Genomic DNA, 226848 nt, shown 5'->3' with positions numbered 1-226848 from the left:
CGCACACCTCTCGGGAGACCGCGTTCAGGGCGTCCGCGCGTTCGCCGAGGTATCGTCCGAGCGTCGCCGGGATGGATGGGAACAGTCCGAACGGCGGGATTCCCGCGACCACCACCTGGTGCGTGATGTGGCTGAGGTCGGCGAGGATGCCGGTCAGGTCCTCGCGCCAGAGGCTCGGCCCGCGCCCGGCCAGCACGTCGTTCGCGCCGGCGAGCAGGACGACCGTGTCGAGGTCGTCGTCGAGGCGTGGCACGAGCCGGAAACGGACGCGTCGGGCCGTGGCGCCGAACTGGCCGACCACCTGCCAGTCGACCGGCCGCCGGGTGCGGGTGGCGACCTCTTGTGCGAAACCGGCCGCGAACGCCTCGTCGTCGCCGGTGACGCCACAGCCCGCGGCCGTCGAGTCGCCGAGCACGGCCAAACGCAGTGGCGGGCCCGTGGGGCCGGGCGCGGTGCCGCTGGTGCCGCCGCCCGGCGCCGATGCGAGCCGGAGCGTCGAACGCAGCCAGAGCCCTTGGACGGCAACGACCGGCAGCCGCAGCGGGTTCACGCGGTCGTGTTTGTGCAGATCTGTCATTGCGACCTCCCGTGTACGCTTCCGTATATGGACGGTAGTGGTCCATATACGATGGCGTATACGGTGGGTGGGGTACATCACGTGAAGTTCGAAACGCAGACGCCGCGAGAGCGATGGATCGAAGCCGGCCTCGAAGCACTGGCGGCCGGCGGCCCGGATGCGGTCCGTGTCGAGGCGCTGGCCAAGCGGCTCGGCGTGACCAAGGGCGGCTTCTACGGCTTCTTCCCCGACCGCGACGCGCTGCTGACGGCCATGCTGGATGCGTGGGAGCGGGAGAGCACCGACGAGGTGCTCGAACGCGTTGAGCGCGAAGGCGGCAACCCGAAGACCCGGATCGCCCGCGCCGGTGTCCTGACCTTCTCCAGTGACCGGCTCCTACCTATCGACCTGGCGATCCGTGACTGGGCCCGCCGCGATCAGGCGATCGCCGATCGCCTCCGTCGGGTCGACAACCGACGCATGGGCCTGCTGCGGGAAATGATCGGCACCTTCTGCGACGACCCGGAGGAGGTGGAGGCCCGCAGTCTGCTCGCGTTCTGCCTGCTGATCGGCGAGCACTTCCTGGCCGCGGACCACGGCGATCACACCCGGACCCAGGTGCTGCGCCGCGCGGGCGACCTCATCCTCGACCGGCACCCGGACGAGACGTCGGCTTGACGATCGGCCGGGGCCGCTGAGATGCCAGCGGACCCGACGACTCGAGCGGCTGCGTATGCTGTGGTTGCGTGAGCGACCTTGAGAACCCGTTGGTGTACTGGGACGGTGTCGGCGCCACGAAGACGTTCACGCATCCGGTGAACTTCACGTGGTTGGCCGAGGTCGGCCCGAACGCTCGGATTCTCGACTACGGCTGCGGATATGGCCGCGTCATGGCCGAACTGCACGAGCAGGGTTTCCGTGACCTGCTGGGGGTGGACCTGTCGCCCGCGCTGATCGCGCGGGGCCGCCAGTTGCGGCCGGACCTGCGACTCGAGGTGCTGGACTCCCCGCCGACGGTGGCGCACGCACCGGCGAGCTTCGACGTAGTCGTGCTCTTCGCGGTGCTGACGTGCATCCCTGACGACGATGCCCAGCGGGCACTGATCGCCGAGGTGGTCCGCGTCCTGGCGCCGGGCGGCCTGCTCTACCTCAGCGACGTGCTGCTGCAGGACGACGAACGGAACCAGGCCCGCTACACCGCGTACGCCGAGCAGTTCGGCACCCCGTACGGCGTGTTCGCCACCGGCGACGGGGCGGTGTGCCGGCATCACCACATCAACGAACTGCGGACCCGCCTGAAAGACCTCGACATCCTTGAGCAACGGCGCATCGACGTGATCACAATGAACCGGAACCGGGCCAAGGCCGTGCAAGTGCTGGCCCGCAAACCATAGGTCCACGCTGTCGCGACCGTTTGCGGAGTTCTTCGCCACGCGGGTGCCCCAGCGTAGTCGACTGTGGCCATGCGGTGATTGACCGGCGCGCTGGAGGCCCGTACGTTGCCATCAGTGGAACTGCGTTTCTATCAGTGAAACGGTGGGCCGGTGATGGTGTCCGTCATCTTCGCGGTGCTGGCGGTCGGGGTGCTCGGGGTCGGGTTGGCCGCGGCGCGCCTGAAGGCATGGACGGTCACGGTCGTCGCGGGTGCGCTGGTGTACGACAACGGCGTGATCGCGCTCGGGCGGCCGATCGGCGAGGGTGACCTCCTGGAGGGGCTCAACGCCGGCCGGTTCGTCGGGCACGTGCTCTTCACGCCGCTGCTCATCGTCGTCGGCGCGGTTCTCGCCCGCGCCGGGCGCCGCCTGCTGACCGCCGCCGCCGGGCTCGCCGCCGTGCTGGTCGCGCTCGGCGTCTACACGGACATCGTGCGGCTGCGGCTGGTGCCCGAGCGGCACGGCGACACCCTGCGCTACGTCAACGACGCCGCGGCCGGTCCGCCGGTGCCCGCGGTCGTCGCGATCCTCGTGCTCATCGGCGTCGGCGTCGTGCTGTGGCGGCGCGAGGGGTGGCCGTGGCTGTTCACCGGGGCGGTCGCCATGTTCGCCGCGGCCGCCGCCGGGTTCGCGGTGCCGTGGCTGGGCAACCTCGGGGAGCTCGTGCTGCTGACCACGGTCGTGCTCACCGTCCGCCACGGCCGAAGCGGCAGCCTGACCGACCGTCCGTCCCCCGCACCACCGCAACCGCCACGACCGACGCGGCCGGCTGACTGCGGCGGCCGGCGGACCGCCCAATCCCGCCGCGACCGCCGCGACCGCCGCGACCGCAGCAACCGCAGCAACCGCAGCGACTGAACGCGGCCGGCCGACCGCCGAACCCCGCTGCAACCGCCACGGCGAGCGCGGTCGGCTGGCCGACAGTCCGGTCCGCCGTGCGGCTGCAACCGGACCGCCCGGCATAGCGTGTGACGTGACATGCCCGGATCTGGAGAGCACGACCGCCGCGCCACCCACGGGCCGCCCGCCGCGGCCGACTTCGACGCGCTCTACGACGCGCGGTACGGCGACGTCGTCGCTATGGTCTACGCGCTCGTCGGCGACCTCGCCGAGGCACAGGACCTCGCCCAGGAGGCGTTCTGCCGGGCCTGGCAACGCTGGGGCGACGTGTCCCGGTACGACGATCCGCTCGCCTGGATCCGCCGGGTCGCGGCGAACCTGGCCACGTCGCGGTGGCGGCGCGGCCGGGTGGCGCGGGCCCACTGGGGCCGGGAACGCACCGCCGACGTCCCGCCGCTGGACCCGGACCACGTCGCGCTCGTCGCGGCGCTGCGGCGGCTGCCGGCCGACCAGCGCCGGGCCGTCGTCCTGCACCACCTGATCGACCTGCCGGTCGCCGACGTCGCCCGGGAGATGGACGCCGCCGTCGGCACCGTCAAGTCGTGGCTGCACCGGGGCCGCGCGGCACTCGCGACCGAGCTCGCCAAGTCCACCGAGGAGGTGACCTACCGTGACTGAATTCGATGACGAACTCTCCGCACAGCTGTCCCGGCTGCGGACGGACGTGCGCCGGACCGTCGCGCCTCCGGCCGCGGCGCGCCTGCGGGACCGCGGCGACCGTCGCCTGCGTACCAGACGGACCGCCACCGCCCTCGTCGCCGCCGCGGTGGTCGCGGCCACCCTCGTCGGTGGCGGCATCCTCTGGAGCGGTGCCGCACCGAAGACCCCGCCGGTGCCCGGAGGATCATCGACGCCGTCGCCGGGTAGCACACCGACGCCGTCCAGCGCCCCCTCCGCCGACCCCAGGCCGAGCAAGCCGGTCCAGGCCAGGCAGACGCCGCCGGTACCGGCGAACTGGGCCGGTGTGCAATGGAGGACCGCAACGATCACGTTCGCCGCCCACCAGGGCTGCCCGTCCGGTCCGGTCACGTTCCGCACGGCGCCGTTCAAGGGCGACGACGCCGCCACGGTCGGCCCGAGCACGTATCCACGGATGACGCTGGAGGCGGACCGGGTCTCCTACGGTGACGTCACCGGTGACGGCCAGGCCGAGGCGTTCGTCCTCGCGACGTGCTGGCAGACCGAGGAGGACTCCGGCGACGGCCAGGGCGAGCTGCTCGCCGTGCGCCGCGACGGCACGACCCTGCGCGCGCTCGGCTGGGCCGGCCCGCGCGGCGCGCTGTTCTCCGACCACTGGGTCGCCGGCGGGCTGCTCGTCACCGACGTGAAACCGGTGTACGTGAACTGGGGGTACCGCCTCGGCGCGGCCCGCGCGTACCGGTGGAACGGCCAGGCGTTCACCGAGGTCGCGGAGTCCGGCTATCCCGGCATGGTGCCCGGCGACGGTGCCACCGGGCCCGCGGTCGACCTCACCAGGGTCGCCGGGCTGACCGGCTGCCCGGCCGCCACCGTCCGGTTCGACCCCGGCGGCCGCGCCGGCGGCTGGGACGTCATGCAGCCCGCCGGCCCGGACCACCTGCGGCACCTGGTGGACCTCGACGGCGACGGCCGGCGCCGCCTCCTGATCGCGGTCACCTGCGGCCGGGACGACACGCACCCGGGCCGCAGCTTCGCCGCGGTCCTCGACCCGCAGACCGACGGCTCGTTCATCGCCGTCGACGCCGTCCTGCCACCGGCGGGCATGAGCGTGTCCGGCTGGACCGCCGAGGCGGGCACGCTGACCCTGCAGGTCGCCCCGGCGGCCGGCGGGACCGTCCAGGAGCTGCGGTACACCTGGAACGGCGAATATTTCCAACCGTGACACCCCCGGGGTCGCGCCTCGGCGCGACCCCGGATCGGCGGCCCCAAGCGGATCAGGCCCGGCGCAGGTACACGACGGCGGGGCCGGGCGGGAACGGCGACGCGAACTCGACGGTGCGCGCCGACTCGACGCGCAGCCCGTCACCCGGTGTCGTTTCCCGGGTGGTGACGTCGAACCACTCGACCTGGTACGAGCCGGCGTGCAGGTCGACGGTGAACGCCCAGCCGTCGCCGTCCGGCTCCAGCACGAGGTACTCCGAGCCGGGGTTCGCCAGGGCATACCCGGTCGAAGCGATGTCGCGCCGCGGAGCCGCGTCGATCAGTTCCATGCGCTGCGCGTAGCGGAGGGTGTCGCCCATGGCCCACCGGGCGGGCTCGTAGTGGGCGAACGGCGGCACGCCGGTGTCGGCGGCGGGCTCGTCGCCGGGCTCGAGCCCGGCGATGAGGCCGTAGTCCATGAGGACGGGGTGGTGGCCGCGCAGGAACGACTTCCACGCCCAGAGGGCGTCGCCGTGCCCAGGTGCGTAGTGGTCGGTGTCGCTGAGGACCACCTTGGCGCCGTCGGCGACCGGTGGATCGGTGTACCAGCGCGACGGCGGGGCGCCGCCCGCCATCGGGTGGCCGCCGCCCGCGAAGATCTCGTCGTCGTAACCCGGCGAGATCCACTCAGCCTGGCTGCCCAGCAGCGGGTCGTTCACCTTGGTCTGCTCCGGCACCGGGAACTGCATGGTCATGCCGATCGGGTGTGCGTCGTATCCACGCGCCGCCTCGTGTTGCTTGACCGTGTCGATGACCCAGTACTGCCAGCCGGTCGAGTCGCCCCACGACGGTGCCGTGTCCATGCCCAGGAACGCCGCGACCTCATCGGTCACCGTGCCCCCGCCGCACGACTCGTTGGACACCTCCCACAGCACGTTGGGCAGGTCGTGGAGCGTGTCGACGACCTTGTGGACGTATGCCTCCTGCAGCGACCGGACACGCGGGTCGAGCGGCAGGACCTGCAGGTCGTTGATCGAGCTCGCGGCGACGCCGTTGATGTTGTTGCCGGCGTGGAACGGGTGGCCCTCGATGTGGTCCGGCGGCGGGCTGAGGTGCAGCGCCCAGCCGTCGAACAGCATGACGCCCACGTAGATGCCCACCTCCGCGGCCGCGGTGACCCGCTCGCGGAGCCGCTGGAAGTAGCCGTCGTCGAGCCGCTCCAGGTCGAACCGGAGCTTACCGTCCTTCGCGGTGCCCGGCCCGGTCCGCGCCCACGGCTGCGGCGACATGTTCAGGTGGTAGTTCCCGCCCGCGGCCTGGGACCGGACGTGTTCCCAGCGCCAGAGCCGGATGAAGTTGTGCCCTCGTTCGGTCAGGAACCGCAGGTAGGCGGGGAAGTCCAGGCGCTCCGGTTCGTCCGGGCCGTCGGGGCCGGGGCCCATGCCGTCGTGCAGGTTGTTCCAGATGTGCGACCCGGTCAGGTAGACCGCACGCCCGGCGTCGGGTCCTGAGGTCGGGGTGAAATAGCGCGGGTTACGGGTGGAGACGGCAAGCGGTCCGTTCCTCATGGTCATCCTCCGGTGAAAGTGGCGTCTGCGCTGCAGCCTTCCCGGCGCGCGGCCGCGGAACATCTGCCAGGTGGCCGATGCCGCCCCGGGTGGTGGCCGGGTCCCTGGCATTGTGGAGCCCATGCGCGGCAGCACAGGCGAGCACACGGTCGCATCCCCCGCCCGGGTGCCGGGCAATCTCGTGGCGCCGTTGACGTCGTTCGTCGGGCGCCACACGGAGATCGAGGCCGCGGCCGGGCTGCTGGAGCGCCACCGGCTGGTGACCCTGACCGGGCCGGGTGGTGCGGGCAAGACGAGGCTGGCCGCGCAGGTCGCCGCCGACCGGTCCGACCGGTACCCCGACGGCGTCTGGTGGGTCGACCTCGCCACGGTGAGTGACGGCACGGCGGTGGCGGAGACCGTCGCCGAGGCCGTCGGCGCACCGATCGTCGGTGGGCGCGTGCACGCCCTCCGCAACCACCTGGCCGGGTGGCGGTCGCTGCTGTGCCTCGACAACGCCGAGCACCTGCTCGACGGGGTCGCGAGCACCGTGGAGGCCGTGCTGCACGGCTGCGCACAGGTCAGCGTCCTGGTCACCAGCCGGGAGCCGCTGGGCGTGCCGGGTGAGGCGGTGCTGGGGGTGCCGCCGCTGTCCGATGACGACGCGCTGTCGCTGTTCGTCGATCGCGCGCGCCTCGTGCAGCCCTCGTTCGCGCTCGACGAGTCCAACACGGCGGCCATCCGCTCGATCGCGGCGCACCTGGACGGGATCCCGCTGGCGCTGGAGCTGGCCGCGGCCTGGCTGCGAACCCTGACCCCCCGGCAGGTGGAGGCGGGTCTGGACGACCGGTTCGCGCTGCTCGTCCGCGGTCCCCGTGGCGCACAGCGGCGCCAGCGCACCCTCGCCGGATCCATCGACTGGAGCTACGCGCTGCTGGACGAGACCGACCGCGTCGTGTTCCGCCGGCTCGCCGTGTTCGCCGGGACGTTCGGTCTTGCCGCGGCGCGGACGCTCTGCGCCGGGGGAACGGTGAGCGCCGCCGAGGTCCTGCCGGCGCTTGGCCGGCTGGTGGACAAGTCGCTGGTGGTGGCCGACGTACGAGCCGACGAGTCACGCTACCGGCTGCTGGAGACGATCCGCGCCTTCGCCGCGGCCCGCCTGGTCGAGGCGGAGGAGGACACCGCGCTGCGCGAGCGGCACCTCGCCTGGTTCCTGCTGTTCGTCGAGGCCGCGGAGGCGGACCGGGAGCCAGATGTCGACGGGTGGCGGCGGGCGCTGGCACTCGAGTACGACAACCTCCGCGCGGCCCTCGACTGGGGCCTCGCGGCCGAGGACCCCCGGGCGGGCCGGCAACTGGCGGCGGCACTGGCCTGGCTGTGGCACCTGGACCGGCGCGGCCGGGAGGGCATCGGCTTCCTGCACCGGGCGATCGACCGCGTGCCGGACGAACGCTCCCGCCTGCAGGCCCGTCTCATGACCGGCCTCGCCCTCGTCGCCGATACGGCCGGCCCGCTCGACGTCGAGCACGACGCCGCCGCACGAGCGGTCGAGCTGGCCACCGGCGTCGGCGACGAAGGACTGCGCGCGCTGTGCCTGAACCTGTTGGCCGTCGGCGCCTTCTACACCGACTTCGACGAGGCCTGGCGCCTGTGCGAGCAGGCCCACACCGCCGCTCAGGTGGGTGGGAACACGTTCGTGCTCGGCGGCGCACGGGCGCTGCAGGCGATGATCCTGCACCTGCGGGACCGGCACGCGGAGGCCGAAGCGGTCATTGACGACGACGTCCGGCAGTGCCTGCGACACCACCGGGGGGTGCTGTCCTCGGTGCTGACGTATCAGGCCGACGGGGCCCTGGCCGGCGCAGACCCGGTCCGTGCGCTGGCGCTCGCCACGGAGGCGCTGCTGGTCGCCGAACCCCTCGGCGACTACCTGCGGGTCGGGATGGCCCGCTCGGTGCTCGCTCAGGTCAAGGCGCTGACCGGCGACCCGGCCGGCGCGGCAGCGGTGATCGACCCGGTGCTGCGCCTGGTCGACGGAGCCGACGACGAACTGTTCATCCCGGGGCTCGACCAGGCCATGGCGGTGCTGGCGATGCGCCGGGGCGACCCGGCGGCCGCCGTCGACTCCCTGCGCCGCGCCGCCCGCTCCACCGACCGCGGCGCCGCGACCTGGATCGCCGGCCGGGCGCTGCCCCGGCTCGGCGCCGCCCTCGCCGCCGCCGGCCGTCCCGACGAGGCGGTGGCGGTGCTCGACCGGGCGGTGGAGGTCACCCGGCGGCTGGGCATGCCCGGCCCACTGGCGGAGGCGTACGCCGCGCAGGCCGAACTCGCCGCCGGCGGCGCGGATGGTCCCGCCCGGGCCGTCGAACTCCACCACGCGGCGTTGACCATCCGCGTCGAGCATCGGCTGCGCGCCGCCCAACTCGACAGCCTCGAAGCGCTCGCCCGCGTCGGTGCGGCCATCCACCCGACGCCCGACGATGTGCGCATCCTGTCCGCGGCCGGGTCGGCCCGCACGGACCTCGGCCTGCCGCGCGGCGCCGACCTGCGGCAGGCGCACGACAGCGCCGCCGCCGAGCTCCGTCAGGCGCTCGGGGCTCCCGCGTTCGGCCGGGCGGCGGCCGAGGGCGCGCGGCTCACGCTCGACCAGGCCGTCGGGTACGCCCGCCGGGCCCGTGGCCGCCGCGGCCGCCCGGCCACCGGCTGGTCCAGCCTCACGCCGACCGAACTCGAAGTGGTCCGTCTCGTCGCCGAGGGCTGCACCAACCCGCAGATCGGTGCCCGCCTGCTCATGAGCCGCGGCACCGTGAAGACGCACCTCTCGCACATCTTCACCAAACTCGACACCACCAACCGCACCCAACTCGCCGCCGCCGCGATCGACCGGAAGGACCAGGATCGCCCCGATTGACCGGGAACGCGCCGTCAGCCGAGGCGGACCAGCATCTTGCCGGTGTTGGCGCCGCGCAGCACGCCGAGGAACGCACCCGGTGCCTCCTCCAGGCCGTCGACCACGGTCTCCGCGGTGCGCAACGAGCCGTCGCGCAGCCAGCCGCCGGCGCGTTCGATCCACTCGGGGAAGCGGTGGAAGTACGACGTGACCAGCATCCCGCGCAGCGTCACCTCCTTCCAGTACGCCTCGAACAGGTTCGCGGGTCCGGGCACGGGCGCGTCGTAGGTGCTCATCGCGCCGACGAGTGCGATCCGCGCGCCGGGCCGGGCGGCCCCGATCGCCGCCGCCAGATGGTCGCCGCCGACGTTGTCGAGGTACACGTCGATTCCTCCGGGGAGTTGCCCGGCGATCGGGCCGGCCTGGTAGTCGATGGCCACGTCGAAGCCGAAGTCGGTGATGAGCTTTCCGGTCTTGACCGGACCGCCGGCCGAGCCGATCACCGTGCCCGCTCCCAGGAGGCGGGCGACCTGACCGGCGACGCTGCCGACCGCCCCTGCCGCGGCGGAGACGAACACCGTGTCACCGGGCCGCACCGGCGCCACCTCGGTCAGCGCCACGTACGCGGTGAGCCCCGTGGTGCCGAGCGGGCCGAGGTACGCCTGCGGCGGCGCCGCCACGGCGTCCACCACCGTGGCGCCGGCGGCGTCCACGACGGCGTAGTCCCGCCAGCCGAGGAAGTGTGACACCGTGGCGCCGACCGGGACCGCGGCCGACCGGGACTCGAGCACCTCGCCGATCGCACCGCCCTGCAGCGCCGCGCCGAGCTCGAACGGCGGGAGGTACGACGGTGTGTCGTACATCCGGCTGCGCATGTACGGGTCGACCGACATCCACGTGTTGCGGACCAGGACCTGCCCGTCGGCGAGGGCCGGAACGGCTGCGCTGATGAGCTCGAAGTGCTGCGGGCCGGGCGCGCCGGTGGGTCGGCCGGCCAGCCGGATCTCCCGGCCGGTGAGGTTCGTTGTCATGCCGACCAGCCTGCGATCCGGCGCACGGCGCAGCCAGCACCCCGCGTTGGGTACCCAAACCGTGGCTAGTCTTGGCCCGGTGGACCTTCGTGTGGAGTTGACCGGCTTCCTGACGTCACGCCGGGGCAGGCTGCAGCCGGAGCACGTCGGGGTGACCAGGTTCGGGGAGCGCCGCCGGGTGCCGGGGCTGCGCCGCGAGGAGTTGGCGCAGGTCGCCGGGGTGAGCGTCACCCACTACACCCGGCTGGAGCAGGGGCACGCCGGCAGCGTGTCGGCCGAGGTGCTCGACGCCGTCGCGGGCGCGTTGCGGCTGACCGGGGACGAGCGGGAGCACCTGGGCAACCTGGTCCACCCGCCGCGTCCCGGCCCGGACAAGCCTGCGGCGCGCACCGACCTGCGCTGCCTGATCGAGGGCATGGACCACACGCCTGCGTTCGTGCACGGCCGGCACGGCAACATCCTGGCCTGGAACGACTCCGCCGCCCGGCTCCTCGGCGACCTGCCAGCCGACCGCCGCAGCTGGCCGCACCTGGTGTTCCTCGACGGGCCCTTCCGGTCGATGGTGCACGACGCGGACTGGGTGCGGCTGGCCCGCCAGCACACCGCGTATCTGCGGCTGTGCCTCGGCCGCTATCCCGGCAGTCCCGAGGTGGCCGCCGTCGTCGCGTCGCTGCGCGCGGCGAGTGCCGACTTCGAGCGGTTCTGGGCCGAGCACCTCGTCGCGGACTGGCCGAGCGTCTCCTGCCGGCTGCGGCATCCGGGCCTCGGCGAGATCGAGGTCGCGGTCGACGTCGTGCGCTCCAGCGGCGCGCCGGACCAGTGGCTGGTGACGTTCACGACCGAGCCGGGCTCACCGTCGCACCAGGCGCTGCGCCGCTAACGAGCCGCGAGCCAGGCCGCCCGGCGGCGCGGTGAGGCGCGGGACAGCCAGGCGTCCTGGATCACCTCGGCCAGCTCGGTCCGGGTGAGCTCACCGAGCCGGCTGGCCCGCACCAGCACCGACGGGTGGCCGTTGAAGTGGGCGGTGGTGAAGAAGGGCGTCGTGTCGTCCTGGACCAGGGCCTGCTTGTCGGCGTCTGACTCGACCCAGAAGACGATGACGTCCTGATACCGCTCGCCGGTGCCGGGGTCCACCGCGTCGGGGCGCGGGTTGCGGAAGAACACGAACGACCTGCCGCCCACCTGGTAGACGGGGTTGTCGGCGGTGCCGTCATGCACCGTGACGTGCGGCATCGCGAGGGCGAACTCGTGCACGTCCTCGACCCGGGCGGGCCGGTCGCCGGCGTCGGACACCCCGCCAGCGTAGACCAGTCGTCAGTTGTCCACCTGCGACAGCGCGTACTCCAGCGCCGCCGCCGTCATCATCCGCGCACCCGTGTCCCGCAGCCGCGTGACGGCGTCGGCGGGCAGGTTCGCGTCGAGCGCGGCCCGGGTCTCCTCGTGCTGGGCGCGCTCGTCGGCCGGCCAGGCGCCGCCGGCCCGGTCGATCTGCGCGGCGGCGTACCCGTGCAGCGTCGCGGCCCGCTCGAACCTCCCGCGGGCCGCGGTGACCGCGGCGAGCCCGTTGAGCATCCAGGCGGTCGCCATCTCGTCGGCCCGCCGCGCGCACAGCGCCAGCGCCTCCCGGGCGAGCTCCTCGGCCCGGTCGAGGTTTCCGAGCTGCCGTTCGACCATGCTCAGGTTCGCCGACTCGACCCACACCACGAACTCGTCCCCGCGCGCCCGCCCGGCCGCCAGCCGCGCCGACATCACATCCCGGGCACCGGTGAGGTCGCCGGCCATCTGCAGGGCCACGCCCAGCACGTGCAGCGCGCTCGACCGGCCATGGTCGGCCTCGTCGATCCCCTCCGTCACTGCTTCCGCCCGCCGCAGGAGGTGTACGGCCCGCGGCACGTCGCTGTTGATGGCGACCCTGGCGAGCCCGGCGAGTGCCAGGGCCTGCACCGACGGGTCGCCGTCCAGTTCGGCGCGGGTCAGGGACTCCTGGAACCGTTGCTCGGCGAGCTCGTACCGGCCGGCCCAGAAGACGAGGTAGCCGTGGTCGTGATACGCCCGGGCGGTGCCGTGCGCGTCCCGCAGCGCCCGGCCGAACCAGGCGTCGCCCTCGTCGATCCGTTTCGTGGCGATCCAGAACGGCACCAGGGCCCCGGCGAGACGGAAAGCGTCGCCCGTCACGCCGTACCAGTCCAGCGCCGCCCGCATCTCGGCGTAGCCCTCCTCGACCATCGTCTCGGCCCGCGGGTCCTGCCGCCGCCGGCGGCGCTGCGCGTCCTCGGCGAGCTCCAGCAGCCCGGCGGCGGCGGTGGCGTCCATGCCCCGCAGGCTACAAACCCCCGGCAACGCGAGGGGTCTGCAGCCTGCGGAAACCAAGCGGAACCTCAGAGGGCGGTGTCGCCGCAGAGGTGGACCTGCACGCCGAGCTCGGCGAACAGGGCCGCCTTCACCAGCAGCGCCCGGTCGGCGGTGGCGGCGTCCGGGGCGTAGGCCACGTTGAGGTGGTTGGCCTTGTGCCGGGCCATGAACTGGTCGCGGCTCACGCCGTGCAGGACCGCGTGCATGATCGGCCAGGCCGGCGTGGTGGCCTCGGAGCGCCGCTGCGTCTCCGCGTCCGGCAGCGCGACCGCCGAGGCCCGCCCGAGGTCCACGTGCAGCGCGCCGCCCTGGACGAACACCCGGCTCCAGACGACCTCGCCGGGGCGGCAGACGCCCTTGATCGTGGAGCCGCCCAGCGGGAAGTACACCGGGTCCTGCCGCCAGCCGACGGCACCCGCGTAGCCGCCGGTGAGGTGCGACGGGGGGACGGAGCCGGAGATCTCCCAGACCCAGACGAACTCGCCGTCGTAGTCCTCGCCCCAGCGCACGTCGTGCAGGGTGGTCGCCGGGTCGAGGCCCATCGCGGTCCAGATGCGGTTGGTGACGAGGGCGTCGACGGCGACGCCCTCGTCGGCCTCGTTGAAGTGCGGCAGCGCCCGGCCGTCCCACAGGACCCGGGCGCCGTCGCGGGACGTGACCGGCGGGCGGGCGACGTTGTTGAGCAGGCCCTCGGCGAGGTCCGAGGCGGGCGAGAGGTCCTTGAGGCCCTGCTGGTACTGGATGCCGACAGCGTCGAGACCGAAGTCGTCGCTGATGCGCAGCGCCGCGATGTACATCTTGTGCTGCCAGCGCAGCTGCGCCGCGGTGAGCTCGGTGGCCTCGTCGGTGCCGAGGCGGAACGTCATCCCGGCGTCCAGCAGCCACTGCCCGACCGCGTCGGCCTCGGCGTCGCCGACGGTGAGCATCTCGGCCCACAGGGCGCTCTGCGAGAGCCGCTCCTTGTAGACGCCGATCGGGTTGAGCAGCTCGTCGTCGATGATGGCGTTGTACATGCCCATGCAGCCCTCGTCGAAGACGCCGATGATGGCCTTGTCGGCGAGCAGCTGGCCGGCCAGGGCCTGGCCGAGGTCGACCTCCGGGGACGACCCGAGCGGCGGCAGCGGCCGCACGTGGGACTGGTCGTGCGGGATCTGCCACGTCGACGTCCAGCTGCGCAGACCCTCCTTGAACCAGTCGTCGGTGAAGTCGACGCTCCAGATCGTCGAGTAGGCGACGCCCATCTTCGCCATGCCGGCGTTGAGGCCGAGCAGCCCGACCAGGCCGGGCCAGGTGCCGGCGAAGTTCGCGACGGTGAGGATCGGGCCGCGGTGGGTGCGCAGCCCCGCCAGGACGTGGTGGCTGTACTGCCAGACCGCCTCCGCCACGATCAGCGGCGCGTCGGCGGGGATGCTCTTGAACACCTCCAGGCCCATCCGCTGGCTGGAGATGAAGCCGTGCCCCGTTTCCGGGTCGACCGGGTTGGCCCGGCGCACCGTCCAGCCGAGCTCGGCGAACGCGGCCGTCACGTCGGCCTCCATCCGCACCTGGGTGGGCCAGCCGGCGAGGTTCGCCTTCGGGCGCAGGTCGCCGCTCGCGATGAGGTAGGCCGTGTTCGGCTCCGCGGCGGGGCGGGAGGGCGGGGCGGGCAGAACGTAGGGGGTCATGGTGCGTCCTCCGTTGCGAAGCGCTGCCGTGCGGCGAGCGTGTGGGCGATGGTGCGGGTGGCGGGGTACAGCTCGCGGTACAGCGCGTACAGCTCGTCGTAGCCGGCGCGGGTCGCCGGGTCGGGCACGACGGTGGCCGCCGGTGGGTTCCAGTCGGCGATGCGGGCCGCGACACTCGTGCGCGCGGCCAGATACGCGGCGCCGTAGCTCGCCCCGATCGTGATCGCGGGCACGACCTGCGGCAGGCCGGTGACGTCGCTGACGATGCGGGTCCACAGCCCGCCGCGGGTGCCGCCGCCGACGGCCACGACCCGCTCGACGGACGCGCCGGCGTCGCGCAGCGCCTCCACGTTGTGCCGCACGCCGAACGCGGTCGCCTCCAGCGCGGCCCGGTACAGGTCGCCCCGCGTGTGTTCGAGGGTCAGCCCGGCGATGACGCCGCGGGCGTCGGGGTCCATCAGCGGGGTGCGTTCACCGGCGAAGTACGGCAGCATCAGCAGCCCCCGCGCGCCGGGGCCGGACGCCTCCGCCGCCGCCAGCAGGCCGGTGAAGTCGGGCGCGCCGACGAGGTCGCGCAGCCAGCCGGTGAGCGCGCCCGACGTGGCCATCCCGCCGGCCAGGTTGCGGGAGCCCGGCAACGCGCCGACGGTGCCCCACATCGCCGGTGACGTCAGCGGCTCGCGGACGGTCGCGATGAGGAACATCGTCGTGCCGTACATGAGCATCAGGTCCCCGGGATTCTGCGCGTCGACGCTGACCGCCTCGGTCCAGGCGTCGATGCTCCCGGTGATGACCGGGGTGCCGGCGGGGATGCCCGACACCGCTGCCCGGGTCACCCCAGCGACCTCGTCGGACCACGCCAGGCGCGGCAGCTCCAGGTCCGGTGCGACGCGGGCCACCCACGGCGCGTACCAGTCGAGGGCGTGCGTGTCGAACAGCGGCGTGCACTGGCTCGCCGAGTGGAAGTCGAGGGTGTAGGCGCCGGTGAGCCGGTACGCCAGCCACGACGCCGGCATGAACAGCCGCCGGGCCTGCCGCCAGAGGTCGGGCTCGTGCTCGGCGACCCAGCGCAGCTTCGGCCCGACCGCCTGCGAGGACAGCGCTGACCCGCAGCGGGCCAGGATCGCCTCGGGGCCGCCGAGCTCCGCCGACAGGGCCTCGATCTGCGCGGTCGCGCGGGTGTCGACGCCGTACAGGACCGCCGGGCGCAGCGGGACGCCGGCGGCGTCGGTGAGCAGGACGCACGGCCCCATCCCGCTCACCCCGACGGCGGCGACCTCGGCGTCCGGAGCGCCGGCGGTCAGCTCGGCCGCGATCGAGGTGAACTCGGCCCACCACACCTCGCCGTCCATCTCGACGTGGCCGGGGAACGGGCGGTGCACCTCGTGCTCGCGGACCGCCGTGGCGAGGAGCCGCCCGGCCGCGTCGACGAGGACACCCTTGCTGCTCGACGTGCCGATGTCCACGCCCAGAAAGGCCTTCACCGCTGCTCCTGCAATCTGTGGTCGGTGCGCAGGACCACGGTCCGCGCGGGGCCGTCGTCGCCGGCGATGCGGTCCAGCAGCAGGCCCGCGGCGGCCTCGCCGAGCTCCCGGGCGGGCAGCGGCACGACCCGGATGCCACGCCGGTCGAACGACGCGAACGGCAGGTCGCCGAAGACCGCCAGCCCGAAGCGTGGTGGGGCGAGCCCGGCGTCGTGCAACGCCTCGAGGGCACCGGCGGCCATCAGGTTGTTGGCGACGAACACCGCGTCCGGCGGCTCCGGCAGCCCGAGCAGGTCCGCCATCGCGGCGCGCCCGCCGTCGACGCGGTAGTCGGCGTAGCGCAGCAGCGTGTCGTCGCCCACCGCGTCACGGCCGCGCCGGGTGGCCCGCTGCCAGCCCTCCATGCGCAGCTGCGCGGTCTCCACCGAGCTCGGCCCGGTGATGCAGGCGACCCGGGAGAACCCGGCCGCGAACAGCGACTCGGCCGCCGACAGCCCACCGGCGCGGTTGTCGACGGTGACGGCGTCGATGTCGGGCCGGTGCAGGCTGCGGTCGACGGCGACGACGGGCCGGTTGCTCGCGATGAGCCGGCTGACGTCGCTGGCGTCGTCGGCGGGCGCGAGGATCACCCCCGCCATGTGTTCGGCGAGCGCGATGTCGATGTACGTCGCCTCCCGCGCCGGGTCGTCGTCGGTGTTGCACAGCACCACGGAGTAGCCCGCGGCCCGGGCCCGGTTCTCCACGCCACGGGCCAGCGCGGTGAAGAACGGGTTCTCGATGTCCGGGATGATCAGCGCGATCACCTCGGAGGTCTGGCCGCGCAGCCGGCGCGCGGTCCGGTTCGGGGTGAACGCCAGCTCGGCGGCGGCCGCGCGGACGAGGCGTTCGGACTCCGCGGACACCTTCGTGCCGTTCATGACCCGGCTCACGGTCGCCGGTGAGACCCCGGCCCGGGCGGCCACCTGGTAGATCGTCACCATCGGAGGCTGTGTCATGCGGCACCGTTGAGGTCGTGGGCGAGGGCGAGCAGCCGGCGTTCGCGGGTGACCCGGCTGATCGCGGCGTCGGGGGCGATGAGTTCGAAGGCGTGCACGGCGCCGGGCACCAGCTCGAAGCGCACCGGGACCCCCGCGTCGGCGAGCCGGGCCGCGTAGCCGGCGTCCTCGTCGCGGAACAGGTCGAGGTCGCCGACATCGAGATACGTCGGCGGCAGCCCACGCAGGTCGGTCGCGCGGGCCGGGGCGGCGAGGGCGTCGGCGGGCCGGCCGCCGAGGTAGGCAGCCCAGGCGAGGTCGGCCAGGCGCCGGTTCCACACCGGCGGGTCCGTGAGCGCGCTTCCTCCTGGCAGGTCCCGCCGGTCGTCGAGCATCGGGTAGTACAGGTGCGCGGCGGCGATCGGCGGGCCGCCCTCGTCGCGGGTCAGCAGGCACAGCGCGGCGGCGAGCCCACCGCCGGCGCTGCCGCCGGCGACGACGACCCGCTCGAAGCGATCCGCGCACCAGTGCAGGGCGGCCCGGCAGTCGTGCAGCGGCGTGGGGTGCGGGTGTTCCGGCGCGAGCCGGTAGTCCACCGCGACGACTGGCACGCCGAGCCGGGCGGCGAGGTCGGCGCAGTACGCGTCCTCGGTGCGGGCGCTGCCCAGGAACATCCCACCGCCGTGGATCCACAGCAGGCAGGCGTCGCCGTGCAGCGATCCGTGCACGCGGAGCTCAAGGCCGCCCTCGAGCGTGACCACCCGCGGGGGCACCGCGGGTGCCGCCTCGACCCGCAACTGGTCGTCGATCGCTCGCACCGTGGCGACGTCGAGAAAACCGTCGGGCAGGTGTGCGGTGAGGGTGTTCGCAAGCCCCGGCACGAGTTCCGGGTCGATCCAGTCGGTCATGCCCGGCCCTGCAGGGCGTCGATCTCGTCCAGCAGGGCGGCCGTCATCGCGGACGCGACCGCCAGCAGCAGCGGCAGCACCACGACGGCGAGGATCCCGGCCGACGCGACCGCGAGGAGGCCACCCGCGCCGACGAGCACGACCAGCGCGAACGCCCAGGCGGGCCGGAACGCGACCAGGATCGCGCCGCCGCGCAGCGCCGCCAGGCCGCGCCGGTCCCGCAGGGCGCCGTAGGCGAGCGCATACGGGGCGACGAGCAGCAGCACCGCCCCGCCGGCGCCACCGGCGAGCGCGGCCGGACCGCCCGCGGTCAGCCCGAGGGTGGCGAGGCCCGCGCCGGCCGCGAGGAGCAGCGCCAGCACCGCATCCACGCGGCGCAGTAGCGCCAGCCGGGGGCCGTCACCGCGGGCGACGGTGGCCGCGAAGGCCGCCAGGCCGGTCAGGACCAGCGCGGGCGGCACGGCCGCGAGCGCGAGGATCCAGCCCGGGGCGCCGGCGAGGGCGGCCAGCAGCAGCGGCACCGTCGCGGCGAGCCAGGCACCGCCGGCGGCGAGGCTGCGCGGCAGCTCGTGCCAGCACAGCACGGCCGCGCGGGTGGCGAGACCGGGAACGGTGGAGGGGGCCAGTGCGGTGGTCATAGCTTCAATCCGCTCGATGCGATGGACTGCACGATGTAGCGCTGCGCCAGGATGAACACGATCAGCACCGGGACGATCGCCATCGCGATGCCGGCCGCGATCGTGCCCAGCGACCCGGTGGAGAACCGCCCGGCGAGCAGCACCAGGCCGACCGGCAGGGTCTGCCGTTCCGTGTCGCTGATCATGACGAGCGGCAGGAGCAGGTCGTTCCACCAGTACGTGAAGCACAGGATGGCCAGGGTCGCGATCGACGGCCCGGACAGCGGCAGGATGATCCGGGCGAACGTGCGCAGGTGCCCGGCGCCGTCGAGCTTCGCCGCCTCCTCGATCTCCATCGGCAGCGCCAGGAAGTGCTGGCGCAGCAGGAAGATCCCGAAGGCGCTGAAGATCCCCGGCAGGATCAGCGCCCACAGCGTGTTGGTCAGCCCGAGCTTCGACATGACCAGGAACAGCGGCACGATCGTCACCTGGATCGGGATCATCAGCGAGCCGATGACGACCGCGAACAGCACGCCCTTGCCCTTGAAGTGCAGCCGGGCGAACGCGTAGGCGGCCGTCGAGCAGGTGATGACCTGGGCGACGGTGATCGTCGTGGACACGATGATCGAGTTGAGGAAGAACCGGAAGTACGGGACCTGGTCGGTGACCTTGCCGAAGTTGTCGGTGGTGACGTTGGCCGGGTCGAACGTCGGGGGCAGGCGGTAGAGCTCCGCGTCGGAGCCGGAGAACGCCCCGCGGAAGATCCACAGGAACGGCGCGGTGATCGCGAGCGCCGCGATGCCCAGGATCACGAACGTGGCGATGCGGGAGCCGGTACGGCTGAGGCGACTCACTCGTAGTACGTCCATCTGCGTGAGAGCCGGAACTGGATCGCGGTCAGCACGATCAGCACCAGCGTGAAGGTGATGCCGATGGCGGAGGCGTAGCCGAGGTCGAAGTCGCCGAACGCGCGGTCGTAGAGGTATTCCACGATCGTGCGGCTGGCGTCGCCCGGCCCGCCCTGGGTCAGCACCCTGGGCTCGGCGAAGATCTGGAACGAGTTGATCGTGTTGATCACGACCAGGAAGAAGATCGTCGGTGACAGCAGCGGGAAGGTGATCCGCCAGAAGCGGGTCCAGGCGTTGGCGCCGTCGACGATCGCGGCCTCCTTCAGCTGCGCCGGGATCGACTGGAGGCCGGCGATGTACACCAGGATCGAGAAGCCGATCGTCTTCCAGGAGCTGACGATGATGACCGAGACGGGCGCGAACGCCGACGAGCCGAGCCAGTCGATCCGGTCGACGTGCAGCAGCCCGAGCAGGTAGTTGACCAGGCCGAGGTCCTTGTTGAGCAGGAACCGCCAGATCAGGGCGACCGCCGAGGCGGACACCACGAACGGGAACAGGAACGACAGCCGGAAGAAGCCGCGCAGCCAGGCCGGCATCCGGCTCTCCAGCAGGACGGCGAGCAGGAGCCCGGCGGCGACGTTGACGGCGAGGATGACCAGCGCCATGTAGGTGGTGGAGCCGTAGACGCCGAGCAGGCGGTCGTCGTGGACGAGCCGGTCGAAGTTGTCCAGGCCGACGAACGTGCCGTCGCTGAGCAGGTTCCAGTCGTAGAAGCTCAGCACGAGCACGCCCACGGTCGGGGCGAGGACGAAGACGAGGAAGGTGACGATCGACGGGGTGAGGAAGGCGAGGGCCGGGATGCCGTCGCCGCCGCGGCGGCGGTGGACCCGGGGGCCGGGGTCGGCGACGGGCTGGCCGCCGACCCCGGACCGGGGCGTCTTGCTGGTGCTCATGATCCGCCTTGCGGGTTCGCGCCGGTCAGCAGGTGACGATGCTGCTGAGTTCACCCTGCATGTTCTTGAGGCCGTCGGAGACCGAAGCCTCACCGGCGAAGATCAGTTGCAGGTGGCGGAGGACGGTGGACTCGAAGGTGCTGTACTTCGCGGGGGCGGGGTACGGCACGAGGGTCGGGTACTTGTCGATGCTGTTGTAGAACAGGTCCGAGTTCGCCGGCGGGACGCCGACCTTGGAGATCGTCTGGGCGACCGAGCGGCGGGACGGGATGGAGTCGCCGGGCTTGTCAGGGGTGCCGACGTACTGCTGCTCGATGGCGTCGCTCAGGGTGAACTTCTGGTACTCCCAGGCGAGGTCCGGGTTCTTCGACGACTTGAGGATGGGGTAGCCGGCGCCGCCGAAGACGGTCTTGTAGGTGTCGCCCTTGGGGTAGAGCTGGATGTCGAACGCCTTGAACCCGGCGGGGACGAACGTGCCGATGGGCCACCGGCCGGCGCCGAACATGGCGATCTGGCCGTTCTGGAAGCGGGTGAACACGTCGCTCATCGGCATCGGTGCGGGTGCGATGCCGTCGGTGATGAGCCCGCGCAGGAATGACACGGCCTTGTTGACCTGGGGGGTGTCGGCGGTCGCCGAGCAGACGTCGTCGCTGGTGAGGTTGCCGCCGGCGTTGGCGACCCACGGCATGATGCCGGGGAAGATCTCGTTGCTGGCCCAGGTGAAGCCGTACTGGTCGGGTTTGCCGTCGCCGTTGGTGTCGGCGGTGAGCTTCTTGGCGGTGGCCTTGAAGTCGTCCCAGGTCCAGTCGGCCTTGGGCGGGTCGACCCCGGCCTTCTTCAACACGTCGGTGTTGTAGTAGACGACCATGTCGTTCCAGCCGTAGGTCAGGGTGACGATGTCGCCCTTGACCTTGAAGCCGTCGATGAGGCCGGGTGCGATGTCGGCGAGGAGGGTCTTGGCCTCGGGGTCCTTGTCGATGTACTTGTTGATCGGGACCACGAGCTTGTTGGCATGCACGAACTGGGCGCCCTCGCCGGAGATGACCATGAGGTCGGGGTGTTTCCCGGAGGCGATGAGCGTCGCGACGTTGGCGTAGTAGGTGCCCCAGTTCTCGCCGGTGACCGGGGTCAGGGTGACGTTCACTCCGGCGTGCGCCGCCATGAAGGCGTCGGCCGTGGCCTTGTTGCCGCTTTCGGCGGCGGGGCCGTAATTCCAGTAAGCGATCTCGAGCGACTGGTCACCGGACTTGGCGTCCTTGTCGCTGGAACAACCCACAAGGGCGGTCGCCGTCATCGCGGCTGTCGCGATGACCAGCGCGACCTTGCGGAACGGAATGTTCATAAGCGTGCTGTCCCTCTCCGTTGAGAAGCGGTCGGGCACAGTGAAGTCCAAGAAATCGATTTCGTCAAGACTCCAAACTTCGTGCCGTCGACAAGCCTCTGATCAGGGACGCAGTGCGCTGATATCGATTACAGCGCCTGCTCCTCCGGCGGGTTGACCTCGGCCCGCAGGACCACCGTGCGGGGCGGCTGCGCGTCGCCGCCGATGCGCTCCAGCAGCATCGCCGCGGCGGTCCGGCCGAGGTGCCGGGCGGGCAGCCGGACCTGCACGAACGGGGTCGGCGTCAGGGCCATGAAGGGCAGCTCGCCGAGCACCGCGAGGCCGAACGCGTCCGGTGCGATCCCGGCCGCCGCGAGCGCCTGCAACGCGCCCACCGCCATCAGGTTGTTGGTCGTCACCACGGCGTCCGGCGGGGTGTCCAGCGCGAGCAGCGCCCGCATCGCGGCCCGTCCGCCGTCGACGCGGAAGTTGGCGTGCTGCAGGTAACCGTCGTGCAGGACGGTCTTGCGGGCGGCGACGACCTGGCGCCAGCCGAGGAAGCGGTCCTCGGTGGTCTCGATCCCGGCCGGTCCGGCGATGCAGGCGATGCGGCGGTACCCGGCCTCGAACAGCGCCGTCGTCGCGCCGATGCCGGCCGCCCGGTTGTCGATCTTGACGGCGTCGACCGGGTAGGGCGTGGTGCGGTCCACGGCGACCACGGGACGGCCCAGCGACACGATCGCGCCCAGGTCGACCTCGTCCGAGGCGGGCGCCAGGATCACGCCGGCCATCTGCTCCGACGCCACGATCTCCAGGTAGTGCAGCTCTTTGGCCGGGTCGTCGTCGGTGTTGCACAGGACCAGGGAGTATCCGGCCTCCCGGGCGCAGTCCTCGACCCCGCGGGCCAGCGCCGTGAAGAACGGGTTCTCGATGTCGGGGATGAGCAGCGCGATGATCTCGGAGCTCTGTCCCCGCAGCCGGCGGGCCGTCCGGTTCGGCGTGAAGGCCAGCTTCGTGGCCGCCTCGTGCACCAGGCGCTTCTTCTCCGCCGAGACCGTCTGCCCGTTGAAGACCCGCGAGACGGTCGCGGGCGAGACGCCGGCGAGCGCCGCAACCTCGTAGATGGTGGCCATGAGGGATCACTGTAGGTGACATGCTTGCCTCTTCGGCATCGGTGACGCTGCGTTACGGATTTCCGGCCGGCGACCCGCTCTTGACAGGTTCCGAGGCTCGCGTCTACCTTGTGTGAAATCGATTTCACGCACGGGTTCCCTTGTGGGACCGGGCATTGCGTGGACTCCTGCCCTCCGTGGGCCGACGAAGGATGGAAACGGCGTGACCATGGCGGAGCGTGTCCGATGAAGCGCTATTCCGGCGACGCCCGGCGGGCCGTCGCGTTCCCGCTCGGCGGCTTCGGCACCGGCCACGTGGCTCTCGGCGGCGACGGCGCCCTGCGCCAGTGGCAGCTGTCCGGCGTGGCCAACCACCTGGGGTTCGTGCCCGACAGCTTCTTCGCGCTGCGGGTCTCCTCGCTGGAGCCGCCCGCCGACGTCGTGCGGCTCCTGCGCGCCGCGCCGCTGCCGCCGCACCCGCACCCGGCGCCGAACGTCAACGACGCCGACGTGCCCGACGCCGACCGGCTGCCGCCCTGGCCCACCGTGCAGAGCACGTCGATGGAGGTCGCGTACCCCTTCGCCGACGTCACCTACACCGACGAGGCGCTGCCGGTCGCGGTGGCGCTGTCGGCGTTCACGCCGTTCGTGCCCCTCGAATCGCACGCCAGCGCCCTGCCGCTGGTGCGGTACCGGTTCACGGTCACCAACACCAGCACCGAGTTCCGGCACGGCTGGCTGCTCGGCACGCTGCAGAACGCGGTCGGCTGGGACGGCGTCACCCCGATCGACGGCACCCGTGGCGCCGGCTACGGCGGCAACGTCAACCGGCTCCTGCGCCGGCCCGGCCAGACCGGGGTGCTCATGGACCACCCCGGCCTGGACGAGGACGACGCCGCCTACGGCGAGATGCTGCTGTGGACCGACGGGCCCGCCGCCGCGCTGCCCCGCGCGCACAGCGCCGAGGCGATGCTGCGCTTCGTGGAGACCGCGAAACTGGTGACCCCGATCCAGCTCGGCGACTACAGCGACACCGCCCTGCGGGCCGCCGTCGCCGCCGGCGTGTCACCGCTGCGCGCGCCCACCGGCCCGAGCCCCGCCGGGCACACCTGGGACGCCGGGGTCGCCGTCGCCTTCGCGCTGCAACCCGGCGAGACCACCACCATCGACGTCGTGCACGCCTGGTGGTTCCCCAACCGATATGCCGACTTCGACCGGTTCGGCCCGCAGCATCCGTACACCCGCAGCCGATTCTGGGTCGGCAACCATTACGCGACCCGCTTCGGCGGCGCCCTCGACGTGCTGGACAGCTACCTTGCGGACCGCGAGCGGCTGGACACCGCCTCCCGGGCCTGGGCCGACGCGGTGCGGCACAGCGACCTGCCACCGGCGCTGCGCGAGACCGTGTCCGCGCAGGGCACCCTGGTCCGCTCGCCGACGCTGTTCCGCACCGCCGACGGGCACGCCTACGGGTTCGAGGGGGCGCTCGGCGCCTCCACCCGCAACTGGAACGGCGACGTCGGCGGCTCCTGCCCGCTGAACTGCAACCACGTCTTCAACTACGAGCAGGCGCTGTCCCGGCTCTTCCCCGACGTCGGCCGCGACCTGCGCGACACCGAACTCGCGGCGCAGGCACCCGACGGCTCCGTGCCGCACCGGGTCGTGCTGCCCCGCTACCTGCCGCACCTGCACGACGTGGCCATCGGCGGCCCGGAACGCCCCGCGCTGGACGGCATGCTCGGCGCCGTGCTCAAGGCCTACCGGTCCGTGCTCGACGGCGCCGGCGACGACTGGCTGCGCGGGCACTGGCCGGCGCTGCGCCACCTCATGGAGCACATCACCACGACCTGGGATCCCGACGGCGACGGGGTCCTGCAGGGCGACCAGCCCGTCACGTATGACATCAGCCTGCACGGGCCCAACATGTTCGTCGGCGGGCTCTGGCTCGCGGCGCTGCTCGCCATGCACCGCATGGCCGCCATCGTCGAGCCGGCCGCCGCCGCGGCGTTCCTGGACCGGTTCACGATCGGCCGCGACACCTACGACAAGCTGCTGTGGAACGGCGAGTTCTACGCGCAGCCAGCCACCGGCGAGGCCTACGACTTCGGCCGCGGCTGCCTGTCCGACCAGCTGCTCGGCCAGTGGTGGGCACACCAGCTGGACCTGGGCCACATCCTGCCCGCCGACCGGGTCCGCACGGCGCTGGCCTCGATCGTGCGCTACAACCTGCGCACCGGCTTCGCCGAGCACGGCTACCGGGTCTTCGCCGACGGCGACGAGACCGGCCTGGTCGTGTGCAGCTGGCCGCACGGCGGTCGCCCGGCCGTGCCGCTGCGCTACTGCGACGAGGTCTGGACCGGCGTGGAGTACCAGGTCGCGGCGCACTGCCTGTATGAGGGCATGCCGGAGGAGGCCACGGCGATCCTCGCCGGCCTGCAACACCGCTACGACGGGACCCGCCGCAACCCGTTCAACGAGGTCGAGTGCGGCGACCACTACGTGCGCGCCATGGCGGGCTGGTCACTGCTGGACGCCTACACCGGCTTCCACTACGACGCCATCACCCGCACGCTGCGCGTCGGCGACCGGCCCGGCCGGTTCCCGTTCGTCGCCGGCACGGCCTGGGGCACCGTCACGGTCGCCGCCGACGGCAGGGTCGACCTCGACGTCCTCGGCGGCTCCCTGCCCGTCGACGTCATGGAATCAGCAGCGTCCCGCCGCCCTTGACCCGGCGCACGACCGGCGCGGTCTCCACGGACGTGACACCGGGCAGCGAGCCGATGTCGTCGGCGATGTACTCGTACAGCTCGTTGAGGTCGCGGCAGATCACCGACGCGGACACGTTGGCGGGGCCGGTCGTCGCCGCCGCGTAGGCGATCTGCGGATGGGTGGCCAGGGCCCGGGTCGTCGCGGTGAGGGTGGCCGGCGCGACCGTCAGCCACATCATCGCCTCGGCGGTGTAGCCGAACAGGTGGGGCTCGATCTCGACGTCGAAGTAGAGCACGTTGCCACGGCTCAGCTCGTCCAGCCGGCGGCGGACCGTGGTCTCCGACCAGCCGGTGGCGGCGGCGAGCGCGGTGAGGCCGGCGCGGCCGTCCTTGGCAAGCGCGGTGAGCAGGTCGTTGTCGGCCGCGGTGGGCGGCGGCGCCGCGCCCGCACCGGACGGCGGCCGGAAGTCGGGGTCGGCGGGTGGTCGGCGCAGCGCGGCGATCTGGTCGGCGCCGAGGGCGGCGGTCCGGCCGGGCCAGCCGTGCAGGCCGGCCACGCCGCGCAGGATGCAGTGCGCGCTGACCACCGTGATCCGCGGCGTGCGGGGCAGCTTCTGCAGCAGCAGCTCGCCGTCCGCCGACTGCGACCGGGTCCTGGTGATGCAGGTGATCTCCGTGCCGCCCGACACCAGCTGGACCCACGACGTGTCGGCGCGCCGGGCCAGGGCCGCCGCCACCGGCATCGCGGTGTCCGGCGAGCACCGCATCCGCACCAGCCAGTCGACGTGCCCGAGCGCCGCCGCGTCGGGCAGCCCGACGACCCGCAGCGCCCCGGCCGCACGTAACCGCCGGTAGCGCCGGGCGATCGTGCGGTCCGAGGCGCCGAGCACCGCGGCGATCCGGCTGAACGGGGCGCGACCGTCGACCTGCAACGCGTGCACGAGCTGCCGGTCCAGCTCGTCGAGCGTGAGTGGATCCACTCCTGGAAGCTATCAGCGTGTCAGAATCCGCCGAAATCAGCGCTACCAGCGCCGATTCGCCGGGACGCGGTGCATCGTGCGCTCATGCGCAAATGGTTGCCCCTGCTCGCGGTCTCGCTGAGCACCTTCATGCTGCTGGTCGACCTGACCATCGTCAGCATCGCCGCCCCCGACCTGGCGCGGGAGCTGCACTCGTCGTTCGCCGCGCTGCAGTGGACCGTCGACCTGTACGTCCTCGTCCTCGCGGCGCTGCTGATGGCGGCCGGCTCGCTGTCGGACCGGCTCGGCCACCGGCGGGTGTTCATCGCCGGCCTGGTCGTCTTCGCCGCCGCCTCCCTCGCCTGCGGCCTGGCGCCCGGCATCGGCACGCTCATCGCCGCCCGCGGCGTGCAGGGCGCCGGCGCCGCCGCGATGTACGCCACCAACGCCGCCCTGCTCGGCACCGTCTACACGGGCAGGGACCGCTCGATCGCGTTCGGCGTGTGGGGCGCGGCCAACGGCGCCGCCGCGGCGGCCGGGCCGATCCTCGGCGGGTTCCTCACCGAGCACGTCGGCTGGCGCTCGATCTTCCTGGTCAACCTGCCGGTGGCGGTGATCGCGGCGGTGCTGGCCCGCCTCGCGATGCCCGGTGGCCGAGCAACCCGGCAGGGGCGCACGGACCTGCCGGGCGTGGCAGCCTTCACCGCGGCCGCCGGCCTCGTCGTCTACGGGCTCATCCGCGCCGGCGACACCGGCTGGACCGACGCCGGGACCCTCGGCGTGCTGACCGCCGGCGCCGCCGCGACCGTGGGGTTCCTGCTGCTGGAACGCGGCCGGGCCAACCCGATGCTGGACCTGGCACTGTTCCGGCGGCCGTCGTTCGCCGTGCTGATGCTCGGCGCGGCGGCACTGACCGCGGCCGCCTTCGCCAACCTCGTGTTCGTGTCGCTGTGGGCGCAGTCCGTGCTCGGCCTCGGCGCGATGGCCGCCGGCCTGGTCCTGGCGCCGATGGCGGTGGTCGCGTTCGTGGTCGCCGCGGCGGGCGGCCGGCTGCTGCACGGGGTCCCCGCGCGGCACAGCATCGGCTGGGGCCTGCTGCTCGTCGCCGCCGGCACCGCCCTGTGCATGCTCGTCAGCCCGTCGTCGGGCTGGGCCGCGCTGGTGCCCGGCCTGTGCGTGACCGGCCTGGGGGTCGGCCTGAGCACGCCGGTCCTGGCCTCGGCGGCACTCGCGGCCGCGCCGCCGGACCGGTCCGGCATGGCCAACGGCGCGTCGAACACGTTCCGCCAGCTCGGTTACGCCCTGGCGCTGCCCGCCTTCGCCACCGTCGTCACCGGCCGGGCCGGGCAGGTCCTGGCCGCCGGCGGCGTCACCGATCCGGCCGCGGCCCGGCAGCTCACCGGCGGCGGCTACCAGGACCTGCTCCGGCGGGCACCCGAGGGGGTGCTGCGCGCCGCGTACGCCGCCGGGCTGGACCGCGTCTTCCTCATCAGCGCCGTCATCGCCGGCGTGGCCGGGGTGGCGGTCCTGACCCTGCTGCGTACCCCGGCGCCGGCCCCCACCACGCCGGCACCCCGGGTCGCCGAGCCCGCCCGCGACTGACCCCCGGACCACGACGCTGCGCGGAGCGTGTCAGGAAGTGCCGTCTTCCATGAATGAACGAGGGTCGTCTCGCTTCGGACGACGGCACTCCCTTATCGTTGAAGCTAGGAAAGTGGAGTTGCAGACGATGCGGCGGTTTCCCGCTGATTCGTGCTGGACAGCTCCGCCCGGTCGGCCTGCTGGGGCAAATCAGCAGGCCGATCGGCTTTCCGGAGCCACCCTGACGCTTTCCGGCGCCACCCTGACCAGGGCCTGTCCCAGGAACGGTGCAGCAGGATCAGCGCGCCGCGCCATGGGACGGTCTGCGGCATCGTGTTCACCTCCTTCCGCGGGGTCGGTCGACCGTGCGCGGTCGATGCGGGGTGACCACCAACGGGTGACGTTTCGCGGTTCGTGGCGCGGCGGCGTCGCCGTGGGGATCGGGGGAGCCGTCCGTCAGGGTTGGTGACGGCGCCGGCTGGTGAAGCCAGCGTCTGCTGGGTGGTGGCAAAAAACCAGTGAAAAAGGTCTATTTCCAATCTTTTCCTGGGTTGCCGTCGTGGCAGTGAACAACGGCGTGCGGAAAGTGGTGACGAAAAGCCGACTGTCGGCTGGAAAGCGGCGCAGGTCGGGGCGCTCTATCGTCGGTCTTTCTGCTGATGCTCGTGCCGGGTCGCGGTCGGTGGGTGGAGGTGATCGTTGTGGGCGAGGCACCTGGTGCCCAGGCGTTCAAGGCGTTCTTCGACGCGATGGCTGACCTGTACCTGCACGCCGGCAGGCCGAGCTACCGCAGCATCGCCCAAGGGCACCGCGGCATCAGTCACCCGACCGTGCCGAAAGTCATCAACGGGCCACGGCTGCCCCGCTGGGATCATGTAAAGATCGTTGTCCATGCGCTGCACGGTGATCAGGCACATTTCAAGGCGCTGTGGAATGCCGCGGCGCGGGCCTCGGTCGAGAAGCCGCCGCTGCGGCAGGACGAACCAGGCGAGCCGGGCGGGATCCCCACGCCGCAGGCATCGGCGCCGCCGCCTGACCCGCCGCCTGATCCACCGCCCTATCAGTCCCGCCCGGCCGGCGCCCGAGCGCAACTGCCCTCGGGCGCCGACGCCTCCGGCGGCAATGGGGCGTTGGTCCCGCGAGCTTCGGCGGCCTGGGACTTCGGCCCGGACCCGACCTCGATGCCGGACATCCTGCGGCTGATGCGCGCCGCTGACGAGGTCGGCGCCGACGTCGGCAAGATCGTCTACGCGGTCGCCTCGGAGAACCCGAAGCTCGCCGCCCCGGCGATCACGTTCATCGCCCAGCACCGGGGCGTCGAGGCGGCCGCGTCGATCGTGGCCGAGGCGTCGCAGACGATCGGCAACGTCGCGGCGCTGCTGTCCGATCTGCCACCCAAGCCGCTGAACCTGCACGGGTTCACCGGGACCCGGGCGCAGGCCGAGCAGCTGAAGAACCGGCAGCTCATCGCCTCACAGGTGTGTGCGGCGGTGCTCACCCGGCTGCTGGACGTCCACCGCCTCGATCCGACCAGCCTCGTCGAGGCAGTGGTGCCGCTCTGTCGCCCGCCACAGCGTGCCTACCGGTCCTTGGCCCGGCGGATCCTCACCGCGTCGATCGACCAGGACCATGCCGAAGAGGTCGCGATCATGCTGCGCACCATCGACGACATACCGGCCACCACGGTCGCGCTGGAGACGATGTTCCAGAACCACGACAGCCGCGCCCAGGCCGGGCAGGCGCTCGGTTGGCTTGCAGTCAAGGCCGACACCATGGCCGTCGCGGTCTTCCTCAACCTGATCTACAGCAACGAACGCCTGGCACTACGCCGGCAGACCGACGGCGTCAGCATCCTGGCCCTCATCGCCAGGTCCTACCGCCAGTGGCCGGCGTTGCTGGGCGCGGCCGTCGCCGCCAACTCCGAGCAGCAACGTCCGATCACCAGAACCGAACTGCTCTCAAGGGTGTTGCAGGAGCTCGGCCAGCACACCGACGAGATCCACCACGCCGTCCAGATCGTCAAGGTCCTCACCCGGGCGCCGAACTACACCATGTCGGTGCTGGCCCACCTCGCCAACGACGATCTCGAGCTCGCCGCGGTGCTGCTGCTGGAGGCCGCCGCCGCCGATGTCGACCGGGCCGCGCAGGTGCTCAGCGCGTGGATCATCGCCCGTTTTCCACAGATCAGCGTCCTATCCGGCCGCATCGTGTGGTGCATGGTCGAGGTCGACCCGGCCGGCACGCTCACCCTGCTCGAGCGCACCCTCGCCGCGTCCGGCTCGATCAGCGATCCCCGTCTCACGGGTCTGGACCGCGACGAGATCCACTACCTCAACGCCGTCCTCGACAGCCATGCCACCGCCCGGGCCCACCGGGAGGCGATCCGGGCGATGCTCCCCAAAGGCTGGTGGTAAACCGCCTCGGAAACACCTCCTGACCAGCGGAGATTTCCGTTCGTTGGCAGTCCGGTTGACCGCGGCCCTGGCTCAAGATGATCTCAAGGCCGGCAGTTTTCCACGCGTTTCCGCAGGTTGACGCTCAACACAGGATCAGCACATCGCCGGCACGTTGTCGACAGGTGGCGCTGGGACGATGGGCTGGTGCGTGAACGGAAGTGGTTGGGAATCCTGGCGGTCGGTGTGGTCGTGCTGGTCCTGGGTGGGGGTGGGTACGCCTTGGTGCGGCACGAGTACCGGGCCGACAAGGACCGGCGCGACCTCGCCGACCTGACCAGGGGCAGCCCGTGGCCGCGGGCCGAGCTGCGCGTGCCGGCGGAGCTGCCCCGCGGGGGCAGGTCGGGGCACGTCGACGGGGGAGGGTTCGAGGTGAGCTACCCGGTCGACCGCGGCGGCCCGGCGTCCATCTCCTACGCGATCCGGCGCGTCGACGAGCGGGGCGGACCGGAGTGGGAGGTCAGCTGCGGTGCGGTGAACATCGTGACGTGCACCGACGCCGGCGACGGCAGCACCGTCCTCGCCGAGCGGGACACGGGCAACAGCCGGGCACGCACGGGCGTCTACCGGATCGCCGACGGCCGGGCATACGTCGCGTGGGTCGAAGGCACCCGCCCTGAGCTCGTCGACCGGCTGCGCCGAGCGGTCACCCAGCTCCGCCCGCTCACCGACACCGAACTGCTGGACCTGATCCGCCCCGACGGCTACCGGACCGACTGGAGCTGACCGGTTCAGGCCTCGGCCACGAACTTGAGGTCCTGCCACTGCTGGCGGGACCTCGCGACGTAGGCCGGGTAGGAGCCGTGGACGGTCTCGGCGCGCGGGTCGGCGCCCTCGGCGAGCAGGCGGCGCATCAGCTCCGGCGGGCCGCCGTCCATCACGGCGAGGTAGAGCGGGGTGCGGCCGATGTGGTCGCGGGCGTCGACCGGTACCCCCGCGGCGAGCAGGACCGGCAGGACCCTGGTGAAGTCGACCCACATCGCCAGGTGCAGCAGCGACCAGCCGTTCGCGTCGCGCACGTGCGGGTCGATCACGCCGCGGTCGAGACCGTCGAGGAGCCAGTCGGTGTCGCCGTGCTGCATGCGGTGCTTGAGCTCGCGGACCTGCGCGGCGAGGGCGTGCGGCAGCCGGCCCTTGCCCGTGGTCCAGGTCGCCTGGGTCGCGTAGCAGCCGGAGCTGGTGCCGCCGAGCGTCCGCAGCATCCGCTCCCGTAGTTGCTCCTCCTCGTCGTGGTCGGGCAGTCGCAACGCGCCGCCGGTGACCTCGACCCGGTGCCAGGCACCCTGGCAGCGCACCCGGGCCGATGCTCCGAGCGCCGGCGGGACCGGGGCGCCCTGCGTGGCCACGGACGACGGGAACAGCGCGTCCTTCACCAGCGGGTGCAGGTCGCCGGGGCGCTGGTGGCCCGCCGCGATGAGGGCCAGGTCCGGTGGCACCGAGCCGGTCAGGATCCGCGTCTGGATCTCGAGGTATTCGCTGACGTCGTGCGCCTCGGCGGTCAGGTCGTGGACCGTCAAGGCGAGGGACGCGCCGTACAGGGTGCTGACCTGGTCGACGCCGAACGCGGCCGCGGCGGCGCGGGCCTCGTCGGCGACCCCGACCGGCAGCGTCGGCGGCCCCGACGGGCGTTGCAGCGCCTCGGGGTCGACCGCGGACACGTCGATGCCGCATCGGCGCCACGCCCCGACCAGGTCGCCGTCCGTGAGGCTCCGCCAGGTCCGTTCGGTTTCGGCTGCTGCGTCGGTACCCCCACCGAACGCCTCCGGCGGCAGCGGCTGCCCGTCGGGGGTGAGGAACGGCATCCGGTCGGCGGAACCTCCCCAGGCGGCCCGCACGGCGGCGGCCTCCCGCACGTCCCAGGTGTAGCGGGGCGCGAAGTACCAGCGCTCGTGCTCGATCTCGGCCAGGGTCGTCACGGTGAGCTGCAACCGCTGCGGCCCGGTCGGCGACTTCGGCAGCCGCACCCGGATCAGCGGGGCCAGGTCCGCGCCGGCCCGGGGCGCGAGGATCGCGCTCACCATCGCCTGCAGCGTGCTCATCCCGCCGCGGTGCCGGGGCAGGTGCCACCACAGCAGGTCCACGCTGAGGTGGCGCAGGTCGTCATACAGTGCCTCGAGCGCTGCGGCGTCGAACCGGCCCGGGTCGAAACGCACGTCGACGTCGCACCGGGCCAGGGCGGCGGCGCCGGCCCAGTCACCGGCCGCGCGGGCCGCGGCGGCCGCATCCACCACGGGGCGGGGCAGCGACTCGGCCCGGATCCGGCGCCACTGCGGCAGGTCGGGACGCAAGACGGTGAGCACCTCCGCACGGCTGGGGGCGGCAGGCCGACCGGATTCGAACCGGCGTCCTCCATCTTCGCAAGGTGGTGTGACGACCTCTGCACTACGGCCTGCCGCAGGCGAGCGTAGGGCATCGCGGGGCGGCGGCGCCGCCGGGGGCCGGTCAGTTGGGCCCGCGCTGCCACTCCTGCGGGCTCATCCCGTACACCTCCCGAAAACGGCGAGCGAAGTGCCGCGGGTTGGCGAACCCCCACGAACGGGCGATCGACGACACGGTCGCGGTGGGGGAGTCGGCGAGCTCGCGATGCGCGCCGCGGAGCCGGCCGCGGATCACCCACTCGGCCAGCTGCTCGCCCTCCTGCGCGAACGCGGCGTACACGGTCCGGGCCGAGACGCCGTGCGCGGTGGCCAGCCGGGCCGCGCTGAGGTCCTCGTCGCGCTGGTGCTGGCGGATGTACTCGGTGACCCGGGTGAACAGGGTGCCGGCGGTGGCGGTGCGCAGCCAGGCGCCGTCCTGGTCGGCGACGGAGGTGATGAGCGCGCGGACGAGCTCGACGGTGGAGGAGCCCAGGATCGCCAGCGCCGGGTCGGGCCGCAGCTTGTCCAGCACGCCGGGCAGCTCGAGGAGGTGCCGGCGCAGCAGCTCGTACATGGGGCTGGCGGCCACGTGCGGCACGGCCCGGCGCACCACGTCGACGGGCAGGCCGAGCCGGCCGTAGTCGATCAGCACTGCCTCGACGACGGACACCTCCTCGACCAGGAAGTCGTAGGGCGACGTGAGATCGACCAGCTGGAGCTCGCCGATGCGGTCCCCGCCGGGCAGGTCACGGTGCCGCATGCGGACCGCGCCGCTGATCGGCAGGCCGAGCGAGATGCGCTCCGGGCCGGCGTCGCGCAGGTGCCGCGACGTGCAGGTCAGCCGGTGGCTGCCGGCGACGCTGTGCAGCAGCTGCACCCCGGGTCCGAGCTGCCAGTGGTTGATCCTGGCCTGGCCGGACGGGCCGACCGCGACCGCGACCGGATGCAGGTATGAGCCCAGCGTGGCGCGGACCGCCTCGGCGCGCTGCCCGGGCGGCAGCAGCGACGTGTCGAGCACCATCGACATCAGGTCTCCTTCCGGTCCGGGCCAGCGTAGGTGGTGGCGGTGCCCGTGCCCAGTGGCGATCCGGGCGTACGCCCAGTCCGACGTGCTCGGCGCCGACGTGCTGCGGCAGCTGCCCACGCTGGTGCCGGACCGTACCGACGTGGACGGCATGCGGTTCCTCGGCGGCGCGGCACTCATCCTCGGTGACTTCGTCACCGCCTCGTCGTTCATGGCCACGGCCGCCGCCGGGTACCGGGCGCAGGGCCGGGCCGCGCTGCTGGCCCGCTCCCTGTCCTCCGCCGGGTACATCCGGCTGTGGCTGGGACGGTGGCCGGCGGTCCGGGCCGACGCCGCGGAGGCCGAGGCGCTCGCCGAGGAGACCGGCGACCAGTTCTGGGTCGTCGCGGCCCGGGCCGACCAGGCGCTGCTCGAGGCGATGTGCGGCAACAGCGACGCGGCCTTCCGGCTGGCCGACGCCGTGTCGGCCAGCCCGCTGGTCGCCGGCGTCCGGTTCGTCGCCGTCGCCGCCCAGCACGCCCGAGGCGTCGCCGCGAACGCCGCCGGCCGCCACGACGAGGCCCTCGACCTGCTCGTGCGGATGTTCGACCCGGACGACGTCACCCACCACCTGGACATGGCCGGCTGGGCGCTGCCAGACCTGGCCGACGCCGCGGTCCGCGCCGGGCGGCAGGACGAGATCCGCGGCATCATCGCCGGGGCGCAGGAGCGGGCGGCCCGGTTCCCGTCACCGATGCTGCACCGCTGCCTCGCCTACGCCCTCGCGGTGCTCGCCCCGGAGCCCGCAGCGGCCGCGGCGTTCGAGCGCGCGCTGGCCATGGACCTCGGCGCGTGGCCCGTCCACCGGGCCCGGCTGCACCTCGCGCACGGGGTGTGGCTGCGGCGGCGCAAACGCATCGTCGAGTCCCGGGGGCCGCTGCGCGCGGCCCGGGACGGCTTCGACGCGCTCGGCGCCGCGGCATGGGGGCGGCTCGCCCGGGACGAGCTGCGGGCCGCCGGCGAGGAGAGCGCGGGCAGCGCGGCGCCGTCGGGTGACCAGCTGACCGCGCAGGAGCTGCAGACGGCGCTGCTGGCGGCGGCCGGGCTCAGCAACCGCGAGATCGGGCAGCGGCTGTTCGTGTCGCACCGCACGGTCGGCTCGCACCTGTACCGGAGCTTCCCGAAACTCGGCATCACCGGCCGGTCGCAGCTGCGGGAGGCGCTGGAGGCGTATCAACGCGGCACCGGCTGACGCAGTCAACCTACGGATGCGCCCGGACCGGGAGACGTGCACTGTCGGCGGTGACGCTGCGCCCAACGAGACGAGGACGACGCCGGTGAAAGACGTACGAGTAACGCACATCGGAGGCCCGACGGTGCTCATCGAGGCGGCCGGGTGGCGGATCCTCACCGACCCGACGTTCGACCCGCCCGGCCGGCGGTACTCGTTCGGGTGGGGCACCAGTTCCCGCAAGTCGAGCGGACCGACGCTCCAGCCGGACGAGGTCGGGCCGGTCGACGTGGTGCTGCTCAGCCACGAGCACCACGCGGACAACCTCGACGACCGCGGCCGGGCCCTGCTCGCCGAGGTGCCGGTCGTGCTCACCACGCGCGCCGGCGCCCGCCGGCTCGGCCCGGCTGGTGACACCCGCGGCCTGCGGCCGTGGGAGGAGACCGGCCTGGAAGGCCCCGGCCGGCGGCGGATCCGGGTCACCGCCACCCCGTGCCGGCACGGCCCGCCGCTGAGCCGGCCGATCGCCGGGCCGGTGGTCGGGTTCGCGCTGCAATGGGACGGCCAGGAGCACGGCGTGCTGTGGATCACCGGCGACACGGTCCTCTTCGACGGGGTGCGGCAGGTGCCCCGCCGGATGACGGTCGACACGGTGGTGCTGCACCTCGGCGCGGTCCGGTTCCCGATCACCGGCCGGCTGCACTACAGCCTCACCGCCGACGAGGCCGTGCAGCTGTGCACGCTGGTCCAGCCGCGGACCATCGTCCCGGTGCACTACGAGGGCTGGACGCACTTCGCGCAGGGCCGCGCGGCAGTGGAGGCGGCGTTCGCCGCCGCACCCGACGGCCTGGGCGAGCGCCTGCACTGGCTTCCGCTGCGACCCGCCGATACGATCTGATGATCAACTGACCTTGGGGGCCGGATGGCGGTCTTGCTCGACACCCGGGGCATGTCGCCGGCCGAGTCGGCTGACGCCATCCACGCCACCCTGACCTCGCCGTCCGCGCCGGCGTCGGTCCTCGTCACGCCCGGCACCCACTCCGTCGTCGAAGGCTGGCGCATCGGCGCCGGGATCAACCTGCTGACCACCGACACCAGCGGCGGGCTGCACATGCGCCGCACCGCGCGGCACCTGCGCACCGACGCGCCGGAGCGGATCTCGCTGACCCTGAACACCCGCGGCACCTGCGACGCGCGGCAGTTCGACACCATCGTGCGGCGCGAGCACGAGCTGCATCTACTGGACCTGACGTCCGGGTATGACTCCCGCTGGCGCGGATCCCAGGCCGCGACCGCGTTCCTGGCCGACACCGCGACACCGCGACCCTGGGCTACCCGGTGGACCTGATCCGCGGCGCCGTCCCGTGGCTGCGGATGAGCCCCTTGCACGACCTGACCATGCGGCACCTGCTGGCCCTGCCCGCCGTCGCCCGGCGCACCCCACCGGGGGCCACCCACCGCACGCTCATCTCCGCCACGGCGCGCCGCTGGGGGTTCACCGACCCGCGGCACTTCGCCCGGCGGTTCCGGGCGGCCTACGGCATCACGCCCAGCGAATGGGTCCGGCGGCACCTGACGGGGTAGGAACCGTCAACTTACGGATGCGAGTGGCGCACCGATTCCCGCAGCGTGGTGGCACACCGACCGACGCTGAAGGGAACCACCATATGCAGACCACCCGCCGCACGCTGATCGCCGGATCGGCGGCGTTGGCCACCGGGGCGCTGCTCGCGTCACCGGCCTCCGCACACCCTCGGCGACCGACCATTGTCCTGGTGCACGGCGCCTTCGCCGACGCGTCCGGCTGGAACGACGTCGCCGGCATCCTGCTGCGCGACGGCTACCCGGTCATCGCGCCGGCCAACCCGCTGCGCAGCGTGTCCTCGGACTCGGCCTACCTGGCCAGCGTCCTGGCCACGCTGCCCGGGCCGCTGGTCCTCGTCGCGCACTCCTACGGTGGCATGGTCATCACCAACGCGGCCGTGAACAACGCGAGCGTCAAGGCGCTCGTGTACGTCGCGGCGTTCGCCCCGGACCAGGGCGAGACGCTGCAGGAACTGCAGCTGAAGTACCCGGGCAGCAAGCTCGACGGGACGGCGCTGGACTTCCGGCCGACCCCGACCCCGGACGGCGTGGGCAGTGTCGACGGCTACGTGAAGGCCTCGGTGTTCCGCGACGTGTTCGCCGGGGACCTGCCCCGCTCGACCACCGACCTGATGGCCGCGACACAGCGGCCCGGCGACATCCACACCCTGGGCGAGCCGTCCGGCGCGCCCGCGTGGAAGAGCGTGCCGTCCTGGTACCTGGTCGCGCGCAACGACAACCTCATCCCGGCCGCGGCGCAGCGGTTCATGGCGCAGCGGGCCGGCGCGCGCACCACCGAGGTCAACGCGTCGCACGTGGCGATGATCTCGCAGCCCCGAGCCACCGCCGACCTCATCAGGCAGGCGGCCCGCTGATGTACGTCACCACCACCGACGGCGCGTCCATCTTCTACAAGGACTGGGGCAGCGGCCGCCCGGTCGTGCTGTCGCACGGCTGGCCGCTGAACTCCGACAGCTGGGAGGCGCAGGCGCTGTTCCTGGCCGAAAACGGTTACCGGGTCGTCGCGCACGACCGGCGCGGGCACGGCCGGTCGACGCAGACCTGGCACGGCAACGACATGGACACCTACGCCGACGACCTGGCCACGCTGCTGAACACCCTGGACCTGCGTTCCGTGACGCTGGTCGGGTTCTCCACCGGCGGCGGGGAGGTGGCCCGGTACATCGGCCGGCACGGCACCGGCCGGGTCGCGCAGGCCGTGCTCGTCTCCGCCGTGCCGCCGTTCATGCTGCAGACGCCCGACAACCCCGGCGGGGTGCCGCTTTCCGTCTTCGACGGGATCCGGGCGGGTTCGCTGCACGACCGGTCGCAGACCTACAAGGACCTGGCCGCCGGGCCGTTCTTCGGCGGGGCCGCGTCGCAGGGCGTCCAGGACGCGTTCTGGCTGCAGTCGATGGCGTCCGGGCACCGCAACGCCTACGAGTGCATCGCCGCGTTCTCGGCCACCGACTTCCGCGACGACCTCGCGAAGTTCGACGTGCCGACGCTGGTCATCCACGGCGACGCCGACCAGGTCGTGCCGTTCTCCGTCGGCGGCCAGGCGTCGGCGGCGCTGATCAAGGGCGCTTCCTTGAAGGTGTATCCGGGCGCACCGCACGGCATCACCGACACCCACAAGGACCAGCTGGGTGCGGACCTCCTCGAATTCCTGAAGGGCTGAGACATGGCACCGGACACGATCGTCCTCGTCCACGGCTTCTGGGTCACCCCCCGCAGCTGGGAGGACTGGATCACGCACTACGAGCAGAAGGGCTTCAAGGTCGTCGCGCCCGCGTACCCCGGCTTCGAGGTCGAGGTCGAGGCGCTCAATGCCGACCCGCACATCATCGAGAAGCTCACCGCCCACGACATCATCGACCACCTCATCGACGTGGTCAGCGCCCTGCCGACGCCGCCGATCATCATGGGCCACTCCGCGGGCGGCGCCTTCACCCAGGTGCTCATCGACCGGGGCTACGGCACGTCGGCGGTCGCGTTGAACTCCGCGCCGACCGAAGGTGTCCTCGTCACCCCACTGACGCAGATCAAGTCGACGTTCCCGGTGCTGAAGAGCCCCGCGAACCGGCACAAGGCGGTGCCGTTGACGCTGGAGCAGTGGACGTACGCGTTCACCAACACGTTCACGCCGGAGGAGTCCCGGCGCCTGTACGAGCGGTACGCGGTGCCGGCGTCCGGTGGCATCCTGTGGGACAGCGTGCTGGCGAACTTCATCCCGGGGCCGCAGGAGATCGCGGTGGACTACCACAACGCGGCGCGGGCGCCGCTGCTGTTCATCTCCGGCTCGGAGGACCACATCATGCCGCCGAGCGTGCAGCGGTCCAACGCGAAGCACTACAAGGCGGACACGGTGACGGAGATCCGGGAGTACCCGGGGTACTCGCACCTGCTGCCGGCGCAGGACGGGTGGCGGGAGATCGCCGACTACGCGCTGGACTGGGCGTTGCGGCACGCCCGCTGACGGTCCTTTTCCGGTGTCAGCCGGCTTGCTACCGGCTGGCACCGGAAAATGTCGTACCCGGGGACTACCTTCTGCGGCATGACGAACGCCGTCCAGTCGCTGAGCTATCTCGCCCCGTCGGCACTGCGTGACGGGGGACTGCAACTGCAGACCGCCGGTGGGGTGGCGCAGCGCGCCGCCACCGCCAACCCGCGGTTCTTCACCGGGTTTCTGACCACGCCCGCCGCCGCGTCGGCCGGGCTGCTCGCGGTGGCGGAGGTGGCCCGCACCCGGTATTTCCAGCCGTTGAGCCCGGCGAGCCTGGACCCGGTCGTCACCGGCAGCCGGGACCGGCTGCGGTTCGAGTCGTTCTCCGGCTGCTGCGGTGTCTATGCCCGCCTCGACGTGCTGCCCGCCGGGCTCGACGGTGAGATCGTCGACCACGGCACCACCAACGTCGACGTCAACACGCCGCTGCGGCAGGCGCTGCAGCGGCTCGTCGGGGCCGACCCGCTGCACGTCAGCGTCGGCCCCGACGACCTGACCGTGTCCACGATGGACGGCGCGGTGGTGGAGAAGAAGGTGCCGCTGCCCGCGCGCTGGCTGCGCGGGTTCGCGGAGGTGCAGGTCATCGCGTCCGGCTTCGACCCGCGCGCCGAGCTGTCCGCGGCCGAGGCGACCGCGTTCCTGCGCCGGTTGCCGGCCGCCAACGACCGCTCGGTGCTGTGGGCGGTCCCGGCCGGCCGGTCACTACGGCTCACGTCCCGGCCGGCGCCCGGCGCGGTCTGCCTGCCGGGACCGGGCCGGCTCGCCGCGCTGAAGCCGGTGCTGCGCTTCGCCAAGCGGCTGCGGGTCTACGGCCCGGCACTCACCACCGGCAGCGGACCCGTGTCGAGCACGTGGGAGCTGGACACCGGAGAGCTGCGCCTGTCGCTGACCCTGTCGCCGCAGCCCAGCCGCGGGTTCTCCGGCGAGGGCGCGGTCCTTGCCGCCCTCGCCGGCGACGACGTGGTCGACGACGCGGAGCTCATCAGCACGCTGCTCGCCTGGGACCCGACCGTCGACGTCGACGCCCTCGCCGAGCAGGCCGTCATGCCCGCCGCCCGGGTCAGGGCGGCGCTCACCCAGCTCGGCACCGCGGGGCAGGTCGGCTTCGACGTGTCCGAGGCGGCCTATTTCCACCGGGTGCTGCCCTATGACGCCGAGCGGGCCGAACGGCACAACCCGCGCCTGGTCGGCGCCCGCACGCTCGTCGAGACCGGTGCGGTGAGCCTCGACCCGACCGGAGCGACGGTGCGCAGCGGCGAGGAGGTCTACCGGGTCCGGGCCGTCGACGGCGGCCTGCACTGCACCTGTGCCTGGTGGGCGAAGTATCGCGGCGGCCGGGGACCGTGCAAGCACGCCCTCGCCACCGAGCTGGCCCGCGTCGGCGCCGTCGAGGTGGCGCGGTGAACCTCTTCGGCCGCCGCCCCGCCGGACCCGTCGACTGGCCGGCGCTGCAGGCCCTGCTGGAGAAGGGCAAGTTCGCCGCCACCGTCGAGGCCCTGCACGACCTCGACGAGGAGCAGCGGGCCGGGCTCGGCAAGGAGCTCGTCGCGCTGCGCCACCCGTCCGGCACCTGGTTCGCCGCGAACGAGGCCAGCGCGTATGCGGTCGCCGCCGTCGGGTGCGCGTCGACGGCGGCCAAGGCCGTCGCCGTGATCGCCCGGCACGGCTGGCCCTGGTCGGCGATCCAGCCGCAGCCGGTGCTGCGCGCCGTGGCCGACCGCGGCGTGCCCTGGCTCGGCGAACTCGCCGACCGCCTGGCCGAGCGGCTGCCGCGCGACGGTGCGTTCCAGCCGTGGCGCCTCACCGCCGACCTGGTCCTCGCCGCGGGCACGCCGGTGCCGACCAGCGAGCGGTTCGTCGACGGCTGGCTGCTGTCGCTGCAGGTGGGCCAGCGCGAGCGGTCGGTGCTGGACGCGCTGCGGGCCAGCCCGTTCACCGACACCCTGCTGCCGCTGGCCTTCGAGCGGGACGGGATCGCCGCGTCGATCGGCGTCTGGGACGCGGCGACCAAGCACTACGACTCCGGGCCCGGCATCCTCCTCGCGATCGCGGTCCTGGTCGGCGAGGGCCGCTTCCCGCGCGACGGTGCGCTCGACCGCTGCCTGGACGCGCTGCTCGGCGGCCGCCCCAACGCGGTGTCCCACGGCCTCGTCCGGTTCCACGACGCCTTCGCCCCGACCGGGCCGGAGATCGCCGCCCGCACGACGATCTACCTGAAGCTGCTCACCGACGCCATCGGCGCGGTGGCGACCATGGCGCAGAAGGTGCTCAAGGCCGCCGACGCCGACGGCACCCTGGAGCTGGAGTCGCTGCTGGACGCGTCCCGCACCGTCCTCGGCCGCAGCGAGAAGGGCCTGGTCAAGGCGCAGCTGATCTGGCTGGAGAAGCTGGCGAAGCGGCTGCCCGACCGCGCCGCGGAGATCGCCGAGGTGGTCGCCGTCGCCACCGACCACCCCGACGTGCAGGCCCGGGACCGCGCTGCGGCGTTCCTGGCCCGGCACGGGTCCGCTCCGGACGCGCCGGGTGCCGCACAGGTGGTGGAGCCGGATCTGCTGCCCGGCCCGGTCGACGCGGCCGACCTGCCCGAGCCGATCGTCTCGCCCGACGAGCTCGCCGAAGAGGTCGCCGCCCTCGGCCAGGCCGCCTGGAGCATGGTGCCGGTCGAGCGGGTCCTCGCCGCGCTGGTGCGCCTGCACGCCACCGACCCGCACTCGCTGCGGGCCGCGCTCGCACCGGTGATGCAGCGGGTCGACGGGCAGCTCGGCAACGACTGGTGGTCCTCCGACGCGCACCGGTCGGCCGCCGCGTTGTTCACCGCCGCACTGAACAAGGCCGCCGGGCTGCCGTTCGTGCTGGATGAGGCGACCCGGGTGCTGCGCGGCACGCCGGCGGACATCCGGGTCGGCAATGCATACATGAAGCTGCACGGGGTGCTGATGACCCGGATCGCCGAGGTCGTCGTGCGGCTGTCGACCGAGCCGGTGCCCGCGCTCGTGGCGACCCCGACGCAGGTCAACGGGCTGATCGACCCGGCGGCCCTGGTCGAGCGGCTGGCCCGCGCCGAGCGGGAGGCCTGGGAGCCGTGGCGGCGTGACCTGCGCCAGGCGCTCTACCGGCTGCCCCTCGACGTCGACGGCGACGTGCTGCGGCAGGCCCGCACGCTGCGTTCCGAGTCCGGCCGGATGCTGGTGGAGTGGCTGGAGGCCGGCGGCCCGGGCCGCCCCGAGGTCCACGTGGTCCGCGTGCACCGCCAGAGCGCCGAACGCGGCAGATATGTCGAGTGGCTGCCCGAGTCCCGCTTCTACGCCACGTCGGCGCCCGCCACCGGGTCCGGCCTCGACCCCTATCACCTGACCGACCTGACCCCGCCGCCGGTCCTCAACGCCGACATGGGCTCGCACAACTGGGCCGCCCTGTGGCCGTCGGTGCTGCCGGCCCAGCGGGAGGTCGTCGCGGCCTGCCTGCTGCCACTCATCGCCTCGGCCGCCGACCTCGACAACGCCCGCGGCGACGCGCGCCTGCTGCCGCTGCTCGCCGAGCTGACCGGCCCGGCCGGCCCGGCGACGTGCACCGCCGTCGCATACGGCCTGGCCGCCGCTCAGGCCGACGAGCGCATCGCCGCCCTGGACGCGCTCATCGCGATCGGTGGGCTGGACGGCTTCGACGGCGGCGAGCTCGGCGCGCAGCTGGCCCGCCTGGCCGGCACCAAACTCATCGTCCTGAGCCGCACCGTGACCCAGCTCGAGGAGGCGGCCCGCATCGCGCCCGCGATGACCTGGCGGGTCGCGGCCGGCGCCCTGACCGGACTGCTGCCCGCCGAGCACGCGGGCCGGGTGCCGGGACCAGCCACCGCGCGGTCGGCGGCCGGCGGCGGCCGGGCCGGCACCGAGCGACCGGCCCGGACCACCCCGCGCGGGCTGCCGGACCTGCTGACGCTCGCGTCGGCCGCTGCGGCGGCCTCGGGGTCGCGGGGTGAGGTGCCGGGCCTGGCCGAGCTCGCGGCCCGGACCGGCTCGACGAGACTGGTCGTCGAGGCCAGACGCCTCCACCGGACCCTGACCGCCTGATCGTGGGCCGGCCAAGGCCTGTGTCGAGTAAAAGTCGGTGCGAGGTGAGGTCCAGCGCCTGGGCCGGTCCGGTGCAGCGTGCCGGGCCAGCCTGGGCGAGTCGTCGGGGCCGCTGCAGCCCGGCGCCTACTTCGACACAGGCCCTGGGTCAGGCGTTGGCGCGGCGGAGGCGCTCGGCGGCCTGGGTCCGCAGCGCGTCGCCGCACACCGGGGGCTGGCCGTGCAGTGCTTCCCAGCGGGCGTTGTGGGCCGCCGGCCACAGGCTGGCCGCCCACACGACCTGCAGCTCCCCGGCCGTGAACGCCCGCCCCCGGACGTCCTGATAGGCCGCCACGAACGCCTCGGAGCTCTCGATCGGCGCCAGCGTCGGCAGCCCGGCGCCTCTGGGGAACACCCCGCTCGCCGCTCCCACCAGGGCCGCCTCCGGTTGCCACGCCAGGCTGTCCCAGTCGTGCACCGCCCACACCTGCGGGCCATGCCAGCGCAGGTTCTGTGCCTCGAAGTCGGCGTGGCCCAGCACGCACGGCAGGCCAGCGGTCAGCAGCCGCCCGCGGGCCCGTCCGGCCGTGTCGACGACGTGCGCGGGCACGACCCGCTGGTCCCGGTCGTCGAGGAACCCGATCGCCGGCCACACCCCGGCACCGGCGTGGTCCCAGCGCACCCAGCGCGGGTTCGGCAGCGGTGGCGCGACGGGCACGCCGGCCAGGTCAGCCGTCAGCCGGGCGAACACCTCCGCGTAGCGCACGGCCACGTCAGGCGTCTCCCCGGACACTATGTCACCGCCGGGCCGCAACTCCTCGGCGTGCACGGCCAGGGCGCCGGCCCGGACCACCGGCGTCAGCGGCCGGGCGCACGGAAATCCACGCTCGGCCAGCCATGCCTGCGCCGCGACACAGGACGCGGCCCGGCCGTCGTCGGCGCGCGCCTTGACCACGACCTCCAGGCCTGAGGCCAACCGGAGACCGAACACCGCGGAGATCTGTTCGAGCCCGAACAGCATTTCGGCAGGCTCGGCACCGAGCTGGCGCAGACACCAACCCGGCAACCAGTCCGGCACACCGTCCAAACGGCGCGGCTCCTCGTTCGCACAACCGTGCAGAACCCCTGATCGCCGGCACCGGTGCCCTCGTGTCGCCGGTGCCGGCGTGCTGGTTCCATCGTCGCGGAGGACGGGCCGGGGTGCCAGGACGTTGACCGGAATCTCATCGGAACTTGTCGTACCGGCGGCGTACGGTTGTCCGGCAGGGGGCAGCTCCGGCGCGAGGATGGCGATGAGCGAGGTCGAAGGTTCGAGGGCGTTCGGGGCGCTCGTCCGTGCCCACCGGCGCAGGCTGGGGCTGACCCAGGACGAGCTGGCCACGAAGGCGGGGCTGAGCGTCCGCAGCATCGTGAAGCTCGAAGGCGGCCGGATCGCGGTGCCGCGCCCGCCGACGGTGCGGCTGCTCGCGGAGGTGTTCGGGCTGACCGGCACCGACGCCGAGGACTTCCGGCGGACCGCGGCCGGCGTGGACACCGGGTCGACCGCGGCGCTTCCCGCGCCGGCCGCCGGGCGGGTGCCGGCGCAGCTGCCGCCCGACGTGTCGACCTTCACCGGGCGGGCAGCGCAACTGGCCGCCCTCGACGCGATGGCCGCCGAGGCCGCCGACCAGCCGACGGCGGTGTTCGTCGCGGTCGTCACCGGGCCGGCCGGGGCCGGCAAGACCGCGCTTGCGGTCCGGTGGGCACACCACGTCCGGGACCGGTTCCCCGGCGGCCAGCTGTATGTCAACCTCCGCGGACACGACCCAGCCCAGCCGATGACCACCACCGAGGCGCTCGGCCGGTTCCTGGCCGCGCTCGGGGTCGCCGTGCAGGACGTGCCCGTCGACGCGGACGAGCGGGCCGCCCGGTTCCGCACCGAGATCGCCGACCAGCGGGTCCTGCTGCTGCTGGACAATGCGTCGTCGGCCGAGCAGGTCCGGCCGTTGCTGCCCGGCACCGGGTCCTGCACGGCGCTGGTCACGAGCCGGGACACGCTGCCCGGGCTCGTCGCCGTCGACGGTGCGCGCCGGGTCGAAGTCGACCTGCTGCCGCCCGGCGACGCGGAGGCGCTGCTGCGGCGGCTGATCGGGCCCCGGGCCCGCACCGAGCCCGGTGCCGTGGCCACCCTCGCCGAGCAGTGCGCGCGGCTGCCGCTGGCGTTGCGGGTCGCCGCCGAGCTGGTGGTCGCCCGGGCCGGCGCCACCCTCGCCGACCTCGTCGCGGAGCTGGAAGACCAGCGGCAGCGGCTGGCCCTGCTCGCCGCCGGCGACGACCCGCGGGCGTCGGTGTCGGCGGTGCTGTCGTGGTCGGTCCGGCACCTGCCGCCCGGCGCGGCCCGCATGTTCGGCCTGCTCGGCCTGCACCCCGGCGCCGACTTCGACGCACACTCGGTCGCCAGCCTGACCGGCGACACCCCGGCGCAGGCCCGCGCGGTGCTGGACCAGCTCGCCCGGGCGCACCTCGTGCACCGGACCGCCCCGGGCCGTTACGGCATGCACGACCTGCTGCGGGCGTACGCCGCCGAACACACCCAACACCCGGCCGACGCCCCCCGCGGGCGGCTGTACGACTACTACCTGACCACGGCGGCGGCCGCCATCGACCTGCTGTTCCCCACCGTCACCACCGGCCGGCCACAGCCCGCCGCCCCGCCGCTATCACCGGCCCCCGGCGCCCTGTCCCCAGCAGCAGCACCCCCGAGCGACGGCGCCGGGCTGTCGGAGGCGGACGGCGGCGCCGCGCTTCGGGGTGTCGGCGCTGGGTCAGGGGCGGGTGCTGTGCTGCCGGAGGGCGGCGGAGGCGCCGGGTCCCTGGATGGTGGCGCTGGGTTGGGGCCGGGTGCCGGGTCGTCAGGTGGGCATAGTGGCGCCGTGGTCGGGCCGGGTGCCGGGTCGTCGGGTGGGGACGGTGGCGCCGGGTCCGGGGTGGCTGCTGGAGTGCCGGACGGCGGGGGCGGCGCTGCGCTTCGGGGTGTCGGCGCTGGGTTTGGGGCGGGTGTTGCGTTGCCGGAGGGTGGTGGACGCGCCGCCGGGGCTCCGGATGGTGGCGCTGGGTTGGGCGCAGGTGCCGGGTTGTCGGACGGGGACAGCGGCGCTGGGTATGGGGCGGATGCGGCGTTGTCGGACGGTGGGGCCGGGTTGGGGGTGGGTGCCGGGTTGCCGGACGGGGACCCAGGCTCCGCGCTTCGGGGTCGGCCCTTCGCACTTGCGGCGAGTGGGTCGTTGCCGGTGCTGGTCGACGGGGCGGCGGCGCGCAGCTGGCTGGACAGCGAGCGGGTGGCGCTGCTGACGATCGTGGCCGAGACCGCGACCGGTGGCTGGCCCGGCCACGCCGTGCGGTTGTCGGCGATTCTGCTGCGGTATCTCGCCGCTGGGCAGCCCGCCGACGCCGTCGCCGTGCACGGGCATGCTCTCGATGCGGCCCTGGCCCTCGAGGACCGGGGCGGGGAGGCCGACAGCCGGACCGCGCTCGGTGCCGCGTTGCTGCGGCTGGGCCGGGCCGAGTTCGCCGCGGGGCATCTCGAACGGGCCGTGGTGCTGCATGGCGACCTCGGCAACCTGACCGGCGAGGCCCGCGCGACCATCAACCTGGGTCTGGTCGCGGCACATCTGCACCAGCTACCGGCGGCGGCCGGCTCCTTCGAGGCGGCGGTGCGGCTGTGCCAGCGGGCCGGTGACCGGGTCGGTGAGGCCAGGGCCCTCAACAACCTCGGCCTCGTCGAGGAGCGGATGGGCCGCTACGGTCCCGCCGGCGAGCACCACCGGCGGGCGCTCGTCCTGTACCAGGAGGTCGGCAACCTGCTCGGCGAGGCGAGCGCCCTGACGGACCTGGGCATCGTCGAGCATCGCCTCGGGCGGCCCGAGGCGGCGGCCGAGCAGCACCGGCAGGCCCTCGCGCTGTTCCTCGACGGGCATGACCGGATCGGCGAGGCGTGGGCGCGCAACGGTCTCGGCGAGGCCGCCCGGGTGCTCGGCGACCCGGCCGGCGCGCTCACCCACCACGCGGCCGCCCTCGCCGCGGCAACGGTCGCCGACGCCCGCGACCAGCAGGCGCGCGCGCACCTTGGGCTCAGCGAGGCCCACGCGGCCCTGCACGACCTGACCGTCGCCGGCGTGCACCGCGAGCAGGCGATCGCCCTGTACGCCGAGCTCGGTATGCCGGAAGCCGACGAACTGCGGGCCGCGGACCCGACGTAGAAGCGCGCCAGGTCTCCGGCGCGTGGTGGACCGTCGGTGGGGTTCGCGTGTGTGGCTGTCGGTCCGACTGTGGCCGGCCCGGCTTGGGCCGTTTCCGCCGCGAGTTTGTCTGCGGCCAGGATGAGCACGCCGATGTTGACGGGCGCCAGGTTTCCGGCGGTGTGGTGGACTGTCGGCGGGTTCGCGTGTGGCGGGCCACCTGGGGGTTTGCGTGCCTAACTGTCGATCCGACTGCAGCTGGACCGGCCGGGACCCGTTCCCGCCGCAGGGCGTCCGCGGCCAGGACGATCACGACGATGTTGACGGCGACCTGGGAACGGGTGCCGCCGTCGGCACGTATTTCCAGCCAGGTCAGGCGTGGACCGCTGGGTCGCAGGACGTCCAGGCCCCGGTGGGCCTCAGTCAAATCCTAGCATCCTAGGACGGCAGAGGCGACGTGTCTGACGACACGCCTCAGTGTCGTCAACGATGCCGGGGGAGACCGGACGGCGAAAGCGGGCGGCAAGGTGGTCCATGCGTGACCCGGATGCGGAATCAGTGCCGGGTGAGGTGGTGGCCCAGGGTGTCCAGGGCGGCCAGGACCTCCGTCAGGTCGGCCGGGCGGTGCTCGCCGAGCGCGGCGGCGAGCGCGGGGCCGATGTCGACGGCGGCGACCTCGCGCTGGCGGGCGGTGGGTTCGGGGTTGCGGTGCAGCAGTTGGCGGCGCCGGTCGGCCGGGTCCGGGCCGGCGAGGACCGAGCCGGCCTCCCGCAGCCGGGCCACGGCGTTGGAGACCGCGCTCTGCGGCAGTCCCGTCCGTGCGGCGACCTCGCCGACCGTGGTGCCGGGGTGGTCGTAGACGTCGCTCATGACGATCACGACGGTCCGCTCGCCTCCGCCGGCCGAGGGCAGCGCCTGTTCGCCGATCTTCATGAGCGTCCGGCCGAGCAGCATCAGTTCCACGGGACCCATGTGAGGCAGGGTACATCATTCTTGATGCATCAGAAATGATGGGTTAGCGTGGGTGGCATGCAGACACAGGCGGACGGCGCGCACATCTACTACGACGTCACGGGGACCGGGCCGGTCCTGCTCATCTCGCAGAGCGGCGAGGGGGACGCCGATCGCACCGTGGACCTCGCCGGTCGGCTGGCCGAGCGGTTCACCGTGGTCACGTACGACCGGCGCGGCCTGTCCCGCAGCCGCCCCGACGACCCGTCCGCCCCGGTGTCGATCCGCCGGCACGCCGACGATGCGGCCGTGGTCCTGCGTCAGGTCACCGACGCGCCCGCACTGATGCTCGGCCTGAGCCTCGGTGCCGTCATCGGACTGCACCTGCTGGTCGCGCATCCCGGCAGCGTCGGTACCTTGATCGCGCACGAACCGATCGCACTGCGGTTCCTGGCTCCGGCCGACGAGGCCGCCGCCCGCGACAAGCTGGCGTCGGTGCGCCTGGCGCATCAGCGGCACGGCTGGCGCGCCGCTGCCGCGCAGGTCGCCGCCGTGCTCGGCATCAACCCGCACGACCAGGACACCGAGCCCGGCATCACCGCGTTCCCGTTCACGGAGGAGCGCGCCGCCAACTTCGAGTACTTCCTCACCAACGACCTCGACGCCGTCCTCGACGACACCCTCACCCTCGCCGATGTCCCCGCCGGCGCGCACATCCTGCCCGCGGTCGGCCGGACCAGCCCGACCGACGGCTTCGACTACCTCGCCGCGCTGGCCCTCGCCGCGCACCGCGGGGGAGAAGCACACCGGTTCCCGGGCGGCCACAACGGCAATCTCACCCACCCGCACGCGTTCGCCCGCTGCGTGCGTGAGCTGGTCAGCTGAGGTCGGACCCGGGTGGCCACACGTAGTGCGGCCCGTCTGAGTTCCGGACGAACAGCCGCCAGCACTCGACCGGCCCCGACGTCGCCGGGAACACCTCGATGCGCAGGTCTTGGCCGGTCGACAGGTGCAGTGCGCCGTCGTCGCGGAGGTGCGCCGCATGGACCAGCAGGCCGTTGTCGGCAGCGAGCGGGCCGTTCAAGATCGTTGCGATGCGGTCGAACTGGGTCTGATGCCGGTCGAAGGCAGTCGCCCGGTCCACCTGACCGGGCAGGGGATGGCGGTAGTCGGTCGAACCCAGCACGATCCTCGCACCGCGCACGATCCGGAACGGGCACTGCACGTGCAGGGCGAACTCCTCCTCGCCGCGGCTGAGGCCGACCTCGACCATGTCCATGGTGCGACAAGCGTAGGCACGAGCGCCCCCGTGGGATCGACGGTCAGGAAACGACCGGGCTCTATCAACCGTCGTGGAACCCGAAGACCTTCGCCGACCAGCCGGTGTCGGGGGTACCGGCGTCGAGCGCCGCACTGATCGCTCGTTCCTCGTAGGCGAAGTGCGATTCGAGGATCGCCGTGAGCCCGTCGAGTTCGCCGCTGACGGCGTCGTCGGAAGTGGCGGCGGCGATGCGGGACAGGATCCAGGCGATCAGTCCGTGGTCCTCGACGAGCTTGTCGACGGTGCCGGCGAGGTCGGGGCGGAGCCGCAGCAGCTCGGCGAACATGCCGGCGTCCTCGCCCTCGTGGTGCGCGGTCACGGCGGCGCAGAACGCGACGCAGTGGACGGTGAGATCTCGGCCGGCCTTGAGCGAAGCGAGCTGGGAGCGGAGTTTCTGGTGTGCCTGCGCGAGTTGCAGGCTGAGCGCGACAGCGCGGTCGCGGTCCTTGGGTGCCACAGTCGGCGGCCCTTCGGTCCCACACCTCCATGCCTGGCGCAGACCGCCACCGGCACGCGATGCTGTGATCATCCGATCACGGACCGGCCGTCTCCGGCAAGTTGACCGACTGGCCGAGGTGGCCGGCGAGGTGGTCGATCACGTCGCGGGCGTCGTCCTCGATGCCGTGGATGAACGTGGACTTGCGGCGGCGCAGGACGGGCAGGCCCAGCGCATACAGGCCGGGGCTGGCGAGCACCCCGCCGTCGTGCACGAGGCGGCCCTTCGCGTCCAGGACGGGCACGTCGAGCCAGTCGTACTCCGGCCGGAACCCGGTCGCCCACACGATGCTGCGGATCTCGCCGGAGCGCAGGTCGAGCTGCAACCGGCTCGAGGCGGGCACGGCGGTGGACGCAAACCGCTCCGGCGCGGAAAGGTCCGCGACGCCCGCGGGTAGGTCCGCGACGCCCAGCGCGTCGAACGTGTCGAGCAGGCGCTGCTGCTTGAGGTCGGCGAGGGCGAACACGTTGCGCAGGCCGCCGGAGAACAGGGCCTTACCGTCGCGGATCGCGGCCCAGCGGCCGACCAGCTGCACGCCGAGCGCGGTCAGCGTGTTGAGGTCGAGGGTGCTGCGGTCCGCGGTGCCGGCGAGCTGCGGCGAGGGCAGCCGCCGGGCGCGGGTCAGGTCGTCGATCTCGTCCCAGCGCTGGTCCCACACACCGGAAACGGACATCCACCACAGGATGTCGCGGCCGCGATACGTGCGCGGCAGCCGGGTGTGCTCACCGACCGACAGGGTCACCGGCCGGCCGGAGCGGTGCAGCTCGGCGGCGAGCTGCACGCCGGTCGCCGAGGCCCCGACGACGAGCACGCCGCCGTCGGGGAGCTTCTCGGGGCCGCGGTAGTCGAACGGCGTGAACTGCTCGATACCCTCGGGGACCGCCGCGCTGAAGGCCGGGACCACCGGCCGGTTGCAGGCGCCGCTGGCGATGACGACGGTCCGGGCCCGGAACGCACCGTTTGAGGAAAGAACCTGATACCGGTCGCCGGAATACGAGACCGACGTGACGGTCGTCGAGGTCCGCACGGGCGCGGCGGTGACGGTGGCGAAGCGCTCGACGAAGTCGACGACCTCGCCCATCGTCATGTACCCGTCGGGATCTGCCCCCTCGTAGCGGTGCCCGGGCAGGCGGGACTGCCAGTTGGGGGTGAGCAGGCGCAGGGAGTCCCACCGCTCACGGCGCCACGAGTTCCCGACCTCGCCGCGCTCCAGCACGACGTGGTCGATCGACCGTTCGCGCAGGAAGTGGCTGGCGGCGAGCCCGGCGTGGCCGGCGCCGATGACGACGGTGGTGACGTCCACGGTCAGGCGACCTCGACGGTGACGTCGGTCGGGTTGGTGAGCGCGTCGAAGACGGCGGAGCGCTTCTGGGACTGGGCGACGAGGGCCTCGATCTCCTCCTTGGAGGCGTCGGCGTCGATGCTGAACGTCACCTTGATGTCGTTGAAGCCATTGCGGACGTCGGGGTCGGCGCCGAGGATGCCGCGGATGTCGTGCTTGCCCTCCACGACCGCGTCGACGGAGCGCAACTGGATGCCGCGGTTCTGGGCGACGGACGCGACGCCCGCGGTGAGGCAGCCGGCCAGGCCGACGAGCAGGTATTCGATCGGGGTGATGCCGTTGTCCTCGGCGGCGAAGACCGCGGGGTGGTCGGCGTCGAACACCGACTCGCTCTTGTGGCTCTGCTCGGCGCCGAGGCCGAAGAACTGCTGGACGCGGGTGGTGCTGTGCACGCCGTGGTCCCACTTGGACGTGGCCCGCCAGGTGAACTGCGCGGCCTCGGGCGCGCCCTGCAGCGCGGTGCGGGCCTCGAGCAGTGCCTGCACATTGACGCCGTTCTCAACCGTTGTCATCAGGTGGAGTTCCCTTCGATCCACTACATTCCCGATCGGGATGGTTGACAGTACATCGGCTCTGGGCTTCCGGCTATCATCGCGCTCATGACTTCAGCCTCGACCCGTGCGGCCGGCTCGGTCGGTGTGGTCGAGACCAAGTATGCCGACCTGCCCGGTCCCGTCCGGCTCGACTCGGGTCGGGAACTGGCCACCGTTCGTGTCGCATATGAGACGTATGGCACGCTGTCTACCGATCGCGACAACGTCATCCTGGTCTGTCACGCGCTCAGCGGCGACGCGCACGCCGCGGGCCGGTCCGCGACGCCGGGGGAGAGCACCCGCGACGGGTTCGGGGCCGAGGACCGCGACGGCACCGCCGCGAAGGGCCTCGGCTGGTGGGACGGGATGATCGGCCCAGGTAAGGCGTTCGACACCGATCGCTGGTTCGTGGTGTCCACGAACCTGCTCGGCGGCTGCGCCGGCACCACCGGCCCGTCCTCGATCGACCCGGCCACCCAGCGGCCGTACGGGTCGGACTTCCCGGTCATCACGGTCGCCGACATGGTGCGCGTCGAGCGGGCGCTGCTGGAGCTGCTGGGCATCGAGCGGCTGGCCGCGGTCGCCGGTGGTTCGCTCGGCGGGATGCAGGCGCTGCAGTGGGCGGTGCTGTTCCCAGACCTGGTCGACGCCATCGTGGTGATCGCCAGCACGCACGCGCTGCACCCGCAGGGCCTGTCGTGGAACGCGATCGCCCGCGACGCCATCATGCGCGACCCCGACTGGCAGGGCGGGCACTACTACGGCACCGGCCGCAGCCCCGACGCGGGCATGGGCCTGGCGCGGATGGTGGGGCACGTGACGTACCTGTCCGCGGCGTCGATGGGCGACAAGTTCGCCCGGCGGCTGCAGGACGGCGACGACATCCACTACACGATCACCGACGCCGAGTTCCAGGTGGAGAGCTACCTGCGGTACCAGGCCTCGACGTTCGTGCGGCGCTTCGACGCCAACACCTACCTGTACATCTCCCGGGCGCTGACGTACTTCGACCTGGCCCGCCAGCACGGCGAAGGGTCGCTGAGCACAGCGGTGCAACACGTGCGGGCGCGGACGCTGCTGATCGCGTTCAGCTCGGACTGGCTGTACCCGCCGGCCGCGTCTCAGGAGATCCACGACGCGCTGCGGGAGCAGGGCAAGCCCGCCGAGCTGCACGTGATCGACGCACCGTACGGGCACGACTGCTTCCTGCTGGAGGAAGCCCGGCAGACGCCGGTGATCCGGGCATTTCTCAACACAGAGGACAAGGCACCGTGACCGACAGACCGCTGCGGGCCGAAGAGGCGCGCGACTTCGGGTTCGAGACGCGGCAGTTGCACGCCGGCCAGCGACCCGACCCGAACACCGGCGCACGGGCCGTGCCGATCTTCCAGACGACCAGCTACGTCTTCGAGGACCCCGAGTCCGCGGCGGCCTACTTCAACCTGCAGGAGTACGGCAACACGTACTCGCGCATCATGAACCCGACCACCGCGGTGTTCGAGGAGCGGGTCGCGAACCTCGAGGGCGGCAGCGGCGCGGTCGCGTTCGCCAGCGGGATCGCCGCGCAGGCCGCCGCGCTGTTCACGCTGCTGCAGCCCGGCGACCACGTGGTGTCGTCCTCAGCGCTGTACGGCGGCACCGTGAACCAGTTCAAGCACCTGCTGCGCAAGATGAGCGTCGAGGTGACCTGGGTCGACCCCGACGACCCGGACGCATGGCGGCGGGCCGTGCGCGACAACACCAAGGCGTTCTTCGGCGAGACGATCGGCAATCCGTCCGGCAACGTCCTGGACATCGAGACCCTCGCCGGCATCGCGCACGAGCACGACCTGCCGCTGATCGTCGACAACACGTTCGCCACGCCATACCTGTGCCGCCCGATCGAGTGGGGCGCCGACATCGTCATCCACTCGGCGACGAAGTTCATCGGCGGCCACGGCACCAGCATCGGCGGCGTCGTGGTGGAGGCAGGCACCTTCAACTGGTCCAACGGCCGGTTCCCGGTGGTCGCCGACCCGTCGCCGGCGTATCACGGCCTGCAGTTCCACGAGACGTTCGGCACGTACGGCTACCTGATGAAGCTGCGCGCCGAGACGCTGCGCGATCTGGGTGCGGCGCTGTCGCCGTTCAACGCGTTCCTGTTCCTGCAGGGCCTGGAGACGCTGTCGCTGCGGATGGACCGGCACGTCGCCAACGCGCGGAAGGTCGCGGAGTTCCTCGAGGGGCATGAACTGGCCTCGAACGTCACCTATCCCGGTCTCTCCGGCAGCCGGTACCGGCCGCTGGTGGACAAGTATCTGCCGCTCGGTGCGGGGGCGGTGTTCTCCTTCGAGTGCGCCGGGGGTCGCGACGGCGGGCAGGACCTGATCCGGGGCGTGTCGCTCTGGTCGCACCTGGCCAACGTGGGCGACGCCAAGAGCCTCATCATCCACCCGGCCAGCACGACCCACCGGCAGCTCAGCGACGACGAGCTGACCGCCGCCGGGGTCGCGCCCGGCACGGTGCGGCTGTCCGTCGGCACGGAGTCCGTCGACGACCTGATCTGGGATCTCGAGCAGGGTTTCGCCAACGTCAAGGCAGGTGCCTGATGACCGACCACCAGGACCCGCTCACCATCCAGCGGGTGTTGCACGGTGCGAAGACGATCGCGGTCGTCGGGCTGTCCGGCAACGAGCTGCGGGCGAGCCACTTCGTCGGCTACTACCTCAAGCGGCACGGGTACCAGGTGATCCCGGTGAATCCACGCGAGCCGCGGATTCTCGGCGAGACCAGCTACCCGAGCCTGCGCGACGTGCCGGTGCCGGTCGACATCGTCAACGTGTTCCGCGCCCCGGACGCCCTGCCGGGCATCGCCCGGGACGCGGTCGCGATCGGGGCCGGGACCTTGTGGACCCAGTTCGGTGTGATCAACGCCGAGGGCGCGCAGATCGCCGAGGACGGCGGGCTCACCGTGATCGTGGACCGCTGCCTGAAGGTCGAGCACGCCCGCTACGTCGGACGGATGCACTGGCTCGGGTTCAACACCCAGCGCATCACGTCCGTCCGTGGTGGCCTGCAGTAGCGGACACCCGCTCAGGTCTCGGGGCAGGTGGCGTGGGCGGCGGCGAGGATCTGATCGGTGACGGGCTCCGGGTGCGAGATCAGGGTCAGGTGTGATCCGCCGGGGACCCGCAGGATCTTGGCGTTCGCGCGCTGCGCCATGGTCTGCTGCGACTCCGGTGTGATGATCTTGTCGGCGGTGCCGATGACGTACCACGACGGGATCGTCTTCCACGCCGCCGCCTTCGACGGGGTGGTGAACGCGCTCATCGCGGCCGGTCGTTGCCCGGCCCAGAGCGTCGTCGCGTCCGCCTTCGGCAGGTCGGGTCCGAACGACTGCAGGAACACCGGCTGCTTCAGGTACAGCAGGACGTCGCCGGAGGGTGCGCCCGGGGACGACACCTGGTCGTAGAGCGTGTCCGGCGGCCCGCTCAGCGCGGAGGTCTTGCCGCTGAGCTGCCCGGTGCTCTCACCGACCGCGGGTGCGGCCGCGTCGACGTACACCAGCTGCTCGACGTTCGGGTTGCCCGCGGCGGCGTTGGTGATGACGGATCCGCCGTAGGAGTGCCCGACGAGCACGATCGGCCCGTCGATCGTCTTGAGGAACGCGGCCAGGCCGGCGGCGTCGCTGATGAGTCCGCGCAGCGGATTGGCGAAGGCGCGCACCTTGTACCCCTCCTGCTGCAGTCGCTCGGTCTCGCCGTTCCAGCTCGAGGTCCCCGCCCAGGCGCCGTGGACGAGCACGACGGTCGGTTTCGTGGCACAGGCGACGGCCGTGGGTTCGGCCGGGACGCTGGACGGAGCCGCCACGGCCAGGCTCACCACCGTCAGAGCCGCGGCCAGGATCTGCTTGCTGCGCAACGTCTTCATCTCATTCCTCCCGCTCGAGGCGATGCAGGGTGGCTGGGATGCCGATGTCGTCGATCGCGAGGTCGGTCAGCTGCGGATGCTCCCTGGCGGCGAGCGCGGCCAGGGCGTGCCCGGGCGGCACCTGCACGGTCGTCGTGATGCCGAGTTCGGGCATGAGACGCACGATGTCGTGCCAGCGGACCGGCTGCTGGACGGACCGGGCGAGGTCTTCGAGGACCGCGCCGGGGGCGTCGAAGAGCCGCCGGCCGGTGGTGTTGGCGAAGTACGCGCGCCGCTGCTCACCGTGCGCCTCGCCGGCCAGGGCCCGGGCGACCGCCCGCGCGGTGCCGGCCTGCAGCGGGCCGTGCGAGGCGACGGCGACGCCGAGGTCGGTGACGGCCCGGGCGCCCGCCGCCGGGGCGCGCCCGCGCAGCGCGTCGAGCGCGGCCCGGGTGCCGGCGACCACGATCTGGTCGGCGGCGTTGACGTTGGCGATCCACAGTGGACCGTCCGTGGCGTCGACGAGCCGTTGCACCGCCGCCCGCCCGAGCCCTTCGACGGCGGCCATCGCCCAGGCGTCGCCGGCGCAGGCGCGTTGCATCGCGGCGCCCCGGACGCGCACGGCCCGCAGCGCGGCGGGGAGGTCCAGGACGCCGGCGACGACCGCGGCGCCGAACACGCCGGCGGAGTGCCCGGCGACCGCGTCCACCCGCAGGCCGTGCTCGTCGATGAGCGCCCGTGCGGCCGTGACCCCGGCGACGAGCAGGGCCACCTGCGTGTCCGTGGTGGACACCGGGGCGGCGCGGCCGGGTGTGCCCTGGCCGGGGAACAGCAGCGCGGTGCTCATGTGCCACGGATCCGGGCCGGCACGATCAGGCAGGCACCGCCGGTGGTGCGCAGCACCACCCGGTCGGCGCCGGAGGCCAGTTCGGCGGCGGCGACCGCGCCGGCCGGCGTCTCGATCAGGCAGTCGACCCGCACCGGCATGGCGCGGAAGATCTCGATGAGCGCGGCGGCCCATTCCGTCCCGGGGAGCGGGTCGCACCGCACGATGACGTCGAGGTCGCTGGCCGCCGTCGTCACCGCGTGCCCGGTGGCGAGTTCGAACCCGGCGCCGCCCACCGGTCCCCAGCCGGGGCCGAGCTCGTCGAGGGCCGGCTGGAGCGCCCGCAACGCCGCGAGCGCCGGGGTCCGGTCCGCTGTGGCGGCATCACACCTGAGCTCCTCCGGCCTGGCGACGCCCAGCACGCTGTGCACCGGGACCTCGGTGGCGTGCCGCTGGTGCCGCGCCGGGCCCCGCACGCCGACCGGGAGGTGCCCGCGCGCGGCGGTGCCGCGGCGCACGACGGCCCACGGCGCCCTGGCCAGGGACTCGGCCACCCACGCGGGTTCGGCGCCGGTGCCGACGTCGGCGAGGCGGACCAGGTCGTGGGTGCGCAGCCCGGTCACCGCGGGCTCGCCCGGCGCGTTCACCGCGGGATCCAAAGGCGTGTTCATCGCACGCTCCACGGGCGTGTTCATCGTGCGCTCCACTGGGCGGTGAGGGCGTCGCGGACGGCCCGGGACGCCTTGCGTGCCGTCCTCGCCTGGTCCGAGTCGAGGCGCCGGGACAGGTCGGTGGGGCCGGTGCGGGCGTCGTCGGCGGCGGCGCGGACCGCCTCCGCGACCCCTCGGACGTCGGCGTCGGTGGGGTGGTCGGCGTCGGTGACCGGCAGCAGGCCGTCGCAGAAGCCGAGCGTGGCCCACTGCCGCACGTCGTAGGACAGCGGCGGGATGGTCCCGGCGAGCTGGTCGAGCTGCTCCACGGTGCGCCGGGTGATCTTCGCGGCGGCCTGCTTGTGCATGGCGTGGATCTCCACGCCCGGTGCGTCGAGGGCGAGGATCCGCGACGCCTGCAGGCCGTGCGCGAGGAACCCGCCGGACAGCGCCTGCCCGACGACGAGGGTGACGAGCGGGTGCCCGGCCACCCGGGCCGCGTCGGCGGCGTCGACGGCGGCTGCGATCGCCTGATACAGCCCGGTCATCTCCTCGATCCGGCCGTACGCCTGGCTCGGCAGGTCGACGACGGCGACGATCGCGCGCCGCTGCGGGCGCCCGGCGTCCTGCGCGACGACGGCCCGGATGGTGCGGGCGAGGGCCGCGCACTCGGTCACCCCGACCTGTCCCTGCCTGGCCCGGTACCAGGGGTTGCCCGGGTCGGGGACGACCGCGAGATACGTGCCGTCGGCGGTGTCGGCGCGCAGCACCGAGTCGATGACGGGCTCCGGCGCGGCGCCGGCGAGGGCGGTGATCCAGGTCCGTCCGCGTTCGCTGGGCAGCATCGAGGAGCGGGTGCCGCCGGTGTGCGGTTCCGGCCGGTCTGGTTCCGGCCGGCTCTGCGCCGTCGGTGGTTCGTAGGTCCCGCCCCACAGCGACGGCAGCCGCTCGGGCGCGGGCGGTGCGGCCGGGTCGACGGTGGCCAGGCGGGCGTCGAGGACGTCGAGTCGCTCGCTGCGGTGCCGGCCCGCCGGGGTGACTCCGGCGGCCACGGCGTCGCGGACCGCGTCGCGCAGCGCGTCGGCGTCGTCGATGACGAGCGCGTCGGCGAGGCCGGTCCGGTGGCGCTGCACCCCGCCGTCGACGGCCCAGATCAGGTCGTGGTCGGCGGCGTCGAACTCCTCGACGCCCGCCTCCTGCTCGATGACGGCGGGACCGTTGAGCCCGATCCGCGCCTCCGGCGTGACGATCACCCGGGTGCACAGGCCGGTGGCGATGCTCAGCCCGCCGAATGACCCGACCGACCCCGCGACGACCCCGATCACCGGGGCCAGGGGCCGTAGTTCGAGCAGGGCGGCGCAGATCTCGGCGACCGCGTTGAGACCGAGGTTCGCCTCCTGCAGGCGGACCCCGCCGGTCTCCAGCAGCAGCACCGCGGGCATGGGCGTGCGGGCGGCCAGTCGCAGCGCCTCGGAGATCTTCGCGCCGGACACCTCGCCGACCCCGCCGCCCTGGAACGCCTGCTCGATGGACAGCACGACGGCGGGCGCGCCGGCCACGGTGCCGCGGGCGACGACCACCCCGTCGTCGGACTGCGGTGTCACGTCCTGCGGCACCAGCCACGGCGACTCGAGCCGGTCGAACGGTCCGCACAGCACGCGGGTCGTCCCGGCGTCCAGCAGGGCCTCGGCGCGGGCGAGCGCGTCGAGCTCCAGGAAGCTGCGGCGGCGCAGCACCCGCTCCCAGTCGACGGCGCCGCCGCCGGCCAGCGCGCCGAGCGCCTGCATCGTGGTGGTCATGACGCCTCCTCGATCGGGCCGGCCTCGTGGGCGGCCTGCTGGAGCCGGAGCGTGACCAGTGCCGGGGTCGCGGCCGCGTCGTTGAGCTCCCACGAGCCCCGCACCGGCGTGCGGGCGAAGAACCGTTGCAGCGTGCTGCGCCAGACCTCGTCGAACCCCTCCACACTCGTTCGGACCCGAACAGTAGCGAGATCGTCGCTTGTCGGTTCGAACAGGACCTCGAGGTCGCCGGAGCCGACGACGCCGACGTGGGCGCGGCGCGTGGCCCGCACCGTCGCCGGAAACGTGAAGTGCAGCGTCCGCATGTCAGGTGAGTCCTTCCACGGCGTCGAGGAAGATCGCGGCGGCGAGCGCGTCACCGCTGCCGCCGGGTGACAGGCGGTGCCGGCGGCACAGCCGGTCGAGCCGGTCGAAGGCGGCGGCCCCGGCGGCCGTGCCGGACCCGCCGGCCCGCAGCACCGCGGCCGCGCCGGCGCGCACGGCCCGCAGCCCCGCCGGTCCGGCCCGGTGCAGCAGGCAGGTGTCCTCGAGCCGGCTCATCGAGGCCAGGAGCGCGTCGGTGCGGCCGGACCGCCGCAGCACGGGCAGCGCGACCCGCACCGCGTGGGGGAAGCCGCGGCGGGCCTCACCCATCGCGCCGGGCGCGCCGTAGCGCAGCCGGACCCCGGTGCCGTGCGATCCGGACGGGCCGGCCGCGGGATCGTCGAGGGCGGCCAGTGCGGCGGCGAACCTGGCCGCCCCGGCGACGGTGCCCGTGGCGGCCAGGCCCGCGGCCAGCAGGCCGAGCGCCCACAGGGCGCCGCGGTGGGTGTTGACGCCGCCGGTCGCCGCCAGCATCCGCTGCTCGCCGTCCCGCCCGATCCCGCCGATCACGGCCCGCAGGTCGCGGCCCGGCGGCATCGACAGCGCCGCCGCGGCGCACGCGGCGATCGGCGCTGCGAGGGCGTCGGCGGAGGCGAGGAGCATCGGCAGCGTCATGTCGCGGTGCGCGCCGCCGCCGCGCCGGTCGACCAGCCCCGGCTTCGGCGTGTGCCGGGCCTCCTCGCGCAGCGCCCGCGCGGCGAGCCGGCCGAGCCGGGCCGGCGTCGGCGGCGCCGCCGTGACCGTGTCGATGAGCATGGGGATCCCCTGTTCACCAGTTGCGGAACTGGGCCGGCGGCTCGTACAGGCCGCGGGACCAGGCGACCAGGTCGCCGATGCTGCGCGCGGCGAGCAGCGACCGGTCGGCGAGGGACGGGTCGACCTTGAGGTCCTGGGGGAGCGCGACGAGACCGTCCCGGCGCAGCCGCTCCACGCTGCCCGGATCCGCGCCGCGCCCGAGCGGTGTCACCCCCGCGATCGCGGCGAGGGCCGCCCTGCGGTCGACCAGGGACGGCGCCTTGTACAGGTACGCGACGCCCTCCTCGGTGACGACGTGGCTGACGTCGTCGCCGTAGATCATCACCGGCGGGATCGGCATCCCCGCGTCCTTGCCCACCTCGACCGCGTCGAGGGACTCCACGAACGTCGGCGTCCCGCTCGACTGGAACGTCTCCGCGATCTGCACGACGAGCTTGCGGCCGCGCAGGTCGGCGGCGTCGCCGTGCTGCAGGTCCAGCCAGGCGGGCGTGGCGTGCCGGCGGCCGTGCGGGTCGTGCCCCATGTTCGGCGCCCCGCCGAACCCGGACAGCCGGCCCTCGGTCACCGTCGAGGAGTTCGCCCGCGCGTCCATCTGCAACGTCGAGCCGATGAACATGTCGATCGCGTACTGCCCGGCGAGCTGGCACAGCACCCGGTTCGAGCGCAGCGACCCGTCGGCGCCGGTGAAGAAGACGTCGGGTCGTTCGGCCACGTACCGGTTCATGCCGGACTCGCCGCCGAAGCAGTGCACCGACTCGACCCAGCCGGACTCGATCGCCGGGATGAGCGTGGGATGCGGGTTCAGGGTCCAGTTGCGGCAGATCTGCCCCTTCAGCCCGAGCTGCTCGCCGTACGTGGGGAGGATGAGCTCGATCGCGGCGGTGCTGAACCCGACGCCGTGGTTGAGCGACACCACCTGATGCCGTTCGTAGACGCCGCGCAGCGCGAGCATCGCCTGCAGGATCTGCACCGGGCCGATCGCCTTCGGGTCGCGGGTGAACAGCGGCTCCAGGAAGAACGGGCGGTCGGCCCGCACGACCAGGTCGATCCAGTCACCCGGGATGTCCACCCTCGGCAGCGTCCCGGCCGGCACGATCTCGTCGGCCTGCACCACGACGATCCCGTCGTGGAACGCGGCCGCCTCGGCGATCGTCGGGGTGTCCTCGGTGTTCGGCCCGGTGTACAGGTTGCCGTGCTGGTCCGCCGCCGACGCGCACAGCAACGCGACGTCCGGCCGGAGGTCCACGAGCATCCGCGCGTACAGCTCGACGTAGGTGTGGATCGCGCCGACCGACACCGTGCCGTCCGCGACCAGCTGCGCCATCCGCACGCTCTGCGGCCCCGCGTAGGCCAGGTCCAGCCGCGTCGCGAGGCCCTGCTCGAACAGGTCGAGGTGCTCGGCGCGGGACACCGACCCGATCAGCATGTGCAGGTCGTGCAGCCGGCCCGGGTCGCAACCGGCCAGGGTCCGGCTCAGGAAGTCGGCCTGCTTCTGGTTGTCACCCTCCAGCGCCACCCGATCGCCCGGGTGGATGACGGCCTCCAGCACCTGCCGCAGCGCGTCGGGCCGGATCAGCTTGCCGTCGACATGCTCTGTGGCGGCTGCGAGCCGCTGCCGCTTCGCGGTGCGTCGCTTGTCCCAGACTGTCTGGCTCATCGGCTTCCCACCCATCAGGGAGTCCGTGCGTCGGTCTCCCACCGTACTGCGCGAAATCCGTTGTGCCACAACGTTTGCGCTGTGACTGCAGGGGCAGGGTGCGGCCCGTGGAGCAGAGCGGAAGCGTCCGCGACGTGTTCTACGACGTGTTGCGCACCCATGGCATCACCACCATCTTCGGCAACCCCGGCTCCAACGAACTGCCGCTGCTCAAACGGGTGCCCGACGACTTCCGCTACGTCCTGGCCATGCACGAAGGCGTCGCGGTCGGGCTGGCCGACGGCTTCGCGCAGGCGTCCGGCGTCCCGTCGGTGGTGAACCTGCACGCGGCCGCCGGCACCGGCAACGCGATGGGCAACCTCACCAACACCCAGTCCGGCCACGTGCCGGTCGTCGTCACGTCCGGCCAGCAGTCGCGGCGGTACGCGGCCCTGAACGCGTTGCTCACCAACGTCGACGCCCCGCAGCTGGCCCGGCCGCTGGTGAAGTGGAGCACCGAACCGCTGCGCGCGCAGGACGTCCCCCTCGCGGTGTCCAAGGGGATCCTGCTCGCCGCCGCCGCTCCGGCCGGACCCGTGTACGTGTCGATCCCGCTCGACGACTGGGACCACGCCGCCGACCCGGCTGCCCTGCGGCTGCTGACCGGCCGTGAGGTGCACGGGACCCCGGTCGCCGCGGAAGGGCCGCTGCGTGCGTTGGCGGAGCGGCTGGGTACCGCTACCAACCCCGTCCTCGTGCTCGGCTCCGACGTCGACAACGCGGCGGGATGGGCCGGCGCGGTGCGGCTCGCGGACCGGCTGCGGCTGCCGGTGTGGGTGGCGCCGAGCCCGTCGCGCTGCCCGTTCCCCACCCGGCACCCGTCGTTTCAGGGGCTGCTGCCCGCCGGCGTCGGCACGGTCGCCGACCGGCTCGCCGGCCACGACCTGGTTCGTGGTGCCGCGCAACGAGGAGTACGCCGCCCTCAAACAGTTCACCGAGCTCATGGACGCCCCGGACACCCCGGGCCTCGACCTGCCCGGCATGGACGTCGTCGGCCTCGCCACGTCCTACGGCGTCCCGGCCGTGCGGGTCGACTCGCTGTCGTCGTTCGGCACCGAACTGCGCCGCGCGCTCGCCGCCGACGACGGCCCGCGGCTGATCGAGGTGCCGGAGCGCCGGATTAGGCTGTCGCGTCATGACGGTGGTAGCGGTACGCGGTGAGGCGACGCGCGAGGTCGACCCGGAACTGGCCGAGTTCACGGTGGTGGTCTCCGCCCGGGACAAGGACCGGCAGACGACCCTGACCCGGCTGCGGGAGCGGGCTGACGCGCTGCGGGAGCTGCTCGACCGGCACGGCGAGGCGGTCGAACGGCGCGAGACCAGCGGGTTGCACGTCCACGCGGAGATGGGCAAGAAGGGCGAGCGGGTCACGGCGTACTCCGGCAGCGTGGTCACCACGGTGACGGTGCACGACTTCGCCGCGCTGGGGGAGCTGCTGCTGACGGTCGCCAACCAGGACCAGACGCACGTGGACGGCCCGAGGTGGTCGCTGCGCCCGGACAGCCCGGTGCACAAGGAGGTGCGCCGCGCCGCGGTTGCCGACGCGATCGCCCGCGGCAAGGAATACGCCGAGGCGCTCGGCGCGCAGGTCGTCGACCTCCTTGAACTGTCCGACCCGGGGCTGGGCGCCGAAGCGGTGCCGCTCGGGTTTTTCCAGAGCTACGACTCGCGGGCGAAGTCGGGGGCCGCCTACGGCGGCGCGCCGCTGCAACTGGACCCGCAGCGGCAGCGGGTGCGGGCGGTGGTCGAGGCCCGGTTCACGATCACCACGCCGGTGCTGGGGGCTTGATATGCAAGCAACTACTTGCCTATCATCGTCAGGGTGAGCGACGTCTTCAAAGCGCTCGCCGACCCGACCCGCCGTGCGATCGTTGACGAGCTCACCGACCGCGACGGGCAGACGTTGTTCGAGCTCTGCGGCCGTCTCACCATGAAGCACCAGATCAACTCGTCCCGCCAGGCGATCTCCCAGCACCTGGAACTGCTGGAGAGCGCCGGGCTGGTCGTGGTGCGGCGCGAAGGTCGCTACAAGTTCCATCACCTCGACACCGGGCCGCTGCGCGACATCGTCGAGCGGTGGCTGAGCCCACGGACGAAGGAAACCTGATGATCATCAACCTGGCGAGCGTGCTCGTCGACGACCAGGCCAAGGCGCTGAAGTTCTACACCGAGGTGCTCGGCTTCGTGAAGAAGCACGACATCCCGATGGGGGAGTTCAGCTGGCTGACCGTGGTGTCGCCGGAGCGCCCCGACGGCGTCGAACTGGTGCTCGAGCCGTCCAGCCACCCGGCCGTCGGGCCGTTCAAGGCGGCGCTGGTCGAGGACGGCATCCCCTTCACGTCCTTCGCGGTCGACGACGTGCAGAAGGAATACGAGCGGATGCGCGCCCTCGGCGTCGTCTTCACCCAGGAGCCGACCGAGATGGGCCCGGTCACCGTCGCCACCTTCGACGACACCTGCGGCAACCTCATCCAGATCGCCCAGCAGAACTGAGCGTCAGGAACGTACAAGACACGCGTCCGGGGAAGCGCGCACGATGGGTGCCATGCGACCGGTGAACCTGACCGAGGCCCTGGCCTCCTTCGACGACGTGTACAGCCCGCGGATCGTGGCCCGGGTCAACGACTACGACGTGCGCATCGCGCACACCCTGGGCGAGCACGTCTGGCACGTGCACGAACACACCGACGAGTTCTTCCTCGTCCTGGACGGCCGGTTCGACGTCGCGATCCGCGACGAGCACGGCGAGCACACCGTGACCCTCACCAAGGGCGACACGTTCGTCGTGCCGCGCGGCGTCGAACACCGCCCGTCCTCGCCCGGCGGCGCGATCCTCATGTTCGAGCCGTCCGGCACCGTCACCACCGGCGACCGCCACGAGGGAGCGGTGCCCGGCCACGTCGACAGCACTGCCGGCCACGCCCTGTGAAGGACCTCGCCGGGCACGCCCGCGACGCCTACGGCTGGGACGGCGACGTCGTCCTGACCGCCGGCCCGCGCGGCGCGCTCGGCCAGATCTGGCGGGTCAACGGCACCCTGGCCCTGAAGGAGCTGTTCCGCAACCCGCCCTCCGAGGCGGCGATCCGTGCAGAGCTGCGCTTCTGTGCGTTGGCTTCAGCAGCAGGGGTACGCCTACCGCAAAGCCACCCAGACCGGGCCGGACGGTATCTGCACGAGACTGCCGACGGCACGTGGCTGCGGCTCTACGACTGGATCGACCTGAGCCCCGTGGACCCGGCCGCCGCGGCGACCCCGCACGACCTCGGCGCGCTGCTGGCCCGCCTGCACCGGTGCGCCCCGCGGGCGCGGGCCGACGGCGACACCTGGTACGAGGCCCCTCCCGCGGCCGGCCGGTGGCGCACGCACTCCGAGCGCCTCGGACCCGTCGAAGCCAGGCTGCCGGAGCTGTGCGCCGCCGTCACCCCGGCCGACCCCGCCGGCCTGCTCGTCTGCCACCGGGACCTGCACCCGGAGAACGTCCTCGCCGGCCCCGGCGGCGAGCTCGTCGTGGTGGACTGGGACCTGCTCGGCCCGGCCGCGCCGGAGCGGGAACTGGCCCGGGTCCTGTTCGACTGGTTCTGCGACGGCCCGGCCGTGGACCTCGACGCCATGCACACCCTGTACACCACCTATGTCCGCGAAGGCGGACCCGGCCGGCTCACCGGTCCCGCGGACTTCACCCTGTTGCTCGCGTCCCGGCTCAACTTCCTGCTGAAACAGCTCGGGATCGCCCGCGACCCGGACGCCGACCCGCGGCACCGGGAATGGGCCGAGCGCGAGATCGACGAGAGCCTGCGCCTGCTGCCGACCGTCCGGCAGTTCACGGACGTGCTGCGGCGCCTTGCGTGATCAGGTCCAGGACGGCCGCGAGCGGTGGCCAGGCGCGGCGGCCGAGCCGGGTCACCGCGTAGGTCCGCATCAGCACGTCGGGGCGGCGCAGGGGCACCAACGCCACACCGTCGATCGTGGGCTGGTCGGCGGGCAGCAGGCCGACGCCGAGGCCGGCGACGATCAGGTCCTGGATCAGGTCGAGGCTGTCGGCCCGGTGGGTGATCCGCGGCGAATAGCCGGCCATCGACGCGACGGTGCGCACCACGTCCTCGTCCGCCGTGTTGCGCGAGTTGACCAGCCAGTGCGCGTCCCGGAACGCGTGGAACACTTGTCTTGCCTCACCGTCCACAGTGGCTCCGGTTGGCACTCCGAGGCTCCATGACGTGGTCCACAGTGGAGTCGCCTCGACCGTGTCGGGGAAGCCGACCGGCGCGAGGTTGTAGTCGTACGTCAGCCCGAGATCGACCTCGTCGGCGGAGAGCAGCTGCAGCGTCTCCGCGGGCTCGTGCTCGTGGATGAGCACCCGCAGCGCGGCGTGGCGGGCCGGCAGCGCCGCGACGATCGGCAGCAGCGACCGGCGGATCGCGGTGGCGAACCCGGCGACCCGCACCGTGCCGGCCGGCTCGGCGGACGGGTCCAGGTCCAGCCGGGCCGCCTCGACCGCGGCCAGGATCGTCACCGCGTGCCGGGCCAGCCGCCGCCCGGCCGGCGTCAGCCGGACCCGCCGCCCGTCCGGCTCCAGCAGCGCCGTGCCGGCCTCCTTGGCGAGGACCGCGAGCTGCTGCGACACCGTCGACGTCGTGGTGCCGAGCTCGTCGGCGACCTCCCGCATCGACCCGAGCCGGGCCAGCTCCGCCAGGAACAGCAGCCGGTCATTGTTCAGCATTTGTGAACGGTACATCAGTAAATCTCACGTGGACGCGAACGGTTGGCGTGCCGTGTACTACGGGCATGTTCGCCGCGATCGCCTCGATGATCTGCATCCAGCTCGGGCTGGCCGCCTCCGTCGGCCTGTTCGACAGCGTCGGCCCGTCCGGCGCGGTCTGCCTGCGCCTCGCCTGCGCCGCCCTGCTCCTGCTGGCGCTGGTCCGGCCGCGACCGCGCGACTTCACCCGCGCCAGCCTCCTGGCCACCGTCGCCCTCGGCGTCGTCACCGCCTGCCTCACGCTGACGTTCATGGCCGCCGTCGCGCGGCTCCCGCTCGGCACCGCCAGCGCCCTGGAGTTCCTCGGCCCCCTCGCGGTGGCCGCCGTGCGGGGCCGCCGCGCCACGATGGTCTGGCCGGTCCTCGCCGGCGCCGGCGTCGTGCTGCTCACCGAACCCTGGCACGGCGGCACCGACCCGGCCGGCGTCGGGTTCGCCCTCGCCGCCGCCGCATGCTGGGCCGGCTACATCCTGCTGACCCAGCACGTCGGCGACCAGGTCAGCGGCTACGCGGGCCTCGCCGTGTCCACCGCCGTCGCCGGACTGGTCGCGTCGGCCGTCGCCGGCCCGTCGGTTGCCGCCGGCCTCACCTGGCCCGTGCTCGCCGCGGGGTTCGGCCTGGCCGTCCTGCTGGCCGTGGTGCCGTTCAGCCTGGAGATGTACGCCCTGCGCAAACTCACCGCCGCGGCCTTCGGCACGTTGATGAGCCTGGAACCAGCGATCGCGCTGCTGGTCGGCGGGGTCCTGCTGCACCAGGCGCCGGGCCCCCTGGCGGTGCTCGGCGTGGCACTGGTCGTCGCCGCGGGCGTGGGCGCCGCCCGCACCGGCTCACGGGCCGTAGGCGCGCAGGGTCCCGCCGTCGGTGGTGTAGAGCCGCCCGCCGGAGACGACGACGTGCCCGGTCGCCCCGTCGAACCGGTCGGCCACGGGCGCGCCGGTGACCGGTGACAGGATCGCGGTGGGGTGTCCGTCGGCGGTGACGTAGAGCAGCCCGCCCGCGCGGACCGGCCTGCCCGCCGTGCCGTTCAGGTGCCTCGTCCAGAGTGTCGTGCCCTTGTTCGCGTGGAACGCGGTCACCTCCTCGCCGGTGACCGCGTATACCCGCCGCCCGTCGGTCGTGACCGCGTCCGCGCCGTCCTCGTGCCGCCACTGGATCGCGCCGTTGCCCGCCCGGATCGCGGCCAGGCCGCTCTGGTCGCCCTGCCCGACGGGGTCCGGCACGGCGAGGAACGTGCTCCCGGTGGCAGCGAGCGGCGTCCACCGCGTCCTGCTGCGCCACACGGTCTTCCCGGCGTCGACGGTCACCGCGGTCGTGCCCTTCGCGTCGTGCAGCAACGCTCTCCCTCCGGCGGACACCGGCCCGGCAAGCGTGGCGCCGGTGCGGCTCCACCGTTTCGCGCCGTCGAAGCCGTTGTACGCGATGACCGTGTCCTCGTTCGTCATCGTCGCCCACCCGGACGTCACGACAGTCCCCTCATGCACGACCAGGTCGTTGACCGGTGGCTCCTGCACCACGTGCCACAGCCGCTCGCCGGACACCGCGTCGAGGGCGTACAGGTGCCCGTCGGGGTCACTGTTGGCGTAGCACGACGACCCGGCGACGACGAGCATCCCGTCGCTGAACACGATCCGCCGGAAGTCCATGCTGTCGAGGATCTTCGCGTCCCGCCACACCTGCTTGCCGGTGCCCACGTCGAGCGCGGTGACGCCGTCGCCGTCCAGGACGTACGCCAGCCCACCGGCGACCAGCGGTGCCGGCGGCGCGGGCGCACAGCCTTCGGCCCCGGCCTTCGGCGTGACGGACCAGCGCTGCTTCAGCTTTCCCAGGCTGCGGGCGTTGACGATCCGCTCGGCCGGGTTGTATCCGCTGTTGCCGGCGTCGAACCCGTCGTGCGTCCAGTCGCCGGGCCCCGCCCCGAACGGCGGCGACTCGGCCCTTGCCGCGCCCGGTGCGACGGCACCCCCGAGCACGGCGGCGATCGCGACCACGGCAATGCGCCGCAGGAACCTGCCCATGACAAACTCCCCTCCGGTCTGCACCGGGGGAGCGCTCGACTGACGACGGTGACTCTACCCGACTTTCCGCCGATGCCGGACAAATCCGACGCGCGTGCCGATCCTGTCCTTGGCCTGCGTTCCGGACCGTGCCCCCGCTTGCTCGAAGCATCACGGTGCGGGCGGGACGGTTCGCCTACGAAAGGGTCACCGGGAGTTCGCCGCCGCCGCCGAGCTGGGCGGCGAGCGCCTGGGCCTGCGACTCGGTGAACATCCCGCTGACCTGGACATCGCCCGTGATGACGCCGGCCATCTGCGGCGCCGAGATGAGCACGTTGTCCAGGACGATCGCCAGACGGCCCTGCGTGTCGGCGAGCGACTTCGACAGGTTGGTGAACTTCGCCTGGCCGTCCGGCTTGAACGACGCGGTGACGACCCACGTGCCCTGATCGGAACGGGAGGCCTTCGCGGCGCTGATGTCCGCGCCGGTGACCGTCGCCGGGTCCAGGAGCAGCTTCACCGGGCCTTCGCAGGCGACCACTGGTTCACCGGCCACGTCGGCCGGGCGGGTGGCGAGCTGCGCGCAGCGGATCTCCGGGATCAGCAGCCGCATCTGCGCCGGCAGGGTGGCGACGTCCTGCGGCGGTAGCGCCGCGAACGCCGCGCGCACCGACGCGGGCAGTGCCTGGGCCTGCTGCTCGGTGGTGACCGCGGCCGCCGCCTGGTATGCCTCGCCGAGCGTTGCCGCGATCGCCGGCGTCGACGTCGGTGCGGGCAGCGTGGTGGTGGCGGTGCCGGAGCCGTCGGCGGCCGCCGCGACCCGGCGCAGGTGCAGGCGGCCGGGCCTGGTGAGCGCGCGCAGCTGCTCGGGTGTGGTGCCGCGGGCGCTGAGCACGAGCTGCCGGTCGCTGAGGGTCACCGATGGGTCTTCGAGCCGGGCGGCCTTCATCCGGGCGAGCACCATGGCCCGCGTCACCTCAAGGTCGCCGGAGTCCGAGCCCGTGCCCGGGTCCGAGGCGGTCACGGTCAGCGTGACCACGGGACCGCCGCCGCCGACCCGGGACAGCACCAGCGCGATCCCTGCGACAGCGATCGCCAGCACCGCCACCATCGCCGCGACCAGCACGATCGCCTGCCGCCCCCGCAACGCCATGCGGCCACTGTACCGGCATCGATCAATCCGCCCGCGGCCCACAGGTATCGGTAAATATTGATAAAGACTGTTGACAGTTTGCGTCCGGAATTGTTTGCTGATGTCGAATCCGTCCGGCCCTTCCACCGCCATGGGGAGCCCGCGTGACATCGATGCCACATGCGTCCCGCAGGGGCGTTCTCCGTCTCGCCACGCTGCTGCTGTTGCTCGCGTTCGCGGTGCTGCCGGCGCCGGCCGCGCACGCCGCGACCGCCATCTGCGCCCTGTACTGCGACACCCGCGACCCGTCCCTCGCCCGCCAGGAGACGTTCCCGGTCCCCACCGTCACCGTCAACGGCCGGCGGCTGGTGCTGCACGTGTCCGATGTGGACGGTATGGCGTGGGGCAGCATCGACGCCGGCGTCCTCGGCGACTCGGTCTGGCTGGACCGGTCCTTCGACGGCGGCGCGAGCTGGGAGGGGCTGCTGGGCAAGGCGTCGATCCCCGGCACCTGGACCGGCACCCGCACGCTCATGTACAACACCGGCGACCCGTCCCACCACCGCCGTGGCGTCATCCGGGCCTGCGGCGACGCGCGTGGCATCGCCTGCACCGCCTGGTCCCACCTGCCGTTGTGCGCGCCGACGTGCGACGGGGCTGCTGGGGGTACCGACGCCGAAAGCGTCAGATCAGTCGGACTGAACGGGCGCACGTTCGGCCTGCATCTCGACGCCGCCGGCATGGCGTGGGGGACCGTCAGTGGCGGCCGCGCGGGCGACGAGATCTGGCTGGACCGGTCGTGGGACGCCGGCGCGACGTGGCCCGGCGGGTCGTCGCTCGGCCGCACCACAGCGACGCGCACGGCCAGGTACAACACCGCGGACCCCACGTCGCTGCTGTACGGCGGTGCCGTGCGCGCCTGCGGACGGGCCGTGGAGGGCCAGAACGGCGCCTGCACCGCCTGGGCGCGCCCGTCGTCGAACCGCGCCGCGGCGATGGCCGACGCGCTCATGTACTCCTACGACCCGTACACCGCGTGGTGGCCGTCGAGCTGGTGGAACTCCGCGGTCGCCCTGAGGACGGTCATCGATTACGTGCGAAGCACCGGCGACACCAGGTACCTGTGGGCGGTGCGGCGCACGTTCGACGTGAACCGGGTCGCCTTTCCCGCCGGCGCGCGCTCCTCCGACCCGATCGACGGGCACTTCATCAGCCGCTCGATCGACGACAGCGCCTGGTGGGGCCTGACGTGGGTGGCCGCCTACGACCTCACCGGCGACCGCGCGTACCTCGACGAGGCGGTCACCATCGCCGCCTACGTCAACGGTTTCTGGGACACGTCGACGTGCGGCGGCGGCGTGTGGTGGGACCGGGAACGCACGTACAAGAACGCGGTCACCAACGGCCTGTACGTGCGGCTCACCGCGGCCCTGCACAACCGCCTGCCCGGCGACACCACCTGGCTGCAGCGGGCCGTGACGGGCTGGAACTGGTTCACCGCCAGCGGCATGATCAACGCATCGGGGCTGGTCAATGACGGCCTCACCGCCGGCTGCGCCAACAACGGCCAGACGGTGTGGAGCTACAACCAGGGCCTCGCGATCGGCGCGGCGACGGAGCTGTACCGCGCCACCGGCACCGTCACCTACCTCGACCGCGCGCGGTCACTGGGCACGTCCGCCCTCGCCTCGCCGCTCGTCCGATCCGGGGTGCTGACCGAGTCGTGCGAGGTTGTCTCGTCCTCGTGTGACGACAACGCCAAGCAGTTCAAGGGGATCTTCATGGGGTACCTCGCTGAGGCGGGCGCGCAGTTCCAGTCGTTCCGTGTGGTGCAGGCCAATTCGGTGTGGGGAGTCCGCGACAGCCTCAACCGGGTGGGCTCCCGATGGGCCGGCGCGTCCGTTCCTGACTGGCGGACCCAGGCGAGCGGGCTGGCCGCTGTGCTCACGGGTTGATTCTTATGGCATTCGGCAGGTCGGAGGTGTCGGCCCAGCGGAAGGCGGTGGTGAGCCCACGCGGGTCCAGGTGCAGGGCGTTGAGGATGAGGCGGTGCTGAAACTCGGCGTAGACGGGCCCGCTGCCCTCGAACTCACCACGCAACGCCTTGCCGAGCCGTCCCGTGTCGACCTCCCCGGTGCCGAACGGGGCGAGTCGTGCCGCGTCGTCCGGTGCGGGCCGGTCCGAGCGGTACCGGTGCACGAACCGGCCCTCCAGATAGGCCTCCAGCTGCAACCAGTCGGAGTCCTCGACCACGTTGGCCAGGGTCGCCCAGCCGGTCCCCGCGCCGATCCGCTCGGCCAGGTCACCCGGGTCGGCGAAGTCCAGCGCGCCCTCCCGCGGGATGACCGCGGTCCGGTTCGCCGCGGCGGGCAACGCGATCGCGTCGACGCCGGCCACGTTCAGCGCGTCGCACACCGGCTCGATCGCGGCGGCCACGAGCAGCGTCTGGTAGCTCGTCCCCATGCCGTGACGGTACCGTGACAGCGATGGACGACTGGCGCAAAGACCGTATCCGGTCGGCACTGCAGGGCCGCAACCCCACCGTGCTGGCGCGACTGTCGTCGGGTTTCGCCGTGATCGGCGACACGCAGTTCCTGCCGGGCTACTGTCTTCTGCTGTCCGACGACCCCTCCGCGGGCCGCCTGGCAGACCTGCCGCGGGCCCGCCGCCTGGCGTTCCTGGCCGACCTGGACCTCATCGGCGAGGCGGTCCAGATCGTCTGCAAGCGCCACGACCCGCAGTTCCGCCGGGTCAACTACAGCGTCCTGGGCAACCTCGACCCGATCCTGCACGCCCACATCCACCCGCGGTATGACTGGGAGCCCGCGGAGCTGCTCCGCGGCCCGGTCAGCCACTACCCGGCGGCCGCGCGGATGATCCCGCTGGGCCCCGGCCACGACCAGCTCCGCGCCGACCTCGCCACGGAGATCGTGCGGCTGAGCGCCGAATACGACGAGCTCGCCCGCATTCCAGAGGACTTCCCGGGCCTCTAGGCGTTCTGGCTTCAGGCATTGACGACCGGAGTGTTCTGGCAGGCGGTGAGAAGCCAGCGGCCGTCCTCCTTCGCCATGACGTAAACGGGACTGCCCTCGGCGGTCCCGTCGGGGCCGGTCGTCGTCTGGCGCACCCGGACCGCGGCCACGTCCGGGCGGATGAACAGCACGTCCAGCGGCTCGTACGTGACCGTCGTGCCCCGCATCGCACCGGGCAGCACCTTGGCGGTGAACGCCGCGATCTCGTCCCGTCCGGTCAGCCGCTTCCCGTGCCCCGTCGTCCAGATCGCGTCGCGCCGGAACAGCGCGACGAAGTCCTCCACCGACTCCCGCTGCTGCGCGTCCTGCACCCGGGCAACCATGTCACGAATGTCTGTGTCCATGGTGGACAGCGTCGAACTTCAACACCGCTTCAAGTCAAGGTGTGTACCGGTCGTGCGGTGCTCGTCACATGAGCCCTTACGGACTGGACGCCGGCGTGTGCGACCTCGAGCCTTGAGGTGCAGCGCCTACCGGGGGGAGGCGGCACGTGCCACGACCATACTTTTCGCTGGAAGCACCGGATGCCGGGTCGATCGCGGCGGACGGGTCGGTCGACCAGCGTGCGCGGCTCGCGGCGCGGGCTGCTGAGTGGCAGCGCCGGCGCGAGGAGAAGCTGCGGGTCAGGGCGGAGTTCGCGGAGGCCCGCGCGCACGGGCTGGCGGCTCGGCACGCGGTGAAGCTGGCCCGGATCCACGCTTCGAGGGCGGGTGCGCCGGTCGGCGTGGTCGTTGAGGGGTCAGCGCCGCGCGGGCCAGCGGTGAGTGCCACGGCGCCCGCGCCCGCCCGACCGGCAGCGCGGGTGTCTGGCTGCTTGTCGGGCGTGGCGACGTTCGTGCGCGGGCGCTCAGCGGGTGGGGTCGAGGATTGCTGCGAACCGTTCCTCGGCGAGGTCGAGCTGGCGGAAGATGTGCTGCTTCACGAGACGGGACAGCGGCGTGTCCGGCCGGGCGACCAGCTCGCGCAGGACCGGCACCAGCGGGCGGTATTTCGCCGCCGACTTGGCGACCTTCGGGCCGGTCGTGTGGATGACGCCGACGCCGTTGTCGGTGAAGTCGGAGACCTTGAGCACCCGCGCCCACGGCTCGCGTTCGAGGCTCTCCCGGACGTGCTGCCGATACTGCTCATGCTTGTCCAGGTCCGGGTCGTAGACCGGGTTGGTGACGGACTTGACGAGCTGGGCCGTGCGGGCGCCGAAACGGGCGGCGAGCACCGCGAGGGCGTCCTCCGCCGTGGCGCCCGGCGTGCCGGCCAGCTCGTCGGGGTGATCCTCGACCGTGTCGTGCAGCACCGCCGCGGCGATGACGTCGACGTCGCTGACCTCGTAGTGGTGCATGACGCGGATCGCGACCCGCAGCAGATGGTTCACGTAGGGTTCCCGGACCCGCCGGTCGTCCCGGTGCAGCCGCGCGGCCAGCTCGAGGGCGTCGGCCAGGCGCTCCCGCTCGTCGGTGGCGAAACGCTGGATCTCCAGGCGGTACCGCTCGCGCAGCCCGTCCTCTCCGTACACCTCGGTGATCGCGTGCATCGGCATCGTCGCGAGATACGGCGGATAGTCCATCGTCCACATATATCGGATCAAGGTAACTTCCCGGCATGGGGATGCTTACCGACTACTTCGTGGCCACCGCCGACCGCGCCGCAGCCCTTGCCGAGGACGGTCCGTGCTCAGCGCCCGACCTGCCGATCCTGGAGATGAAAGGCGTCGAGCCCTGGGTGCTCGGCAGCAAACTGTGGGCGATCATCGAAGGCCTTCCAGCCGACAACGGCGACCATGACAGCGGTAACGGCGGTGACGGCGTGCCGTTCGACCTGGACCGTTGTGACGCCGGCGCCGACTGGGTGGCGACGGCCGGCGACTCGCGGGTGGTCGTCCGGCTCGCTGACGGGTTCGTCGCAGCCCTCACCGCGCTGCCGGACGAGCGGGTCCCGGGCGTCTCGTCGCACTGGGCCCGCAGCGAGGAATGGGGCGGCGACATCGAGCCCGGCGAACTGGACGAGACGGTCCTCGCCCTACGTGACCTGGCCCGGCAGGCGGTCGCGCCGGACCTCCACCTGTACGTCTGGGTGTGCTCTTGACCTCAACCGCGGTTGAGGTTGGAGACTTGTCCGGTGATGCGAGCTGTGTGGTGGCGTGCGGTCGGACCCCCGTCGGTGCTGGAGCTGGGTGAGGCCCCCGAGCCGGTCCCCGGCCCGGATGAGGTGTTGATCCGGGTGGAGGCCGCCGGGATCACGTTCATCGAGACGCAGACCAGGGCCGGTCGGGCCCCGAAGGCAGTTGCGGTCCCGCCGGCCGTGCTCGGCAACGGGGTCGGCGGGACCGTGATCGCCGGCGATCCGTCGTTGAGGAACCGGCGGGTGGTGGCGAGCCTGAACGGCACCGGTGGTTACGCCGAGCTGGCCGTCGCCTCGGTCCGCAACGTGGTGCCGGTGCCCGACGGCGTGTCGACGCTCGACGCGACCGCGCTGCTCGCCGACGGCCGGACCGCGCTCGGGCTGCACGAGCTCGCCGCCCCGCAGCCGGGGGAGACGGTGCTGGTCGAGGCCGCCGCGGGCGGGGTCGGCAGCATCCTCGTCCAGCTGGCCCTGGCCGCCGGCGCCCGCGTCATCGGCGCCGCGTCCGGCGAGCGGAAGCTCCAGCTGATCCGCGACCTCGGCGCCGAGGCGGTCGACTACACCGTGCCTGGCTGGACCGACCCGGTGAAGGGCTTCGACGTCGTGTACGACGGTGTCGGCGGCACCATCGGTCGCGAGGCGCTCGCCGCGACGGCAGCCGGCGGCCGGTTCGTCGTCCACGGCGCCTCGGGCGGGCCGATGACGCAGACCGGCGAGGGCGTGACGGGCTTCGGGTTCCCGGACCTCATGCGGATCGGCCAGCGGGCGCCGGAGCTCGCCGCGAAAGCCCTGCAGGCGGCGGCGGAGGGCCGGCTGCGTCCGGTCATCGGTCAGACCTTCCCCCTGGACCGCGCCGCCGACGCGCACGCCGCGATCGAGGCCCGCGAGACCCTGGGCAAGACGCTGCTGATCATTTAGGAGACGGGCGTGCCGGTGCGGGCCGCCCGGTCCGCACCCCAGTCGTACAACGCCTGCAGGACCGGGGCGAGGCTCAACCCCTCCTCGGTGAGCGAATACGAGACGTGCGGCGGGACCGTGCCGTGGTCGTGGCGGGAGACCAGGCCGTCCGCCTCGAGCTCCCGCAGCCGCTGGATCAGCATCTTCTCGCTGACGTGCGGCATGCGGCGGCGCAGTTCGCCGTACCGGTGCGCGCCCTCCTTGAGGTGCGCGAGAATCACGGGGCGCCAGCGTCCACCGATCACGTCGACGGCCAGCTCGACCGGGCAGTGGTAGCGCTTCTCCATCGTGCGGACCCCCTACTTACCGGACGGTGCGTACTTGATCACCAACCGCACGGTGTGGTCGGGTGTTCCCATGAACAAGCAGCAACCGCCGACGTTGTACGAGTGGGCCGGCGGCACCGAGGCGCTGATCAAGCTCACCGAGGCGTTCTACCGCGAGGTCCCGAAGGACGAACTGCTCGGCCCGGTGTTCGCGCACATGCACCCGCAGCACGCCCGGCATGTCGCGGTGTGGCTGGCCGAGGTGTTCGGCGGCCCGGCGGCGTACACGCAGGAGCACGGCGGATACCCGTACATGCTGAGCCAGCACCTGAACAAGGGCATCACCGAGCCACAGCGGCGGCGCTGGGTGAACCTGATGCTCGACGCCGCCGACGAGGTCGGGCTGCCCGGCGATCCCGAGTTCCGGGCGGCGTTCGTGAGTTACCTGGAGTGGGGCACGAGGCTCGCGCGGGAGAACTCGCAGCCAGGGGCCGACCCGCCCAAGGAAGCACCGGTCCCGCGGTGGGGCTGGGGGGTGGCACCGCCGTACCAACCGTGAGACAACGGGTGTGTCGGACATTTAACCTGAAAGCGTGGGAGGCTATCAGCTGAGCGTCGACTTCGGCACCTCGAGCACCGTCGCGGTGCTCGCGGGGCCGGACGGCGAGCACCATCCGCTGCTGTTCGACGGCGAGGAGTTCCTGCCGTCCGCGACCTGCCTGGACAACGCGCCGCACCTGCTCGTCGGCCGCGACGCCCTCGTCCTGGGCCAGGCCCACCCGGACCGGCTCGCCGCGTATCCGAAACGCGCCGTGGACAGCGGCGCCGTCGTCCTCGGCGGCGTCGAGTGTCCCGTCGGCGACCTGTACGCCGCCGTCCTCGCCCGCGTCGCCGCCGAGGCCCGCCGCGTGGCCGGCGAGCCGATGAGCACCGTCACCCTCACCCACCCGGCCTGCTGGGACCGCCGCCGGCAGGCCACCCTCACCCGCGCCGCCGCGAAGGTCGGCCTCGGCCCCACCAGGCTCGTCGCGGAACCGGTCGCGGCCGCGCGGCACGTGCTGGACTCGGGAACCCTGGAGGTTGACGACGGCGCCGCCCTCATCGTGTACGACCTCGGCGCCGGCTCCTTCGACGCCGCCGTCCTGCGCCGCTCGGGCCCGACCTTCGACCTGCTCGCCCAGCGGGGCCTGTCCGACGCTGGCGGCCTCGACCTCGACATGGCTATCGCCGCCCACCTCGGCAGGCTGCTCGCCGACGACACCATCCGCTGGGAGCGCCTCGCCCGCCCGCAGTCCGTCGAGGACTGCCGCGCCGCCCGCCGCCTCCTCGACGAGGTCCGCGCCGGCAAGGAACTGCTGTCCGTGGCCGGGTCCACCACGATCCGGGTGCCGCTGTTCGACGAGGTGGTCCCGCTGTCCCGCGCCGACCTGGAGCGGATCGCCCGCCCGCTGCTCGACCGGACGATCAGCGCGACCGTCGCCGCGGTCGCGGAGGCCGGCGTCACCCGCGCCGAGGTCGCGGGCCTGTTGCTCATCGGAGGTTCGTCGCGGATTCCGCTGGTGGCCCGGGTGCTGCGTGAGGCGCTGGGCGTGGAACCAACCGCGATCCAGCGCCCGAAACTTGCGGTCGCCGACGGCTGCCTCCCGGTCCGCCCCCGCAATCCAGCCCGCCGCCCCGAACCCACGCCGGTCGCGGCGCCGACGCCTTCGCCCGCGTCCGAGCCCCATCCATCCGCTTCCGGTGTACGGGAGCCCGCCGCGTCCGAGCCTCGTCCACCCGTCGCCGGTGTACGCGGGCCCGCCGCGTCCGAGCCTCGTCCACCCGTCGCCGGTGTACGGGAGGCCGCCGCGTCCGAGCCTCATCGACCCGCGTCCGGGGTGCCACCATTCAGGCCGGCGGCGTTCGGGACGGCGCCCCCGCCACGGCTCTGGCCCGAGTCCCCGGTCGTCGAGCCGGTCGACGTCCCGGTGGAGCACCCGCCGTCGCTGCTGGACCGTGTCCGCAGGCGCCGTTCCCGCCCCCGCCCTCCCGCCGCGGCGGTCCCGCAGCCGGCCGCGAAGCTCACCCGGTCCAGGGCCGCCCGCGTGGTGAAGGTCGCCGCCGGCACCGTGGCCGGCTCCGTGTTGGCCCTCGCCGCGGGTGTCTGGGGCGGCTTCGTCGTGGCCCCGTCGGAGTCGTTCTCCACGATCCAGGTCGGCCAGTGCGTCCGCCAGGACGGCGCCGAGGCCCGCCGCGTCGACTGCGCAGAGGCGGACGCGTACACCGTCACCGCCAGGGTGTACCCGGCCGGCTCCTGCCCGGACCCGGCCCAGCCCTACGCGATGCAGGAGCTGACCCAGCTGTGTCTCGCCCCGACCGCCCGGAGGCCCGTAGGCCCGATGCCGGTGGACTCGAGCTCGGCCGGCCCGAAGTCGGCGGACCCGAAATCCACCGGCCCGAAACCCACCGCCTCGACCCGCCGCATCGGCCCCTGATTCCGCCGCCGCGCTCCGACGCCTGGTGGTCGTCCACCCAGACCTTGTGACAGCTGCCGGTTGCGGTTGGTGTATTCGGGTGTTGCCCGCGGCTCCCGCACTGTCGGAACCGCCACTACCTGGTTGATACGTGTCTCGTGGCGAGCAGTAATCAACCAGGAAACCGCGAGATCGCTGGTTGCTTGGTGGTGTTGCCCGAACCGGCCACCGACGGTTTCGTTCCACAGCTGCCGGCGCTGTCGCGAGCCGTTGTCGCCGTGATCGACGTCGTGTGGTGGCTGTGCGAGTGGCCGGTTCGCGACTTCGATCACCGGAATGTCCGCAGCGGCCGGATTTGCGCGGCCGGTCTTCACGACCGTGACGGCGCGTCGGTGGCCCGTGCCCGCGACGCCGGCTGCCGTTGCGGGCCGCGGGTGCCAGGCTGTGGGTGCCGGGCTGCGGGTGCCGGGCCGCGAGTGCCCCAGCCTCAGGGCCGCCGGGTTGTGGGAATCCGGCGACGTCGCCGCATGCCCGGCGCTGTCGATGTCCGGATCACCCTTGTTGTCTGCTTGTGCTGCGCCGGGAGTGGATTTCCTGGTGATCGAAGTCGCTGGTCGGCAGTCCGTGCAGCTGTCCGTGCAGCCGGTGCACGACTTCGATCACTGGGAAGCTGCGGTGGTGGTCGGTTTGCGGCGCGGCCGGTTTCGATGACCGTGTCGGCGGCCTGTGCCCGCGACGCCAGCGGGAGGCTGCCGTTGCGGGCCTCCGGGCCGCTGGTGCCCGGGGCTGCGGCCCGCGAGCCTCCGAACTCTCGGCCCTCCCGGCCTTTCGGGCTCCCGGCTTTTCGGGCCCCAGGCCCAGCGCGGAGAGGGTGGGGTCAGGTGGTGGACAGCTCGGTGATGCGGCGCAGGAGCAGGCCTTCACGCAGGGCCCACGGGCAGACGTCGACGTGGGTGAGGTCGAGGGCCTCCATCATGGCGGCGGCGATGACCGCGCCGGCGAGGAGTTGGCGGGAGCGGCTGGCGGCGACGCCCGGGAGGGTGGCGCGTTCCTCGGGGCGCATCGCGGCGAGGCGCGGGATCCACTCCCGGAGGCCGGCCAGCGGGAGCCGGCCGTCGGCACCCGCCACGCGGGCCAGTTGCTTGAACGTCTTGGACGTGGCGATGGGGCGGGCGGCGCCGTCGACGAGGGCGGCGTGTGGCCGCACGGAGCGCAGGACGTGCCGGTGGACGGCGGCGACGTCGCGGGTGCGGGCCGGGTGGCAGGGCAGCATCGTGCGGGTGATGCGGGCCGCGCCGAGCGGCAGGGACACCGCGACGTCGGGCAGCTCGCCGGTGCCGGCAGCGATCTCCGCCGTCGCGCCGCCGATGTCGAGCAGGAGCACCGGCCCGGCGGAGGGCAGGAGCCCCGGCCCGGCGGACGGGCCGAGCCAGCGGCGGACGGCGAGGAACGTGACGCGGGCCTCGTCCTCGCCGCTCAGGGAGTGCAGCTCGATGCCGGCGGCCTCGCGGACGCGGTGGCGGATCTCCTCGACGTTGGTCGCGTCCCGGATCGTGGCGGTGGCGAGGGGGATGAGGTCGGTGACGGCGTGCCGGCGGGACGCGTCGACGGTTTCGGTGACGGCGGAGACGAGCCGGTCGACCGCGTCGTCGGACAGTGCCCCGTCGTCGTCGACGGAGTCGGCGAGCAGGGTCGGCGCCTTGAGGCGGAACACCGACTGCGGCGGGCCTCCGGGACGTGCGTCCACGACGTGCAGGTGCGCGGCGTTGGACCCCACATCGAGCACGGCCAGTCGCATCAGCACCCCCTCCACCCGTGACGTCGGCTACCTGAGCATTGTCCCACCGAAACGTTGCAGTTACGTTCCCGGAAACGGTCGGATCAGTGCCACGAGACCGAAGACACAGGGTACGCGGCGCCGAACCATCTATTGTGGACGGTCCGGACGCCAGTCGTGGTCAGCCCTTCGGGGCCTCGAAGACGAGCATCGCGTCCGCCGGAGGTTCGCCGTAGATGGAGCGGACCGTGGTCTCGTCGAAGCGGGACTCGTCGGCGACGTTGACGAAGTCGCGGATCGCGGTGCCCGAGCAGTACGTGTCGGCCAGCGGCGCGCCGCGTCCGGCCACGACGTCGGGGACGTGCACGGTGCGGAAGTCGACGCTGTAGCGGGCCAGGCCCGAGGTGTTCGGCGTGGACCGGTGCAGCTGGGCGCCGGAGAACAGCAGGACCTGGCCGGGTGCGGGGAGCACCACCAGCTCGTTGGGCGGGTTGTGGTCGGTCGCGCCGGGGCGGACCTGCGCCTCCTGCTTGACCGACGCGGCGGTGGTGAGCCGGCCGACGTTGTTGCGGTAGTAGTCGAAGTCGCCGGAGTTGTTGTCGACGGGCCGGTTGAAGCGGTCCAGGTCGAAGGACATCGCGTTGTCGTCGCGGGCCGGGAAGATCGGCAGCCACCAGTTGAGCTGCTGGTTCGGCGCGGAGTACCACACGTCGCGGTGCCACGGGAACGCGAAGGCCACCCCGGTCGTGAGGTGCCCGACGGGGAACGAGGTGCGGGGCTTCGGCACGTCGAAGTGGGTCTCCTCGGCGGTGAACCCGGCCTCTTCGATGATGTTGCGGACGAGCTTCTTGGACCGCTCGTCGTGGATGAACCGCGGCTTCCACGGGCCGAGCAGCGCGGCCATCGCGGCCGGCTCGTAGTGCTCGTGGGCGTGCTCGGGGTCGTGCGGTGCGAACAGCTCGGTCAGCTGCTGCCGGGCGTGGTCGACGAACTTCGCGACCGAGGGCAGTTTCGTCATCACCAGGAGGTGACCGTCGTAGAGGCGTTGGCGGAGCACCTCGGGCGGTGCCTGCAGGTCGACGTGAACGGCCATCTGTCTTTCCTCCCCGGAGAAATATTCGCTGGTGAGCCTAGGCATCCCGGGAGTTCGGCGACACCCGGGTCCCCAGATGGCGCCAGGGTTCGTCAGCTTTCCGACTGAACCGGCGGACGCCCCTCGGGCGATCGGCCGACCCGATTCCGTCAAATCGGGTCGGCAAGATCGAACATGGCAAATGGATGGCAAACGATTGCCGTCTGGAGAGCCCGGTCACTACCGTCCGAGGCACATGTCCCGACCCCGCCAATGAGGGAGATGCTCCAATGCCCCATGCCCCCCAGCCGCCCAGCGTGCCGAAGGCCGTCACCAGGGCCCTGCTCAGCGCCGTCCTGCTGCTCGGCGGCACCGTCGCCGTCCTCGGTGCCACCGCCGGCGCCGCGCAGGCCGCCTGCGGCACCACCAACCTCGCGCTCAACAAGCCGGCCACGTCCTCCTCCAACGAGAACGGCAGCCTCACCCCCAACAAGGCGGTCGACGGCAACGTCAACACCCGCTGGTCCAGCGCCTTCAGCGACCCCCAGTGGCTGCAGGTCGACCTCGGCGCCGCCACCGACGTCTGCCAGGTCGTCATCACCTGGCAGAACTCCTACGCCAAGGCGTTCAGCGTCGAGGTCTCGCCGACCGGCGCGGCCGGCAGCTGGACGTCGATCTACTCCACCACCACGAGCACCGGCGGCACCCAGACGCTCAACGTCAGCGGCACCGGCCGCTACCTGCGCGTCTACGGCACCCAGCGGGCCACCGGCTATGGGTACTCCATCAAGGAGCTCGCGGTCTACAGCGGCACGACGACCGAGCCGCCGGTCTGCACCAACCCGCCGGCGTCCGGCGCGCTGCCGCCCACGTTCATCGTGTTCGACCCGTCCATGTCGGCGGCCAGCATCCAGAGCCAGGTGAACACGGTCTTCGCGCAGCAGGAGGCGAACCAGTTCGGGACGCAGCGCTACGTGCTGGCGTTCAAGCCCGGCACGTACAGCGGCATCAACGTCAACACGGGGTTCTACACCTCCGTCATCGGCCTCGGCCGCAACCCCGACGACGTCGTCATCAACGGTGACGTCACCGTGGACGCGGGTTGGTTCGGCGGCAACGCGACGCAGAACTTCTGGCGGTCGATCGAGAACCTGTCGATCGTGCCGAGCGTCGCCAACAACGGCGACCGCTGGGCCGTCGCGCAGGCCGCGCCGATGCGGCGGGTGCACATCCGGGGCAAGCTCAACCTCGCCCCGAACGGCTACGGCTGGGCCAGCGGCGGCTACATCGCCGACAGCAAGATCGACGGCAGCGTCGGCCCGTACTCGCAGCAGCAGTGGTACACCCGGGACAGCTCGATCGGCAGCTGGGTCAACGGCGTGTGGAACATGGTGTTCTCCGGCGTGCAGGGCGCACCGGCCAACAGCTTCCCCAGCCCGCCGTACACCGTGGTCGGATCCACCCCGGTCATCCGGGACAAGCCGTACCTGTACCTGGACGGCAGCACATACCGGGTGTTCGTCCCGAATCTGCGCACGAACGCGGTCGGCACCACCTGGTCCGGCGGTTCCACCCCGGGCTCGTCGATCCCGCTGTCGGACTTCTTCGTCGTGACGCCGGGCACCGGCGCCGCCACGATCAACCAGGCCCTCGCCTGCGGCAAGCACCTGTTCTTCGCCCCCGGCGTCTACCACCTCAACCAGACGCTGAATGTCACCAACCCGAACACCGTGATCCTGGGTGAGGGGTACCCGACGCTGATCCCGGACAACGGGGTCAACGCGATGACCGTCGCCGACGTCGACGGTGTGAAGGTCGCGGGCCTGCTCTTCGATGCGGGCACGGTCAACTCGGACACGCTGCTCACGATCGGTGCGGCCGGCTCGACGGCGGGTCACGCGGCGAACCCGACCACGGTGCAGGACGTGTTCTTCCGCATCGGTGGCGCCGGGCCCGGCAAGGCGACCAACAGCCTGGTCGTCAACTCCAACAACACGATCATCGACCACATCTGGGCGTGGCGCGCCGACCACGGCGCCGGCGTCGGCTGGACCGTCAACACCGCCGACACCGGACTGATCGTCAACGGCAACAACGTCTCGGCGTACGGGTTGTTCGTCGAGCACTACCAGAAGGACGAGGTGATCTGGAACGGTCAGGGCGGCCGGACCATCTTCTTCCAGAACGAGATGCCCTACGACCCGCCGAGCCAGTCCGCCTGGCGCACCGGAGCGCGCGGGTACGCGGCGTACAAGGTGGCCGACACCGTCACGACGCACGAGGCGTGGGGGATGGGCAGCTACTGCAACTTCACCGCCGACCCGTCGATCGTCGCCGAGCACGGCTTCGAGACGCCGGTGACGGCCGGCGTGAAGTTCCACGACCTGCTCACCGTCTCGCTCGGCGGCAAGGGCACGATCGCGCACGTCATCAACACGACGGGCGGCCCGGCGCAGGGCACCAGCACGGTGCCGGTGTATCTGGTCAGCTTCCCGTAGGTGCTCGGCAGGCACGCCGCCGACCGGAAACGGCCGGCGGCGTGTGCCGTTTTCGTTGACAACGTTTGACAGTTGCGAGATATCGACGTACAACTCTGTGAGAGCGCTCTCAGCCGGCTTGCCCGGGCCGGCCGCCACCGGCCCGGGCAGGCTCCGTATGCGCTCGGACCGGTCACCGACCGGCCCACGACGGGGCCCGCCCGGCTCGGGAGCGCCGGGCGGGCCCATCCACGTTTCCCGTGATCCGGAAGACTCTGAGCACCCTGGGGTGCACGAGGTCTACCGGATCACGGAAACCAGAGGGGGAGCGGCGGGCGCGGAAGCCGGCGGGACGCGGCCGGGCCACCAGGCGGCGCGGCCGAGCAGGGTCATCGTCGCCGGGACGAGGAGCATGCGGACCACGGTCGCGTCGAGAACGATCGCCACCACCAGGCCCAGCCCGATCTCCCGGATCGGCGCGAACCCGCCCAGCAGGAACCCGGCGAACACCACCACGAGCAGCAGCGCCGCCGACGTGACGATCCGGCCGGTCTGCTGCAGCCCGACGGCCACCGAACTGCGCGAGTCGGCGCCGGTGAGGCGGTGTTCGCGGATGCGGGCGAGCAGGAACACCTCGTAGTCCACCGACAGCCCGAACGCGATCGCCGCGACGAGGACCGGCACGGTCAGGTCGATCATGCCGAGGTCGCCACGGTCCTGGAAGACGAGGGTGACCACGCCCAGCGCGGCGCCGATGCTCAGGACGCTGGTGAGGACCGCCTTCAGCGGCAGCAGCAGCGAGCGGGTGAACGCGGCGAGCAGGACGATCGTCGCGGCGACGACGATGAGCGCGGCGATCGGGCCGTACCGGGCGAGCATGGACCGGTAGTCGACCAGCCGTGCGGCGTCACCAGTGACCAGGACCTCGAAGGGCGCCGCCACGTCGCGCACCGCGATGACCGTCGCGCGGCCCTGCGCGGTTTCGGGGCGATGCGCGGGCGTTGCCCGCACCACGGACACCGCCGCCGACACGGGCTCGACCCGCACGGCGGTCACCCCGGCGACGCCGCGCACGCGCTCGGCGAACTGCTGGGTGGCGGCGGCGTCGGCGGGGGAGCGCACGACGGCGAGGATGTCGTCGGGCCCGACGAACGCCGGGTAGTGCGCGACCAGCTGGTCGTATTGCTGGCGGGTCTGCGTCGAGGACGGCAGGGCCCGGGCGTCGCTGTTGCCGAGGCGCAGGTGCAGGGCCGGGACGGCGAGGGCGAGCAGTCCGGCGGCGGTGAGCACGGTGGTGAGCACCGGGCGGCGCTGCACCGCGACGGCGAGCCGGCCGAAGACCCCGTCGCCGGTCCGCACGGGCGCGGGCCGGATCCGGCGCCCGGTCAGTTTGAGGACGGCGGGCAGCAACGTGAGCACCGCGAACATGTTGACCAGCACGACACCGGTACCCGCGAGGCCCATGGAACGCAGGAACGCGTCGGGGAACACGGCCAGGCCCAGCAGGCTCGCGGCGACCGTGAGGCCGGTGACCGCGATCGTGCGGCCCGCCTTGTCGACGGCCGTGGCGAGCGCGGCGGCAACGTCCCCGGCACTGTCCACGAGTGCGGTCCGGAACCGGCTGATGAGCAGCAGCCCGTAGTCGACGGCGAGGCCGACGCTGAGCATGGTGGCGACCTGGATCGCGTACACGGAGATGTCGGTGCCGAAGCTGAGCGCGTAGAGCAAGCCGAACGTGCCGCCGATCCCGGCGACCGCGACGAGCAGCGGCATCGCGCCGGCGAGCAGGCCGCCGAACACGATCACGAGCAGGATCAGCACAGCGGGGAGGGTGAACAGCTCGGCCCGCTGCACGTCGGACTGCGCCTGCACGGCGAACTCGCTGTCGGTGAGCGGACCACCGGTGACGGTCACCCGGGCCGGGTCCACGGCCCGCAAGCGCGCGGCGACGTCGTCCGCGGCACTGTCCGGCGAGACCGTCACCTGCAACAGCACCGCCTTGCCGTCGTCGGACGGCAGCGGCTCGCCGACCTCGACGACGCCGGGCATGCCCCGCACGTCGGCGAGCGCGACGCCGCCGGTGGCGACCACGGTCAGCTGCGACGGCCGCGGCCCGGCGGCGGCGTCGCGCAGGTCCAGGGCCCGCTCGGTCTCCGAGCCGGGCACGGTGGCGACCTGCGCGGTGAGCTTCATGAACACCCCGCCGCCGACGCCGAACCCCACGGCGACGACCGCGACCCAGAACACGATGACCATCACGGGCCGGCGCAACGCCAGCGCTGTCAGTATCCGGAACATGGCGTCGATGCTCGTCGCTGCGGCACCGCTGCCGCTTCGCCGCCGGGAGCGGTCTTGGTCCTCCCTCTCAGGAGTGAGGCGCGCTCACAGCTCGTCCCACGGGACCGAGGACAGGGCGCCGGTGACGGTGGCCATGAGCGCGGGATCGACGTCGAACGGGTGCTCGTCGACGGCGGTGACCGCGACGACGCCGATCGAGTTGGTGACGAACGCGGCCCGGAACGTGGGCAGGTCGGCGAGCGTGACCGGGATCCGGCGGGACGGCAGCAGCGGCTCGAGCAGCTGCATCGTGATGCCCGGCAGGGCCGGCGCGTCGGGCCACACCACGTGGGTGCCGTCGAAGAAGGCGATGTTGTGCACCGCGCCCTCGATGATCTCGCCGTCCGGGCCGGTGAGCAGGGCGTCGTCGAAGCCGTGCTGGACGGCGGCGCGGCCCCAGTAGATCTGCCCGAAGCCACCGAGGTGCTTCACGTGCGCGACGGGGCGCTGGTACGGCACCGACATCAGCCGCAGCGGCGTCGGTGACGGGTACACCGGCGGGCGGACCGCGACGAGCACCGACAGCGGACCGTCCGGCGCGGGCTGGTAGACGTTGACCCGGACGGCCGCGTCGGGCACGTCGCGGACGGCGTGGCGCAGCAGCGAACGGGTGTGCGCGGGGTCCAGTGGCACGTCGAACAGGGCGAGCGACGCCGACGCCAGGCGGCTCAGGTGCAGGTTCAGGCCCTGCACGCGGCCCGAGCGGACCTGCATGGCGGTCAGGTGGCCGTAGTTCATCAGCGCCGGGAAGTAGAGCTCCTCAGGCGTGGGCGAGTGCCCGTCGATCTCCAGCCGGATCAGTCCGCTCATGATCGGTCACCATAGTCCGCACGACCTGTTCCAGGTCGACACGGGGGAGCATCCGGTCACCGATCTTCACCAGGGGACTGCCCGCGAGGGTGACCGGCGCGCCGGGGTCGGCGTCGGCGCGGCGCTCCTCCCACACCGACTCCTCGATCGCGCGCAGGTGCGGCACGATGAAGCCGACCCGGGTGCTGCGGGCCTCGATGAGCAGCACCCGGGCGGTCGTCTCGTCGACGTCGGCGGGCCGGCCGAGCAGCGCGGCGAGGCTGATCAGCGGCACGGTGGCGCGCTGGTGGGTGAAGACGCCGCGCAGCGGGCCGCCACCGACGAACGGGATGACCTCGGCCGGGAACGGCACGATCTCGGTGATCTGGGTCAGCGGCGTCGCGACGTCGACGCCCGCGTCGTAGGTGAGGAACTTGCGGACACTGTCCTGGATGACCCGGCCGTCGAACCGCGGGTCGGCGGTGTCGGTGCGGCCGGCGACCTGGGTCACCGCCGGGGTCCCGCCGACGGGTGTGCCCAGCGCGGCGAGGGTGCCCAGCGCCGCGTCGGCGCGCATCGCCGTGCCGTCCAGCACCAGGTAGGAGCCGCCGGCCTGGCCGGGCAGGATCCCCACGGCGTGGGCGGCGGGCAGCCCGAACTCCGGCATCGGCAGCACGTCCGCGTCCGGGACGGCGACGATGCTGATCACTTCGGTGACGGCGAGGACGAGCAGGCCCCGCTCGTAGGCCAGCGACACGCCGCGCTTCACGTCGACCGGGGTGAGCGCGCCGAGGCCCAGCACCGCGAGGGTGTCCACGGTCGGCACGTAGCGGTCGCCGAGCTCGACGACCCCGTGGATCGTCGGGCCGTCCAGCGGCGAGGACTTGAGGATCAGCTCCGGCACCACCGAGTGGATGTGGGACACGTCGACGGCCAGGCCGATCTCGCCGCAGCGCAGCAGCATCATCATGCTCCGGCCACCGGCGGAGATCCCGGACGCGGCCTGCTGCGCCTGCGCGACGGCGCCGCTCGGCCCGCCGGTGTCCGCGGCCAGGACCATGCCCGGGGTGTTCCTGACCGCGGCGCAGTCCAGCACGCTGACGACCGCGTTGTCGTCCGGTCGCTCGAAGGTACGGGTGAACAGCGGCAGCTCCGTGTTGACGCTGACGTCCAGGTGCGCCTCGTCCTCGATGTGCACCACGCCGCGGACCGCGTGCGCGAGCAGCCCGAACACCGACCCGTCGTAGGTCACGACGACGACCACCTCGGCGGCGGCCGCCTCGCGGCGGTTCAGCAGCAGCCGCAGGTCCAGCACCGGGATCACCTGGTTGCGCAGGTTGACCGCGCCGACCAGCCCGGGCGCGACCGCGAGCAGCGGGTCGAACGCCGCGGGGCACGGGATCACCTCGCGCAGCTCCGACAGCGGCAGCGCCACCTGGACGTCCGCGACGGTGAACACCCCGTACAAGGTCCCGGTCATGCTTGTTCAGCCGGGGCGGCGCCGATGAGGTCGCCGATCAGCGTGTTCACGGTCCGCGACGCCTCCTGCTGCTGGCGGGTCGAGGCGACGATGTGATGGATCGACTCAGCGGTCTTGCCGACGCTGCGCAGGATCTCCTCGAACGCGTCCTGCGCCCGCTGCGCCACCTGCGAACCCTGGTTGATGCGGGTCGCCGACTCCACGATGAGCCGGCTGATCTCGCGGGCGGAGTCCGAGGAGCGCTCGGCGAGCTTGCGGACCTCACCGGCTACGACGGAGAACCCGACCCCGTGCTCGCCGGCGCGGGCCGCCTCGATCGAGGCGTTGAACGCCAGCAGGTTCGTCTGCGACGCGATCTCGCCGATGACCTGCACGATCGCCGCGATCTGGTCGGAGGAGCGCTCCATCAGGTCGATCGCCTCGATCGACTTGCGGAGCTCCTCGAAGCCCCGCTGCGCGTTGGACTGCGTCTCCCCGGCCAGCTCGCTGGCCTGGCCGGCGTTGCCGACGATCTGCGCGATGGACGTCGACAGGTCATCGATGGCGCCGCTCATCTCGCTGGTCTTCGTGTTCAGCCGGTGCTCCAGGGCGACCTGGTCGGTGATGTCCTGGGCGTACTTGACGACCTTCACCGGATCGCCCGAGAGGTCGAAGATCGGGTTGTAGTTGGCCTGCAGGTACACGTCGCGGCCGTACTTGCCGATCCGGTGGAACCGGCCGTTGAGGAACTCGCCGCGGCTGAGCCGCAGCCAGAAGTCCCGGTACTCCGGCGAGGTGATGTAGTCCTGGGTGCAGAACATGCTGTGGTGCTGCGTCTTGATCTCCCGCAGCGAGTAGCCCATGGTCCGCAGGAAGTTGTCGTTGGCCGTCAGCACGTTGCCCTCGAGGTCGAACTCGATGACCGCCTGCGCCCGGTCGACCGCCGAATACTTGCCGCGCAGCTCGGCCAGCAGCCGCCGGTCGTTGGTGATGTCGTATGCGGTGAGCAGGATCGCGTCGGGCTCCTTGCCCGCGCCGCGCACCGGCCCGCAGTTGAGCCGCAGCCACCGCTGCCGCCCGCCGCTGTCCACGATCGAGGTCACCTGCTCCAGGAACTGCCCGACCCGCGCACTGTCCATGAGCTGGTCCACGATCCGCGACTGCAGGTGCCAGACCTCCTCCAGGCGCTTGCCGACGAGCTCCGGCAACGGCAGATCGGTCGTCTCCAGCACCCTGTCGTTCACCGAGACGACCGTGCCGTTCTTGGCGTTCAGCACCACGATCATGCGCTCCTGCACCAGGAGGCTCAGCGACGCCTCGGCCAGGGCCGGAGTGTGGCTGTCGTTGACGAGGCCGATCGGTTCCGGCACGGTTGCTCCTCGGGTACCGCAGCGGTGCGAAATCACGCATCGTGAAGTTCGGCGGGGTCCCGCCGACCTTGAGCAGAAACCGCTCCTGCGACTGAGGCGCGGCGGCACCGCGGCGGCCAGAATGACTGCCATGCGCATCCGGGCCGTGGACATCCTGATCACCGTCGCGGTCACCGCTGCCAGCGTCTACCCGACGGTGCAGTGGGGCGCCCCGCTCGACGTGCTGCTGGCGCTGCTCGCCTCCGTGCCGCTGCTGTGGCGCCGGCAGGCCCCGATCCTCGTCGCGCTGCTGTGCGGCGTCGGCACCACCTGGCTGTCGGTGACCGACCACCTGTTCGACCAGCCCTACGGCCAGCTCGTCGCCACCTACACCTGGGCCGAGCTCGCCACGCCGGGATGGCGGCTGTTCGCGGCCGCCGGCACCGTCGCCGGCGTCGGGCTGTCGCTCATCGTGCCGCAGGAGAGCCCGCCGTCCTTCGGCTACGTCGGGATGATGTTCGTCGCCGCGTATGCGCTCGGCACCGGCATGCGGGCCCGCCGCGACCGCATCGCCTACCTGGAGGAGCGCACCCGCCGCCTCACCGAGGAGCAGGCCGCCGCCGCGGGTGCCGAACGGGCCAGGATCGCCCGCGACATGCACGACGTCCTGGCGCACTCCGTCGGGCTGATGGTCGTGCAGGCCGAGGGCGGCGCCTCAGTCGTGCGGACCGACGCCAACCGGGCCGAGGCGGCGTTCGACGCGATCGCCGACACCGGCCGGGAGGCCCTCGTCCAGCTCCGCCACGCCCTGGGCGTCCTGCGCGACCAGCAGCCGGAGCCGCCGGGCCTGGACGCGGTCGCGTCGCTGGTCGAACGGGCCCGCCGGACCGGCCTGGACGTCACGCTCACCCGCGACGGCGTCCCGCCCGTGCCCGCGGACGTCGGCGCGACCGCGTTCCGGGTCGTGCAGGAGGCGCTCACCAACGCCGTCAAGCACGCCGGTGCGCGGCATGTGGCGGTAGTACTGGCAGCAGAAGGCCCGGCACTGCGGGTACGGATCCGCGACGACGGCCGTGGCGGCGGCGCCGGACCCGGGCACGGCCTGTCCGGCATGGCGGAACGGGTCGCGGCCGTCGGGGGCACCCTGCGGACCGGGCCACCCTCGCAGGGGCAGGGCTTCGAGGTCGATGCCCTGCTGCCGGCCGGGTAGGTTGGCCGCCGTGCTCAACGTGGTGGTCGCCGACGATCAGGCCCTGGTCCGTGACGGCCTGTGCATGATCCTTTCCTCTCAGCCGGACATCACCGTCGTCGCCGAGGCGGCCGACGGGGTCGAGGCAGTCGCCGCCGCGCGCACCCACCGCCCCGACGTCGTCCTCATGGACGTGCGGATGCCCAACCTCGACGGCATCGGCGCGACCCGCGAGATCTGCGCCGCCACCGCCGCCCGCGTCCTGGTCCTCACCACGTTCGACCTCGACGAGTACGTGTACGACGCGCTGCGCGCGGGTGCCTCCGGCTTCCTGCTCAAGGACATGCACCGCACCGAACTCGTGGCCGCGGTGCGGACCGTCGCCGCGGGCGAGTCGCTGCTGGCCCCGGCCGTCACCCGTCGGCTCATCGCCGACGTGCTGCGCCACCGGTCGGCGGCTCCACCCTCGCCGGGGTTGTCCACCCTGACCCCACGGGAGATCGACACGCTGCGGCAGGTCGCCCGCGGGCTGTCCAACGCGGAGATCGCCGCGGAGCTGTTCGTCACCGAGCACACCGTCAAGACGCACGTGTCCAGCGTCCTGACCAAGCTCGGCCTCCGCGACCGCGTGCAGGCCGTCGTCGTCGCGTACGAGTCCGGCCTGGTCCGCCCCGCAGGCCCGATCTGACCCATGTGTACCGTTGGGCGGTGGACCTCCGCTCCGGCTCCCTCGAAGAACGCGAGGAGCTGCTCTACGAACTCCTCGACCGCGCACCCGACGACGTCGCCGCCGCGGACGAGGTCCGCGCCGTCGTGCGCGACTACCGGGACCACCACCGCTCGCTCTACACCCGCGCGCTGAACCAGGCCGACGTCTTCGTCGACGAGTCACTGCGCGGACCGCTGCTCACCGCGCTGACCGACGCCCGGTACAACTGCCAGGCCTGGGCCGCGATGGGCTGCGCCGCCGGCGGCTTCACCGAGGCCGTCCCGGCCCTGCTGGACCTCATCGAGGACCCCGACTGGAACGTCCGCGAGCAGGCGATCCGCGCCCTCGGCCGGCTCGGCGACGCCAAGGTCGTGCCGGCCATCGCCCCGCTGCTCGGCGACCCGCAGGAGTACACCCGCCAGCACGCCGCCGACGCCCTCGCCGAGATCGGCGGCCCCGAGGCCCTCGAGGCGCTGTGGCACGAGTTCGAGCACCGCCGCTTCGCCCGCATCGGCTACGTGGCCAGCAACCTCGCCCGCTTCGCCCCTTCGGTCCTGCCGCGCCTCGAACGCGCGGCCACCAGCCCCGATGCCAACCAGCGGTACTGGGCGGCGATCGCGCTCGGCTCCACCGGCGACGAGCGGGCCGCCCCGACCCTGGAACGGCTCATGGCCACCGACCGCGGCGCCACCGTCTTCGACGGCCGGGTCGACGTCGCCGCCAAGAAGGCCCTGCGCACGCTGCGCCGCATCCAGTCCGCCATCGCGGCCCGCTCCGCTGCCGGCTGAATCCGCCCACGGCGGATCGCTCTTCCCATCCCGGGCATCACCACGGTCCAGTGGACGGATGAGCATCGGCGTGCGTACCTCGCCCTACTGGCCCGTCGTCAGCCACCCGAAGCTGGGACGGGTCCTGCCGGGCCTGGTGGTGTCCGCCCTCGGCGACGGCATGTCCCTCGTCGCCGTCACCTGGCTCGCCCTGCAACTGGCACCCGGCCCGCACCGCGGCACCTGGGTTGCCGTCGCCGTCGCGGCGTACTCGCTGCCCAGCGCCGCCGGCGGGGTCCTCTTCGGACGGTACCTGCGCGGCCGCCCCGGCGCGCAGCTCGCCGGCTGGAACGCGACCCTGCGCGCCGTGGCCCTCGGCGCGATCGCCGTCGCCTACGCACTGTCCGGGCTGACCCTGGGCCTGTACGTCACGCTGCTGGCGGTCTCATCGCTGCTCGCCGCGTGGGGCTCGGCGGGGCGGTACACGCTCATCGCCGAGCTGCTGCCGCCCGTACACCACCTTCCGGCCAACGCCGTGCTGGCCACCATCGCCAACTTCGCCACCATCGTCGGCCCGCCGCTCGCCGGCGTCCTCATCGGCCTGACCAACCCCGCGACCGTCATCGCGATCGACGCGGCCACCTTCGCCGTCCTCGCCGTGACCTACCGGCTCGCCGTCCCCACCGGCCCGCCGGCTGAGGCGTCCGGCCCGCCCGCCCGGGCCGGGTTCGGCGCCATCCGCGCCGACCGGACCCTGCTCGGGCTGCTCGTGCTCTCCTTCGCGTTCTTCTTCCTCTTCGGGCCGTTCTACGTCGCCATGCCCATCCACGTCGAGTCCGACCTGCACGCATCGGCCACGGTCCTGGGCGCCTTCTACACGGCGTTCGGCGCCGGCGCCCTGCTCGGCGGGCTCATCACCGGCTACCTGAGCCGCTGGAAGCTGTGGCCGACGACGATCGGCATCGTCCTCGCCTTCGGCACCGCGCTACTCCCGCTCGGCCTCGGCGCGCCGACGGTCCTCGCGGTCGCCAGCTTCGCCGTGGCCGGGGCGATCTGGGCGCCGTACATGTCGACCTCCATGGCGCTCTTCCAGCGCACCACGCCACCCGCCGAACTGCCCCAGGTCCTGGCCGCCAACGGCTCGGTCCTCGTCCTCGCCGTGCCGCTCGGCACCGTGCTCGGCGGCTTCGTCGTCGGCCCGCTCGGCGCCCGCTCCACGCTGCTGGCCTGCGCCGCGGCGACCATCGCCCTCGGCGTCGTGGCCGCCCTGCTCGTCGCCCGCCGCCGACCCGCCGTCGCAGCCACGCGCTAGCGCGGCTCGGACCCGTGCAGCGGGGCGTCGGCCAGGAAGCCCATCATCGCGAATTCCGGCACCGTGCTAGCTTGCCCCGGCAACTTTTACCTCGGATACGAGGTAAGTGTCAGGAGGTATGTGATGCGCGGCGCCCAGGTGCGACCAGATGGCACGACGATCCGCTGGGTGGAGTTTCCCGGCGCCGAACCCACCCGGGTCTATCTGCACGGGCTCGGCGCCTCCTCGCCGGCGTATTACGCGGCGGTGGCCACCAGTCCCGCGCTCGCCGGCCGGCGCAGCCTGCTGATGGACCTGCTCGGACACGGCATCAGCGACCGGCCGGCCGACGCCTCGTACACGCTGGAGGAGCACGCCGATCTCCTCGCCACCGCGCTGAGCGCAGCCGGAGTCAGCGCGGCAGAGGTGATCGCGCACAGCATGGGCGGCTCCGTCGCCATCGTGCTGGCCGATCGCCATCCACACCTTGTCTCCGCACTGGTCCTTGTCGACGCCACCCTCGACCCGCAGCCTCCGGGCGTCGGCCTCAGCGCCCGCTACACCGAGGAGCAGTTCGTGCACGGCCACGGCCGAGCCGAGACGCTGACCCGGGTCGGACCGGCCTGGGCGGCGACAATGCGCCTCAGCGGTCCGGAGGCGCTGTACCGCACTGCAGCACACCTCGGCCGCGGCACCACCCCCACGATGCGTGAGCTGCTGCTCGAACTGCCCATGCCGCGCACCTACCTCCACCCGGCTGGCGCCGAGCCGATCGGTGCGCGCGTCCTGACCGACGCCGGCGTACGGGTGGTCGCCGTACCCGACGCAGGCCACAACATCATGCTGGACAACCCCGAGGCCTTCGCCACGGCCACAGCCGCGGCGCTCAAGGCGTAGCCGCGACGCTCAAGGCGTAGCCGCGAGCGGGCCATCCATCGGGACGGTGTCGCGATGGCAGACTGGGGCTTCGGCTTCGGCATCGCAGGGAGGTGCCGCGCGTGGAATCGGATCAGTTTCGCCGGGCCGACGACATGTACGCCGCCCAGACCGAACGTATCCGGCGGGACATCGAGGGCAGCGGCATCGGGGTTGTCGCGGTGTCCGGGGCGACCCGGCCCGCCGAGCCGCGGTTCGGCGGGCTGCTCTCCGGCGATGGCACGGTGCTCGGCGTCGAGGTCGTCCACGACGCCGGAAACGTCCGGGTCGTCGTGGACACGGCACGACCGTCCGGCGGCCGGCCGCTCGGGTGGATGGTGGAGCACCGGCTGCGGCTGGCAAGGGCGAGGTTTCCCACCCTGGAGTGGACCGAGGACGACGTCACCGTGGTCGTCGACGGCGCGCCCGTGGCGGGCCGGATCATCCGGGCCGGCGAGCGGTGGTGGGCTGCCGGCTGCCGGCTGGGCGACCTGGAGATCAGCGTCGGTGCGCAGGACTGGCACCCGGACGTCATCGCCGTGGACACCATGGACGATGTGGTCGCGATGCTGGCCCGGCTCCAGCAGCCGGCCGCACCGGGGCGGGGCGGTGCGTCGGCGGACGGGGAGGTTCCCGATCACCTGCGGCGGGAGCCGCACCGGGCGCTGGTCGACATGATGCTCGCCGCCGCGCCGGAGCATCCCGAGTGGCTGGTGGGCGGTGGGGCGCCACCTGACCTGCCGCGCTACTGGGGGACGGTGTGGCGCGCGGCCGTGCGGCGTCACACGGAGCTGACCGACGAGCCGGACGCGGCCGCCGAGGAGTCGGTGCGCGGCATGGTGGACCAGTTGGGCAACCTGCACCGCGAAGCGGCCTGGTTCCGGGAGGAGCGGGCGCTGAGGGAGAGGGCCATCGACGAAACGCTGCTGCACGGCACCGGGCTGAGCGACACCGTCCCCAGCCGTCCGGCGCAGCTCGCGTGGCGGCGGCTCCAGCACGGCGGCGGCCAGGGCCCGCAGGCTTCCCACGCCGCTCACCAGGACTGGCTCGCGGCGTGGGACCGCTGGGCGGGGAGTCAGCGCTGATCGCGTGGCGAGTCTGCTGGTGCGCCGCTGGATGCTGGTGCATCCGACGATCCGGATGTTCGTGCTGCACGACCCTTCGTGCGACGACAGCTCCAACTTCAACGTCGCGATCGTCGCGGCGATGGCGGACTCTGTCGGCTGGGCGTACGGCATGGTCGCCGTCACCAGCGTCGCCGAGGTCGGCAGGATCCCGGTGAGCGTCGAGATCTGGGACGCCGCCGCCGAGGACGAGGGTGCGGCCTGGTCCGCCGACCCTTGACCTTCCCAGCGGACGGCGCCGTCGCCGGACGACGAGGAGGAAACCGGCGGTTTTGTCATACCCGTGTGGTGGTATCGGCGCATGGATGTTGAGGTGGCGCGGCGGGGTCCGGGCGAGTTCCAGTTCGTGCACGTCGCGGCGGAGCTGGTGCCGGCGGTGATGAAGGCCGGATTCAACGAGCACGACGGGCACTGGTGCAAACGGTTCCCGGCCGACACCCCGCACCTGGACCGGGCCTGGTCCAACTTCTCACGGCTGGCCGAGCCGATGCTGCGGCAGTCCGCCGGGCTCGATCCGGTCCCGTGGGAGGCCGCCCTGGCCGAGGTGTGTCAGCGGCTGAACGCCGCCGGGGTCGACTGGTGGCTGGGCGGCAGCACCGCCCTTGCGATCAGGGGCATCCCCGTCATTCCGGGGGACCTCGACCTGATCGTCTCCGACGGTGACTCGAGGCGGGTGGGTGAGCTGCTGCTGGACGGGCTGATCGAGCCCGTCGCCCCGGCGAACTGGTTCTGCACCTGGTTCGGCCGCGCGATGCTCGGCGCCAGGGTGGAGTGGGTCGGCGGCGTCGGACCGACCGCCGACGAGCCGGAGACGACCGACTTCGGGCTGACGGCGGCGGGTCGCCTGGAGACTGTGGCGTGGCGAGGGTGGTCGGTCCGCGTGCCCCCACTGGACCTGCAGCGGGCGGTCAGCCTCCGTCGCGGGCTGGACGAGCGGGTCCGGCGCATCGACGAGTTCGCGGCCGGCTTACCCGCGTGAGCTGCGTTTTGGCCTGCTTGCTGCTTGGGCCGCGGTTGTCGGCAGCTTGCCCGCTTGGGTCGTGGTTGCCGGCGGCTTGCCCGCTTGGGTCGCGGGTCGCGTTCGTGGCCGGCTTACTTGCGTGAGTTGTTTGGGACCTGCTCAGAGGTCAGTTCAGAATGAGCTGACGTGTCGCATTGTGACGGTCTTACCGCCGCCCGGGCCGCCGACGCGCTGTGGGTGCTGACCAGCTTCGAGAGCCTCGACCTTCTCATCGCCGGCCGGGGCCTGACCGTCGACGCGGCGATCGAAACCCTGGTGACGATGGCCGAGTGCGCCGTCTGCCTTCCGGCGACGGCTGTGTGGATTCTCATGTGAGATGTCATCGACCGGATTGTTTACCTGCGGTTCCGCGGCGGCGTCTGCTGGGGATGTCTGGGCGCGTCGGCGTTGCTGAGGCGTTCCGGGAAGCCCTCTTCAGGACGGACTGCATTGTTCGAGCAGGCTCTGCGGGCCCGCCCGTCACAGGCAATCGTCGGTTATCGCTGGTTGGGTGTGCGGGTCGGTGAAACGGAGGCGGTAGATTGCTGGCATCGGCATGCGTTGCCAGAATGTCCAGTCCGTCGGCATGCCGAATCCGGACAACGCTCGCGAGATGAAGGTGCCGTGGGTGGCGGCCAGCACGAGTCGGCCGTGGTTTTCGTGAGCGAGCGCCCGCACCACGTCGACGGCCCGGACGGTGAGCTGGTCCAGGCTTTCACCCTCGGGCCTCGCGTGCGACGGATCCGCCCAACTGCGGGCGTAGTGCGGCTCCCAATCGTCGGTGTAGGGAAGTCCGTCGTCCCACTCCCGCAGCTGTAGGCGGGTGCGGACGGGAAGGCCAAGCGCCTGAGCTGTGGGCTTGACAGTCTGGATCGCGCGGCGGTATGGGCTGGACCATACAGCTACTGGTCGTAGCTTGGTCAGCGTTTCCACCAGTTCGAGCGCCTGTTGAAGGCCGTTGTCGGCGAGGGGGCGGGTCAACTCGTCAGGGCCCTCTGCGGTCGGAGGGATGGAGGAGGCGTGACGAACTAGAACCACCTCGGTGTGCACCTGTGGACCTCCCATGGAGTGCTGGCGTGGCGCGGTTCAGTCGACTCGGCTCCACAGGTCGTAGGGATTCGCGCCGGGGCGGAAACCGTGCGCCTCGGCCATGCGCGCCGCGTCCGCGAGGCCGTGGCCGACGTCCGGGGGTGAGTGGGCGTCGCTGCCGAAGGTGACTGCGTCGCCGCCTTCCTCATGCCACCAGGACAGGATGGCCGCGTGCAGGGGCAGCCGCGTGTTGATCTCCAGCGCTCGGCCGGACTGCGCGGTCGCCCGCAGCGCATGGCGGAACTCCTCCTCGAATACCTTCGGGTCGAACACCCCGGCCCGCTCTTGCGGCCACGAGCGAACCGGATAGTCGATGTGGGCCAGCACGGAGAACATCCCACTGATCGACATCATGATGGCTACGCCGGCCAGATATTCACGCATCACCTCGTGCGGGTCGCGGTGCGGGTAAATACCCCACGGCTCGGCGAACGCGCCCGTATCGGGAAGGGTGTGCAGGGAGCCGAGCACTCGGTCGAACCGGCCTGCGGCGAGGATCCGGGAGCATTGTTCGACATGCCGGTGTGGTTCGCCCATCTCCAGACCGCTGAGAATCCGCAATTGGGGGAACCGGTCGCGGCAGTGCTCGATCGCGGCCAGATAGCCGACTGGGTCGAAGGTGGGCGGTGTCAGGAGCCCGTCCGGGGCGGCGATCACGGTGAGGTGGTCCATGACGTATGGACCCTCTAACGCGATCCTCCACACGGTGTGGTCCAGGTGCTCCGTGAAAGTGATCGCCGGTAGCCCGAGTTCCAGGGCACGAGCGCAGGAGCCTTCCATGTCGCCCACTGCTGTGTCCCAGGACCACTCGCTGTGCACGTGGCTGTCGCATGGCAACGACACTTCGCACCCCCGTCGATCGGGCATCGTCGCCATGACGCTATCGGTTCACGGTGCTGAGGCGCCGAACTGCCCGGTCCGGGCGGAGCACGGTCGGTGATCGCGGTTGACGGGACGGCGCTGGTCAGGCGCTGATTCGCGGGAGTCTGGCGCGGGTCTCGCGCAGCGCCTGAATGTCCGGCTGAACGACGAGGTTCAGCAGAGTGGTGCCGAGTGCGATGGGGCGTTGTCGCCGGCCAGCGGAGCTCGCGCGGTGGTAGAGCTGCTGGCCGAGATCGGTTTCAAGCCGGTGCAGTTGCTCGATGAGCGTGGCCCGGTTGATGCCGATGGTGCGCGCGGCGGCGTCGATGGTGGGGTGGGTCATCGTGACGGCGAATCGCTCGAGTCGTTCGGGGCCTCCTCGGTCGGCGAGCGCGCGGTGCAGGTCGTCGCCGGTCCGGCCGGCGTTGACATGAAGTCCGGTTGAGGTTTTAGCGTCTGTGCCGTGCAGGAGCGGTTCAAGGACGCCTTCCGGCGGTATCCGACGGGTGTCGCGGTCGTCACCGCGGCGGGGCCGGTCGGGCTGACCGTGTCGAGCGTCGCGTCGGTGTCGGTGAACCCGCCGGCGCTGTCGTTCTCGGTCATGGCGACGCGCTCCGCGCGGGCGCTGCTGGCGGCGCCGAGCTTCGTCGTGCACCTGCTCGGACGCCGGCACGCCGGGCTCGCGCAGGACTTCGCGCGGTCCGGCGGGCCCCGCTTCACCGCAGAGCAGGGCTGGGAGACGCTGCCGACCGGGGAGCCTGTCCTGCCGATCGCCCTGGCCGGGCTGCGGGCGGTCCCGCTGCACCGGCTCCAGGTCGGCGACTCGACCCTGGTCGTCGCCGAGGTTGTCGACGTGCTCACCGGCCCCGACGACGACCGCCTGATCTACCACGCCAAGCAGTTCGTCATGTCGGATGGAACCTGATGCAATCCGGCGAAACACACGCGGGGCGCGCCGGGGGTGGCTGATCCTGGTCGAGGAGCGGCAGCCCGAGCGGGGACCCGGCTGGACGTGACGGCGGACGGTTGCCGGACACCTGGGCGCAACATTCCGCTGGGAGGCTGTCGCGGTGTTCGAGGTGCGATTCGTGACCGAGGTCCATCCACCGGACGAGTCGGTGGTGCTGCGCACCGCTGACGACGGATGGGCCGTCGATCATCCCGGGGTGTTCGTCGACGGCGCGTGGACGTTCGTGCTGGAGGACCGGGGCGGGCCGTTCGTGTGCAAGTTCGTGCTCGACGGGATCTGGATGACCGGCGACGACCTGGTCGTGCAGCCGATGCCGGGCGGGCGGTTCGACTTCGCCGACGACGTCGTGGTGTTCGCGCCCGTGCCGGCGGTGCTGACCGAGAACGGCCGGGTCCAGCAACTGCTTTTCCCGCCCGCGTACGACGAGGACCATGTCTACGACGTGATCGTCGTCGGCTCCGGCATGGGTGGCGGGCTACTCGCCGACCAGTTGTCGGACGCCGGGGCGGACGTGCTGGTCGTCGAGGCTGGCTCGCTGCTGTTCCCCACCCACGTGGCGAACCTGCCGCGGCGGCTGCGGATCGGGCAGTTCGACAAGAACGTGTGGGGGCTGTTCGGCGACTTCAGCTTCGCCAACTACGTCAACGCACCCGGGTCGTTCTTCGGCGGGGCGCAGGCGTTCAACCTCGGCGGCCGTTCGGTGTTCTGGGGCGGGCTGATCCCGCGGATGGGTGCCTGGGAGCTGATCGGCTGGCCGGCGCCGGTCGCGGAATACCTCAGCACCACCGGCTACCGGCTCGCCGAGGACGCGCTCAACCGCAACGGGCCGCTCGGATCGCCGTTCCAGGAACAGACCAAGCGACGCCTGAGCGAGCTGTTGCCGGAGTTCGACCACCTGGACGCCCCGGTCGCCGTGCAGTATCAGGGATACACGCCGCTGTCGGTGCCCGGTGGCATGTTCTCCACCGCGGACCTGCTCAGCGAGGACCGGCTCGCGGTCGACGCCGGTGCCCGCCGGCCCACGGTCAACCTCAACCACGCCGTGCAGCGGGTCCTGTTCGACGGTGCCCGCGCCACCGGCGTCGAATGCTATGACCTGCTCGGCCGCCGGCAGCGCTCGTACCGCGCCAACACCGTCGTGCTGTCCGCCGGCACCATCGAGTCGGCGAAGATCGCGCTGCAGTCAGGGCTCGTGGACCCGGCGGGGCTGATCGGCCGCGGCATCACCGACCACCCGATCATGTTCACGCACTTCTCGCTCCCGGCCGGGTCGGCGTCCGCGGCCACTCAGTCCTCGGCGAAGGTCTGGTCCCGGCACCGCGCGACCAGCACGGTCGACCACCCGTACAACGTCGTCGTCGAACTCGGCGCCGACTTCAACCAGGGCCGTTACATCGACCCGGACAACCTGCGCCGGCACCGTGAGGCGAAGGGCGACGCCACCCTCGGCGAGATCGTGTTCCTGTTCAACGCCCCGCTCGTGGAGACCAACCTGGTCCAGCTCGACGGCCCGCCCGACCGTCCGGTCCGCGTGGACGTCCAGCCCTGGCCACTGCCCGCGGCGCTGCTCGACGAGGTTCGCGACGTCGCCGGCACGGTCCTCGCCGGGCTGGGCGCCGAACCCCTCGCGGGCGAGACCCTGGACCTCGCCACCGCCAAGCTCGGCGGGGTCGCGCACGAGGTCGGCACGCTGCGCATGGGCGAACCCGGCACGTCGGTGGTCGACGCGAACCTGCGCTTCCACGCGTACGAAAACCTGTTCGCGTGCGACAACTCCGTCTTCCCGACCTCCCCGGCCGCCAACCCCACCCTCACCCTCGCCGCCCTGAGCCTGCGCCTGGCCCGCTACCTGACCAACGGCTGAGCGACCGCGATCGCGCCGAGGTTGCCCGTGCGGCCCTCGCCGGGCGGGACGACCCTGACTTGTGGGCGACTCATCGTCGGCGTCCCCGGCCCGCACGGCCGTCTCGAGGCCCCACGCCCGCAGCAGGTCCATCTGCCGCAGGCTGATCCCCACCGCCCGCGGCAGCGCCGAACCGGCTCGTCGCTTGTCGAGCACCAGGACGCGGACGCCTTGGCGGGCCAGCGCGAGCGCGGTGACGAGTCCCGCGGGTCCCGCGCCGACGGCGTCGAGTTCATGGGAGGGCCGGTGACCCGGCCGCTGGTGCAGGTGCCGGCCATCCCCCGTAGCGTGGCCGGCACCGGACCGGCCGAGTTCACTACACGGCCGCGATGACCGGCAAACGGTTCGAGAATCGTCGAACGGCGCGGGCGGCTGATGGCCCGGCACGGCCTCGGGCACACGCTGAACACGCTGCACCCGGCGATCCACTGGACCGGCATGCGAATCGAGCTGACGGGTTCAGACGCGCGGGCATACGACCTGTCCGCGGGCCCCGTGGTCGTGCCGTCGATGCTCGGGTGCCCCCGGCTGGCCACGCAACTGGACGACGTGGAGAACGCGGCGGTGCAGTATCCGCTGTGGGGGCGGGTCGCCCCGTCGGGGCGCGCCGGGCCGCGATCCTGCGCGACCTGGACGAGCCGCGGTCGACGACCGAGCTCGGCCGGCGACACGGGCTGAGCAAGTCGACGGTGTCGCACCACCTGGCCGTGCTGTTCAGCGCCGGCCTGCTGGTCCGGGTCCGCCAGGGCAAGACCGTGCGGTACAGCCGCAATCAGGACAGCGAACGCGTGATCTCCCCGAGGCGGTAGCACCGGAAAACCGGTTGACGGGTGGTGCCGGGATGCGGCAGTGTGGCACTGCCCACGCGCACGGCGTCGGCATGCTGCATGAGGGACTGAAGCCTGTGACCCGGGATGGCCAAGCGGCCGCCTGAGCGTCGGTCGCGCGACCGGGGATCTCCCGTCGCGCCGACCATCACAGCGCTGGGCGGCCCACGCGTCGATCGCCCACCGTCAACTTCACCATGTCTCGAGGTATCACCGTGTCCTTGGATGCCCGCATCCAGCAGTCCGTTGTCGTAAACCTGTCCAACCGGCCCGCACCCGTGCACGTGGGGCCGTTCGTGATCGGGGTGGACCCGACCACCGCGAATCCCAACATCAACTACGCCACGCCGCGTCCCGGTGCGGCCATCACCGGTGCCGACGTCGCCGACCTCGTGGCGGCGTTCCGGGACGCCGACCGCGTCCCGCGCCTGGAATACGTCATCGGGTGCGCCCCGGAGCTGGAGCCGCTGCTGGTCGGGGCCGGTTTCGAGGTGGAGGCGCGGCACACGTACCTGTGCTGCCGGCCGGAGACCCTGCAGGCGACGGCCACGCCCGAGGGGTACACCTTGCGCGCGCCCGACAACGACGGCGAGCGTGCGGCGCTGATCGGCGCGCAGCACGACGCGTTCGGCGGGGAGTCCGTGGCCTCTGCGGAGGACGTGGCCCGGATGCGCCGGGCGCAGGACGCCGGTGGGGTGGCGCTCATGGCCGTCACCGGCGACGACGTCTGCGTGGGTGGCGCTCAAGGTGTCCCGCCGTCCGACGGGCTGAGCGAGGTCGCCGGGGTCGCCGTGCGTGCCCCGTTCCGCCGGCGCGGCCTGGCCGGTGCGCTCACCGCCGACCTGACCGGCCGGCTGTTCGGCGCGGGGGTGGAGGTCGCCTGGTTGGAGGCCGGCGGCGAGGACTCCTGGCGGGTCTACACGCGGGTCGGCTATCAGCCCGCCGGTCAGCGCCTGTACATGGCCCTGCGCTGATACCCGCCCCCGCCGGCCGGCTCATGCCGATGCCGGCCGGCGGGGCGCCCGGGTCTTCGTCAGTAGGGCTGGCCGCACACCCGCCACTGGTCGTCTTCCTTGACGAGTGGGAAGACGTGCCGCTCGGTGAAGCCGGTGTCGGCGGTCAGCACCAGGGCGACGGTCGCGGAGACCTTGCCGTTGTAGTTCATGACGTTGACGCCGCCGAATGTGTGGCTCTGGATCTTCGGCTGCTTGGACACGCCGTCCTTGAAGGCATCGAGGGTGAACTTGGCCTGCGTCGGCTTGCACAGCAGCCCGTAGGCGGCGTCGACGTCGCCGTTCTCCAGGTTCGTGACGAAGGTCTCGGCCGCGGTGCGGGCCGGTTCGGTGGCGTTCTCCACGCTCTTGAACAGGCGGTAGCCGCCGAAGATCGCCCCACCGCAGCACAGGACGAGCACGATCCCGAGCGTGATCAGGATCGTCTTCCATGGGCGCTGCCGCCGCGGCGGCTGAGGCACTTCGAACCCACTGGTCACGGTGATCACGATAGGGGACGGCGTCCAGAATCGTTGTCCGCGAAAAACGCAGATCCGGCCGGCTCAGGCCGCAGCGCCGTAGAGGCTCACCAGCGAGGCGACGGCGTCGCGGTCGCCGGTCACCTTCACGGCGGGGATGAGGCCCAGGCCGCCGAAGACGACCCCGCTCCAGGTGCTCGAGTCCACCGTCACGGTCGCCACCGGATCCGCGACGGAGCCCGCCGCCACGAGCACGGTGCCGTCGTGGGCGACGGTGTGGAACTGCTGCACCGGCGGGTCCGCCCGGCGGGCGTCGTGGAGGCGCAGCACGATCCGCGGCACCCCGGCCGGCGAGGGCGGCGCCATGGTCCGCATGGCCACGACGACCGCGTCGGGGGTCATGCCGCCGGCGGTGTCGGGTGACGGGCCCGCGGAGTACCAGCGGCCCAGCGCGGCGAGGACCGGCTCCAGGCCGAGTCCCCAGTCCGTGACGACGTACGCGCGGGTGCGGGCGAGGTCCGGCAGCACCACGCGGTCGACGATCCCGGCCTGCTGCAGGGCGCGCAGGCGGTCGGTGAGCACGGCCGGGGTGATGCCGCGGACCGACTCCTGCAGGTCGGCGAAGCGCTTCGGCCCGAGGAGCAGCTCACGCACGACGATGAGCGTCCACCGGTCGCCCACGAGGTCGAGGGCGTTCGCGGCGCGGCACGCGTCGCCGAGGGCACCGTAGCTCTGCCTGATCGGCACCGGCCGCACCCCAACTCTGTTCAACCGAGCGTCAACTATGTTTAAGATACCACTCATGACGCTCACCCCCGCCCCGGCGGTCGTGGACCGCGAGACCTGGTTGCGCGAGCGCGAGGCGTTGCTGCCCCGGGAGAAGGCGCACACCCGCGAGGGCGACGCGATCGCGGCGGCGCGCCGGCGCCTGCCGATGACCGAGATCGAGCCGATCGCACTGGTCGGGGCCGGCGGTCCGACGCCGCTCGCCGAGATCTTCCAGGGGCGCGACCAGCTCGTCGTCTACAAGCACATGTGGCACGAGGGCCTGCCGTTCGAGGCTCAGTGCGAAGGCTGCACCGCATCCATCTGGGACTTCCACGACGCCGCCTATCTCGAGGCGCGCGGAGTGTCCTTCGCCGTCTTCGGCGAGGGTCCGTTCGCGGAGATGGCGCCGTTCAAGGAGTTCATGGGCTACACGCACGACTGGTACTCGACGTACGGCGTCGACGACCCGGCCTACGCCGGCGGCGGCATCCTGGCCTGCTACCTGCGCCAGGGCGACCGGTTCTTCCTGACGTACGAGAGCACCGGCCGCGGCGTCGAGGCCATCATGGCGTCGCACAAGCTGCTCGACCTGACCGTCTACGGGCGGCAGGAGGTGTGGGAGGACTCGCCCGAGGGCTGGCCGCAGGAGCCCACGTATACCCGATGGCGCCGGGACGGCCGTCCCGTGCCCCAGTGGACCCGGCCGGCGGTCACCCCGGTGCACGCGCACAACCCCCAGCACTGTCACTGAGCCGCCGAACGGGGGGCGGGCCGGGCTGCGTGCAGCCCCGGCCCGCCGGCGCGGATCAGCTGACCGTGACGGCCAGGTCGTCCAGCACGAAGGAGGTCTGCAGCGACGAGTCCTCGGTGCCGTTGAACTTGAGGGTGACCGTCTGGCCCGCGAACGCGTTCAGGCTGTAGGTCTTGGCCTGATACCCGGAGGCCTTGTTCAGGTTGGACAGGGTGCCGAGCGTCGTGGACCCGGCGGTCACCGTCAGTTTGTCGTACGCCACCGAGGTGGTGGTCTCGGCGGTGTCGATGTGCACGTAGAAGGTCAGCGTCGCCGAGCAGCCGGCCGGGATGGTGACGGACTGCGAGACCGACTCGGTGTGGGTGGAGCCGTAGCCGAGCAGCCACGCCGAGTACGTGCCGGTGCGGGCCGGCTGGCCCTGGCTGGACCACTGGCCGATGGCGCCCGTCGTGCCGGTCCAGGACGTGGCCCCCGACTCGAAGCCGGGGTTCAGCAGCTTCTGGCCGCTGCACGTGCCGCCGCCACCGCCGCTGACCGTCCAGCCGAAGGACGCCGTGCCGCTCGCACCCGTGGTGTCGGTGGCCGTGACCGTCGAGGTGGTCGTCTGCGCCGTGGTCGGCGTGCCCGAGATCAGGCCGGTGCTCGCGTTGATGCTCAGGCCCGCGGGCAGGCCCGTCGCCGAGTAGGTCAGTGTCTGGCCGGAGCCGGACGAGGACGCCGAGATCTGCAGCGACTTCGCGGTGCCCACCGTCGCGGTCTGCGCGCCGGGGTTGGTCACGGTGACCGTGTTGCCCGTGCCGGCGGGCTTGGTGAGCAGGCAGCCGGCGATGGTCAGATCGATGACCCGCGAGGAGTTGAGGCAGGTGGTGAACCAGTAGGTCTGCTCACCGTAGCTCTGGCCCTGGTGGACGGTGACGTTGCCGTTGGCGTCGACCTCACACGGGTTGTTGAGGGTGCAGCTGGCGCCGTCGTCGTTGCCGGTGTTGTTGATGCCGATGACCGCGTTGTCCGACGAGCGGACGATCGGCGAGCCGGACGTGCCGTGGGTGGTCTGGCAGCCGGTGTTGTAGCGGATCGAGTCGTGCCAGGTCCACTGGTCCTCGCGCAGGGTGGGCACGAAGCCGTTGATGGTGCAGGTCCAGACCTGCTTCCAGTAGCTGGACGGGATCGTCATCGCCGTGCCATCGGCCGGGTGGGTGCCGGCGATCGTCAGGGCGGTGGTGTTGTAGCTCGTCTTGATCTGCGCGAACGTCTGTGTCAGCTGGTACAGCGCCACGTCGGTGTTCGTCATCGTGCCGTAGATCAGCTTGTCGGCGCGCACGGTGCCCAGCGACGTGCCGGTGTTGCTCAGCAGCGTGCCGGTGCGGGTGCTGGTCCGGTTCTGCAGGACCACGCCCGCGTTGATGAAGCCACCCTCGTAGCAGTGGCCGTTGGTGAGCAGCATCGCCCGGTCACTGTCGACCGAACTGGGGTACCGGACCAGGGCGCCCGAGCAGTTGTTCAGGGCGATGGTCGCGGTCAGCCCGGTGACCTGCACGGCCTGGGCTGGTGCGGGGCCGGCGACGACGCTCGCGGCGACGGCGAGGATGGCCGCGCCGATCGCGATGACCCGTCTCATGCGCATGGGTGGGTGGTCCCTTCCGGTTGGGGGAAACGCAGCGGGTGCCGCGGGATACCGCGAACACTTCGCCGACCGTCGATGTGGTGATGGCACCATCACATCGACGGGCATGCCGGTCAACGGGGTGGACCCTTTGCGTACCCCCATGGTTGCCGGGCATGCTGCGCGGATGAGTGCGCTGTTGTTCATCGGTGGCCGGGTCTTCGCCGCCGGCGGGGCCGAGGCCGTGGCCGTGAAGAACGGGCGGATCACCGCCGTCGGTGACCGGGCCCGCGTCCTGTCGGAATTGTCCGGCCAGGCGTTCGACGTCGTCGACCTCGACGGCCGGGCCCTCGTCCCCGGCCTCCAGGACGCGCACATCCACCCGGTGTCCGGCGCCCTGGAACGGCTGCGCTGCGACCTCACCCCGTGGCACGCCAAGGCCGACTACCTCGCCGCCGTCGCCGCGTACCCCGGTGACGGCTGGATCACCGGCGGCGGCTGGTCGATGGCGGCGTTCCCCGGCGGCCTGCCGCACCGTGACGACCTCGACACCGTCGCCCCCGACCGGCCCGCCTTCCTGCCCAATCGCGATCATCACTCGGCGTGGGTGAACAGTCGCGCACTGCTGATCGCGGGGATCGACCGGGACACCCCGGACCCGGCCGACGGCAGGATCGAGCGGGACGCCGCGGGGGAGCCGACCGGGGTCCTGCACGAGGGCGCCATGGACCTCATCACCGGCCTGCTGCCCGCCGACACCGCCGAGGACTACGACCGCGCGCTCATGGAGGCCCAGCGCTACCTGTTCAGCCTGGGCGTCACCGGCTGGCAGGACGCGATCGTCGGCGCCTATGCCGGCGCACGTGATCAGTTCGACACCTATGTGCAGGCGGATGCGGCAGGTGTACTGCGGGCAAGGGTCACCGGCGCGCTCTGGTGGGACCGTGGCGGCGACGAAACCCAGATCGCCGCCTTCGAGTCCCGCCGCGCGCTCGCCCGGCACGGCCGGTTCCGCGCGACCGCGGTGAAGATCATGCAGGACGGTGTGGCGGAGAACTTCACCGCCGCGATGCTCGACCCGTACGTCGGTCAGGGCGGGCACTGCGGCCAGTCCAACGTCGACCCGGCCCGCCTCCGCGACTACGTGAGCCTGCTCGACGCCGCCGGCTTCGGCGTCCACTTCCACGCCATCGGCGACCGCGCGGTCCGCGAATGCCTCGACGCCGTCGAGGCCGCCCGCGACCGAGGTGCTGCTTCCGGCGCCCGGCACCACCTTGCCCACCTGCAGGTCGTGCACCCCGACGACGTGCCCCGGTTCGCCGCGCTCGACGTCACCGCCAACATCCAGGCCCTCTGGGCCACCCACCACGAGCAGAACGACACCCTCTGCGTGCCGTTCTTCGGCCCGGAGCGGGCCGGCTGGCAGTACCCGTTCGGCTCGATCGCCCGCACCGGCGGCCGGCTCGCCGCCGGCAGCGACTGGCCCGTCACCACCCCGGACCCGTGGTGGGCGATCCACGTCGCCGTCCACCGCACCGAACCACCGGTCTCCGGCGAGGCGGACTGGCCCACCTCCCAGGTGCCGATGCTGCCGCAGGAGGCGCTCAGCCTGGAGCAGGCGCTGACCGCGTACACCCTCGGCTCGGCCTACGTGAACGGCACCGACGACGAGACCGGCTCGATCACCGTGGGCAAGGCCGCCGACCTGGTCGTCCTGGACCGCGACCCGTTCGAGCCCGGCGCCACCCTGTACGAGACCAGGGCCGACCTGGTCTTCGTCGACGGCGACCTGGTCCACGAGCGCTAGAGCTCGAGCGTTACCTTTCGCTGCCGGCCGTCCTGGATGATTGTTCCGGCCCGGGACGACCGTGCCCGGGCGCCGATGAGCGTCGCCGTGTTGGCGGCGTCCAGACCGCGGATGGACCACCCTTCGTCGGGCGCGATGAGGTGGAACCCGAGCTCGTAGCCCTCCGGCAGGAACTCGATCAGAGGCGCCAGCCCGTCGAGCCCGGCGGTGGCGACGAACCACAGCTCCGGTCCGGTCCACAGGTCCCGCAGCAGCCGGCCGCGGGTCGGCAGGTCCGGACGGGGCCGCCTGGCCCGGAGCAGTTCGGCGACGGTGGCGGCGTCGGCCGCACCGAACACCCGCCCGTCCGCCCAGTTCGCGATGGTCTCGCCGACCCGCCGGACCAGGTCGTCGCTGCCGCGGATCAGCAGGTGCGGTCGCCCGGCGAAGTTGAGCACGCAGTCGGTGCCGTCGTCCTGGTGGACGCCGATGCGCAGGCGCAGTTCCGGTCGGACCCGCGGCGCCAGCGGGCCGGTCCACGCGTCGGTGAGCTCGGCAACGTACTGGTGATGGTCGCCGCCGACGTGCCGGACCGGCGCCGCGATCTGCACGCGGACGCCTTCGCCGGCGTGGCCGCATCCGGGTCGGTCCGGCGAGACCTGCCAGGCGACGTCGAGGGCGAACCGGGACGCGGTCGGGTCGTCGAGTCGTAGCTCGATCAGCGTGGCGAAGGTGTCGAGGACCTCCGCCTCGAACGCGCTCCACGCGGTGGCGGTCGCCACGACATGCACCCGGCGGATGGCGAGCAGGTCCGCGACGCTCGGATGATCACGCAGCACTCTCGGCAGGTCGTCGACGACGAGCACCGCCACCCGCAGCGTGAGATCCAGCGGGCTGTGACGGAGGAAGGTAACCAGGCGGTTGATGGCGGCCGCGTCGTCGCGGCGGAAAACCCCCCCGACGAACGGCAGGCCAGCCACGGTGTTGAGCCCTCCGCCGAGGCAGTAGACCTGATATGGCTCGTGCTGGCGCGCGATCGCGGTCACCACCGTCTGCAACGCGGTCGTCTTGCCGGCGCCGTGTCCACCGACAATCACGGTGTGCCCGGCCTCTGCCGACGGGTCGATGGTGAATGGTGCCTGGCGGTGCTCGCGGGGGATGTCGGCAAGTCCGATCGTGACTGCGCCGGTCGGCAGGTCGCCGAGCGCGACGAACTGCGGCAACGGCGGCAACCAGATCTCGTGCACGGGCCCGCCACGCCCGGCCATCGGGGCGACGAGGGCCTCCTGCACCTGCGTGACCATCGCTCCCCGGAACCGGCGCACGCTGTCGTCCGCCTTGTTCCGTAGGTAGCCGTGTCCGGGTTCATGCGGCAGCGCGAACGCCTCCGGCCCGCCGAGCACGAGCCGGGACTCGGCCGCCGTGACAGTTCGCATGGCGATCCGGAACGTCAGGTACGTGTCCAGCCCGCGGAGCCGGTTCTCGGCCAGCTGCCTGGCGGCCAGCAGGACATGGATGCCGAGGGTACGGCCGACCCGGAGCACCTGGAGGAGCGCGTTGACGGCCGACGGCTGCGCGGAGAGGAGGGAGCCGAACTCGTCGATGACCACCAGCAGCCGCGGGCGACGTCCCGGATCTGCCTGCTGCCGCCGGTCGACCTCGCCGAGGAGCACGTGCACCAGGCGCGGCACGTCGTCCACGACGATCCCGGCGAGGTGTGGCAGCGCCTCGAGCCCGGCGAACGTGGCCCCGCCGAAGTCCACGGCGAGGATGTTCAGCTCGGCAGGACTGTTGGTGACGGCGAGCCCCAGGACGAGGGACCGCAGCAACTCCGACGTGCCGGCCCCGGCCGCCCCGACGACGAGCCCGTGTGGGCCCATGCCGCCTTCGCTCCCGTCGCGCAGGTCGACCAGGATCGCCCGGCCCTCCGGGTCGGACCCGATCGGCACGGCCAGGTTCCCCGGCACCGCCCACGCCCGCGCCGGGTCGAACGTCGCCGGATCGATGCCGTGCAGCTCGGCGAACCGGACGCCCGGGGACGTCGGCGGATCGAGCCGTATCTGCCGAGGTTGCTGGTCCGGCACGGCCAGCTCGCCGATCTCGCGGGACAGCGTGATCGTCGGCGTGGCGAGGTCCTTCAGCGTCCGCACGATCCCGTCCGATGCCCCTACCGGGGCGAAGACAACCACCCGTAGCCGCAGGCCGCTGGCGTACGGCAGCAGGTCTCGAAGCGCCGTCAGCGGAGTGAGGGCGCCCTCCGCGATCACCCACAGGTCGGGCCCGGTCATTCTCACCCCGCCCGACGACCGTTGCAGCTCCTCGACGACGCGGGTGGTGTCGTCGGGGCCGACGATCTCGCCGTTGCCGGAGCGCTCGATCGCCTGCCGGACGGCCAGCCGCTCGTCCGGGGACGCGTCGAGGACGATCAGGTGCGGGTCCGCGGCGAAGTCCACCGCGAACTCCTCGCCGCCGGACAGGAACGTGCCGAGCCGGATCCGTGGGCGTGGCTGCTCCACCGGTGTGGTGGCGAGCTCCCGCAGGTACGCCTCGTGGGAGCCGCCGCCCCGCCGGATCGGCAGCGCGATCTGCATTTGCAGCCCACCGGCCGTCAGCGCACGACCCGCGGTTTCGTACCGCAGCAGCCGGGCGGCGGGGACCGAGATCCGCGACGTGTCGGGGTGGTCGAGCCGAAGCTCGACGCGCGTGCCGAACGCGGCGAGATGCTCCTCGCTGAACCGGCTCCACCGTTCGTCCGAGGCCACGATCACCACCCGCCCGGCCGACACCAGGTCGCCGAGGCCCGGATAACGCCGAAGGAGGTTGGACCAGCCGTCGACGACGAGCACCGTGTCGGCCGCGGTGCTGCCTCCCAGGGACCCGAACAGGGCGTTCAACGTGTCATGGTCGTGGGCGGGATCGAGCACCGTGATCACGTCGGGGAGGCCGATCAGCGGGCCGAGGTCGCCGCCGACGCAGTAGACGCCGACCGGCCGCGCCGTGCGGGCCAGGGCGGCGACCACCGTCCGGAGCGCGGTCGTCTTGCCCGTGCGCGGTTCGCCGACGATTGCGACGTGCCCGGATGCGCCGGAGAGGTCGATGCTGAACGGCCGGCGCCGGTGTTCGCGGGGCACGTCGACCTCGCCGATCGTGACGCCGTCGGCCGGCAGGTCGCCGAGCGCCAGCACCGGCGGAAGCGGAGGCAGCCAGACCTGGTGCACCTCGGCGCCGTGCCCGGCCATGCGACGGACCAGGACGTCGAGGAGCGAGTCCGGTCGCTGGGCGAGGACGTCGTCCCACGAGGCGGAGTACGGGTCGGACACGGACGTGCCGCGGAAGCGTTGCGGGGCGCCGTCGCCGGCCCGCAGGAAGCCGTGACCGGCGGCGCGGGGCAGGTCGAACGCCTCCGGTGTGCCGATGGCGAGCTGGGACTCCTGCTCGGAGAAGGCGCGCAGGGCGATCCGGACCGACAGGTGGGCGTCGAGGCCGCGCAGGTGACCCGACTCGAGGCGCTGGCACGCCACGACCAGGTGGATGCCGACCGGGCGGCCGAGGCGACCGATGGAGATGAGGGTGTCGATGAGCGACGGGTCGGCGGTCAGCAGCGAGCCGAACTCGTCGACGACGATGAGCAAGTGCGGGCGGCGCGCGGTGAACGGCTGCTGGCGGCGGCTGATCTCGCCGAGGACGACGTCCTTGAACCGTTCGATGAGCGATACCAGGTCGCCGGAGTCCACGGCGAGCCCGGCGAGGTGCGGCAGGGTCTCGAGGCCGGCGAACGCGGCGCCGCCGCGCAGGTCGACCGGGAGGATGTTCAGTTCGGCCGGGCTGTGCCGCGCCGCAAGGCCGACGATCAGGGTCCGCAGCAGCTCCGACTTGCCGGCCCCGGTGGCGCCGACGATCAGGGCGTGCGGGCCCGTCCCGCCGTGGCCGGGCTCGCGCAGGTCGAGCAGCACCGGCCGGCCGTCCGGGTCGGTGCCGATCGGCACGGTCAGGTTCCCCGGCACCGCCCAGGCCCGCTCGGGGTCGAACGTGGACGGGTCGATGCCGTACAGGGCCGGGAACGGCACGGACCGGTACGGGTCGCTCGGCTCGTCACCGGCCGGCTGGCGCGGCGCGGGTGGCGGCACGAGCCGTTTGACGGTGTCGAGGACGTCGCGGGCGATGTCCCGCAGCGGCGGGTCGTCGACGCGGGCGACCCGCTCCAGCCGCAGGGCGATGGCCCGCACGTCGGCGCCCGGCAGCAGGGCGAGTTCCCCGAGCTCGGCGACGGCGGCGGCCCGTAGCTCGTGCGACGGCGCGTCGGCCGCCGCGACCGCGTCGGCCAGCCGGTCCGGCAGTGACGTCCGCGGGCGCAGGCGGCCGGTCATCGCGACGAACCACTCGCGGGTCAGGGCCGGACCGCCGGCGGAGGGGCGGTTCGCGGCGAGCCAGTCGGCGGCGCGGGCCGGGTCGACCAGGTTCAGTGCGGTGAGCCGTTGCGCGTGCTCCAGCTCCGGTTGCAGGTGCCACGCGGGGTGCTGGTCGGTGTACTGCTCCAGCAGCACCGCCACCCGCGCCGGTCGTTCGGGGCCGAACCGGGCGGTGAGCGCGGCGAGCAGGGCGTCGCGCAGGGCCGGGTCGATCTCGTACAGGTCCTCGCCGACCTCGCGGAACAGCGGCGACAGCAGCAGCGCGGCCTCGGCCTCGAACGGCAGGACGGTCGGCGGGTCGAGGAAGAAGTTGATCCGCAGCAGGTGCAGCAGGCCGGCGTCGACCGCGACCGCCACGGCCGCGTGGCACGCCAGCTCCAGGGCGCCGGCGGGCAGGCGGGACCGGGCGGCGGCGAGACCGGCCGCGACGGGGGAGGCGCGGACCCAGGCGGTGGTCACAGCGGCCGGGCCACGGGGAACGGGCGGCCGCGGAGCACGTCGACCGCCTGGTACATGCCGGCGCGGGTCAGCGGGAACATCGGCAGGTGCCGGGCGACCTGCTCGGCGGTGCTGCGCCGCCAGCCGGCCGAGGGGACCGGGTTGAGCCAGGCGACGGCGCCGGCCGCGGCCCGCAGCGCCTTGCCGAGGGCGGCGGTGTCCAGCAGCCGGGCCGGGCTGAGCGTGCCGCGGGCGGCGCCGGCGTCGCTGATGACCGCGGCGCCCGTGGTCGCGGTGACCCCGTCGAGGACCTCCCGCAACGGGACCGGCGACGTCAGCGCCGGGTCGCGGTACAGGGTGCCGTCCCGCAACGGTGCGAGGGCCGGCAGCACCGCGTCGATCGCCGGGTCGAACGGGTCCGGGACCGCGTGCAGCAGCCCCGGGTCCGCGGCGCCGACGGTGTTGTGGAAGTAGACGACGGTGAGCGCGCTGAGCCGCCCGGCCCGGCGGACCGCCTGCTCGACGTGCTCGACGTAGCGGTGGAACGGCGCCATCGACCCCTGCCGGTCCACGAGCAGCAGCAGCCGGGTCGTGTTGCGGCGGGCCGGGACCAGCACCGGCGGCACCGGCACCCCGAGGCGCGCCGAACGCCGCAGGGTCTCGTCGACGTCGAGCTCGACCGGTGGGCCGTGCCGGGTCGGGCGGCGCAGGCCCCGCCAGACCTGGACGATCTCGCGTTCGGTCAGCGGGTACTGGGGGGTCATGACCAGTGTGGTGTCGGTCCGTCCGGTGCCGGGCGGCGCCGCCGGAAGGCCCCGCCCGGGTGCGGCGACCGGTGGCGGTGCGGGTTCGGCGTCGACCGCCGGCGGCGCGGGTGCGTGCTCCATCGCGGGTGCGTCGCCGACGGTGCGCACCGGCGCCGTTTCCGGCCGGGCCGGCGCCGCCAGGGTCCACTGTGGAGCATCGACGCGGGCGAACGCGGCCCGCACCATGTCCGCTTCTGCTTCGGTCTTCGCCCAGAGCATCACGCAGAGCTCGGTCAGGGCGGCGCCGGACGTCCAGCCGAACCCGGCCGCCAGGGCGCGGCGCAGGGCGTCGCAGTCATCCACGCCGAGCGGCAGCCCCCGCCGGCGGAGCTGGTCGACGATCGCCAGCACGAACGGCGGCACCCTCAGCGCTCCAGCCGCAGCGCGTCGGCGTGCTGCTTGATGAGCACCCCCGAGAACGGCAGCCGCCCGCCGCCGGGGCGCGCACCGACCGCCTGCAGGTAACTGACCCAGTCGAGCAACTCGCTGAGGCCGGGCTTCTTTGCCAGGTCCAGGGACCGCAGCCGCAGCAGCGTGTCGATCGCCTCCGCGCGCAGCTGGACGTCGCCGATGCCGTGCAGGGCGAGGATCGCGTCGAGCTCGGCGGCGGCGTCGGGGAAGCGCACGTGGTGGAACACGCACCGGCGCAGGAACGCGGCCGGCAGTGCCTTCTCCTCGTTGTTCGTCACGACGATGACGGGCCGCAGGTCGGGCCGGTCGGCCGGCACCGCGTGCCGCTCGCCGTGCGCCTCGGGCACGTCGAACGCGAGCTGGTCCAGCTCCCGCAGTAGGTCGTTGGGGAAGTCGATGTCGGCCTTGTCGATCTCGTCGATGAGCACCATCGACCGGCGGCCGTGCCCGGCCCGCACGATCGCCCGGCCGAGCGGTCCGAGCCGGACGTAGTCGCTCTCGGCGGTGGCGGCGCGGCCGAGCTGGGTGTCGTACAGGCGGCGGACGGCGTCGTACACGTACAGCAGGTCCTGGCCACGGCTGGTCGACTTGATGTACGCCTCCTCCAGCGGCAGCCCGAGCGCGTAGGAGACGGCGTGCGCGAGGCGGGTCTTGCCGGCGCCCGGGTCGCCCTGCAGCAGCAGCGGCCGGCCGAGCGCGATCGCGACGTTCACCGCCTCCTCCAGGTCGGCGGAGGCGCGGTACGGCTCCCGCAGCCGCGGCTCGAACCGCGGCTGCGGGAGCGGTCCGGCAGCGTCGCCTGCGACCTCGATGTCGCGCCGCTCCGGCAGCTCCGCGAGCCGGTCGAAGCGCAGCGACGTGTCGACGCGGTGGCGGGTCAGCATCAGGCCTCCAGGTCCTCGAGGTAGCCACGCAGCTCGTCCGGCTGGAACCGGACGCGGTCGATACATTCGGCGAGCTCCTCGTACGTGTACCGCACGTCGAGCTCGTCGCCGATCCGGCCGACGATGTCCGCCGTCCACGCCGTCGCGAGGGGCCGCGGCCAGCGCTTGTACACGGTCACGTGCGCCGCCCACCGCTCCACGTCCCGGTGCGCGAACCGCGGCGGCGGCAGCGCCGTGACCTCGTCCGGGAACCCGCCGGCGGGCACGCCGAGCAGGAACAGCATGCACCAGCGTTTCGGCTGCCCGTACGCCTCCCGGACCCGCCGCACCAGCTCCGCCACGTCGGCGGCCGGGGTGCCCCGCACCGTCACCGGGCAGATCACGTTGCGGGCGGCCAGCACCGCCGGGTAGCGGGTCATCTTCCGCACCGCCGTGTCGACGGAGTGCAGCTCGGCGCTGAGGTCGAGCCAGTGCTGCCGGGCGATCTCACCCACGTACTGCCGCAGCCACGCGCACAGGTTGTCCACCACCGCCTGCTCGCCGGCGTCGACCCCGAACACGAGGAACCGCCCGCCGGCCGTGGCCATCGCCTCGAGGATCGCGGTCTTGAGCAGGTCGAGGTCGAAGTATGCCGTGTCCAGCAGCTGGTGCACGGGCAGCGCCCGGTCCGACCGCCCGACCACGACGCCCAGGCTGAACCTGCGGACGATCTGCGCCACCGGCACCGCGAACAGCACGTTGGCCGCGGCCGGCCCGGCGTCGCCCGCGGCGGCCCGCTCGCGCACCTGCTCGACCAGCACCCCGACGACCGCGCCGTCGACGGTCACGGCGCTGCCGGAGTAGCCGCGGTAGTCGCGCAACGCCTCCGCCACGTGCAGCTGCAGCACCGTCATCTCCGTGCCGCCCTGGTTGACGATGAGATGGTCGGTCGCCGTCACCGTGCCGGTGAGCTGCGCGTCGTGGTTCTTCGGCCGGGCCGTGACCCGCCAGTCGGCGCGCAGCACCGCATGCGTCAACGCGGGCACGATGGCGAGGGACTCCGCGACCCGCAGCGTCGCGACGTCGATCGCCGGCTCCGCCTGGACCGCCTCGACCGGTAGCCGCACCCCGGCCGCCGTCACGAACTCGAGGTCCTCGGCCGCCCGGTCCCGCACCACGTGCGCCGCCGTGGCGACGATCCGGTCCGTCAGGACGAACCCGCTGCCCAGATCCCGGCCGCCGGCGACGATGCGCCCGTCGATCATCCGCTCTGGCCGGCCTCGGCGGCCGGTTCCGCGTCGGGCTTTCGCCGCAGGGTGACCGTCACCTCGAACGTCGCACCGGTCGTGGCCCGCGACACGACCACCCCGGCCTCGGCGTTGAGCGTGACCCCGAACTTCGCCTGCAGCTCCGCGACCTCCCACCCGGACAGGTCGGGGGTGACGTTCGCGGCGACGGCCCGCACCCCGGCGACGATCGCGGACTGCACGTCGGACAGCCGGTCCCGCAACCGCTCGACGGTCCCGTCACCCCACGAGATCTCCCGCCCGCCGGTGAGCTCGACCACCTGCACCACAACACCCTCAGCCACCGCCGCCTCGCTCATCGCCACACCGTACCGTCGCATGCACGGGGCTCACTATCGGCGCTCCGGGCCCCGTACGCGAGGAGGTCCCGGTGCGTCCTGGCGCCCCCTCCGCCGGATGGTGCCGTGGGGTGTGCCGATCCGGCTCCGGTACGGTCGGCGGCACCGATCCCCGGCGGCAGGAACCCTGGAGGCTGAACCCATGACAAGCGGGCCCGACGTGCTGCCCGGCGTGTTTTCGACGGTCCTGGCGTGGGAGGACGGGGAGCGGGACCGGTGGTGGTCGCGGGCCGCGGCGCTGGAGCACGGGCGCGAGCAGCCGGACTGGGGCGCCGCGGTGGCGCGGGCCGACGACCTGTCGAACCTGACCCCGGCGCAGTTGTCGTGGCTGATCGTGCGGGGGCCGGAGTCGTCGGCGCGGGCGCTGCTGGGCAAGTCGCTGACCCTGCTGCGCCACGGGCAGCGCATCGACCTGGACCGGGTCGCGGTCGCCCGGTTCGGACTGGACGCGCTGCCGCTGGTGCTCCGCGACGCGGGCGGGGACGCCGACCGCCTGGGCCTGCTGGTGCTGCCGTTCCGGGGCGCCGAGGTGGCCACGCTGGTCGCGGGCTGGCTCCGGCACCTGGGCTCGGCGCGGCTGTGGGCGCGGCTGTGGCTGCAGCGGCACGCGGACGTGGCGATGCGGACGCTGACCCCGGTCGCCGAGGGGCGCCCGGGCCGGGCCCAGCAGCAGGCGGAGGACGCGCTGCACTTCCTGGAGGGGGCGTCCGGGGTCCCGTCGTTGTTCGCGGTGCCGGCGTATGCCACCCGCAAGGGCCGTCCACCGGCCTGGACCCGCCCCGATCGGCTGCCGGAGCTGCAGCGGGCCGGCGGCGGGGCGCTGCCGCCCGACCAGGTGGCCCGGGTCGTGGAGGCACTGAGCTGGTCGCGTCTGGCCGGACCGCCGGAGCCGGCGCCCGGATCCGACGGTGCCGTACCGGTGGCCGTCGAGTCGTCGGTGGCCACGCAGCCGCTCGTCAGGCCGGTCGAACCGGAGGCCCGGGAGCGCATCGCGGGCTGCGACGCGGCCAGCCTGGCGGCGTTCGGCCGGGCCGTGCTGCACGAGTGGGTGGAGGACGGGGCGCCGGCGGGGGAGGCCTGGGCGCTGCTGGCACAGGCGCACATCGGCGACGACGCCACCATGGACGTGCTGGCGCCACTGGTGCGGTCGTGGCCGGCCCTCAGCCGGTACGCGCGGGCGATCGACGGGTTCGCGGTCCTGGCGACGGCTGGCACCGACACTGCGCTGCGGCACCTGCTGGCGATCGAGGCGAACATGTCGGGCGGCACGACGAACGAGCGGGCCAGCAACTACCTCGCGCAGGCCGCCGCCCGGCGCGGGCTGTCCGTGACCCAGCTGGCGGACCGGCTGGCGGCCACGCACGGCCTCGACACCGGCGTCACGCTGGACTACGGGCCGCGCGTGTTCACGGTGGTCACCGACGACCACCTCACCGTCCGGGTCCTGGACCCCGCGGGGCGGCCCGTCGCCAGGCCGCCCAAGCCGGGCGTGAAGGACACGAATCCCGACGCGTACCAACGGTTCCTGCAATTGAAGAAGGACCTGCGGGCGACCGTGGCGGCGCAGACCACCCGGCTGCAGCGGGACCTGTTCACGCGGCGGTTCCGGCCGGCCCGGGACCTTCCGGCCGTCGTGCTGCCGCACCCGGTCCTGGGACCGCTCGCGCGGCGGCTGCTGTGGGGCGAGTACGACCAGCGGCGCGGCCTGGTCCGGGCCCTGCGGGTCGCCGAGGACGGCACCTTCGCGGACCTCCACGACACGACCGCGACCGTCGACGGCGACGCGCAGCTCGGCCTCGTGCACCCCGCGGACCTGGGCCCGGACCTGGCCCACTGGGTGCAGCTCGGCACCGACTACGAGATCCTGCCGCCGTTTGCGCAGCTGCACCGGCCGGTGGTGACGCTCACCGAGGCGGAGCGCGCCGCGACCAGCCTGACCGGGTTCGGGCCGCTGCCGACCGGGCGGGCCCTGGAACTCGTGCACCGCAGAGCGTGGCGGGGCAACGGCTCGTCCTTCGTGCCGAGCCAGCCGCACACGCAGCTGGCGCACGACCTGCCGGACGGGCTGTCGCTGCTGGTGGAGATCACTCCGGGGGCTGACTCGCCGTTCGACCCGTCCTCGGACCAGCAGGTCACCGAGATCTGGCTGGACGATGCCTGGTCGGACCACCTGCAGCTGGCCCGGCACATCCCCATGGGCGCGGCCGATCCGGCCGCGCTGTCGGAGTTGCTGGTCGAGCTGCGCGGCGGGTCAGCCTGACGCCGACACGTCCAGGGCGGTCTCCCGCACGTCCGGGTCGGCGTGCCGGCGCAGGTCGTCCAGCCGGCGCAGCCGGGGCTCCGGCCAGCGTTCCTGCGTGGCGGCGAGCCGGATCCACACCAGCGCCGCGGCGGGGCCGGGGCGCCGGGCCAGGTGGTCGAGGACCGCGGCCAGGTGGGTGGGGTCGGTCAGGCGGGGCAGCCCCCGCCAGGACTCGACATCGAACCGGTGCGGCCGGTCGTCCACGGCGTCGAGCAGCCGGTCCCACAGCGCCAGGTCCGGTCCGGCCTCGGAGGACGGCTCGGCCAGGTCGCCGAGCGCGAGGCGGGTCAGCAGCAGCACCCGCACGCTGGGCAGGTCGAACGGGACGAGGCCCCGTTCGAGCGCGCGGGTTGCGGGGCGCCGGGCGGCCGGTGGGATGTGCCACGAGCCCAGCGTCAGCGTGGCGGCCAGGTCGGCCAGCCGGCGCCGGACCTTCACCCGGTCGCGGTCCGCCTGCGCCGCGAGCACGTCCACGGCGGCCGCCCAGGCGAGGTCGCCGGCCGAGGTACCCAGGGCGGCGCCCAGGGTGACCCGCGCCGCGCCGGCCAGCTCGTCGGGGTGGTCGAGGCCGACCATCCGGGCGACCGCGTCGAGGCCCTCGGGTGCGTAGCGGAACCAGCGCCGGTACCCGGTCACCACCGCCGGGTCGCCGGAGTCGAGGGCACGGACGAGTAGGCGGGCCACGGCCGGCCGCCGGTCGGCTGGAACCCGCTCGACCGGTGTTGCCAGGATCGCGTCCCGGACGGCGTCGGGCTGCGCGTCGGGGCGCAGCGCAGCGGCGAGGAGCTCCGCGACGCCGTCCGTGGCCTCGACGGAGGGGACCAGGGTGGCGGCCACGGCGGCGCGGACGTCGCGGTGCAGGTCGGGCAGGCGCCAGGCGTCGATGAGGGCGGCCACGGCCGCCGGGGTGCCGAGCGCGCCGAGGGCCCGCACGGCCTCCTTCGCCGGCGCGAGCCGGCCACCGCCGCGCAGCGTGGCGGTGAGCGCACCGGCCGCGGCGGCGTCGGTGACGGTGTCCAGCGCCGACCGCAGCGCCCGGGCGGCGGCCCGGGCCCGGTAGCCGATCGGGTCGTCGACGTGCTCCGCGAGGTGGGCCAGGCCGTGCGGGCGGCGGGCCAGGGCGCCCAGCGCGGCCGTGGCGACCCCGCCGTCGTCCGCCTCGGCGAGGGCGGAGAGCAGCTCCGGGTCGTCGAGCACGCGGAGGGCCGCGATCCGGTCGGCGGGTGCGACGGACGGGTCGGTGGCCTGCTCGGCGGCGGCGTCCCGGTACCAGGTCCGCTGCGCCGGTCGCCAGGCCCGCAGCGTCGCCGCGGTGGCCGGGATCAGCGGCCGCAGCGACCGGACCGCAGCGTGGTCGAGCAGGCTCGTGTGCCGGGTGGTCAGCAGCCGGGTGATCTCGGGCACCCGCGCGAGCGCCGGGTCGTGCTCCAGCAGGGTCTGCAGCCGCTCGGCCCGGTCCGCGGGGGCGCCACCGACCCACAGCCGCGCCGCCTCCCGCGCGATCTCCGGATCCGTGGCGCCGAGCGCGATGTCCCGCATCCGGTCGCCGAGATCCAGCCCGAGCTGCGCCGCGACCACCAGCAGCGCCCGGCCGTCGAGGTCGTGGGCGAGGTCCCATACGGTGGCCCGGACGCGCGGCCGCAGCCGTGGCGCGGCGTACCACGGGCCGAGGTCCCGCTTCGTGCGCGCGTAGACCAGGAAGAGCTCGGCGGCCCGGGCCACCTCGGCGGGGCCGGCGTCCGGGCGGTGCGCCGCGTCGAGCGCGACGGTGAGGGTGCGGGTGAGCCATTCGTCGATGTACTGCCAGGAGCGCGGGGCGACGTCGGGGCGGGTGAGGACGGTGTGCACGACGGCGGCGACCGCCGGCACCGGCACGGCGGTCACGCTGCGGGCGGGTCCGGCGGCGAGCAGGCTCAGCACCGACTGCTGGACGAGGTGCTGGTCGGTCCAGGCGCGCCCGGCCCGGTCGATCGCGTCGGTGTTCGCGGCCGGGTCCCGGTCGAGCATCGCGCTGCGCAGCAGCGCCAGCCAGCCCCGCTCCCGCTCGTCGGCGCGGTGGCTGCGGGTCATGGCCAGCAAGGTGTCGCGGACCTCCGCGTACGGCAGCAGTGCGAGCACCTCCGGATCGCCGGGGCGCTCCGCCAGCAGCGTCCGCGCCCAGGCCACCCGGCCAGCGAAGGACAGGGCCATGAGCTCGACGACGGACGGACCCGGCAGCGGGCGGCGGCGGGCGGGTGGCAGCGCGTCGAGCAGCGCGGCGCGCCCCGCGCCGTCGGTGAGGCGCGCGAGGGCGTCCAGGTCGGCGCCCGCCAGCCGGCGGACCGTCCGCCGGGCCCGCCGGGGCAGCCGGATCAGGCCCTGCGACGGCACCGGGAACCACCACCACGTGCGGTCCCGCAGCGCGGCGGCGACGGCGTCCGGGGTGCCGATCTCGTGCCACTGCCGGTCCGGGGACACGATCGCGGCCGCCGCCGGATCGCGCCGCAGCGCGGTCTCCATGGTGTGCCGGTCCTGGGACCACCGGCGTGCCGGGTCCGTGCCGGCGTCCTCGACGAACCGGCGCGCGACGGCGACCGGCGCCACCCGGGCCAGGCGGTGCAGGTCGTCGGCCGTGAGCCGCAGCGCCGGCAGCCACCGCTCGACCACGCCGGGGGAGCAGGCCGCCAGGAGCAGCGGCCGGTCGCGGGCGGGGACCTGCGGCAGCAGCGATTCGGCGAGCTCCCGGCGACAGGAGCGCCGCAGCACCCGGTACACCTGCCGCCGGATGACGAACGGTGCGCTCAGCGCGAGGCGGCGCAGGGCGGTGTCGGACACCGGGAGGCGGATCGCCGCGGACAACGCCCGGCCGAGCAGTTCGCCGTCATCGAGGGCCCGCTCGACCGCGGCGACATCGCGGCGCACGACGGCGATGAACAGCCCGTCGTGGCGGTCGTCGACGTCGCCGGAGGCGAGCCGGGCATGGTGGGCACGGTATTGCTCGTCGGAGAGGCTGAGCGCGAACCGGGCCAGTGCCCGCCGCCGCAGAGGTGCGTCGATGCGGTCACGATAGCGCAAAGGCATGGTGGGCGGTGACCGCCAAGACACCGCCCACCATGCCGGTCTAGGAGTCCTGCGCCTTGCCCGTCGTCACCCGGGCGAGGATCAGGGCAATCAGGATGATCAGGCCGTACACCGCCTGGATCCACTGCGCCGAGACGCCGGCGAGGGTCAGGATGTTGGTGATCAGGCCGAGGACGAGCACGCCGCACAGGGCGCCGAACAGGGTGCCCTTGCCGCCGTTCATGCTGACGCCGCCGATGACCGCGGCGGCGAAGACCATGAAGATCATTTTCTCGCCCTGGGCTGCGGCGACCGAGCCGAGCCGGCCCGTCATCAGCAGGCCGGCGAGCGCGGCGAGGACACCGGCGACCATGAACACGATCCAGATGACCCGGTCGCTGCGGATGCCGGCGGCGCGGGCCGCGTCGACGTTGCCGCCGATCGCGTAGACGGCTCGGCCGTGGCGGAACCAGCCGAGGACCGCGATCCCGATCGCGAACAGCAGTCCGCACAGCCAGATCGACAACGGCAGCCCGAGCCACGTGGCGTTGCCCAGGTACAGCACGGACGGCGGGAGTTCGAACAGGTTCTTGCCGCCGGTGATGCCGATCTGCAGGCCCCGCAGCGTGATGAGCATGCCCAGGGTCACGATGAACGCGGACAGCCCGAAGCGCAGGATCAGCAGGCCGTTCAACGCGCCCACGAGCAGCCCGACGAGCAGGATCAACGGCACGGCGAGCGCGGACGGCCAGGACGTGCCGAGCCCGTTGCTGGCGGCCGGGATGACCAGGGCGACGCCGAGCGCCGGCGCGAGGCCGACGGTCGACTCCAGGGACAGGTCGAAGCGGCCGCCGATCAGGATGACCGTCTCGGCGAGGACCAGCAGCGACAGCTCGGTCTGCTGCTGCAGCACGTTGATGATGTTGGTGCTGGACAGGAAGACGGGGTCGACGATCGCGCCGACGACGAGCAGGACCAGGATCGCCGGGACGAGGGTGAGGTCCCGCATCCGGGCCAGGCGGATCCCGGACAGCCGGGCCGGGACGGTGGTCATCGGTTGACTCCTTCGACGGCGGCGACCACGTCGGTGTCGCTCCACCCGGCGGGCAGGGCCGCGACGACGCGGCCGTGGAACATGACGAGGACCCGGTCGCAGTGGCGCAGGTCGTCGAGCTCGTCGGAGACCATCAGCACCGCCGTGCCGGTGTCGGCGGCGGTGCGCACCGCGTCGAGCAGGGACTCCTTGGAGCGCACGTCGACGCCCGCGGTCGGGTTGATGAGGACCAGGACGGACGGCGCGGTGCTCAGGGCGCGGGCGAGCACGACCTTCTGCGCGTTGCCGCCGGACAGGCTGCTCACGGGTGCGGCCGGCCCGGACGTGTGGATGTCGAACCGGTCGATGAACGCCCGCGCGGTCGCCGCCAGCTTCGTGGGGGAGACGTAGCCGGCCGGCCCGAGCGACGCGGCGATCGGCAGCGTGGCGTTCTCGGCCACCGACAGCCGCGGGATGAGCCCTTCCCGGTGCCGGTCCTGCGGCACCAGGCCGATCCCGGCGGCGAGCGCGGCCGGCACGCTGCCCGGTGTGACGTCCCGGCCGCCGGCGGTCACCGTCCCGGCCGTGGCGCGCCGCAGCCCGCCGACGGTTTCCGCGAGGGCGACCTTGCCGCTGCTGCCGGAGCCGGTGACCCCGACGATCTCCCCGGCGCGCACGTCGACGTCGATCGAGGTGTACGAACCGCGCAACGTCAACCCCGCCACCCGCAACGCCACCTGGGCGTCCGGCGGGACCGGCGGGCGGGCCCCGACCGCGGTGAGCCCGACCGCCTCGCCGGTCATCGCGGCGACGAGCGCGTCGTGGTCGACGGTGTCGACGGGCGCGGTCAGCACGTGCCGCGCGTCCCGCAGCACGGTGACGGTGTCGCAGACCTCGTAGACCTCCTGCAGGTGGTGCGAGATGAACAGCATCGTCACGCCGGTCGCGGACAGGGCCCGCAGCCGGACGAAGAGGCGCTCGATCGCGGTCGCGTCGAGCCGGGCGGTCGGCTCGTCGAGGATGATGAACCGGGCGCCCTGGGACAGGGCCCGCGCGATCTCGACCAGCTGCCGCTGCTCGACGCCGAGGTCACCGGCTCTGGCCGCGGGGTCGACGTCGACCCCGTATTCGTCCAGGAGCTGCTGTGCGCGGCGGCGCAGCGTACCCCAGCGAATGACGTCGCCCTGGCGGTTGAGGAAGAGGTTCTCCGCCACCGACAGGTCCGCGATGATGGTGGAGCGCTGGAAGACGCAGGCCACCCGGCGGCGCCACGCGGCCCGGTCCGGCACCGGCGGGGCAGGCTCCCCGTCGAATCGGACCGCGCCGGCGTCCGGGCTCTGCAGCCCGGTGAGCAGCGACACGAGCGTCGACTTGCCGGCACCGTTGCGGCCCACGAGAGCGTGGGTGCTGCCCGGCGCGATCGACAGCGACACGTCGTGCAACGCCGTGGTGGCGCCGAAGCGCTTGCTCGTGTTGACGGCCTCCACCGCCGGTGCGCCCGTCATCACTTGCCGATCTGGTTGCCCCACAACGCCGAGTCCTCGACGTTGTCCTTGGTGACGAGCGGGGCGGGCAGCTGGTCCTCGAGCAGCCCGGGACGCACCTGCACGATGGTGCTGTCGTGGTCGGTCCTGCCGGGCTGGAACGTCTTGCCGTCCACCGCGGCCTTGGCGTAGAACAGCGCGTACTTCGCGTAGAGGTCGGCGGGCTGCGACACGGTCGCGTCGATCTCGCCCTTGCGGATCGCCTCGAACTCCTGCGGGATGCCGTCGTTGGAGACGATGAAGATGTGCTTCGGGTCGCCCGGCGGGACGAGCAGGTTCTTGGTGCGCAGCAGCTGCAGCGTCGGGGCCAGGAACACGCCGCCGGCCTGCATGTAGATGCCGTTGATGTCGGGGTGCTGGGCCAGGCGGGTCTGCAGCGCGGCGGACGCCTTCGCACCCTCCCAGTCGGTCGGCTCGGCGAACACCGTGATGCCGGGGAACTTGCTCTGCATGCACTCGGCGAAGGCCTCGGACCGGTCCCGGCCGTTCACGCTGGACAGCGAGCCCTGGAACTCGATGACCTTGCCCTTGCCGTTGAGTTTCGCGCCGAGGAACTCGCACGCCTTCTGCCCGTACGCACGGTTGTCGGCCCGCACGACCATGTAGACGTTGCCCTTGTCGGGCCGGGTGTCGACGGTGACGACCGGGATCTTCTTCTGCTCCAGCTGGGTGAGCGTGGTCGCGATCGCGCCGGTGTCCTGCGGCGCCATCACGATCGCCTTCGCGCCCTGGCTGGTGAGCGCCTGGGTGTTCGCGACGAGCTTGGCGATGTCGTTCTGCGAGTTCGTCGGCGTCATGAGGTTGATGCCGGCCTCCTTCGCGAACGCCGGCACGTACTTGGCGTAGGAGTTCCAGAAGTCGGAGTCGGCCCGGGGCAGGTCGACGGCGATCGGCGGGGTTCCTCCGGTGCTTTCAGGGGTGGCGGCGGAGTCACAGGCGGTGAGCGAGACGACCATGGCGGTGGCCAGGATGGCCGGTCGTAACAGCTTCATGACGGGATCCTCAGGTTCCTTCGGGGGTATCACGGCACTGCGCGAATACATCCGATGTCTAGCAGGCACAGGCCATGGTCGGCAAGGGCTAAAATCTTGGAGGCTGTCGCTTTTGTTCGATGGAACAGAAGTTCGGAACCCTTCTTGACGAAGTGATACCTCCGATGTTCACTCATGTCGAGGGTTGTCCATGGTTCGATGAGCGGACCCACCGCTAGAAGACCTGCGGACGACACCCTGCAGAGCGACGCCGACGCCGAGCAGGGTAGGCGCTAGTCCCGGAGGGGCCCCTCCGGGACTAGCGCTGTTCGGCGTGTTTCGCCCGCGCCTGCGGGCGGTGGGAACCTCGGCGGCCAGGTGACAATGGTGCTGTGGTGCGTGCCTATCAGGCCCCGTGGTCCAACCGGGCGTTGCTGGTGATGGTGGCGGTGACGACGTTGGTCGGCGCCGGGCTGTTGCTGCTCGCCTGGCGCAGCGACGTGGAGGGGCGGCGGATGCGCGACGCTCCGCAGTGCGCGCCGGCTCAGGTGTTCACCTCGGCGAAGTGCCGCGCGGTCCTCGACGGGACGGTCACCTGGATCACCACCTCACAGGCCCAGGTGGACGTCGACGGGCATCACCTGACCATGCCAACGGCCCCGTTCAAGAACCTCCCGGCGGCCGGCGAGCGGCCCGCTCGGGCGACGCTGTACCGCGGCAAGGTCGTCCGCGTCGAGGCGGATGGCCGGCTGTTCAACGCGACCGACACCCCGCAGGACAGCCGTGACTTCGTCCTCGCCCTCGGCGTGTTCTGTCTGGCCGCCGGGCCCATCAACGCCCTGGCGCTGCTCGCACGCAGGGGGAGCGGACAGAAGGCCGGCCGGCGCGGTGGGCGTGGGCAGCAGGCCGGACTGCGCGCGCCCCACCTGACGGCGTAGCCGCGTTCTCCGTCGCCCGGACGGCACGCCCGGCGCCGCACCGGGACCTTCAGGTGGGCGAACAATGCCCCGTCGGACTCCAGGCCGGCGGGTGCGTGGATCGCGTCGATGTGCACGCGCCCCTCGGGTCAGCGGGCGGTGAGGGCAGTCGATATCATCCATTCCCTTACAAAGGGGGCGGCATGGCGGGGGCATCAACCAGTGAGTCGATCATCGAGTCGGGCCCGGAACCCGGGCCGGTCAACCGGCGCGCGCTGCTGGCGGTGGCGGTCGTCCTGGTGCTGGTCGCCGTGATCGGCGTGGTCGTGTGGCAGTCGTCCCGGGACACGGCCGCACCCGGCAGGTCGCAGGCGCCCGCGGCCGCCCCCAAACCATCGGAGCTGTACGCGGCCGACGGCACGACGCTCATCGCGCGGTTCGACACCGACGATCCCCGGGACGGCTGCGTACGGGCCCCGGTCAACGACTGGGGCTTCTTCTGCGAGTACTTCGTCACGTGGTGGCAGGCGCAGGCCCTCTTCGGTGAGGACCTGGCGCAGCGGACCGATCGGCTGCTGCACGGTGGGTACCGCATCGGCGGGTCGCTCGACGTCCAGCTGCAGGCCGGTGCGAAACGGCGGGTCGACGCGCTGCTACCGGTCACTGACCCGAACGTGTTCTCCCTGGCCGCGATCGAGCCCGGCACCGGCCTGGTCAAGACGATGGCCGTGAACCGCAACTTCCGCCGTCCGCCGGTGCCCACGAGCTCGGCCGATCCGAACCAGCCGCCGCTGCGACTGCCCGCCGGACCGGACACCGTGGCCCCGCTCATCTCCGGCGACGCGGACATGCCCGGCGTGGCGGCCGGTGCGCCCTTCATGATGTTCACCCTGGCGGCGGCGCTGAACAGCGGCCTCCGGCTGGACCACGCGATCGACACGAAGCGGGTGTACCAGTCGAAGTACCGCATCGACCCGTCGAGCCCGGCAGCCTGCAACGGCGGGTACTGGTGCCCCGCCAACACCGGCGATCCCGCGTACCAGTCGGGCCGCCGCACCATGTGGGACGCGTTCGGCCACTCGGTGCTGACCTACTTCGTGGCGCTGCAGGAGCAGATCGGCGCGAACCAGTCCATCGCCATGGCCAAGCGCCTGGGCATCGTCTTCCGCAGCAAGGAGGACCAGGCGCTCAGCGAGGCGGCGGGCAACGCAAACTGGGGCGCGTTCACCCTCGGCGTCTCCGCGACCACCGCCCTGGACCTGGCCAACGCCTACGCGACCCTCGCCGCCGACGGCACCCACTGCGACCCACTCCCGGTCGCCAAGGTCGCCGACGCCGGCGGCCACCCGGTCCCTGGCATCGGGCCGAACTGCACCTCGGTGCTGCGCGCCGAGGTGGCCCGCGCCGCGATCGACGCCGGCCGCTGCCCGCTCGGCGACCGGTCCGCGTTCGGCGACCGCTGCGGCGCCGGCAAGGTCCTGACCACCCCCGTGCGCGCCGCCGTGGACCGCCCGGTGTCCGGCCAGTTCGGCCTGACCACGAACCGCCGGACCTTCTCCCTGGTGGTCGCCGCACCCCAGCTGGCGACCGCGGGCATGCTCACGACTGCGCCGGGCGGCACCACCCAGCTCGGCACCGGGGTGCCCGAGGCGGCGAGCGGGGTGATCGCCGGAGTCGCGCACGACGCCCTCGCCCCGCTGCCGGTCCGCGACTTCACCGCCCCGCCGCGGGACCTCGCCCTCGCCGCCTGACGGCCCGACGCCCCGGCCGCAGGCGGTCGGGGCGTCGTCGACCACGCGAGCCTGGCACGGGCTAGCCTGCGGGCACCGAACGGGGGTGGACTTGTGGGTGCGAAGACGGCGATGCTCGTGTACGCCGACGGGGCTGGCGTGATCCCGGTGCTGCGAGGCACGACGTCGACCGACGCCGGCGAGGCGGCCGCGCTGCTGCGGCGGCTCTGGCCGGAGCGCGACGTCGAGCCCGACGGCGAGGAGCCGTGGGCGCTGTTCGAGGCGGTGTACCCGCCCGAGGACACCACCTGCGCGCTGGCGGTGCCCGGTCTGGCGATCGTCTGCGACCAGCGGATCGCGCTGGACCGGCCGTCGCAGCTCCCCGCCCGCCTGGTCGCGGCGGAGGGCGGGCGGAGGGTGATCCTGCACGCGATGCACAGCGTGGTCGACTGGACGGCGTTCGCGGTGTGGGAGGACGGGCGGCTGATCCGCTCGCTCAGCGTGGCGCCGGACTTCGGGATTCTGGAGGACCTCGGCGAACGGCTGCCGTTCGAGTCGACGTACTGGAACGGCGACCACGCGGTCGACGGCTATCCGCTGCCGTTCCACCCGCTGGCGCTCGGGGAACGGGCGATGGGCGAGCTCCTCGGGTTCTATGCCGAGGGACTCGCGTCCGACGACGAGGCCCCGGCCGAGCGGGTGGACGCGGAGGCGGTCGAGCTGCACGGCTTCCTGATGCGCGAACGCTGACAGGCCGAAGGATCCCCGGGTCCTTCGGCCTGTCGCAAACCCCGGTCTACCCGAGGATGAACTTCTCCCAGGGGCCGATCGCGTCCCGGTTGGCGATGAGCGCGGCGGCACCGGCGTTCTCCGCGACGACGTACTTGTTGTTGACGGTGGCCTGGAGGCTGACGGTGCCGTCCGAGTTCTGGATCAGCCTGAACGTCTCCCACGAGCCGGCCGCGGCGCGGTTGGCGACGAGCGGGTTGGCGCCGGCGTTCTCCGCGCAGACGAACTGGCCGTTGGCCTTGGCCTTCAGGGCGACGTTGCCCCCGCCGAGGTCGACGATCTCGAACTGTTCCGCCGCGGTGACGGTCGTCTGGTTCGCGATCAGCGGGCCGGACCCGGCGGTGACGTAGCGGCTGTTGACCTGGGCCATGAGCGACTGGCCGGTGCCGGTCGGTGGGGTGCCGCCGGTGAGGATCCGCAGCGCGTCGATCATGCCGACCGAGGTCGTCTTGTTCACGACGCGGATCGTGTGGGTGCCGTTGGTCAGGCCGGTCTTGCTGTACACCACCTGCTGGGCCTGGCGGGCGCCACTGGCGAACAGGTTCACGTTGGCCTGGAAGACGTTGTCGATGTAGACGTCGACGTTGCCCATGTCGCTGAAGCGTTCCGACAGCAGCTCCACGCCGGTGCCGGTGAACGTGTAGCTGGCGGTGGCGTTGACGGTGGTGGAGTGGTGGGTGTCGTCGTTGTAGTCGCCGTAGCCGCGGCCGGTCGTGAGGTGCCAGTTCGCGTCGTAGGTCAGCGCGGTGTTGTTGACCAGCCCGGGGGTGCCGGCGCCGCCGGTGCCGAGCGTGGACGCGGTGCCCGACAGCGACTTGACGCCGTTGTTCACCGTGCCGCTCAGCGAGGTGCTGGTGTAGGACGTCAGCGGCTTCGCGGTCCGCTCCACGATGTACACGGTGTTGGCGGCGGTGGCGAAGGTGACCTCACCGGCCGTCGTGGTCGTGAGGGTCACGTTGTCCGAGGCCCGGCGGACCCGGATCTCGGCGGTGCCCCACGGGTTCACCACGCGGGCCTGCTTGCCGTAGAGGCTCTTGATGCCGACGTACTTGGTCTCGTTGCCCTCCCGCTCCGAGCTGACCTGGAACCCGTCCTTGGCCAGGAGGGTGAACCTGCCGATGAAGTTGGTGTCGTTCGGCGCGGCCGGGAAGACCCGGATCTTGTCGTTGTAGGACTGCAGCAGCGTCTCGTTCATCGCCGCCAGGTGCACGCCGAGGTACTCGAAGACGCCGTTGGTGTTGTTGGTCATGCCGTTGGGGTAGTTCTGGTAGCGCTGCAGCATGAGTTTCATGCCCTGCAGCGCCTGGTCGCCGAGGCCGAGGCGGGCGGCCTGGACGGCGTCGTTGGCCCATACGTTGCTGTACGGGTTGGGCCGGGTGTTCCAGCTGTTCAGCGCGGTCTGGTAGTCGGGCGCGCCGATGCCGGTCAGGTCGTAGGGCCAGATCAGCTCGGAGGTGACGTTCTCACCGTTGCGCTGCTGCGCGGGGGCCGGCGGGTCGTGCGGCAGCCATGCGCCGTTGCTGGTCTTGTACGGCTCGATGCGGTCCAGCACGTTCTGCCACCCGGCGCGCAGGCCGGCGTCGAGGCCGAGCTGGTTGCTGACCTGGATCGTGAGCGGGAACAGCAGTCGCACCGCGGCCAGGTCGGTGATCGCGTTCTTGACGTCCCAGTACGTCTCGTGCGCGTTCGACGTCGCCATGTAGTACCGGCCGGTGCCGGCGTCGTAGCTGAGCTTGGACTGGTAGAACTTCACCGCCTCGCGCATGTACGGGTACGCGGTGTTCTGCAGGTATGCGGTGTCGTTGGTGTACCGGTACTGCAGGTACATGTTGTAGGCGGCCTCGGTGCCGGTGGAGTAGATGTCGTTGACGAAGTCGCTGCCGACGGTGCCGCGCGCGTTGCCGTCCCAGCCCATCGTCTCCGGCACCCACAGCCCGTCGATGCCGTATCTGGTCTGCGTGTAGGCCTTCAACGCGGTGAGGTTGCGGCTGTACAGCCGGTTCTCGGTGGCGAAGAGGTCGACGTGGTTCGACGCGAGGAACGAGTTGTACACGTCGCGCTGGTTCCAGAACCAGTAGCCGTTGCTCCACTTGGTGCGGTCCTCGGTCGCCCGGAACACGCCGTTGATGAAGTGGAACGGGTAGTTGCCGTAACCGCCTGCCGCGATCATGTACGTCGACAGGTAGTAGACGTTCTCCAGGTAGTCCCCGGTGCCGGCGGCGCCGCTGTACTGCACGAACGACTTCGCCCAGAACGCGTGCCACCAGTTGCGGTAGTTGTTGAGGTTGGTCAGGTAGCCGGTGCTCTTCGCCGCGGCGAGCTGGTTGCGGGCCTGGGTCACCGAGTTGGCGCCGGGGGAGTTGACCCGGCTGGCGGCGGTGAACCAGATCGTGTAGCTGCCGGTCGGCGTGATGTTGAGCCGCACCCGGGTGCCGTTGACGACCTGCGTGGTGTACGCCGCGCCCTCCACCGTCGCGGCGAAGGTGTAGCCGAAACCGTTGGCGTCGCTCTGCCCGCGGCTGAACCCGGCGGCGGTCGCGTCGGCGAACGTGCTGACCTGCTTCCAGGTGTCCAGGTTGGGCACGTCGGCGCTGTTGGTGACCGAGTTCGGGTCCCACAGGCTCAGGTCGAGCGTGGTCGCGCCGAGTCCGGTGCGGTCGTCCTCGACGTGCACACCCATGACCTCGGAGCCGGGCACGCCCATGACGGTGACGCTGCGGCCGGAGGTGTACCGGGTGGTCAGGGTCCCGTCGTAGAGCGACAGCCGCTGCTGGTAGCTGTTCGCGCCGGTGTCCAGGCCGGGGCTGGTGTTGAGGTTCACCAGGCCCGCCGCGAACGCCGACTGCTGCGACAGGTCCACGCCGGAGACCTGCATGGTGAGGCCGTTGGCGTTCCACACCATCGCGCCGGTCTTGCCGTTGCCGACGGTGAGCCCGTGCAGCGGATTGGTCTGCGGGCTGTTGTAGACGATGTCGTGCTTGCCCAGGTAGCCGGCGTAGTCGACGTCGAGTGCGCCGGTGCCGGGGTTGAACGCCTCGTCGGTCGTCGACGCGGTGGCGTTCTGGCCGTGGATCAGGGTGACGAACGTGCCCAACAGGACGGTGGCGGCCGCCAGGAGGGCGAGTCGGCGGGGCTTGCCCACAGAAACTCTCCTTCGTGTCTGGAGCGGGAGCCTCGCGCCGTCGAGCCTCTCGTGTAACAAGCAGTTAACATTGGACGTCTGGCTTCGTCAATGCCCGCATCGCTCGGCTTCGTCCGAGAGTGTCCGTGACCACGCCGCCTTCGCCGGCAGATACATAGGATGTATCTGCCGGCGCGGTCGGTGGTCAGCCGGTCATCGCGGTGCCGGTCTCCAGCAGCGACTTGAGGTCGCTGAGGATCCACGGCCAGCCGCCGCCGGCGCCCATGTCCTCCAGGTCGCCGGCGAGCATCTCGGCCAGGCCGGCCTCGTCGCCGATCTCGTGGGTCACGGTGAGCGACGTGACGCCGTCCTTGCCCTCCTTCAGCTGGTACGTGAGGCGGGTGAACCCCTCCGGGATGTGGTTCGGGTCCATCAGCATCCGCCAGGTCTGCACCAGGTAGAGCGGCGGATCGACCTCGACGATCTCGCCGTCGACACCGAGCTCCGGGGCGCCGGCGGCGATCATGCCCTCGTTGGACAGGCCCCGGAACTCGCCGCCCGGGCGCAGGTCCATGTGGTTGGCGCCGCGGTAGCCGTAGCGTGCCGTCCACTCCGGGGTGGTGATCGCGTCCCAGATCTTCTGCGGGGTCGCCTTGATGTAGACCTTGTAGACCTGCGTGCTGCTCATGACTCGTTCTCCTCGAGGTCGGCTTTCAGCTCCAGCAGTGCCGTGACGTGGTGCTCGGTGTACTTGTCGATCCACCGGTCGTGCACCTGGCGGATCGGGATCGGGTTGAGGAAGTGCAACTTCTCCCGCCCCGCGCGGCGGGTCACGACCAGGTCGGCGTCTTCGAGCACCTTGAGGTGCTTCATGACCCCGAAGCGGGACATCGCCAGCTCCGACTCGAGCTCCGTGAGCGTGCGGCCGTCACGCGCGAAGAGCAGGTCGAGCAGGAACCGCCGGGTGGGATCGGCGAGTGCCTTGAAGACGCGATCGTCGTCATCCACTACTCGAAGTTATGTGACCTATTGGTCACATGTCAAGGTGGTGTGGCGCATTGGGCAGGGGTGGCCCCTTGTGAAGGCCATGGGCGGGGCGGCTAAGGTGCCATATCCCGGGCCAACGCTGTCCCACCTTCGATTTGCGCCGCCAGGCAAACGGTGGAGGTCAGCTGTGCCCGATCCGACGGGGTTCCTGAAGTACGGTCGTCAACTGCCGCTGCTGCGGCCGGTGCCCGAGCGGGTCGCCGACTGGCGCGACGTCTATCAGCGCGCCGACGGCCAGCTGATCCACGAGCAGGCCAGCCGGTGCATGAACTGCGGCGTCCCGTACTGCCACAACGGCTGCCCGCTGGGGAACCTGATCCCGGACTGGAACGACCTGGTGCGCACCGGCGACTGGGACCGCGCCGCCGACGCGCTGCACGCGACGAACAACTTCCCCGAGTTCACCGGGCGGCTCTGCCCGGCGCCGTGCGAGGCCGCCTGCGTCCTCGGCATCGGCGACGACCCGGTCACGATCAAGCAGGTCGAGGTCGAGATCATCAACCGCGCCACCGATGACGGGCCGCTGCGGCCGTTCCCGGTGGTGGCGCCGTCGGGTCGCACCGTGGCCGTCGTCGGCTCCGGCCCGGCCGGCCTGGCCGCGGCGCAGCAGCTGGCCCGCGCCGGGCACGCGACCACGGTCTACGAGCGCAGCGACGCCCCCGGCGGTCTGCTGCGCTACGGCATCCCGGACTTCAAGTTCGAGAAGCACCACATCGACGCGCGGCTGGCCCAGATGGCGGCGGAGGGCGTGACGTTCGTCACCAACTGCAATGTGGGCGTCGACGTCTCCCTCGCCGACCTGCGCCAGCAGCACGACGCGGTGGTCCTGGCCTGCGGCGCGCTCGACGCCCGCGACGTGCCCGACACGCCGGGCCGCGAGCTCACCGGCATCCATCAGGCGATGGTGTACCTGGAAGGCTCCAACAAGGTCGTCGCCGGCAAGCTGGACGCCCCGCCGATCTCCGCGGCGGGCAAGCACGTCATCGTCGTCGGCGGCGGTGACACGGCCGCGGACTGCCTCGGCACCGCGCACCGCCAGGGCGCGGTCAGCGTGCAACTCGTCGAGGTCGTCCCGCTGCCGCCGCCGCAGCGCGACAGCAACCGCAACCCGTGGCCGACCTGGCCGATCATGCTGCGCACCGCCTCCGCGCACGAGGAGGGCGGCCAGCGCAACTACGGCTGCACGATCCGCCGCTTCATCGGCGACGACAACGGGCAGCTGCGGGCGGTCGAGCTCGTCGACGTCGTCCTCGGCCCGGGCTTCACGCTCACCGAGGTCGAGGGCACGATCCGGGAGATCCCCGCGGACCTGGCGTTCCTGGCGATCGGGTTCGCCGGCACGCAGCCCGGCCCGCACCTGGAGCAGGTCGAGCTGCCCCGCAACCGGCGCGGCACGATCGACACCGACAAGGAGTGGCAGACCGCCGTCCCGGGCGTCTTCGTCGCCGGTGACGCCCGTCGCGGCCCGTCGCTGATCGTCTGGGCGATCGCGGAAGGCCGCTCCGCGGCCGCGGCGGTCCACCAGTACCTGGGTGGCGGCGGCCGGCTCCCGGCCCCGATCACCCCGGCGTCCGCGCCACTGGCGTAAGCCGCGCCCCATCGCCGCCCAGGGCCTCAGTCCATGCTGAGGCCCTGGGCGGCGATGGCGGCCTGGACCCGGCTGCGCAGGCCGAGTTTCGCCAGGACCCGGCTCACGTGCGTCTTCGTCGTCGCCTCGGCGATGCCGAGCCGGACGGCGATCTCGGCGTTGGACAGCCCGTCGCCGAGGCACCGTAGTACCTCGCGCTCACGCTCGGTGAGCTCGCCCAGGTCGACCGGGGGTGCCGGCGGGCCCGCGAACGTGGCGATCACCCGCCGGGTCACCGCGGGCGCCATGACGCCGTCGCCCCTGGCCACCGCCCGGACCGCGGCGAGCAGGTCGGCCGCCTCGGCATCCTTGAGCAGGAACCCGGCGGCGCCGGCCCGCAGCGCCCCGAAGACGTACTCGTCGAGGTCGAACGTGGTCAGGATCAGCACGCCGGGCACGCCCAGCGCCACGAGCTCGCGGGTGGCGGCGATGCCGTCGAGGCGGGGCATCCGGACGTCGAGGACCACGACGTCGGGGCGCAGCTCGCGGGCCAGGTCGATCGCCTGCTGCCCGTCGGTGGCCTCACCGACCACCTCCAGGTCGGGCGCGGAACCCAGGATCAGCACCAGACCGGCGCGGACCGCCCCCTGGTCGTCGGCGACCAGCACCCGCACTGTCACGCGCTGACCTCGCGGGGGAGCCGGGCGGCGACCAGCCAGCCGCCGTCGCGTGGACCGGCGGCCAAGGAGCCGCCGAGCAGCTCGGCGCGTTCCCGCATACCGATGACGCCCGCGCCCGCGCCGTCGGTGCGCGGCGCGCCACCGGCCAGGGGCGACGCCACGGCGATGTCCACTGTGGATGGGCCGTAGTCGATTTCGATCGTGACGCGGCCGTCGTCGCCGTGTTTGAGCGCGTTGGTCAGCGACTCCTGCACGATGCGGTAGGCGGCCAGGTCCACCGAGGTGGGCAGCTCGGCGGGTGTACCCCGGACCGACACCGCAACGGCCAGACCTGAACGCCTGGCGCGACCGGCGAGGTCCTCGAGGTCGGCCAGGCCGGCCGTGACGTCCTCGCCGGCCGCCGGGTCGCGGAGGAACCCGACGAGCTGCCGCATCTCGGCCAGGCCCCGCACGCTGTTCTCGCGGATGACCCGCAGCGCGTCGCGGGTCCCGTCCGGGCCGAGGTCGGTGCTGAGCGCGGCCGTCGCGTGGATGGCCACGGCGCTGAGGTGGTTGGCGATGACGTCGTGCAGCTCGCGGGCCATCCGGGCGCGCTCCCCGGCCACGGCGTTGGCCCGGTCGAGCTCCGCGAGGCGCACCAGCTGCCGGGCGACCTGGGCCTGCTCGCGGTGGTGCCGCACGTGCGTGCCGGTCAGCACCGGCACGACGGTGACCAGCGCGAGGAGGACCGCCAGGCCGAGCGCCTGCACGTCGCGGAACACGACGAGGGCCACGACCGCGGTCACCACCGAGCCGACGACGGAGCAGGCGAGCAGCGCCCGGGCCAGGGACTGCCGGCCGTGCACGCAGGCGTCGTACAGGACCTGCGTGTAGACCAGCGGCGTGGCCAGGGACGGCCCGACGATCACGTCGGCGGTGACCGCGACCGTGCCGATCAGCACCGAGGCGAGGGGCGCGGTGCGCCGCAGCAGCAGCGCCGCACAGCACACGACCAGGGGTGGCAGCAGCCAGCCGACGCCGGCCCGGGCGTGGTACTGCCCGGTGAGGAGCATGAGCAGCCCGACGGCCAGCCCGGCCCCGGCCAGCAGGAGGTCGACCGCGCGTCCTTTCATGCCCACGATTCCACCACTTCGGGCCGGGACCCCGATATGCGACGAAGGATGTACACCCGAGCCGTCGCCACGGCCGACGCGCCGGGCCGCTTTGCACGGAACCCTCAGATCATGGTCATCGGATTCATCATCGGTTGTGAGATCGCGTTCTGGATCGTCCTGGCCGCGGGGCTGGTGCTGCGGTATCCGCTGCGCCGCCCGTGGGCCGGTGCGGTGGTGCTGGCCGCCGTGCCCGTCGTCGACCTGGTGCTGCTCGTCGCGTGCGCCGCCGACCTGCGCGGCGGGGCGACGGCCGGGTCGCGGCACGCCCTGGCGGCGCTGTATCTCGGGTTCTCCCTCGCGTTCGGGCACAGCATGGTGCGCTGGGCGGACGTGCGGTTCGCGCATCGCTTCGCCGGCGGCCCGAAACCACAGAAACCAACGGACAAGCGGGCACACGAGTGGCGTCTCTTCGGCCTGGCGGCCATCGCGTGGGCCCTGACCTGCGCATTTCTCGGCGCCGGGATCTGGTGGATCGGTGACCCGGCCCGCACCGCCGCGCTGAAGGCGGGCGCCGGGCAGGTGTCGGTCGTGCTCGTCATCTGGTTCGTTGTGGGGCCACTCTTGACTTCCAACACAAGCGGGCGTAAACAAAGCACAAGCAAAACGAAACGGCGGTGAAACAACACGATGTACGCGGAAGAACGGCAGCAGGAGATCCTCCGGATCGCCCGCGCCAAGGGCCGGGTCGAGGTCGCGGGCCTGGCCGACGAGCTCAACGTCACGACGGAGACCATCCGCCGGGACCTCACCATGCTGGAGCGGGCCGGCGTCCTGCGCCGGGTGCACGGCGGGGCGATCCCGGTCGAACGGATCGGTTTCGAGCCCGCCCTGGCGACCCGTGACGCGGTCCTCATCGAGGAGAAGGAGCGCATCGCCAAGGTCGCGCTCGCCGAGGTGCCCGAGGAGGGCGCCATCATCCTCGACGCGGGCACCACCACCGCCCGCCTCGCCTCGCTGCTGCCCGCCGACCGGGAGCTGACCGTCGTGGTCAACTCGCCGGTCATCGCCACCACCATCGGGGTCCGCCCCAACCTCAACGTGCTGCTGCTCGGCGGGCGGGTCCGCGGCAAGACCCTCGCCACCGTCGACGACTGGTCGCTGCGGCCCCTCGCGGACCTGTACGTCGACGTGGCGTTCGTCGGCACCAACGGCATCTCCGTCGAACGCGGCCTCACCACCCCCGACCCGGCCGAGGCCGCGGTCAAGCGGGCCATGATCCGCGCCGCCCGGCGCACGGTCCTGCTCGCCGACCACACCAAGCTCGGCAACGACTACCTGGCCCGGTTCGGCGAGCTCGCCGACCTGGACCTGCTCATCACCGACACCGTCGCCGACAACGACCTGGTCGGCGACCTCGAGGCGGCCGGCGTACGAGTGAGCCGAGCATGATCGTAACCGTCACGCTCAACCCCAGCCTCGACCGGGCGGTCGAGGTGGATGCGCTGACCAGGGGAGAGGTCATCCGCGCCACCGCCGCCCACCTCGACCCCGGCGGCAAGGGCGTCAACGTGTCCCGGGCGCTGCTCGCCAACGGGGTGCCGTCCGTGGCGGTCCTGCCGTGCGGCGGCGACGAGGGCGGCCAGCTCGTCCGGCTGCTCAAGGCCGAAGGGGTCGAGGTCCTCGCGGTCCCGATCACCGGCCGGACCCGTTCCAACATCACCCTGGCCGAGCCCGACGGCACGGTCACCAAGGTCAACGAGCCCGGCCCGGCGATGTTCCGCGCCGAGTTCGACGAGATCACCGACCGGGTGCTGACCCGGGCCGGCAGCGCCGACTGGGTCGTGCTGTGCGGCAGCGTCCCCCCGGGCCTGCCGGACGACGCCTACGCGCAGCTCTGCCGCCGGCTGCGGGCCGCCGGCATCCGGGTCGCCGTCGACACCAGCGGTCCCGCCCTGCGCGAGGCCGCGCTCGCCGGGGCGACCCTGCTCAAACCCAACCGCGACGAGCTCGCCGAGGTCGTCGGCACCCCACTCGCGGACCTCGGCGACGTCGTCGAGGCCGCCCAGCAACTGCGCTCCTGGGGCGCCGGCGCGGTCGTCGCCAGCCTCGGTGCCGACGGCGCGGTCCTCGTCGACGCCGACGGGGTCGTCACCGGCACCTGCCCCGTCGACCGACCCCGCAGCACCGTCGGCGCCGGCGACGCGCTCCTGGCCGGGTTCCTCGCCGCCGGTGCCCACGGCGCCGCCGCCCTCGCCGAAGGCCTGGCCTGGGGCGCCGCCGCGGTCAGCCTGCCCGGCAGCCGCATGCCCGGCCCCGCCGACCTGATCCGTCACAACGTCGCCATCCACCCCCAACCGGACCAGCTCCGCCCCCTGCTGCGCTCCGGCCCGCCCTCCTGAAGGAGAACCCCGTGTCGACCTACACCCCGCAGGTCCAAGGCGGTGGCTTCAAGGCCTCCGTGCAACGCGTGGGCGGCTACCTGGCCGCCATGGTCATGCCCAACATCGGCGCCTTCATCGCCTGGGGGCTGATCACCGCCCTGTTCATCCCGACCGGCTGGCTGCCCAACGCGAAGCTCGCCGGGCTCGTCGGCCCGATGATCACCGTGCTGCTGCCGGTCCTGATCGGCTACACCGGCGGCCGGCTCGTGCACGGCCAGCGCGGCGCGGTCGTCGGCGCCGTCGCCACCATGGGCCTCGTCATCGGCGCCGACGTGCCGATGTTCCTCGGCGCAATGATCATCGGCCCGCTCACCGCGTACCTCCTCAAGCTCTTCGACGGCCTGGTGGAGAACCGGATCCGTCCCGGGTTCGAGATGCTGGTCGACAACTTCAGCGCCGGCATCATCGGCGGTGCCATGGCGATCGGCGGCGTCTACGGCATCGGCCCCGTCGTCGAGTGGCTCACCAAGCGCGCCGGCTCCGGGGTGGACTGGCTGGTCGACAAGGACCTGCTGCCGCTGACCTCGGTCCTGGTCGAGCCGGCGAAGGTGCTGTTCCTCAACAACGCCATCAACCACGGCGTGCTCGGCCCGCTCGGCGTCGCCGAGGCCGCCGACAAGGGCAAGTCCATCCTGTTCATGATCGAGTCGAACCCGGGCCCCGGCCTCGGCCTGCTGCTCGCGTTCATGCTCTTCGGCCCCCGCGCGCTGCGCCCCAGCGTCCCGGCCGCGATCATCGTGCAGTTCCTCGGCGGCATCCACGAGATCTACTTCCCGTACGTGCTGATGAAGCCCAAGCTGATCCTCGCCATGATCGCCGGTGGCGCGGCCGGCGTCGGCACCTTCATGATCACCGGTGCCGGACTCGTCGCCACCCCGGCGCCCGGCAGCATCTTCGCCTACATGGCGGTCACCCCGAAGGGCGGCTACTTCGTCGTCCTGCTCGGCATCGCGATCTCCGCCGCTGTCACCTTCGCCGTCGCCTCGCTGCTGCTGGGCTTCGGCCGCGGCGAACCGCCCGCGGACGCCGACGAAGCCGCCGCAGAAGCGCCGACCCCGGCCCGCCAGGAGGTCTGAGCATGCCCACCATCAACGGCACCGAGATCAAGAAGGTCGTCGTCGCGTGCGACGCCGGCATGGGCAGCAGCGTCATGCTCGCCAGCACCCTGCGGCGGCAGCTGTCGAAAACCAACGTCACGGTCGAGCACACCCCGGTGAACCGGATCCCGGCCGACGCCGACGTGGTCATCTGCCACCAGGGTCTCGCCGCCCGGGCCCGGGTCAGCGCCCCCGACAAGGTGATCGTGCCCATCCAGGTGTTCATCGGCGACCCAGCGGTGACGAAGGTGGTCAACGCCGTCCAACGCGGCGGTGAGCTCAGTGGCTGACCTGCTGACCGGCGACGCGATCCGGCTCCACGAACGGGCCGGATCGCGGGACGAGGCGATCCGCCGCTGCGGCGAGGTCCTCGTCTCGGTGGGTGCCGTCAGCGGGGACTACGTGGACGCGATGCTCGCCCGTGAGCAGAGCGTCTCCACCTACATCGGCGAGGGCGTCGCCATCCCGCACGGCACGTTGAACAGCAAGGAGAACGTGCGCCGCGACGCCCTCGCGGTGCTGCGCTTCCCCGACGGCGTCGACTGGGACGGCAACGACGTGCGGGTCTGCGTCGCCATCGCCGCCGCCGGGGACGGCCACATCGACATCCTGGCCTCCCTCGCGGAAGTCCTGATGGACCCTGACCAAGCACAGCGGCTCCGGGACGCGACCGACCCCGCCGACGTGCTACAACTCCTGGAGACATCGTGAAAGTCCTGACGTTCCACGCCCCCGGCGACGTCCGCATCGAGGACGCGCCGGAGCCGGCCCCGGGCCCCGCCGACGTGAAGATCCGCGTCCGGGCCTGCTCGACCTGCGGCACCGACGTGAAGATCTACAACCACGGCCACCACCACATCGTCCCGCCGCGGGTCATGGGCCACGAGATCGCCGGCGAGGTCGTCGAGGTCGGCGCCGACGTGACCGGGTGGGCGCCCGGCGACCGGGTCCAGGTCATCGCGGCGATCCCGTGCGGCCGCTGCGGCGAGTGCCGGCGCGGGCGGATGACCGTCTGCCCCAACCAGGTGTCGATGGGGTACCACTTCGACGGCGGCTTCGCCGAGTACATGGTCGTGCCGCACAACGTGCTCGACGTCGACGGCCTCAACCGCATCCCCGACGGCGTCAGCTACGCCGAGGCATCCGTCGCCGAACCCCTCGCCTGCGTCCTCAACGGCCAGAACCTCGCCCGCGTCGGCGCCGGCGACGACGTGGTGGTCGTCGGCTCCGGCCCGATCGGCTGCCTGCACGTGCGGCTGGCCCGCGCCCGCGGCGCCGCCCGCGTCTTCCTCGTCGACCTCAACCGGGAGCGCCTCGACCTCGCCGCCGACCTGGTCCGTCCCGACGCGGCCATCTGCGGCGCGGAGACCGACGTCGTCGACGCCGTCATGAAACTCACCGAGGGCCGCGGCGCCGACGTCGTCATCACCGCCGCCGCGTCCGGCGCCGCCCAGGAGCAGGCGCTGCAGATGACCGCGCGGCAGGGCAGAATCAGCTTCTTCGGCGGCCTGCCGAAGGACAAGCCGGTCGTGTCCGTCGACTCCAACGTGGTGCACTACCGCGAGCTCACCATCGTCGGCGCCAACGGCTCCAGCCCCGCCCACAACAAGGAGGCGCTGCAGCTCATCGCCTCCGGCGCGGTCCCCGTCGCGGACCTCATCACCCACCGCCTGCCCCTCGCCGACGCCCTCGACGCCTTCGGCATCGTGGCCCGCGGTGAAGCGATCAAGGTCACCATCGAACCGTAGGGCCGGCTGCGGCGCCGCGCCCGGCGCGGGCGCTGCACCTCGCACCGACCCCCACCCCCCGTACCCGACCCAGGAGGTCGTCGATGCCCACCCGGACCGTCGTCGTCGGCTCCGCCAGCGGCCTGCACGCGCGCCCCGCCGCGCTGTTCGTCGCCGCGGCCGCGAAACAGCCAGTGCCGGTCACCATCCGCACCGGCGAGAAGAAGGCCGTGCCCGCCCGCAGCATGCTGTCCGTGCTGTCCCTGGGTGCGAAGAAGGGCACCGAGGTGACCCTCGAGGCCGACGGCGACGGCGCGCAGGACGCCGTCGACGCCCTCGCCGCCCTCCTCGAGCGGGACCTGGACGCCGAAGATGGCTGACCTGCAGGGCATCGGCGTCAGCCCGGGACGCGCCGCGGGGCCGGTCCTCCGGCTGGCCCCGCCGCCCCCGCTCCCGCCCGCGCCGACGGTCATCGACATCGACGCCGAGCGGTCCCGGGCCCGCGCCGCCGTCGCCACCGTCACGTCGGGGCTGAGCGAGCGCGCCGACGCCGCCGCCGACGCCACCGCCGCCGAGGTCCTGCGCGCCCAGGTCCTCATGGCCGCCGACGAGACGCTCCTGGACGCCGTCGACGCCGCCGTCGACGCCGGCTCGGACGCGCCGCACGCGTTCGTGGCCGCGCTCGCCGAGCACCGCGCCGCGTTCGAGGCCGCCGGGGGATACCTGGCCGAACGGGTCAGCGACCTCGACGACCTGCGGGACCGGCTCGTCGCCGCCTGCCTCGGCCTGCCGATGCCGGGGGTGCCGTCGCCCGGCCACCCGTTCATCCTGGTGGCCCGCGATCTCGCCCCCGCCGACACCGCCGGCCTCGACCCGTCCGTCGTCCTCGGCCTGATCACCGCCGAGGGCGGGCCGACGAGCCACACCGCGATCCTGGCCCGGACCCTCGGCATCCCCGCCGTGGTCCGCTGCGGTGCTGTTCTGGACATTGCAGATGGGGCACGGGTAAGCCTCGACGGCTCGTCCGGCGCTGTCGCGGTCGGCCTGTCGGACGCGGCCGTGCAGTCGGTCAACGACGCGCAGCAGGCCCTGCTGGACCGCCGTTCCGCGTCCGCCGGCCCCGGCGCGACCGCCGACGGCCACCCCGTGGCGCTCCTGGCCAACATCGGCTCGGCCCGCGACCTGCCGGCCGGCGTGGACGTCGAAGGCGTCGGCCTGTTCCGCACCGAGCTGCTCTACCTCGACCGCACCGAACCACCGTCGTTCGAGGAGCAGGTCGCCGCGTACCAACAGGTCTTCGCCGCGCTCCCCGGCCGCAAGGTGGTCGTGCGCACGCTGGACGCCGGCGCCGACAAGCCCCTGCCGTTCCTGCGCCTGGCCGACGAACCCAACCCGGCCCTCGGCATCCGCGGCCTGCGGGTCGCCCGTGCCATGCCCTCCGTCCTGGACATCCAGCTGTCCGCGATCGCCGCGGCGGCCGCGGCCTCGACGGCCGACGTGTGGGTCATGGCCCCGATGGTCGCCACCGCCGCCGAGGCCGCCGCGTTCGCCGCCTCCTGCAGCGACCACGGCCTGCGCACCGCCGGCGTCATGATCGAGGTCCCCGCCGCCGCCCTGCGCGCCGGCACCGTCCTGCGCGACGTCGACTTCCTCAGCATCGGCACCAACGACCTCAGCCAGTACACCTTCGCCGCCGACCGGATGTGCGGCGACCTCGCCGACCTCCTCGACCCGTGGCAGCCCGCGCTCATCTCGCTCATCGCCGCCTGCGCCGCCGCCGGCCGCGAAGCCGGCAAACCCGTCGGCGTCTGCGGCGAGTCGGCGGCCGACCCCGACTTCGCCCTGGTCCTCGTCGGCCTCGGCATCACCAGCCTGTCGATGGCGGCCCGCAGCATCCCCGCGGTCCGTGAGGCCCTCGCCGCGCACACCCACGACGAATGCGTCCAGTTCGCCAAGGCCGCCCTGGCCGCCGAGACCCCGGCCGCCGCCCGGGCCGCAGTCCGCCCCTGACCCCGGCTCCCCGCCGGTCCCGGACCGCGCCGATCCTGCCGTTGCGATGCCCGGACGCTCCGCCAGGCCCGGGATTGTGGGACATCGCGACGGCAGGATCGGCGCTCCGCCGCGTCCGCACCATGGCCACCGGTTCGGCACGTCCACCGGACACGAACCGCCCGCCCTCGTGGCAACGTTGCGGTCACCGACCTCGACGAACGATGGAGCAGCCGCTTGGAGACCGACGATCTGTCCGACCACGGCGTGCTCCGGACGTTCCTGGCCCCGTGCCTGCTCGTCGCCGCCACGGTGCTGTCGCTCGCCGGTATCGGCGTCGCCGCCGCGAACCGCTTGTCCGCCGCTCCGAGCTGCCCCCGCGTCGGCTCCCCGACGACCAGACCCACCTGCCCCTGATCCCGGGGTTACCTGAGCACTACGCCGGCGACTTCTCCGGGTCCCAGTTGCCGAGGAAGACCGCCATCCCCTCGGGTGGCTGCTCGTTCGCCAGCTCCCGGCCGTCCTCGTCGATGATGCGTCGCATGACGTCCACCGGCAGGTGGGGGTTGGCGGCGGCCTGACCGCACAGGTCCGGGTCGTCGAAGAGCTCGAGGACCCGGCGGGGCGACAGGCGGGCGTCGACGGCGGCGAAGCCGCGGACCAGGGGCTCCGGATCGTGGCTGAGCCGCTCGATGACCTCGGCGGGCACCCTCGGGTCGCGGCAGGTGAACCCGCGCAGGCGAGGGTCGGGCGACGCGGCGAGATGGTCCAGCCGGTCCCGGGTGAGACTCGGGTGCTGCAGCAGCAGGCCGCGGCTGAGGACCCGGGCCTCGAGGTACGTGGCCAGCACGACATCGGCGGACACCGCGGCGTGGGTCTCGCACAGCAGCAGCCGCACCGCGAAGTCGTCGTCGGTGGCGAGCAGCGCGACGAGGTCCGGCGCCAGGTGCCGGTTCAGCGCGGCGCTGCGGCGCAGCCCGATGTGGGCCGAGGTCGCGCAGCGGCGCTGCACGTCGGGGTCGTCGCTGTGCCGCACCCAGTCCAGCGGCATCAGCCGGGAGTTCGGCCGCACCACGTAGTCGATCGCGGCCCGCTGCTCCTCGGTCAGCTCCGGCCGCATCGACACGGCCAGCCGGACGCTCCGGTCCGGGTCGACGGCCAGCCGTGCGACCAGGTCGGCCGGCAGGTCCGGATGTTCGGCCGCCCGGTAGCGCGTCTTCTCGTCGGCGATCAAGGCCTCGGCGTCGGCGCGGGTCAGCGGCGCCGCTGCCGGCTCCGTCTCCGGCTCGGTCGCGCCCAGGCGGTCGCGGAGTTCGCGGGGCACCCACGGGTTGCCGCGCACCCAGTGCGTGAGCGACGGCATCCGCTCGATCACCCGCTCGAACGCCCACGCCGGCATCCTCGGCTCCGGGTCGTTGGTCCAAAGGCGGGCGTACGTGCGCTGAACGAGCGCGTTGAGGACCCCCTCGTCCGGGTCCTCGACGAGCCGGGCCCGCTGCGCCGGCGGGAGATGGTCCGCGTATGCCATGACGGTGCGGACCTCGCTGTCCGGGTGCTCGATCAGCGCGTCGACCTGCTCGTCGGCCCACGTGTCGCGGCCGCGGATCGCGGCGTCGACCTCCGTGAACAGCTCGTCGGTGAGGCGGCGCAGCAGCTCGGCCGGGATGGCCGGGTTCCCGGCGAGGCCGCGCAACCGCCTGCGGGCGGCCTTGTAATGGTGGTCGTAGTAGGCCTGGTTGCCGAACACCGGCGCCCCCAGTGAGGAAGGTGCCCGCCCCCGTGACGGGCACCGGCTGGCAACGATAAGAAGGGGAAACGCCGACTGACAGGGCCGAATGCCCGATTGACACGTTTCTTTCTGTTCACGGAGGATGAAGGCAGTTGTCCCGCGTGCCGTGGTACGCCACCTGTAGCCGCAGTGGATCGCCCGGAGGGATCCGCGGGTGGTCGAACCGGGCCGCTTCCGTGAGCCCCAGCCGGCGCATGACGGCCCGGGACGGTTCGTTGAGCACCGCGGTCAGGGACCAGATCTCAGTCCTCCCCAGGTTGTCGAACGCGATGGCGAGCGCCGCGCGGGCGGCCTCGGTGGCGTACCCCTGATGCCAGGCGTGCCTGGCCAGCCGCCAGCCGACCTCGAGCTGCCCGGCCCCGGGAAGCCCGTCGGGCAGCGGGTTCAGGCCGGTCAACCCGATGAACGCGCCGGTCGCGGCGACCTCCAGAGCCCAGAACCCGAACCCGTGCCGGTCGAACCGCGCCTCGATGGACTCGATCATCGCGTCGCTTGCCGCACGGTCCAGCGTGGCCGGGAAGTACCGCATGGTCTCCGGGTCGGCGTTCAACGCGGCGAACGGCACCCGGTCGGACTCCCGCCACCGTCGCATGATGAGCCGCTCGGTCCGCAACGTCATACGGGCACCCTGGCACGACGCAAGCCCTTCCGCCCGTAACTCTATCTAGATAGAGTTACGGTTCATGATGAGCGTGACGGGACGATGGGTCGGGCGCGCGGGAACCGTACTGCTGTGGGTGGCGGCCGTCGGAGCCCTGGTCGGGGCGGCGGTCCTGGCCCGGGACGTCGGGTTCGGGGTGCTGCGGCAGCGCGTCGACGTCATGGTCGCGGTCGTGGCGGTCCTGGTCGGCATCGCGGCCCTCCCGGTCGGCCCGGTCGCGGCCAGGGGAGGCCTCGCGGGCGTGGTGCGGGCGGCGCTCGGATGCGTGGTCGCGTTCGAGGTGCTCGGGGTGGCGCAGGTCGTCCGGGTGGTGCCGCCGATCACCGCGGACGGAGGACCGCGGACCAGTGATGCGACGGTCGTGCTGACCGTGTGGCTGGTGCTGCTCGGGCTGGTCCTGGTCGCCGCGGTCCGCGTCACCGGCCGGCACACCGCCGTTCAGTCCGGCGCCGTCGGGATCGCGGCGGCCTGCGGGTTCGCGGCGGCGGCGGTGTGGCTGGGGCTGGCCGCGCTGCTGCCCGGGGTCGCGTCGAGCAACGTGCCCGCGCTGCTGCTCCTGATGGCCACCGGCGGCGTCGCCGCCCACCTCATCGAGCGCCGCGCCCGGGGTGCCGCCGCAGGAACGCCGGTGATAGGTGCGCCCGACGCGGGGACGCCGGTCGTAGGGACACCGGCCGCCGGCGGCAGCACGGCGGCGACCGGAGCCGACGGCACGGACAGGCCGCGCGTCGCTGTCGGTGCCGCCGTCGCGGCGATGGTGACCGCCGTGGTCCTCGCCGCCGCGATCGACGGGCTGTTGCCGTTGAGCCACGACTGGGTCCGCAACAGCGCCCCGCCGTGGGAGGTCGGGGCGCGGCTCGTCGATCCCGTGGGCCTGCTCCTCGTGGCCGGTGTGCTCGCGGTGGTCGTGGCGGTGGGCGCCGGACGGGCCAGGTCCGCTTGACGAGCGGGGTCGGTGCGAGGCAAGGCCCAGGGGTCGGCTGGGTGTGCGCCGGGCGTGTCCGGATACCGGGGTTGTATCCAGGCGTGACCGGCGTGCGGCCAGCGCCCGGGCCGGCCGGCCCGGGCGAGACGTTGGGCCCGCCGCAGCCCGGCCATCCCTCATGAAGCAGACCTGGGCCCGAGGTCACGAACTGACCGTCTGCCCGACGGTCTCGGCCGGCAGGTCGATGTGGATGACGGTGCCGCCCCCCGGGTTGTCCGCGGCGGTGATCGTGCCGCCGTGGCGGGCCACGACCCGCTGGCAGATCGCCAGGCCGAGGCCCGTGCCGGCGTAGCCGCGCCCGTGCGCGCGGTGGAACGACGTGAACACCCGCCCGAGCTCCTCGGCGGGAATCCCGATGCCCCGGTCGGCCACCGTCAGGTGCACGCCCCCACTGGCCGCCGGCGCGGCGGAGACGCACACGTCGGGCTCGCGGCCCGGCGGGGTGAACTTCAGCGCGTTGCTGATCAGGTTCTCGAACAGCCGCCGGATCATCCCCGGGTCGGCGTCCAGCACCGGCAGCGTCCCCGACACCTGCACCAGCGGCGAGATCGAGGCGACCAGCGACGACAGGTCGACGGGGGCGGGCTCCAGCGGCGCGTCGCGGGCGGTGGCGTACGCGAGGAGGTCGTCGATCAGCCGCCGCATGCGCTCCACGCCGGACCCGATGCGGGTGACGACCGCGACGTCGTCGGGGTCGGTGAGCCCCTCGGCGAGGATCTCGGTGTACCCGGAGATGGTGGTCAGCGGCGAACGCAGGTCATGGGCGGCGATCGCGGCGAACGCGGCCAGGTCCGCCTCCCGTTCGCGCAGGTCGGTGACGTCGTACCCGGTGAGGACGGCCCCGATGACCCGGCCCGCCTCGTCGCGCAGCGGGCGGGCGTCGGCGACGACCCGCCGCTCACCGGCCGCACCGACGAGGGCCATCTCCTGAGCCTTGACGGTGTCCCCGGCCAGCGCGCGGGCGAGCGGATGCGGGCGCGGGTCGACGACGTTGGCGCCGGGCACCCACACCGCGTCGAGGTCGGCGATCGTCTGCGGGACACCGTCCGCGCGCCGGCTGCGGGCCACCCGGTTGAGGTGCACGATCCGCCCGTCGGTGTCGCAGGTGAGCACGGCCACCTCGATGACGTCGAGGACCTGGTCGAGGTACGCCTTCTGGGCGGCCACCGCGTCGGCGGCGGCGACGATGCGTTCCCGGGCCCGGCCGCTCTCGTCGAGCTCGGCGTTGAGCGCGGCCGACAGCCGGCGCACCTCCGGCGGCCCGGTGAGGGCGGCGCGGGCGGCCAGGTCGCCGCCGGCCCGCCGGTCGAGCAGATCCTCCAGCGCTGTGAGAGGGGTGAGGAGCAGCCGCTTCGCGGTCCGGTGGATGCGCAGCGCGACCAGCACCGACAGCAGCGCGAGCAGGGCGAGGGACGCATCGAGGACGGTGCTCGCGGTGCGGTACCCCGCCGTCGCCGCCCGTTGCGCATCCTCGACCGCGCCGGCCACGGCCGCGTTGCGGGCCCGGACGGCGTCGAACAGTTCCTTGCCCCGCCCGCTGCGGTCGGCCTCGAGGCCCGGGTACCCCGGCGGCAGCGCGCTGATCGGCAGCGCCACCTGCGCCAGCCACCGCTGCGCCGCCTGGTCCAGGTCGCGGACGAGGACCCTGGTCCGGTCGTCGGGGGCGGCCCGCAGCGCCGTGTCACGGGCGACGGGATAGTCGGCGGTGCCGGCTCGGAACGGGTCCAGGAACAGCGGATCGCCGGTCAGCTGATACCCACGCACGCCGGTCTCGACGTCGGTCAGGTCCTGCAGGATCCGCTGGTTGGCGCGGGACGTGTCCGCGATGCGCTGCAGCTGCCCGTCGTAGACCTCACCGAGATACTGCCCCCCGAGGAACCGCGCGGCGCCGACGGACAGCAGCACGATGACGAACCAGACGAACTGCCGGCGCAGTGTGGCCGCGATCGGTTTCGGCACGCGTGTTTCCCCCGCCGCGTCGCCCCCAGGCCAGTCCTACGCTATCGCCCCGAGCGCGCTCACAGAGGCGATTCACCGGCGCAGGACGGCCCAGACGACGATGTTGTCGCGGTAGTGCCCGCTCGCGCGGTCGAACTCCCCACCGCACGTGATCAGCCGCAGCCCGGCGTGGTTCACCGGCCCGTACACGGCGTCGGTCGGGAACCGGTCCTTCGGATACCGCCCGACGCCGTCACCGCGAACACCGCAACGCTGCCGTCGAGCCGCTCCACCCGAACCTCGTCCCTGGCCACGAGCGTGCCGAGCCGCGCGAACGCCCCGTCCCGCCCCTTCCAGTTGACGTGCCCGGCGAGGACGGCCGGCCCGACCGACCCGGGCGTCGGCCCTCCGGTGAACCACCCGACCGTCGACGCGTCGTCCGGCACCTCCATGGTCCCGTCCCCGAGCAGCGTCAACGCGACCAACTCACTGTCTACGCGCAACCGGGGAATCGACACCCGCAGTGGCGGCGACCCGTCCATCGCAACGGCGGCAGCGGCAGGGGTACGACTGGCGCCTCCCGCTTCCACCTCCGGCACCGCACCCGCTCCGACGCCGGCGGTGGGCGGGGCGCTCGCCAGGCCCGGCCCCTCGGGAGCCGGCCCGGCCCGGCTCAGCCCCGCTGCGGCCAGGACGAGCACCACGGCGAACACCGCCGCCGTCGACCCTCGCACCCTCATCGCCCAAGCGTGCCCCGAAGCCGCCCACCGCAACCGGCCAATCATGCCGCTGCCTCAGGGCCGACCGGACTGGTCCATGCCGGTCAGGCCGCCGGGGTAGACCACAGGACCAGCGGCTCACGCCCGTGGAGCACCGCCATGGCCTCGTCGACGTCTCCCCTCCGGAGCAGCAGCTCGGCCAGGTCGCCCCCGACGAAGTGTTCCGTCGCACGCGGCCGGAGCAGCGCGATCGCCTCATCGGCCCGGCCCAGCTCGTCCAGGAGACGGGTGGCCGCCTGCAGGTCGAAATGGTGTCCGGCTTCCGGGCGGGCCCGCAGCCGGTCGAGCGCCTCCTCCCTTCGCCCGCACTCCGTGAGCAGCAGGATTCGGTTGTGGCGGACGTCATCGATGCCGAACTCGTGCTCCAGCTCGTCGAGGTGGCCCAGCGCTTCCTCGGCGCGTCCCTCCTCGATCAGCATCGTCCACAGCGTCAGCGTGGTGCCCACCTCTGTGGCCGCCTCCGCCCGGATCGCCGCGAGCAACACATCGACCGCCTCGTCGACCCGCCCGTGCCGCTGCAGCAGCGTGGTCAGCGCGATGGCCTCGTTGGTGCCGCCCGAGCCGGCGACGGCACGCAGCACCTCCACCGCCTCCGCCGCACGGTTCTGCCGCTCCAGCAGCTCCGCCAGGCAGTGTGCGGCGTTGTCCGGTCCGCCTCCCGCCACCAGTTCCCGCAGGTCGGACTCCCGGCCGCAGTCGCGGAGCAGCTCGGCCAGATGCTGGCCATGATTCCCCCGGACCCGGCGCAACAAGGCGATCGCCTCGTCCGATCGGCCCTGCCGCTGCAGGACGGTGGCCAGACACTCGGGCGCGTTCGAAGTGCAGGCCTTGGAGGTGCAGGCCTTGGAGGTGCAGGCCGTCGAGGTGCAGGCCGTCGAGATGCCGGGCTGGCGCTCCACCGCGGCCACCAGCGCCTCGAGCTCGGCGATGACGTCCTCGTCGCGCCCCTGCCCGGCCGTCGCCTGAACCAGAGTCTCCGCCGACCACCAGTCATCGAGGCTCGGGCGGAGCAGCTCGATCGCCTCGTCCACCCGGCCGTGACGGCCGAGCAGGGACGCCAGGCGGTGCACCGCACTCGGATCGCCGGCAGCGACATATGGCCGCAGGAACGCGATCGTCTCATCTACGCCCCGGGAGGTCTCCAGAGCGGCGATGATCTTCTCGGCCGCGAGGCTCCACCGACCGGGCGGGGCGAAGGCGCCGTAGATCTCCAGCGCGGCGTCCACCTCGCCGCGGCGGGCCAGCTCCCCGGCCAGCGCCTCGCCGCAGTTCCAGTCGCCCTCACCCGCCTCGGCCCGCAGCACGTCGAGGCGGCCGCCCTCCACCAGCAGCCACGCCACCTGGTGCGGCACGTACCTACCCTCATCCACGAGCCGCACGCTACCGGGACCCCCTGACACTTTTGCCGCAGCAAATCGACAGGAGCGGCTATCTGGACTGGAACGAGCCGGTGAAGGCGCGGAAGGTGGACTGGCCCGCGCTCCAGGAGCCGTCGGCCGCTGTCCAGGACAGCGTGAACTCGCGACCGTCGGCGACGCCGAACAATCGGCGCTGGGTGTGCCAGCCGGGCCCGCCGGCGTAGGTGAACTCCCAGTCGGCGGCGCCACGGGCGTACACCACCGGACCGATGCCGATCGAGGTGTATCCGGTGGGCGGGTCGAGGCGCAGCAGGTCCTGCTCGGCGGCCCGCCAGTAGGCGACCCGGTCGGCCACGGCGGGCGGCGCCAGGCCGACGGTCAGCCGCCGGCCACCGGCGGGGTCGAGGAAGCACACGATGCCCCCGGCGGTGGCGCGGACCCAGTCGGCGGGCCGCCCGATCCGGAACCCGGCCGGGTCGTCGTGCCACACCCAGCCGGCCGGCAGCCCGTCTCCGCCGGCGGCAGGTGACGGCGTACCACCGTGGAGTGGCCCGGTGCCGGGTGGGACCGCGCCGTCCGCGCAGGTGGCCGGGGCGCGGGCGGCTGCCGCCGCGCCGTTCTGCGGCGTGCCGCCGACGGATTGGGCCCGGTCGACGAACCGCGGCCGGCCGTCGCTCCCGTAGGCCGAGACCAGCCCGGCGATCCCGCCGGCCACCAGCAGCACCCCGATCGCCGCGGTAAGGATCCGGGCGGCCGTGCGCCGTCGATCGTCGCCTGGCGCTGCCGGTGCCGGCGCGGCAGCCGAGGACCGGAACAGCCGCATCGTCGCGGCGAGCGGCGCGACCAGGGCCGGCACCACGGCGGACCGCGGCGCTGGGGCGACGTCCGCCAGGAGGACCCGGGCCTGCGCCGCGGTCAGCCGCTCGGCCGGGTCGCGGCGCAGCAGCCCCTCAACGACCTCCGTCAGCGGCCCGGCCAGGGAAACCGGGTCGGGCGGCGACGTGGCCAGGGCGGCGAGCACCTCCGCCGTCGTGGGGCGGGCGTACGGCGGGCGGCCCTCGACACACCAGTACACCGTGGCGCCGAAGGACCACAGGTCGGTCTCGACGCTGGACACGTGGTCGCGGACCCGCTCCGGCGCGACATAGGACGGCGACGCGATCAGCAGCGTCTCCGGCCCGTCGACCTCGTCGTGCAGGACCGCGATGCCGAAGTCGCCGAGCAGGACCCGCCCGTCGTCGGCGATGAGCACGTTGGGCGGTTTGACGTCGCGGTGCAGCACACCCGCCCGGTGCGCGGCGGCGAGCCCGTCGAGCACCGCCAGGCCGACGCGGGCGGCGACGTCCGGTTCGAGCGGCCCGTCCCTGCGCACGACGTCCTCGAGGGAGCGTGACGGCACGTACTCCATGACGATCCACGGCCGCCCGCCGGTGAACAGCACGTCGTAGACCCGCACCACGTTCGGGTGTGCCAGCCGTGCCGCCGCCCGGCCCTCCGCGATCGTCCGGGTCCACAGGTCCGCCTGGCCGGCCGGCAGCCCGGGCATCGCCAGGACCTCCTTGACCGCGACCTCCCGGGCCAGGATCTCGTCGCGGGCCAGCCACACCCGGCTCATCCCGCCCGTGCCGATGACGCGCAGCAGCCGGTACCGACCGGCGACCGTCCCCGAATCCATGAAAGGTGTTCGGAGCCGGCTGCCTACTGGACGGGTCGCTCCTTCTTCGGCAGTTTCGACACCACCCAACGGTAGGACTCGTCGACCGCCTCGAGGACCTCGTCGTCGGGGATCGCGCCGCCGACGGTCAGCGAGTTCCAGCCGGAGCGCCCGATGTACGGCATCACGCGCGCGTCGTCGGGGAACCGGGCCAGCCACTCGTCGGCGGCCTCCCGGGTCGGCGCGCACTTGACGCCCACGGCGTGCCGCTCGCCGTCGGCGCCCAGGAACGCGAAGATCTTCGGTCCGACCTTGACGACCACGTCGCCCTCCCACGGAGAGTCCTGCCACGCACCCGGCTTGGCCAGGCAGTATGCGATCAGTTCGGCCCGTGTCACGCCTGCGACCGTAGCAAAGGCAAGTCGTTTGCAAGTGCGGGCGGGTTTGCTGGGGTGGTGAAAGAAGATCTGCGGCTGGTACGGCGGGTGCCGGCCGGGCGGCGCGCCGTGACCCGGCTCGCGCTCGGGGTGTCCGTCGTCGACGAGTTCCTGTTCGACGGGCTCGAATGGTGGGAGCTCATCGACCCGGCCGACGGGGACGAACAGCCCGCGGCGGCGCTGGCGGCCGTGCGGCCGGGGGAGAACATCGTCCGTCTGGTCGGTCTCGTCGCGCCGGGCGGACGCACCGACCTCGCCGTTCAGGTGCTGATCTCGTTGGTGGACGCCCTGCGGGCCGGTCCTGCCCGTAGGCTCGTCGCGGCGCCTCTGGCGCACGGCGAGGAGCTGCTGCGTCGAGCGGGCTTCGGACCGTTCGACGACGGGTCGTTCGCCGTGGAGCTGTAGGTCTCCCGGGACGGGAGTTTCGCATCCTGCAGATTCGGATCCTGGGCCCGCTCGAGGTCGTCGGGGAGGGCGGCCCGGTCGACACCGGCACCCCGAAGCAGCGCGCTGTCCTGGCGATGCTGACGATGCAGCCCGGCCGGACCGTGTCGGTGCAGCGGCTGATCGACGAGCTGTGGGCCGACGAGCCGCCGGAGCGGGCGATCGCGTCCCTGCAGGCGTACGTGTCCCGGCTGCGCCGCGCCCTGGAGCCGGGCCGGACCGCCCGCGACCGCTCGACCGTGCTGGTCAGCCGCGCGCCCGGGTATCAGCTGATGGTGCCGGCCGATGCGGTCGACGCCGCCCGGTTCGCCGCTGCGGTCGAGCAGGCCCGCACCGGCACCGACCCGGCCGAGGCGTTGCGGGCGCTCACCGACGCCTTGCACCTGTGGCGTGCCGACCCGCTGCCGGAGCTCGGTGACTCGCCCCTCGCCCGGGCGGAGCGCAGCAGGCTGCAGGAGCTGCGGCTGATCGCGATCGAGGAGCGGTCCGAGGCGCTGCTGCGGCTCGGCCGGGCCGCCGAGGTCGCGTACCTGAGTGAGAGCGCGCTCGTGGAGGCGCCGTACCGGGAGCGGCTCTGGGGGCAGCTGATGCTCGCCCTGTACCGCTCGGGGCGGCAGGCCGAGGCCCTTGCCGCGTACGCGCGGGCCCGCGCGGGACTGGTCGACGAGCTCGGCATCGAGCCCGGGCCGGCGCTGCAGCAGTTGGAGCAGGACATCCTGCGGCAGGCCCCGCACCTGACCGGGGCGCAACCGGGCGTGGCGCCGACCTCAGGCGCCCCGACGACGCCCGTCTCGGGTGCGCCCACGGCGCCCGTCTCAGGCGGGCCGGCCATGTCTGTCTCAGGCGCGCCGGTTCCAGGCGGGCCGGCGGCGCCGGTGTCCGGTGCGCCCGCGGCGCCCCTTCATCCCAGCGTTACCAACATTTCCGAAATGTCGGTAACGGGACGAGACCTCGCCGACGACGGCGGCCTCGTCGGGCGCGACGCCGAACTGCGCACCATCGACGAACTCCTCACCGGCACAGCCACCGGCCGCGGCCGCCTCGTCCTCGTCTCCGGCAGCCCCGGCATCGGCAAATCCGCCCTGCTGCGCGAACTCGCCGCCCGCGCCACCGGCCTCGTCGGCACCGGCACCGGCGTCGACGGTGAAGCGCCGCCGGTCTTCCTGCCCTGGGCCCAGATCCTGCGCGCCATCGCCGCCGCCCCCGCCGCCGCCCAGGCCCTCGCCGCCGCGTTCGCGCCGTACGGCAACCTGCCCGCCGTGCTGGACCCGACGCTGATCGAGGCTCTGCCGCTGCCCGCCGCCGAGCGCATCGCCGACCCCGAGCTGGCCAGGTCGCGGCTCTACCAGGGCATCGTCGACGGCCTCTGCCGGCTCGCCGCGCACCGGCCCCTCGTGCTCATCGTCGACGACGCGCACTGGCTCGACGCGCCGTCGACGGTGTTGCTGACGATGTTCGCCAAGGCGGTCCGCCACAACCGGGTCCTCCTCGCCGTCGGATACCGCGAGGCCGAGCTGGCCCCGGACGCGCCCCTCGCCGGCGCGCTTGGCGAACTCCTCGCCGACCCGTCCGCGGTCCGGCTGCCGCTGCAGGGCCTCGGCGCCGACGGGGTCGCCGCGCTCGCGCGGGACGTGACCGGTGCCGACGTGCCGGACGAGACCGTGGCGATGCTGCTGGACCGCACCGGCGGCAACCCGTTCTTCGTGGTCGAGCTGCTCCGGGTCCTGGTCGCCGAGCACACCCTCGCGCCGGAGCACGTCCCGGTGCGAGTTCAGGAAGTGGTACGCCGCCGCCTGGCCAAGCTGCCCGGGCAGGTCAACGCCGTGATCGCGGTGGCGTCGGTGCTCGGGCGGGACGTGTCGGTGCCGGTGCTGCGCGAGGTCGTGCAGATTGACGAACTGGCGCTGTTCGACACCCTCGACACCGCCGTGGTCAGCGGCATCCTGACCGCGACCGACGACCCGGGGCTGCTGCGGTTCTCCCATGACCTGGTGCGGCAGACCGCGTACCTGGACCAGGGGCCGCTGCGAAGGGCCCGGCTGCACGCGCGGGCCGCGCAGGCGCTGCGGGACACCGGCCTGGCGACGGTGTCGGAGCTGGCCGGGCACCTGCGCGCCGCGCTGCCGGTGCTGTCGCCGTTCGACGTGGTGCCGGCGCTGGTCGAGGCGGCCGGCGAGGCATACGAGCAGACGGCCCACGAGCAGGCCTCGGCGCTGCTGGAGGAGGCCGTCGGCGTGCTGCACCGGGCACCGGCGGGGGAGCGGCGCGACGTCGCCGAGCTGGACCTGCGGATCCGGCTCGCGTACATGCACCAGGCAACCGACGGCTACCTGGCCCCGTTCGTGGCCGCCCAGTACGCCGCGATGGAGCCGCTGCTGGTCCGCCTGCGCGGCCGGCCGGTGCTGGACATCCTGCCGGCGCTGTGGGGGTACGCGTCGTTCCACACCGCGGCCGGCGACGTGGCGCGGGCGGTAGCGATGGCCCGCTCGGCGAGCGAGCAGGGCAGCACCGACCCGTGGGCGTCGATCGTCGCGGAGGTGCACGCTGGTGCCGCGGCCCTGGCCGTGCTGGACCTGCCGAAGGCCCGCGGGTGCTTCGAGACCGCCCTGGACGCGCTGCCCGGCGGCGAGCTGCCGGTGTTTCCGATCGCCAACTGGGATCCGGTCATCGGCGCCCAGGCGCCCGCCGCGATCGTCTGCGGCATGCTCGGCGACCACCCCACCGCCGCCCGGCACCTGCGCGCCGCCCGGGAGCGGGCCGCCCGCGTCGGCGAACCGTTCCTGGAGATGTACGTCAGCCACTACGCCGCGTCTGTCGCCGCCGACCGGTACGACGCACCGGCAACCGCGGACGCGGCCCGCACGACGCTGCGCCTCGCCAAGCGCGGCGGGCACCTGGAGTACCAGGCGATGTCGGCGATCCTGCTCGGCTGGGCCGAGGTGCGCGCCGGCGACGACGGCGGGCTGACCCGGATCGTCGAGGCCCGCACGCACCTCGGCGAGGCGATGCGCCGCTTCGGCCGCCTCGAGGCGCTGCACGCCGACGCGTGCCTGACGCTCAAGCAGCCGGCGGAGGCGGCGGCGATCGCCGGCAAGGCCCTCGAGGGCGGCCTGCCGGGCCAGACCGGCTTTGCCGAGCCCGACCTGCGCCGCGTCCAGGCGCTCGCCACCGGCGACCCGGCCGAGGCCGAGGAGGCGCTGCGGGTGGCCAGGAAGCTGCACTACGCGGCCGCCGAGGCTCGCGCCGAGGCGGCACTCGAGCAACTCGCATAGCAGCGGCCCCCGCCGCGAACGACGGGGGCCGCCTTCGATCGCCTATGCGCCGATCAGCAGGCCGTAGTCGGCCATCGCCATGGCGATGTCGGACTGGGCCCAGAACCGGTGGAACGTGAACGTCGGCGCGGGGCCGGTCCCGTTCAGGTAGGCCTGCACGGCCGGCCAGTTCGGGTCGTTCTTGTAGAAGGACCTGATGTCCAGGAACGACTTGCCGGGGGCGATGACGTCACCGTTGGGCATGACGCCGCTGTATCCGGACGGGATGTAGAGGCCCTGCTGGTTGGACGAGGACCAGATGTCGTCGAAGCGGTTGTAGTCGGTGCGGGTCTCCGGGATGCCGACGCCCTTGCTGTCGGTGTGCAGCCAGATGCCGTCCAGGAGCTTCTTGGCCGTGGTCTTCGCCGCGGCGTTGTTCGCCTTCGCGCCGTAGTAGGTCAGCAGCCGGGCGTAGGCGGCGGCGATGCCGACGTCGGTGCCCGTGCTGACGACGCTGACGTGCAGGTTGGTGTTGGCGGCCGGCGACGCCGGGTTCCACGTGGCCGGCGCGCCGGTCCACTGCAGGGTGTCCGGGATCTTGAAGTCGCCGTTCGCGGTGAACGTCGTGTTCGCGATGGCCCAGGAGACCCACTTGTCCAGCATCGTCTTGGCCTTGGCGTCACCGGTCGCGTAGTAGTACTCCGCGACCCGCTCCACCGACCACGCCTGGAAGCCGAACCACTGGTTGGACGGCGGGTCGTGGTAGACCGGCTTCTCGTCGTAGAACATGCCGTAGAACGTCGGCGTGCCGGCGGCCGGCGCGGAGTAGTTGCCGCCGACGCTGTTGGTGGCGCCACCGGCGAAGGCACCCTCGGAGGACTGCAGCCACTGGTAGAACTCGAGCTGCCGCCCGAGGCTGGTCTGCCAGTCGCCCTTGGCCGTCGGTGACTGCGGCGCGAAGCCGGAGACGTTGGACAGCACGTAGGCCGCGAGGGGGTTCTGGTAGCCCTGGTGGTTGTGGCTGGAGCCGATGCGCCACGACCACTGGCCGCCCGCGTCGCCGCCCCACGCGAAGTACCAGTTCAGCAGGTACGCGGCGGAGTCCTTGCCGGTGCCGGCGGCGCAGGCCGTCGACGTGCAGCCGGGCTTCTTGAAGTACTTGTCGTACATCGCGTACCGCAGGTAGTCGCCCATCTTGGCGGCCTTCGCCACGACGGCGGCCACGTCCGCGCCCTTGCCCTGCGCGGTCGCCCACTGCTGCGCCCAGTACGCGGCCTGGATGGCGCGCGCGTCGGCGTCGGGGGCGTTGGTGTAGCGCCACTGCTTGGCCGGGCTGCCGTCGATGAACAGCGGCAGGTAACCGCCGTTGGCCTTGGCGCCGAAGCGGAAGTCCTCACAGGACGGGTGGGCGACGGTCTCCCACACCGACTCCTGCGGGCCGCGCTGGTAGGTGTTGATGTACGACACCGTGGAGCCGGCCTGCGGGGTGCACGAGCTGAAGCCGTAGACGTTGTCGACGTCCTCGAGCCAGTGCATGGCGTACACGTCGGTGTTGCCGTACGTCGAGGTGAGCTCGCTGTACAGCGGATCGACGCCGACCTTCACCGACGAGTCGAGGTGGCCGCCCTGCTGCGGGTACAGGCTGGGCTGCCCGGCCTCGGGCGCGTAGTCGGCGGGGTCGTTCGGGTTGTAGCCGCCGGTCACCTGGTTGGCGTGGGTCGGGATGATGTACTTCTCCATCGTGTCCCAGGCCTTGTTGAACGGGGCCCAGTCCTGCTTCACCCGGCCGTACTGCGCCTCCAGCCACAGCCAGAAGCTGAACGCCTCGGACGTCGTCTCATGACCCCAGTCCGGCGCCTCCACGACGAGCGTCTCGATCGCGTGGTACGGCACGCCCTCCGGCGAGAAGTACCCGGAGCTGTGCAGCTTCTGATACTGCTCGAGGAACCGCTGGACGTACACGCCGCCGGCGACGTCGTCATCGCTCTCGTTTGCCGGTACCGCTGCCGCAGCCCAACCCGAGGCGGTCAGGTTGATCGTGGCGGCGCCGTTGGTGGTGTCCGCGTCCTGGGCGCCGCTGACGGTGACGACCTGGGCGACGTTCCAGTTGGCGGTGGTGAACGTCAGTGAGGTCGGCGATGCGGTGACGTCGGTGTCGCCGGTACGGGCAACCGCGACCGTGACGTTCGCCGAAGGCGCCTGGTTCAGCTTGACCGACAACGGCGTGGAGCCGCCCTCGGGCACGGTCAGCGGCGACGGGGTGGCCACGATCGACGGCCCGACGAACGGGTCGACGAACACCGGCACCGCCGTCGACGTGCCCACCGCGCCCTTGCTGTCGTACGCCTTGGCCTGCAGCGAGTACGCCCCGCTCTGGGTCGGCACGTTGGCCCAGCTGTACGTGTACGGCGCGGACGTGTCCGAGCCGAGCAGCAGCCCGTCGTGGTAGAACTCGACCTTCGCGATCGAGTCGCCGGCGTCGGGATCCGTGGCGGTGACGGCGATCGGGATCGTCGCCGGCGCCGTGTAGCGGGTGTTGGCGGCCGGCGAGGTGATCGTCGCGGTCGGCGCCGTGTTCGGCCCGGTGCAGGCGACCCCGTTGAGCGAGAAGCTGGTCGGGTTGACGTTGGTGCCGCTGTACCCGGCGTTGAAGCCGGGGTTGACGGTCCCGTTGCTGGGCAGGCTGCCGTTCCAGGCGGCGTTGCGGATCGTGACGTTGGCGCCGGTCTGGGTGAAGTCGCCGTTCCAGCTCTGCTGCAGCTGCTGGTTGCCGGCGAAGGTCCAGCTGACGTTCCAGCTCGTCAACGGATCGCCGAGGTTCTTCACCACGAGGTCGCCGGTGAAACCGGTCGGCCACTGGCTGCGGACTGAATAGACGACCGAGCAGCCGGTGGCGGCGTGCGCGATCCCGGCCGGCAGGGCGAACAGCGTGCCGGCGGCCAGGAGGCCGACGGCCGCGGCACGCAGCCGGCGTTGATTCCGGGTGGTCATGTCTGGGGTGCTCCTCGTGAAAGTTTCGGGGGCGGGGAGAGGGCACGCGACAGCGCGGCGGCGTTGTGACATAAGCCAGTCGCTGCGTGTGCCCCGTCGGCTCCCAGACGCGAGGTGGCGCTGATTCTGGCATGGGAGCGCTCCCGGGACAAGCGCCTCCGAATTCACCTATGGTCGCGACGGCTATCGATCCACCTGGAGGTGATGCCCACCCTTTTCGCGGCTCCCATCGCGAACCGGGGTGCGGCGGACGGCGTCTGCAGCGCCGCCGCCGCGCCCACCACGGGTTAGTTCTGCTCCGTTCGGGTTAGAGAACCCTTCTCCGACGAAGGAAAGGGGACCGTCATGACCCGTCCGATCGCGGACCTCGACCAGCACCCGGACATCCTCGAGCTGCGGGCCCGCTACGACCGAGCGGCGGAGACGCCGACCGCGCATGTGACCGACGGCGGGTTGCTGCTAGCCGGGCTCTACCTCGCCGTGTCGCCATGGGTGATCGGGTTCGCGATGTTCGAATCCGACCTCGCGGTCAACAACTTCATCTGCGGGGCGGTCGTCGGCGCGCTCGCCGCCGGCTTCAGCATCGCGTACGGCCGCACCCACGGCATGACCTGGGTGCCGGTGGTCATCGGCGTGTGGACGTTCGTCGCACCGTGGGTCATCCTGGGCGCTTACCCGAGCGGCGGGGCGATCGCGAACAACATCGTCATCGGCCTGGTCATCATCGCGCTCGGCCTGCTGACGATGCGCCTGCCCGGCGTGCGCAACCAGGGTCGTGACCTCAGGGGCGAGGCCCGCGGCGAAACGCGCGGCGACACGCGCGGCGGCGAACGGGGCGGCGAACGTGGCGGCGAGCGCAACGGCGGCGCCAGCGCCGGCTGGAGTGAACGCGGTGGTCGCGGCGGCCGCCCAGGAGACGCCATTCGGTAAACACATGGGTGACGTGCAGTCATCAGCGGTCACATCGGGGTGAATTCTTCCCGGCCTGGCGTGCGCCGGCCGGGAAGACTGGCTAAACATCAAGCGTGAAGCCCGACAGCCGGCTGCCGGCCCTCACCGGCCTGCGCTGGGCGGCGGCGCTCGTCGTGTTCGGCCAGCACACCCTGGAGCTGTTCTACGACCCGGATCTGGTCGCGCCGCGACCGGTCCGGGCCGCGCTGTGGACGCTGCTCGTCAACGGCGGCGCGAGGGGCGTGTCGTTCTTCTTCGTGCTCTCCGGCTTCGTCCTGACCTGGTCCACCCCGCCCGGGGGAGGGGCCGCCGGGTTCTGGTGGCGGCGCTTCACCAGGATCTACCCGGCGACGCTCGTCACCACCCTCCTCGCGCTGCTCGTCGTCGGGGCCGGTCCGGGCCGGCTCGCCGCGCACCTGACCCTGACCCAGACCTGGTTCCCGCAGGCGTCGGTGTTCGCCGCGCTCAACCCGGTCAGCTGGTCGCTGTCCTGCGAGGCGTTCTTCTACCTGTGCTTCCCGCTGCTGCTGCCGGCACTGCGCCGGCTGCGTCCGGGCGGCCTGTGGGCCATGGCCGTCGCGCTCGTCTGCGGCGTCCCGGTCCTCGGCGCCGCACTCACCACGGTGCCGCGCACCCAGGCACTCTGGCTCGGGTACATATTTCCGCCGGTGCGCATGGCCGAGTTCACCCTCGGCATGGTCATCGCGCTGCTCATCAGGGCCGGCGCGTGGCGGGGGCCGGGCCTGCGCTGGTCGTTCGTCCTGGTGGCGATCGGCGCCGCCGCAGCGCTGCGAGCGCCCTACCCGCTCAACCAGCACGCCCTGACCCTGGTGCCGGTCACCCTCGTCGTCGCCGCGGCCGCCCGCGCCGACCTGGCCGGCGTCCCGACCGTGTGGACCCGGCCGCTGCTGCGGTACCTCGGTGAGTTGTCGTTCGCGTTCTACCTGGTGCCCTACCTGACGTATCTGACCTACGGACGCCTCGGCCTGCTCCCGCACCGGGCGCATCCGCTCGTTGCGGCGCTGGTCACGGTCTCGGTGTTCTCGATCAGCCTGCTCGGCGCGATGGCCCTCCACCACGGCGTCGAACGGCCGGCGCTGCGACTGCTGCGCCGCCGCCCACGTCCCGCGCTGCCGCCCGACCCCGACACCACCGTCGAGGCCCCGCTGCCCACCCCCGCCCGATAACTACCCGAACCAGTCGCGCAGCCGTTGCAGGGGCCCCTGCCGCTGCGGCACCGGCGGCAGGACGCGCAACAGTTCCTCGTCGGTGACCGGTCGCGCGTCGAGGGCGGCCCGGCGCAGCACCGCGCGGTCGACGCCGACGCCACCCAGCACGGAGACGTTGACGGTGCCGCGGCGGATGAGGTACCCGTGCAGGTCCTGGATCTCGCGGTACTGCAGGCCGTCGGCGTCCGCCGGGCAGGTGGCGGGCGCGCACGGGAAGTCGAGCCGGTCGACGGTGACCTCGATCCGCACACTGCGCGGCGTCGCGGCGGGGTCGGTGGACTCGAGTGCGATACCGGGCGGGGCGTCCTGGCCGTGCGTTGAGTAGCCCTGGACGTCGACCGTGAACATCGCCCGCCCGGGCGAGCCGTAACTGCCCACCTCCGCCTGGGTCAACGGGCGCAGCGTCGCCGCCGCGGCCCGCAGCTGCTCCCGCGGCACGGACCGGGTCCCGGACACGACGACCAGGTGCGGCCCGGCCGGGACCTGGTAGCCGTGCTCCACGCCGGCGTCACGGTAGACCCATCCGTCGGGTTCCACGGTGCATGCCGCGGTCTCGAGGACCGAGCCCGGCACCCCCTGGCCACACCCGCCGGACTGCTTGACCGCGGTGGCCCGGTCGAACGCGACGATCGTGATCCAGCGCGCCACCGGGATCGCCCGCGGGTCCGTGGGCATGAACACGCCGGTGCCGAGATCGTCGCCGAACCTGTCGCTGGACGGGTGGTACCCGGGAATGCTGACCAGGAACAGCGAATCACGGTCGAGCCGCGCCTGGTCGAGGCGCTCGGACAGCTCCGGCGGGCCGGACCGTCCGGGCGCGGCGAGCATCGCCGCCGCGACGACCCCGACGATCCCGATCGTGGCCAGCCGGGCCCACCACCCGCGCAGCAGCAGACCCGCGACGGCGACGAACGGCAACCCGTTGGCCAGCAGGACCAGCGACCCGCCCTTGCCGAGCATCCCGCTGGGGTCGTCGCTCAACGCCCACCCGGCCCCCCACAGCACGCCGCCGGCCACGGCCACCAGCAGCGCCCACACCACCTGCCCGGCGGTCGTGCCCCCGAGCACCGACGCGGCCGCCGTGCCCCTGACGGTCAGCCACAGCAGCCCGACGAACCCGGCCAGCGCCACCAGCAACCCGACGCCGAGCGCTCCGGTCCCGCTGGTGTAGGCGGCGAGGAACACCAGGCCGGCCGCGACGGGCAGCCCGACGGCGCCGATCGCCCACACCGCCGCCAGCTGCGCGGCCATCAGCGCGGATCGCCGTTCGCTGTCGGCATCGCCCATGAGCACAGCGTTCCCGCGCCCCGGGCCCGACGCCATCCGTCGATGTACTCAGCTCACCTGAGTACGCCCGCCCGTCGTCCGTCCGGCCGGGTCGGACCGGCCGGGGTCCCGTGGTGCGGGGCGGTCCGGCAGAATCGGGACGGTCTCGGCATCGACTGGGTCCGATCACGCGGGGGAGCCGGCATGGATGTCTTTGAGCGGCAGAGCCGCAGCGGGCCCATGCTCGCGTTCGGGACGCTGCTCTTCATCGACGTGCTGCGGGTGTGGCTGCCGTCGACCGTCACGATCTTCGGCCAGGCGGGCTCGACCCCGCCGGCGCACCTGGGCGGGTTCGCGCTGCTGTGGTTCGTGCTGCCGTTCGCCGTGGTGTGGCTGTGGGACGACTGGTTGTCGGACTGGCCGCGGCGGCTGCTGATGAACGGGTCGGCGGTCGGGCTGGCCGGGTGCCGGGCCGCGCTGCTGCTCGTCCACGGTGGACAGCCACAGTTGTACATCGCCTCGGCCGGGGTGCTGTGTGGGCTGATCTGGTTGGTCGTGCAGGCGATGGACGGCGCCGCGCCGGTGCCCGGGGTGCCGGCCGGGATCGTGCTTGCCGCCGCCGGGCACCTGGCGCTGGGCACCGTCGACCTGACCTGGACCGGCACGTGGTGGGCGGTCGTCATCGTGGCGTTGGAGCTGCTGGTGTTCCTGGTGTTCGCGATCCGCCGGCCGTGGGACGTCGGCACGCTGAGCACCGGCTGGTCGACCGCCGGACCGGTGATGTTCCTGGCGTCGGTCGTGGTGCTGTCGCCCGCGGCCATGATGGTCGAGGTGTCCTACCTCGCCGGCGCCCCGGGGGACGATCTCGCCGGGCCCGGCATCGGGGTGTCCGTGTCCGCGTGGCTGGGGCTGCTCTTCGTGCTCCCGGTGGTGGCCTTCTGGCGCGGCATGATCCGGTTGAGCAACTTCATGCCGGGACTGATCATCACCTTCGGTGTGCTGCTGGTGGTCTGCGTCGCGGTATACATGTACGTTCCCGTGCACGGGTACGGTCCGATCTTCCGCCTCGCCGCGATCGGGTTCGGCGCCTGGGCGCTCGGCCGGTGCCTCTCCGTCACCTGGCAGGGCGAGACCTACCGCCCGGTGCTGACCGGCCTCTCGACGCTCGGCGGGATGCTGCTGTTCGCCGTCGCCACGGTCGTCTACTACGCCGCCTACGACCTCGGATACCCGAACCGCTGGGTGCCGGTCGTGGTCGCCGGTTACGTCGCCCTGCGGGCCTGCGCCGTTGCTGGGCGGGGCGAGATCGTCGATGAGCGCGACATGCGGTGGTCCTACGTGGTGCTGTCGACCCTGATGACCGGCCTGTTCGGGCTCATCGGCCTCGGTCCGACGCCGCCCGAGCGGCCGGAACTGCGCTCGGTGCGGCTGGTGGCGTACAACATCCGCATGGGCTTCGGCCTCGACGGGACGTTCGACCCTTCGGCGGCTGCGGCGGCCGTGCGGCAGCAGCATCCAGACGTCGTGGTGCTGTCCGAGGTCGACCGCGCGTGGCTGCTCAACGGCGGCCACGACACCCTGGCGATCCTCGCCCGCAAGCTCGGGATGCGATACACGTTCGCCCCGGCCGCCGACCCCGTCTGGGGCGACGCGGTGCTCACCAACCTGCCGGTCACCGGCCGCAGTTCGGTCCGTCTCAGCGCGGACGGCGCCCCGACCGGCGCCCAGGCGCTCGGCGTGATCGTCCGCGCCGGCAACCGCGAGATCGCCGTCGTGTCCACCCACATCCAGCCGCCGGCGGGCCGCGCCCCCTTGACCCAGGTGCGGCAGATCAGCGACTTCGCGAACCGGTTCGGCGGTGACCGGCCCACGATCGTCGCCGGCGACCTCAACATCGAGCCCGGGGACGAGTCGATGGACGCGTTCGCCGGCTCCGGTTTCGCCGACGCGTTGGCCCGGTTCCGGCCGCTGCCGACGTTCCCGGCGGATCACCCGACGCGGCAGATCGATCACGTCCTGGTGCGCGGCGGCCTCACCGCGAGCGAACCGGTGGTCGGTTCGAGCGCCGCATCCGATCACGCGCCGCTGGCGGTGACCCTGACCTGGTGACGGGCCTCAGCCGATCTCGCCGTCGATGCGCTGGCGCAGGATGTCGGCGTGCCCGTTGTGCCGGGCGTACTCCTGGATCAGGTGCAGGTAGACCGCCCGCAACGACATCGGGCCGCGCAGCTCATCCTCGAACGCGTCGTCGAGCGCCGCGGTGGCCACCGAGACCCGCGACGACTGCCACTCTTTCAGCAGGCGTTCGTAGTCGGCCTCGGCCTCGGCCGGATCGACCTCGTCGAAGGCCGCGTCCTTGGCGTCGGCACGCCGGTACAGGAACGGCACCGGCGTGCCCCGGAAACGCGTGTGGAACCACTCCCGCTCCACGTCGGTGACGTGCCGCAGCAGCCCGAGCAGCGACAGCGTCGACGGGGGAGCGGAGCGCTGCGCCAGCTCCTCGCCGGTCAGGCCGGTGCACTTGCCGACCAGCACCGCCCGCTGCCAGTCGAGGAACCCCTCGAGCAGGGTCCGCTCGTCGGCCACGAGCGAACCCCCGAAGGGCGGCGCCGCCGGCGCAATCCAGGTCATACGGCGATCATCCCACGCCCGCCGCCCCGGGCGGCCCGGCGTGGCTCAGGCCGCGACGATGTCCGGCTTCACCGCGGCCAGGGTGTCCTCGACCGCGGCGACGACGTCCCGGGGCGCGTGGGCCAGGAACAGGGCCGCCAGGGCGAGGTCCACGACGCGGGTGTAATGGGCGTCGGTGATGGCGAGGCCGCGGTGCGCGTCGAGCAGGGAGCGGCCGTCGTAGTCGGCGGGGCCGCCGAGGACCTGGGCGAGCAGTGCCGCCATGTGCCGCTTCAGCGACTCGACGGTGACGGTGGCGAAGTAGGGGGAGAGTTCCTTGTCGGTGAGGATCCAGGTGTACAGCTGGTCGACGACGTGCTTGATGGCGGGGCCGCCGCCGACCCGGGCATACATGGAAACCGCGGTGGTCATCATCGCCTCACGAGGGTGAAGGGGCATCGATGCGCGGGAGTGTAACGACGGATTGTTTCCGGCGTTGCCCTGGTCGTGTCGCAGCGGGCAGCCCGACATGGCAACGTATGCGCTATGTCCGTCCATCCCCGTGCAGGGCAACCGGCGCAGCGCTCCGACCTCGTCGACGTCCCGCGACTCATCACCAGTTACTACGCCGAGCACCCCGACGTCGAGGATCCTGCCCAGCAGGTCGCGTTCGGCACGTCGGGGCACCGCGGGTCGAGCCTGCGGCGCTCGTTCAACGAGGATCACATCGTCGCGGTGAGCCAGGCGATCTGCGAATACCGCAAGCTTCAGGGGTACACGGGACCGCTCTTCATCGGCAAGGACTCGCACGCCCTGTCGGAGCCGGCGACGGTCAGCGCCCTGGAGGTGTTCGCGGCCAACGGGGTGCAGGTGCTCGTCGACAGCCGGGACGGCTACACGCCGACGCCCGCGCTGTCGCACGCGATCCTGACCCACCGGCACCTCGGCGCGGACGGGGTCGTGGTCACCCCGTCGCACAACCCGCCGGAGGACGGCGGGTTCAAGTACAACCCGCCGCACGGCGGGCCCGCCGACACCGACGTCACCAAGTGGATCCAGGACCGCGCCAACGCGCTGCTCGCCGACGAGCTGCAGGGCGTCAAGCGGATCCCGTACGAGCGGGCGCGCACCGCAGACACCACCGGCCGGTTCGACTTCCTCGCCGCGTACGTCGACGACCTGCCGTCGGCCATCGACCTGGCCGCGATCGCCAACGCCGGGGTGCGGATCGGCGCCGACCCGCTCGGCGGCGCCAGCGTCGCGTACTGGGGTGCCATCGCCGAACGGCACAAGCTGGACCTGACCGTGGTCAACCCGGACGTCGACCCGACGTTCGGGTTCATGACCCTGGACTGGGACGGCAAGATCCGGATGGACTGCTCGTCGCCGAACGCGATGGCGTTGCTGATCGGCAAGCGGGGTGACTACCAGGTGGCGACGGGCAACGACGCCGACGCCGACCGGCACGGCATCGTCACCCCCGACGCCGGGCTGATGAACCCCAACCACTTCCTCGCCGTCGCCATCCAGTACCTGTTCCGGGCCCGCGACGGCTGGCCGGCGGGCGCCGCGATCGGCAAGACGCTCGTGTCGTCCTCGATGATCGACCGGGTCGCCGCGGACCTCGGCCGCACTCTCATCGAGGTGCCCGTCGGCTTCAAGTGGTTCGTGCCCGGCCTGCTGGACGGGTCGGTCGGCTTCGGTGGGGAGGAGAGCGCCGGCGCGTCGTTCCTGCGCCGCGACGGCGGGGTCTGGACCACGGACAAGGACGGCCTGCTGCTCTGCCTGCTCGCGGCCGAGATCATCGCGACGACCGGCCGGTCGCCCAGCGAGCACTACGCCGACCTGGTCGCGCGGCACGGCGCTCCGGCGTACGCGCGGATCGACGTCGCCTCGACCCGCGAGGAGAAGGCGGTGCTGGGCAAGCTGTCGCCGGAGCAGGTGACGGCGACGGAGCTGGCCGGCGAGCCGATCACCGCGAAGCTCACCGCCGCCCCCGGCAACGGCGCCGCCCTCGGCGGGCTGAAGGTCGTCACCGCGTCCGGCTGGTTCGCGGCGCGGCCGTCCGGCACCGAGGACGTCTACAAGGTCTATGCCGAGTCGTTCCAGGGCCCGGAGCACCTGGAGCGCATCCAGCAGGAGGCCCGCGGGGTCGTGTCGGCGGCACTGTCGGCGTGACGCACGAAAGCCCGGCCGGAAGGCCGGGCTTTCACCGAATCACTGAGCGGCGTCAGGCGACCGCGCGGTCCGGTGCGGCGGTGGTACGGCCGGCGGACGGCCGCTGCTTGAACGCCCGCTGCAGCTGCACCACGATCGACCACGTCACCTCGCCGACCGGGCGGGCGCCGTTGACCTGGATCAGCAGCTCGCGCTGCTGGTAGTAGTCGAGCAGCGGGCGGGTCTTCTCCTCGTACACCTTGATCCGGTGCTTGATCACGTCGACGGTGTCGTCCTTGCCGCGGGCCCGGGCCAGCATCCGGCGGGTCAGCTCGTCCTCGGGTACTTCGAGGTGGATCGCGATCTGCACACCGACGCCGAGGTCGCCGGCGGTGCGGTAGGCCGCCTCGGCCTGCTCGACGGTGCGCGGGAAGCCGTCCAGGACGTAGCCGCCGCCGGCGTTCGCGGCCAGGACCGGCTTGCGGAGCATGTCCATGATGATCGAGTCGGGGACCAGCTCACCCTTGTTGACGAGTTCCTCGACCGTGCGGCCGATCGTCGTGCCCTCAGCGATGTTCTTGCGGAGCAGATCGCCACTGGCGATGTGGGTGATGCCGAACTGCTGCGCGATGAGCTGCGCCTGGGTGCCCTTGCCCGCACCCGGTGCGCCGATCATGAGAATCCGCTTCGCGCGCGGTGCCGCCGACTGCATTGTCATCTGCACACCCCTTTATGGCGTTATGACATGGTGAAAAAGAGTGCCGGCCGACGCCGATGGTCCAGCATCCCACCTCGATGTCCGAGCTGGGCTTGGGGAACGCTGTGAATTACCGCATTCCTATCTGTGGGTCCGGTGGGGAATACCGGACCCACAGACGGGTATGACGATCTACCGGGTGCCGACCAGGTCGACGACGAAGACGAGCGTCTCACCGGGCTTGATCAGGCCACCGCCGGCGCCCCGGCTGCCGTAGCCCAGGTGCGGCGGGATGACCAGCTTGCGCCGGCCGCCGACCTTCATGCCGGCCACGCCCTGGTCCCAGCCGGCGATGACCTGGCCCTGGCCGAGCCCGAAGTCGAAGGTGCCGCCACGGTTCCACGATGCGTCGAACTCCTTGCCCGTCGACAGTGACACACCCACGTAGTGGACGCTGACCTGCTGACCGGGCTGGGCCTCCGCGCCGTCACCGACGGTGATGTCCTCGATCACCAGGTCCGCCGGCGGCGGGCCGTCGGGCAGGGAAACGTCGGGCTTGCTGAGCGCCATGCGATAACTCCTCGGCGGGATTCGGTGTGTGTCGCGGTCCATCCTGCCCCATGCGTCGCCGCCCGGCCGCCAACCACCCGGCATCTGGCCCTGAGGTGATATGGACCACGCTCGGTCGCCGGCCGTACGCTGAAGGCGATGGCACGTGGCAAGCCGCCGAGCAGACCGGTGCGGGAGGCCTTCTGGCTCGTCACCGGTGGGTTCGTCCTGCTCGCCGGCCAGACCCTGGCGACCGTGGTCCTGCTCCTGCGCTTCGGCGCCGCCTACGACGCGCACGGACCGTGGACGTTCAGCGAGCAGGCCCAGGCCGACAGCCTGCACGCCGGGCTGGTCGGCGCGGCCATCCTGGGCGCCGGGATGTCCATGCTGCTCGCCGGTGCCGCCCTCGCCGTTCCGCGCCGCTCCACCCGCACCCGCACGGTTGTCGGCTGCGCCGCCGTGGTCCTCGCCGGCGCGCTGCTGCTCGGCATCGTGGTCGGCCCGGACGGCGCGGTGCTCGCCGGCGACGCCGACGAGCTCGCCCACCTCGAGACGCTGCTGCCGGTGTGGTTCACGGCCCTGACCTGCTCGACGGTGACCGCCGTGATCGTCCTGCTCGGCGTCGCCTTCGCCCGGCTCGGCCGGGACGCGGCCCTCGACTACTACCAGCACCACGACCCGACCGCGACGTGGCGCGGCTTCATTTCGTGGCTCAACATCGTGAGCCGGCACTGACCAGGGCGAGCCGGCTCGCCACGGCGCCGCGCCCGGTCCGGCAGGCGTTCTGGCTGGTGATCGGTGCCATCGTGCTGATCTCGGCGGAGGCGGCCACGGCGGCGGTGCTGCTCGGCCGCTTCGACACGACCGTGACGGCCCACGCCCCGTGGACCGTCCTCGAGCAGCTCCAGCTGGACAGCATGCACACCCGGCTGGCGCTCACCGCCGTCCTCAGCGCGGGCCTCGCGCTGCTGCTCGCCGGTGTCGCCCTCGCCGTCCCGCGCAAGTCCGCCGGGACCCGCCCGCTCGTCGGCCTTACCGCGCTGCTCGCCACGGTCGGGCTGCTCCTGGGCGTGGTGATGAACCCCGACAACGCGCTGCTGGCCTACGGCGCCGCCGAGGAGGCGCACCTGCACCTGGTGTTGCCGATGTGGTTCTCGGTGCTGTCGTCGATCGCCGTCTCCGGCGCCCTGCTGGCACTTGCCGTCGCGTTCGTCGTCATGGGCCGCGAGCCGGCCTACGAGTACTACCACTACCACGGCCCGGTCGCGGCCTGGAACGCTCGGCCCGCGACCGCTGCAAACGAGGGATCGCGCGCGCCGTGACCCGGCCCTATCCTGTGCCCGATGGCTGACGACGTGGTCCAGAACGGCGCCACCCCCGGGCACCGGCCGGGCCCGGCGCCGCGCCCGGTGCGCCAGGCGTTCTGGCTGGCCGCCGCGGGCTTTGCGCTGGTCGCAGGGCAGGCGGTCGCGGCCGCGGTCGTGCTCGCCCGGTTCGACGACGCCTGCACCGCGGTGTGCGGGGCCCTCGAGACCTTCGACGTCGCCCCATCGATGCGCTTGCGGATCGCCGCCGCGGTCGCGCTCGCCGGGTCCGTGGCGTTGCTGCTGGGCTTCGCCACGCTCACGGTCCCGCGCCGCAGGGACACCTCACGGTCGCTTGTCGGCGGCGCGGCGCTGCTGTCGGCCGTCGCGTTGCTCCTGGGCGTGGTGTTCAGCCCGGAGAACCTGGTGCGGGCGCAGACCGCCGCCCAGGTCGCCCTCTACGAGACGCTGCTGCCGGTGTGGTACACCGCGCTGTCGTCGGTCGCCGTGATCGGCGTCGTCGTGCTGTTCGGCGTCGCCTTCGCCCGGATGGGCCGGGAACCGGCGGTCGAGTACTACCAGGAGCACGACCCGACCGCCGGCTGGGGAGGGTTCACCTCCTGGCTCGACGTGATGCGCCGCTGATGCCTCAGCGCTCGTCAGCGCTCATTGAGGGCGTCGAGCATCGCCTCGGCGACGCCGGTGGCGCTGGCCGGGTTCTGCCCGGTGACCAGGCGCCCGTCGCGGACCACCCACGGCTGCCACGGGGCCGCGCCGGTGTGCCGCGCCCCGAGCGCCTCGAGGCGCCGCTGCAACGCGAACGGCACGACGTCGGCCAGCCCGACCGCGTGCTCCTCCTCGTCGGTGAACGCGGCCACGTCGCGGCCGGCGACCAGGTGCCCGCCGCCGGTCAGCGTGACGCCGACCAGTCCGGCCGGACCGTGGCAGACGGCACCGACGACGCCGCCCTGCTCGTACACCTGCCGCACCAACGACTGCAGCGCCGGGCTGTCCGGGAAGTCCCACATGGTGCCGTGGCCGCCGGCCAGGAACACCGCGTCGAACCGGGTCGGGTCGAGGTCGCCGACGGCCGGGGTGTCGTGGCCCAGGAACGCCAGGAAGTCCTCGTGGCCGGCCACCTCGCCATCGCGGGGCGGGTCGCCGCCGAGGACCGACGCCACCGACACGGTGTGGCCGGCCTTGGTGAAGACCTCCCACGGGTGCGCCGCCTCCGACACGTAGAAACCGGTGCTCCGGCCGGTGTCACCGAGGGTCGCGTGGCTGGTCAGGACGATCAGAGTCGTTGTCATGGCGGCCAGCCTGCCGCACCGGATGCCATCGGCGCCAATAGCCGGACGAGGCCGGTACCATCGGAAATCCTATGGCACTCTCGCTGGATCTGCTGCGCACGTTCCTCGCCGTGCACCGGGAAGGTTCGGTGACCGGCGCCGCTCGCCGGCTCGCCCTGTCCCAGCCGACCGTCACCGCCCAGCTGCAGGCCCTGGAGGCGGCGCTGGGACGGCCGCTGTTCGTGCGGCAGCCCCGCGGCGTCACGCCGACCCCGGCCGCGGACCTCCTGGCCCGGCAGATCGCCGGGCCGCTCGACGACCTCGCCGGCGTCGCCGAACGCCCCGAGGAGGGCACGGCCAGGCTCGGCGGCGCCGCCGAGTTCCTCACCGACCTGGCCCTGCCGGCGCTCGCCGGGCTCGTCGCCGCCGGGCTGAAGCTGCGGGTCACGCTGGGCCTGTCCGACGACCTCGCCGACGCCCTGGCGGGTGGCGCCCTCGACCTCGCCGTCCTGACCAGCCGCCCCCGCCGCCGCCAACTGCGCGCCGATCCGCTGTATGACGAGGAGTTCGTGCTCGTCGCCGCCCGGCGGTGCGATGTCGCGTCCACCCCGCTCGTCAGTTATGCCGAGGAGTTGCCGATCATCCGGCGGTACTGGCGCAGCGTCTTCGACCAGAAGCAGCACCGCACCGCGGACGTGGTGGTGCCCAACCTGCACGCCGTGCGCGCGCTCGTGCTCGCCGGCGGTGGCTGCAGCGTGCTGCCCGAATACCTGGTCCGCGCGGACCTGGACGTGGGCCGGCTCGTCCTGCTGCACGAGCCGCCGGTGCCGCCGCTGAACACACTGTTCCTCGCGCACCGCGACGGCCCGCTCGCCCCTGCCGTCGCCGCGGTCCGCACCCGGCTGCTGGAGGAGTTCCGGTCCGTTTCGCCGATGGAAACGTAACCGCGCTACGTTCAGACGGTGACCCAGCCTTTGGACCTGCCCCGCACCGTGGGCGAGCTGCGATCGAGCGGCCACCGGTTCCGCACCGTCAAGCAAGAGCTCCGCGAGAACCTCCTGGCCAAGCTGCGCTCCGGCGAGCCCCGCTTCCCCGGCATCGTCGGCTACGAAGACACCGTCCTGCCCGAGCTCGAGCGGGCCATCCTGGCCGGCCACGACCTGGTCCTGCTCGGCGAGCGCGGCCAGGGCAAGACCCGGGTCATCCGCGGCCTCGTGTCGCTGCTGGACGAGTGGACCCCGGTCATCGCCGGGTCCGAGCTCAACGAGCACCCGTATGAGCCGATCACGCCCGCGTCCCGGCGGCTCGCGCTCGAGGCCGGCGACGCGCTGCCGGTGGACTGGCTGCACCGCTCGAAGCGGTATGGCGAGAAGCTGGCCACCCCCGACACGTCCGTCGGCGACCTCATCGGCGACGTCGACCCGATCAGGGTGGCGCAGGGCCGGACCCTCGGCGACCCGGAGACCATCCACTTCGGACTCGTCCCGCGGACCAACCGCGGCATCTTCGCCGTCAACGAGCTGCCGGACCTCGCCGAGCGCATCCAGGTGTCGCTGCTCAACGTGCTGGAGGAGCGCGACATCCAGGTCCGCGGCTACCAGCTGCGGCTGCCGCTGGACGTGCTGCTCGTGGCCAGCGCCAACCCGGAGGACTACACCAACCGCGGCCGGATCATCACGCCGCTCAAGGACCGGTTCGGCGCCGAGATCCGCACCCACTACCCCCTCGATCTGGAGCTGGAGACCGACCTGATCCAGCAGGAGGCGCAGTTGGTCGCGCAGGTCCCGGGCCACGTCATCGAGGTCCTGGCCAGGTTCACCCGCGCGGTGCGGGAATCGCCGGCCGTCGACTCGCGCTCCGGCGTGTCGGCCCGGTTCGCGATCGCCGCCGCCGAGACCGTGGCCGCGTCCGCGCTGCGCCGCGGCGGGCTGCTCGGCGACGACAAGCCGGTCGCCCGGGTCGGCGACACCGTGTCGGTCACCAGCACGCTGCGCGGCAAGGTCGAGTTCGACAGCGGCGAGGAGGGCCGCGAGATCGAGATCCTCGCCCACCTGCTGCGCACCGCGACCGCGGACACGTTCCGGTCCCGGCTCGCCGGGCTGGACCTGTCCGGCTTCACCGACCTGGTCGCCGAGGGTGCGGTCATCGAGACCGGCGAGCTGGCCGGCGCCGACGACATCCTGCAGCAGGTCGGCACCGTGCCCGGCCTGGCCAAGGTCCTCGAACGGCTCGGCCTCGGCGACGCGCCCAGCCGTGGCGAGGCCGCCGCCGGCATCGAGTTCGTCCTGGAAGGACTGCACCTCACCAGACGGCTGTCCAAGGATCTCACCGAGGACGGCCGCACCGTCTACGGAGGCTGAGCACGTGCGCCACAACAGGTTCCGCTACGGGGCGTGGCGCGGCGGGCCCGACCCGCTCGCCCCGCCCTACGACGTGCGCGCCGCCGTCGACCAGGTCGGCGCCGAGGTCCTCGACGGCGGCAGCCTCCGGGAGGCGTTGCGCAACCTGCTGCGCAACGGCCCCGACGGCGGCCGCGGCCTGGACGACCTCCTCGCCCGGGCCCGGCGGCTGCGCCGCGAGGCGATGCGCCGCGGCGACCTCGACGGTGCCGTGACCCGCGCCCAGCAGCTGCTCGACCAGGCGGTTGCCACGGAACGCGACGCCCTGGCCGCGCTGGACTCCGACGACGCCCGATTCGCCGAGGCGCAGCTGGCGAACCTGCCCCGGTCGACGTCGAAGGCTGTTTCGGAACTGTCCGAATATCAATGGACATCGCCCGAGGCGCGGGCGCTGTACCAGCAGATCCTCGACCAGCTCCGCAACGAGGTCCTCGGCCAGCGGTTCCAGGGGATGAAGGAGGCCCTGCAGGACCCGGCCATGCAGGAACGCATGCGGGAGATGCTGCAGGACCTCAACGCCCTGCTCGGCAAGCACGCCCGCGGGGAGAACACCGACGACGCGTTCGCGCAGTTCATGGCCCAGCACGGCGAGTTCTTCCCGGAGCAGCCCGGCACCGTCGAGGAGCTCATCGACGCCCTCGCCCGCCGCGCCGCCGCCGGGGAGCGGCTGCTGCGCTCGCTCAGCCCGCAGCAGCGCGAAGAGCTGCAGGCGCTGATGGAGCAGTCCCTCGGCAGCCTCGCCGGGGAGATGGCCGCCCTCACCGACAACCTGCGCTCGCTGCGCCCCGACCTCAACTGGGGCCGCGGCGAACGGGTCCGCGGGCAGCGCGACCTCGGCTACGGCGAGGCGGCCGGCGCCCTCGAGGAGATCGGCGACCTCGACGACCTGCTCGACCAGCTCGGCCAGGAGCACCCCGGGGCCACCCTCGACGACGTGGACGTCGAGGCCGTCGAGCGGCAGCTCGGCCGGTCCGCCGCCGACGACCTGCGCCGGCTGCGGGAGCTGGAGCAGCAGCTGCGCCGGCAGGGCTGGGTCACCCGCGGCGCCGACGGGCTGACGCTCAGCCCGAAGGCCCTGCGCCGGCTCGGCGGCACCGCCCTGCGCACCGTCTTCGCCGACCTCGCCGCCGGCCGCAAGGGCCAGCACGACCTGCGCGACGCCGGGGCCGCGGGCGAGCTGACCGGGGCGTCGCGGCGCTGGCAGTACGGCGACGAGCAGCCCATCGACGTGGTCCGCACCATCGGCAACGCGGTCCGCCGCCAGGCCACCGGCGGCACCGCGGTCCTGCCGATCGGCCTGGACGTCGAGGACTTCGAGATCGCCGAGACCGAGCGGCGGGTCTCCGCGGCCGTCGCGCTCTGCGTCGACCTGTCCTTCTCGATGATGGCCGACGGCCGGTGGGGCCCGATGAAGCAGGCCGCCCTGGCGCTGTCGCACCTCGTCGCGACCCGCTTCCCGCAGGACGCCCTGCAGATCATCGGTTTCGGCCGGTACGCGACGAAGCTGTCCGTCGAGGAGCTCGCCGCCGTGGAACCGGACTACGTGCAGGGCACCAACCTGCAGCACGCCCTCATGCTCGCCGGCCGGCACCTGCGCCGGCACCCGGGCTCCGACCCGGTCGTCCTCGTCGTCACCGACGGCGAGCCGACCGCACACCTGCTGGACGACGGCACGTCCTATTTCCACTGGCCGTCGACCCGCGAGACGGTGACCTCCACCGTGCACGAGGTCGATCAGCTCACCCGCTACGGCGCCGTGCTCAACGTGTTCATGCTCGGCGAGGATCCGGGCCTGCGCCGGTTCGTCGACGCCGTGGCCCGCCGCAGCGGCGGCCGGGTCTTCACCCCGGAAGCCGGGGACCTGGGTCGATACGTCGTCTCCGACTACATCCGCGCCCGCCGGGGCCGCCGCGGGTGATCCGTGTTTCAGCCGAGGCGGGGGAGGGGTATCTGAAGGTTGTCCATGAACACCCCTCCTCCCCGGGAGCTGAAGATGATCGTCCTTGGCCTGATCCTGTTCCTGCTCGGGCTCTTCCTGCACGTCGGCATCCTGGAGACGATCGGCATCGTGCTGCTGATCGTGGGAGCGGTGCTCTGGATCCTCGGCGCCGTCGGCCGTCCGCTCGCCGGGCGACGCCACTATTGGTGACTCTCCCGTACCTCACGCGCTGGCCGGCGGTCCCCCCGCCGGCCAGCGGCGTTTCCACCCCGGCGACTTATAACTCGAATTGTTTCTCCGGTAACCCGGCGCCGCCGCCGCGACCTGCACTTCCGTCGATTATTCGTTCGGGTGCGAAAGGTCTTCGCAGGTGGCGGAATTCCCTGATATTAGATCGCTTGCGATACACGGATCGTGACCTCGATCATCGCTGGGTCGAACGTGCGGAACACCGCACCGACCCAGATGATCAAGGAGGATCAGATGGATGATCGCAAGGATGGCGCGTCCACCGGCGGCGCGTACGGGCGGTGGTTCCGGATCCACCGGGCCGCGACGCAGTGGGGGCCTCCCGCTGCAACGGAAGACCCCCGTCCCGAGACCGCTGAACCCCTGAAAAGGCCGGACCGGGAGCACCTCGGTCCGCGTGACGACAGCGCTACCGAATGCGGCGACGTTACCGCATTGTTGTCTGCCCGACCAAGGTCCGACGGCGCAGTTCCGGCGGAGGGTAAGCCAGCGACGGGCGCCGATATGCTGACCGTTGATGGGCCGGTCGGCGCCGGTCGCTCCACCACCCGGCCCACCGTCGGGGAATGATCGTCGATCGCCGGCGGGCGGGTCCCGGCGCCGATGTGTCAACAATGCGCCCCGCGCACGACTGGCGGACTTCTGGATCCCGGTGGCAATATGCCGCATGTCTGGATGCGCTCAGGACGGCTGCAACCGTCGGGCATCCCGGCGCTGATCCCGCGCGAAGACCTTAGCAACGCAGAGCACGCAGAGACCGCTGAACCCGGTGAGGCGGCGCCCTGACGAACTCCGGCAGGGCGCCTCCTCTCGACGCGCACCCCGCACCGCCGGGAGTGCCGTAACGAAAGCGAGCCGGAACGATGCCCGAGCCGCCCGCGGGGTCCAGGCCCACCCGGCCGCCGAAGTCGTCCGGCAGCAACCGTGGCCGGCCCCTCAACGCCGTCAAGGGATACGGGCCGGTCGCGCAGTTCGCCCGCAAGCTGCGCAAACTGCTGGCCGACTCCGGCCGGCCGCGCCGCGTCGACCTGGCGCACGGGCGGAGCAACCCGACCACGATGTCCAAGGTTGACGGCGGCCGCGAGCTGCCCACCTGGGACAACGTCGCGGACTACCTGCGCGGCTGCGGGCTGGACGCCGCGGCGATCGCGGACTGGAAGGACGACTACGACTCGTCCGCCCACCGGGCGGCGCGCTTCCGGCCGGACCTGTCCTCGGTGACGGACCGGGCCGCGCTGGCGGCGGCGGTCCGCGAGCTGCTCGCCGTCGAGGGCGTCGACGAGCGGGAGCTGCTGTCGCGCCGCGACGACGCCGAACGCGAGGGTGTGGAGGGTGTGGCGGCCGGCGTGCCGGTGTCGCAGCCGGTGCCGGCGGCCGGGGAGCTCCTCGCCGAGCCGTGCGACGACCGGATCCTGCTGTGGACGGTCTATCTCGGTGGTGGCACGGCCCTGGACGTCCGGCACTGGCAGCAGAAGCTGCTCCGGTTCCCGCCGACGCCCGAATCCCCGTCGGGCGGCGCGGTCCCGTCCGGGCCCGAAGCCTCCCTGGTGGCGGCGCCGCCTTTGCCGGCTGCGGCGCCCTCCTTGCCGGCTGCGGCGCCGTCCTTGCCGGCCGGTGCGCCGCCTGGGCCGGCGAAAACGCCGGACGGCCGGACGTGGCCGCGATCCGTGCTGGCCGGCGCCGGGGCGATCCTGATCCTGGCGACGTTCGGCATCGTTTACACCGTCGCCGGCGGACGCGGCAAGCGCGACCTCGACGGCACCACCCCGCGCCCCACGTCGACCGGGCCGGGCACGCCGTCCCCGGTCGCGCCCGCAGCGCCGACCGGTGCGACCGGCGAAGCGGCGGCCAGGGCGCTCAACGACCTCGCCGACCAGGTCGCGCGGCTCCCGGCGGCACCCGGCGGCACGTATGCGCACCTGCACCGCAGCCTCCGCAGCGTCGACACCACCGACGCCGCCGCGCCCGGCAAGATCACGGAGGAGTGGCTCACCTGGTCACCGGCCGCGTCGGGCCGCCGGGTCATCCAGGTCGCGCTGAACGGTGTCATCACCGCCCCGAGCCCGGAGCCGCTGCCGCCGGGACCGCCCCGGGGCGCCGCCGGACCGCCGACCACCGACCTCGTGCTGCTCGAACAGGTCCTCGCCGGGCGCCGCCCGGAGCGGATGGGCCCGCCGCGGCTGCTGCTCGGCGTCGCCGACCTCTGCGAGACGTACCCGCTGAGCCCCGCCGAACGGGCGGCCGTGCTGCGCCTCCTCGCCCGGCTGCCCGGTATCACGCTGCGCGGGCAGGCCACCGACCGGATCGACCGGACCGGCCTCGCGGTCAGCGCCGACCAGGCGGACGGCAGGCGGGAGACCCTCATCTTCGGCCTCCTCGACGGCCGGCTCCTGGCGCACGAGACGTCCGGGCCCTGGCCCGGCGGCGGCGGTGACGCCATCGAGGACGTCGTGTTCCTCGAAGCGTTCTACGACGACCGGCCGGCCTGATCTGCAAGTTGCAGATTCGGATCCGGGCCCCGCCCGCCCGGATCGTTCGTGACCGTCGGTCACCACCCGGCGCCGGCCCGGTGGTCGCCGCGCAGGTCGGCCTACGCGCGCCCGGCCATTACGGTCCGTACGATCGATTTATAAATCACGGATAATCCACACGCGGGATGACCAGGGCCGTTGCCCGCAAATATTCATTCATGTCGCAGTCTGCACGTGGTCCTGGTGACCACGCAGCGTCGCCGCCTACGGTCGCGGCGACGGCGTGCACCAGTGACGTTCCGGGGGGATCCGCCGGGTGCGCGGTCGTCGCACCGCGTCCCGGTCCGCTGAAACGTGGGGGTTCAGCCATGATCCGTACCCTGACTCTGTCCTGCTCGGTGCTGGCGGCGCTCGCCGTCACCGCCGCGCCCGCCGCTGCGGCACCCGTGCGCCCGGGCGCCGCCGCCTACCTCGCCGCCCACCCCGGCGGCACCCTGGTGGGCGCCAACGAGATCAGTTACGCCGGCGGCACGTTCGTCGTCACCATCGAACCGCCGGAGCACACCACGGCGTACGCCGACTGCCCCGCGGGCTGGTTCTGCTTCTACGACCGGCCCGACTTCGGCTACCCGCGCGGCAAGCTGTCGTCCTGCGGCTGGCAGAGCCTGGCCCCGTACGGCTGGCAGGACCGGGTCGAGTCCGCGTACTACAACCTCAGCCGTGGCGCCGCGCAGTTCTTCGACTACGGCACCGGCCTGTTCACCGTCGGGGTCGGGTACCGCTCGATCGACTACGTCGGCAGTGCCATGAACCGCAGCACCGACGTGTACCGCTACTGCTGACGCCGCCGGAACAGCCGGCCGAAGCGCGACGGCGCGGCGGCCGGCTTGGGCGCGGCGGCGCCGGTCACCTCGTCGGCCAGGGCGAGCACGTCCGGGACCATGTCCGGCACGATGCGCACCAGCGCGGCCAGGGAGTCCCGGATAGTGACCGGCCTGGTCCGCGACGCCTGCACCGCGGCCAGGAACCGGCGGCCGACCGTGTCGCAGACCTCCACCCGGCACGCCGGGTCGAGCCACGCCGCGACCGTCAACGCGAACAGCGCCGCCTCCGTCGTCCAGTCCTCCACGCCCCACGCGATGTCGGTGAGCAGCCGCCGCTGGGCGGTCGTGTCACCGGGGTCGGCCGGGTTGCGCAGTTCGCCGCAGTGCAGCAGGCCCAGGCACGCGAACACCTGCGCCGACCGCTCCCACCAGCCGTCGGGCAGGTCCGCGTAGCGCTCGGGGCGGGCCGGCGGGTGCACCAGCAGCGACAGCAGCTGCTCGACCGGCAGCTCGCCGAGCGGCAGCGCATGGTCGTAGGCGGCGACCGGATGCGGCCACGCCGGACCCGCCAGGCCCGCGAGCAGCGCCTGGCTCGCCGCCGCGGCCGGCTCGACCGTCGGGTAGGCGGTCGTCGCGTCATACCGCCACAGCACCCGCACCGGCTTCAGCGGCTGCACCAGGTCCTGCGGCGGCGGGCCGGCCACCTCCACGGCCACCCGGGGCACCTCACGGCGCAGCAGTGCGAGGGCGCTGGGCACCTCCAGGGCCGACAGTGACATGCCACCGTCCATCGTGCCCCGCTGATCGGGTGGCACCCGCTGCAGCGTGTTCACGGACGCCTCCGTCGGCCCGGCGACCCGGCCGAGCCACGTGCGGCGCTCGCACGCCTGGGCCAGGTCGGAGTGCTCGTGGCTGACGGCGGGGTGCTCGCGGATGAAGTCGACCAGCGCCACCAGGTGCCGCACGTCCCCGTCCCGCCGGAACCGCAGCCGCTGCGCGGTGTGCACGGCGCAGTCGTAGTCCGACTGGCCGCGCAGACCCTCGTCGAGCAGCGCGATGGCCTCGTCGACGCGACCGGAGTCGGCGAGCCAGTTGGCCATGTCGGCGCACAGGTCCATCTCCTGCGGGGCGGCCCGCCAGGCCGACCGCATCACCTTCAACGCCGCGTCGAGCCGGCCGTCGGCGCGCAGGGCGTACGCGTACCAGACCGAGGTGAGCTTGTCGGGGTGCAGCCGGTGCCCACGGGCGCCCCACCGGACCGCTTCCGCGGTGTCGCCGAACCGGCGCCCGAGCCCGGCCGCGGCGCCGTGCAGCAGCGCATGGTCCGGGTGCGCGCGCAGCGACCGGCGGGCCAGATCCAGGTACACCTCGTTCGCCTTCGCGACCGGCGGCGGCGCCGGGTCACCGAGGCGCTGCATGACCCCGACGAACAACCGGGCCAGCTCGTCCGGGTCCAGGCGGGCCGGGTCGACGGCCCGCACCCAGCTCACGTCCGCCCACGGCTGCTCCGGGTCGAACCCGGTCGCCTGCGCCAGCATCCGCAGCGACCCGATCGGGTCGGCCGGCGCCGTCACGTGCGCCCGGGCCACGACCGTGCCGATGAACGCCGGCTCCCGCAGCGGGAACAGGTCCGCGACCCCGCCACCGGCGCGCGCGGTCAGCGCGGCGAGCAGCTCGTGCACCTCCGGCAGGCCCGGCGCCCAGGCGATCGCGCCGGCCAGGTGGTCGGCCGCGTGCTCGAGGTCGTCCTCGGCGAGCGCCACCCGCGCCAGGGACAGCTCACCGTGCGCCTGCGCCACCGGGTCTTCGACATCGTCGGCCACCCGCGGAGAGTAGAGCACACCGAGGGGATGATGTCGGGCGGTGTGTGTGCAGCGCTCCTCGTCGATGCACGGTAGCGTCGCGGCATGACCCAGGTCCGTCCCATGCGTGAGCTTGCACCGCACCTGGTCTGGGAGGTGGTGCTCCTGCTTGCGGCCGGCGCCGTCGTCGCCGGGCTCTACAACGCCAACTCCGCCGTGTTCACCCGGGGCCAGGTGTGGGCCGGGATCGCGATCCTCGGCTTCGCCGCGTGCGGCCTGGCCCTGTCGTTGCGCACGGCCACCCCCAACCTCGCGATCGGGTCGATCGCCGTCCTGGCCGGCTGGGTCTTCGCCGACCTGGTCAACGACGGCACGTCCGTGGCCGTCGCGTTCATCGTCGCGGTCCTCGCGGCCGCCGGGGTCGGCGTGCTGCTCGCCCTGCTGGCCGGGCTGACCGCGCTGCCCGCCTGGGGCGTGACCCTCGGCGGCGGCTTCATCGTCTCGGCGGCGCTGCTCGAGGCGACCGAGGGCCGGCTCGTGCCCGTGACCGGCGACGCCAGGTCCACCACGTTCGGGTTGTGGGCCGCGGCGTTCGTCGTCGTCTCCGTCGTCGGCGGGGTGCTGTTCGCGCTCCCGGCCGTCCGCCGGTTCCTGTCCGCGAACCGCCCGGTCGCCGGCGACGACGACCCGGCCCGGTGGCGCCCGGCGAAACTCGTCGGCGCCCTGGTCGGCATCACCGGTTCGGCCGTCCTGGCCGGCGTGTCCGGCGTGCTGTCGGTCCGTCTCACCAGCGCCGCCGCCTTCTCCGACAGCGGCCAGCTGCCGTATGCGCTCGCCGCGGTCCTCCTCGGCGGGGTCAGCCTGTTCGGCCGGCGGGCCGGCGTGTTCGGGGTCGTGCTCGGTGTCGTCATTGTCGACGGGGTACGCCGCTGGGAAGTGCTCGAAGGTGCCAACGCGGCGACCGCGCTGCTGACGACCGGCGTGCTCGCGGTCGTCGGACTGATCGCGGTGTGGCTGCTCGAACTCATCGGGCGCCGACTAGCCCCGCTGGCCGCGGCCGCGCCGCCGGTGTTCGCGCCGCCGACGCCCGGCTTCCCGCCCGGTTCGCCGGCGGGCATTCCGTCGCAGTCGGCCGGTGGATACCCGCCGCCCCCGCTGCCGACCTCGGGCGGACCTGCGTTCGGCCAGCCAACGTACCCGGCCCAGCCGGGGCCGGTGATCCCGCAGCCGTGGACGGTCCCCGGCACGGGCGGCACCGCGCCGCAGGTGCCGTCGCAGCCCTTCTCACCACCGGTGAGCGGGCCGCCCAACACGGACCCGCCGCCCGGCTACCCGCAGACGCCGCCGCCGAGCTGGCCCCCGGCGCCGAACATCTGACCGGGCTCTCACATCGAGGGCTCCACCAGGGCCGGGTGGCGCGACCCGGCGGGGGCGAACCACGCCTCCTTCGCGTCGCGCAACGCCATCTCGACCCGCAGCCGTGAGTACGGCTCCAGCTCCGGCAGCGCCGTCGGCTCGAACCAGCCGACATCGAGGGACTCGTCGTCGTTGACGCGCGCGGTCCCGCCGGCGGCGCGGCACAGGAACGTGATGCTCAGGTATTCGCACCGGTCGCCGTTCGGGTAGTCCACCGGGTGGGTGGCGACGCCGAGGATCCGTTCGACCGTCACGTCGACGCCGGTCTCCTCGTGCACCTCCCGCACGATCGTGTCGGCGGGCTGCTCGCCGGGCTCGACCATGCCCGCGACGACGGCCCAGCGGCCGGTGTCGCTGCGCCGGGCGAACAGCAGCCGGCCCTGGTCGTCCACGACGATCGCGCCGACGCCCGGCAGGAGCAGCAGGTCGTGACCGATGTGCGTGCGCATGACCCGGATGTAGTCAGGAATCCCCATCCGGCGAACCTACCGGCACGTGTGGTCGCACGGTGCCCAGCACCCGCGTCACCGCGATCAGGATGACGACTCTCGCCGGGTTCGGCCGGGGCGTCCGGTACCGCTGGGCGTACCGGCGCTCGGCGTCGGCGACGGCGCCGGGATCCGTCTCGATGACCGCGGTGCCCTCCAGGGTCGTCCAGCGGCGCCCGTCGACCTGGCAGACCGCGACGCGCGGGTTGCCGCGGACGTTGCGGACCTTCTGCGACGTGCCGGAGGTGATCACCCGCGCGAGGCCGGTGCCCGGGTCGTACGTCACGCCGACCGGCGCCACGTGCGGGGTCCCGTCGGCCCGGATCGTCGTGATCGTGCACAGGTGCCGCTCGGTCCAGAACTCGTCGTCGCTCACCTGACGCTGACCTTCCCGTCGCGCACGTCGATGTGGCGGTTCGTGCGGACCGCCGCCAGCATCCGCCGGTCGTGGGTGACCAGCAGCAGCGTGCCCGGGTACCCGTCGAGCGCCGACTCCAGCTGCTCGATCGCGGGCAGGTCCAGGTGGTTCGTCGGCTCGTCCAGGACGAGCAGGTTGACCCCGCGGCCCTGCAACAGGGCGAGGGCCGCCCTGGTGCGCTCGCCGGGGGACAGGCTCGCCGCGGGTCGCAGCACGTGATGCGCCTTGAGCCCGAACTTCGCCAGCAGCGTCCGGACGTCGGCCGGCTGCAGGTCCGGCACGGCGGCGCAGAACGCGTCCAGCAGCGGCTGATCGTTGAGGAACAGGCCGCGGGCCTGGTCGACCTCGCCGACCACGACCCCCGGGCCGAGCGCCGCGGTGCCACTGGTCAGCGGGATCCGTTGCAGCATCGCGCCGAGCAGCGTGGACTTGCCGGCGCCGTTGGCGCCCGTGATCGCGACCCGGTCGGCCCAGTCGACCTGCAGGTCCACCGGCCCGAGCGTGAACGGGCCCCGGGTCACCACGGCCCGGTTCAGCGTCGCCACGATCGCACCCGCCCGCGGCGCGGCGGCGATCTCCATCCGCAGCTGCCACTCCTTGCGGGGCTCCTCGACCACCTCGAGCCGTTCGATCATCCGGTCGGTCTGGCGGGCCTTCGCCGCCTGCTTCTCCGTCCCCTCGATCTTCTTGCTCTTGCCGATCTTGTCGTTGTCGGACTGCTTGCGCCGGGCGTTCTTCACGCCCTTCTCCATCCACGCCCGCTGCATCCGGGCCCGCGCCTCGAGGTCGGACTTCTTGTCGTCGTACTCCTCGTACGCCTCCCGCGCCCGCCGCTTCGCGATCGCCTTCTCCTCCAGGTACGCCGCGTAACCGCCGCCGAAGAAGTTGACCTGCTGCTGGGCGAGGTCCAGCTCCAGCACACCCGTCGCGGTGCGGGCCAGGAACTCCCGGTCGTGGCTGACGATCACCACGCCCGCCTTGAGCCCCTGCACGAACCGTTCGAGCCGCTCCAGGCCGTCGAGGTCCAGGTCATTGGTCGGCTCGTCGAGCAGGAACACGTCGTAGCGCGAGAGCAGCAGCGACCCCATCCCGGCCCGGGCGGCCTGACCGCCGGACAGCGCGGTCATCGGCAGGTCCAGGTCCACCGCGAGCCCCAGGTCGGCGGCGACCGCCCCGGCGCGCTCATCCAGGTCGGCGCCGCCGAGGGCGAGCCACCGCTCGAGGGCGTCGCCGTATTCGTCCGGATCCTGCTCGATCCGCTCCGCGGCCGTGTCCATCCGTTGCTGTGCCTCGGCCACCCCGGTGCGGCGGGCCAGGAACTGCAGCAGCGACTCGCCCTCCCGGCGGTCCGGCTCCTGCGGCAGGTATCCGATGATCGCGCTGGGCGGGTTGAGCCCGAACCCGCCCGCCTCGGTCGGCAGCAGCCCGGCGAGCGTGCGCAGCAGCGTCGACTTGCCCGCCCCGTTGGCTCCGACCAGGCCGATCACGTCGCCCGGCGCGACGACCAGGTTCAGTCCGGAGAACAACGCCCGATCGCCGTGACCGGCCGCGAGCTCCTTCACCACGAGCGTGGCGCTCACTCAGTTACCTCCGCAGTCTTGTCGTACCCCGGGCATATTGTGTCTGAGTGCGCTGGGCTGCTTCGCATGGAGTAGCGTGATTTCCGGAACGCGATCGGCTCGTAACGGGGCTTTGGTGTTTGGGGGATGGTTTTGAGCACGACGACGGCCGACGACACGGCCCTGACCCACCGCCAGATCGTCACGATCCTGGGCGGTCTGATGATGGCGATGTTCCTGGCCGCCCTCGATCAGACCATCGTGTCCACGGCCATGCGGACCATCGCCGACGACCTGGGCGGCTTCTCCATCCAGGCGTGGGCGACGACGGCGTTCCTCATCACGTCCACGATCGCGACCCCGCTGTATGGCAAGCTGTCGGACATCTACGGCCGCAAGCCGTTCATCCTCTTCGCCATCGGCATCTTCATCCTCGGCTCGGTCCTGTGCGGCCTCGCCGGGTCGGTCTACCAGCTCGCCGCGTTCCGCGCCGTGCAGGGCATCGGCGCCGGTGGCCTGTTCTCCCTGGCGTTCGCCATCATCGGCGACGTCGTCCCGCCCCGCGAACGGGCCAAGTATCAAGGCTACTTCCTCGCCGTCTTCGGCACCTCCAGCGTCCTGGGCCCGGTCCTCGGCGGCTTCTTCGCCGGCGCGGACGACATCCTCGGCGTCACCGGCTGGCGCTGGATCTTCTACATCAACGTGCCGATCGCCCTCGCCGCGTTCCTCGTGGTCATGCGCGTGCTGCACATCCCGCACCGCCGCCAGGACCACCGCATCGACTGGCCCGGCGCGGTCGCGCTGGTCATCTGCCTGGTGCCGCTGCTGACCGTCGCCGAGCAGGGCCGCGAGTGGGGCTGGGGCTCCGGCAGGTCCCTGTTGTGTTACGGGATCGGCGCCGTCGGCCTGGTGCTGTTCCTCGTCGCCGAGTGGTCCTACAAGGACGAGGCGCTGCTGCCGCTGCGCCTGTTCCGGGGCCGCACCTTCTCCGTCGCCTCGACCAGCAGCTTCATCCTCGGCATCGCGATGTTCGGCGGCCTGCTGACCCTCCCGCTCTACCTGCAGATCGTGAAGGGCGCCAGCCCCACCGAGGCCGGCCTCATGCTCCTGCCGCTGGTCCTCGGCATCATGAGCGGCTCGATCGTCTCCGGCCAGGTCATCGCCCGCACCGGCAGGTACCGCAAGTTCCCGATCATCGGCTCCCTGCTGATGGTCGCCGCGCTCGCCCTGTTCTCCCGCATCGGTGCCGACACCCCGCTCTGGCAGACGATGCTGGTCATGGCCCTCATGGGCCTGGGCCTCGGCGGCAACATGCAGCCGGTCATCACCGCGGCGCAGAATGCCGCCAACCCGCGCGAGATCGGCGTCGCCACGTCCACGGTGACGTTCTTCCGCTCGATGGGCGGCACCGTCGGCGCCGCGGTCTTCCTCTCGGTCCTGTTCAGCCTCCTGCCGGAGAAGACCAAGGACGCCTTCACCGCCGCCCAGTCCACCCCCGAGTTCCAGGCCGCCGCCCGGGCCAACCCCGCCCAGCTCCAGGAGATCGCCCGGGCCGGCACCTCGGGCAGCGCCAGCGCCTTCAACGACACCTCGTTCGTCAACCGCCTCGCCGACGCCCTCGCCCACCCGTTCAAGGTCGGCTTCGCCTCCTCGATGAGCGTCGTCTTCATGGTGGCCGCCGGCATCATGGTCATTGGCTTCATCGTCATCCTCTTCCTGCCCGAGATCCCGCTGCGCTCCATGTCCGCCGCCCAGGAACGCGCCAAGGAGGAAGCCCAGGACGCCGTGGCCGGCAACGGTTCAGCCGGCAACGGTGCGGCTGGGACGGGGCCGGCGTCTACCGGAGGCGAGCTGCGCGGCGGCGCTGTCGGCGTCCTCTCGCCCAACGGGGGTGCAGGCGCCGGGGCCGGTGACCGGTCGGATGTGCCGTCGGTGAGCTCCGGACCGGCGTCGACGGCTGGCGGTGTGGCCATCTCCGGCACGGGGGCCCACGCGGCGGAGGGCGTTGCCGCGCCTCACGCCGATCACGCTCCGCATCACGCGGCCGGCGCTCACGAGGCCGGCGGCGAGGCGGTCGCCCATGACGACGTGGAGCCTCGCCACTCCCGCTGACCTGCGCCTGTGCGCTGACCCGCGCGCCGCTTTCCGGCTACGGCTGGTTGCGGCTCGCGGTTCTGGTCGGCATGACCTTCAAATATTCGCCCACACGGCGCGGGGACTTTGTGGTTCCGCCCGGCCGCTGGCGCGTCCGTGCGACAGGGTGGCGTGGTCTCGGTCCGTGCCGTCGTGCGGTGATGCCAAGCCAGGTCCGCACTCGCATGGTCCAGCGCCGTCGGGGTCGTCATTCGGTGGTTCCACACCGCCGTTGGTTCAACGAAATTCGAACAAATCGCGCGATTCGTGGTGCGGGCATGGTCCGCACCACGGTTTTTCGATCTTGCTCGCTTGAAGGGGCGCGGGTGCTTCGCGCTGTGGTCGGCAACAACGGCGCCTTCCGACAACCGGAAGTATTTCCGTGTTCTGGCCCCGGGGATCCTTCCGGTTGTCGGCGATTGTGGGAGATGGTTGTGCGGGTCGGGTTCCGTTGATGCTCCGCTCGCTGTGGCGGCTCAGGTTGCGGGCGTGGACCGGTTCGGCTCGTCGCCGGGGTCTGCCGACAGGGGGTAGCCCAGCTTCTCGGCCTCCGCTCGGACGTGCGCCGGTGAGGCTTCCGGGTTGAGTGCACGGATGACGGCGTCGGTCAGTGGCAGGAACGCGACGACGTGGTCGATTGCGGGCCGGGGCAGGGCGACCTGGTAGACCTCGTCGGCGTGCTCGCGGTACTTCTCGGCGATGTCGTCGAAGAGGATGTCCAGCAGCCAGGAGCCGTCCGGATCCACCTCGTCGTCGCAGGCGGGCGAGAAGTCGATGTTGTCGCCGGCGTGCCAGCGCTCGTCGTCGTTGCGTCGCCACAGGATGAAACTGGCGTTGAGGGTGCCGTCCGGGTGGCTGAAGGCGGGTTCGGTCACCTGGGAGTTGAACTCGTCGGGGAGGCCGTCGAGCAGGCCGGGCCACAGCTGCCCATTCGTGTACCCGAACATCGGCGACTCGTGGTAGACGCCGCGGATGAAGGTGCCGTCGGTGGTGAAGACGATGTCGTACTCCTCGCCGCTGCCGTTGCGCATCGAGGCGGCCTGGTCGGTGCCCCAGGCGGGGTCGTAGGTGTAGTGGTCGCCTCCGAGGATCGCGTCGAGCATCGCCAGTGCCTTGCATCGCTGTCGTAGGACGTCGATGGAAGGCAACTGGGCGGCGATGTCGTAGACGGTCACGCGCGGCATGGTACGCCGCAGATGATCACAGCGGCCGGGCGTCACCAGTGTCAGTGGGCCTCGTGGCGGTGGTGGGCGGTGGACGGGTCGACGTCGACGGTGCCGGTGGCGCGGTGTTGCTGGATGGCCAGGTGGCACTCGGCGCGGAGCCGGGCGCGCTGGCGGCTGGTCCAGGTGGTCAGGACGAACTCGCGGGTCGGGCCGGACAGGAACCTGGTCCCCGGCACGTGCAGCGGGTGCCAGCGGCAATGGGTCCGGCGCGGGGAGGCGAGGAACTGGCGCAGGTCTGGTGCTGGAGGCAGGTCGCACCGGGCGGTCGGCGCGGCGAAGGCCCGCCGCGCCCGGCGGATGCCGGGGCCGAAAGGAAGAGCAGGAAGAGCAGGAAGAACAGTGAGGCGGGCCGGGCCGGGGTAGTCAGTGGTGCAGAGCGCGGCGCAGCGGTGTAGCGGATACCACCAGGTGGCACGGGTCCAGGACGGGGTGTGGTGGTCGGTGCGTGACATGGTCGGCCCCAATCAGGGCCGCAGGGTGCGGCCCTACTGGGGGTGCGCGGTGTCGTAGATCAGCACCCGACGAGCATACGGCGACACTGAGCGACCGTGGGGGCACGCAGGGGCTGAGGGGTGGTGGGCGGCGGTACACTACCGCCAGGCAAGGGATCGGGAGAGGGTCGGGCATGCAGGACGAGACGGATCCGGGACGCGTCGCGTTTCTCGCGCGGCCGCACCGCCCGGCGCTCGTCTCCCGGACGCTGACCGAGTTGCGCGGGCCGGTCCGTGGGGTGGTTGAGCTGCCGCAGCGGCTGATGTGGAACCCGCGGCGGGACTTCGACCTCGACAATCCCGATCTGCTGCTGTGGATGTATGAGAACGTGCTGCGTGAGGCGATCCGCCTCGAGGAGCTGCGCCGCTGGGTCAACGGGCGGCGGCTGGTCAGGGTGTGGCCGGAGCTGAACCTGCCGCGCGGGGTCCGCCTGGCGTGGGAGGCCCGCCACCAGCAGCTCCGCCTGCGGTAACCAAAGGTGACCGACAAAGCCACCGAACCCGGAAAGACGACGGACCCGTTCTACACCGAGGTTGCCAGGATCGCGCTCGCGGTGGGGGAGCGGCACGGGTTCGTGCTCGGTGGCGGGTTCGCGTGGCTGATGAGCGGGCTCGTCAGCAGGCCCACTGAGGATGTCGACCTGTTCACCGACACGGACGGCGGCGCCGGCCAGGCCGCCGACGCGGTCTGCCAGGCGCTGCGCGCGTCCGGGTACACCGTCGAGGAAGAGGAAGCCGACGACCTCCTCGACCTGTTCGCGGGCTTCGACCAGCGCGAGTTCACCGTCGGTGACGGTGACCGGACCGTGCGGTTGACGCTGAGCCGGCTGGACCGGACCGAGAGCCCGGTCATGATGGACGTCGGGCCGGTCATGCACCGCGACGACCTGATCGCCACGAAGGTCGCGGCACTGGTCAACCGGCGGGAGGTCCGCGACTACATCGACGTCGCCGCGGCGCTGCAACACTACGACGTGGGGCAGCTGCTGGAGCTCGCCCGCCGGCAGGACCCGGGCCTCGAGGACGACGATGTCCACGCCGCGGGTCGTTACCTGGACCGCCTCGACGACGGCCGGTTCGCGTACTACGGACTGACCCCCGAACGGGTCAGCGAGCTGAGGCAGCGCCTGCGAGCGTGGCCCCGGTAGGCAACCCGGCGCGGGTGGCCTCGGTGGACAGCACGTCGGCGAAGCCAGCACCAACACCACCGAAGCTACGAGCCCCTACCAGCGACAACTACGGATTGTGACGTGGACTACCGCAGCGTCACGCCAACGGGGGACCCGCGGCAGTGAGCCACGTCACCTGGCCGAGGGCGAGCACGCGGCACCCGGTACCGTGTCCCGGTGCCGAGCCGGAACGCCACCTATGAGCCCTACCGAGCGGCACCGGAAGCACGAACCGCGCAAACGAGAGCGCCGGAGCAGCCTCAGGACCGGTTCCGCCCGGACATCGAGGGGCTGCGCGCCGTCGCGGTCCTGCTGGTGGTCGCGAACCACGCCGGGCTCGGGCTCGTGCACGGCGGGTATGTCGGCGTCGACGTCTTCTTCGTGATCTCCGGGTTCCTCATCACCCTGCACCTGTTCCGGGAGCTGCAGCGCACCGGGCGGATCGGCTTCGGCGCGTTCTACGGCCGGCGCATCGTCCGCCTGCTGCCCGCCTCGACGGTCGTCGTCATCGCCACCGTCGCCGCCGCGTGGACCTGGATGTCGCCGGTGCAGGCCAAGGCGGTGGTGTTCGACGCGCTGTCCGCCGCCGCGTACGGCATCAACGTCCGGCTCGCCGTGCTCGGCACCGACTACCTGTCCGCGGAGCTGGAGCCGTCGCCGCTGCAGCACTTCTGGTCCCTCGCGGTCGAGGAGCAGTTCTACTTCATCTGGCCGCTGCTGCTGGTCGCCGCCGCCACCCGCAGGGCGAGCCGGCGGAGCGCCGCGATCGCGCTGACCCTGCTGGGCGTCGTGTCCTTCGCGGTGTGCGTGTGGCAGACAGGGCACTCGCAGCCGTGGGCGTATTTCGGCATCCAGGCCCGCGCCTGGGAACTGGCCGCCGGCGCCCTGGTCGCCCTGGCCGCCGAACGCCTGGCGAAAGCACGGGGGACCGCAGCCCTGACGTGGCTCGGCCTTGCCGCCATCGTTGCCGCGGCGGTCATGTTCGACGAGACCACCCGGTTCCCCGGCATGGCGGCGCTGCTTCCGGTCGGCGGCGCCGTCCTCGTCATCGCCGGCGGCTGTGCGAAGAGCCCCAAAGGCGCGGTAGCACTCCTCAAGACACCGCCGATGCAGGCGATCGGCAAGCTCTCCTACAGCTGGTACCTCTGGCACTGGCCGGCGCTCATGCTGGCGCCGCACGTCGTCGGCGCCGAGCACGGCCTCGGCACCTGGGCGAAGGCCGCCGTCGCGGCGGGCAGCCTGCTCCCCGCGTGGCTGTCGCTGAAGCTGGTCGAGAACCGGGTCCGGTTCAACCCCGTGTTCAAGCGCCGCCCCCGCAGGGGGCTCGGCCTGGGCGCCATGCTCACCGCCCTGGCCTGCGGCGCCGCCGCGATCTTCCTCGGCCTGCCGAACGAGGTGCGGGGCGAGGGCACCGCTCAGGACACCGCGCAGGCCCTCGCACAGCAGAACGCCGCAAACGACGCGGCCGCGGAGGCGCGGCAGCTCGAAGAGGCCCGGAAGCGGCTGCTGGAGCTGATCGCGACGAGCGCGCCGCTGACCGCGATGCCGCAGAACCTCACGCCACCCGTCACCGCCGCGACCAACGACCGCCCGCAGGGGTCGAAGGGCTGCCTGGCCTCCCTCGACGAGACGTCGATCAAGCCGGCCCTCGCCGAGGGCTGCGACAAGCACGGCGACCCGCAGGGCAAGACCACCATGGTGCTGTTCGGCGACTCGCACACCGAGCAGTGGTTCGACGCCGTCGACGCGGTCGCGAAACGCAACCACCAGAAGCTGGTCGTGCTGACGAAGTCCGGGTGCACCCCCGCCGATGCGTACACGATCAAGGTCAACGCGCGCCGGGCCTTCACCGAGTGCGCCACCTGGCGCGAAGAGGCCTTCGCGAAGATCAAAGAGCTCAAACCGGCGTTGGTACTGATGTCGACCCGCACCTACGGCGACCCGCCCGTGGACAAGGCCGGCGCGGTGACGGTCGGGAAGGCGGAGGCCGACAAGGCGTGGTCGCAGGCGCTGATCCGCTCCGCGAAGCGGGTCCAGCAGCTCGGCGCCCGGCCGGTCATCATGCAGGACACGCCGGACCCGCGCGGCGCCAGCGTCCCGGACTGCGTCGCCGCGCACCCCGCGGCCGTCCAGCAGTGCGCGCTGAAGGTCGCCACCGCGATCTACGCCACCCGCAAGACCGCCAACGAGGACGCCGCCAAGGAGGCCGGGTTCACGGTCGTGGACCCCACCCCGTGGTTCTGCACCGACACGGTGTGCCCGGTCATCATCGGCAACGCCCTCGTCTACCGCGACGGCAGCCACGTCACGACCAGCTACATCAAGCTGCTCACCCCGCTGCTGCAGGCGGAGCTCAAGGGCTGATCGTCTCGCGCTTCCACAGGTCGATCAGGCCGCGGAAGTGCGCGATGAACCGCTCGTGCTCGTGCGGCGGGTAGGTGGCCCGCACCGTCGACACCAACAGATCATCGAAGTCCTGCGAGCACACCCACTCGGCGACCAGCGACGGCACGTGCGGCAGCGCGGTGTCGCAGAACTCGCGGTAGTCGTCGACGGCGAGGTAGTCGTCGGCGATGCGGCGATACGCGGCGAGCTTGCCCCGGTAGTCGAGGGCCGGGTCGTCGGCGACGGCGAAATAGCGGGCGGTGTCCAGGTCCAGGCCCGGCCGCCGGCCGGTGACGACGCAGAACGCCGACCAGCGCACCAGCGCGGTCATCGCCCACGGGAAGTAGTAGTGCAGGCTGGTGAGGGCGACGTCCGGGCACGCGTTGGCGTAGTCGATGGGGTGCACGACGCCGTCGCGGACCAGCGACTCGCAGGAGTTGAACTCCCACCGGAAGAACGCGTTGACCAGGCGGGAGATCGTCACGACCTCGTCGCCGACGGCCGCGTCGAGGAAGTCGTGCTCGACCGCGTAGCGCTCGTGCATCGGCAGCTCCGGGCGGAACTTCATCACCATCGTCTCGGGCCCGATCGTCAGGGACCGGGTGAACACCTCGTACCCCTCGATCGACTGCTGCAGGTGCATGAGCCGCTCACCGGACTGGTCGTAGGCGGTGTGCAACGCGGTCGAGTCCGTGATCCGGGACACCCCGACCCACGCGCCGCCGTCGTACGGCTTCATGAACAGCGGATACCCGATGTCCTCGGCGACCGCGTCGAGGTCGAACGGCTGGTTGTACCGTTCCGCGGTGTACGCCCACTTCGCGTGGTCGACCGGGTTCTTGTACGGCACCAGCACCGTCTCCGGCACGTGCAGCCCGAGGCGCATCATCGCGCAGTACGCGGCGTGCTTCTCCATCGACTGGAACGTGAACGGGCTGTTGAGCAGGTACACGTCGTCCATCAGCGCGACCTTCTTCAGCCACTCGCGCGGGTGGTAGTACCAATACGCCAGCCGATCGATCACGAGGTCGTGCGACGGCTTGTCCCGCAGGTTGAACGGCTCGATGCTCACCCTCGCGGTCCGCAGGTGGTGCGACGCGCCGTCACGGCCGCGGATCGGACCGATCCGGCCGATCAACGTCTCGAACGCCCGTGGCCAGTCCTGCTCCGTGCCGAGCAGCAGGCCGATGAGATGGTCCATCCGTGAACTCCCGGAGCAGCGGTGGCAGGTGCGGGCGGAGTGCGTCGCGCCAGGTCGTCATCGAGTGACCGCCGGGCACCTCGACGAGCGGCACACCGAGCCGCCGCGCCATCGCCCGGTTGTTGTGCAGGTTCTCCTCGTCCCGCCCGCACGTCAACACCGTCCGGGCCGCGGTCGGCGCGGCGGCGTCGACGAAGTCCAGGATCCGCTGGAACCGGGGGAAGCCGGCCTCCTGCGGGTCCAGCTCGGCGGTGAAGAAGCTCCCCGACTGCAGGAACAGCCCGTCGAAGGTGCCGGGGCGGCGGTGCTCGGCGTGCAGCAGGGCCAGCGCGCCGAGGCTCGCACCGAGCCCGACCAGGGGGCCGGCCGGCAGGCGCGGGAGCACCCGGTCGACGAGGGCGTCGGCGTAGGCGGGGTTCGCCGAATACCACTCGTTGCGGTCGCCGGGGGACAGCAGCGCCACGTGCGCGCCGCTCGCCACGCGGGTCAGCGCGGCACCGTCCTCATAGGCGGGTCCGTCGTGCGCGACGAGGACCACGCCGGCGCCGCCGGCGGGCGACACCACCCGGACCTCCAGGGTGCCGCCCAGCACCGGCACGCACAACGCGGTCACTCACGCACCATAGGGCAGATGATCGCCGGACGCAGGACTCACCGGCTTCACATCGACCGGGGTGTCGGGCATGACGATCCAGAGGATGGGGTAGGCCAGCACGGCGGTCCCGCCGGTGAGCAGCACGGCGAGCAGGAAGGCGGCCCGGGCCATGGTCGGGTCGACGCCGAAGTACTCGGCGAGGCCGCCGATCACACCGGCGAGGCTGCGGTCGGCGCGGGAGCGGCGCAGGCGCTTGATCTCGGTCATGTCCCCAAGGTTGCCTGCTGGAATGGCCCGACGACCTCGGGTGAGGCCCTGAACGATCCCTGAGTCCTGACCCCTGGCTGCCGGGCCGATTCGTTCGGGGCCCTACGATTTCGCCCATGACGACCCCTCCACAGCCCGAATCGAACGTCCCGTCCCCTTCTGACGAGCTCGTCGAACTGGAACGCAGCACGGTCACCGTGGCCCGCTACTCCGACTACGCCTCGGCCCAGCGGGCCGTGGACTACCTCTCCGACAACGGCTTCCCCGTCGAGCGGACCGCGATCATCGGTACCGACCTGCGGCTGGTCGAGAACGTCCTCGGCCGGCTCACCATCGGCCGGGCGGCCATGGCCGGCGCGCTCAGCGGCGTCTGGTTCGGCCTCTTCCTCGGCATCCTGTTCACCCTGTTCAGCACGTCGTCGTGGGTCGGCATCATGCTCGCCGCGATCCTCGTCGGCGGCCTGTGGGGCGGCATCTTCGGTGCCCTCGCGCACGCCGCGACCGGCGGCCGGCGCGACTTCACGTCCCGCAGCTCCCTGCAGGCCGGTCAGTACGCGGTCACGGTGGAGGCCGAGGTCGCCGACGAGGCCCGCGTCCTGATCACCCGCGCGACCTGGCGGGCCGCGAACGGCTGACCGTTCCCGCTACGATCCACAGTCGTGGACGTCGATGAGCGGGTGCGGCAGGCGTTCGCGGTCGGCCAGCCACTGAACCTGGGCGGCGCCGACGTGCCCGCCACCCTGCTCATGGAGCTGCTCACGGGGGAGCTGCCCACCCGCCGCGCGGCCCTGCGGCTGCACGAGGCGCGGGTCACCGGGAAGCTCGTGCTGTCCTTCGCCGAGGTGACCTGCCCGCTGCTGGTGCAGGAGAGCGAGTTCCTGGAGCCGCCGGACCTGTACTGGGCGCGCCTGGCCTTCACCGGGTTCCGCAACACCCGCCTGCCGGGCCTGCACGCGGCCGGGGTGACCGTCGCCGGGCACCTGCGGCTGTCCGGGATCCGGTCCACCGGCGTGATCAACCTCAGGGGCGCCAAGATCGCCGGCGGGCTGCTGCTGGACCGCGCGCACCTGCTGCGTCCCGGCGGCACCGCGCTGCTGGCCGAGCGCCTGGAGCTCAGCGGCGACCTCGTCGCCGAGCACGGGTTCCGCGCCGAGGGCACGCTGCGGCTGTTCCAGGCCACCGTGACCGGCGGCATCCACCTCAACGACGCCACCGTCATCGCGCCACCGGCCGCGCCGGACGCCCCACCGGAGACGTTCGAGCACCTCGGCGACGGGGAGACGCTCACCCCGCGTCCCGGCGCCGCCCTGGGCGTCGACCTGGACAGCGCAACCGTCCAGGGCGGCGTGTTCGGGCGCCGCGCCACGGTCCACGGCGAGGTCAGCCTGCGCAACTCCACCATCGGCGGCGTCGCCACGTTCACCGGCGCGACCCTGAGCAACCCGGGCGCCGTCGCGATGCGGCTGGACCGCGCCGACGTCGCCGGCGGCGTCCACCTCCTCGGCGGCTGCTCGGTCGAGGGCGAGCTGCGCCTCGTCGGCACCCGCGTCGGGCGGATCCTGCGGCTCACCGGCGCGACCCTCGCCAACCCCGGCGGGCACGCCCTGCGCGCCGACAACTGCTCCGTCGACGGGCCGGTCGACTGCCGCGAAGGCTTCACCGCCACCGGTGAGGTGTCGTTGCTCGAGGCGCGGGTCGCCGGGCCGGTCTTCTTCGAGGGCGCCCACCTGGACAACCCCGACGGCACCTCGTTGCGCGCCACCGGGATCGTCACCGGGTCGCTGCTGCACTGCTGCGACGGGTTCACCGCGACCGGGCGGGTCACCATGCGCGCCGCCCGGATCGGCGGGCGGCTGTGCTTCCACGACGCCCACCTGCAGGGCGTGTGGTGCACCGGCGCGGAGGCGGTCGAGCTGGACCTGCGCTTCGCCGAGCCGCCGGCCGGCCGCCTCGACCTGCGCTACCTGAAGGTGGCGCTGCTGCGCGACGACGCCGCGACCTGGCCCGCCGACGTGCGGCTGGACGGCCTCACGTATCAGACCCTGATCCCGCTGCTGGAGCCGCCGCAGCGGCTGCAGTGGCTGGCGAGGACCCCCGACGGCCTCCCGCCGCAGCCCTACGAGCAGCTCGCCGCCGTCTACCGGCAGCTGGGCCACGACGAGGACGCCCGCACCGTCCTGCTCGCCAAGCAGCGCCGCCGCCGGGCGACCCGGCCGTGGTGGACGTGGCCGTGGAACTGGCTGCAGGACGTCACCGTCGGCTACGGGTACCGCCCCCAACGCGCCGCCGTGTGGCTGCTCGCCCTGCTGGTCGTGGGCACCGCGGTGTTCACCGTGTGGCGGCCGGCGCCGGTCAATCCCGGTCAGCCGCCCGAGCTGTACCCGGTCGTCTACACCTTGGACCTGCTCCTGCCGATCATCGATTTCGGTCAGGAGCCCGCCTACCGCCCGACCGGCGCCGGGCAGTGGCTCGCGTTCCTGTTCATCGCCGCCGGCTGGACCCTCGCCACCACCGTCGCCGCCGGCTTCACGAGGGTCCTGAGCCGCAACTAGTGCTGTGACCACTAACGTTCACCGGGTTGGTGGTGTTGTGGTTCCTCGCCGCGGGGTGCGGTCGAGCGACTCCCCACCGGTTACTGGTGGTGGGGCGGGCCTCAGCCGGCCAACCGACCCCTACCGCCGCCGGTGCCGCACCAGCCGCCACCGTTGATGGTGGTGGTCGGTGTGGTGGGGGTCGGCGTGGGTCACGCCGGGACAGTCCGGCACCGGGAAGGTGTCGTCCCGCTCGACGGTGCGTGAGCGTCCGCGGCAGCACAACGGCTGTCGTGACGCTGGAACCACCGCCCGCCTCCGTGGCCGGTGTCCGGCCGGGGGTGCGGGTGGCGATGGTGGCGGCCGCGAACAGGTCACGGTGCCCGGTCAGGTTGCACAGCCGGCAGGTCATCGTCCTGCCGGCTGGTTTGCTGATCCTCTTGCGGCAGGTGGGGCAGGTGGAGGAGGTGCCGCGTTCGTCGACGAGGTGCACGACGATCCCGGCGAGTTCGGCCTTGTCCCGCAACATGCTGATGGCGCGGCCGATCTGCCATTGCCGCAGCCGCAGGTTGTGCCGGCGCCCGGCCGGCAGGTCCAAGACGCCGCGGGGGTCACCGACGGTCAACGTCCCGACCCTGTGCCGTACGGCCCAGTCGATGACGGTTTTCGCTGCCTCGTGTTGGGCTTGGCGGATCCGCCGCCGGTGCCGGCCCTCGACGAGGCGGGCCCGGCGGCGTGCCTGCCGCCAGCGTCTGGACCCGCGCTGGCCGGGTTTCGGGGCCTGGCCGGCGGTCGCCCGCCTGCGGTGTTTGGTGTCGGCGAGGTGCATGCGGTGCTCGGCGCGGACCGCCCGGCCGGACACGAGCAGGCCGTGGCCGTCGGGTCCGGCGACGGCGTAGGGGTGGATGACGCCGAGGTCGACCCCGGCCACCCGCCCCGGGTCCGGCGCCGCGCCCTGCGGGTAGCTGGTGACTGGGACCTCGGCGGTCACCTCGATCCACAACCGGCCGCCCTCAGCCAGGAGGGTCACCGACCGGACCTGCTCCATCGGGTAGGGCACGTCTCGGTCCAGGCGCAGCCACAACGGTCGGCTGCCGGCGGCGGTCGGCAGCCGCAGCCGTCGTCGGTCGAGGGTGTACGTGCCGTGGTAGTAGCGCACCGGCAACAACCCACGCCGACGCCGCGGGAACCGGGCGGTGAGGTCACCGGCGTGGCGGCGTTTCGCCGCCGCGAACCATGCGTCGGAGTAGCGGCGCAGCACCGACCTCGCCCCGGTCGAGTCGAGCTCACCGAACGTGCCCGGCCCGGCCGCCGACAGCTCCCGGCACAACGCCTGATACCCGACCACCGGTGGTGCGTCGTGCCGCCACCGCCAGTGATTGACCTCCAGGACGCACGCCCACACATCACCCGCCGACCGCAACAGCCCGTAACACCGGGCCCGTTGCGCCCGGGTCAGGCGCAACCCGACTCGGGCGGTGCGGTGCACCACCCGGACCGCAGCTGGATCCCGGTGTCGAGGCATACCGACACCCAAGCACAGGGGTACGACAAACCCGGCCAACGTTCATGGACACAGCACTAGCGGGCGTCCTGCCGGGGGATGACGACCTCGCGGACGATCAGCTGGACCGCGGCGACGACCGGGATCGCGATCAGCGCGCCGACGACACCCATGAGCGCCACGCCGAGCAGGACCGACAGGATCGCGGCCAGGTCGCTGACCTTGACCGCCCGGCGCATCACCGTCGGGTAGATCAGGTAGTTCTCCACCTGCTGGTAGATGACGAAGAAGATGACGCAGGCGATGCCCGCCGGGATGCTGGTCGCGAAGCCGACGATGCTCACCACGATCGCGCCCAGGGTGGCGCCGATCTGCGGGATCAGGTCGGTGATCGCGATCAGCACGGCCAGGGCGTAGGAGTACTTGATCTCGAGGATCAGCAGGAACACGAACGACGACAGACCGGCGATGACCGCGATGGCGAGCGCACCGCCGAGGTAGGCGCCGACCTTCGTGAGGATCTCGTCGCCGAGCAGCCTCACCCGCGGGCGGCGGGAGGCCGGGACGAGCTTGTAGCCGCCCTCCGTCAACCGGTCGAACGCGGCCATGAAGTACAGGGTGAGCACGACCACCGTCACGATGTTGAACAGCGCACCGAACACGACCTGCGCGCCGCCCCAGACACCGCCGAGGGCCTTGGTGACGTTGCCGGCGGTGGCCACGGCCTTCAGCTGGTCGAGCAGCTTGTAGTCCTCGTTGAGCTTGTTGAGCTGGTCCTGGTGGCGCAGGTTGTCGATGTAGCTCGGCAGGTGCTCCACCAGCGCCCCGGTCTGCGTCACCAGCGGCGGGATGAGCGCGAGCAGGCCGCCGCACAGCAGCAGCATCGCGCCGAGCCCGACCGTGGCGACCGCGAGGACCCGCGGCACACCCCACCGGGTGAGCCGCACCACGGCCGGGTTGAGGCCGATCGCCAGGAACATCGCGATGAAGATGAGCACCAGGATCGAGCGGACCTGGTCGACCGCGAGGTACAGGCTGTACGCCAGCAGCAGCCCGATCCCGCCGAACAGCCCGATGAGCAACGGCGAGCGCCGCATCGGCGGCCCCGGCGTGCCGAACCGCGGCGGCGGGACGACGATGATGTCGACGTCCTCGTCCTGGGGCGTCTCGTCCGCCGGCGATTCGTTCTCGTCGTTCTCGACGTCTTGGTCGATGGACACCCGGACTCCCACAGCAAAGATGAAGAAAACGACCTTGGAGGCAGGGTACCGGGTGACGTCCAGCAAAGGTCGGTAGCGTTAGCCCATGGCTGATCTCGTGTACCCCCCGGTCATCGCGCTCGCGAAGACGATGTTCCGGCTGCTCAACATGCGCATCACCGTCGAGGGGGCCGAGCATGTGCCGACGACGGGCGGTGCGGTCATCGCCTGCAACCACGTGTCGTATCTCGACTTCATCTTCTGCGGCCTCGGCGCGAACCGCTCCAAGCGACTGGTGCGGTTCATGGCGAAGGACTCGATCTTCCGGCACAAGATCGGCGGGCCGCTGATGCGCGGGATGCGGCACATCCCGGTGGACCGGGACGCCGGCATGGCGTCGTACAAGTCGGCGCTGGAGAACCTGAAGGCCGGCGAGGTCGTCGGGGTGTTTCCGGAGGCGACGATCAGCCAGTCGTTCACGGTGAAGGACATGAAGTCGGGCGCCGCCCGGCTCGCCGCCGCCACGGGCACGCCGCTGGTGCCGATGGTGCTGTGGGGGACGCAGCGGTTCTGGACGAAGGGTCACCCGAAGAATCTCACCCAGCGCGCGGTGCCTATCACGATCATCGCCGGGGAGCCGTTGCACCCGACCCGCAAGGACAACGCCGACGCGGTGACCGCGGAGCTTCGGACCCGAATGACCACGATGCTGGACCGGGCCCAGCGGGAGTACCCGCATCAGCCCGACGGCGTGTTCTGGCAGCCCGCGCACCTCGGCGGGACCGCGCCGACGCCGGAGTCCCTTCTGGCCGCCGACTAGCCGAGCATGTTTCACTCAGTACCGACCGAGCTCCTGCTCCCGCATTCAACGGAGGTTCCGTGACGACCGAGCCCACCGCCACCCTGGCCCTGCTCAACGAGCTGGAGCCGGTGGTCGAGGCCAACCTCAACCGTCACCTGGCCACGGCCAAGGAATGGTTCCCGCACGAGTACGTGCCGTGGAGCCAGGGCCGCGACTTCGACGGCGTGCTCGGTGGTGAGGCGTGGGAGCCCGGCCAGTCGAAGCTGTCCGAGGTGGCCCGCATCTCGCTCATCGTGAACCTGCTCACCGAGGACAACCTGCCCAGCTACCACCACGAGATCGCCACGATCTTCGGCCGGGACGGCGCGTGGGGCACGTGGGTGCACCGCTGGACCGCGGAGGAGGGCCGGCACGGCGTCGCCATCCGTGACTACCTCATGGCCACCCGGGCGGTCGACCCGGTCGCGCTGGAGCGGGCCCGGATGACGCACATGGAGGTCGGCTTCACCAACGCCTACGACGGGCTGATCGAGTCGGTGGCGTATGTGTCGTTCCAGGAGCTGGCGACCCGGGTGTCGCACCGCAACACCGGCACGGCCAGCGGCGACCCGCTCTGCGAGCAGCTGCTCGCGAAGGTCGCCAACGACGAGAACCTCCACATGATCTTTTACCGCAACCTGCTCAACGCGGCGTTCGACGTGGCGCCCAACACCACCATGCGGGCCATCACGAAGGTCGCCAAGTCGTTCCAGATGCCGGGCCACACCATCGAGAACTTCGGCCGCAAGTCGGTCCAGATCGCGATGGCCGGCATCTACGACCTGCGCCTGCACCACGACGACGTGCTGATCCCGGTGCTGCGTCAGGTGAAGGCGTTCGACCGGTCCGAGCTGTCCGGCGACGGCGAGGCCGCACGCGAGGAACTGTCCGCGTTCCTGGCCGGGCTCGACGCCCAGGCGAGCAAGTTCGTGGAGCGGCGCGAGGCCACCAGGGCCCGCCAGTCCGCCCGGGCCGCCGTCTAGACGCGGTTACTCTTCGGGTACGCTCCAACGACCGTTCCGTGCCCGTCACTGCCCGTCTGCCCGTTTTACACGCGGAATTCAGGTTACCGACGGGTCCGGAAGTAACTCCCTGTACCGGAAGGCAGCATCGTCATGGCCAGACGCGTGATCCATGAGCTGATCGACGACCTCGACGGCGAACTCGCCGACGAGAGTGTCAGCTTCGGCCTCGACGGCGTGCAGTACACGATCGACCTGTCCACCAAGCACGCGGCCGAACTGCGCGACGCCCTCGCGCCGTTCGTCGGCGCCGCGAGCAAGGTCGGTCGGCTCACCCCGGCATCCGCTGCCGCACCGGCTCGTCCGGGCGGCCGGGTCCGGCCGGTCCTGTCCGCCCGCGCCGAGCGGGAGCAGAACCGGGCCATCCGTGAATGGGCCCTGTCGAAGGGCATCGAGGTGTCCGACCGCGGCCGGATCCGTTCGGATCTCGTCGAGCGGTACCACGCCGAGGCAGGACATTGAAGGTTCGTCGCCACACCCGCTGAGGGCATCCCGTTACGGGGTGCCCTCAGTGCGTTTTCCCGCATGCGTCAGGGTGAGCAGCGCCACACCGGCGAGCAGCATGACGGCGCCGGTGCCCGCGATGCCGGTCACCGGGTCGCCGGTCAGCGCCAGGACCCCGGCGCCGGCGTCGCCGAACGCGGTCACGCTGTACGCCTCGGCGACGGTGACCGCCATCGTCAGGTAGCGTGCGCTCCCGTCGCCGTCGACCCCGGCCACGACCAGGGTGTGCGCGCCGTGAAGCTCCTCCGGCACGGACACCTCCACGCTGAACGCCCCCGTGCCGTCCGTCATCGTGGTGGCCAGCAGGTGCGGCTCCGAGTACAGCGCGACCTTGACCGTCGAATGCGGCGCGAACCCGGACCCGCTCACCGTGAACGTCTCACCCGGCGCCACCGTGTCACCGCTGGAGCTGCCGATCCCGCCGGCCCCCACCGGCACGCTCGCCGGCACCGTCACCTCCTCGGGCGTCGCCACCTGCGCCGGCACGCTCCCCCCCGAGTTCCGGCCGTGCCGGCCCAGCGCCTTCACCGCCACCGTGTACGTGTCGCCCCACCTCAGCCCGCTGATCGTGCACGTGTTGCCGTCGACGGACTCGCACACGCCCTGATCGCCGCCCACCGTCGAGGTCGCCAGGGCCTGGAACCTCGCCACCCCGGTCCCCGGCGCGCCGGCCACCCACGACACGGTGATCGCCTCGATCCGCGCCACGGCGGTCACCCCCGTCGGCTCGCCCGGCGCCTGGCTCGGCGTGGCGACGGGCGTGACCCACGCCGACTCGCCCGAGCCGCCGGTGCCGTCGGCGCGGACGCGCACGGTGTACGAGGTGCCGTTGGTCAGCCCGACGATCGTGCAGTGCTCCTCGGTGGTGACGCAGTCCAGCCCCGCGTCCTCCTCGACGTGCACCGTGTAGCCGGCGACCCCGTCGTGCGGCCAGCGCGCCCGCCACTCGACCATGAGTTGCCGGTCGCCCGGCGTCACGACCAGCTCGACGGGCTCTCCGGGTGCGGCCGACAGCACCCCGCCGCCACCCGCCGGTGCCGACCCGACCGGCGCGGGCGGCACGGTGCCGGGGATGACGACGACGTCCGAGCTCGCGGGGCTGGACGGCACGGCCGCCCCGGCGCCGCCGAACGCGACGACCCGCACCACGTACGCCCCACCGGCGCCGATGTCGCACGCCGCCGTGGACGGCAGCGCCCCGAGACAGCTGCCGGCGGCGACGCCCTCCCGGTCGTACGCGGTCGCGACGTAGTGATCGACCCCGCTGCCGTCGTGCACCCAGGCCACCCGCAGCCCGCGGTCGACGGTCGTCGCGGAAACCTGGGTCGGTGCCGCGGGTGCGTTCGCCACGCCGGCGGCGTTCGCGTGGCCACTGCCGGCGGCCGGGTCGTCGTTGATCGTGTCCAGGGGGTTGCCGTCGGCGTCGACGGGTCCGCCGGCCGCGGCCGCGGTGTCATCCACGGCCGCACCGTCATCGCCGGTGACCCCGTCATCCGCCCCGGTCCCGTCGGCCGCGGTGCCGTCGTCCGCCCAGGTGCCGTCGTCGCCCATGTCGCCGGTGTCGTCCTGCGTGCCGTCCCCGCTGCCGGGCCCGCTGCTGTCGGGGGACGGTGACGGGTCGGCGCTCCGCGTTGCCTGCGCCGCCGGGTCGAGGCCACTCGCTGTCGGGCCGGCCGGTCCGGGTGATCCGGTGCCGGTCGCTCCCTGCGGGTTCGCCAAGATCCAGCAACTGTGCAGCGGTAGGGCGCCAGATCGGACTTCGGCCGGTGGACAACGTGGAGTGTGAAGTGAGGCGGGTGGCCCCTCACCCGGGTGAGGTGATGAACGGGCGGGGGAGGAGATCGACCATGGAGACATGGAAGACATCTCGTTCGGAGACGTGATTCTCTCGACACTGTGGTTCATGTTGGTGTTCGCATGGATCTGGTTGATGATCAGCATCCTGACGGACGTGTTCCGCGACCACTCGGTGAGTGGCTGGGGCAAGGCCGGCTGGACGCTGTTCCTCATCGTGCTGCCATGGGTTGGCGCGCTGGTGTACCTCATCACCCGGGGGCCGTCGATGAACGAGCGGCACCGTGAGCGTGTCCTCGCTCAGGACGCCGAGGTCCGCGAATACGTCCGCAGCGCCGCCGGGACCCCGACCCCGAGCCCCGCTGACGAGCTGGGCAAGCTCGCGGATCTGCAGCGTCGGGGGATCCTGACCGACGCCGAATACGCGCGCGCCAAGTCGGCGCTGCTGGAGCAGAGCCAGAACGGCGCCGGGGCGCGGCGCTGACCGGCGACGGGCTGACCGGCGACGGGCTGACCGATTTCGAGCAGGAGCGGCTGCTGACCGACGCGCTGATGTACGAGGGTCAGCAGCACTGGCTGCACTACCGGCACATCGAGCTGGAACGCAACCAGTTCCTGGGCTTCTTCTTCACACTGCTGGTCGCGATCGTCGGGTTCTTCGTCGCGATCAGCGCCCGCGCCGCGGACTGGCCGACCATTGCGATCGGGCTCACCGCCATGGCGGCGGTGCTCGGGCTGATCAGCCTGCTGATCTTCGCGAGCGTGCGGAAGTTCGGCGCCGTGCTGGACGTGTACGACCGGGACATCGCCCGCATCCGTCAGGCGCTGTTCGAAAAGGCGCAGGACGAACGGACCCATCTCGCGACCGGCAAGGCGGTCATGCAGCCCGTGATCCTGCACCGGGTGTTCGATCCGCAGTTCGCGGCCGAGGTGATCATCGGCACGTTCGGTGTGGTGGCGTTCGGCATCCAGCTCGTCGTGGCCGCCGCCACGCTCCTCAGCGACAGCTTCTCGACCGGCCAGCGGGTGCTGGCGTGCCTCCTCGCGGTGGCCAGCACGTTCGGGGTTGCCGTCGGGGTCGCCGTGTGGCTCAGGTACGGGCGGGCCGGCGCGGGAGGCGCAGCCGGATGAGGGCGGACAGGGTCGCGGCGCCGAGGGTCGCCGCCGCGACACCGCTGGTCAGGCCGATCGCTGAGGCCGTGACCAGGGCCGGCAGGAATTTCACGGCGACGGCGCCGCCGAGGGCGCGGGTCGAGGCGCTCCAGGCGAGCACCGTGGTCACCGTGCCCGGGGTCGCGTCGCGGGCGATCCGGGCGTCCATCCCGCCCTCGAACGCGGTCATGCTCAGGCCGGACAGGAACTGCGCGAGGAACAGGCCGAGGAGGTGGGCCGGGGCGAGCAGCCAGCCGATGAGCATGCCGACGCCCCACAGTGGCCAGGTGACCTGGATCGGCAGGCGGAGCCGGTCGACGACGGAGACGGCGGAGGACGACAGCAGGCAGCCGGCGCTGAACGCGATCGCCGCGCCCGCCACCGCGTGGTGCCCGTGCAGTTCGCTGGCGAGGGCGACGGACAGCAGGGTCGGGCCGGCGGCGAGGAGGGTGACGACGCCGCCGCCGGCGAGGACGGGCCACGGCAGCCGGGGGCGGCCGGTGCGGGCCCGGTCGTGTTCGCGCCGGGCGGTCCGGGTGACCTGCCCGCCGGCCACCGGCGTGGGAGGACGAGCGGTGCCGGAGTCCTGCACCCTGGCCCGCCTGGCGGTGAGGATGGTCGGGAGCAGGCTCAGGCCGTACACCAGGAAAACGGCGATCAGAAAACCACCGCGCAGGGGCAGCAACGCCGCGACCCCTGCTCCGGCGGCCTCGACCGCGGCGATGGACAGCGCGTAGCGGGTCATGGCCTGCGGGCGGGCGTCCACCGCGGCGACCTCGGCGCGCATGGCGGCGAACCCCGCGTAGGCGGCGATGTGCATGAGCACGATCCCGGCCGCGATGAGCTTGCCGTCGTAGCCGGCGAGCAGCGCGGCCAGGGTCGCCACCCGCAGGGTGCCCTCGGTGCCGCCGGCGAGCAGCAGCAGCTTGCGGCCGTGCAGGTGCCGGGCCAGCCGGCCGGTGACGGGCGCGGACAGCACGACGCCGAGGAGCATGGCGGCGTTGAACAGGCCGGCGAGGGCGAGGCCGCCGCGGTCCACGGCGACCAGGTTGAAGATCGTCCAGCCCAGGGACAGGCCGAACGAGTCGACCAGCCCGGACACCATGAGTTCGCGCAACCGCCCGGCGCGCCGACGCCCGCCGGGGGTCACACTGCGATGGCGGGACGGGCGTGCGGGCCGGTGCGTCCGCGGGGGCGCAACGGCCGTGGTCATCAGACGCCGCCGACCCGGGCCGAGGGCAGGTGCACGGGCAGAGCCACTGCCGGCGCCGACGGTGCCACGCCGCCGACGAAGACGGGCTCCGGCGGCGGGAAGCCGTTGAAGTGCGAGGCGTAGCTCAGCGTGTACGCGCCGGCCGAGCCGATGTACAGCTTGTCGCCGACGTCGATGGTCGAGGGCAGGTTGACGCCGTAGAACATCGTGTCGGAGCTGTCGCAGGAGGGGCCGGTGACGGTGAACGGCAGGTGCGGCACCAGCGCGTGGTCGGTGCGCGAGGTCCACAGCGGGAAGCGCCACTGCTGCACGGTCTGCTGGGTCTCCATCATGCCGTGGTAGGCGCCGATGTCGAGGTAGAGCCAGTTCTCCCCGGCGCGGACCTCCCGGCCGAGCACGGAGGAGACCATGACGGAGCTCTCCGCGACCAGGTGCCGGCCCGGTTCGGCGGCGAGGACCTGCGGCCGGTAGGGCAGCAGCTCGTCCAGGGCCGGCACGATCGCGTCGGCGATCTGGGCGAGGGAGGGGACGCGCTCGACGTAGCGGGCCGGGAAGCCGCCGCCGAGGTCGAGCATCTCGAGGTGGACGCCGTCGGTGGCCAGGACGGCCATGAGCCGGCCGGCGGCCGCGATCGCCTGACGCCACGCGCTCGTGGTGGCGCACTGCGAGCCGACGTGGAAGGTGACGCCGTACGGGCGCAGGCCCAGCTCCCGGGCGAGCAGCAGCAGCGCCCGCGCCTCGTGCGCCTCGGCGCCGAACTTGCGCGACAGCGGGAAGCTGCTGGTCGAGTCGTCGACGCGCAGCCGGATGTACACCGCGGCGCCGGGCGCGAGCTGGGCGAGCTTGTGCAGCTCGCCCTCGGAGTCGAAGCTGAAGCGCCACAGGCCGGCCTTTCGGGCCTCGACGATCGCGGCGGGCGGCTTGATCGGGTTGCTGTACAGGACCTCGGCGGGGTCGACCCCGATCTCCTGGAGCATGCGCAGCTCGCCGATCGAGGCGACCTCGAAGCTGGAGCCGAGCGCCGCGAGGGTGCCGAGGATCTCGGTGCTCGGGTTGCACTTCATCGCGTAGAACGTCGACACGCCGGGGATCGCGGCGGCGAAGGCGGTGTACCGGTCGACGACGGTGTTCAGGTCGACTGCCAGGAACGGCGTGGGCACGTCGAAGCCGGCCAGGGCCCGCGGGCCGAGGGCGGCCGGCCAGTGGCCGGGGAGGTCGAGGCGCGCCTGGTCGGTGATGGCAGCCGTCATGTAATGCACTCCATTCTCGTGATAAATCCGGAATGTTCGTCGGGATTGCGGCGGACATTCCGAGCGGGCGGTGCAGTGCGGTGTGGTCCGCCGGGACGTGTTCGCGGTGTCGACGTCGAGATCGGCACCCGGCGGCGGAACTTCGGCAGGACGGCGTTGCGGCTCGGGGGTATCAGGCCGCCCGCGCGCACCCGCCCGGCAACCTGGGGCGAGGCGGCGCGGCCGCACTGGCCAGGCGACCAGGGCGGCCGCACCGGCCAGGCGACCAGGGCGGCCGCACTGGCCAGGCGACCAGGGCGGCCGCACCGGCCAGGCGACCAGGGCGGCTGGAAGCGTCAGGCGACCAGGGCGGCCGGGTCGCGCAGCAGGGCGCCGGCCTCCTCGGCCGGGAGCGGCCGGGAGAAGTAGTAGCCCTGGGCGAGGTCGCAGCCCATCCGGCGCAGCGCGAGGAACTGCGCGTACTGCTCGATGCCCTCCGCGACCGTGGCCATCCCGAGGCTCTGCCCCAGCTGGACGATCGTGCGGGCGAGGGCCGCGTCGGGGGTGGCGCCGCCGATGCGTTCCACGAAGGACCGGTCGATCTTCAGCGTGTCGACGGGGAAGCGGCGCAGGTACGCCAGCGACGAGTACCCGGTGCCGAAGTCGTCGATCGCCAGCTTGACGCCGATCTCCTTGAGGCTGAGCAGGACGGCCAGGTTCTCCTCGGTGTCCGTCATCAGGACGCTCTCGGTCATCTCCAGGCACAGCCGTTCCGCCGGCAGTCCGGTGTCGGCGAGGACCCCGGCGACGATCGCCGGGAGGTCGGGCTGGTCGAACTGGCGGCCGGACACGTTGACGGCCATCGTCAGGGCCCGGTCCGGGTCGTAGGCGCCCCATTCGACGCACTGCCGGCTGGCCTCGGCGAGGACCCACTGGCCGAGCGGGCGGATGAGGCCCGTGGACTCGGCGAGGGGGATGAAGTCGGCCGGGGAGATCATCCCGCGGACCGGGTGCCGCCAGCGCACGAGCGCCTCGAACCCGGTGATGGTGCCGGAGCGCAGCTCGATCGTCGGCTGGTAGTGCAGCTCGAGCTCGTCGGTGTTGTCCAGGGCGCGGCGCAGGTCGGCGGCGAGCTGGAGCCGGTCGACGAGGCCGGAGTGCATGGTGGGGTCGTAGCGGGCGAAGGTGCCCTCGCCGGCCGCCTTGGCGCGGTACATGGCCAGGTCGGCGTTGCGCATCAGCTGGTCGGCGTCGGCGGCGTCCGGGCCGGTCAGCGCGATGCCGATGGAGCCCTGGACGTGGATCTCGGTGTTGTCGATGTCGAACTGCCGGTCCAGGGCGTCGATGATCCGGGTGGCGAGCTCGTCGGCGTCGTCGGCGTCCCCCACGACATCGATGAGGACCGCGAACTCGTCGCCGCCGAAGCGGGCCACGGTGTCGCCGGGGCGCACCGCGGCGGCGAGCCGGTCGGCGACCTGGACGAGGAGCTGGTCGCCGGCGGCGTGCCCGAGGCTGTCGTTGACCTCCTTGAACCCGTCCAGGTCCAGGAACAGCACGGCGATGTCGGCGTCGCCGCGGCGGCGCAGCGCGAGCTCGACCCGGTCCTTGAACAGGGCCCGGTTGGCGAGTTTGGTGAGGCCGTCGTGGAACGCCTCGTGGACGAGCTGGTCCTCCAGCTCCTTGCGTTCGGAGATGTCGCGGGAGTTGAGCACGAGGCCCTGCACGCTGAGGTCGGCGAGCAGGTTGGTGACGGTGACCTCGGCCAGGCGGAAGTGCCCGTCGGCGTGGCGCATCGGGATCTCCACGACGCGGCTGGCGTAGGGGGTCTCGGAGACCGCGCCGAACGCCTCCTCCAGGCGGTCGCGGGCCTCCTCGCCGAGGAAGTCGAGGATGCGCTGCCCGGTGATGTGCTCGCGGGGGTAGCCGAAGACGCGCTGGATCGACTCGGACTGGTAAGTGACGGCGCCGTCCAGCGCGACGACGGTGACGACGTCGGAGCTGTGCTGCACGAGGGCCTGGAACCGCTGCTCGCTGGCGCGCAGCTCGGCGGTGCGGGCCTCGACCCGGTCCTCCAGGTCGCGGGTCAGGTTCCGGTTCTCCAGCAGGGTGAGCAGCTGCCGGCCGACGATGAGCAGGATGATCGCCGAGCGGGTCCACGACACGACCGGGTCGTGGGCACCGTGGCGCAGCACCTCCAGGCTGCTGGTCACCAGGGCGCCGAGGACGGCGATGTAGGGCAGCATGAGGCCGAGCGGGCGGGTCAGCGCGGCGGGGTTCTCGGCCTCGTGCTGCCCGTCGGGCTTGCGCGAGGCGAGCAGGATCAGGACGAACCCGACGAACCACCCGAGGTCCAGGACCGCGCCGGAGCCGTAGTTGTCGATCAGGGTCAGGTACGCGTAGCCGCTGTCGGACACGGTGAACGCGGCCAGGCCGGTCCCGACCAGCGGCATCGACATGGGGCGCTGCCCGCCGCTGCGCAGCCGGGCGACCATGAAGAGCACGACGGTGAGCACGACGACGTCGCCGCCCGGATACCAGAGCGTGACGAGCAGCGCGAGGAAGCTGTCCGCGCCCTGCCGCGCGAGCGGGCCGAGGATCAGCACCCAGGTGATGAGCAGCAGCGACGCGGCGATCATGAGGCCGTCGAGGATGCTGCGGGCCTGCTGGGCGACGCTCTGCCGGCTCATCGGCAGCAGCAGCAGCAGGCCGGCGGCGGTGAACGGCATCATCCAGAAGTAGCCGGCGTCGGCGAGGGAGGGGAACGGCACCTCGGTGCCCAGGATGGTCTCGTACCAGATGCAGAACAGCTGCCCGACGGCCCAGGAGAACGCGCCCAGCCCGGTCAGCGTCCACGACGAGCGGACCCGGCGGCCGACCGGGCGCAGCGCCTTGGCGAAGCAGCCCCAGGCGGCGGCGAGGGCCGCGGCGAACAGCGCGACGTTGGACGTGTTCTGGGCGACGATCGGCCCGCCGGCGCCGGTGACGAGCGCGACGAACAGGATCGCGGTGATGCCGGCGGCGGCCCCGCACAGCATCGCGTAGCCCCTGCTCGGGGCAACGACGTGCCGCAGCCTGCCCAACAATGTCGCCTCCCCGTCGCCGTTCCCGTCCTGTGACCCGCAAGATCGGGTGACAGGGCGGAGAACTGAGACGTCGGGTTGCCCGGCAACCTCACCGCACCCGGCCGGAATGTTTGGCAGGTGCGCGACCATGGCCCGGCCGCGGTGGGTGCCGGGGCGCGGGTGCGGGTCAGGCGAAGTCGAGCGGGTCGGCGAACAGCGGCTCGAACGCGAGCTCCGCGGCGCCGAGCAGGGCCGCGTCCTCGCCCAGCACGGGCGTGCGGAGGCGGACGTGTTCGCGGCAGGCGGGCAGCGCGTTGCGGTTGAGGCGGCTGCGCACCTGTGCGGCGGAGGCCAGGTACACCTCCCGCAGCGTGCCGCCGAAGATCACCATCTCGGGGTTGAAGATGTTGACCAGGTTCGCCACGCCGAAGCCCAGCCAGTCGCCGACCTGCCGGACCGCCGCCTGCGCCGACGCGTCGCCGCGCCCGGCGGCGTCCACGACGGTGAGGATGCCCTCGCGGCCGGAGGACGGGTTGCGCCCGGCGGCGGCGAGGAGGGCGTGCTCGCCGATCTCGGTCTCCCAGCAGCCGCGGGAGCCGCAGCTGCACGGCTTGCCGGCGGGGTTGACGACCATGTGGCCGACCTCGCCGCCGTAGCCGCCGTGGCCGGTCACGGGGCGGCCGGCGGCGATGATGCCGCCGCCGACGCCGGCGTCGCCGTACAGGTACACGACGTTGTCGCAGCCGACGGCGGCGCCGCGGGCGTGTTCGGCGAGCGCGGCGAGGTCGGCGTTGTTGCGCACCTGCACCAGTGGCCGGGTCGCGTCACTGCCGGCGTCGGGCTCCTCGGGGTCGGGGAGGTCGCCGTCGCCGTCGAGCAGGTCGTCGCCGGACCCGCCGGCCGGGTTGGCGGTGCCGGCGGAGCCGCGGCGGGCGAGGGACGCGTCCACGAGGTCGTCGTCCGGGGCCTGCCGCTGCGCCGGCACGGCCGGCGCCCGCAGTCTGGTGGCGGGGAACAGGTCGACGCCGGTGCTGATGATGACGTCGGCGAGGGCCTCGCCGAGGGGCTGGTCGACCCAGCCGAGCTCCGGGCCGAGCCGGACGAACCCGTCCTCGCGGCGCACCATGGCGGAGACCGCGGCGGCGCTGCCGACGAGCCGGGCGCCGGGCGGGGCCGCCTTCTGCATCTGCCGGACGAAGTCGGCGATCGGCGCGACCACCTGCGCGGCGCTGCGGTCGCCGCGTTCGCGCACCGCGGCGTGCCGGTCGAGCACGACGCCGCCGAGGCCGACCCGGGCGGCGACGATCCGGTCGACCTCCACGGCGAAGGCGAAGACGTAGACGTGCTCGGACTCGGGGTGCACGACGAGTGACGGGCGGCCGGCCCGTCCCCGCTGCTCGCGGGGCACGCCCTCGCTGACGAGGCCGGCGGCGGCGAGGTCTGCGGTCAACGCGCCGATCGTGCTGCGGTTGAGCCCCAGGCTGGTGGTGAGGTCGGCGCGGGACATCGCACCGTGGAGGTGCACGGAACGCAGGAGAGCACCGAGGTTGCTCCTGCGGATCTCCTCCTGGCTGGGGCCGACGCGCATGCTCGACTTTCTACGTTGGTGGTGCCTGCCGCTTACCGTACGGCCGCCCTGCCAGCCGGAACAGAGCCGTTCTGGCAGCTGTTCCGACTGGCGGGAGGGCGCGGTTATCTCAGCCCGGCTGAGGCGGCCCGGCGGCGGGACAGGGCGTCGATGCCGGCGGCGGCGAGGAGGACGACGCCGGTGACGATGAACTTCTGGCCGGCGCTGTACTGCATCAGACCCATGCCGTTTTCGATGACGGCGACGACCGCGCCGCCGAGGACCGCGTCCAGGACCCGGCCCTTGCCGCCGAACAGGCTGGTGCCGCCGATGACGGCCGCGCCGACCGCGTAGAGCAGCACGTTGCTGCCGCCGGTGTTCGGGTCGACGGACGCCTGCCGGGACGCGGCGATGATGCCGCCGACCGCGGCCATGGCGGAGCAGATGACGAAGACGGAGATCCGGATCGCGTCGACGTTGATGCCGGCCCGGCGGGCCGCCTCCTTGTTGCCGCCGACGGCGTAGAGGTGCCGGCCGTAGGCGGTGCGGCCCAGCACGAACGTCCAGATCACCAGCAGGACGCCGATGAGCAGGACGACCATCGGGACGCCCTTCTGCGAGAACAGGATGTTGCGGCCCCGCTCGAGGTTGAGCACGTACACCGCGACGCCCATGAGCGCGGCGACGCCGCCGACCCGCAGCGCGACGACGGACACCGGCTCGACGGCCAGGCCCCGGCGGGCCCGGCTGGTGCGCTTCCACAACTGCAGGGCGGCGAGGGCGGCGATGGTGACGCCGTACAGGATCCAGCCCTGCAGCGGGGTGAACCGGCCGTCGAAGTTGATCTTCTTGATGGTCGCGTCGTCGACGGAGATGATCGTGCCGCCCTTGATGAGCAGCAGCACCGTGCCCTGGAAGGCGAGGAACGCGGCGAGCGTCACCACGAACGACGGGATGCCGATCTTCGCGACCAGCAGGCCGATGACGATGCCGATCACGACGCCGGTGACGACGGCGCCGAGGACCGCCACGTACCAGGGGAAGCCGTGCGTGGTCAGCAGGGTCGCCAGGACCGCGGCGCACACGCCGCTGGCGTAACCGGCGGACAGGTCGATCTCGCCGAGCAGCAGCACGAAGACGAGGCCCATGGCGATGACCGTGACGGCGGCGCCCTGGGAGAGCAGGTTGGCGAAGTTGGCCGCGCTGAAGAAGACCGGCCGGGCGACGGAGAAGATGACCGTCAGCACGATGAGGCCCAGGATCGCGGGCAGCGCGCCCATGTCCCCGCCGCGCACCTTCGCGAAGTACGTGCTGACGTACAGCCCCAGGGTCGCCGGCTGGCTGCCGGACGCCTTCTCCTCCGGGGGCACCGTGGACACGGTCATACTGTCGCTCCGTTCTGGCGCAGCCCGAGGTCGCCGCTGCGACCGGAGGTGATGAGTTCCACGACCTGCGAGTGGGTCACGTCGGTGGCGCTCACCTGGGCGCACATCTGGCCGAGGAACAGCGCGGCGATGCGGTCGGCGACCGCGAACACGTCGTTCATGTTGTGCGAGATGAGCACCACGGCGAGGCCGTTGTCGGCGAGGCGGCGCACCAGCTCGAGGACCTGGGCGGTCTGCGCGACGCCGAGGGCGGCGGTGGGCTCGTCGAGCACCACCAGGCGGTTGTTCCACAGCACGGCCTTGGCGATCGCGACCGTCTGCCGCTGCCCGCCGGACAGGCTCGACACGTGCTGGCGGACCGATTTGACGGTGCGCACCGACAGCCCCGCGAGGGTCTCCGCGGCCTTCTGCTCCATCGTGATGTCGTCCAGGACGATGCCGCTCTTGATCTCGCGGCCGAGGAACATGTTCTGGACGATGTCGAGGTTGTCGCAGAGGGCGAGGTCCTGGTAGACGATCTCGACCCCGAGCGCGGCGGCGTCGCGCGGCCCGTGCACGCTGACCGGCTTGCCGTCGAACAGGTACTCGCCCGAGTCGATCGAGTAGATCCCGCCGAGGCACTTGACCAGGGTGGACTTGCCGGCGCCGTTGTCGCCGACGAGGGCGGTGACCTGGCCGGCGTACGCGGAGAAGTCCACGTCACGCAGGACCTGGACGGGTCCGAAGCTCTTGTTGAGCCCACGGACCTCCAGCAGAGGTGTGTCGGTCACGATGCTCCTTCTTGCATGTCCGACGGGTGGCGTTCGATCACAGCCACGGCCCGGTGTCCGCGGTGGGGGGAACCGCGGACACCGGGCGCGCTCATTGGCTGTTGCTTACTTGATGCCCGCCGCCGCGCACTTGGCGGCGAAGTCGCCGGTGCACAGTTCGGCGACCGTGACGTAGCCGTCGTCGATGACGTCCTTCACGTTGTCCTTGGTGATCGACTTCGGGGTCAGCAGCACCGCGTCGACCTCACGCTTGCCCTCGGGGTCGGTCACCTTCTGGGAGGTCGCCCCCTTCTCGCCCTTGGCCAGGCCGATGGCGAGCTTGGCGGCCGCGTCGGCCTCCTGCTTGACGGCCTTGTAGACGGTCATGCACTGGTCGCCGTTGAGGATGTTCTGCAGGCCCTGGACGGTCGCGTCCTGGCCGGTCACCGGGACCTTCCCGTTGAGCTTCTGCTTCTTGAGGATGTTGATGGCGGCGTTGCCGAGCCCGTCGTTGGCGGCCAGCACACCCGCGATGTTCGGGGTCGAGGTCAGCATCTGCTCGAACACGGTGCCGGCGGTGGTGTTGTCCCACTCGGCGACCCACTGGTCCGGGCCCTTGACGTATTCGGCGCTGTCGTACTTGGCCTTGAGCACCCCGTCGTAGCCCTGCTTGAACAGGGTCGCGTTGTTGTCGGTCTGCGAGCCGTTGAGCTCAGCGATGATCGGCTTGCTGGCCTTGGCGTCGGTGAGGCACTTGACCAGGCCCTCGCCCTGCAGCTTGCCGACCGCGACGTTGTCGAAGCTGACGTAGTACGCCGCGGAGCCGCCGAGGGTCAGCCGGTCGTAGTCGATCGTCGCGACGCCGGCGGCCTTGGCCTTGTCCAGCACGGCCTTGCCGGTGCCGGAGTCCAGGTTGACGATCATGAGGACGTTGACGCCGCCCGTGATCATCTGCTCGGCGATGGTCTGGAACGCGGCCTTGTCGTTCTGCGCGTTCTGGATGTCGTAGTCGACGCCGGCGGTCTTGAACGCCTGCTCGAGGTATTTGCGGTCGGCGGTCTCCCAGCGGGCCGAGGACTTGCTGTCCGGCAGGATGACGCCGATCTTGGCCTTCTTGGTGTTGCTGCCGGTGCCTGGGTCGGCTGCCTTGTCGTCGCCGCAGGCGGTGAGCCCGCCGGTGGCGAGGACACCTACCGCCATCAGGGAGAGGATCCCTTTGCGCATTTGCACGGGTCCTTTCAAATATGCGCCTCGCGGCGCGCGGGGGGTTCGGGGCGGGGGGTCCACCGTCGGGGGGTGAGGTCGACGGTGATTGTTGTGTCCGGCAACGTATTCCCCCGCAGCCGTTGGGCACAAGGCCGCCGCGATTTCGAAATTGTTGTTGCCGGTAACAATTGCGCAACGCGCCCGCAACCGCCTCCGGCGCCATGATCATCGCGCGGTTCAGTTGCTGGGCGGTTGCGGAGAACGAGAAACCTGCGTGATCTTTCCCCTTTGCAACTTTCGGCATGGCTATTCTCGGGTTCATGATCACTCCGCCGTTCGCGCCGGAGATCCTCGCCGAGTTCCCGGAGCTCTCCGCGCTCGGCAGGACCGCGACCCGGCTGCACCCACGGCGCGGGACGCCGGGCGTCGGCGACAGCCACGCCGGCGGGCCCCTCGCCTGGCCGGCCGGCGAGCCGTGGCCGGTGTGCACCCGCGAACTGCGCGACGGCCGCCGCCACGCCAGCCCCAACCCGCTCGTGCCGCTGGCGCAACTGTGGGCTTCGGACGTCCCCGACCTGCCGCGCACCGGCCCCGGCGGGGAGGAGTTCGATCTGCTGCAGGTGCTGTGGTGCCCGGTCGAGCACCTCCGCGAGACCCGCGGTCCCGCCGTGCAGGTGGTCCGCCGGTGCGCCGCGGACCTGCCGCCCGACCTGCTCACCGACCCGCCGCAGGGCGATGTCGAACGGGCCGGCTGGGTCCCCACGCCCTGCGTCCTGCACCCGGAGCGGATCACCGACCACCCGTGCGCCGACGCGCTGCCCGCGGCCGTCCGCGACCGCATGCCGCCGGGCGTGGCGGCCGGGTTCGTCGCCCCGGGCTGGAAGGTCGGCGGTTACCCCCGCCGCGCCGGTGTGATCCCGTGCCCGCGCTGCGCCACCCCGGCCGAGCTGCTGCTGGTCGTGGCCGAGTGCGAGTACGACGCTGCCTCGTACCACTGGATCCCCCTCGAAGAGCAGGACCTGGACTGGTCCGCCCCGCACGGCGACGCCTACGAGCGCCCCACCGGCCTGCGCCTCGACGGCGACCTGCACATCTTCACCTGCCCCGGCTGCGCCGCCGTCCACGTCGTCTGAACCGCCGGGTCAGTAGCGGGACAGCTGCGACGTCGGCGACAGCACGATCCGCGGGTTGGCCGCCGGGTTCAGCCAGCGCAGCAGCGCGACCAGGTCCGCCTGCGGCAGGCTCACGCAGCCGAGCGTGGCGTTACCGGTGGCCTGGTGCAGGAAGATGCCCGAACCGCGGCCCGGCGTCGCCGGCATGTTGTACCGGATCACCGCAAAGTACGTGTACTGCGGGCTGATCTGCCACAGCGGCTCGCTCGGCCCGCCCGGGTTCGCGCCGTGGTGGAACGTGTTGTAGCCGGGCGAGGAGCTGTTCTCGTCCCACCAGTCGTCCTGCACGACCCGGTGGTAGGTGTACCGGACGCCGGGGTTGGCGCCGATGCCGTACATGGTGGCGTCGAAGGCGTAGACGCCGGTCGGGGTGGTCTTGTCGCCCTCGCGCTTGTCGCCGCTGAAGCCGTTGCCGCCGATCCGGGCGGTCATCGCCGACAGGGCCGGCTGCCAGACCCCGCCGGTCTTCGCGTAGGCGCGCAGGCTCGTCGTGGTCGCCGACGCGCTCGCCGCCTGCACGATGACGACCTGGGTGGTGCCGGCCGGCAGGGTCTTGAGCCGGGAGGCGTCGTTGGCCGCCACGGCGGCGGCCGCGGTCTTCGACACCGACGGCGACACCGACGGTTTCTTCGACGCGGATGCGGACGGTGACGGCTGGGCCGGCGGCGACACCTCGGCGGAGGGCTCCGCTGACGGCTCGCCGCTGCCGGTGGCCGACGGCGTCGACACGGGCTGCGCGGAGCCGGATGGCTTCCCGCCGCACGCCGTGAGCACGGTCACCAGCGTGGCGATGGCGAACAGGGCCTGCGGGGCGCGTCGTCTGCGCTGGTCAACCGGCACGACACATAGTATCGACCCCATGCCGATCCGCAGCCGCACCCGCCGGGTTCCGGCATTGACGCTGGTCCTGCTCGTGCTGGCGGGCTGCGGCGGGGGGACCGGAGGCACCGCGGCGAGCGGCTCGCCGCCGTCACCGACGGTGGTGGTGGCCCCGTCCGCGGCCCCGGCGTCCTCCTCGCCGCCGCCGTCCGCCGGTGCCTTCGTGGGCACGGTCGAGGTGCTGCCCGCCGCGGCCCGGCAGCGCATGACCGGCGTGTCGTGGCGGCCGGGCTGCCCGGTCGGCCTGGACGACCTGCGGCTGCTGCGGCTGTCCTACGTCGACTTCGACGGCGCCGCGCAGGTCGGCGAGCTCGTCGTGCACCGGGCGATCGCCGACGCGACCGTGCGGGTCTTCGCGAAGCTGTTCGCGGCCCGTTTCCCGATCCGCGGCATGCAGACCATCGAGGCCTACGACGGCAGCGACGACGCGTCGATGGCGGCGGACAACACGTCGGCCTTCAACTGCCGCAACGTGCCGAACACCAAGCACTGGTCCAACCACGCCTACGGCCGGGCGATCGACATCAACACCGTGGAGAACCCGTACCTGCCGGGCAAGCAGATCATGCCGCCGGCCGGCAAGGACTACCTGGACCGGCGGGCCGTCAGACCGGGGATGATCGTCGCCGGCGACGTGGTCGTGACCGCGTTCAAGGCCGAGGGCTTCGCCTGGGGCGGCGCGTGGCGCACCGGCGTGGACTATCAGCACTTCGAGAAGCCCGGGTGAGTTGATGTGAGTTTGGTGGCACGGATCCCTTAACGCCGTTCGGAGGAGCCACAGTATGGCGATGGATCGACATACTGTCGCCATGTCACGTACGGGGACGTTCCGTCTCATGCTCGCCGCTGCCCTGGTCCTTGTCCTGGGCGGGATCGCCACCACCGCATTCGCGCTGCGCAAGACCGCCGCGGAGCGCACCGACGCCTCCGCGACCGGTGCGCCCGCCGCCACGGTGTCGCCGTCGCCGGCCAAACCGGCGTTCACCGGCTGGTCGGATCCGGAGCTGGTCGGCAAGCCGTACGGCACGAAGGTGCAGGGCCTGCTGACCTTCCGCGGCAACCCGACCCGCACCTACTACGGGCAGGGGCCGGTGCCGCGCAGCATGCCGGTGCACAAGTGGCAGTTCCCGAAGACCGGCGGCCTGTGCCGGATGTCGGAGGACAAGGGCAAGACGACGCAGTGGTGCGGCAACGGCTGGACCGGCCAGCCCGCCGTGTTCGAGAAGGACGGCCGGACCTGGGTCGTCTTCGGCGCGTACGACGGGGCCATCCACTTCCTCGACGCCGCCACCGGCGAACGCATCATCCCCGACTTCCCGACCGGTGACATCATCAAGGGCACCGTGACGATGGACCCGGACGGCTACCCGCTGCTCTACTCCGGCTCCCGCGACAACTACTACCGGGTCATCGCCCTGGACCGGGGCAAGCCGACCGAGCTGTGGAAGCTGTCGGCGAACGCGGTGTCGCCGGTCATGTGGAACGACGACTGGGACGGCTCCGGCCTGATCATCGACGACTACCTGTTCGAGGGCGGCGAGAACAGCCAGTTCCACATCGTGAAGCTCAACCGCGGCTACGACGCCAACGGCAAGGTCACGGTCAACCCGAAGCTGGTGTTCAACACCCCGGGCTGGGACGCGCAGCTGCTCAAGGACTTCGGCGACAGCAACGTCTCGATCGAGAACTCCGTGGCGATCTACAAGGACACCGTCTACTTCGCCAACTCCGGCGGCCTGGTGCAGGGCTGGGACATCAGCGGCCTGAAGGCCGGCAAGACCCCGACCCGGGTGTTCCGGTTCTGGACCGGCGACGACACCGACGCCACGATCGTCATCGACGAGGCCGGCTTCCTCTACGTCGGCTCCGAGTACGAGAAGGGCAACGCCCGCTCCAAGCAGGTCGGGCAGATGCTGAAACTCGACCCGTCCAAGCCGGACAACCCGATCGTGTGGGCGGTGAAGGACCAGGGCAGCAAGCCGGCCGGCATCTGGGGCACGCCGGCGCTGTTCAAGGACATCGCGATCTTCGACACGACCGGCGGGGACGTGATGGGCCTGGACCGCGCCACCGGCGCCGTGCGCTGGAAGTTCCACGTGCCCGGCAACGAGACCTGGCAGTCCCCGGTCGTCGTCGACGACACGCTGTTCATCGGTGACTGCTCCGGCATCATGCACGCCTACGACGTCAAGGACACCAACGCCCAGCCGAAGCTGCTGTGGGAGCTGAAGATCGGCGGCTGCATCGAGTCGACCCCGGCGGTCTGGAAGGGCGCCATGTACTTCGGCACCCGCGCGGGTGCGATCCACTCCCTGTCGGTGTCCTGAACTAGTATCCTAGGATGCCCTACGCGCCGTGCGGTCCGTCATAGGTGGACGCCGAGGATCTCGACTACCGCACCCGGACAGAGTCCGGCTGCATCCCGCCACGGTTCGTCGAGCGGCTCGTCGAGCTCGGCCACACCGACGAGGTGGAGCGGCAGGCGGGCCGTGGGGAGTGGTTCTGCGCGCTGGACCGGGCGCGGTATCTCGCGGGTCAGGACCGCCAGGCGGAGGCGCTGGCGGTCCTCGACCCGTTTGTGGCCACCGGCTGGTGGACGGCGGCGGAGAGCGCGGCCGCTCTGCTGGAGGGCTGGGGCCGGGTCGCCGAGGCGATCGCCCTGACCCTGCCGTATGCCGAGGACGGGAAATCGTTCGCGGTGGAATGGGTCGGGAGGCTGTTGGCCCGGCACGGCCGGGCGGACGAGGCCTTCGACCTGCTCCACCCGCATGTCCGGGAGGGGTTCGTGGCGGCGGCGCTGGTGGACGCCTGCCCGCACCGGGCGGAGGAGGTCGCGGCCCTGCTGGTCGCCCGCATCGAGGCGGCACCGGTGCCGGAATGTCAGTGCGGGCGTGGGTGCGTGCGGTGGCGCCGCACCGAGCCGTGGAATGCCGGCGCGCTCCTGGCTACGATCCGGGAACGGCAGGGTCGGGTCGACGAGGCGATCGCCCTGCTGGACGGGATGGAGAGCACCGCGGTGAACGACCACGACCTGCTTGCCGACCTGCTGGCCCGGCACGACCGGTTCGAGAACCTGCGAGCGTATGCGGCGACCGACATCCTCGGGTTCGGCGCCCGGCGGCTCGCCGAGGTGCTGGAAGGGCGCGGGGACGTGGACGGCGCGATCGCCGTGTACCGGCAGCCCGCGGAGGCGCTGATCTGCTCACTCCACGAGCCGCTGGCGCGCCTGCTGATGCGGCACGGCCGGGTCGAGGAGGCAACCGCGGTGCTGCGGGAGTGGGCGGGCGCTCCCGGCGGCACGGAGGACTACGTCGCCGACACGCTGTGCACCCACTACGCCGACCTGGGACGCCCAGAGGACGGCCTGGCCTTCCTGGACGCGCTGCCCATGCACTACAGCGACGACGATTGGGCGTTCTTCTGCATCCGGCAGAGTCTGTTGACCGCCTGCGGGCGGCGGGAGGAGGCCTACGAGCGGGCCCGGGCGCAGGTCGACGCCGGAGCCTGGCATGCGGCCCGGACCCTGGCGGACCTGTTGGCCGAGGACGGCCGCACCGAGGAGGCCGTGGCCGTCCTCGAGCAGCAAGGCCCGGATCTCAGCGCCGACCTGGCCTGGCATCTCATCGGTGCCGGCCGGGTGCCGGAGGCCGTGGCGCTGCTGCAACGACCCCAGCCCAGGTTTGTCGCGCCCCCGGCGGACGGACCCATCGACGAACCCCCGTTCTGAGCCGTTACGGCGCTCCCATCCATCCCACCAGCGCCTCGTGCAACCCGTCGGGGGAGTCGCCCGCCCACGCCAGGTAGCCGTCGGGGCGGACGAGCGCGGACGGGCCGGCACCGGGCAGCGCGACGACCTCGAGCCGCTGCCGCCACGGGTCCGCCGTCGTGGTGAGCTTCCCGCCGTCGGTGGCGTCGATGACCAGCGGCCGGCCGGTGCTCAGCTGCCTGATCGCGGCCGTCGCCGCCGGGCCGTCCAGGGCGTCGGGCGCCCACGCACCGATCAGCGGACCGGGTCCGAACCGCACGTCCGAGCCCTCCATGAGCGCGGCCAGGTGCGCCAGCGGACCCGGGTGCCGCAGCGCCTCGGTGAGGACCTCGCGCAGGGCCTCGGCGTTCTCGCCCGGCGCAGACAGGGCGGCCTGCGCGCGCGTGTGCAGGATCGCGCGCTGTGCGGCGGGGTGGCGTTCGGCGTGGTACGTGTCGAGCAGGCCCGCCGGTGCGGTGCCGCGTGCGGCGGCGGCCAGCTTCCAGCCGAGGTTGACCGCGTCCAGCAGGCCGGCGTTGAGGGCGGTGCCGCCGGCGGCGAACACGTGCGCGGCGTCGCCGGCGAGCAGGACCCGGCCGGTCCGGTACGTCTCGGCCTGCCTGCTATTGGCGACCGTGCTGCGGACCCAGTGCGCCGCGGTGATCGGCAGGTCGGTGCCGATCACGCGGTGGACGCTCGCGCGCAGCTCGTCGAGGGTGAGGGGATGGTCCGGCGGGTTCGGGGGGAGTGGCTCGGAGGTGGCCAGGATGTAGACGTCCGGGTCGGCGGCCGGGTCAAGCATCCGCTGGGGGGCGACGGTGATCGTGCCGGTCGCGGTGCGGTTCGGCCGCAGCAGCGCCAGCCGGACCCCGCGCACCGTCAGGGTCCCGCCGTCGACGGTGACCTCGCCGGCCGGCATGGTCACGCGGGCCATTCGGGAGATCTCGTCGCTGGTGATGCCGGGGAAGGCGATGCCGGCGTGCTTGCGGACGAAGCTGCGCCCGCCGTCGCAGCCGACGAGGTGTCCCGCGGTGAGGGTGGCGTCGCCGGCAGGCCCCCGCACGTCCAGCGTGACGCCGTCGTCGGTCTGCGCGAAGCCGGTGACTTCGTGGCCGCGCCGGACGGTCGCGCCGGCTGCGGTCGCGGCGCTGTGCAGGAGGTCCTCAAGCGCGCGCTGCGGCACGGGCAGCACGTGCAGGGGGCTGGTTTCGAGCCGGTCGAGCTCCAGGGTCAGCGGCCCGAACGGGAATCTGGGCACGGCGATGGGGTGCAGGGGCGTGCCGTGGAGCAGGCCGCGGTGGTCGAGCACGCGGGTGATCTGGCCGACGAGTCCGTTCGCGCGGGGCTGCTCGTCGGGGTGTGGTGACTTGTCCAGCACGAGGGCGGGTACGCCCGCCAGGCCCAGTTCGTAGGCGAGCAGCAGGCCGGTGGGGCCGGCTCCGGCGATGACGACTTCGGCGTCCACGGTCGATCTCCTCCAAGGTTGTCAGTCTGGACTGACACGGTCGGTGGTGTCAGTCTGCGTTGACAAATCTCGGCCTGTCAACCCAGACTGACAGGCATGAGCGATGCAGATCTGTCCGCCCGGATCCGGTCCGCCGATCCCGCCGTGGGCCTGCGCGCCGTCGGCGCCCTGCACCGCCTCGCCGAGCAGGTCGAGGCCGTGCACGTCGAGCTCGCGCGCGCCGAGGGCTGGTCGTGGGAGCAGATCGGCGACGCGCTCGGGGTGTCGCGGCAGTCGATCCACGCCAAGTACGGGAAGGGACGCTGAGATGTTCGAGAGATTCGCCGCGACGGCGCGTTCGGCCGTGCAGGGCGCCGTTGAGGAGGCCCGCCGGCGGGGCGACCGGCGGGTGGGCACCGAGCACCTCCTGCTGGCCGTGCTCAGCGAGCCGACCGGCGCCGGCCTGCTCGGTGTCACGGTGGCCGCGGCCCGGACGGCGGCGGACGAGCTCGACCGGCAGGCCCTGGCCGCGATCGGTGTCGACATCGGCGACTTCCGGCCCACCGGTGCCGTGGGCGCCGGCAAGCGCCCGCCCTTCAGCTCCGGGGCCCGTGAGGTCCTGTCGCGCACCCTGGCGCTGGCCGCGGCGGCGAGGTCCCGCCGGATCGAGACCCGGCACCTGCTGCTGGCGCTGCTGGAGCGGGGCCGGCCCGATCCGGTCGCCGCCCTGCTGTCGGAGCTGGCCGTGGATGCCCCGGCGGTCCGGACCCGCCTGCTGGCCTGACACCAACGTCCTAGGATGCCTTACGCGGCGTGTGCCGCGTCACCCTGGAGCCGGCTGACGCGGCGCTCCTAGGCTCGGGGCATGGGCGCTGAGGAGGACCTGCGGGCGTGGCTGCGGCAGCACGGCGCCGAGACGATCGAGCATCCCGGCGGCACGCTGTATGCGCACCTTTCGCGTGTCCATGACCGGCTGGGCGGGCTGGGGCTGGGCGCCGACGTGCAGCTGGCCGGGCTGGCGCACGCGGTGTACGGCACGGACGGCTTCGATCTGGTCCTGCTCGACCCGGCCGACCATGGCACGCTGCGGGACCTCATCGGCGCGCCCGCGCAGCGGCTGGTCTACCTGTACGGCGCCTGCGACCGTGACCGCACCTGGCGACGCCTTGCCGACACCGGGGAGGTCTGGAACCGCTTCACGGACACGGTCGAGTCCCTCGATGCCGACGTGCTGCGGCCGTTCGCCGACCTGACCATCGTCAACGAGCTGGACGTCGTCGAGCAGGACCCGGCCGTGGCGGCGCGCCACGGCGACTACTTCCGCTCGCTGTTCGCCTCGTGGGCCCGGATCGCGTCTGCCGCGGTCCTCGCCGACGCCGGGCGGGTGCTGTCATAGGTGCCGTATCTCCTGCTCCACCGTCATATCCTAGCGTCCTAGGATGCCTTAGGCGACGTGGCTGACGCCACGCCAGTACAAAAAGACGCCGCTGCGCGGCAGATTTCCGTTTTTGTCGGTCAGGGACCGCTGGTCGGCGCCGTCGGGCGTTCCAATCCGGATTCCTGGCAGGCGACGACGGCTTCCAGGTGCCAGCCGAGCGGGTCGTGTGAACGGAACGTCAGCACGGCGACGGTGTGGGCCTTGGCGTCGAAGGCGATGTCGACGCGTGCGGGCTCCGAGTAGACCTGGTGCATGCCTTTGATCAGTGTGCTGGGGCGCACCTGTGCCCAGGCGGTGGCGAGCTGCGCCGGGGAGCGGGTCTCGCGGCTGGTGGGTGACGCGGTGGCGTAGGCGGCGGCGATCTCGCTGTTCTCCGCGCACTGCAGCCGGCGGGCCGGGTCCGAGGCGGTCTCGTCGCTGTCGCCGATCGAGTTGATGTACAGGATGACGGCGACGGCGGCGAGACTCAGCCCGAGTAGGCGCACAAGGTTACGTCGCACTCACCCAGCGTAGGCGACCAGGGGGAGCTGTGCCTCGGCTCGCCATTTGGCGATGCCGGTGGCGGGCAGCGTGTCGATGGGGTCGTAGTACGGGTAGGTGCGGTCGAGGTCCATGGACGAGTCCTCGATGGAGGTGCGGTAGTTCTTCGTCCAGTAGGTGATGCCGCGTTCCCGGTCGTAGTCGGTGACCATGTGGACCCAGCGTTTGCCGACGAAGGGCACGTCGCAGACGATCCGTGGGGTGGCGTAGCCGGGCAGGTAGCCCATGATGTCGTGCTGGAGCTGCTGGGCCTGCCAGACGGCGACGCGCCAGTGTTCGGCGTTGGGGATCATGTCGCACATGTAGAAGTAGTAGGGCAGGATGCCGGCCTCGCCCTGCAGTGCGAAGCAGAGGTCGAGCAGGTCGGCGGCGGTGGCGTTGACGCCGCGCATGAGGACGCCCTGGTTGCGCACGTCGCGGACGCCGACCTCGAGGGCGGTCTGGGCGGCGCGGGCGACGAGCGGGGTGAGGGATTGGGCGTGGTTGACGTGGGTGTGGATGGCGAGGTTGACGCCGCGGCGGGCGGCGGTGCGGGCGACGCGTTCGAGGCCTTCGACGACGGCGGGTTGCAGCCAGTGCTGGGGGAGGCCGGCGAGGGCTTTGGTGGCGAGGCGGATGTCGCGGATGGTGTCGATGGCGAGCAGTCGCATGAGGAACGTTTCGAGCTGGGGCCAGGGGACGTTGGCGACGTCGCCGCCGGAGACGACGACGTCGCGGACGCCGGGTTGGCCTTTCAGGTAGTTGATCATCGCGTCGTAGCGGTCGACGGGTTTGAGGCTGAGTTTGAGTTTGGCGACGGTGGGGGTGCTGTTGCCGACGAGGTCCATGCGGGTGCAGTGGCCGCAGTACTGGGGGCAGGTGGACAGCAGTTCGGCGAGGACTTTGGTGGGGTAGCGGTGGGTGAGGCCTTCGGCGACCCACATGTCGTGTTCGTGGAGTGAGTCGCGGCTGGCGTGG

206 protein-coding genes, 1 tRNA gene and 3 pseudogenes (2 of these 210 cut by a window edge) are annotated in these 226848 nt (G+C 72.5%); 108 read left to right on the top strand and 102 right to left on the bottom strand.

Annotated elements, in window-relative coordinates; genetic code table 11:
* Window positions 1-577, bottom strand: the 5' portion of a protein-coding gene (locus tag ACFPIJ_RS35905) for an SGNH/GDSL hydrolase family protein (RefSeq protein WP_380121992.1). The gene continues 158 nt to the left of window position 1, outside the view; 577 of the gene's 735 nt are visible here — the first part of the coding sequence; it begins with the start codon at window positions 575-577; the stop codon falls past the left edge of the window.
* An 81-nt stretch (window positions 578-658) separates the two neighbouring features.
* Here ACFPIJ_RS35905 and ACFPIJ_RS35900 point away from each other — a divergent pair, with 81 nt between their 5' ends.
* From ACFPIJ_RS35900 to ACFPIJ_RS35880, 5 genes are all read left to right on the top strand, one after another.
* Window positions 659-1234, top strand: a complete 576-nt coding sequence (locus tag ACFPIJ_RS35900) for a TetR/AcrR family transcriptional regulator (protein ID WP_380121990.1) — start codon at window positions 659-661, stop codon at window positions 1232-1234.
* Between the two features lie 68 nt (window positions 1235-1302).
* Window positions 1303-1950, top strand: a complete 648-nt coding sequence (locus ACFPIJ_RS35895) for a class I SAM-dependent methyltransferase (RefSeq protein ID WP_380121988.1) — start codon at window positions 1303-1305, stop codon at window positions 1948-1950.
* A 150-nt stretch (window positions 1951-2100) separates the two neighbouring features.
* Window positions 2101-2847 (top strand): hypothetical protein, encoded by a 747-nt coding sequence (locus ACFPIJ_RS35890; RefSeq protein ID WP_380121987.1) that lies wholly within the window; start codon window positions 2101-2103, stop codon window positions 2845-2847.
* 120 nt (window positions 2848-2967) lie between these two features.
* Window positions 2968-3507 (top strand): SigE family RNA polymerase sigma factor, encoded by a 540-nt coding sequence (locus tag ACFPIJ_RS35885; protein WP_380121985.1) that lies wholly within the window; start codon window positions 2968-2970, stop codon window positions 3505-3507.
* Window positions 3500-4750 (top strand): hypothetical protein, encoded by a 1251-nt coding sequence (locus ACFPIJ_RS35880; protein WP_380121983.1) that lies wholly within the window; start codon window positions 3500-3502, stop codon window positions 4748-4750. The genes ACFPIJ_RS35885 and ACFPIJ_RS35880 overlap by 8 nt, the downstream gene beginning before the upstream one ends.
* A gap of 52 nt (window positions 4751-4802) precedes the next feature.
* On the opposite strand, the gene ACFPIJ_RS35875 is transcribed toward ACFPIJ_RS35880, so the two are convergent.
* The gene (locus tag ACFPIJ_RS35875) at window positions 4803-6296 is read right to left on the bottom strand and encodes a hypothetical protein (protein ID WP_380121982.1); all 1494 of its coding nucleotides are present in this window, start codon (window positions 6294-6296) and stop codon (window positions 4803-4805) included.
* Between the two features lie 121 nt (window positions 6297-6417).
* Here ACFPIJ_RS35875 and ACFPIJ_RS35870 point away from each other — a divergent pair, with 121 nt between their 5' ends.
* On the top strand, window positions 6418-9186 hold the full coding sequence (locus tag ACFPIJ_RS35870) for a helix-turn-helix transcriptional regulator (protein ID WP_380121980.1): 2769 nt from the start codon (window positions 6418-6420) through the stop codon (window positions 9184-9186).
* Window positions 9187-9200: 14 nt separating this feature from the next.
* On the opposite strand, the gene ACFPIJ_RS35865 is transcribed toward ACFPIJ_RS35870, so the two are convergent.
* Window positions 9201-10196 (bottom strand): NADP-dependent oxidoreductase, encoded by a 996-nt coding sequence (locus ACFPIJ_RS35865; protein WP_380121978.1) that lies wholly within the window; start codon window positions 10194-10196, stop codon window positions 9201-9203.
* A 79-nt stretch (window positions 10197-10275) separates the two neighbouring features.
* Between ACFPIJ_RS35865 and ACFPIJ_RS35860 the strand changes: the two genes are divergently transcribed.
* Entirely contained in the window at window positions 10276-11076 is an 801-nt protein-coding gene (locus ACFPIJ_RS35860; protein ID WP_380121976.1) for a helix-turn-helix domain-containing protein, read from the top strand.
* Here ACFPIJ_RS35860 and ACFPIJ_RS35855 read toward each other — a convergent pair.
* From ACFPIJ_RS35855 to ACFPIJ_RS35805, 11 genes are all read right to left on the bottom strand, one after another.
* Entirely contained in the window at window positions 11073-11489 is a 417-nt protein-coding gene (locus ACFPIJ_RS35855; protein ID WP_380121974.1) for an MmcQ/YjbR family DNA-binding protein, read from the bottom strand. The genes ACFPIJ_RS35860 and ACFPIJ_RS35855 overlap by 4 nt on opposite strands.
* A 21-nt stretch (window positions 11490-11510) precedes the next feature.
* A complete protein-coding gene (locus ACFPIJ_RS35850) occupies window positions 11511-12509 on the bottom strand; it encodes a tetratricopeptide repeat protein (protein ID WP_380121973.1) in 999 nt (332 codons plus the stop codon).
* Window positions 12510-12574: 65 nt separating this feature from the next.
* Window positions 12575-14212, bottom strand: a complete 1638-nt coding sequence (locus ACFPIJ_RS35845; protein ID WP_380121971.1) for a fucose isomerase — start codon at window positions 14210-14212, stop codon at window positions 12575-12577.
* Complete coding sequence (locus ACFPIJ_RS35840; RefSeq protein ID WP_380121969.1) at window positions 14209-15696, bottom strand: FGGY-family carbohydrate kinase; 1488 nt, start codon at window positions 15694-15696, stop codon at window positions 14209-14211. The genes ACFPIJ_RS35845 and ACFPIJ_RS35840 overlap by 4 nt, the downstream gene beginning before the upstream one ends.
* The gene (locus ACFPIJ_RS35835) at window positions 15693-16691 is read right to left on the bottom strand and encodes a LacI family DNA-binding transcriptional regulator (RefSeq protein ID WP_380121967.1); all 999 of its coding nucleotides are present in this window, start codon (window positions 16689-16691) and stop codon (window positions 15693-15695) included. Before ACFPIJ_RS35835 ends, ACFPIJ_RS35840 begins: the two co-directional genes overlap by 4 nt.
* Complete coding sequence (locus ACFPIJ_RS35830; RefSeq protein WP_380121965.1) at window positions 16688-17578, bottom strand: alpha/beta hydrolase; 891 nt, start codon at window positions 17576-17578, stop codon at window positions 16688-16690. Before ACFPIJ_RS35830 ends, ACFPIJ_RS35835 begins: the two co-directional genes overlap by 4 nt.
* The gene (locus tag ACFPIJ_RS35825) at window positions 17575-18216 is read right to left on the bottom strand and encodes a hypothetical protein (protein ID WP_380121963.1); all 642 of its coding nucleotides are present in this window, start codon (window positions 18214-18216) and stop codon (window positions 17575-17577) included. The genes ACFPIJ_RS35830 and ACFPIJ_RS35825 overlap by 4 nt, the downstream gene beginning before the upstream one ends.
* Window positions 18213-19049: a carbohydrate ABC transporter permease gene (locus ACFPIJ_RS35820; protein ID WP_203847062.1), complete on the bottom strand. Its 837-nt coding sequence runs from the start codon at window positions 19047-19049 to the stop codon at window positions 18213-18215. Before ACFPIJ_RS35820 ends, ACFPIJ_RS35825 begins: the two co-directional genes overlap by 4 nt.
* Window positions 19046-19996 carry a carbohydrate ABC transporter permease gene (locus tag ACFPIJ_RS35815; protein WP_380121961.1) on the bottom strand — a complete coding sequence of 317 codons (951 nt, stop codon included), beginning with the start codon at window positions 19994-19996 and terminating at the stop codon, window positions 19046-19048. Before ACFPIJ_RS35815 ends, ACFPIJ_RS35820 begins: the two co-directional genes overlap by 4 nt.
* 25 nt (window positions 19997-20021) lie before the next feature.
* Window positions 20022-21338 (bottom strand): ABC transporter substrate-binding protein, encoded by a 1317-nt coding sequence (locus tag ACFPIJ_RS35810; protein WP_380121959.1) that lies wholly within the window; start codon window positions 21336-21338, stop codon window positions 20022-20024.
* A 128-nt stretch (window positions 21339-21466) separates the two neighbouring features.
* Window positions 21467-22450, bottom strand: coding sequence for a LacI family DNA-binding transcriptional regulator (locus tag ACFPIJ_RS35805; RefSeq protein ID WP_380121957.1), 984 nt, complete (start codon window positions 22448-22450; stop codon window positions 21467-21469).
* 225 nt (window positions 22451-22675) lie between these two features.
* On the opposite strand from ACFPIJ_RS35805, the gene ACFPIJ_RS35800 reads away from it, so the two are divergent.
* Window positions 22676-25156 carry a GH116 family glycosyl hydrolase gene (locus ACFPIJ_RS35800; protein ID WP_380121955.1) on the top strand — a complete coding sequence of 827 codons (2481 nt, stop codon included), beginning with the start codon at window positions 22676-22678 and terminating at the stop codon, window positions 25154-25156.
* Here the strand turns inward: ACFPIJ_RS35800 and ACFPIJ_RS35795 are convergent.
* Window positions 25125-26117, bottom strand: coding sequence for an Lrp/AsnC family transcriptional regulator (locus ACFPIJ_RS35795; RefSeq protein ID WP_380121953.1), 993 nt, complete (start codon window positions 26115-26117; stop codon window positions 25125-25127). The two genes, ACFPIJ_RS35800 and ACFPIJ_RS35795, sit on opposite strands and share 32 nt — an antisense overlap.
* Window positions 26118-26201: 84 nt before the next feature.
* On the opposite strand from ACFPIJ_RS35795, the gene ACFPIJ_RS35790 reads away from it, so the two are divergent.
* The 3 genes from ACFPIJ_RS35790 (at window position 26202) to ACFPIJ_RS35780 (ending at window position 30856) form a co-directional block, all read left to right on the top strand.
* Window positions 26202-27698, top strand: a complete 1497-nt coding sequence (locus tag ACFPIJ_RS35790) for an MFS transporter (protein WP_380121951.1) — start codon at window positions 26202-26204, stop codon at window positions 27696-27698.
* 680 nt (window positions 27699-28378) lie between these two features.
* Window positions 28379-30091, top strand: coding sequence for a hypothetical protein (locus ACFPIJ_RS35785; protein ID WP_380121949.1), 1713 nt, complete (start codon window positions 28379-28381; stop codon window positions 30089-30091).
* 186 nt (window positions 30092-30277) lie between these two features.
* Window positions 30278-30856 carry a hypothetical protein gene (locus tag ACFPIJ_RS35780; protein WP_380121948.1) on the top strand — a complete coding sequence of 193 codons (579 nt, stop codon included), beginning with the start codon at window positions 30278-30280 and terminating at the stop codon, window positions 30854-30856.
* A 5-nt stretch (window positions 30857-30861) separates the two neighbouring features.
* On the opposite strand, the gene ACFPIJ_RS35775 is transcribed toward ACFPIJ_RS35780, so the two are convergent.
* The 3 genes from ACFPIJ_RS35775 to ACFPIJ_RS35765 all read right to left on the bottom strand — a co-directional run bounded on the left by ACFPIJ_RS35775 (window position 30862) and on the right by ACFPIJ_RS35765 (window position 33514).
* Window positions 30862-32430 (bottom strand): ankyrin repeat domain-containing protein, encoded by a 1569-nt coding sequence (locus ACFPIJ_RS35775; RefSeq protein WP_380121946.1) that lies wholly within the window; start codon window positions 32428-32430, stop codon window positions 30862-30864.
* Between the two features lie 19 nt (window positions 32431-32449).
* Window positions 32450-32522, bottom strand: a tRNA-Arg gene (locus ACFPIJ_RS35770).
* Between the two features lie 50 nt (window positions 32523-32572).
* Window positions 32573-33514 (bottom strand): helix-turn-helix transcriptional regulator, encoded by a 942-nt coding sequence (locus ACFPIJ_RS35765; RefSeq protein ID WP_380121944.1) that lies wholly within the window; start codon window positions 33512-33514, stop codon window positions 32573-32575.
* A 52-nt stretch (window positions 33515-33566) separates the two neighbouring features.
* On the opposite strand from ACFPIJ_RS35765, the gene ACFPIJ_RS35760 reads away from it, so the two are divergent.
* The 9 genes and pseudogenes from ACFPIJ_RS35760 to ACFPIJ_RS35720 all read left to right on the top strand — a co-directional run bounded on the left by ACFPIJ_RS35760 (window position 33567) and on the right by ACFPIJ_RS35720 (window position 42878).
* Complete coding sequence (locus ACFPIJ_RS35760) at window positions 33567-34742, top strand: response regulator transcription factor (protein ID WP_380121942.1); 1176 nt, start codon at window positions 33567-33569, stop codon at window positions 34740-34742.
* Between the two features lie 85 nt (window positions 34743-34827).
* Window positions 34828-35619 (top strand): MBL fold metallo-hydrolase, encoded by a 792-nt coding sequence (locus tag ACFPIJ_RS35755; protein WP_380121940.1) that lies wholly within the window; start codon window positions 34828-34830, stop codon window positions 35617-35619.
* 24 nt (window positions 35620-35643) lie between these two features.
* Window positions 35644-36069, top strand: a complete 426-nt coding sequence (locus ACFPIJ_RS35750; RefSeq protein ID WP_380121938.1) for a hypothetical protein — start codon at window positions 35644-35646, stop codon at window positions 36067-36069.
* Entirely contained in the window at window positions 36060-36305 is a 246-nt protein-coding gene (locus ACFPIJ_RS35745) for an AraC family transcriptional regulator (protein WP_380121936.1), read from the top strand. The genes ACFPIJ_RS35750 and ACFPIJ_RS35745 overlap by 10 nt, the downstream gene beginning before the upstream one ends.
* Window positions 36278-37096: pseudogene (locus tag ACFPIJ_RS35740) on the top strand (alpha/beta fold hydrolase); the annotation flags it as partial. The gene ACFPIJ_RS35745 and the pseudogene ACFPIJ_RS35740, both read left to right, overlap by 28 nt.
* Complete coding sequence (locus ACFPIJ_RS35735; RefSeq protein ID WP_380121935.1) at window positions 37000-37986, top strand: alpha/beta fold hydrolase; 987 nt, start codon at window positions 37000-37002, stop codon at window positions 37984-37986. The pseudogene ACFPIJ_RS35740 and the gene ACFPIJ_RS35735, both read left to right, overlap by 97 nt.
* A gap of 3 nt (window positions 37987-37989) precedes the next feature.
* Window positions 37990-38784, top strand: a complete 795-nt coding sequence (locus tag ACFPIJ_RS35730; RefSeq protein WP_380121933.1) for an alpha/beta hydrolase — start codon at window positions 37990-37992, stop codon at window positions 38782-38784.
* Window positions 38785-38862: 78 nt separating this feature from the next.
* Entirely contained in the window at window positions 38863-40215 is a 1353-nt protein-coding gene (locus ACFPIJ_RS35725; protein WP_380121931.1) for an SWIM zinc finger family protein, read from the top strand.
* The gene (locus tag ACFPIJ_RS35720) at window positions 40212-42878 is read left to right on the top strand and encodes a DUF7824 domain-containing protein (RefSeq protein ID WP_380121929.1); all 2667 of its coding nucleotides are present in this window, start codon (window positions 40212-40214) and stop codon (window positions 42876-42878) included. Before ACFPIJ_RS35725 ends, ACFPIJ_RS35720 begins: the two co-directional genes overlap by 4 nt.
* A gap of 148 nt (window positions 42879-43026) precedes the next feature.
* On the opposite strand, the gene ACFPIJ_RS35715 is transcribed toward ACFPIJ_RS35720, so the two are convergent.
* A complete protein-coding gene (locus ACFPIJ_RS35715; protein WP_380121927.1) occupies window positions 43027-43878 on the bottom strand; it encodes an aminoglycoside phosphotransferase/kinase family protein in 852 nt (283 codons plus the stop codon).
* A gap of 271 nt (window positions 43879-44149) precedes the next feature.
* Here ACFPIJ_RS35715 and ACFPIJ_RS35710 point away from each other — a divergent pair, with 271 nt between their 5' ends.
* Window positions 44150-47095 carry a tetratricopeptide repeat protein gene (locus ACFPIJ_RS35710; RefSeq protein ID WP_380121925.1) on the top strand — a complete coding sequence of 982 codons (2946 nt, stop codon included), beginning with the start codon at window positions 44150-44152 and terminating at the stop codon, window positions 47093-47095.
* Between the two features lie 534 nt (window positions 47096-47629).
* On the opposite strand, the gene ACFPIJ_RS35705 is transcribed toward ACFPIJ_RS35710, so the two are convergent.
* Complete coding sequence (locus ACFPIJ_RS35705) at window positions 47630-48046, bottom strand: MarR family transcriptional regulator (RefSeq protein WP_380121923.1); 417 nt, start codon at window positions 48044-48046, stop codon at window positions 47630-47632.
* A gap of 57 nt (window positions 48047-48103) precedes the next feature.
* Between ACFPIJ_RS35705 and ACFPIJ_RS35700 the strand changes: the two genes are divergently transcribed.
* Window positions 48104-48910, top strand: coding sequence for an alpha/beta fold hydrolase (locus ACFPIJ_RS35700; RefSeq protein ID WP_380121921.1), 807 nt, complete (start codon window positions 48104-48106; stop codon window positions 48908-48910).
* Here the strand turns inward: ACFPIJ_RS35700 and ACFPIJ_RS35695 are convergent.
* The 4 genes from ACFPIJ_RS35695 to ACFPIJ_RS35680 form a co-directional block, all read right to left on the bottom strand.
* Window positions 48903-49304, bottom strand: a complete 402-nt coding sequence (locus ACFPIJ_RS35695; protein WP_380121919.1) for a hypothetical protein — start codon at window positions 49302-49304, stop codon at window positions 48903-48905. The genes ACFPIJ_RS35700 and ACFPIJ_RS35695 overlap by 8 nt on opposite strands.
* A gap of 64 nt (window positions 49305-49368) precedes the next feature.
* A complete protein-coding gene (locus ACFPIJ_RS35690; RefSeq protein ID WP_380121918.1) occupies window positions 49369-49803 on the bottom strand; it encodes a hemerythrin domain-containing protein in 435 nt (144 codons plus the stop codon).
* 76 nt (window positions 49804-49879) lie between these two features.
* Entirely contained in the window at window positions 49880-51145 is a 1266-nt protein-coding gene (locus ACFPIJ_RS35685; protein WP_380121916.1) for an NAD(P)-binding domain-containing protein, read from the bottom strand.
* Window positions 51146-51147: 2 nt separating this feature from the next.
* Complete coding sequence (locus ACFPIJ_RS35680) at window positions 51148-51696, bottom strand: OsmC family protein (RefSeq protein ID WP_380121914.1); 549 nt, start codon at window positions 51694-51696, stop codon at window positions 51148-51150.
* An 87-nt stretch (window positions 51697-51783) separates the two neighbouring features.
* On the opposite strand from ACFPIJ_RS35680, the gene metX reads away from it, so the two are divergent.
* Genes metX through ACFPIJ_RS35665 form a run of 3 tightly spaced genes read left to right on the top strand, consistent with a single transcriptional unit; the run spans window position 51784 to window position 54778 of the window.
* Window positions 51784-52992, top strand: coding sequence for a homoserine O-acetyltransferase MetX (metX, locus tag ACFPIJ_RS35675; protein WP_380121913.1), 1209 nt, complete (start codon window positions 51784-51786; stop codon window positions 52990-52992).
* The gene (locus tag ACFPIJ_RS35670; protein WP_380121911.1) at window positions 52989-54305 is read left to right on the top strand and encodes an O-acetylhomoserine aminocarboxypropyltransferase/cysteine synthase family protein; all 1317 of its coding nucleotides are present in this window, start codon (window positions 52989-52991) and stop codon (window positions 54303-54305) included. The genes metX and ACFPIJ_RS35670 overlap by 4 nt, the downstream gene beginning before the upstream one ends.
* Complete coding sequence (locus ACFPIJ_RS35665) at window positions 54305-54778, top strand: CoA-binding protein (RefSeq protein ID WP_380121909.1); 474 nt, start codon at window positions 54305-54307, stop codon at window positions 54776-54778. The genes ACFPIJ_RS35670 and ACFPIJ_RS35665 overlap by 1 nt, the downstream gene beginning before the upstream one ends.
* 11 nt (window positions 54779-54789) lie before the next feature.
* Here the strand turns inward: ACFPIJ_RS35665 and ACFPIJ_RS35660 are convergent, their stop codons facing one another.
* Genes ACFPIJ_RS35660 through mdcA form a run of 7 tightly spaced genes read right to left on the bottom strand, consistent with a single transcriptional unit; the run spans window position 54790 to window position 61656 of the window.
* Window positions 54790-55626 carry an alpha/beta hydrolase gene (locus ACFPIJ_RS35660; protein WP_380121907.1) on the bottom strand — a complete coding sequence of 279 codons (837 nt, stop codon included), beginning with the start codon at window positions 55624-55626 and terminating at the stop codon, window positions 54790-54792.
* Window position 55627: 1 nt separating this feature from the next.
* Window positions 55628-56452 (bottom strand): ACP S-malonyltransferase, encoded by an 825-nt coding sequence (locus tag ACFPIJ_RS35655; RefSeq protein WP_380121905.1) that lies wholly within the window; start codon window positions 56450-56452, stop codon window positions 55628-55630.
* A complete protein-coding gene (locus tag ACFPIJ_RS35650; RefSeq protein WP_380121904.1) occupies window positions 56449-57126 on the bottom strand; it encodes a malonate decarboxylase holo-ACP synthase in 678 nt (225 codons plus the stop codon). Before ACFPIJ_RS35650 ends, ACFPIJ_RS35655 begins: the two co-directional genes overlap by 4 nt.
* Window positions 57123-58880, bottom strand: a complete 1758-nt coding sequence (gene mdcD, locus ACFPIJ_RS35645) for a biotin-independent malonate decarboxylase subunit beta (protein WP_380121902.1) — start codon at window positions 58878-58880, stop codon at window positions 57123-57125. Before mdcD ends, ACFPIJ_RS35650 begins: the two co-directional genes overlap by 4 nt.
* The gene (mdcC, locus tag ACFPIJ_RS35640) at window positions 58877-59185 is read right to left on the bottom strand and encodes a malonate decarboxylase acyl carrier protein (protein ID WP_380121900.1); all 309 of its coding nucleotides are present in this window, start codon (window positions 59183-59185) and stop codon (window positions 58877-58879) included. The genes mdcD and mdcC overlap by 4 nt, the downstream gene beginning before the upstream one ends.
* A 1-nt stretch (window position 59186) precedes the next feature.
* The gene (locus ACFPIJ_RS35635; RefSeq protein ID WP_380121899.1) at window positions 59187-59999 is read right to left on the bottom strand and encodes a triphosphoribosyl-dephospho-CoA synthase; all 813 of its coding nucleotides are present in this window, start codon (window positions 59997-59999) and stop codon (window positions 59187-59189) included.
* Between the two features lie 13 nt (window positions 60000-60012).
* On the bottom strand, window positions 60013-61656 hold the full coding sequence (mdcA, locus tag ACFPIJ_RS35630; RefSeq protein ID WP_380121897.1) for a malonate decarboxylase subunit alpha: 1644 nt from the start codon (window positions 61654-61656) through the stop codon (window positions 60013-60015).
* A 62-nt stretch (window positions 61657-61718) separates the two neighbouring features.
* Between mdcA and ACFPIJ_RS35625 the strand changes: the two are divergent.
* The 7 genes and pseudogenes from ACFPIJ_RS35625 to ACFPIJ_RS35595 all read left to right on the top strand — a co-directional run.
* Window positions 61719-62102 (top strand): annotated as a pseudogene (locus ACFPIJ_RS35625) (thiamine pyrophosphate-binding protein); the annotation flags it as partial.
* 535 nt (window positions 62103-62637) lie between these two features.
* Window positions 62638-62856: a hypothetical protein gene (locus ACFPIJ_RS35620; RefSeq protein WP_380121895.1), complete on the top strand. Its 219-nt coding sequence runs from the start codon at window positions 62638-62640 to the stop codon at window positions 62854-62856.
* Window positions 62831-63484, top strand: a complete 654-nt coding sequence (locus ACFPIJ_RS35615) for an SIMPL domain-containing protein (RefSeq protein WP_380121893.1) — start codon at window positions 62831-62833, stop codon at window positions 63482-63484. The genes ACFPIJ_RS35620 and ACFPIJ_RS35615 overlap by 26 nt, the downstream gene beginning before the upstream one ends.
* A 33-nt stretch (window positions 63485-63517) precedes the next feature.
* Window positions 63518-63802: an ArsR/SmtB family transcription factor gene (locus ACFPIJ_RS35610; protein ID WP_380121891.1), complete on the top strand. Its 285-nt coding sequence runs from the start codon at window positions 63518-63520 to the stop codon at window positions 63800-63802.
* Window positions 63802-64188: a VOC family protein gene (locus ACFPIJ_RS35605; protein WP_380121890.1), complete on the top strand. Its 387-nt coding sequence runs from the start codon at window positions 63802-63804 to the stop codon at window positions 64186-64188. Before ACFPIJ_RS35610 ends, ACFPIJ_RS35605 begins: the two co-directional genes overlap by 1 nt.
* A gap of 52 nt (window positions 64189-64240) precedes the next feature.
* On the top strand, window positions 64241-64624 hold the full coding sequence (locus ACFPIJ_RS35600; RefSeq protein ID WP_380121888.1) for a cupin domain-containing protein: 384 nt from the start codon (window positions 64241-64243) through the stop codon (window positions 64622-64624).
* Window positions 64621-65544: a phosphotransferase enzyme family protein gene (locus ACFPIJ_RS35595; RefSeq protein ID WP_380121886.1), complete on the top strand. Its 924-nt coding sequence runs from the start codon at window positions 64621-64623 to the stop codon at window positions 65542-65544. The genes ACFPIJ_RS35600 and ACFPIJ_RS35595 overlap by 4 nt, the downstream gene beginning before the upstream one ends.
* Here the strand turns inward: ACFPIJ_RS35595 and ACFPIJ_RS35590 are convergent.
* Window positions 65516-66412, bottom strand: coding sequence for a LysR family transcriptional regulator (locus ACFPIJ_RS35590; RefSeq protein WP_380121884.1), 897 nt, complete (start codon window positions 66410-66412; stop codon window positions 65516-65518). The genes ACFPIJ_RS35595 and ACFPIJ_RS35590 overlap by 29 nt on opposite strands.
* Before the next feature lie 65 nt (window positions 66413-66477).
* On the opposite strand from ACFPIJ_RS35590, the gene ACFPIJ_RS35585 reads away from it, so the two are divergent.
* Window positions 66478-67398: an EamA family transporter gene (locus ACFPIJ_RS35585; protein WP_380121882.1), complete on the top strand. Its 921-nt coding sequence runs from the start codon at window positions 66478-66480 to the stop codon at window positions 67396-67398.
* On the opposite strand, the gene ACFPIJ_RS35580 is transcribed toward ACFPIJ_RS35585, so the two are convergent.
* Both ACFPIJ_RS35580 and ACFPIJ_RS35575 read right to left on the bottom strand, forming a co-directional pair.
* Window positions 67279-68466 (bottom strand): outer membrane protein assembly factor BamB family protein, encoded by a 1188-nt coding sequence (locus tag ACFPIJ_RS35580; RefSeq protein WP_380121881.1) that lies wholly within the window; start codon window positions 68464-68466, stop codon window positions 67279-67281. The genes ACFPIJ_RS35585 and ACFPIJ_RS35580 overlap by 120 nt on opposite strands.
* A gap of 175 nt (window positions 68467-68641) precedes the next feature.
* A complete protein-coding gene (locus ACFPIJ_RS35575) occupies window positions 68642-69598 on the bottom strand; it encodes a SecDF P1 head subdomain-containing protein (protein WP_380121879.1) in 957 nt (318 codons plus the stop codon).
* 152 nt (window positions 69599-69750) lie between these two features.
* On the opposite strand from ACFPIJ_RS35575, the gene ACFPIJ_RS35570 reads away from it, so the two are divergent.
* Entirely contained in the window at window positions 69751-71532 is a 1782-nt protein-coding gene (locus tag ACFPIJ_RS35570) for a glycoside hydrolase family 76 protein (RefSeq protein ID WP_380122091.1), read from the top strand.
* On the opposite strand, the gene ACFPIJ_RS35565 is transcribed toward ACFPIJ_RS35570, so the two are convergent.
* Window positions 71522-72040: a hypothetical protein gene (locus tag ACFPIJ_RS35565; RefSeq protein ID WP_380121877.1), complete on the bottom strand. Its 519-nt coding sequence runs from the start codon at window positions 72038-72040 to the stop codon at window positions 71522-71524. The two genes, ACFPIJ_RS35570 and ACFPIJ_RS35565, sit on opposite strands and share 11 nt — an antisense overlap.
* Window positions 72041-72063: 23 nt before the next feature.
* Between ACFPIJ_RS35565 and ACFPIJ_RS35560 the strand changes: the two genes are divergently transcribed.
* Complete coding sequence (locus tag ACFPIJ_RS35560) at window positions 72064-72570, top strand: diadenosine tetraphosphate hydrolase (RefSeq protein WP_380121876.1); 507 nt, start codon at window positions 72064-72066, stop codon at window positions 72568-72570.
* 11 nt (window positions 72571-72581) lie between these two features.
* On the opposite strand, the gene ACFPIJ_RS35555 is transcribed toward ACFPIJ_RS35560, so the two are convergent.
* Window positions 72582-72953, bottom strand: a complete 372-nt coding sequence (locus ACFPIJ_RS35555) for an SgcJ/EcaC family oxidoreductase (RefSeq protein ID WP_380121874.1) — start codon at window positions 72951-72953, stop codon at window positions 72582-72584.
* Between the two features lie 503 nt (window positions 72954-73456).
* Window positions 73457-74170, bottom strand: coding sequence for an HD domain-containing protein (locus tag ACFPIJ_RS35550; RefSeq protein WP_380121872.1), 714 nt, complete (start codon window positions 74168-74170; stop codon window positions 73457-73459).
* A 35-nt stretch (window positions 74171-74205) separates the two neighbouring features.
* Here ACFPIJ_RS35550 and ACFPIJ_RS35545 point away from each other — a divergent pair, with 35 nt between their 5' ends.
* Window positions 74206-74688 carry a hypothetical protein gene (locus ACFPIJ_RS35545; protein WP_380121870.1) on the top strand — a complete coding sequence of 161 codons (483 nt, stop codon included), beginning with the start codon at window positions 74206-74208 and terminating at the stop codon, window positions 74686-74688.
* A 36-nt stretch (window positions 74689-74724) separates the two neighbouring features.
* Entirely contained in the window at window positions 74725-75642 is a 918-nt protein-coding gene (locus ACFPIJ_RS35540; RefSeq protein WP_380122089.1) for a zinc-binding dehydrogenase, read from the top strand.
* Here the strand turns inward: ACFPIJ_RS35540 and ACFPIJ_RS35535 are convergent.
* The gene (locus ACFPIJ_RS35535) at window positions 75639-75968 is read right to left on the bottom strand and encodes a winged helix-turn-helix transcriptional regulator (protein ID WP_380121868.1); all 330 of its coding nucleotides are present in this window, start codon (window positions 75966-75968) and stop codon (window positions 75639-75641) included. The genes ACFPIJ_RS35540 and ACFPIJ_RS35535 overlap by 4 nt on opposite strands.
* Window positions 75969-76038: 70 nt before the next feature.
* Between ACFPIJ_RS35535 and ACFPIJ_RS35530 the strand changes: the two genes are divergently transcribed.
* The 3 genes from ACFPIJ_RS35530 to ACFPIJ_RS35520 all read left to right on the top strand — a co-directional run bounded on the left by ACFPIJ_RS35530 (window position 76039) and on the right by ACFPIJ_RS35520 (window position 79111).
* Window positions 76039-76506 carry a group II truncated hemoglobin gene (locus tag ACFPIJ_RS35530; RefSeq protein WP_380121866.1) on the top strand — a complete coding sequence of 156 codons (468 nt, stop codon included), beginning with the start codon at window positions 76039-76041 and terminating at the stop codon, window positions 76504-76506.
* Between the two features lie 34 nt (window positions 76507-76540).
* Complete coding sequence (locus ACFPIJ_RS35525) at window positions 76541-78421, top strand: Hsp70 family protein (protein WP_380121864.1); 1881 nt, start codon at window positions 76541-76543, stop codon at window positions 78419-78421.
* A gap of 423 nt (window positions 78422-78844) precedes the next feature.
* On the top strand, window positions 78845-79111 hold the full coding sequence (locus tag ACFPIJ_RS35520; protein ID WP_380121862.1) for a hypothetical protein: 267 nt from the start codon (window positions 78845-78847) through the stop codon (window positions 79109-79111).
* Window positions 79112-79277: 166 nt separating this feature from the next.
* On the opposite strand, the gene ACFPIJ_RS35515 is transcribed toward ACFPIJ_RS35520, so the two are convergent.
* Together ACFPIJ_RS35515 and ACFPIJ_RS35510 are read right to left on the bottom strand one after the other, a co-directional pair.
* Window positions 79278-80198 carry a Ppx/GppA phosphatase family protein gene (locus ACFPIJ_RS35515; protein ID WP_380121861.1) on the bottom strand — a complete coding sequence of 307 codons (921 nt, stop codon included), beginning with the start codon at window positions 80196-80198 and terminating at the stop codon, window positions 79278-79280.
* A gap of 160 nt (window positions 80199-80358) precedes the next feature.
* Window positions 80359-81270, bottom strand: a complete 912-nt coding sequence (locus ACFPIJ_RS35510) for a phytanoyl-CoA dioxygenase family protein (RefSeq protein ID WP_380121859.1) — start codon at window positions 81268-81270, stop codon at window positions 80359-80361.
* 269 nt (window positions 81271-81539) lie between these two features.
* On the opposite strand from ACFPIJ_RS35510, the gene ACFPIJ_RS35505 reads away from it, so the two are divergent.
* Entirely contained in the window at window positions 81540-83747 is a 2208-nt protein-coding gene (locus tag ACFPIJ_RS35505; protein ID WP_380121857.1) for a discoidin domain-containing protein, read from the top strand.
* A 279-nt stretch (window positions 83748-84026) separates the two neighbouring features.
* Here ACFPIJ_RS35505 and ACFPIJ_RS35500 read toward each other — a convergent pair whose 3' ends face one another.
* The 4 genes from ACFPIJ_RS35500 to ACFPIJ_RS35485 all read right to left on the bottom strand — a co-directional run bounded on the left by ACFPIJ_RS35500 (window position 84027) and on the right by ACFPIJ_RS35485 (window position 89681).
* Window positions 84027-86024: an MMPL family transporter gene (locus ACFPIJ_RS35500; protein ID WP_380121855.1), complete on the bottom strand. Its 1998-nt coding sequence runs from the start codon at window positions 86022-86024 to the stop codon at window positions 84027-84029.
* An 84-nt stretch (window positions 86025-86108) separates the two neighbouring features.
* The gene (locus ACFPIJ_RS35495; protein WP_380121853.1) at window positions 86109-86873 is read right to left on the bottom strand and encodes an aminotransferase class IV; all 765 of its coding nucleotides are present in this window, start codon (window positions 86871-86873) and stop codon (window positions 86109-86111) included.
* Entirely contained in the window at window positions 86824-88332 is a 1509-nt protein-coding gene (locus tag ACFPIJ_RS35490; RefSeq protein WP_380121851.1) for a chemotaxis protein CheW, read from the bottom strand. Before ACFPIJ_RS35490 ends, ACFPIJ_RS35495 begins: the two co-directional genes overlap by 50 nt.
* On the bottom strand, window positions 88329-89681 hold the full coding sequence (locus ACFPIJ_RS35485; RefSeq protein ID WP_380121849.1) for a methyl-accepting chemotaxis protein: 1353 nt from the start codon (window positions 89679-89681) through the stop codon (window positions 88329-88331). The genes ACFPIJ_RS35490 and ACFPIJ_RS35485 overlap by 4 nt, the downstream gene beginning before the upstream one ends.
* 130 nt (window positions 89682-89811) lie before the next feature.
* Between ACFPIJ_RS35485 and ACFPIJ_RS35480 the strand changes: the two genes are divergently transcribed.
* The 9 genes from ACFPIJ_RS35480 to ACFPIJ_RS35440 all read left to right on the top strand — a co-directional run bounded on the left by ACFPIJ_RS35480 (window position 89812) and on the right by ACFPIJ_RS35440 (window position 96991).
* Window positions 89812-90870 (top strand): sensor histidine kinase, encoded by a 1059-nt coding sequence (locus tag ACFPIJ_RS35480; protein WP_380121847.1) that lies wholly within the window; start codon window positions 89812-89814, stop codon window positions 90868-90870.
* A 10-nt stretch (window positions 90871-90880) separates the two neighbouring features.
* Window positions 90881-91537, top strand: coding sequence for a response regulator (locus ACFPIJ_RS35475; protein ID WP_380121845.1), 657 nt, complete (start codon window positions 90881-90883; stop codon window positions 91535-91537).
* Window positions 91538-91557: 20 nt separating this feature from the next.
* The gene (locus ACFPIJ_RS35470) at window positions 91558-92346 is read left to right on the top strand and encodes a HEAT repeat domain-containing protein (RefSeq protein WP_380121843.1); all 789 of its coding nucleotides are present in this window, start codon (window positions 91558-91560) and stop codon (window positions 92344-92346) included.
* A 58-nt stretch (window positions 92347-92404) separates the two neighbouring features.
* Complete coding sequence (locus ACFPIJ_RS35465) at window positions 92405-93637, top strand: MFS transporter (RefSeq protein WP_380121841.1); 1233 nt, start codon at window positions 92405-92407, stop codon at window positions 93635-93637.
* 168 nt (window positions 93638-93805) lie between these two features.
* Window positions 93806-94513, top strand: coding sequence for an alpha/beta fold hydrolase (locus ACFPIJ_RS35460; RefSeq protein WP_380121839.1), 708 nt, complete (start codon window positions 93806-93808; stop codon window positions 94511-94513).
* Between the two features lie 101 nt (window positions 94514-94614).
* Window positions 94615-95616 carry a hypothetical protein gene (locus ACFPIJ_RS35455; RefSeq protein ID WP_380121837.1) on the top strand — a complete coding sequence of 334 codons (1002 nt, stop codon included), beginning with the start codon at window positions 94615-94617 and terminating at the stop codon, window positions 95614-95616.
* A 4-nt stretch (window positions 95617-95620) separates the two neighbouring features.
* Window positions 95621-95875, top strand: a complete 255-nt coding sequence (locus ACFPIJ_RS35450) for a hypothetical protein (protein ID WP_380121836.1) — start codon at window positions 95621-95623, stop codon at window positions 95873-95875.
* An 81-nt stretch (window positions 95876-95956) separates the two neighbouring features.
* Entirely contained in the window at window positions 95957-96634 is a 678-nt protein-coding gene (locus ACFPIJ_RS35445) for a nucleotidyltransferase family protein (protein WP_380121834.1), read from the top strand.
* A gap of 168 nt (window positions 96635-96802) precedes the next feature.
* The gene (locus ACFPIJ_RS35440) at window positions 96803-96991 is read left to right on the top strand and encodes a hypothetical protein (RefSeq protein ID WP_380121832.1); all 189 of its coding nucleotides are present in this window, start codon (window positions 96803-96805) and stop codon (window positions 96989-96991) included.
* A 144-nt stretch (window positions 96992-97135) separates the two neighbouring features.
* On the opposite strand, the gene ACFPIJ_RS35435 is transcribed toward ACFPIJ_RS35440, so the two are convergent.
* From ACFPIJ_RS35435 to ACFPIJ_RS35425, 3 genes are all read right to left on the bottom strand, one after another.
* The gene (locus tag ACFPIJ_RS35435; RefSeq protein WP_380121830.1) at window positions 97136-97705 is read right to left on the bottom strand and encodes a histidine phosphatase family protein; all 570 of its coding nucleotides are present in this window, start codon (window positions 97703-97705) and stop codon (window positions 97136-97138) included.
* Window positions 97706-97741: 36 nt separating this feature from the next.
* Window positions 97742-98611, bottom strand: a complete 870-nt coding sequence (locus ACFPIJ_RS35430; protein WP_380122087.1) for a PHP domain-containing protein — start codon at window positions 98609-98611, stop codon at window positions 97742-97744.
* 97 nt (window positions 98612-98708) lie between these two features.
* Complete coding sequence (locus ACFPIJ_RS35425) at window positions 98709-98912, bottom strand: hypothetical protein (protein WP_380122085.1); 204 nt, start codon at window positions 98910-98912, stop codon at window positions 98709-98711.
* Here ACFPIJ_RS35425 and ACFPIJ_RS35420 point away from each other — a divergent pair.
* From ACFPIJ_RS35420 to ACFPIJ_RS35410, 3 genes are all read left to right on the top strand, one after another.
* Window positions 98838-99050: a hypothetical protein gene (locus ACFPIJ_RS35420; RefSeq protein WP_380122097.1), complete on the top strand. Its 213-nt coding sequence runs from the start codon at window positions 98838-98840 to the stop codon at window positions 99048-99050. The genes ACFPIJ_RS35425 and ACFPIJ_RS35420 overlap by 75 nt on opposite strands.
* Window positions 99051-99068: 18 nt before the next feature.
* A complete protein-coding gene (locus tag ACFPIJ_RS35415; protein WP_380121829.1) occupies window positions 99069-99530 on the top strand; it encodes a flavin reductase family protein in 462 nt (153 codons plus the stop codon).
* Between the two features lie 163 nt (window positions 99531-99693).
* On the top strand, window positions 99694-101439 hold the full coding sequence (locus ACFPIJ_RS35410; protein WP_380121827.1) for a GMC oxidoreductase: 1746 nt from the start codon (window positions 99694-99696) through the stop codon (window positions 101437-101439).
* 90 nt (window positions 101440-101529) lie between these two features.
* Here the strand turns inward: ACFPIJ_RS35410 and ACFPIJ_RS35405 are convergent.
* Window positions 101530-101865 (bottom strand): annotated as a pseudogene (locus ACFPIJ_RS35405) (FAD-dependent monooxygenase); the annotation flags it as partial.
* 191 nt (window positions 101866-102056) lie between these two features.
* On the opposite strand from ACFPIJ_RS35405, the gene ACFPIJ_RS35400 reads away from it, so the two are divergent.
* Both ACFPIJ_RS35400 and ACFPIJ_RS35395 read left to right on the top strand, forming a co-directional pair.
* Window positions 102057-102287, top strand: a complete 231-nt coding sequence (locus ACFPIJ_RS35400) for an ArsR/SmtB family transcription factor (protein ID WP_380121825.1) — start codon at window positions 102057-102059, stop codon at window positions 102285-102287.
* A 233-nt stretch (window positions 102288-102520) separates the two neighbouring features.
* Window positions 102521-103279 carry a GNAT family N-acetyltransferase gene (locus ACFPIJ_RS35395; RefSeq protein WP_380121823.1) on the top strand — a complete coding sequence of 253 codons (759 nt, stop codon included), beginning with the start codon at window positions 102521-102523 and terminating at the stop codon, window positions 103277-103279.
* 59 nt (window positions 103280-103338) lie between these two features.
* Here the strand turns inward: ACFPIJ_RS35395 and ACFPIJ_RS35390 are convergent, their stop codons facing one another.
* Together ACFPIJ_RS35390 and ACFPIJ_RS35385 are read right to left on the bottom strand one after the other, a co-directional pair.
* A complete protein-coding gene (locus tag ACFPIJ_RS35390; RefSeq protein ID WP_380121821.1) occupies window positions 103339-103797 on the bottom strand; it encodes an Rv0361 family membrane protein in 459 nt (152 codons plus the stop codon).
* A 63-nt stretch (window positions 103798-103860) separates the two neighbouring features.
* The gene (locus tag ACFPIJ_RS35385; RefSeq protein WP_380121819.1) at window positions 103861-104523 is read right to left on the bottom strand and encodes a winged helix-turn-helix transcriptional regulator; all 663 of its coding nucleotides are present in this window, start codon (window positions 104521-104523) and stop codon (window positions 103861-103863) included.
* A 55-nt stretch (window positions 104524-104578) separates the two neighbouring features.
* On the opposite strand from ACFPIJ_RS35385, the gene ACFPIJ_RS35380 reads away from it, so the two are divergent.
* On the top strand, window positions 104579-105295 hold the full coding sequence (locus tag ACFPIJ_RS35380) for a DUF899 family protein (RefSeq protein WP_380121817.1): 717 nt from the start codon (window positions 104579-104581) through the stop codon (window positions 105293-105295).
* Between the two features lie 55 nt (window positions 105296-105350).
* Here ACFPIJ_RS35380 and ACFPIJ_RS35375 read toward each other — a convergent pair whose 3' ends face one another.
* The gene (locus ACFPIJ_RS35375) at window positions 105351-106919 is read right to left on the bottom strand and encodes a putative Ig domain-containing protein (RefSeq protein WP_380121815.1); all 1569 of its coding nucleotides are present in this window, start codon (window positions 106917-106919) and stop codon (window positions 105351-105353) included.
* A gap of 166 nt (window positions 106920-107085) precedes the next feature.
* Here ACFPIJ_RS35375 and ACFPIJ_RS35370 point away from each other — a divergent pair, with 166 nt between their 5' ends.
* Window positions 107086-108705: an amidohydrolase gene (locus ACFPIJ_RS35370; RefSeq protein WP_380121813.1), complete on the top strand. Its 1620-nt coding sequence runs from the start codon at window positions 107086-107088 to the stop codon at window positions 108703-108705.
* Here ACFPIJ_RS35370 and ACFPIJ_RS35365 read toward each other — a convergent pair.
* Genes ACFPIJ_RS35365 through ACFPIJ_RS35345 form a run of 5 tightly spaced genes read right to left on the bottom strand, consistent with a single transcriptional unit; the run spans window position 108702 to window position 117217 of the window.
* Complete coding sequence (locus ACFPIJ_RS35365; protein WP_380121811.1) at window positions 108702-113552, bottom strand: FtsK/SpoIIIE domain-containing protein; 4851 nt, start codon at window positions 113550-113552, stop codon at window positions 108702-108704. The two genes, ACFPIJ_RS35370 and ACFPIJ_RS35365, sit on opposite strands and share 4 nt — an antisense overlap.
* Complete coding sequence (locus ACFPIJ_RS35360; RefSeq protein WP_380121809.1) at window positions 113549-114700, bottom strand: VWA domain-containing protein; 1152 nt, start codon at window positions 114698-114700, stop codon at window positions 113549-113551. The genes ACFPIJ_RS35365 and ACFPIJ_RS35360 overlap by 4 nt, the downstream gene beginning before the upstream one ends.
* A 2-nt stretch (window positions 114701-114702) precedes the next feature.
* A complete protein-coding gene (locus tag ACFPIJ_RS35355; protein WP_380121807.1) occupies window positions 114703-115632 on the bottom strand; it encodes an AAA family ATPase in 930 nt (309 codons plus the stop codon).
* Window positions 115632-116876, bottom strand: coding sequence for a S1 family peptidase (locus tag ACFPIJ_RS35350; RefSeq protein ID WP_380121805.1), 1245 nt, complete (start codon window positions 116874-116876; stop codon window positions 115632-115634). Before ACFPIJ_RS35350 ends, ACFPIJ_RS35355 begins: the two co-directional genes overlap by 1 nt.
* Window positions 116873-117217 (bottom strand): CU044_2847 family protein, encoded by a 345-nt coding sequence (locus ACFPIJ_RS35345; protein ID WP_380121803.1) that lies wholly within the window; start codon window positions 117215-117217, stop codon window positions 116873-116875. Before ACFPIJ_RS35345 ends, ACFPIJ_RS35350 begins: the two co-directional genes overlap by 4 nt.
* Window positions 117218-117398: 181 nt before the next feature.
* Here ACFPIJ_RS35345 and ACFPIJ_RS35340 point away from each other — a divergent pair, with 181 nt between their 5' ends.
* The gene (locus tag ACFPIJ_RS35340; protein WP_380121801.1) at window positions 117399-119516 is read left to right on the top strand and encodes a DUF4132 domain-containing protein; all 2118 of its coding nucleotides are present in this window, start codon (window positions 117399-117401) and stop codon (window positions 119514-119516) included.
* Here ACFPIJ_RS35340 and ACFPIJ_RS35335 read toward each other — a convergent pair.
* The 4 genes from ACFPIJ_RS35335 to ACFPIJ_RS35320 are packed head-to-tail and all read right to left on the bottom strand — an operon-like array spanning window position 119508 to window position 126166.
* A complete protein-coding gene (locus ACFPIJ_RS35335) occupies window positions 119508-122612 on the bottom strand; it encodes a hypothetical protein (RefSeq protein ID WP_380121799.1) in 3105 nt (1034 codons plus the stop codon). The genes ACFPIJ_RS35340 and ACFPIJ_RS35335 overlap by 9 nt on opposite strands.
* 46 nt (window positions 122613-122658) lie before the next feature.
* Window positions 122659-123651, bottom strand: a complete 993-nt coding sequence (locus ACFPIJ_RS35330; protein WP_380121797.1) for an ABC transporter permease — start codon at window positions 123649-123651, stop codon at window positions 122659-122661.
* Window positions 123648-125135: a sugar ABC transporter ATP-binding protein gene (locus ACFPIJ_RS35325; protein WP_380121795.1), complete on the bottom strand. Its 1488-nt coding sequence runs from the start codon at window positions 125133-125135 to the stop codon at window positions 123648-123650. Before ACFPIJ_RS35325 ends, ACFPIJ_RS35330 begins: the two co-directional genes overlap by 4 nt.
* Entirely contained in the window at window positions 125135-126166 is a 1032-nt protein-coding gene (locus tag ACFPIJ_RS35320; protein WP_380121793.1) for a sugar ABC transporter substrate-binding protein, read from the bottom strand. The genes ACFPIJ_RS35325 and ACFPIJ_RS35320 overlap by 1 nt, the downstream gene beginning before the upstream one ends.
* 374 nt (window positions 126167-126540) lie before the next feature.
* On the opposite strand from ACFPIJ_RS35320, the gene ACFPIJ_RS35315 reads away from it, so the two are divergent.
* From ACFPIJ_RS35315 to ACFPIJ_RS35305, 3 genes are all read left to right on the top strand, one after another.
* Entirely contained in the window at window positions 126541-127083 is a 543-nt protein-coding gene (locus tag ACFPIJ_RS35315) for a hypothetical protein (RefSeq protein ID WP_380121791.1), read from the top strand.
* Between the two features lie 182 nt (window positions 127084-127265).
* Window positions 127266-128813, top strand: coding sequence for a penicillin-binding transpeptidase domain-containing protein (locus tag ACFPIJ_RS35310; protein WP_380121789.1), 1548 nt, complete (start codon window positions 127266-127268; stop codon window positions 128811-128813).
* Window positions 128814-128906: 93 nt separating this feature from the next.
* Window positions 128907-129542 carry a DUF6928 family protein gene (locus ACFPIJ_RS35305; RefSeq protein ID WP_380121788.1) on the top strand — a complete coding sequence of 212 codons (636 nt, stop codon included), beginning with the start codon at window positions 128907-128909 and terminating at the stop codon, window positions 129540-129542.
* A 46-nt stretch (window positions 129543-129588) separates the two neighbouring features.
* Here ACFPIJ_RS35305 and ACFPIJ_RS35300 read toward each other — a convergent pair whose 3' ends face one another.
* From ACFPIJ_RS35300 to ACFPIJ_RS35290, 3 genes are all read right to left on the bottom strand, one after another.
* Window positions 129589-132723: a fascin domain-containing protein gene (locus ACFPIJ_RS35300; protein WP_380121786.1), complete on the bottom strand. Its 3135-nt coding sequence runs from the start codon at window positions 132721-132723 to the stop codon at window positions 129589-129591.
* 184 nt (window positions 132724-132907) lie between these two features.
* Complete coding sequence (locus tag ACFPIJ_RS35295; RefSeq protein WP_380121784.1) at window positions 132908-133390, bottom strand: SRPBCC family protein; 483 nt, start codon at window positions 133388-133390, stop codon at window positions 132908-132910.
* On the bottom strand, window positions 133387-133710 hold the full coding sequence (locus ACFPIJ_RS35290; protein ID WP_380121782.1) for an ArsR/SmtB family transcription factor: 324 nt from the start codon (window positions 133708-133710) through the stop codon (window positions 133387-133389). The genes ACFPIJ_RS35295 and ACFPIJ_RS35290 overlap by 4 nt, the downstream gene beginning before the upstream one ends.
* 166 nt (window positions 133711-133876) lie before the next feature.
* Here ACFPIJ_RS35290 and ACFPIJ_RS35285 point away from each other — a divergent pair, with 166 nt between their 5' ends.
* Window positions 133877-135337: a glutamate synthase subunit beta gene (locus tag ACFPIJ_RS35285; RefSeq protein WP_380121781.1), complete on the top strand. Its 1461-nt coding sequence runs from the start codon at window positions 133877-133879 to the stop codon at window positions 135335-135337.
* Window positions 135338-135363: 26 nt separating this feature from the next.
* Here the strand turns inward: ACFPIJ_RS35285 and ACFPIJ_RS35280 are convergent, their stop codons facing one another.
* Window positions 135364-135996 carry a response regulator gene (locus tag ACFPIJ_RS35280; protein WP_380121779.1) on the bottom strand — a complete coding sequence of 211 codons (633 nt, stop codon included), beginning with the start codon at window positions 135994-135996 and terminating at the stop codon, window positions 135364-135366.
* On the bottom strand, window positions 135993-137108 hold the full coding sequence (locus ACFPIJ_RS35275) for a sensor histidine kinase (protein WP_380121777.1): 1116 nt from the start codon (window positions 137106-137108) through the stop codon (window positions 135993-135995). The genes ACFPIJ_RS35280 and ACFPIJ_RS35275 overlap by 4 nt, the downstream gene beginning before the upstream one ends.
* Before the next feature lie 111 nt (window positions 137109-137219).
* Between ACFPIJ_RS35275 and ACFPIJ_RS35270 the strand changes: the two genes are divergently transcribed.
* From ACFPIJ_RS35270 to ACFPIJ_RS35225, 10 genes are all read left to right on the top strand, one after another.
* On the top strand, window positions 137220-137768 hold the full coding sequence (locus ACFPIJ_RS35270; protein WP_380121775.1) for a hypothetical protein: 549 nt from the start codon (window positions 137220-137222) through the stop codon (window positions 137766-137768).
* A gap of 9 nt (window positions 137769-137777) precedes the next feature.
* Window positions 137778-138539: a DeoR/GlpR family DNA-binding transcription regulator gene (locus ACFPIJ_RS35265; protein WP_380121773.1), complete on the top strand. Its 762-nt coding sequence runs from the start codon at window positions 137778-137780 to the stop codon at window positions 138537-138539.
* Window positions 138536-139489, top strand: a complete 954-nt coding sequence (pfkB, locus tag ACFPIJ_RS35260; protein WP_380121771.1) for a 1-phosphofructokinase — start codon at window positions 138536-138538, stop codon at window positions 139487-139489. Before ACFPIJ_RS35265 ends, pfkB begins: the two co-directional genes overlap by 4 nt.
* 11 nt (window positions 139490-139500) lie before the next feature.
* Window positions 139501-140607 carry a mannitol-specific PTS transporter subunit IIC gene (gene mtlA / locus ACFPIJ_RS35255; protein WP_380121769.1) on the top strand — a complete coding sequence of 369 codons (1107 nt, stop codon included), beginning with the start codon at window positions 139501-139503 and terminating at the stop codon, window positions 140605-140607.
* A 2-nt stretch (window positions 140608-140609) separates the two neighbouring features.
* Window positions 140610-140918, top strand: coding sequence for a PTS sugar transporter subunit IIBC family protein (locus ACFPIJ_RS35250; protein ID WP_380121767.1), 309 nt, complete (start codon window positions 140610-140612; stop codon window positions 140916-140918).
* A complete protein-coding gene (locus tag ACFPIJ_RS35245) occupies window positions 140911-141339 on the top strand; it encodes a PTS mannitol transporter subunit IIA (RefSeq protein ID WP_380121765.1) in 429 nt (142 codons plus the stop codon). The genes ACFPIJ_RS35250 and ACFPIJ_RS35245 overlap by 8 nt, the downstream gene beginning before the upstream one ends.
* Window positions 141336-142376 carry a zinc-dependent dehydrogenase gene (locus ACFPIJ_RS35240; protein ID WP_380121763.1) on the top strand — a complete coding sequence of 347 codons (1041 nt, stop codon included), beginning with the start codon at window positions 141336-141338 and terminating at the stop codon, window positions 142374-142376. The genes ACFPIJ_RS35245 and ACFPIJ_RS35240 overlap by 4 nt, the downstream gene beginning before the upstream one ends.
* An 83-nt stretch (window positions 142377-142459) precedes the next feature.
* Complete coding sequence (locus ACFPIJ_RS35235; protein ID WP_380121761.1) at window positions 142460-142735, top strand: HPr family phosphocarrier protein; 276 nt, start codon at window positions 142460-142462, stop codon at window positions 142733-142735.
* On the top strand, window positions 142728-144365 hold the full coding sequence (ptsP, locus tag ACFPIJ_RS35230; protein ID WP_380121759.1) for a phosphoenolpyruvate--protein phosphotransferase: 1638 nt from the start codon (window positions 142728-142730) through the stop codon (window positions 144363-144365). Before ACFPIJ_RS35235 ends, ptsP begins: the two co-directional genes overlap by 8 nt.
* Window positions 144366-144581: 216 nt before the next feature.
* Complete coding sequence (locus ACFPIJ_RS35225; RefSeq protein ID WP_380121758.1) at window positions 144582-144761, top strand: hypothetical protein; 180 nt, start codon at window positions 144582-144584, stop codon at window positions 144759-144761.
* A gap of 19 nt (window positions 144762-144780) precedes the next feature.
* On the opposite strand, the gene ACFPIJ_RS35220 is transcribed toward ACFPIJ_RS35225, so the two are convergent.
* Together ACFPIJ_RS35220 and ACFPIJ_RS35215 are read right to left on the bottom strand one after the other, a co-directional pair.
* Window positions 144781-146091 carry a hypothetical protein gene (locus tag ACFPIJ_RS35220; RefSeq protein ID WP_380121756.1) on the bottom strand — a complete coding sequence of 437 codons (1311 nt, stop codon included), beginning with the start codon at window positions 146089-146091 and terminating at the stop codon, window positions 144781-144783.
* A gap of 115 nt (window positions 146092-146206) precedes the next feature.
* On the bottom strand, window positions 146207-146752 hold the full coding sequence (locus ACFPIJ_RS35215; RefSeq protein ID WP_380121754.1) for a GNAT family N-acetyltransferase: 546 nt from the start codon (window positions 146750-146752) through the stop codon (window positions 146207-146209).
* A 118-nt stretch (window positions 146753-146870) separates the two neighbouring features.
* On the opposite strand from ACFPIJ_RS35215, the gene ACFPIJ_RS35210 reads away from it, so the two are divergent.
* Window positions 146871-147737: a hypothetical protein gene (locus tag ACFPIJ_RS35210; RefSeq protein ID WP_380121752.1), complete on the top strand. Its 867-nt coding sequence runs from the start codon at window positions 146871-146873 to the stop codon at window positions 147735-147737.
* Window positions 147738-147920: 183 nt separating this feature from the next.
* Here ACFPIJ_RS35210 and ACFPIJ_RS35205 read toward each other — a convergent pair whose 3' ends face one another.
* The 5 genes from ACFPIJ_RS35205 to ACFPIJ_RS35185 form a co-directional block, all read right to left on the bottom strand.
* Window positions 147921-149738 carry an ATP-binding protein gene (locus ACFPIJ_RS35205; protein ID WP_380121750.1) on the bottom strand — a complete coding sequence of 606 codons (1818 nt, stop codon included), beginning with the start codon at window positions 149736-149738 and terminating at the stop codon, window positions 147921-147923.
* 173 nt (window positions 149739-149911) lie between these two features.
* Window positions 149912-150457 carry a sortase domain-containing protein gene (locus ACFPIJ_RS35200; RefSeq protein ID WP_380121748.1) on the bottom strand — a complete coding sequence of 182 codons (546 nt, stop codon included), beginning with the start codon at window positions 150455-150457 and terminating at the stop codon, window positions 149912-149914.
* Window positions 150458-150540: 83 nt separating this feature from the next.
* Complete coding sequence (locus ACFPIJ_RS35195; RefSeq protein WP_380121746.1) at window positions 150541-151866, bottom strand: tetratricopeptide repeat protein; 1326 nt, start codon at window positions 151864-151866, stop codon at window positions 150541-150543.
* A gap of 58 nt (window positions 151867-151924) precedes the next feature.
* A complete protein-coding gene (locus tag ACFPIJ_RS35190) occupies window positions 151925-153529 on the bottom strand; it encodes a serine/threonine-protein kinase (RefSeq protein ID WP_380121744.1) in 1605 nt (534 codons plus the stop codon).
* Between the two features lie 23 nt (window positions 153530-153552).
* On the bottom strand, window positions 153553-153906 hold the full coding sequence (locus ACFPIJ_RS35185; protein WP_380121743.1) for an MmcQ/YjbR family DNA-binding protein: 354 nt from the start codon (window positions 153904-153906) through the stop codon (window positions 153553-153555).
* Between the two features lie 57 nt (window positions 153907-153963).
* Between ACFPIJ_RS35185 and ACFPIJ_RS35180 the strand changes: the two genes are divergently transcribed.
* Together ACFPIJ_RS35180 and ACFPIJ_RS35175 are read left to right on the top strand one after the other, a co-directional pair.
* Window positions 153964-154350, top strand: a complete 387-nt coding sequence (locus ACFPIJ_RS35180; protein WP_380121741.1) for a hypothetical protein — start codon at window positions 153964-153966, stop codon at window positions 154348-154350.
* A gap of 23 nt (window positions 154351-154373) precedes the next feature.
* Window positions 154374-157661 (top strand): BTAD domain-containing putative transcriptional regulator, encoded by a 3288-nt coding sequence (locus ACFPIJ_RS35175; RefSeq protein WP_380122084.1) that lies wholly within the window; start codon window positions 154374-154376, stop codon window positions 157659-157661.
* A gap of 42 nt (window positions 157662-157703) precedes the next feature.
* Here ACFPIJ_RS35175 and ACFPIJ_RS35170 read toward each other — a convergent pair whose 3' ends face one another.
* On the bottom strand, window positions 157704-160631 hold the full coding sequence (locus ACFPIJ_RS35170; RefSeq protein ID WP_380121739.1) for a glycoside hydrolase family 48 protein: 2928 nt from the start codon (window positions 160629-160631) through the stop codon (window positions 157704-157706).
* A 345-nt stretch (window positions 160632-160976) separates the two neighbouring features.
* On the opposite strand from ACFPIJ_RS35170, the gene ACFPIJ_RS35165 reads away from it, so the two are divergent.
* Entirely contained in the window at window positions 160977-161561 is a 585-nt protein-coding gene (locus ACFPIJ_RS35165; protein WP_380121736.1) for an SPW repeat protein, read from the top strand.
* Window positions 161562-161656: 95 nt separating this feature from the next.
* On the top strand, window positions 161657-162769 hold the full coding sequence (locus ACFPIJ_RS35160; protein WP_380121733.1) for an acyltransferase family protein: 1113 nt from the start codon (window positions 161657-161659) through the stop codon (window positions 162767-162769).
* On the opposite strand, the gene ACFPIJ_RS35155 is transcribed toward ACFPIJ_RS35160, so the two are convergent.
* Window positions 162770-164098: a hypothetical protein gene (locus ACFPIJ_RS35155; protein WP_380121731.1), complete on the bottom strand. Its 1329-nt coding sequence runs from the start codon at window positions 164096-164098 to the stop codon at window positions 162770-162772.
* 183 nt (window positions 164099-164281) lie between these two features.
* Here ACFPIJ_RS35155 and ACFPIJ_RS35150 point away from each other — a divergent pair, with 183 nt between their 5' ends.
* On the top strand, window positions 164282-166186 hold the full coding sequence (locus ACFPIJ_RS35150) for an endonuclease/exonuclease/phosphatase family protein (protein WP_380121728.1): 1905 nt from the start codon (window positions 164282-164284) through the stop codon (window positions 166184-166186).
* Window positions 166187-166192: 6 nt separating this feature from the next.
* Here ACFPIJ_RS35150 and ACFPIJ_RS35145 read toward each other — a convergent pair whose 3' ends face one another.
* Together ACFPIJ_RS35145 and ACFPIJ_RS35140 are read right to left on the bottom strand one after the other, a co-directional pair.
* Window positions 166193-166708 (bottom strand): DinB family protein, encoded by a 516-nt coding sequence (locus tag ACFPIJ_RS35145; protein WP_380121726.1) that lies wholly within the window; start codon window positions 166706-166708, stop codon window positions 166193-166195.
* Window positions 166709-166753: 45 nt separating this feature from the next.
* The gene (locus ACFPIJ_RS35140) at window positions 166754-167122 is read right to left on the bottom strand and encodes a group I truncated hemoglobin (protein WP_380121723.1); all 369 of its coding nucleotides are present in this window, start codon (window positions 167120-167122) and stop codon (window positions 166754-166756) included.
* A gap of 111 nt (window positions 167123-167233) precedes the next feature.
* On the opposite strand from ACFPIJ_RS35140, the gene pgm reads away from it, so the two are divergent.
* Window positions 167234-168865, top strand: a complete 1632-nt coding sequence (pgm, locus tag ACFPIJ_RS35135) for a phosphoglucomutase (alpha-D-glucose-1,6-bisphosphate-dependent) (RefSeq protein ID WP_380121720.1) — start codon at window positions 167234-167236, stop codon at window positions 168863-168865.
* Between the two features lie 52 nt (window positions 168866-168917).
* Here pgm and ACFPIJ_RS35130 read toward each other — a convergent pair whose 3' ends face one another.
* Window positions 168918-169562: an adenylate kinase gene (locus ACFPIJ_RS35130; protein WP_380121717.1), complete on the bottom strand. Its 645-nt coding sequence runs from the start codon at window positions 169560-169562 to the stop codon at window positions 168918-168920.
* 171 nt (window positions 169563-169733) lie between these two features.
* Window positions 169734-170111: an FKBP-type peptidyl-prolyl cis-trans isomerase gene (locus ACFPIJ_RS35125; protein ID WP_203853170.1), complete on the bottom strand. Its 378-nt coding sequence runs from the start codon at window positions 170109-170111 to the stop codon at window positions 169734-169736.
* A gap of 138 nt (window positions 170112-170249) precedes the next feature.
* Here ACFPIJ_RS35125 and ACFPIJ_RS35120 point away from each other — a divergent pair, with 138 nt between their 5' ends.
* The 3 genes from ACFPIJ_RS35120 to ACFPIJ_RS35110 are packed head-to-tail and all read left to right on the top strand — an operon-like array spanning window position 170250 to window position 172039.
* Window positions 170250-170825, top strand: a complete 576-nt coding sequence (locus tag ACFPIJ_RS35120; protein WP_380121715.1) for a hypothetical protein — start codon at window positions 170250-170252, stop codon at window positions 170823-170825.
* Complete coding sequence (locus tag ACFPIJ_RS35115) at window positions 170798-171412, top strand: hypothetical protein (protein ID WP_380121713.1); 615 nt, start codon at window positions 170798-170800, stop codon at window positions 171410-171412. The genes ACFPIJ_RS35120 and ACFPIJ_RS35115 overlap by 28 nt, the downstream gene beginning before the upstream one ends.
* A 21-nt stretch (window positions 171413-171433) precedes the next feature.
* On the top strand, window positions 171434-172039 hold the full coding sequence (locus tag ACFPIJ_RS35110) for a hypothetical protein (protein WP_380121710.1): 606 nt from the start codon (window positions 171434-171436) through the stop codon (window positions 172037-172039).
* A 14-nt stretch (window positions 172040-172053) separates the two neighbouring features.
* On the opposite strand, the gene ACFPIJ_RS35105 is transcribed toward ACFPIJ_RS35110, so the two are convergent.
* Entirely contained in the window at window positions 172054-172704 is a 651-nt protein-coding gene (locus tag ACFPIJ_RS35105; RefSeq protein ID WP_380121708.1) for a type 1 glutamine amidotransferase domain-containing protein, read from the bottom strand.
* 71 nt (window positions 172705-172775) lie between these two features.
* Between ACFPIJ_RS35105 and ACFPIJ_RS35100 the strand changes: the two genes are divergently transcribed.
* The 7 genes from ACFPIJ_RS35100 (at window position 172776) to ACFPIJ_RS35070 (ending at window position 180583) form a co-directional block, all read left to right on the top strand.
* Window positions 172776-173627: a LysR family transcriptional regulator gene (locus ACFPIJ_RS35100; RefSeq protein ID WP_380121706.1), complete on the top strand. Its 852-nt coding sequence runs from the start codon at window positions 172776-172778 to the stop codon at window positions 173625-173627.
* 18 nt (window positions 173628-173645) lie between these two features.
* Window positions 173646-175043 carry a sigma 54-interacting transcriptional regulator gene (locus ACFPIJ_RS35095; protein ID WP_380121703.1) on the top strand — a complete coding sequence of 466 codons (1398 nt, stop codon included), beginning with the start codon at window positions 173646-173648 and terminating at the stop codon, window positions 175041-175043.
* A 4-nt stretch (window positions 175044-175047) separates the two neighbouring features.
* On the top strand, window positions 175048-177000 hold the full coding sequence (locus ACFPIJ_RS35090) for a vWA domain-containing protein (protein WP_380121701.1): 1953 nt from the start codon (window positions 175048-175050) through the stop codon (window positions 176998-177000).
* Between the two features lie 45 nt (window positions 177001-177045).
* A complete protein-coding gene (locus ACFPIJ_RS35085; RefSeq protein WP_380121699.1) occupies window positions 177046-177231 on the top strand; it encodes a hypothetical protein in 186 nt (61 codons plus the stop codon).
* 204 nt (window positions 177232-177435) lie between these two features.
* On the top strand, window positions 177436-177840 hold the full coding sequence (locus ACFPIJ_RS35080) for a hypothetical protein (protein ID WP_380121697.1): 405 nt from the start codon (window positions 177436-177438) through the stop codon (window positions 177838-177840).
* Between the two features lie 293 nt (window positions 177841-178133).
* A complete protein-coding gene (locus ACFPIJ_RS35075; protein WP_380121694.1) occupies window positions 178134-179759 on the top strand; it encodes a hypothetical protein in 1626 nt (541 codons plus the stop codon).
* Between the two features lie 350 nt (window positions 179760-180109).
* Window positions 180110-180583 (top strand): peptidase inhibitor family I36 protein, encoded by a 474-nt coding sequence (locus ACFPIJ_RS35070; protein ID WP_380121692.1) that lies wholly within the window; start codon window positions 180110-180112, stop codon window positions 180581-180583.
* Here the strand turns inward: ACFPIJ_RS35070 and ACFPIJ_RS35065 are convergent.
* Window positions 180574-182388, bottom strand: a complete 1815-nt coding sequence (locus ACFPIJ_RS35065) for a tetratricopeptide repeat protein (protein WP_380121691.1) — start codon at window positions 182386-182388, stop codon at window positions 180574-180576. The two genes, ACFPIJ_RS35070 and ACFPIJ_RS35065, sit on opposite strands and share 10 nt — an antisense overlap.
* Window positions 182389-182490: 102 nt before the next feature.
* Here ACFPIJ_RS35065 and ACFPIJ_RS35060 point away from each other — a divergent pair, with 102 nt between their 5' ends.
* Entirely contained in the window at window positions 182491-183744 is a 1254-nt protein-coding gene (locus ACFPIJ_RS35060; protein WP_380121688.1) for a hypothetical protein, read from the top strand.
* 8 nt (window positions 183745-183752) lie between these two features.
* Here ACFPIJ_RS35060 and ACFPIJ_RS35055 read toward each other — a convergent pair whose 3' ends face one another.
* From ACFPIJ_RS35055 to ACFPIJ_RS35045, 3 genes are read right to left on the bottom strand one after another with little or no spacing between them, the layout of a single operon-like run.
* Entirely contained in the window at window positions 183753-184259 is a 507-nt protein-coding gene (locus tag ACFPIJ_RS35055; RefSeq protein ID WP_380121685.1) for an NUDIX hydrolase, read from the bottom strand.
* Complete coding sequence (locus ACFPIJ_RS35050) at window positions 184246-184647, bottom strand: PPOX class F420-dependent oxidoreductase (RefSeq protein ID WP_380121683.1); 402 nt, start codon at window positions 184645-184647, stop codon at window positions 184246-184248. The genes ACFPIJ_RS35055 and ACFPIJ_RS35050 overlap by 14 nt, the downstream gene beginning before the upstream one ends.
* Window positions 184644-186269: an ABC-F family ATP-binding cassette domain-containing protein gene (locus tag ACFPIJ_RS35045; protein ID WP_380121680.1), complete on the bottom strand. Its 1626-nt coding sequence runs from the start codon at window positions 186267-186269 to the stop codon at window positions 184644-184646. Before ACFPIJ_RS35045 ends, ACFPIJ_RS35050 begins: the two co-directional genes overlap by 4 nt.
* A gap of 126 nt (window positions 186270-186395) precedes the next feature.
* Between ACFPIJ_RS35045 and ACFPIJ_RS35040 the strand changes: the two genes are divergently transcribed.
* The gene (locus ACFPIJ_RS35040; protein ID WP_380121677.1) at window positions 186396-188360 is read left to right on the top strand and encodes an MDR family MFS transporter; all 1965 of its coding nucleotides are present in this window, start codon (window positions 186396-186398) and stop codon (window positions 188358-188360) included.
* Window positions 188361-188857: 497 nt separating this feature from the next.
* Here the strand turns inward: ACFPIJ_RS35040 and ACFPIJ_RS35035 are convergent, their stop codons facing one another.
* Window positions 188858-189556: a hypothetical protein gene (locus ACFPIJ_RS35035; protein ID WP_380121675.1), complete on the bottom strand. Its 699-nt coding sequence runs from the start codon at window positions 189554-189556 to the stop codon at window positions 188858-188860.
* A 50-nt stretch (window positions 189557-189606) separates the two neighbouring features.
* Window positions 189607-190059: a hypothetical protein gene (locus ACFPIJ_RS35030; protein WP_380121673.1), complete on the bottom strand. Its 453-nt coding sequence runs from the start codon at window positions 190057-190059 to the stop codon at window positions 189607-189609.
* 173 nt (window positions 190060-190232) lie between these two features.
* Here ACFPIJ_RS35030 and ACFPIJ_RS35025 point away from each other — a divergent pair, with 173 nt between their 5' ends.
* From ACFPIJ_RS35025 to ACFPIJ_RS35015, 3 genes are all read left to right on the top strand, one after another.
* Window positions 190233-190571, top strand: a complete 339-nt coding sequence (locus tag ACFPIJ_RS35025; RefSeq protein ID WP_380121670.1) for a hypothetical protein — start codon at window positions 190233-190235, stop codon at window positions 190569-190571.
* A 6-nt stretch (window positions 190572-190577) separates the two neighbouring features.
* On the top strand, window positions 190578-191246 hold the full coding sequence (locus ACFPIJ_RS35020) for a nucleotidyl transferase AbiEii/AbiGii toxin family protein (protein ID WP_380121667.1): 669 nt from the start codon (window positions 190578-190580) through the stop codon (window positions 191244-191246).
* Window positions 191247-191444: 198 nt separating this feature from the next.
* Entirely contained in the window at window positions 191445-193631 is a 2187-nt protein-coding gene (locus tag ACFPIJ_RS35015) for an acyltransferase family protein (RefSeq protein ID WP_380121666.1), read from the top strand.
* Here ACFPIJ_RS35015 and ACFPIJ_RS35010 read toward each other — a convergent pair.
* From ACFPIJ_RS35010 to ACFPIJ_RS35000, 3 genes are read right to left on the bottom strand one after another with little or no spacing between them, the layout of a single operon-like run.
* The gene (locus ACFPIJ_RS35010; RefSeq protein ID WP_380121665.1) at window positions 193621-194853 is read right to left on the bottom strand and encodes an ATP-grasp domain-containing protein; all 1233 of its coding nucleotides are present in this window, start codon (window positions 194851-194853) and stop codon (window positions 193621-193623) included. The genes ACFPIJ_RS35015 and ACFPIJ_RS35010 overlap by 11 nt on opposite strands.
* Window positions 194756-195466 (bottom strand): alpha/beta hydrolase, encoded by a 711-nt coding sequence (locus tag ACFPIJ_RS35005; protein ID WP_380121663.1) that lies wholly within the window; start codon window positions 195464-195466, stop codon window positions 194756-194758. Before ACFPIJ_RS35005 ends, ACFPIJ_RS35010 begins: the two co-directional genes overlap by 98 nt.
* Entirely contained in the window at window positions 195467-195715 is a 249-nt protein-coding gene (locus ACFPIJ_RS35000) for a PspC domain-containing protein (protein ID WP_380121662.1), read from the bottom strand.
* 116 nt (window positions 195716-195831) lie between these two features.
* Between ACFPIJ_RS35000 and ACFPIJ_RS34995 the strand changes: the two genes are divergently transcribed.
* Both ACFPIJ_RS34995 and ACFPIJ_RS34990 read left to right on the top strand, forming a co-directional pair.
* Window positions 195832-196350 (top strand): YflT domain-containing protein, encoded by a 519-nt coding sequence (locus ACFPIJ_RS34995; RefSeq protein WP_203853191.1) that lies wholly within the window; start codon window positions 195832-195834, stop codon window positions 196348-196350.
* Between the two features lie 24 nt (window positions 196351-196374).
* Window positions 196375-198267 carry a hypothetical protein gene (locus ACFPIJ_RS34990; protein WP_380121660.1) on the top strand — a complete coding sequence of 631 codons (1893 nt, stop codon included), beginning with the start codon at window positions 196375-196377 and terminating at the stop codon, window positions 198265-198267.
* Here the strand turns inward: ACFPIJ_RS34990 and ACFPIJ_RS34985 are convergent.
* Together ACFPIJ_RS34985 and ACFPIJ_RS34980 are read right to left on the bottom strand one after the other, a co-directional pair.
* A complete protein-coding gene (locus ACFPIJ_RS34985) occupies window positions 198242-199771 on the bottom strand; it encodes an RNA-guided endonuclease InsQ/TnpB family protein (protein WP_380121659.1) in 1530 nt (509 codons plus the stop codon). The genes ACFPIJ_RS34990 and ACFPIJ_RS34985 overlap by 26 nt on opposite strands.
* A 56-nt stretch (window positions 199772-199827) precedes the next feature.
* Window positions 199828-200892 (bottom strand): AI-2E family transporter, encoded by a 1065-nt coding sequence (locus ACFPIJ_RS34980; protein WP_380122082.1) that lies wholly within the window; start codon window positions 200890-200892, stop codon window positions 199828-199830.
* Window positions 200893-201055: 163 nt separating this feature from the next.
* Between ACFPIJ_RS34980 and ACFPIJ_RS34975 the strand changes: the two genes are divergently transcribed.
* The 3 genes from ACFPIJ_RS34975 (at window position 201056) to ACFPIJ_RS34965 (ending at window position 203274) form a co-directional block, all read left to right on the top strand.
* Window positions 201056-201769 (top strand): lysophospholipid acyltransferase family protein, encoded by a 714-nt coding sequence (locus tag ACFPIJ_RS34975; protein ID WP_380121657.1) that lies wholly within the window; start codon window positions 201056-201058, stop codon window positions 201767-201769.
* A 59-nt stretch (window positions 201770-201828) separates the two neighbouring features.
* Window positions 201829-202773 (top strand): acyl-ACP desaturase, encoded by a 945-nt coding sequence (locus ACFPIJ_RS34970; protein WP_380121655.1) that lies wholly within the window; start codon window positions 201829-201831, stop codon window positions 202771-202773.
* Between the two features lie 132 nt (window positions 202774-202905).
* Window positions 202906-203274, top strand: coding sequence for a histone-like nucleoid-structuring protein Lsr2 (locus ACFPIJ_RS34965; RefSeq protein ID WP_380121654.1), 369 nt, complete (start codon window positions 202906-202908; stop codon window positions 203272-203274).
* 33 nt (window positions 203275-203307) lie between these two features.
* On the opposite strand, the gene ACFPIJ_RS34960 is transcribed toward ACFPIJ_RS34965, so the two are convergent.
* Window positions 203308-205035, bottom strand: coding sequence for a fibronectin type III domain-containing protein (locus tag ACFPIJ_RS34960; protein ID WP_380121652.1), 1728 nt, complete (start codon window positions 205033-205035; stop codon window positions 203308-203310).
* Between the two features lie 184 nt (window positions 205036-205219).
* Between ACFPIJ_RS34960 and ACFPIJ_RS34955 the strand changes: the two genes are divergently transcribed.
* Both ACFPIJ_RS34955 and ACFPIJ_RS34950 read left to right on the top strand, forming a co-directional pair.
* A complete protein-coding gene (locus ACFPIJ_RS34955) occupies window positions 205220-205594 on the top strand; it encodes an SHOCT domain-containing protein (protein ID WP_380121649.1) in 375 nt (124 codons plus the stop codon).
* A gap of 68 nt (window positions 205595-205662) precedes the next feature.
* Window positions 205663-206241, top strand: coding sequence for a hypothetical protein (locus ACFPIJ_RS34950; protein WP_380121648.1), 579 nt, complete (start codon window positions 205663-205665; stop codon window positions 206239-206241).
* Here ACFPIJ_RS34950 and ACFPIJ_RS34945 read toward each other — a convergent pair.
* From ACFPIJ_RS34945 to ACFPIJ_RS34915, 7 genes are all read right to left on the bottom strand, one after another.
* The gene (locus ACFPIJ_RS34945; RefSeq protein ID WP_380121646.1) at window positions 206201-207412 is read right to left on the bottom strand and encodes an MFS transporter; all 1212 of its coding nucleotides are present in this window, start codon (window positions 207410-207412) and stop codon (window positions 206201-206203) included. The genes ACFPIJ_RS34950 and ACFPIJ_RS34945 overlap by 41 nt on opposite strands.
* Window positions 207413-207474: 62 nt before the next feature.
* Window positions 207475-208725, bottom strand: a complete 1251-nt coding sequence (locus ACFPIJ_RS34940; protein WP_380121644.1) for a type III PLP-dependent enzyme — start codon at window positions 208723-208725, stop codon at window positions 207475-207477.
* A 335-nt stretch (window positions 208726-209060) separates the two neighbouring features.
* Window positions 209061-211787, bottom strand: coding sequence for a putative bifunctional diguanylate cyclase/phosphodiesterase (locus tag ACFPIJ_RS34935; RefSeq protein WP_380121642.1), 2727 nt, complete (start codon window positions 211785-211787; stop codon window positions 209061-209063).
* A gap of 166 nt (window positions 211788-211953) precedes the next feature.
* A complete protein-coding gene (locus tag ACFPIJ_RS34930) occupies window positions 211954-213354 on the bottom strand; it encodes an ROK family protein (RefSeq protein WP_380121639.1) in 1401 nt (466 codons plus the stop codon).
* 104 nt (window positions 213355-213458) lie between these two features.
* On the bottom strand, window positions 213459-214718 hold the full coding sequence (locus ACFPIJ_RS34925; protein ID WP_380121637.1) for a sugar ABC transporter permease: 1260 nt from the start codon (window positions 214716-214718) through the stop codon (window positions 213459-213461).
* A complete protein-coding gene (locus ACFPIJ_RS34920; RefSeq protein WP_380121635.1) occupies window positions 214715-215488 on the bottom strand; it encodes an ATP-binding cassette domain-containing protein in 774 nt (257 codons plus the stop codon). The genes ACFPIJ_RS34925 and ACFPIJ_RS34920 overlap by 4 nt, the downstream gene beginning before the upstream one ends.
* Before the next feature lie 105 nt (window positions 215489-215593).
* Window positions 215594-216691, bottom strand: a complete 1098-nt coding sequence (locus ACFPIJ_RS34915; protein WP_380121632.1) for a sugar ABC transporter substrate-binding protein — start codon at window positions 216689-216691, stop codon at window positions 215594-215596.
* 302 nt (window positions 216692-216993) lie between these two features.
* On the opposite strand from ACFPIJ_RS34915, the gene ACFPIJ_RS34910 reads away from it, so the two are divergent.
* Window positions 216994-217806, top strand: a complete 813-nt coding sequence (locus ACFPIJ_RS34910) for a hypothetical protein (RefSeq protein WP_380121630.1) — start codon at window positions 216994-216996, stop codon at window positions 217804-217806.
* 9 nt (window positions 217807-217815) lie between these two features.
* On the opposite strand, the gene ACFPIJ_RS34905 is transcribed toward ACFPIJ_RS34910, so the two are convergent.
* Window positions 217816-218685 carry a L,D-transpeptidase family protein gene (locus tag ACFPIJ_RS34905; protein ID WP_380121627.1) on the bottom strand — a complete coding sequence of 290 codons (870 nt, stop codon included), beginning with the start codon at window positions 218683-218685 and terminating at the stop codon, window positions 217816-217818.
* 19 nt (window positions 218686-218704) lie between these two features.
* On the opposite strand from ACFPIJ_RS34905, the gene ACFPIJ_RS34900 reads away from it, so the two are divergent.
* From ACFPIJ_RS34900 to ACFPIJ_RS34890, 3 genes are all read left to right on the top strand, one after another.
* Window positions 218705-219451, top strand: a complete 747-nt coding sequence (locus ACFPIJ_RS34900) for a M15 family metallopeptidase (RefSeq protein ID WP_380121625.1) — start codon at window positions 218705-218707, stop codon at window positions 219449-219451.
* Window positions 219452-219533: 82 nt separating this feature from the next.
* Window positions 219534-221051, top strand: a complete 1518-nt coding sequence (locus ACFPIJ_RS34895) for an outer membrane protein assembly factor BamB family protein (protein WP_380121623.1) — start codon at window positions 219534-219536, stop codon at window positions 221049-221051.
* A 44-nt stretch (window positions 221052-221095) separates the two neighbouring features.
* Entirely contained in the window at window positions 221096-222451 is a 1356-nt protein-coding gene (locus tag ACFPIJ_RS34890) for a tetratricopeptide repeat protein (RefSeq protein WP_380121621.1), read from the top strand.
* A 4-nt stretch (window positions 222452-222455) separates the two neighbouring features.
* Here the strand turns inward: ACFPIJ_RS34890 and ACFPIJ_RS34885 are convergent, their stop codons facing one another.
* Window positions 222456-223934 (bottom strand): FAD-dependent monooxygenase, encoded by a 1479-nt coding sequence (locus ACFPIJ_RS34885; RefSeq protein WP_380121618.1) that lies wholly within the window; start codon window positions 223932-223934, stop codon window positions 222456-222458.
* 96 nt (window positions 223935-224030) lie between these two features.
* On the opposite strand from ACFPIJ_RS34885, the gene ACFPIJ_RS34880 reads away from it, so the two are divergent.
* From ACFPIJ_RS34880 to ACFPIJ_RS34870, 3 genes are all read left to right on the top strand, one after another.
* Window positions 224031-224240, top strand: coding sequence for a helix-turn-helix domain-containing protein (locus ACFPIJ_RS34880; protein WP_203850509.1), 210 nt, complete (start codon window positions 224031-224033; stop codon window positions 224238-224240).
* Between the two features lies 1 nt (window position 224241).
* Complete coding sequence (locus tag ACFPIJ_RS34875) at window positions 224242-224697, top strand: Clp protease N-terminal domain-containing protein (protein ID WP_380121616.1); 456 nt, start codon at window positions 224242-224244, stop codon at window positions 224695-224697.
* Window positions 224698-224778: 81 nt separating this feature from the next.
* A complete protein-coding gene (locus ACFPIJ_RS34870) occupies window positions 224779-225309 on the top strand; it encodes a DUF6817 domain-containing protein (protein WP_380121613.1) in 531 nt (176 codons plus the stop codon).
* A 119-nt stretch (window positions 225310-225428) separates the two neighbouring features.
* Here the strand turns inward: ACFPIJ_RS34870 and ACFPIJ_RS34865 are convergent, their stop codons facing one another.
* Together ACFPIJ_RS34865 and ACFPIJ_RS34860 are read right to left on the bottom strand one after the other, a co-directional pair.
* Window positions 225429-225851 carry a hypothetical protein gene (locus ACFPIJ_RS34865; RefSeq protein ID WP_380121611.1) on the bottom strand — a complete coding sequence of 141 codons (423 nt, stop codon included), beginning with the start codon at window positions 225849-225851 and terminating at the stop codon, window positions 225429-225431.
* Window positions 225852-226848: the 3' portion of a KamA family radical SAM protein gene (locus ACFPIJ_RS34860; protein WP_380122080.1), read on the bottom strand. 407 nt of this gene lie beyond the right edge of the window; only the last 997 of its 1404 coding nucleotides appear in the window; the start codon falls outside the window, past its right edge — the gene reads right to left on this strand; it ends in the stop codon at window positions 225852-225854.

It is taken from the genome of Dactylosporangium cerinum (assembly GCF_042653625.1).
Classification (GTDB): Bacteria; Actinomycetota; Actinomycetes; order Mycobacteriales; family Micromonosporaceae; genus Dactylosporangium; species Dactylosporangium cerinum.
Note: the sequence above shows the minus strand (reverse complement) of the source record. Positions and strands in the feature narration are given on the sequence as shown.

What these genes read in the sequence shown, in the direction of transcription:
- ACFPIJ_RS35885 (WP_380121985.1), top strand. Translation starts at nt 2,968, where the DNA reads ATGCCCGGATCTGGAGAGCACGACCGCCGCGCCACCCACGGGCCGCCC.
- ACFPIJ_RS35875 (WP_380121982.1), bottom strand. Translation starts at nt 6,296, where the DNA reads ATGAGGAACGGACCGCTTGCCGTCTCCACCCGTAACCCGCGCTATTTC.
- ACFPIJ_RS35870 (WP_380121980.1), top strand. Translation starts at nt 6,418, where the DNA reads ATGCGCGGCAGCACAGGCGAGCACACGGTCGCATCCCCCGCCCGGGTG.
- ACFPIJ_RS35865 (WP_380121978.1), bottom strand. Translation starts at nt 10,196, where the DNA reads ATGACAACGAACCTCACCGGCCGGGAGATCCGGCTGGCCGGCCGACCC.
- ACFPIJ_RS35850 (WP_380121973.1), bottom strand. Translation starts at nt 12,509, where the DNA reads ATGGACGCCACCGCCGCCGCCGGGCTGCTGGAGCTCGCCGAGGACGCG.
- ACFPIJ_RS35845 (WP_380121971.1), bottom strand. Translation starts at nt 14,212, where the DNA reads ATGACCCCCTACGTTCTGCCCGCCCCGCCCTCCCGCCCCGCCGCGGAG.
- ACFPIJ_RS35835 (WP_380121967.1), bottom strand. Translation starts at nt 16,691, where the DNA reads ATGACACAGCCTCCGATGGTGACGATCTACCAGGTGGCCGCCCGGGCC.
- ACFPIJ_RS35830 (WP_380121965.1), bottom strand. Translation starts at nt 17,578, where the DNA reads ATGACCGACTGGATCGACCCGGAACTCGTGCCGGGGCTTGCGAACACC.
- ACFPIJ_RS35825 (WP_380121963.1), bottom strand. Translation starts at nt 18,216, where the DNA reads ATGACCACCGCACTGGCCCCCTCCACCGTTCCCGGTCTCGCCACCCGC.
- ACFPIJ_RS35815 (WP_380121961.1), bottom strand. Translation starts at nt 19,996, where the DNA reads ATGAGCACCAGCAAGACGCCCCGGTCCGGGGTCGGCGGCCAGCCCGTC.
- ACFPIJ_RS35810 (WP_380121959.1), bottom strand. Translation starts at nt 21,338, where the DNA reads ATGAACATTCCGTTCCGCAAGGTCGCGCTGGTCATCGCGACAGCCGCG.
- ACFPIJ_RS35805 (WP_380121957.1), bottom strand. Translation starts at nt 22,450, where the DNA reads ATGGCCACCATCTACGAGGTTGCGGCGCTCGCCGGCGTCTCGCCCGCG.
- ACFPIJ_RS35800 (WP_380121955.1), top strand. Translation starts at nt 22,676, where the DNA reads ATGAAGCGCTATTCCGGCGACGCCCGGCGGGCCGTCGCGTTCCCGCTC.
- ACFPIJ_RS35790 (WP_380121951.1), top strand. Translation starts at nt 26,202, where the DNA reads ATGCGCAAATGGTTGCCCCTGCTCGCGGTCTCGCTGAGCACCTTCATG.
- ACFPIJ_RS35765 (WP_380121944.1), bottom strand. Translation starts at nt 33,514, where the DNA reads ATGTCGATGGTGCTCGACACGTCGCTGCTGCCGCCCGGGCAGCGCGCC.
- ACFPIJ_RS35750 (WP_380121938.1), top strand. Translation starts at nt 35,644, where the DNA reads ATGGCGGTCTTGCTCGACACCCGGGGCATGTCGCCGGCCGAGTCGGCT.
- ACFPIJ_RS35730 (WP_380121933.1), top strand. Translation starts at nt 37,990, where the DNA reads ATGGCACCGGACACGATCGTCCTCGTCCACGGCTTCTGGGTCACCCCC.
- ACFPIJ_RS35725 (WP_380121931.1), top strand. Translation starts at nt 38,863, where the DNA reads ATGACGAACGCCGTCCAGTCGCTGAGCTATCTCGCCCCGTCGGCACTG.
- ACFPIJ_RS35715 (WP_380121927.1), bottom strand. Translation starts at nt 43,878, where the DNA reads ATGCTGTTCGGGCTCGAACAGATCTCCGCGGTGTTCGGTCTCCGGTTG.
- ACFPIJ_RS35710 (WP_380121925.1), top strand. Translation starts at nt 44,150, where the DNA reads ATGAGCGAGGTCGAAGGTTCGAGGGCGTTCGGGGCGCTCGTCCGTGCC.
- ACFPIJ_RS35705 (WP_380121923.1), bottom strand. Translation starts at nt 48,046, where the DNA reads ATGGGTCCCGTGGAACTGATGCTGCTCGGCCGGACGCTCATGAAGATC.
- ACFPIJ_RS35700 (WP_380121921.1), top strand. Translation starts at nt 48,104, where the DNA reads ATGCAGACACAGGCGGACGGCGCGCACATCTACTACGACGTCACGGGG.
- ACFPIJ_RS35695 (WP_380121919.1), bottom strand. Translation starts at nt 49,304, where the DNA reads ATGGACATGGTCGAGGTCGGCCTCAGCCGCGGCGAGGAGGAGTTCGCC.
- ACFPIJ_RS35680 (WP_380121914.1), bottom strand. Translation starts at nt 51,696, where the DNA reads ATGACAACGGTTGAGAACGGCGTCAATGTGCAGGCACTGCTCGAGGCC.
- metX (WP_380121913.1), top strand. Translation starts at nt 51,784, where the DNA reads ATGACTTCAGCCTCGACCCGTGCGGCCGGCTCGGTCGGTGTGGTCGAG.
- ACFPIJ_RS35665 (WP_380121909.1), top strand. Translation starts at nt 54,305, where the DNA reads ATGACCGACCACCAGGACCCGCTCACCATCCAGCGGGTGTTGCACGGT.
- ACFPIJ_RS35660 (WP_380121907.1), bottom strand. Translation starts at nt 55,626, where the DNA reads ATGAAGACGTTGCGCAGCAAGCAGATCCTGGCCGCGGCTCTGACGGTG.
- ACFPIJ_RS35655 (WP_380121905.1), bottom strand. Translation starts at nt 56,452, where the DNA reads ATGAGCACCGCGCTGCTGTTCCCCGGCCAGGGCACACCCGGCCGCGCC.
- ACFPIJ_RS35650 (WP_380121904.1), bottom strand. Translation starts at nt 57,126, where the DNA reads ATGAACACGCCCGTGGAGCGTGCGATGAACACGCCTTTGGATCCCGCG.
- mdcD (WP_380121902.1), bottom strand. Translation starts at nt 58,880, where the DNA reads ATGACCACCACGATGCAGGCGCTCGGCGCGCTGGCCGGCGGCGGCGCC.
- mdcC (WP_380121900.1), bottom strand. Translation starts at nt 59,185, where the DNA reads ATGCGGACGCTGCACTTCACGTTTCCGGCGACGGTGCGGGCCACGCGC.
- ACFPIJ_RS35635 (WP_380121899.1), bottom strand. Translation starts at nt 59,999, where the DNA reads ATGCTCATCGACACGGTCACGGCGGCGCCGCCGACGCCGGCCCGGCTC.
- mdcA (WP_380121897.1), bottom strand. Translation starts at nt 61,656, where the DNA reads ATGAGCCAGACAGTCTGGGACAAGCGACGCACCGCGAAGCGGCAGCGG.
- ACFPIJ_RS35620 (WP_380121895.1), top strand. Translation starts at nt 62,638, where the DNA reads ATGGACGCCCCGGACACCCCGGGCCTCGACCTGCCCGGCATGGACGTC.
- ACFPIJ_RS35615 (WP_380121893.1), top strand. Translation starts at nt 62,831, where the DNA reads ATGACGGTGGTAGCGGTACGCGGTGAGGCGACGCGCGAGGTCGACCCG.
- ACFPIJ_RS35605 (WP_380121890.1), top strand. Translation starts at nt 63,802, where the DNA reads ATGATCATCAACCTGGCGAGCGTGCTCGTCGACGACCAGGCCAAGGCG.
- ACFPIJ_RS35600 (WP_380121888.1), top strand. Translation starts at nt 64,241, where the DNA reads ATGCGACCGGTGAACCTGACCGAGGCCCTGGCCTCCTTCGACGACGTG.
- ACFPIJ_RS35590 (WP_380121884.1), bottom strand. Translation starts at nt 66,412, where the DNA reads ATGCTGAACAATGACCGGCTGCTGTTCCTGGCGGAGCTGGCCCGGCTC.
- ACFPIJ_RS35585 (WP_380121882.1), top strand. Translation starts at nt 66,478, where the DNA reads ATGTTCGCCGCGATCGCCTCGATGATCTGCATCCAGCTCGGGCTGGCC.
- ACFPIJ_RS35580 (WP_380121881.1), bottom strand. Translation starts at nt 68,466, where the DNA reads ATGGGCAGGTTCCTGCGGCGCATTGCCGTGGTCGCGATCGCCGCCGTG.
- ACFPIJ_RS35575 (WP_380121879.1), bottom strand. Translation starts at nt 69,598, where the DNA reads ATGGCGTTGCGGGGGCGGCAGGCGATCGTGCTGGTCGCGGCGATGGTG.
- ACFPIJ_RS35570 (WP_380122091.1), top strand. Translation starts at nt 69,751, where the DNA reads ATGCCACATGCGTCCCGCAGGGGCGTTCTCCGTCTCGCCACGCTGCTG.
- ACFPIJ_RS35565 (WP_380121877.1), bottom strand. Translation starts at nt 72,040, where the DNA reads ATGGGGACGAGCTACCAGACGCTGCTCGTGGCCGCCGCGATCGAGCCG.
- ACFPIJ_RS35560 (WP_380121876.1), top strand. Translation starts at nt 72,064, where the DNA reads ATGGACGACTGGCGCAAAGACCGTATCCGGTCGGCACTGCAGGGCCGC.
- ACFPIJ_RS35555 (WP_380121874.1), bottom strand. Translation starts at nt 72,953, where the DNA reads ATGGACACAGACATTCGTGACATGGTTGCCCGGGTGCAGGACGCGCAG.
- ACFPIJ_RS35550 (WP_380121872.1), bottom strand. Translation starts at nt 74,170, where the DNA reads ATGGACTATCCGCCGTATCTCGCGACGATGCCGATGCACGCGATCACC.
- ACFPIJ_RS35545 (WP_380121870.1), top strand. Translation starts at nt 74,206, where the DNA reads ATGGGGATGCTTACCGACTACTTCGTGGCCACCGCCGACCGCGCCGCA.
- ACFPIJ_RS35540 (WP_380122089.1), top strand. Translation starts at nt 74,725, where the DNA reads ATGCGAGCTGTGTGGTGGCGTGCGGTCGGACCCCCGTCGGTGCTGGAG.
- ACFPIJ_RS35535 (WP_380121868.1), bottom strand. Translation starts at nt 75,968, where the DNA reads ATGGAGAAGCGCTACCACTGCCCGGTCGAGCTGGCCGTCGACGTGATC.
- ACFPIJ_RS35530 (WP_380121866.1), top strand. Translation starts at nt 76,039, where the DNA reads ATGAACAAGCAGCAACCGCCGACGTTGTACGAGTGGGCCGGCGGCACC.
- ACFPIJ_RS35515 (WP_380121861.1), bottom strand. Translation starts at nt 80,198, where the DNA reads ATGCGACTGGCCGTGCTCGATGTGGGGTCCAACGCCGCGCACCTGCAC.
- ACFPIJ_RS35510 (WP_380121859.1), bottom strand. Translation starts at nt 81,270, where the DNA reads ATGGCCGTTCACGTCGACCTGCAGGCACCGCCCGAGGTGCTCCGCCAA.
- ACFPIJ_RS35505 (WP_380121857.1), top strand. Translation starts at nt 81,540, where the DNA reads ATGCCCCATGCCCCCCAGCCGCCCAGCGTGCCGAAGGCCGTCACCAGG.
- ACFPIJ_RS35500 (WP_380121855.1), bottom strand. Translation starts at nt 86,024, where the DNA reads ATGTTCCGGATACTGACAGCGCTGGCGTTGCGCCGGCCCGTGATGGTC.
- ACFPIJ_RS35495 (WP_380121853.1), bottom strand. Translation starts at nt 86,873, where the DNA reads ATGAGCGGACTGATCCGGCTGGAGATCGACGGGCACTCGCCCACGCCT.
- ACFPIJ_RS35490 (WP_380121851.1), bottom strand. Translation starts at nt 88,332, where the DNA reads ATGACCGGGACCTTGTACGGGGTGTTCACCGTCGCGGACGTCCAGGTG.
- ACFPIJ_RS35480 (WP_380121847.1), top strand. Translation starts at nt 89,812, where the DNA reads ATGCGCATCCGGGCCGTGGACATCCTGATCACCGTCGCGGTCACCGCT.
- ACFPIJ_RS35465 (WP_380121841.1), top strand. Translation starts at nt 92,405, where the DNA reads ATGAGCATCGGCGTGCGTACCTCGCCCTACTGGCCCGTCGTCAGCCAC.
- ACFPIJ_RS35445 (WP_380121834.1), top strand. Translation starts at nt 95,957, where the DNA reads ATGGATGTTGAGGTGGCGCGGCGGGGTCCGGGCGAGTTCCAGTTCGTG.
- ACFPIJ_RS35430 (WP_380122087.1), bottom strand. Translation starts at nt 98,611, where the DNA reads ATGCCCGATCGACGGGGGTGCGAAGTGTCGTTGCCATGCGACAGCCAC.
- ACFPIJ_RS35380 (WP_380121817.1), top strand. Translation starts at nt 104,579, where the DNA reads ATGACGCTCACCCCCGCCCCGGCGGTCGTGGACCGCGAGACCTGGTTG.
- ACFPIJ_RS35375 (WP_380121815.1), bottom strand. Translation starts at nt 106,919, where the DNA reads ATGCGCATGAGACGGGTCATCGCGATCGGCGCGGCCATCCTCGCCGTC.
- ACFPIJ_RS35370 (WP_380121813.1), top strand. Translation starts at nt 107,086, where the DNA reads ATGAGTGCGCTGTTGTTCATCGGTGGCCGGGTCTTCGCCGCCGGCGGG.
- ACFPIJ_RS35355 (WP_380121807.1), bottom strand. Translation starts at nt 115,632, where the DNA reads ATGCTGACCCGCCACCGCGTCGACACGTCGCTGCGCTTCGACCGGCTC.
- ACFPIJ_RS35350 (WP_380121805.1), bottom strand. Translation starts at nt 116,876, where the DNA reads ATGATCGACGGGCGCATCGTCGCCGGCGGCCGGGATCTGGGCAGCGGG.
- ACFPIJ_RS35345 (WP_380121803.1), bottom strand. Translation starts at nt 117,217, where the DNA reads ATGAGCGAGGCGGCGGTGGCTGAGGGTGTTGTGGTGCAGGTGGTCGAG.
- ACFPIJ_RS35340 (WP_380121801.1), top strand. Translation starts at nt 117,399, where the DNA reads ATGACAAGCGGGCCCGACGTGCTGCCCGGCGTGTTTTCGACGGTCCTG.
- ACFPIJ_RS35330 (WP_380121797.1), bottom strand. Translation starts at nt 123,651, where the DNA reads ATGACCACCGTCCCGGCCCGGCTGTCCGGGATCCGCCTGGCCCGGATG.
- ACFPIJ_RS35325 (WP_380121795.1), bottom strand. Translation starts at nt 125,135, where the DNA reads ATGACGGGCGCACCGGCGGTGGAGGCCGTCAACACGAGCAAGCGCTTC.
- ACFPIJ_RS35320 (WP_380121793.1), bottom strand. Translation starts at nt 126,166, where the DNA reads ATGAAGCTGTTACGACCGGCCATCCTGGCCACCGCCATGGTCGTCTCG.
- ACFPIJ_RS35310 (WP_380121789.1), top strand. Translation starts at nt 127,266, where the DNA reads ATGGCGGGGGCATCAACCAGTGAGTCGATCATCGAGTCGGGCCCGGAA.
- ACFPIJ_RS35295 (WP_380121784.1), bottom strand. Translation starts at nt 133,390, where the DNA reads ATGAGCAGCACGCAGGTCTACAAGGTCTACATCAAGGCGACCCCGCAG.
- ACFPIJ_RS35275 (WP_380121777.1), bottom strand. Translation starts at nt 137,108, where the DNA reads ATGAAAGGACGCGCGGTCGACCTCCTGCTGGCCGGGGCCGGGCTGGCC.
- ACFPIJ_RS35270 (WP_380121775.1), top strand. Translation starts at nt 137,220, where the DNA reads ATGGTCATCGGATTCATCATCGGTTGTGAGATCGCGTTCTGGATCGTC.
- ACFPIJ_RS35265 (WP_380121773.1), top strand. Translation starts at nt 137,778, where the DNA reads ATGTACGCGGAAGAACGGCAGCAGGAGATCCTCCGGATCGCCCGCGCC.
- pfkB (WP_380121771.1), top strand. Translation starts at nt 138,536, where the DNA reads ATGATCGTAACCGTCACGCTCAACCCCAGCCTCGACCGGGCGGTCGAG.
- ACFPIJ_RS35250 (WP_380121767.1), top strand. Translation starts at nt 140,610, where the DNA reads ATGCCCACCATCAACGGCACCGAGATCAAGAAGGTCGTCGTCGCGTGC.
- ACFPIJ_RS35235 (WP_380121761.1), top strand. Translation starts at nt 142,460, where the DNA reads ATGCCCACCCGGACCGTCGTCGTCGGCTCCGCCAGCGGCCTGCACGCG.
- ptsP (WP_380121759.1), top strand. Translation starts at nt 142,728, where the DNA reads ATGGCTGACCTGCAGGGCATCGGCGTCAGCCCGGGACGCGCCGCGGGG.
- ACFPIJ_RS35215 (WP_380121754.1), bottom strand. Translation starts at nt 146,752, where the DNA reads ATGACGTTGCGGACCGAGCGGCTCATCATGCGACGGTGGCGGGAGTCC.
- ACFPIJ_RS35200 (WP_380121748.1), bottom strand. Translation starts at nt 150,457, where the DNA reads ATGAGGGTGCGAGGGTCGACGGCGGCGGTGTTCGCCGTGGTGCTCGTC.
- ACFPIJ_RS35190 (WP_380121744.1), bottom strand. Translation starts at nt 153,529, where the DNA reads ATGGATTCGGGGACGGTCGCCGGTCGGTACCGGCTGCTGCGCGTCATC.
- ACFPIJ_RS35170 (WP_380121739.1), bottom strand. Translation starts at nt 160,631, where the DNA reads ATGACCACCCGGAATCAACGCCGGCTGCGTGCCGCGGCCGTCGGCCTC.
- ACFPIJ_RS35165 (WP_380121736.1), top strand. Translation starts at nt 160,977, where the DNA reads ATGACCCGTCCGATCGCGGACCTCGACCAGCACCCGGACATCCTCGAG.
- ACFPIJ_RS35155 (WP_380121731.1), bottom strand. Translation starts at nt 164,098, where the DNA reads ATGGGCGATGCCGACAGCGAACGGCGATCCGCGCTGATGGCCGCGCAG.
- ACFPIJ_RS35150 (WP_380121728.1), top strand. Translation starts at nt 164,282, where the DNA reads ATGGATGTCTTTGAGCGGCAGAGCCGCAGCGGGCCCATGCTCGCGTTC.
- ACFPIJ_RS35145 (WP_380121726.1), bottom strand. Translation starts at nt 166,708, where the DNA reads ATGACCTGGATTGCGCCGGCGGCGCCGCCCTTCGGGGGTTCGCTCGTG.
- ACFPIJ_RS35140 (WP_380121723.1), bottom strand. Translation starts at nt 167,122, where the DNA reads ATGATGACCACCGCGGTTTCCATGTATGCCCGGGTCGGCGGCGGCCCC.
- pgm (WP_380121720.1), top strand. Translation starts at nt 167,234, where the DNA reads ATGTCCGTCCATCCCCGTGCAGGGCAACCGGCGCAGCGCTCCGACCTC.
- ACFPIJ_RS35130 (WP_380121717.1), bottom strand. Translation starts at nt 169,562, where the DNA reads ATGACAATGCAGTCGGCGGCACCGCGCGCGAAGCGGATTCTCATGATC.
- ACFPIJ_RS35125 (WP_203853170.1), bottom strand. Translation starts at nt 170,111, where the DNA reads ATGGCGCTCAGCAAGCCCGACGTTTCCCTGCCCGACGGCCCGCCGCCG.
- ACFPIJ_RS35120 (WP_380121715.1), top strand. Translation starts at nt 170,250, where the DNA reads ATGGCACGTGGCAAGCCGCCGAGCAGACCGGTGCGGGAGGCCTTCTGG.
- ACFPIJ_RS35110 (WP_380121710.1), top strand. Translation starts at nt 171,434, where the DNA reads ATGGCTGACGACGTGGTCCAGAACGGCGCCACCCCCGGGCACCGGCCG.
- ACFPIJ_RS35105 (WP_380121708.1), bottom strand. Translation starts at nt 172,704, where the DNA reads ATGACAACGACTCTGATCGTCCTGACCAGCCACGCGACCCTCGGTGAC.
- ACFPIJ_RS35100 (WP_380121706.1), top strand. Translation starts at nt 172,776, where the DNA reads ATGGCACTCTCGCTGGATCTGCTGCGCACGTTCCTCGCCGTGCACCGG.
- ACFPIJ_RS35085 (WP_380121699.1), top strand. Translation starts at nt 177,046, where the DNA reads ATGAACACCCCTCCTCCCCGGGAGCTGAAGATGATCGTCCTTGGCCTG.
- ACFPIJ_RS35075 (WP_380121694.1), top strand. Translation starts at nt 178,134, where the DNA reads ATGCCCGAGCCGCCCGCGGGGTCCAGGCCCACCCGGCCGCCGAAGTCG.
- ACFPIJ_RS35070 (WP_380121692.1), top strand. Translation starts at nt 180,110, where the DNA reads ATGATCCGTACCCTGACTCTGTCCTGCTCGGTGCTGGCGGCGCTCGCC.
- ACFPIJ_RS35060 (WP_380121688.1), top strand. Translation starts at nt 182,491, where the DNA reads ATGCGTGAGCTTGCACCGCACCTGGTCTGGGAGGTGGTGCTCCTGCTT.
- ACFPIJ_RS35055 (WP_380121685.1), bottom strand. Translation starts at nt 184,259, where the DNA reads ATGGGGATTCCTGACTACATCCGGGTCATGCGCACGCACATCGGTCAC.
- ACFPIJ_RS35040 (WP_380121677.1), top strand. Translation starts at nt 186,396, where the DNA reads ATGGTTTTGAGCACGACGACGGCCGACGACACGGCCCTGACCCACCGC.
- ACFPIJ_RS35030 (WP_380121673.1), bottom strand. Translation starts at nt 190,059, where the DNA reads ATGTCACGCACCGACCACCACACCCCGTCCTGGACCCGTGCCACCTGG.
- ACFPIJ_RS35025 (WP_380121670.1), top strand. Translation starts at nt 190,233, where the DNA reads ATGCAGGACGAGACGGATCCGGGACGCGTCGCGTTTCTCGCGCGGCCG.
- ACFPIJ_RS35010 (WP_380121665.1), bottom strand. Translation starts at nt 194,853, where the DNA reads ATGGACCATCTCATCGGCCTGCTGCTCGGCACGGAGCAGGACTGGCCA.
- ACFPIJ_RS35000 (WP_380121662.1), bottom strand. Translation starts at nt 195,715, where the DNA reads ATGACCGAGATCAAGCGCCTGCGCCGCTCCCGCGCCGACCGCAGCCTC.
- ACFPIJ_RS34995 (WP_203853191.1), top strand. Translation starts at nt 195,832, where the DNA reads ATGACGACCCCTCCACAGCCCGAATCGAACGTCCCGTCCCCTTCTGAC.
- ACFPIJ_RS34985 (WP_380121659.1), bottom strand. Translation starts at nt 199,771, where the DNA reads ATGCCTCGACACCGGGATCCAGCTGCGGTCCGGGTGGTGCACCGCACC.
- ACFPIJ_RS34975 (WP_380121657.1), top strand. Translation starts at nt 201,056, where the DNA reads ATGGCTGATCTCGTGTACCCCCCGGTCATCGCGCTCGCGAAGACGATG.
- ACFPIJ_RS34965 (WP_380121654.1), top strand. Translation starts at nt 202,906, where the DNA reads ATGGCCAGACGCGTGATCCATGAGCTGATCGACGACCTCGACGGCGAA.
- ACFPIJ_RS34955 (WP_380121649.1), top strand. Translation starts at nt 205,220, where the DNA reads ATGTTGGTGTTCGCATGGATCTGGTTGATGATCAGCATCCTGACGGAC.
- ACFPIJ_RS34950 (WP_380121648.1), top strand. Translation starts at nt 205,663, where the DNA reads ATGTACGAGGGTCAGCAGCACTGGCTGCACTACCGGCACATCGAGCTG.
- ACFPIJ_RS34940 (WP_380121644.1), bottom strand. Translation starts at nt 208,725, where the DNA reads ATGACGGCTGCCATCACCGACCAGGCGCGCCTCGACCTCCCCGGCCAC.
- ACFPIJ_RS34930 (WP_380121639.1), bottom strand. Translation starts at nt 213,354, where the DNA reads ATGCGCGTCGGCCCCAGCCAGGAGGAGATCCGCAGGAGCAACCTCGGT.
- ACFPIJ_RS34925 (WP_380121637.1), bottom strand. Translation starts at nt 214,718, where the DNA reads ATGACCGTGTCCACGGTGCCCCCGGAGGAGAAGGCGTCCGGCAGCCAG.
- ACFPIJ_RS34915 (WP_380121632.1), bottom strand. Translation starts at nt 216,691, where the DNA reads ATGCGCAAAGGGATCCTCTCCCTGATGGCGGTAGGTGTCCTCGCCACC.
- ACFPIJ_RS34910 (WP_380121630.1), top strand. Translation starts at nt 216,994, where the DNA reads ATGATCACTCCGCCGTTCGCGCCGGAGATCCTCGCCGAGTTCCCGGAG.
- ACFPIJ_RS34900 (WP_380121625.1), top strand. Translation starts at nt 218,705, where the DNA reads ATGCCGATCCGCAGCCGCACCCGCCGGGTTCCGGCATTGACGCTGGTC.
- ACFPIJ_RS34895 (WP_380121623.1), top strand. Translation starts at nt 219,534, where the DNA reads ATGTCACGTACGGGGACGTTCCGTCTCATGCTCGCCGCTGCCCTGGTC.
- ACFPIJ_RS34880 (WP_203850509.1), top strand. Translation starts at nt 224,031, where the DNA reads ATGAGCGATGCAGATCTGTCCGCCCGGATCCGGTCCGCCGATCCCGCC.
- ACFPIJ_RS34875 (WP_380121616.1), top strand. Translation starts at nt 224,242, where the DNA reads ATGTTCGAGAGATTCGCCGCGACGGCGCGTTCGGCCGTGCAGGGCGCC.
- ACFPIJ_RS34870 (WP_380121613.1), top strand. Translation starts at nt 224,779, where the DNA reads ATGGGCGCTGAGGAGGACCTGCGGGCGTGGCTGCGGCAGCACGGCGCC.